This window comes from Streptomyces sp. S.PB5 (assembly GCF_030403745.1).
GTDB lineage: Bacteria > Actinomycetota > Actinomycetes > Streptomycetales > Streptomycetaceae > Streptomyces.
The window spans coordinates 339,876-550,651 of the sequence record NZ_JAQMWP010000004.1 but is presented as its reverse complement, the minus strand read 5'-3'; the positions used below and the strand labels follow the sequence as shown (position 1 = coordinate 550,651).

Here is a 210,776-nt window from a genome sequence, read left to right as displayed (position 1 = left end):
GGCACCAGCGTTCTGCTTCGTCCAGTCATAGCCCTCAGGCTTCACGAAACAGACCTTGTACGAACCATCAGGCAGCTGATCGAACAGGTACTTACCCTGGTCATCCGTCGTCGTCGACTTGATGACATCACCCGTGGCCGGGTCGACCAGATCGACCTTGACACCGGGAGCCGGCTTCTCGTCCGCATCCTGGATGCCATTGCCATTGGTGTCGTACCAGACGAAGTCACCCAGCTTGTTCATCGGCGCGAACAGGCCCGCGTCGATGTCGTGGTTGACGTAGCCCGCCGGTCCGACCGTGACGGTGGTCTTGCCGGTGGAGTCGACGTCGGAGTCGATCTGCCGGTCCGAACCGGCCTCCTGCGCCGTCCACTTGAGCGTGTCGAGCGGCGGGGAGCCGGGCAGCGTGGACGTGTCGATACCGCTGTAGTCGAAGGTGACCTCGTACTCGGTGTCGGGCTTCAGCCCTTCCGCCGTGCCGATGTAGTACTCGCCGTTGGCGTCGGTCGTGGCGGTGAGGGTGTTGCCGTCCTTGTCCTTCAGCGTGACGACGACTCCGGCGATCGGCGGCTCGGACGGGTCCTGAATGCCGTCGCCGTCGGTGTCGTACCAGACCCGGTTGCCGATCTGGACGGGAGCCTGGTCGCAGATCATCTCCAGGTCCGCGAGGCCGTTGCCCTTGCCGAAGAGGTTCGAGCCCTCGCTGAAGGTGGACTTCAGCGTCAGGTTGGCCTCGATGGCCCCGGAGTCGGCGGTCCAGCGGCGGACACCCTGCTCGTACGCCTGGTTGGTGTACGGGTCGAAGGCGGTGCTCCACAGCTTGTTCCGGTACGGCTGGAGGACCAGGCCGCCCTCGGTGATCTGGTCGTGCTGGGCGTCGGACAGGACGGTGAGGTCGTCGTAGAACTCACCGTCACCCGGGCCGAGCTTGTTGCCCGGCAGCGCACCGGTCAGCGAACCGCAGCCACCGTTGTTCTCCAGCGTGTACGTCCCACCGGCCACGCAGGCCCGCAGCACGTCACCCGCGGCGACGGCTCCGGCCTGGGTGGTCGTGGAGCCGTAGAGGTAGGTGGCGGTGCCCTGCATGTCGGCGAAGCGGTCGCGGTAGCCGAGGATCAGGTCGCCGTTGTCCGCGATCTCGATGTTGGAGAGCATCGGCTGCGGCGCGGCGACGAACGTGTGCTCCTCAGGCTCGGGCACGCGCTCGTTCCAGGCCTCCCAGGCGGCGCTCATCCGCTGGCCGACGGTGGTGGTGTCGTCGCAGCGGTAGAACGTGTCCGGGGTGCCGGTGAAGCGGTAGGCGCAGCCGCGCGGGTAGTCCAGCGCGTGGGTGAAGATCTCGCTGAACGCGCCGCCGCTGAACTCCTGGACGTGGGCGCTCAGCTGGGACGGGTCGCCCCAGGCCACGGTGTCGGTCACGGTCGACTCGGCACCGCACACACCGCCGACCAGGACGCGGCTGCCGCGCACGCCGATGCCGTACGGGTGCCATTCGCCGACACAGGACGACGGCTTGGGGATGTCGTACCCCGTCGGTGTGCCCGCGGTGACCGCGTCGCCGGTGCCCTGGATGGGCACGGTGTACAGCTTCGAGTCGTTGAGGTTGACGGCGTAGAGGGTCTTGCCGTCGCCGGAGACGTCGACGTCACCGAGTCCTTCACGGCCGACCTTGTCGTAGATGACGTCGTCGTGGAGGTAGTTCGTGGAGCTGTCGTGGGCGGTCAGCGTGCCGGGCAGGGTGACGAAGGTCGTCAGCGCCTGGCTGGTGGAGTTGTACCGGTAGATCGCGTTGACCGCGCCCGCCGGGCCGTACTCCGTGTGCCGCTTGACCGACGTGCCCGCGTAGATGTTGCCCGTGCGGTCGGTGCCGATGCCGAAGACCGCCTGCTGCTGGGTGTTGTCGGTCAGCTGGCTGACCGAGCCGTCCTGGTAGCTGACGAAGTTCGAAGGGAAGGAGAGCAGACCCTGCTGTCCGGTCGCGTCGCCCTTGGCGAGGCCGCAGGTGACCAGGTTCGGATTCTCCTGGCAGTACAGGTCCGGCTCCCAGAAGCCGGTCGTGTACGTGACGTCGGTGCCGCCGCTGACGTCGACGAAGCCGACGGAGGAGCGCATGACGTCGGGGCCGGTGCCGAGACCCGAGACCGCTTCGGACAGGTTGTCCGGGTCGGGGTTGGCGACCTGGATGCGGTACTTGCCTCCGGTGAGGGTGGAGGACGCCGGGGTGAAGACGGCGGTGCCGTCGGAACCGGTCGTCGCGGTCAGTACCGTGCCGGCGTCGTCGGTCAGGGTGACCTTCACTCCGGACAGGCCGGGCTCCAGAACGCTGTCGTAGGCGCCGTCGGCATCGACCTCGGTGACCACCCTGACGGTGACTGTGCCGTCACCGTCACCGGCGGCGAATGCCACCGAGGCTCCGGTCGAGCCGGCAAGCGTTCCCGCCGCCAGCAGCGCCAGACTGATCCCACCCAGTCCGGTCGCTTTCCAGTTTCTGTGCAACACGCTTTCCTCGTTTCGTGGAAACGTCCCCCACAGATTCATGTATGGAAAGTGTGAATATCCGCCAATCGACCTATTCGGGCGAATCGACTCTGCGTGACGGCGGGTAGGGATTACTCCGCCTGGAGGACCAGCAGCGCCAGATCGTCCTCCGGCGGCCGCCCCCCGAACTCGTGCACCAGCCGTCTGATCCGCTCCGCGATCAGCGGCGCGGTCAGCCCCGAGCAGCCGGCCAGCGCCGCCGCGAGGCCGTCGGCGTCGTCGAACTGACGGGAGCCGCAGCGGCGCTCGGTCACCCCGTCCGTGACGGCGAGCAAGGTGTCGCCGGGGCGCAGTTCGAAGCTCTCGCTGGTGTACGTCTCGTCCTCGATGACCCCGAGCAGGGTCTGCGGACGGGCGGCGGTACGGACCTCGCCGCCCGCGCCGAGGAGTAAGGGCAGCGGGTGGCCGGCCGAGGCGAGGGTGCAGCGGACACCGCCGTCGAAGGGGACCAGTTCGCCGTAGAGGAGGGAGAGGAAGCGGGTCTGGGGGCCGTCGCCGGCCAGGGACTGGCCGCCCGCGGCGATCAGGGCGCGGGCGGCGGCGTCGGCGGCCTCGGTGGCATCGTCGAGGAGCAGCTGGTTGAGGCGGTCGAGGACGTCGGAGACGCGGTAGCCCTCGCGGGCCAGCAGGCGCAGCCACGGGCGGGCCAGGCCGATCACGACCGCCGCCTCGGGGCCCTTGCCCTGCACATCGCCGACGGCGAAGCACCAGCGGCCGTCGCCGGCCGGGAAGAGGTCGTAGAAGTCGCCGCTCGGTCCGCCCTTGTCGCACGGCTCGTAGACCAGCGCGCTGCGCATCCCGGGGATCTCCGCGACCGCGCCGGGCAGCAGGCCGCGCTGCAGGACGGCACTGATGGTGGCCTGGCGGGCGTACTGGCGGGCCGCGCCGATGGCGAGCGCGACCCGGCGGCCGAGGTCCTCGACGAGCCCGGTGACCTCGTCGGGGAAGCGGAGCAGCCCGGACCGCCCGATGACGAGCGTGCCGAGCGGACGGCCGCCCGCGATCAGGCGGTACGCCAGTGCCGTGCCGTGCACCCCGTGCGTGCCCAGCGCGTCGGCGGGCCAGGGGAACGGCACGGGCCCGGAACTCGGCGGGTCCGCCAACCGCGGCGGGTCCTTCTCCAGGGCCCGGCGCAGTTCCTCGATGCGGTTCTCGTGTCCGTGCCAGACGCGGGCGAGCCGGGGTCCCGCCGCGCCGAGCCCGTCGGCGCCCCAGCCCCCGCGCCCCATGTGCTCGTCCTCCAGCCACACCGCGCACCAGTCGGCCAGTCGCGGCACGACCAGCTGTCCGGTGAGCGCGGCGACATGGTCCTCGTCGAGCTGCCCGGCGAGCAGGTCCGAGGCCTCGGCCAGGAAGGACAGGGCGCCGCGGTTGAGCCACTCGCGGTCGCGCTCGGCCCGCCGGGGGTCTCCGCGGCTCGTGTGCGCCCGGAGGGCGGCGGGAGCGTCGGGCGCGAGCACCTCGGCCACCTTCAGACCGCGCTCGGACGCGCGCTCCCCGGCGTGTGCCTCGATCTCCCCGACGGCCGCGCCGGCCTCGTCGGACAGCCGCGCCCACACCGTCTTGGCGCCTCTGCGGTAGGTGATGCCCCAGCACTCGGAGAGCGTGGCGACCAGGCGCAGTCCGCGGCCGTACTCCGGTGTGCTGTACGACGGTTCGGGCTCGCTGCCGCGCGGGGCGCGCGAGGGGTGGCGGTCGCAGACCTCGACGAGGACGGCGCCCGTCTCCTCCAGCGTGCAGTCCAGCTCGACGTCGGTGCCGGCGTGGACGACCGCGTTGGTGACCAGTTCGCTGACGACCACGAGGATGTCGTCGGCCAGCCGGTCGGTGAGCAGTTCCGCGCCGGGCAGGCCCAGTTCGGACCATTCGGCGAACGCGGCGCGCAGCAGCGTGCGGGCGGCGCCCGGCGCGAGCGAGCTTCCGGAAAGGGTCGCGTGCGCCCGGGCGCACGGGAGCACACCGTCGTGCACAGGCGCATCAGAAGCACCGGGATCGCTCTCCCGTTGCGCCGGAATGGCCCCCATGTCCAGCTCCCCGAGCAGTTCGGACGAATACGCCTCAGGCGATGCGGACAGAGTGACAGACTGACTGCGCCCATAAGCGCCGAGTTACTGAAGTGGGCCGCCATGAGTGAGAACAGTGCTACGCGTGTGCTCGAAGACGGACAGAAAGAGGGTCAGATTCGAGCATCGGATCTGCGTCCGCTGCTCGCCGCGATGACGGCCGCTCGGGACGGACACTTCGCGAAGGTGCCGGAGGCGGGACAGCAGGGGATCACGGCCGAACTGACCGCGATATTCAATCAGCTCGTCGACCGCAACACCCATTTCACCACCGAAGTCCAGCGTGTGAAGCGGGAGTTGGTGCGGCACGGCCGGCTGGACGAGCGGCTCTCGCCGAGCCCCGGCGCGGGCGCCTGGGCGTCCCGGGTCAGCGATGTGAACCAGCTGCTGGACGCCCTGGTGGCCCCGGCGGCCAATGCCACCCGGGTCCTGGACGCGGTGGCCGGCGGTGATCTGACCCAGCGGGTCGATCTGCACGACGGAAACCGTCAGCTGCGGGGTGATCTGCGGCGGCTCGGCCGGGCCGTGAACAAGATGGTCGACCAGCTGTCGTTGTTCACCGGCGAGGTGACACGGGTCGCGCGCGAGGTCGGCACCGAGGGGCGGCTGGGCGGCCGGGCCAAGGTGCAGGGGCTGTCCGGAAGCTGGCGGGATGTGACCGAGGCGGTCAACACCATGGCCTCCCGGCTGACCGCCCAGGTCCGTGACATCGCCCTGGTGACGACCTCGGTGGCGCGTGGCGACCTGACCCGCACGGTGACCGTCGAGGCCACCGGTGAGCTGCTCGAACTGAAGCTGACCGTGAACACGATGGTCGACCAGCTGTCCGCCTTCGCCGACGAGGTCACCCGCGTGGCCCGCGAGGTCGGCACCGAGGGCCAGCTGGGCGGGCGGGCCCAGGTGCGCGGCGTGAGCGGGGTCTGGAAGGACCTCACCGACAACGTCAACTTCATGGCGTCGAACCTGACGTCGCAGGTCCGCAACATCGCCCAGGTGACGACGGCCGTGGCCAACGGCGACCTGAGCCAGAAGATCACCGTCGACGCCCAGGGCGAGATCCTGGAGCTGAAGTCGACCATCAACACCATGGTCGACCAGCTGTCCGCCTTCGCCGACGAGGTCACCCGCGTGGCCCGCGAGGTCGGCACCGAGGGCAACCTCGGCGGGCGCGCTCAGGTGCGCGGCGTGAGCGGAGTCTGGAAGGACCTCACCGACAACGTCAACTTCATGGCGGACAACCTGACGTCGCAGGTCCGCAACATCGCCCTGGTGTCGACGGCCGTGGCCCAGGGCGACCTCGGCAAGAAGATCACGGTCGAGGCGAAGGGCGAGATCCTGGAGCTGAAGTCCACGATCAACACGATGGTGGACCAGCTCTCCGCCTTCGCCGACGAAGTGACCAGGGTCGCCCGCGAGGTCGGCACCGAGGGCAACCTCGGCGGCCAGGCCCAGGTACGCGGCGTCAGCGGAGTCTGGAAGGACCTCACCGACAACGTCAACTTCATGGCCCTGAACCTGACTTCACAGGTGCGGAACATCGCCCAGGTCACCACCGCCGTCGCCAACGGCGACCTCTCCAAGAAGATCACCGTCGACGCCCGCGGCGAGATCCTGGAGCTGAAGGACACCGTCAACACGATGGTGGAGCAGCTGCGCGCCTTCGCCGACGAGGTCACCCGGGTGGCCCGCGAGGTCGGCACCGACGGCCGGCTGGGCGGACGGGCCCAGGTGCTGGGTGTGTCCGGTGTGTGGCGTGACCTGACCGACAACGTCAACTACATGGCCGACAACCTGACTTCACAGGTGCGGAACATCGCCCAGGTCACCACCGCCGTCGCCAACGGCGACCTCTCCAAGAAGATCGACGTGGACGCCCGCGGCGAGATCCTGGAGCTGAAGACCGCCATCAACACGATGGTCGACACGCTCTCCTCCTTCTCCTCCGAGGTCACCCGCGTGGCCCGCGAGGTCGGCTCCGAGGGCCAGCTCGGCGGCCAGGCACGGGTGGAGGGCGTGTACGGCACCTGGAAGCGCCTGACGACGAACGTGAACGAACTCGCGTCGAACCTGACCACCCAGGTCCGCGCGATCGCCGAGGTCGCCTCCGCGGTGGCGCAGGGCGACATGTCCCGCTCGATCACGGTGGAGACCCAGGGCGAGGTCGCCGAGCTGAAGGACAACATCAACCTGATGGTGGCCAACCTCCGCGAGACGACCCGCGCGAAGGACTGGCTGGAGTCCAACCTGGCACGCCTCGCCGCCCTGATGCAGGGCCACCGCGACCTGATGGAGGTCGCCGACCTGCTGCTGCGCGAACTGACCCCGCTGGTGAACGCCCAGTACGGCGCGTTCTTCCTGGCCGACCCCGACGAGGACGGTGCCGCTCTCCGCACAACCGTTCCCACGAAGGGACTGGCGTTCATCGCCGGCTACGGCTCCGCACAGGGCGCGACCGTCGAGACCGGGGGCCTTCCCGTCCACGGCCTGGTCCGGCAGGCGGCCCGGGAGAAGAAGCGGATCCTCGTCGAGGAGGCCCCGCCGGACTACATCAAGATCAACAGCGGACTCGGCGAGGCGGCGCCCACGAGCGTGGTCATCATCCCGATCCTCTTCGAGGACAAGCTCCTCGGGGTGATCGAGCTGGCGTCCTTCTCCCGCTTCTCCGACGTCCACCTCGCCTTCTTCGACCAGTTCGTGAACACCATCGCCGTCGCGATCAACACGATCATCGCCAACTCCCGTACGGAGTCCCTGCTCGGCGAGTCCCAGCGGCTGGCCCGCCAGCTCCAGGAACGCTCGGACGAACTCCAGAAGCAGCAGGCCGAGTTGCAGCGCTCGAACGCCGAACTGGAGGAGAAGGCCGCCCTGCTTGCGACCAGCTCCCAGTACAAGTCGGAGTTCCTGGCGAACATGTCCCACGAACTGCGGACACCGTTGAACTCCCTGCTGATCCTGGCGAGGCTCCTCTCCGACAACCCGGACGGCCATCTCTCCGACCAGGAGGTCCAGTTCGCGACCACGATCCACCGCTCGGGCTCCGACCTCCTGCAACTGATCAACGACATCCTCGACCTGTCGAAGATCGAGGCGGGCCGGATGGACGTACGCCCGAAGAAGCTGCCGCTGATCAAGCTGCTCGACTACGTCCACGCCACCTTCCGGCCGCTCACCCTGGACCGGGGGCTCGCCTTCGAGGTGACGGTCGGCGAGGACGTACCGCGGGAGATGTACTCGGACGAGCAGCGGCTCCAGCAGATCCTGCGCAACCTGCTCTCCAACGCCATCAAGTTCACCGCCACCGGCCGGGTCGAACTGCGCGTCAACCGGGTCACGGACGCCGAGCACGAATACGTCCGCGACAGCGGCCAGGTGATCGCGTTCTCCGTCTCCGACACCGGTATCGGCATCGCCGCCGAGAAACTCCCGGTGATCTTCGAGGCGTTCCAGCAGGCCGACGGCACCACCAACCGCAAGTACGGCGGCACCGGCCTCGGCCTGTCGATCAGCCGGGAGATCGCCGGCCTGCTCGGCGGCCGGATCGTCGCCCAGAGCGAACCCGGCAAGGGCTCCACCTTCACCCTGTACGTCCCCGTCGTCAGCCCCGGCCACACGGCGACCGGCCCGGCCCCCGAGGAACGTACCCTGCCCGCGCCGGAACAGCTGTCGACCGAGTCCTTCACCTCCGCCGACGTGGACGACTCCTGGCCCACGCCCACCAAGCTGGAGGCGTGGAAGACGGGCCGCGCGGGCCAGGTGCTGCCGGGGCGGCGGGTGCTGATCGTCGACGACGACATCCGCAACGTCTTCGCGCTGACCCATGTCCTCGGCCGGGTCGGCATGCCCGTCCTCTACGCCGAGAACGGCCGCGAGGGCATCGAGACGCTGGAGCGCAACCCGGACGTGGAACTCGTCCTGATGGACATCATGATGCCGGAGATGGACGGCTACGAGACGATCGCCGCCATCCGCCGCACCCCGCGCTGGAGCGGACTGCCCATCGTCGCGCTGACCGCGAAGGCGATGCCGGGAGACCGGGAGAAGTCCATCGCACGGGGCGCCAACGACTACGTACCCAAACCGGTCGACGTCGACCAGCTGCTGACCGTCGTGTGCGCGCTTCTCGACCCCGAGGGCGCGGACGAACCGGAGACCGAAGCGGAAACCGCCGTAGCGGAACCGGACACGACAGGAGAAGTGCCGGTCCCGCCCACGACTGAATGAGGCACAGTCACCATGAGCGCTGAGGCAACGACCGAAGAGCGCGCCAGCATCCTCCTCGTCGACGACATGGAGGACAACCTGGTAGCCCTGGAGGCCGTCCTGGGGTCCCTCAACGAGCCACTGGTACGCGCACGTTCGGGCGAGGAGGCGATGAAGGCACTGCTGCGCCAGCAGTTCGCCCTCGTCCTGCTCGACGTCCGCATGCCGGGCATGGACGGCTTCGAGACCGCCGCGAACATCAAACGGCTCGACCAGACCAAGGACGTCCCGATCATCTTCCTGACCGGCGCGGAGGACGACTCCGGCTACGCCTTCCGCGGCTACGCGACGGGGGCAGCGGACTATCTGACGAAGCCCTTCGACCCGTGGGTGCTACGGGCGAAGGTGACGGTGTTCCTGGACCTGCACCGAAAGAACCAGCAGTTGGAGCGCTTCCTGGCGCAACAGCAGGCGGACTACGAGGAGGTGGGCCGACAATTGGCGGAGCTGGAGAACGATCTGGCCGAGCCGCAGCGCACCCGAGTAGTAGAACTGCGGCACCTTCTGAGCAGGCGGCGCATCAACTGACCTGAAGGGGCGCGGGGAACTGCGCGACAAGCCACGAAGCACCCGCAGCCGCCGAGCAGTCCCCCGCCACCCCTTACTTCTCGCGAGTCCCGGCGTACATCTCCTCGATGAGGTGCTTGTACTCCCGCTCCACAACGGGCCGCTTCAGCTTCAGGCTGGGCGTGATCTCACCGTGCTCGACGTCGAGATCCCGAGGCAGCAGCCGGAACTTCTTGATGGTCTGCCAGCGCTGGAGACCCTCGTTGAGCTGCTTGACGTACCCGTCGATCATCTCGACCGTCACCGGCGCGGCCACGACCTCCGCGTACGACTTCCCGTCCAGCCCGTTCTCCTTCGCCCAGCCGAGGATCGACACCTCGTCGAGCGCGATGAGCGCGGTGCAGAAGTTCCGGTCGGCGCCGTGCACGAGGATGTTGGAGACGTACGGGCAGACCGACTTGAACTGACCCTCCACCTCGGTCGGCGCGATGTACTTGCCGCCGGAGGTCTTGAAGAGGTCCTTCTTGCGGTCGGTGATCCGCAGGTACCCGTCGGGCGAGAGCTCACCGATGTCCCCGGTGTGGAACCAGCCGTCGGCCTCCAGGACCTCGGCGGTCTTCTCGGGCAGCCCGTGGTAGCCCTCCATGATGCCGGGCCCGCGCAGCAGGATCTCGCCGTCCTCGGCGATCCGCACCTCCGTGCCGGGCAGCGGCTTGCCGACCGTACCGGTGCGGTAGGCCTCGCCCGGGTTCACGAAGGACGCGGCGGAGGACTCCGTGAGGCCGTAGCCCTCGAGGATGTGGATGCCGGCGCCGGCGAAGAAGAACCCGATCTCCGGGGCGAGGGCCACGGAGCCGGAGACACAGGCGCGCAGCTTGCCGCCGAACGCCTCGCGGATCTTGGCGTACACCAGCGCGTCGGCGACCTTGTGCTTGGCCTCCAGGGCGAACGGGGCGCTCGCGGTGCCGGTGCGGCGGAAGTTGTCCTGGGTGACCTTGGCGTACTCGCGGGCGACCCCGGCCGCCCACTGGAAGATCTTGTACTTGGCGCCGCCGCCCGCACGGGCCTTGTTGGCGATGCCGTTGTAGACCTTCTCGAAGATACGCGGGACGGCCGCCATGTACGTCGGCTGCACGACCGGCAGATTCTCGATGATCTTGTCGACGCGGCCGTCGACGGCGGTGACGTGGCCGACCTCGATCTGCCCGGAGGTGAGCACCTTGCCGAAGACGTGCGCGAGCGGCAGCCACAGGTACTGCACGTCCTCGGAGCTGATCAGCCCGGTTGCGGCGATGGCCTTGGCCATGTAGGCCCAGTTGTCGTGCGGCAGGCGCACACCCTTGGGGCGGCCGGTGGTGCCGGAGGTGTAGATCAGCGTGGCCAGCTGGTCCTTGGTGAGCGCGCCGACCTTCTCCTTGATCAGGTCGGGGTCCTTCTCCAGCCGGGCCGCGCCCCGGGCCTCCAGCTCGGCGAGGGTCAGCACCCAGTCGCCGGTCTCCACGCCCTCGGCGTCGAAGACCACGACGTGGTGGAGGTCGGGCAGCTCGGCGCGCTTCTCCTGCGCCTTGGCGAGCTGCTCGGCGTTCTCCGCGAAGAGGACCCGGCTGTCGGAGTCGGAGACGATGAACGCGGACTCGTCGGCGTTGGTCTGCGGATACACCGTGGTCGTGGCGGCACCGGCGCACAGGATGCCGAGGTCCGCGAGGATCCACTCGATCCGGGTCGAGGAGGACAGCGCGACCCGCTGCTCGGGCTCCACCCCGAGCTCGATCAGACCGGCGGCGATGGCGTAGACCCGCTCGGCGGTCTGCCCCCAGCTCAGCGACTTCCACTCGTCGGGCCCCTCGCCGGAGGCTGCAGGCACGGGGTAGCGATATGCCTCGGCGTCCGGCGTGGCCGAGACGCGCTCCAGGAAGAGGGTCGCCACGCTGGGCGGACGGTTCTCGATCAGGGTCTGTGTGTCGCTCACGACATCCTCCGGGGCCCGCGACAGTGCGGCGGCTGCTCAGTGCGGCTGGTGTGCTCTCGAGTGTTGTTTAACTCACGAGTAACCATCGAGTGGAGATCAGACTAGAGCGCGACCGGTCCCTATGTAAGGGGCGGCGGCCTGTTACTTCGTACAGACAGCGACGTTACGCATGCGTAGGGGCCCGTCGCGCTCATACGCGTCGAGCCCCTATTTTCACGGGAAAACGGCCGTTACTTCTTGCCCTTGCCGGAACCCGCGCTGTCGTCGCTGCTCAGTACGGCGATGAAGGCCTCCTGCGGAACCTCCACAGAGCCCACCATCTTCATCCGCTTCTTGCCCTCCTTCTGCTTCTCCAGGAGCTTCCGCTTACGGGAGATGTCACCGCCGTAGCACTTGGCGAGGACGTCCTTGCGGATGGCGCGGATGGTCTCGCGGGCGATGACCCGGGAGCCGATGGCCGCCTGGATGGGCACCTCGAAGGCCTGCCGCGGGATGAGCTCGCGCAGCTTGGCGACGAGCCGCACACCGTACGCGTACGCCGCGTCCTTGTGCGTGATCGCCGAGAAGGCGTCGACCTTGTCGCCGTGCAGCAGGATGTCGACCTTGACGAGGCTGGAGGTCTGCTCGCCGGTGGGCTCGTAGTCGAGGGAGGCGTAGCCGCGGGTCTTGGACTTCAGCTGGTCGAAGAAGTCGAAGACGATCTCCGCGAGGGGGAGCGTGTACCGGATCTCGACGCGGTCCTCGGAGAGGTAGTCCATGCCGAGCAGGGTGCCGCGCCGGGTCTGGCACAGCTCCATGATCGCGCCGATGAACTCGGAGGGCGCGAGGATCGTGGCGCGCACGACGGGCTCGTACACCTCGTTGATCTTGCCCTCGGGGAACTCGCTCGGGTTGGTGACGACGTGCTCGGTGCCGTCCTCCATGACCACCCGGTAGACCACGTTGGGCGCGGTGGCGATGAGGTCGAGCCCGAACTCGCGCTCGAGCCGCTCACGGATCACGTCGAGGTGCAGCAGCCCGAGGAAGCCGACTCGGAATCCGAAGCCGAGAGCCGCGGAGGTCTCCGGCTCGTAGACGAGCGCGGCGTCGTTGAGCTGGAGCTTGTCGAGGGCCTCGCGCAGCTCGGGGTAGTCGGAGCCGTCCAGCGGATAGAGCCCGGAGAAGACCATGGGCTTGGGGTCCTTGTACCCGCCGAGCGCCTCGGTCGCGCCCTTGGCCTGGCTGGTGACGGTGTCACCGACCTTGGACTGCCGGACGTCCTTCACACCGGTGATGAGGTAACCCACCTCACCGACCCCGAGCCCGTCGGCGCCGAGCATCTCGGGCGAGTTCGTCCCGATCTCAAGAAGCTCGTGCGTGGCCCCGGTGGACATCATCCGGATCCGCTCGCGCTTGTTGAGCTGCCCGTCGATGACACGGACGTATGTCACGACACCCCGGTAGGAGTCGTAGACGGAGTCGAAGATCATCGCGCGGGCGGGGGCGTCCGCGACGCCGACCGGCGCCGGGACCTCCTTGACGACCTTGTCGAGCAGCGCGTCGACACCGAGCCCGGTCTTGGCGGAGACGCGCAGCACGTCATCCGGGTCGCACCCGACGAGATTGGCCAGCTCCTCGGCGAACTTCTCGGGCTGAGCGGCCGGCAGGTCGATCTTGTTGAGTACGGGGATGATCGTGAGGTCGTTCTCCATCGCCAGGTAGAGGTTGGCGAGGGTCTGGGCCTCGATGCCCTGGGCGGCGTCGACGAGGAGGACGGTGCCCTCGCAGGCGGCCAGCGACCGCGAGACCTCGTAGGTGAAGTCGACGTGCCCGGGGGTGTCGATCATGTTGAGGATGTGCGTGTTGCCGGGGTCCGTGGTGGGGGCCCACGGCAGACGCACGGCCTGGGACTTGATCGTGATGCCACGCTCGCGCTCGATGTCCATACGGTCGAGGTACTGAGCACGCATCTGCCGCTGCTCGACCACACCGGTCAGCTGGAGCATCCGGTCGGCGAGGGTGGACTTGCCGTGGTCGATGTGCGCGATGATGCAGAAATTGCGGATCAGAGCCGGGTCGGTACGGCTCGGCTCGGGCACATTGTTAGGGGTCGCGGGCACGCAGGGTCCTGATTCTTGAGGTATCCGCAGGGTCAGCAGCGGCTCGGGTCGGATCGATACGTAGGCTCCATGGTCCCACGGCGGGCGACCGGAGACCGTTTTGGGCCATCAGCTGGGCCCCTGGTAGCCTGGGTGGCTGTGTCTCATGCCCTCTCAGCACGAGGCACACCCCAAGAAATCACCTGGCCCGGGTCCCTTGCGGTCCCGTGCCTGAACCTGAAAAGGCTCAATCAGTGGCGAACATCAAGTCCCAGATCAAGCGGATCAAGACCAACGAGAAGGCTCGGCTGCGCAACAAGGCCGTCAAGTCCTCCCTGAAGACCGCGGTCCGCAAGGCCCGTGAGGCTGCTGCCGCGGGTGACATCGAGAAGGCCACCGAGTACCAGCGCGCTGCCGCGCGTCAGCTCGACAAGGCCGTCTCGAAGGGCGTCATCCACAAGAACCAGGCCGCCAACAAGAAGTCGGCGCTTGCTTCGAAGGTCGCGTCCCTCAAGGGCTGACACCTTCTTTTGATCTGACCGCCGGAAGGACCCAGAGCGGGCCCTCTCTCATCCGCTCCCGTCCGGCACCCAGAGCTCGTACGCGGCCTGCGTTCGCCACGCGGGTACGAGCTCGACAAGCGTGAACAGCGTGACCCGAAGGCCCCGGAGCCTGCCCTTCCCCAGGGCGGGAGCCGGGGCCTTCGGCGTGCGAGGAGGGGGGTGTCACGGGAGTCACGAGGCCAGGCGGGATGAGGCGGGACGAGGCGGGCTACGCCCAGAACTCATCACTCGCGTCGATGTTCTCGACACACTCGTCGAGATCGGTGACCTTCTCACCGACGATCCGGAAGACGATCCCTCCCGTCTCGTCCATACGCCTCCCCTGCCGCTCGGCGGTGAACCGGTGCAGGGTCATGACATGCCCTCGCCCATCGACGAGCAGATACCGCAACTGGACCTGCAGGGTCCCACCGGTCTCCTCACCGAGCCGCCGATACAGCTCGATGATCGAGTCCAGCCCCTTGTAGTCACCGGAGAGCGGGTGCGTACCGGGCACATGATGTGTGGCATCCCCGGCGATGAGCGTGCGCAGGGTCTCCATGTCCCCCTGCGAGAACGCCTCGTATCCCCTGCGGACGAGCGCGGCGTGCGGGTGTTCAGCCATGGTTACCGCCACCTTTCCGATGCTTCGGCGATGTACGGCTGATGGGCCGATTGTCCTCCTTGAGGGGGCGTCACGCGTTGTGGGGAGGTGCCGGGGGAAGGGGGTGTCACCGCGTTGCCGGCAATCTAAGCCCCTCTGGGGGGTGCCCTCTCTGGGGGAGTTTGAGGACGAAGCCCGTTCAGGGCCGAAGCGGGGGTCTGGGGGGCGGCAGCCCCCAGGGACCCGGGGTCGAAGGGGCAGCGCCCCTGGAGGACGGGAACGGGTAGGGGCGGCGGGGGCGAAGAAAACCCGAGGCCGACCACACCGCACCGAACACTCACCACAAACCCCGGCCGCCCCCGAACCGCACCCTCACCCCCGCCCCCGCGACCGCGCAGCCCGAGCAATCACGACAACCGCCTTCTCCAGCGCATACTCGGGATCGTCCCCCCCGCCCTTCACCCCCGCATCCGCCTCAGCCACCGCCCGCAAAGCGACGGCAACCCCATCCGGAGTCCACCCCCGCATCTGCTGCCGCACCCGGTCGATCTTCCACGGCGGCATCCCCAGCTCCCGCGCAAGATCCGCCGGCCGTCCACCCCGAGCCGACGACAGCTTCCCGATCGCCCGCACCCCCTGGGCCAGCGCACTGGTGATCATCACCGGAGCCACCCCGGTGGCCAACGACCACCGCAACGCCTCCAACGCCTCCGCGGCCCGCCCCTCGACCGCCCGATCCGCGACGGTGAAGCTCGACGCCTCGGCCCGCCCGGTGTAATAGCGCCCGACGACGGCCTCGTCGATCGTCCCCTCGATGTCCGCGACCAGCTGCGACACGGCCGACGCGAGCTCCCGCAGATCACTCCCGATCGCGTCGACCAACGCCTGACACGCCTCGGGCGTGGCCGACCGCCCCGCCGCCCGGAACTCCCCCCGGACAAAGCCCAGCCGATCCGCGGGCTTGGTCATCTTCGGACAGGCCACCTCCCGCGCCCCCACCTTGCGCGCGGCATCGAGCAGCCCCTTGCCCTTGGCCCCACCGGCGTGCAGCAGCACAAGGGTGATCTCCTCGGCCGGCGCCCCGAGATAGGCCTTCACGTCCTTGACCGTGTCGGCCGACAGATCCTGCGCGTTCCGCACGACCACGACCTTGCGCTCCGCGAAGAGCGACGGACTGGTCAGCTCGGCAAGCGTCCCGGGCTGCAACTGCTCCGGGGTCAGATCCCGTACATCGGTGTCGGCATCGGCCGCCCGGGCAGCCGCCACCACCTCCTGCACCGCACGGTCGAGCAGGAGGTCCTCCTGCCCCACGGCAAGCGTCACCGGGGCAAGGGGGTCGTCATTCGCACTCTTCTTGGCCATCACACAAAGCATGGCACGCGCCACTGACACCAAGGACAGACCGCCCGCCAGGCACGCACGCCCGCGGCGAGCTCACCCCTGCACCGCGGTGACAAGCGTGCACAGAGCGATCAGCATCATATTGACCGCCATGGCACCCGTCCGGTCCGACGGCCGCAGACGGCTCGCGGCCTGGACAAGGATCAGCACCGTCGCAAGCAGGAACTGCGCGGTCCACACGACCGTGTTCATGGCCTCGGCTCCTCGGTGTAGCGGTCGGCTGCACCAACTAGACGCGACAGAGCACCGGAATGTGACATCCCCTGGTCCACGACCCGCTCGCGCTCCTGCGCCCATGCCCGGGCCCATGCCGACGCCGAAACCGACACCCATGCCCGGACCCACGCCCGCCACCGGCTACGGCTCCTCCCGCCACCCGTCCCACTCCCCCACGAACTCATCCAGCTCCGCAGGATCCAGCCGCCCGGCCTCGTCCCGCAGCACCACCAGCCACTGCGCGTCCTCCGCGTCGTCCTCCCCGGCCAGCGCGTCCCGCACCAGCTGCGGCTCCTCGGACACCCCGAACCGCTCCCCGAGCGCCTCCGCCACCTCCTCCGCGGCATCCCGGTCGGGCAGCACCAGCACATGTCTCACATCACTCACGAAGCCATTGTCGGCCACCCCGCCGACGGCGAACGCCGGCTCATCCCCCGGACAGCTGCCGCCCGTCGAGCTGCCCGGCACTGCGCACCGCCGGCACCCGCTCCAGCACGATCCCGAACCGCTCCCGATACACCCCCAGCACCTCCTCGTCCGTCGCCAGCTCCCGCACCGCACGCGTCCCGTCCGCAGCCGTCACCGTGAGACTCCGGCCGGCCAGAGTGATCCGTCCGCCCTCCTCGGTGACCCGCGAACACACCAACGACCGCGTGAAGTGCGAGGCCGGTGAGGTGCTGTGCCACCACGCGCCCGCCACGAAGTCACCGAGCGCCCGGGGCCGTGCCTCCAGCCGATACTGCGGCTTGCCGTCCATGAGGACATCCAGGTCCGCGACATCCAGGTCCCCGAAATTCAGATCCCCGAGATTTAGATCCTCACCCCCGACCCTCGTGCGCCCGGCCCCCTCACCCCCGGCTCCCGTACGCCCGGTCCGCGCACCACCAGCCCCCGTACCTCCGGCCCCGTCCAGCGCGCCCCGCACCCCGGCCGCGTCCGGCCCCGCCTCGACCACCCGGAACGTCCCCCCGGGATCCACCTGCTCACCCCGCGCCCCGGCCGCCAGCGGATGATGGCTGTGCGCCCCGAAGCCGACGTCGACCAGCCACTCGCCCCCGTCCACCGTCCGCACCCGCAGCGCGAGATGGTCGAACGGGATACCGAGCCGCCCCTCCTCCCCGTACACCCGCGCCGCGAGCAAGGTCACGTCGAAGCCCAGCGCGGTGAGCAACGCCCCGAAGACGCCGTTGAGTTCGTAGCAGAACCCGCCCCGCCGCGCCCCCACCACCTTGTCCAGCAGCCGTTTCTCCTCCAGCACGATCTCCTCTCCGAGGTGGATCGACAGGTTCTCGAAGGGCACGGTCTGCAGATGGCGCAGCTGCAGCTCGCGCAGGACGTCCACGGTGGGCCACGCCGGGTGTTCGACCCCCAGGCGTCGGAGATAGGCGTCGGTCTCTGCGGGATTCATGCCCTCAGTCTCCCGCCACCCGCAGCGCCTCGCCCGTCCCCGCGACCGCCAGCGCGCCGTCCTCGTCCGTCCGCAGCACCACCGCGCCCGACGCCCGCAGCGCCGCGACCGTACCGGGCGCCGGATGCCCGTACGAGTTGTCCCGTCCCACCGAGATGAGCGCCACCCTCGGTGCCACCCGGCGTATGAGTTCCGGATCCTGATAGGCCGAGCCATGATGGGCGACCTTGAGCACATCCACCCCACCTAGCGCCGCCCCCGCCGGTGACCTCAACAGCGCTTGCTGGCCCGGGGGTTCGAGGTCCCCGAGCAACAGGAACCGCAGCCCGCCCGACCGCACGAGCAGGGCGACACTGGCATCGTTCGGCCCTTCCGGTTCCGGCGCCGGAGGCACGGTGGGCAACGGCGCTCCCGGCGAAGGATCCCCGGCACCCGGACCGCTCGGCGGCGGCCACACGACCTCCCAGGACAGCTCCCCGGTCCGGCGCCGCTCCCCGGCCGCGGCCCGGGTGAGCGGCACGTTCCACCGCGCCGCCTGTCTCCGTACGAACTCCACCTGGTCCACGGGCTCTTCGAACCCGGTCGTCTCGATCGCCCCCACGGACCGGCCACGCAGCACACCGGGCAGGCCCGCCACATGATCGGCGTGGAAGTGGGTGAGCACGACCAGTGGGACACGAGTGATGCCCAGGGTGCGCAGGCACCGGTCGACGAGCGTGGGATCGGGTCCCGCGTCCACGACCACCCCGGTGCCGTCGCCCGCCGCGAGTACCGTCGCATCGCCCTGCCCGACGTCGCACATCACGAAGCGCCAGCCCGGCGGCGGCCACCCCGTGACCACCCGGGTCAGCGGCGGCGGCTGCACCACCGCCAGCACGAGCAGCATTCCGCACACGGCGCACCACCAGGGGTGCCGCAGCAGTCGCCGCCCTACCGTCACCACGGCCACCGTGGCCAGGCCGAGCAGCGCCGCCCCGGTCCAGCTGCCGGGCCAGTCCACCCCGGCACCGGGCAGCGCCGCCCCGGTCCGGGCGACGTCCGCGATCCACCCCGCGGGCCAACTCGCGCACCAGGCAACCGCCTTGGCGGCCGGCATCGCCACGGGCGCGATCGCGAGTGCGGCAAAGCCCAGCACCGTGGCCGGCGCCACCGCGAACTCCACGAGCAGATTGCACGGCACCGCCACCAGACTCACCCGCGCCGACAGCACCGCCACGACCGGCGCGCACAGGGCCTGTGCGGCCCCCGCGGCGGCCAGTGCCTCGGCCAGTCGCGGTGGCACCCGATGCCGTCGCAGGGCCGCACTCCAGCGGGGCGCGAGCGTGAGCAGGGCCCCGGTGGCCAGTACGGACAGCAGGAATCCATAGCTCCGGGCCAGCCACGGGTCGTACAGCACCAGCAGCAGCACGGCCGTCGCCAGCGCCGGGATCAGCGATCTCCGGCGTCCGGTCGCCAGGGCGACCAGCACGACGGTTCCGCACGCCGCGGCCCGCAGCACACTGGGGTCGGGTCTGCACACGACGACGAAGGCGAGCGTGAGCGCCCCGCCGAGCAGCGCGGTCGTCCGCAGCGGAATGCCTAGCCGGGGCGCGAGCCCCTTCCGCTCGGCCCGCTGGGCCAGGCCGGGCGGTCCGATGAGCAGGGCGAGGATGATCGTGAGGTTGCTCCCGGAGACGGCGAGCGTATGCGCGAGGTCGGTCTCCTTGAACGCCTCGTCCAACTCCGGAGTGATCCGCGAGGTGTCCCCCACGACCAGCCCCGGCAACAGCGCCCGCGCATCCTCCTCCAAGTGCTCGGTGGCCTCCCGCAACCCGCCCCGCAACCGCCCCGCCAACCGCTGCGCCCCCGAGGCCCCGGCCACGACCTCCGGCACCCCCTGCCCCCGCACCCGCGCCACGGCCGCGATCCGATCACCCCCGGCCAGGGGCGGCGCCAGCCGCGCGGTCACCCGAACCCGTGTGGAAGGCAGCAACCCGAGCCAGGGAGAGGCCTCGGCCCCGTCGACCCGAGGGCCACCGGCTGCCGATCCGTCGCCGGAGGAACCCTCGCCGATCGCCCCGCTCGGGGAGGCGGCATCTCCCGGAGTCCCCTCACCCCCCGAGCCCGCCCTCGGCGCCCCGGTACTCCCGCCCCCAGCCCTCCCGGCCGTCCCAGCCCCGGTCGTCCCGGCCCTTCCGCTCCCCACATCGACCATCACCAGCACCGGCGCCCGCGTCGCCACCGCCGTCCCGTCGGCCCTCGCCACCCGCCGCACCTCACCGTTGATCAGCACGGAGGTCGGCGCCACGTGGTCCCCCTTCACCCGCGGCCGGGTGAGCCGCGGGTCGGAGGTGATCTCGACCTCCGCGGTCACGGTCGCGTACTCCCGCGCCAACCCCGGAACCGGCCCACGGCGCAGGTCGGCTCCGTGCAGCCCGGCCGAGGCCGCCGCCGAGGCGACGCACAACAGCACCGCGGCGACCGCGACCCGCACCCCCGCACGGCGCCGCATCAGCAGAAGCACGCCCCCTGCGACCAGGCACACGGCGGCGACCCCGATGCTCCACTCCGGCGCGGCGCCCAGCAGCAGCGCCGCCGTCGCCCAGGCGGCCAGCGCGGGCGGCACGAGCCGTAGGTCGGTCGGTCCTTCCTGCCGGGGATGGGCCGCCCCGAGCCGTTTGCCGGAGACGGCGTGCACGGCACGGCGGGACCCGGGCGGCGAGGGGACCGGCATCTCGGGGACGCCCCTCATGGCCGTACGAGATTCCGCAGATCGGCAAACCGGCGTGCGCCGATGCCATTGACCTCCCGCAGCTCGTCCACCGAGCGGAAACCACCGTGCTGTGTGCGGTAGTCGAGGATGTGCTGAGCCAGGACCGGACCGACGCCCGGCAGGGTGTCCAGTTGTTCCACGGTGGCGGTGTTGAGGGAGACCGGCGCCCCGGACCCCGCGCCCGGCACCGAACCGCCCGCACCGGACAGGCCACCCGCCGCACCGACCACGCCACCGGCCGCGCCACCCGCCGCAGTCCCTGCCGCCCCGGCCCCCGGCACGGCAGGTCCCCCGACGACGACCTGCTCCCCGTCCACAAGGAACCGGGCCCGGTTGAGACCCACGGTGTCCGTCCCGGGCCGCACGCCACCGGCCGCACGCAGCGCGTCGGCGACACGCGCCCCGGCGGGGAGGCGGTGGATCCCGGGTTCCCGCACCTTGCCGCTGACGTCCACGACGATCTCCGCCACCGACGTACCCGCAGTACCCGCCGTACCCGCCGCGTTGGGCGCCCCCGCCGAGGCGGAGGCAGAACCGCCGGCCTCGGCCTCCGCTCGCTCCCCTCCATAGGGAGCCGCCACAACCTCCGGCGCCCGTACGTCCTGTGTCCGCCCGGCCCAGAAGTGCTGCACGGCGAACCCGGCGGCAACGACAAGCAGCACGGCGAGCGCGACCACACTCCGCCGCTCCACCCCGCACCTGGCCTGCAGCCACACCGGCATCCGCTCCCGCAGGGCAAGCCCGGCCCGCCCCCGCCAGTCCCCCGGCGCCGAAGCGACATCAGCCCAGTCGACCTGCGCATGCCTGCGGTCGGCCGTCCCGCCCGCGCTCCCGTTCCCGCCCGCGCTCGCGCCGCCCGCCCCGACGACAGCCCCAGCCGGTACATCGGCCTCGCCGCCATCCGTACTCAGCCCGGCAGCAGCCCCACGCCCCCCGTCGGCACTCCCGGCTCCGACGGCCCGCGCACCGACCTCATGCGCGTACCCGCCCCACCCGGCTTCGTCCGCGCCCTCGTCCGGCCCGCTCCACCGCTCCCCATCCGGCGGCCCCGTCCCCGACTCCCGCCGCTCCCCGGCGCGTTCGGCGAAGATGACCTCCGCGCGCCGCCGGAGCTCCTCGGCCGACGCGTACCGCTGCCGGGCCCGGGCCCGTCCCCGGGCGGGTGTCTGCCGGCGATGGCGGGTGCGGGTGTCGGAGGCGGGCCCACGGCCCGGCCCGCTGGTCGGAGTCGCTGTGCGTGAACGTGATCGAAGTGCCATGCGACGAGGATCGGGCACTCCGCGCTTTCGCGATGATCTTGCTCAATTCCCGGGGACGACATCCCGGTTGTGGATAACTCCGCCACCCACACGAGTGACAGTCAGCCACTCACCCGCGCCGGGCACCCTCGTCCCGCCGGCAGCCAGAACCCCGTACCCCACATCACGGAACCCGCATCCAGGACCCCGCGTCCCGCCGCCCCACCACCCACGCTCCCCGCCTCACACATCACCGCGGCGAAACCACAGCTCCCAACAACCCCGGCCCCGTATGCGCCCCGATGACCGCCCCGACCTCGCTCACATGGAGATCCGCCAGCCCCGGCACCCGAGCCCGCAACCGGTCCGCCAACGCCGACGCCCGGTCGGAGGCGGCGAGATGGTGAACGGCGATGTCGACCTGCGCACTGCCCGCCCGGTCGGCCACGATCTCCTCCAGCCGGGCGATCGCCTTCGACGCCGTGCGCACCTTCTCCAGCGGCTCGATCCGGCCGCCCTCCAGCTGCAGCAGCGGCTTGACCGCGAGCGCGGACCCGAGGAGCGCCTGCGCGGCCCCGATACGTCCGCCCCGGCGGAGATAGTCGAGGGTGTCGACGTAGAAGTAGGCGGAGGTGCCCGCGGCCCGCTTCTCCGCGGCCGTGACCGCCTCGTCCACCGTGCCGCCCGCCTCCGCGGCCTCCGCCGCCGCGAGTGCGCAGAAGCCGAGGGCCATCGCGATCATCCCGGTGTCCACGACCCGCACCGGCACCGGCGCCTCGCGCGCCGCGAGCACCGCCGCGTCGTAGGTGCCGGAGAGCTCGGCGGACAGATGCAGGGAGACGATGCCGGTCGCGCCGGACTCGGCGACCCTGCGGTAGGTCTCCGCGAAGAGCTGGGGGCTGGGCCGCGAGGTGGTGACGGAGCGCCGCTTCTGCAGTGCCTGGGCCAGTGACCGGGTCGAGATCTCGGTGCCCTCTTCGAGCGCCTGGTCGCCGAGAACCACGGTCAGGGGCACCGCGGTGATGCCGTGGCGCTCCATCGTCCGCGGCGGCAGGTAGGCCGTTGAATCGGTGACGATCGCGACATGGCGGGACATGAGCTGGAGGTTACCTGGCGTAGCGCCCGGGCGGCAGCCCGACCCCTCTCACCTGGGAGAGCCTTGACCGGATCAAGTCGTGCTCTCGGGGCGGGGCTTCTTCTGCCACGGGTAGGCGGGGCGCTGTCCCGGCGGGGTGATGGCGGGCCGCGTCGGCTCCTCGGCGGTGCGCGACCGCGGTGTCTCCGGCCAGGTCTGCTGGGCCGTCGTACCGTCGGCGACCGGCGCCTCGGGCCACGGGGGCGGAGCCTGCGCGGGCTCCGACGGGTCGGACTGCTCCGGCGTGGTCCAGTGCCGCAGCGCGCCCGCCTCCATGTCGATCTGGGTGCTCAGCGAGTCCAGGTCGTCGTCCGCGAAACGGCGGGCGCGGTCGCGGGCCGCCCAGCGCAGGGAGTCCGCGGAGTGGGTGATCTGCTCGGTGCGCTCGCGCAGCGCGGGCAGCCGCTCGGCGAGTGTCGCCCGGTCCGGCTCGGACTCCAGACGCCGCAGCTCGCCGTCCAGTTCGTGTCCGTGCGCGCTGAGCCGGCGGAAGAGGGCGAGGGACTCCTTGAGGGACTCGTCCTCGGCCACGCCCGCGTGCAGCGCGTCCTGGGTGGCGCGCATGGAGGTGCGCAGCTTCAGCCGGAGCTGGGCCAGTTCGCCGGCCGCGCCGGGCTGGGCGAAGGACTTGGCCCGCAGGGTGTGGTCCTCGACCGTGCGGCGGGCCTGGGTGAGGGTGCGGTCCACGCCTCGCTTGGCGGCGCCGACCACCTTCACCGTGGCGTAGGCGCCGAGCGCCAGGAAGAGCACGAAAAGCAGAGCGACGATCGCCAACAGTGCCTCCACGATGCTCCTCCTCCGGCCGGGCGCGATGTTCCGCGCCGCTCTTCCACGGTAAACGCGGCAGGCAGGCCCGGAGTTCCAGAAGAACCCCGAACCTGCCCGTAGCCAACCCTTAGGGGACCGTTACGCCGGAACGATGTTCACCAGCTTCGGCGCCCGCACGATCACCTTCCGGATCCCCGCCCCGTCCAGCGCCGCCACGACCTTGTCGTCGGCCAGCGCGACCTTCTCCAGTTCCTCGTCGGAGATGGCCGGCGAGACCTCCAGGCGGGCCTTGACCTTGCCCTTGATCTGCACGACGCAGGTCACGGTCTCGTCCACGACGTAGGCCGGGTCGGCGACCGGGAAGTCCTGGTGGACGACCGAGTCGGTGTGCCCCAGCTTGCGCCACAGCTCCTCGGCGATATGCGGGGCCAGCGGCGCGACCAGCAACACCAGCGACTCGGCGACCGAGCGCGGTACCGCGCCGCCCGCCTTGGTCAGGTGGTTGTTCAGCTCGGTGACCTTGGCGATGGCGGTGTTGAACCGCATGCCGTCCAGGTCCTGCCGTACGCCGTCGATGGCCTTGTGCAGGGCGCGCAGGGTGTCCTCGTCGGCCTCGGTGTCGACCACCGTCACCTCGCCGGTAGCCTCGTCGACGACGTTGCGCCACAGCCGCTGCAGCAGCCGGAACTGGCCGACCACCGCGCGCGTGTCCCACGGCCGGGAGACGTCCAGCGGGCCCATCGCCATCTCGTACAGGCGCAGGGTGTCGGCGCCGTACTCCTCGCAGATGGACTCCGGAGTGACCGCGTTCTTCAGGGACTTGCCCATCTTGCCCAGCAGCTTGGTGACCTTCTCGCCCTGGAAACAGAAGGCGCCGTCGCGCTCCTCCACCTCTTCGGCCGGCACCGGGAAGCCACGGCTGTCGCGGTAGACGAAGGCCTGGATCATGCCTTGGTTGAACAGCTTGTGGAACGGCTCCGCGGAGGAGACGTGCCCCAGGTCGAACAGCACCTTGGACCAGAAGCGCGCGTACAGCAGGTGCAGCACGGCGTGCTCGGCGCCGCCGACGTACAGGTCGACACCGCCGTGCGGCTGACCCTCGCGCGGGCCCATCCAGTACTGCTCGATCTCGGGGTCGACCAGGGCCTCGCTGTTGTGCGGGTCCAGGTAGCGCAGCTCGTACCAGCAGGAACCGGCCCAGTTGGGCATGGTGTTGGTCTCGCGCCGGTACTTGCGCGGACCGCGTCCGTCGCCCAGGTCCAGGGTGACGTTGACCCACTCCTCGTTCCGGGACAGCGGGGTCTCCGGGGAGGTGTCCGCGTCGTCCGGGTCGAAGGTGCGGGGCGAGTAATCCTCGACCTCGGGCAGCTCCAGCGGCAGCATCGACTCGGGCAGCGAGTGGGCGACGCCGTCCTCGTCGTAGACGATCGGGAAGGGCTCGCCCCAGTAGCGCTGGCGGCTGAACAGCCAGTCGCGCAGCCGGAAGTTGACGGTGCCCTCGCCGATGCCCCGCTGCTCCAGCCACTCGGTGATGCGCGCCTTGGCCTCGACGACGCCCAGGCCGTCCAGGGAGACGCCCTCACCGGTGGAGTTGATGATCTTCGCGTCGTACGAGGCGAAGGCGTCCTCCCATGTGGAGGTGTCCGTGCCGCGGCCGTCGGTCGGCTCGACGATGCAGACGATCGGCAGCTCGAAGGCGCGCGCGAACTCGAAGTCGCGCTGGTCGCCCGCGGGGACGGCCATGATCGCGCCGGTACCGTAGCCCATCAGCACGTAGTCGGCGATGAAGACGGGGATCTGCTCGCCGTTGACCGGGTTGGTGGCGTACGAGCCGATGAAGACGCCGGTCTTGTCCTTGGCCTCGGCCTGCCGCTCCACGTCGGACTTGGAGGCGGCCTGCGCGCGGTAGGCGGCGACGGCCTCGGCCGGGGTGGCGTGACCGCCGGTCCACACGTCGTGGGTGCCCTCGGGCCAGGCGGCCAGGGTGAACTTCTCGACCAGCGGGTGCTCGGGGGCCAGCACCATGTAGGTCGCGCCGAACAGGGTGTCGGGGCGGGTGGTGAAGACCGTGATGTTCTCGCCGTCGATCGGGAAGTCGACGCGGGCGCCCTCGGAGCGGCCGATCCAGTTGCGCTGCTGCAGCTTGATGGCCTCGGGCCAGTCCAGCGCGTCCAGGTCGTCCAGCAGCCGGTCGGCGTAGGCGGTGATGCGCATGTTCCACTGGCGCAGCTTGGCCTTGAAGACGGGGAAGTTGCCGCGCTCGGAGCGGCCGTCGGCGGTGACCTCCTCGTTGGCCAGCACGGTGCCCAGGCCGGGACACCAGTTGACGGGCGCGTCGGAGGCGTAGGCCAGGCGGTACTCGCCCAGGACGTCGGCGCGCTCGGCGGCGTTCAGCGCGTCCCAGGAACGGCCGCCGGGGACCGCGCGCTCACCGCTCTCGAACTGGGCGACCAGCTCGGCGATCGGGCGGGCCTTCTTCGCCTCGTCGTCGTACCAGGAGTCGAAGATCTGCAGGAAGATCCACTGGGTCCACTTGTAGTACTCGGGGTCGATCGTGGCGAACGACCGGCGCTTGTCGTGGCCCAGGCCCAGCCGGCGCAGCTGGACCTTCATGTTCTCGATGTTGGCCTCGGTGGAGACCCGCGGGTGCGTGCCGGTCTGCACGGCGTACTGCTCGGCGGGCAGGCCGAAGGCGTCGAAGCCCAGGGTGTGCAGGACGTTGTGGCCGTTCATGCGCTGGAAGCGCGCGAAGACGTCGGTGGCGATGTATCCCAGGGGGTGGCCGACGTGCAGGCCCGCACCGGAGGGGTACGGGAACATGTCCATGATGAACTTCTTGGGCTTGGCGACCAGCGCCGGGTCGCCCGCCAGGTCACCCTTGGGGTTCGGCGCGGCGTAGGTGCCCTCGGCGTCCCAGAAGTCCTGCCAGCGTGCCTCGATCTCGGCCGCGACGGCGGCCGTGTAGCGGTTCGGCGCGGCATCCACCGGCGCACCAGTGGCGGCAGCGGGGTTCGTCTCGCTCATGATCCTTAAGCTCCATCGATCGTCTCTGCCAGCAGCGGTGTCGTTTCAAGAAACGAAAAATCCCCTCGCACAGGAGGGGACGCCGCGCCGATTCCGACCCACCCGGTCCGCCCGGTGGTCGGGACTGATCAGCGCGGCCCGCTAAGCAGAAGGCGTACGGCACGCATGGCGTCAGAGTACCGCAGCCGTTGAGCAAGCTGCGACGCGCTTACGTATGCCTCCTATGGCCCCGCACACCAGGCACCGGACTGAACAAGAGTCAAAAGTTACTTCGCGTAACGACCGCTAAAGGACATCACAACAACCGCATAGTCCTTTGATAACAACGCAATAACTCAAACCTCGTACTGATCGGTATGGCTCCACTTAGAGTGCGGCAGCGGGACCGCCTTCCCGAACTGCTCGGAGTTGCCCCCATGAACCCTCGTAGTAGCAACAGCACGCTCCCCAAGCCCGGCCGGTCGGCCTATGGGGTGGCCTCGGCCGTCTTTCTGCTGACCATCCCCCTTGTCGTGGTGTACGGCGGCCTCTGGCTGCAGGACTTCCTCAACTTCGGGGCGGGCGTGGTGGCGCTCGTCCTCCTCACCTGCTCGGTCATCTGGGGACTCGTCGCTCAGGACCGGATGATCCTCAACACCCGCCAGCGGATCATCGCTCAGGGCGTCCACCGGATCACCGCAGTGGGCTCGATCGCCTTCCTCCTGCTGCACATCGGGATCAAGCTGACGCTCGACCACACGACATGGATCGCCGCGTTCATCCCCTTCGGGCTCGGCATCACCGGCAGCGGCGGGCTCATCGGCCTCGGCACCCTGGCCGGCCAGCTCATGATCTTCGTCGGCATCACCGGCGCGCTGCGCAACCAGTTCGCGTCCCCCGCACCGGTCGCGGCCCGCTGGCGGAAGATGCACATGATGGCCTACCCGGCCTGGTGCTTCGCGCTCGTCCACGGCCTGTACGCGGGACGCGAGGTGAAGAGCCCGATCTTCACCTACATGTACGAACTGTGCCTGCTCGGCGTCATAGCCGCCCTCGCCCTGCGCGCCTCGCCGCGCCCCTTCAAGCGCAAGGTCGCCGACCGTGTCCAGGCGCTCCTGGGCGCCGAGGAGTGGACCGGCCGCGAGGAGCTGGACGCCAGCCGCGCCAGGAACGCGGAGGCGACGTCCGCCCCGTCCTCGCTGCCGGGCTACGAGAACACGCGCGCGATGCAGCCGCCCCGTACGGCCCCCACCTCCTTCGAGGCCCCCGCACCGCCCGCCCCGGAACCCGCGAACGGCTTCGCAGCCGCCTACCGCGCCGTCACCCCGAACGCCCCGCGCATCCCGTCCCAGCCGACGTACGGCGCCGACCAGACCGCCCGCATGGACCTGCCGATGGACCTGTCGGCGGACATGCAGCCCACCCAGGCCGTCCCGCGCTACGACGGCGGAGGCAGCACCTCGGGCAGCTGGCCGATCCCGTCACCGCCGCCGGTCGGCGAGGCGCCACCGTCGGCCTACGACCCGCTCCAGGACACGGGATACAACATCCCGACCTATGGCAGTTCGGGCACGGCCGGCTACCTCCAGGGTGATGTGCGCGACACCGGTGAGTCGAACACCGTGTCCGGCGCGTACTACCCGAACGACACGTACAACAGCGGTCCCGCCACTGATCCATCGCCCGGTGACTCGTACGACTTCGACACACCGGGATCGGGCGAACCTTGGAACATGCCTTCCGGAGGCTATAGGTGAACGAGGCCCTGCCCGACGTCCCCGAAGTCCGCGTGGTCGGTCTTCCTCAGCTCACGTCGGGCTTCGACCTTGTCGAGAGACTCGATCTGCCCATGCACCTGAAAGTGCACGGGCCGCTCGAACCCCTGGGCGGCGAGCAACTCGCGAAGCTCGCCGAGAACATCAACCTGAAGGGCCGCGGCGGCGCGGGCTTCCCCTTCCACAAGAAGCTGCGCTCGGTCGCGGAGGCGGCCATCAAGCGCGGTGTGCGACCGGTCGTCGTCGTCAACGGAAGCGAGGACGAACCGGCCTGCCGCAAGGACACGGTGCTCATCAACCGTGCCCCGCACCTCATCCTGGACGGCGCCCTGCTGGTCGCCGAAGCCCTGGGCGCCCGCACCCTCGTGGTGGGGGTCACCCGGGAGTCCACCCAGCGGTCCATGGAGGCCGCCCTCGCCGAACGCGGCCTCAGCAACGGCCGCCGCTCGGCTCTACGCGCGCGCGTGCAGCGCAATCCCGTCCGTATGGTCACGGGAGCCGCAGCATCGCTGATCCGCTCCATCGACGGCGGCCCGGCCATCCCGCCCGGCCGCAAGGTCAGCGCCTCCCAGAACGGCGTCGGCGGCGCCCCGACCCTCCTGTCGAACGCCGAGACCTTCGCCCAACTGGCCATCGCCGCCCGCATCGGCCCCGAGCGCTACGGCAACACCGGCCTGTACGACGAGCCGGGCACCGTCATGCTCACGGTCTCCGGCGCGGTCGCCCGCCCCATGGTGATCGAGGCCCCCACGGGCGTGCCGCTGCGCTACATCCTGCAGCTCGCCGGCGCCCCGCCGGTCCCCCAGGGGGTGCTGACCGGCGGCTACCACGGCAAGTGGATCGACGCCGCGACGGTCAACGAGGCGGTCGTCTCCCGCAACTCGCTGGACGCGGTCGGCGGCGCGCTCGGCGCGGGCGCCATCCTGCCGATCAGTCAGGAGACCTGCCCGCTGGGCGAGTCGCTGATGGTGGCGAAGTGGCTGGCCGAGGAGAGCGCGGGGCAGTGCGGCCCTTGCTACCTGGGTCTGCCGGCCGCCGCGCGCGGCATGGAGGACATCATCAACGGCGGCGGCCCCGCCGCCCTGGAGGCCCTCAAGCAGGTCGCCAAGAACGTGAAGCGGCGCGGCGCGTGCTCGCACCCCGACGGCTCCGCGATGTTCCTGGAGTCGACCATCAAGGCGTTCACCGACGACCTCGCCGCGCACGTCCTCGGCAACGGCTGCGGACGGCCGGTACAGGGCGTTCTGCCGCTCTTCGAGGGCGGCATCACCCCCGCGGGCCTCCCGAGCGGCGCCGAGTCCGAGGAGAACGGCCCCAGCCGCCAGAAGATCTACGTCGACTGGACGCTCTGCCGGGGCCACGGCCTGTGCGCCGACATCCTCCCGGAGGTCTTCGAACTCGGCGCCGACGGCTTCCCGACCGTCGCCCAGGCCCAGGTGCCGCGTTACGCCGAGGCGAAGGCCCTCCGCGCGGTCCGCCGCTGCCCCGCCCTCGCCCTGCGCATCGAGGAGTCGGCGCCGCGCGACAACGGCCCGTCCCGCAACCTGCCGGTGCTCTCCCAGGGCCGCGGCCGCCGCGCCCTGGGCCGCTGAGCGGACACTACGACGAGGGGGCCGCCCGATCCGGGCGGCCCCCTCGTCGTACGCGGACCATGCGGGCCAACTGCCCCTGGAAAAGCAAGAATCCCGCCGGATCTTGACGACCCGGCGGGATCTTTCTGTGGAGCTAAGGAGAATTGAACTCCTGACCTCCTGCATGCCATGCAGGCGCTCTACCAACTGAGCTATAGCCCCGTGTTCGGTGTCCTCCGGGTTTCCCCGGCGGCGACGCCAACATTACACGGTCACCCGGGTGGAACACCAAATCGTTTCCCTGCGGCCCGCTCCCCGGCGGGCCTCACGCAGTGACGAACGAGTAGAACCGCTTGAGCGTGCAGTGTTCCTCCAGGAGCCGGCCGTAGATCGGCTCGCCCTCGAGTTCGCGGTATGTCTCGATCGGGTCGCCTTTTATGATCAGCGCCCGCGCGCATTCCTCGCACCAGTACTGGTAGTCGGGATTGACCGGCTCCATGTCCCGCACGATCGGCGTCCCGCTGCCGCACCAATCACACTTACGCCTGTGTGCACCCATCGATCAGCTCCAGCTGTGGCCGCAGGCCGTGCACACGTAGGAAATCCCGCCGTTGTCGCCGAGAACCTGGGCGACGCGGAGGGAACCGCAGGAAGGGCAGGTGAGCCGGGTGACCGTGTCCCGTGTCGACGCTGCTTCAAGGAGGTGGCCGACCTCCTTGAGGATGCTCGCAGGCATCACTGCTCCCTCCCGTCGGGCCGCGCCCCCTTCCGGCCGTTTGATTCTGCCACGGCCGGACCAATACGGTCAGCGACGCCTCAGTACCAGTCCGGACACGGCCCCCAGGGCAGCCGTCCCGGCCAGCGCGAACATGCACGCCGACAGCGCCTCCGCAGAGGTATACGCCTCCAGGGCCCCGAGTGACTCAAGCCGGTTCAAGAACAGTGTGCCGAACGCGGCGACACCGGTCAGCTGGCCGAGCTGGGTGACCGTGGCGAGCAGCCCGCTGGCGTCCGCCGCGTCCTCGGGCCGCACCGTGGCCAGTGCCCGGGTCAGGGTGGGGCTGAAGGCGAGCGCGAGCCCGACGCCGACCCCGGCGTACGCCACGTACACCCACCCCCCGCCGTCGCCGCCGCCGTCGAGCGCCAGGCCGACCCCGGCCACGGCCACGGCGGTGAGCAGGAACCCGGTCGGTTCCAGGGCGCGCTGCCATGCGGCGGGCCAGCGCCGCCAGGTCAGCCCGACCACGCCGAAGACGACCGCGGTCGGCGCGAAGGTGAGTCCGGCACGCAGGGCGCTGTAGCCGAGGCCGCCCTGGACGTGCAGCGTGAGCACGAACAGGAAGCCCCCGTTGACGGCCATGACGGCCAGGATCCGCAGCACGGCGAGCCCCATGCCGGGGTGGCGCAGCACCCGGGGCGCGATCAGCGGGTCACCGCCGCGCCGGGCGAGCCCGGACTCGTACCGCCAGAACACCGCGAACAGCACGGCGGCCGCGCCCAGGGACAGCCACGACCACAGCGGCCAGTCCTCCTCCTGCCCGAGCACCAGCGGCACGGTGAACAGCGATACGGCCGCGCCGAGCAGAACCAGTCCCGGCAGATCCATGCCGCGCCCGCGCTCCCGCTCGCCCCCGCGCTCCCGCGGCAGGACGCGTCGGCCGATGACCAGGAGGGCGGCACCGACGGGCACGTTCACCAGGAACACCGGCCGCCAGCCCGTGCCCAGCAGATCGGCGCTGACCAGGACCCCGCCGAGTATCTGCCCGGCGGCGGCGCCGACGGCGAGGACCGCCGAGTACGCGCCGAGCGCCTTCACCCTCGCCTCGCCGACGAAGTTCCGCTGGATGAGGCTGAGCACCTGCGGGATCATCACCGCCGAGCCGGCGCCCTGGATCAGCCGGAAGACGATGAGTTCCGTGGCGCCCTGCGCGAGACCGCAGGCGAGCGAGGCGGCGGTGAACAGCGCCATCCCGGCGAGGTGGACCCGGCCGTGCCCGAACCGGTCGCCGAGCCGGGCCCCGGTGATCAGCAGCACGGAGTACGTGATGGTGTAGCCCGCGACCACCAGCTGCAACTCGGCGCCGGAGGCGTGGAGTTCGGTACCGATGGTGGGGGCCGCGACGTTCACGATGAAGACGTCGAGCAGCGCCATGAACAGAGCGGCGAGCACGACGGCGAGCAGCAGCCGGGGTCCGTTGTCAGTGCCGGGTGCTTCACTGATCGCAGTGCTGGGAACGGGCGCTGTACCCGGTCCGGAACGGGGTGTTGTCGTCATGCCGTCGAGCGTGCCGCCGCTCCGGTACGGGTGCCGAGAGCCCGCCGATGCTGGTACTGACAGCACCTGGCAGCGCACGGGCCGGGCGTCGACGATGGGGGATGTGACGATGGGGACGACACAGCGCCGCCGACCTGAGCTGGCCGCCTTCCTGCGCAGCAGGCGGGCGCGGGTGACACCGGCGGACGTGGGGATGCCGCCGGGCTTACGGCGCCGTACGCCGGGGTTGCGGCGTGAGGAGGTCGCCCAGCTCTCGGGGGTGGGCGTGACCTGGTACACGTGGCTGGAGCAGGGCCGCCCGATCAACGCCTCCGCGCAGGTCCTGGACGCCGTGGCCCGCACCCTGCGTCTCGATCCGCCGGAGCGGGAGCATCTGTACCACCTGGCGGACGTGCCGCATGCCGCCGTCCCGGAGGCCGCCGCGCAGACCGTGGGTCCGGAGATCCAGGGCATCATCGACGCCCTCGAACCGCGCCCGGCGGTGGTCTACAACTCGCGGTTCGACATCCTGGCCGCCAACGACGTCTACCGCACCCTGTTCGACGTGCCGCTGATGCAGCGCTCCGGTCGCCTTCCCAACGCCCTGTGGGGGCTGTTCACCGCGGAGGATGACGACTGCCCGCTGATGTTCCGGGAGACGGAGCTGCCGGTGATGGTCGCGACCCTGCGCGCGGCCTACGGTCTGCATGCCGGTGAGCCCGCCTGGGAGGGCTTCATACGCAAGCTGTCCGCGGCGAGTCAGCTGTTCGCCCGGCTGTGGGAGACCGGCGACGTGGCGGAGCCCGGACGGCGAGTGAAGGGTTTCAGGCATGCGGCGGTGGGTGAGCTGCGGATGACGTCGGTGTCGCTGTCGATCCACGGGATGCCGGAGTGCCGGATCGTCGTCTACACACCGGACGACGAGGAGACGGCGCGGCGCACGGCCCGCCTGATGGAAATGAAAAATCCCGCCCTCTAGGGACGGGATCTTCATCAACCGATCTTTGACAACTCAAGAGTGTCGATCTGTGGAGCTAAGGAGAATTGAACTCCTGACCTCCTGCATGCCATGCAGGCGCTCTACCAACTGAGCTATAGCCCCAAGCTTTGCCACGCGGCGGAGCCGCATGATGTTTCGCCCCGCTCGGCGGGGCGAACAAGAAGAACTTTAGCCTGCGACCTGCCAGAAAGTGAAATCCGCTCAGTCGTCGTCCCCGAGCACCGGTTCCGGCAGCGTGCCGGCGTTGTGCTCCAGGAGACGCCAGCCGCGGGCGCCCTCGCCGAGGACGGACCAGCAGCAGTTGGAGAGGCCGCCGAGGCTCTCCCAGTGCTGGGCCTCCAGGCCGAGGAGACGGCCGATGGTGGTGCGGATCGTGCCGCCGTGGCTGACGACGACGAGCGTGCCCTCGTCGGGCAGCTTGTCGGCGTGCCGGAGCACCACGGGGGCGGCTCGCTCGGCGACCTCGGTCTCCAGTTCGCCGCCGCCGCGGCGGACCGGCTCGCCGCGCTTCCACGCCGCGTACTCCTCGCCGTGCGCGGCGATGATCTCCTCGTGCGTCAGCCCCTGCCAGACGCCCGCGTAGGTCTCCCGCAGGCCCTCGTCGTGGACGACGTCGAGGCCGGTGAGGACGGCGAGCTCGGCGGCGGTGTTCGCGGCCCGCTTCAGGTCCGAGGCGACGATCGCGGCGGGCTTGAGAGAGGCGAGCAGCCGGGCGGCGCGGCGGGCCTGGGCGACGCCGACCTCGGTGAGCTCGACGTCCGTGGTGCCCTGGAAGCGGCGCTCCACGTTCCAGGAGGTCTGGCCGTGCCGCCACAGGATGACGCGGCGGCCCCGGCCGGGCTTGCCGGCCGAGACCTCACCGGTGGCGCTCATCGCCAGTCACCGCCGAGGTCCGCGGCGTCCTCGGCGGCCTGCAGCTTGGCGTGCTCCTCGCCCTTGCCGCGGGTGGCCTTGGCGTCCTCGGGGAGGTCGAGCTCGGGGCAGTCCTTCCACAGCCGCTCCAGGGCGTAGAAGACGCGCTCCTCGCTGTGCTGGACGTGGACGACGATGTCGACGTAGTCGAGCAGGACCCAGCGGGCCTCGCGGTCGCCCTCGCGGCGCACCGGCTTGGCGCCGAGTTCCTTCTGCAGGCGCTCCTCGATCTCGTCGACGATCGACTTGACCTGGCGGTCGTTGGGCGCGGAGGCCAGCAGGAAGGCGTCCGTGATCGACAGTACGTCGCTGACGTCGTAGGCGATGATGTCGTGCGCGAGCTTGTCGGCGGCCGCCTGTGCGGCGGTGTGGATGAGCTCGATGGAGCGGTCAGTGGCGGTCACTACACGGCTTTCGGTCGGCGGTCACTTGACATCAAGGGTCTCACGGACCGCCGGGCGCACCCCATTCGTTAAACGGATCACGCCGTGGGGCCGGGCCGCGGACACCCGCGGCCCGGCCCCACGGCCCGGCTGATCCCGCCGCGCGGGGCGCTACGGCGTCGAGGGCTCGTAGTTCTGGCCGAGGACCACCGAGACGTTCGCGTTCGAGGACGTCTTGCCCTTGGTGACGGCGCCGGTGGGCAGGCCCAGGGTCTTGGCGACCTCGGTGGCGTCGTCCTTGTCGGCGGCGTCCGCGTAGAGGACCTTGGAGGCGGCCTGGGTGGTGGCCGCGGTGCCGCCCTCCAGGAAGGTGAAGCCGCCGTTGAGGAGCACCACGCGCGCGTCCTCGGCGTTGCCCTTGACGCCGCTGGCGTTCTGGACCGAGACACGGACCGCGGCGTCCTTGTCGGGGCTCTTCGCGGTGCCGCCGAGGACGTCCTTGACGACGCTGCCGCTGGCCTGCGCGCTCAGGGTGCCGTCGGTCTGCACGGGCAGCAGGGCGGTCTTGTAGTCGCCGCCCTTGGCGAGGTCGGCGAGCTTGGCGAGGAAGGTGCCGAGGTCCTTGTCGGTGAGCGAGGGGTCGAGGATCTGCGCCAGCGTCTGGACGGTGACCGTGGCGCCGTCCGCGTCGGAGGACATCTTGCGCAGCACGCCCTGCATGACCTGTCCGAACCGCTCCAGCTGGGCGTTCTGGGCCTCGCCGGAGGCGCGGTAGGTGGCGTAGGCAACGGCCATCTTGCCGCTGAGGGTCTGGGCCTCGCCCTTGTTGACGAGGGGCGCGGTGCCCTTCTTCTTGGCGTCCGGGTCGGGCACGTCGGCGTCGGTGTCGACCTCGATGTTGCCGATGATGTCGACGAGGTTCTGCAGATAGGGGGTGTCCAGGCGCCAGGTGCCCTGGATCTGGGTGCCGAGGACCGTGTCGATCGCGTCGCGGGTGCCGGAGGAGCCGTCGTCCTCGACCGACTTTGCGAGCGTGGTCGTGGAGCCGTCGTCGTCGGTCAGGGCGAGGGAGTTGGGCAGCAGGACGGTGGTGCCCTGCTTGGTGGTGGTGTTGTCGACGAGCAGCGCCGTGGAGGTGCCGCCCTTCTTGGTGTTGTGCAGATGGACGACGATCACGTCGCGGTTCTGGGCAGCCACGGAGGTGCCCGTGCCGGTCTTGTCGTCGGACGAGGACAGTCCGGGCAGCTTCCCGGCGTACCAGAGCCAGCCGACGCCGCCGACCACGGTCAGCGCGAGGACCACGACCAGGGCGATGAGCCGGCTGCGGGCCCGCCGCTTGGCCTCCTCGCGGCGCTCGGTGCGGTTCTCGGTGAAGTTCAGCCAGTCGATGACGTCCTCGGAGTCACCGTCGGGCTCCTCGACGAAGGCGAACTGCCCGGTCTCGTAGTCCCGTTCGGAGCGGCCGCCGCCGGCGGCCCCGTCCGGCTCCTCGGCGGGCCTGGCCTGCTGCGGGATGTAGGCGGTCTGCTCGGCGACCCGCGGCTGCTGTCCGCTCGCGGCGGCACGCCCGTAGGGGTCGTACGACGTCCCGGGCGCCCCGGGGTTCCCGGGGGCCCCTCCCTGCCCGTACGGGTCGTAGGGGGGCACCGGCGCCTGCCGGCCGGTGTCGTAGGGGTCGTAGGACGGCGGTACGGGGTGCTGGTTGCCGGTGTCGTACTGCTGCCCGGGGTACTGGCCCGGCTGCCGGCCGTCCGCCGCGTAGGGGTCGTAGCCGTAGCCCTGCTGCTGTGCGTACGGGTCGTACGACTGCTGCTGGGGCGGCTGCTGGGCGACCTGCCGGTAGACGGGCCGGCCGTACTCGTCGTAGCCGACGAGCTCGTAACGGTCGTCTTGGTCGCCGCCGTAGCCCGCGTCGTATCGGTCGTTCACCGGTGCCCCTCTCGGCTCACTCGCCGCGGTACAGCTCGCGCTTGTCGATGTAGCGCACGACTCCGTCCGGCACCATGTACCAGATGGGGTCTCCCTTGGCGACTCTGCCACGGCAGTCCGTCGAGGAGATGGCCAGCGCGGGAACCTCCACGAGAGAGACACCGCCTTCGGGGAGTCCGGCGTCCGTGAGGTGGTGGCCGGGGCGGGTGACCCCGATGAAGTGCGCGAGGGAGAACAGCTCTGCGGTGTCGCGCCAGGTGAGGAGCTGGGCGAGGGCGTCCGCACCGGTGATGAAGAACAGGTCCGTGTCCGGGTTGAGCGCGCGCAGGTCGCGCAGGGTGTCCACGGTGTAGGTGGGGCCGCCGCGGTCGATGTCGATGCGGCTCACCGAGAACTGGGGGTTCTCGGCGGTCGCGATGACCGTCATCAGATAGCGGTCCTCGGCCGGCGAGACCTTGCGGTGGGTCTTCTGCCACGGCTGCCCGGTCGGCACGAAGACGACCTCGTCCAGGTGGAACTGCGCGGCGACCTCACTGGCCGCCACGAGGTGCCCGTGGTGGATCGGGTCGAACGTTCCGCCCATGACGCCGAGGCGGCGCTTGCCGGGGTTCGACGGGCTGTTGCCCGGGCCGGTAGGCATGTCCTGCTCTCCCATGCGTGCAGACCCTACCGGCCCGTCCTGAGGGCGTCGGCCGGAGGAGGCCCGGAGTGCCCTGTTATGGGCACCGGGTGCCTCAGCGGTCGCGGTTGAAGCGGGTGGTGATCCACAGCAGCAGCATCAGGGCGAGGAAGGCGCCACCACCGGTGACAAGGGGGTTGAGGCTCTCGTGGTTGCCACCGTGTTCCTCGCCCTCGGCGGCAAGGGTGACCAACTGGGCAGCGGCGCTGTGGAAGCTCATCTTCGGCGAGACCTATCCGGTGGGCGGGATAAAGATGTCGGCCCATGGTAAGCGGGCGGCTCGGCGGCGATCACGCCGACTCCGCCAAGAGGGAACTCGGGAGTGGTCTCAGTCGTCCTTCTGCTTGTAGCCACGCAGCAGGAACCACGCGGTCAGCACACAGCCCAGCACCATCACGATCAGCACCACCCGGAGCAGGTTCCCGGCACCTTGTCGTTCGGCTGCGCTCGCGGCTTCGGTGAGCCAGGCGGACGCGGGGTTGTGCTCCATGGCGGGACTCCGTTCGCTGTACTGCCCGTCCACGGTATCTCCGCCTAGGCTGGGCTCTGCTTCGGGGGCGCAAAGGACCGCACAAGGGTCCGCAAAGGGCCACTCTCACGCACATGGGGGAAGACATGTCCGACGACGGCCACGAGCAGAACGGGCACGAGAACGTTCCGAGCAGGCAGCGCAGGCGCTTCCCCGGAATCTCCTCGCGCGCCTACGAACACCCCGCCGACCGCTCCGCCCTGGTGGCGCTGCGCAAGCTCAGCGGGTTCGACACGGTCTTCAAGGCGCTCAGCGGGCTGCTGCCCGAGCGGAGCCTCAGGCTGATGTTCCTGTCCGACTCGGTCCGGGTGTCGGACCAGCAGTTCGCATACCTCAACGACATGCTGCGGGACGCCTGTTACATCCTGGACCTGGAGAAGGTCCCGCCGATGTACGTCAGCCAGGACCCGAAGCCGAACGCGATGTGCATCGGCCTGGACGAGCCGATCATCGTCGTCACCACCGGCCTGGTCGACCTGCTCGACGAGGAGGAGATGCGGGCGGTCGTCGGCCACGAGGTGGGACACGCCCTCTCGGGCCACGCCGTCTACCGGACGATCCTGCTGTTCCTGACCAACCTCGCCATCCGGGTGGCGTGGATCCCGCTGGGCAACCTCGCGATCATGGCGATCGTGACCGCGCTGCGCGAGTGGTTCCGCAAGTCCGAGCTCTCCGCCGACCGCGCGGGTCTCCTGGTCGGCCAGGACCTGCGGGCCTCGATGCGCGGCCTGATGAAGCTCGCCGGCGGCCACCACCTGCACGAGATGAACGTGGACGCCTTCCTGAAGCAGGCCGAGGAGTACGAGGCCGGCGGTGACCTGCGCGACTCCGTGCTGAAGATCCTCAACATCCTGCCCCGCACCCACCCCTTCACCACGATCCGGGCGGCCGAGCTGAAGAAGTGGTCCGAGTCCCGCGACTTCCAGCGGATCATGGACGGCCACTACCCGCGCCGCTCCGAGGACAAGGACACCTCGGTCACCGACTCCTTCCGCGAGTCGGCGGCGAGCTACGCCACCAACGTCAAGGGCTCCAAGGACCCGCTGATGAAGCTGGTCTCGGACATCGCCGGCGGAGCGGGCGACCTGGGCGGCCGGGTCCGCCGGGGCTTCGGCGGCTTCAGCAGCTCGGCACCGAGGGACGACGAGCCCCCGAGGGACTCGGACACGCGCCAGCGAGACGAGGACTGACGCGGGGTTCTTACTGGACTGCCGGGGGCTGGAGACCCACCCAGGGGCGCGGGGAACTGCGCGACCAGCCACGAACAACCCGCACCCGCCATACAAGCAAACCCCTACGGCGATGAGGCGGACCGCCCCTCACACCCTCGGCTGCGCCCCCGTCGCCAAGGTCCCGCAAACCGCCGTGACCCGGTCCTCCCCGAAGGGGTCCGTACCGGCCGGACCGCCCGCCTCGGCGGTCCGGCCGGCCAGCACCGGGGTGAACGCGCTGGCCGAGTCGCCCCCGCAGGACAAGGGCCCGGCCTGGACGTAGGCCACGGACAACTCGGCCTGGTGCAGCCGCACATCGTCATGGTCGAACTGGAACCGCAGCTCGCGCCGGACGGTGAACAGCGAGGCCTCCGCCTTGGAGCCGGCCCCCGCCGGCCGCAGCGCGTACACGAACGTGTGCTCGGCGGTGACCTCGAGAATCGTCGACTCGGCCTCGCTGGCCCGCAGCGTCCCCTGGACCCGGATCCTCGGGTCGGCCAGCTCCACGGCCTTGGGGTCGAAGCGGACCATCCATCCGGTGACCGCGTGCATGCCGTCCGCCGCCGGATGCTTCAGGCTCTCGTCGAACTGGAGGTACTGATCGGCCGGCAGCAGTACCCGCACGGGACGGGTCTGCCCACCGGTGAGCACCTCCGGGTGGAGCGAGGAGCGGACGAGGTACTCCTTGACGGTGTCGAGGGCGCTGAGCACCTGTGTCTCGGAGAAGTGCGAGGTGTCCCGGGCGGCGGGCAGCGTGATCCCCGCGGCGCCGACGCGGAAGTCGGCGGCGGGGCTGTGCTCGTAGAGGTACTCCGGGTCGGCCGCGCCCGGCACCTTGCCCTGCGGGGCGAGCGGGACCACGGTCATGCGCATCGGGTCGGCCGAGTCCCTGATCTGGGCGGGGCTCTGGTAGGGGTGCCGCACACCCATGTAGATCGCCGTGCCGAAGGCCAGCGCGATCAGCAGGACCAGGACGAGGGCCTGGCGGGAGAGTCCCCGGCGCATCGGCGGGCGGCGCCGGACGGCGGGGGCGTGGTCGGCGATGCGTTCCTGCGCGGAGAACTCCTGGAGCCGGGCAGCACGGACGAACGACTCGTCGAAGACGACGGATCGGTACTCGTCCTCGCCACCTCCGGGGCCGCCCTCGGGTGCCCCCTCAGATGGGTCTCCAGGCCCTCCCATACCTTCAGAGTAGGTCTCCGGGAGCTCAGGTAAACGCCCTGCTGCGCGACAACTTCTGACAGGTTCTCACCAGGTTCGTCAGCCGGTGGCCAGAACCGTTCAGGGTGTGCGCGGGAATGCCGAGATGGCCGGCTGGGAGTGGTCGGCGGAGGCCGAGGGGGTCGCTCCGGTGCCTTGCTCCAGGCCGGTCGAGGCGGGGGCGGAGGGACCCTGCTCGCGGCTGTTCGAGGAGGCGCCCCGGTAGACCGCGGTGAAGGCCAGCGCGACCATGCCGATGCCCATCACGAGGGCGAGCATCCAGGCGACGGGACGGTGCCAGCGGACCTGTTTGCCGTAGGTCCCGGGGGCGCCGTAGCGGCTTTCGAGGATGTCGGTGTCGTCGAGGTCGTCGAGCTCGGGATCATGGCCGAAACCGGCACGGCCGTCGGGGCCGTACCCCTCCTCGTAGCGCTCGCCGCGGCCATGGGCCCGGCGGGCCTCGGCCTCGGAGGCCTCCGCTCTCGCCTGGGCGGCGGCAAGGAGGCGTTCGACGGCGGTCGGCTCGTGCACCACGGCCGCCCGTACGAAGGCCTCGTCGAAGACCACGGAGGCGAACTCTTCGTCCGACACCCCGCGGTCGTGGTCGTCGTCGGGCTCCCAGCCGTCAGGGAACGGCGTGCCCCCCACGTCCTCCGGCACGGATCCAGAGTAGACCTGGGGGGTCATTTTGGGCAGACGGTATGGAAATTCATCCGCTGGGTGAGACACCTCTCGTGCGGCACGGGCGCGCAGCGGGAGCGCGTGCCCCACGCATATGCCCCGCCCCGCACGCGGTCGCGCGCCTCAGCGCCGTACGTGTCCGTCGCCGGTGACGATGTACTTCGTGCTCGTCAGCTCCGGCAGTCCCATCGGACCCCGCGCGTGCAGCTTCTGCGTGGAGATGCCGATCTCGGCGCCGAAGCCGAACTGGCCGCCGTCGGTGAAGCGGGTGGAGGCGTTCACGGCGACGGTGGTGGAGTCGACCAGCTGGGTGAAGCGGCGGGCCGCCTGCTGCGAGGTCGTGACGATCGCCTCGGTGTGGCCGGAGGTCCACAGCCGGATGTGCTCGACGGCCTTGTCGAGGGAGTCCACGACGGCCGCGGCGATGTCGTAGGAGAGGTACTCGGTCTCCCAGTCCTCCGGCGTGGCCTCGACGAGGGTCGCCTTGGAGTCCTTGGCGTACGCCAGCACCCGCTCGTCGGCGTGGACCGTGACGCCGGCCTCGGCGAGGGCGTCCAGGGCCCGTGGCAGGAACTCAGGGGCGATGTCCTGGTGGACGAGGAGGGTCTCGGCGGCGTTGCAGACGCTGACGCGCTGCGCCTTGGAGTTGATCAGGATGTCGATCGCCATGTCGAGGTCGGCCTGCGCGTCGACGTAGACGTGGCAGTTGCCGGTGCCGGTCTCGATGACGGGGACGATCGACTCGCTGACCACGGTCTGGATCAGCGAGGCGCCGCCGCGCGGGATGAGCACGTCGACCAGACCGCGGGCCCGCATCAGCTCGCGCACGCTCTCGCGGCTCTCGCCGGGCACCAGCTGGATGGCGTCGGCGGGCAGCCCGGCCCCGCCCACGGCGTCGCGCAGGACCCGCACCAGGGCGGTGTTGGACTCGTACGCGGAGGCCGAGCCGCGCAGCAGCACCGCGTTGCCGGACTTCAGGCACAGGGCGGCGGCGTCCACGGTCACGTTCGGCCGGGCCTCGTAGATGATGCCGACGACGCCGAGCGGCACGCGGACCTGGCGCAGGTCGATGCCGTTGGGCAGGGTCGAGCCGCGGACGACCTCGCCGACCGGGTCGGGCAGCGCGACGACGTCCCGGACGTCGGAGGCGATGGCGCGCACCCGCTCCGGGGTCAGCGTCAGCCGGTCGATGACCGACTCGCTGGTCCCGGCCTCCCGGGCCTTGGCGATGTCCTTGGCGTTGGCCTCGACGATCTCGCTCGTACGGACCTCCAGTGCGTCCGCGATGGCGAGCAGCGCGTCGTCCTTGGCGGCCCTCGGCAGCGGCGCGAGGTCGGCGGCGGCCGCCTTGGCGCGGTACGCGGCCTGGGTGACCGGGGACAGGTTGTCGTACGGCGAGAGCGAGGTCATACGGGAAGGGTAGTGCGCCGGGCGGGAGCGTCCACCGCTTGTTCCGAACCGCGAGACACCCCTTTGCGCCTAATCCGGCGCCGCTCTCGCGGACGTGGTTGCTCGCCGCGGGGGTTCCTCAATTGATGGTCGCGGCCCGTGGTCGTATCAAAACGGGTGCACTCCCACGGGGCTCGCCGGCGGCGGGCCGTAGCCCTCGGCGATGCGCTGGTGGTAGGTCTCGCGGTCGATGACCTCCAGGCCGACGATCTCCCAGGGCGGCAGCTGGGCGCTCTGGCGGTGCTCGCCCCACAGGCGCAGGGCGACGGCGGCCGCGTCGTGGAGGTCGCGGGCCTCCTCCCAGTAGCGGATCTCCGCGTGGTCGTTCGCGTAGCGGCTGGTCAGCAGAAAGGGATGGTCGTGGGCGAGCTGTTCGAGGCCGCGCCGCACCTCCTTCAGCGGGGCCTCCTTCCCGGAGAGGCTGAGGGTGACATGCCACAGACGGGGCAGGTCCTGCGGCTCCTCGTACCGGTCGCCGGCCGCGACGCTCGTCAAGGCGCGCTCCTCACCGGCCGCTCGGGACGAGACCTCGGCGGCACCGCTGCGGGACTGTGCCCCAGGGCGCACTCGTCTCACGACGGCCTCCTTTACCAGTGACCGACCCGGTGGTCGTGCGGAATGTGTCCCTGAGACAAAGTTGAGCAGGCCGCAAGGGTTCGCGTGGCACTTTTGCGGAACGTCCACCTGCGGGCGATGGTCCTGCCGGGGCGTTCACCCCGTTTTCGGGTGCCCGGAGCCGGTCCTCAGGGCTGCAGGACCACCAGGTCGTCCCGGTGCACGACCTCCCGCTCGTACGCCGCCCCCAGCTCCCGTGCCAGCTCCCGGGTCGAACGCCCGATCAGCTGGGGAATCTCCTTGGCGTCGAAGTTGACGAGCCCGCGGGCCACCGCGCGCCCCTCGGTGTCCCGCAGCTCGACGGGGTCGCCGGCGTTGAACTCGCCCTCGACGGCGGCGATCCCGGCCGGGAGCAGGGACTTGCGGCGCTGGACGACCGCGCGGACGGCGCCGTCGTCCAGGGTGAGCGAGCCCTGGGGGGTGGAGGCGTGCTGGAGCCAGAGCAGGCGGTCGGCGGAGCGTTTGCCGGTGGGGTGGAAGAGGGTGCCGGTGTCGCCGCCGAAGAGCGCGTCGGCGGCGTGGATCGCGCTGGTCAGGACCACGGGGATACCGGCCGCGGCGGCGATCCGGGCGGCCTCGACCTTGGTGACCATGCCACCGGTGCCGACGCCGGCCTTGCCGGTGCTGCCGATCTCGACGCCGGCCAGGTCCGCGGGCCCCCGCACCTCCGCTATCCGCGAGGTGCCGGGCTTGCTGGGGTCGCCGTCGTACACGCCGTCGACGTCGGACAGCAGCACCAGCAGGTCGGCGCGGACCAGGTGGGCGACGAGCGCGGCGAGGCGGTCGTTGTCGCCGAAGCGGATCTCGTCCGTGGCGACGGTGTCGTTCTCGTTGACGATCGGGAACGCGCCCATCGCGAGGAGCTTGTCGAGGGTGGTGGAGGCGTTGCGGTGGTGGGCGCGGCGGCTCATGTCGTCGCTGGTGAGCAGGACCTGGCCGACGCGGACGCCGTAGCGGGCGAAGGAGGCGGTGTAGCGGGCCACGAGCAGGCCCTGGCCGACGCTGGCGGCGGCCTGCTGGCGGGCGAGGTCCTTGGGGCGGCGGCGCAGGCCCAGCGGGGCGAGGCCGGCCGCGATGGCGCCGGAGGAGACGAGGACGATCTCCTTCTCCCCGCCGCTGCGGCTCTTGGCTAGGACGTCGACGAGCGCGTCGACCCGGTCGGCGTCCAGGCCGCCCGACGCGGTGGTCAGCGACGAGGAACCCACCTTGACGACGATCCTGCGGGCCTCGCTCACGGCCTCTCTGGCGCTTGCCACCTGCACTGTCCCCACTTCCTTGCGCGTGGCAGCAATCTACGCGAAGCGCCCCCTCGCCCGCCCCGGCGTTTCAGCCCCCGGACACACCAGGACGTAACCGTTTGCTCACGCGTCGCATACGGCAAAAAGGTTGTAGGCGTTCCGTATAGAAATCAAAGAACACGTCAACTTAAGTTGAACGCCGTGAAGCGCGTTCTCCTCAGGTCCGGTAAGAGCCCCTTCGACGTCGTCCCTGTCGAGGAAGCCCTCCAGCGCGACGTCATCGCCACCAACTCCGGCAATCTCATCTTCAGCGATGCCACCCACAAGATCCTGGAGACGCCCGGCACCGAGGTGGTGTCGAACGGCATGAGGACGGACGTGGCGTCGGCGGACCTGATCAACGCGGAGTACGACGCCTTCGTCGTACCGCTGGCCAACGCCTTCCGTCCCTCGTTCGAGGGCGGGCTCAAGCGCCTGACGCGGCTCATCAGACGGCTGAAGATCCCGGTCGTGGTGACCGGCGTCGGCGCGCAGACCGGGCTGAACTACGACCCGAAGCGGCTCAAGCCCATCGAGCCCGCGGTGCGCGACTTCGTCTCGGCGGTGCTGGACCGCAGCGCCTCGATCGGGGTGCGCGGCGAGTTCACCGAGCAGTACCTCAGGGACATGGGCTTCAAGGACGTCGAGGTCATCGGCTGCCCCTCGCTGTTCATGTACGGCAAGGAGCTCGCCGTGCACAAGCGGACGCCGGAGCTGACCGCCGAGTCCCGGATCGCGATCAACGGCTCGCACAGTGCCGTGCAGAAGCAGGGCCTGGCCAAGGTCATCGAGCGCACCCACGCCCGCTACCCGCATCTGCGTTTCATCGGCCAGAACCTGTCCGACGCCCGACAGTTGCACTGGCGGGACCTGTCGGACCCGAACGCCAAGGTCAAGGCGATACCGACGCACCCCGACCACCCGATGTACGGCGAGGACAAGGTCCGCGTCTACATCGACCCGGTCACCTGGATCGACGACCTGCGCGACTTCGACTTCTCGTTCGGCTCCCGCATCCACGGCAACATCGCCGCGCTGCTCGCCGGGACGCCCGCGACCGTGCTCTCGGGCGACTCCCGGACGCTGGAGCTGTGCCGCTACTTCGACATCCCGCACGTGCGCATCGACAAGCTGCCCGCGGACCTGGACCCGGCGCGGCTGTACGAGGACGCGGACTTCGGCAAGCTGATGAGCGGTCACCATGAGCGCTACGAGCGGTTCATGGGGTTCCTCGACCGCAACGGCCTGCAGAACACCTTCACACACGGCGACGGCGGCGCCGCCTTCGAGGAGCGGCTGCGCAAGCTGCCCTTCCCGGCGGGCGTCCGTCCCTGGCTGGAGGCCGACCTCGGCTCGCTCGCCACGCGGATGGCGTTCATGCAGCGCCACATCACCCAGCTGACCCTGGACAACGAACGGTTGAAGCGGGATCTGGACCGGGCGAAGTCCGGTTCCAAGGCCGCGGGCGTTCCGGCGCCCTCGGTCTACCGCCGCGCCCGCCGGGTCGTGGGAGGCCCGATCCGCCGGGCTCTGCAGTCGGGCCGTTAGACCGGCCCGGCGCCACTATCACTCCACGGTCGCCGGAAGGCGCCCGGACACCCGCGTGTCGTCAAGTGGTCGGCGCGCGTTAACCCGGGCGCACGTCCTGCGACGACCTTGGAGTGACGCAGTGCCCTCTACCCTCCCCCGCCGGCGCTTCGTGAAGAGGCCGAGCAGACAGCGGCCCGGCAGAACCCGTTCCGGACGCCTCCTGAAACGTCTCTTCACCCGCCGCCCCCGCAGAAACCGTCCGCGCAGAAGACACCCCACCGTACTCTCCCTGCGCCGCAGGGCCGTCCAGGTGCTCGTCACGGCCCTGCTCGCCGCCGCCTTCTGCGCCCAGGCCGTCGCCGCGCTGCTGCCCGACATCCCGCTGCTGCTCGCCGCGACCGCCGCCTCGGTGGCCGGGGAGGGGGTGCTGTACCGGTGGCAGCGGGGCATGGTGTCGGTGTTCGCCAAGTCCCACGCGGACATCACCGTGCGGCACATCATGCGGGACCTGCTGCTGGTGGTGGGGCTGCTGCGGCTGGGCGAGCAGCAGCGGGAGTGGGTGTACGCCCCTCTCGTGGCGGGCCTGCTGATCTTCTACGGACTGCACTTCGCGATCCAGGCGGTCTCCGTCCTGGTCCGCCGCACCCGCACCCTGCCGGTGGTCACCCGGAACATCGACGCCTCCGCGCTGCGGCTGTCGACGGCCCCGCCCGCGCTGCTGCTGCGCCGCCCGGGTCACCGGCTGCTGCTGTTCGGGCTGCCGGCCACCGCCGGTCTGGGCGCCACGGCCGCGATCGACGTGCCCGCGGCCGCGGCGGCGGGGATCGCGCTGTCCCTGCTCCTCGCGCTCCTCGGCCTCGGCGAGCTGGGGCTACGGCTGCTGCCGAGCCGTCGTCCGGCGGGCGAGCAGAAGGTGCTCGACTGGTTCGACGCCTGGCTGGCCGACTACCGGCCCACGGTCGGCCTGTACTTCTCCGGCGGCGCGTCCTCGGCGTACCAGGCGAACATGTGGCTGGAGCCGCTCGCGAAGCTCGACGCGCGGCCGGTCGTGATCCTGCGCGAGCGCTTCATGGTGCAGAAGATCGCGGCGACCGACCTCCCCGTGATCTGCCTGCCCAAGGTCACCACCCTCATGCGCCTGGAGCACTCCACCCTGCAGGTCCTGATCCACCCCTCCAACTCCGGCAAGACCTCCCAGGTCCTGCGCATCCCCACCCTCAAGCACACCTTCGTCAACCACGGCGAGAGCGACAAGCTCTCCTCGTGCAACCCGTACGCGAAGGCGTACGACGAGGTGTGGGTGGCCGGCCCCGCGGCGCGCGAGCGGTACGCCATGGCCGAGGTCGGCGTGGACGACCGGGACGTCGTGGAGACCGGACGTCCGCAGCTGGACGCCGTACGGCTGTACGCGGGGCCGCCGACGGGGACGTACACGACCGTTCTGTACGCGCCCACCTGGGAGGGCTGGGACGGCAACCCCGGGAACACGTCGGTGATCGAGGCCGGTGAGAACCTCGTACGGGCGCTGCTTGAGGACGACGGTGTGCGGCTGCTCTACAAGCCGCATCCGCTGACCGGTTCGGTCGATCCGCGGGCCGGGGCGGCCGATCAGCGGATCCGGCAGCTGGTGCGGGCCGCGAACCGGCGGCGGACCGGGGTGCGGCCGGCCGGGGACGGCGAACTCGCCCGGCGGACGGCGGAGTTGGACCGGCTGACCACGGCCGACTTCCGCAGCGGTGCGGATCAGGTGGAGCGGATGCTGCTGCAGTCGGTGCCGCCGAAGGGGCGGGCGCGGGCGGTGGAGCGGGCCACGGCGGCCTGGGAGGCGGCGTACTGGGCCTCGCTGCCGGAGTGGGAGCACCAGATCGTCACGGACGCCCGGCCCGCGCTGTACGCCTGCTTCAACCGGGCCGATCTGCTCATCAGCGATGTGTCGAGCGTGGTCAGCGACTTCCTGGCGAGCGGCAAGCCGTACGCGGTGGCCAACACCAGCGGGCTGTCCGAGGAGGCGTTCCGGGAGGCCTTCCCGACGGCTCGGGCCGCGACCGTACTGACGCCGGACGCGGTCGGGATCCCGCGGCTGCTGGAGACGGTGCGCAACCCCGAGAAGGACGAACTTGCCGAGGCCCGGGCCGAGTTGAAGCGCCATCTGCTGGGCCCGGCGGAACCCCCCTCGCAGGTCCGCTTCGAACTGGCCGTACAGGCGCTGTGCGCGGAGGCACGGGAGCACCGGGTACGGATGGAGGAACGGCTGGCCGCGGAGATCCCGGGTCAGCGCCGGACCGAGGACGGAGACGGGGACGCGGACGCGGAGGACAGGGAGGCCGAGGACAGGGAGACGGAGGAGCGCGAGACCAGCGCGCCCTGACCCCGGGGAGGCGGGCTCGCGCAGGCCCCGAGGAGGCGGCGGGGAGGCGGCGGGGACCGGGGCGAGGCCGGTCCGGCGCCCCGGGTGTCACACCGCCGCGGCCGATCTCACGTCTCGGGCCGGGAGGGCGCGCCGGGCCCTGCGTGCCGCCCGGCGCATGAAGGAGTCGAGGCCGCCCTCGCGGTACCCCGGAACCCGGCGGGCCTCGCGGGGCTCGGCGAGGTAGAGGCGGTCGGGGAGGCCGGTCGTGGGGTCCCGGAAGTAGGGGTAGGCGAGGTAGACGCGGCGGCCGCGCTTCTCCAGGAGCGGGGCCGCCTGCTTCTTGGCCCGCACGAACTCCACGACCTCCGCGAGGAGTTCGGGGCGCTGCTCGGCCACCAGGTGGAGGCGCAGACGCTCGTGGACACGGAGACGGTGGGCGACCTCGTCCGTCCAGTACGCGTCCATCAGCGGCTTCGCCAGTTCGAACTTGTGCCGGCGGATCTCCTCGCTGTCCTTCAGGTACTTCGGGCCGAACTGCGGGAGGAGGGTGACCAGGAAGGGCCGGACCATGAGCATGTCGCGCCGCGGGCCCGCCGGGACCAGCTCCGCGATCAGGTTCATCAGGGCGCGCGCGGAGTCGAAGCGCAGGGTGTAGCTCCCGCTCCTCGTCACGTGCTTGCCGTCCTCACGGCCCACCAGGTAGTAGCAGACGTAGTCGTCGAGGAGGGAGACACCGTCGGCCCGCAGATAGGCCTCCATGGTGAACAGCGCGTCCTCACCGGTCCACAGCGACTCGTCGAAGCGCATGCCGTGACGTTCCAGCAGCGCGCGCCGGAACAGCTTCTGCGCGCTCAGCGTGAACTTGATGTTGGACGACCAGACGTCGGTGCGCTCCAGCGTCCTGCCCCACATCGACCCGGGCGGCTTGCGGTTGACGCCCTCGACCCGGCCGAGCACGACGTCCGTGCCGTTGCGGTCGGCCATCGCGACCATCCGCTCCAGGGCCTCGGGGCCGAGCCGGTCGTCGGCGTCGAGGAAGAAGACATACCGTCCGGAGGCCTTGCCCAGGCCGACGTTGCGCGGGCCGCTGGGCCCGCCGGAGTTGTCCTGGCGGATCACGGTGACCGGGATGTCCACGCGGGCCGCGAACTCCTCCAGGCACTCCCCCGTGCCGTCCGCCGAGCCGTCGTCGACCGCGATGACCTCGATGCGCGCGTGGTCGAGCGTCTGGGCCTCGACGGACGCCAGACAGTCGACCAGATACGGCATGGCTTCGTACGCACCGATGACGATGGTCACGTCAGGTTGCGCAACGGTCACTTCTCCCCCTAGTCACACCACGTTTCCCCGGAATCTCTCCACGGGCAGCCTGATAGACGGTCGACCGGGACATTAGGTTGCGTCCCGTACCGGGAGATACGTACGAAGGGCCCGGTTTTCGAGGATCACTCCTCGGAAACCGGGCCCTTGGGCCGAACGGATCAGCCGAACGGATCAGCCGAACGAATCAGCCGGTCAGTCCGGTCACGCCTTGGTCGTCGCCTCCGCGGCTCCCGCCGCCGCCCGTGACTCCTGGCCGACGTTGCGCGCCTCCGCCTTGAGGGAGAGGTTCGCGACCGCGGTGTTGAACTGCGCGATGGACGTGGGCTCGTCCGGGCCGAGCAGATACTGCTTGAGCTCCTTGCGGTCCTCGGCGAGCGGGTCGCCCGCCGGGTCGCGGACCGCGTCCAGCAGGCCGCCGAGCTCGGCCGCCTTGTTGGACAGGATCGTCGCCGCGCGCACCGCGGTGTTCTGCCGCTTGAACTCCTCCACGCCCAGCCCCGCGGAGTCCGTCACCGCGTACGGCTTGCCGCTCGCGATGAAGTCGGAGACCACGGAGGAGATGTCGGAGACCATCGCGTCGGAGACGTTGAAGCAGTCGTAAAGGCGCGGTTCGGCGCCCGTGATGACACGGTGCTCATGGCTGCCGAAGGAGGCCCAGTAGGCGTCGTTCCACTCTGCGCGCAGCCGGGCGATCTCCTCGTGCTTGGCCACGTCGACCACGCCGTCGCGGGTGGCCACGGCCTCGTCGCCCTTCTCACCGCCGGTGCCGGACAGTTCGGCGATCCGGGCCTCGATGCGGACGAGGTCGTCCTTGGCCTTGCGCTGGGCGACGGCGTCGACCGTGAACCGGGCGTCGGCGGCGCGCTCGGCGGCGGCCTTCTCGACCAGGGCCACGATCCGCCGGTGCGCGGCGCCGGCCTGCGGGCTGACGGTGCCGGTGAAGGGGTGCGGCTTGTACAGGACACGGACCGGCGGGTCGGCCTTCACGAGCTTCTTCACGATGTTCTCGCCGGCCAGCACGATCGAGGTGTTGCCCGGGTCGCCGTCCCAGCCCTCCCAGGTGGGCGCGTACAGCACCGTGGGGCAGCGCTCATCAGCGGCTCCGCCGCGGGGTCCGTCGGGCACCGCCTGCCGGGTCTGGATCGGCGCCAGCTGCGGGCGGCCGACCTCCACGATGTCGTCGTCGCGGACACCGACGTCGGCGATGGCGTAACGGTCGCGGCCCGCGCGCCCGGCGGTCCACACCTCGTCGTACACCTTGCTGAACGGGTTGACGCTGGCGAGCTTGTCGCTGTCGCCGTGGCCGATGAAGACGTGCTTCATGGTCGGGACGCGCAGCAGGTGGATGTTCTTGCCGACGTTCGCCGCGTACAGCGCGACGCGCACGGTCGACAGGTCCATGTTCATCAGGTGCACCCCTCCGGGCACGCAGATGACGGGGACCGTGGTGGGCGCAAGGTTCTGCAGGATGACGCGCTCGCGCAGGATGATCAGCGGCTTGGAGTCCAGCTGCTCCATGGTCTCCAGCCACATGTTGACCTGGTACGCCGAGTCCTTGGAGCCGGAGAAGTACAGCACCGTCTCCGGCCGGTAGGCGGCCAGCCAGTCGTCTACGGCGGCCAGGACCTTCTCGTCGTTCGGCGGGATCTTCGCGCCGTGCACGTACGGCATGAGCACCAGGACGTACAGGGTGCCCAGCGCTATCGTCACCCCGATACCGATGACGGCCGTCAGATAGTCGTCCATCCACGCGGCGACCAGCACACCGACGACGGCGAACAGGTCCAGGTGCAGTATCTTCTCGGCCGACCGGTTGAGCAGACCCTGCGGCGGGGCGTCCGGGATGCGGATGCGGGACTTCAGGTCGACGTTGCGGGTGGCGACCGGCATCCGGCGGCGGTTGCGGATCAGGGTGACCAGCGCGCCGTGCGGGGCCTGGAGGCCGTAGAACGTGATGAAGCAGGCGATCGCGCCGTAGAAGATCAGACCTTCCGACAGGTCCAGGCGGGCCAGCAGCAGGAGCAGCAGCAGCTGCCTGATCAGGAAGCGGATCGACAGACCCGCGCGCACCTTGCTCAGGCGGTTGATCAGATAGCTGCCCTTGCGGTGCAGATAGTGGTCCGCGAGATACGTCACCGCGGCGGCGATCGCGAAGGCCGGGACGCTCGGGATCAGCGCGGTCAGCATGAGCGCCGGGAAGCCCAGGATCATGAGGACCGCGGCGGCCAGCTCGGCCGCGCTGCCCACCCGGGCGACGCGAATGGCTCTGGTTATCACAGAGGAACCTGCTCTTGGAGGGGGAGTGCCGGTCTGGTTCTTATATGCAGCGAAAATGTGAGGAATTCGCGTGGGGTACTGATTCAGGCCCCTGCGAATGCTCCGATAACGGGCGAACACAGAGGCCTGAATAGCAGATGTCTAATTACCGCTGATTATGCCACGCCGTCCTGACGGTCCAGGACACTGGCAAGTGCCTGCTCGAACCCGGAGGCCTGGCCCGCGGCGGCCGTCGGGTCCTGCTGGCGGACGTCGATCACATGTCCGGTGAGCTCGGAGAGCAGCACGTCGAGCGAGGTGCGGGCGACTGCCTCCGAGGAGAGCAGGGTGCCCGAGGGCTCCTGGCCGAAGGCCTTGGTGCGCATCGGCGTCGCCGTGCGCTCCGGGTTGATGCAGTTGACGCGGACACCGTCACCGGCCCACTCGTCGGACAGGGCCTGGGTGAGGTTCACCATGGCGGCCTTGGTGGAGGAGTAGAGGCTGTACTCGGCGCGGCCGCGGGTGTAGCTGCTGGAGGTGTAGAGCAGCAGCTGGCCCTTGCTCTCCGCCAGGTACTTGTAGCTGGAACGTGCGATCTGCACCGGGGCCAGGTAGTTGACCTTGAGCGCTTCCTCGATGGTCGCGTTGTCGGTCTCGGCGAGCTTGCCGATGCGCAGCACACCGGCGGTGTTGACGACGTAGTCGATGCGCCCGGTCTCGGCGTACGCCTTGGACAGCGCGTCGTCGACCTCCTCGGGGTTCTCGACGTGCGTGCCGGTGGTGGAGCGGCCGAGCGCGTACACCTTCGCGCCGTAGGACTCGGCGAGTTCGGCGATGTCCTTGCCGATGCCGTACGAACCGCCGAAGACCACCACGGTCTTGCCGGTCAGCAGTGCGCGGTAGGCGTCCTCGGAGACCTGCTCGGGGGCGGCGGTGGAGGCCAGCTGGAAGAGCTTGTCGGCGATGAAGACGTCGACGGGCTGGGTGACCTTCATGTTGTACTCGTCGCCCGCGACGACGTGGATCGGCACGTCCGGCAGGTACTTGAGCACGACCGAGCAGTCGTCCGTGGCCTGGAAGTTGGGGTCACCGGCGGCGACCTCGTAGGCCCGCTTGATGGTGGACAGCTTGAAGGCCTGCGGGGTCTGGCCGCGGCGCAGCCGGGAGCGGTCCGGGATCTCGGTGATGAACTCGCCGTCCTCGCCGTGGGTGCGGGTCACGATGATGGTGTCCGCGGACGGGATGGCGACGTCGACGGCCTGGTAACGCTCCAGCGCGACCACGCAGTCGTCGATGACGCGCCGCGACAGCAGCGGGCGAACGGCGTCGTGGAACAGGACGTTGAGGTCCTCGCCCTCGGCCAGGCCCTCGCCGAGCGCGGTGATGGCGCGCTCGGTGGTCTCGTTCCGCGTGGAGCCGCCCTCGATGATCTTCTTGACCTTCGTGAACCCGGCCTTGGCCACGATCTTCTCTATGTCCGGCACATAGCCCGGCGCCATCAGGACGATGATGTCGTCGATCGAGTCGGCGTTCTCGAAGGTGGTCAGGGTGTGCTCGATGACTGCCTTGCCGGCGATCTTCAGCAGCTGCTTGGGGATCGAGAGACCCACGCGCTGACCGGTACCGCCGGCCAGGATCACTGCGGTGGTACGGGGCTTGGCGATGTGCTGGGACACAGATGACCTACCTCGGGGCGACAGGGAACTCCGAAATGGTCCCACTTGGGGTTACCGCAGTGCAAGGTGAGCGCCGCCCGCCGCATATGTGCGCGCTACCTGTCATTCACCTTGTACTCCTGGTGATTGAGGAGACCGTTGTGGTGAGCACCCTGGAATTGCTGTGAGTAACTCCACAGGAGTTGCGTATTGCTGTCTGTGACGACGGTACCGCTCAGCGGCGCCGAATTAAGATTCCGCAGCATTTCGGTCTCGGTGAGAGCGAGAGGAGCCTGGGACTCGGATGAGTCCCAGGCTCCCGCCACTCAGACTTTCATACGAGGCTTACGAGGCTGGGTGCTTACGCGAGCTCGACCCCCGGCCGGCCCGCCTCCACCCGCAGCGCGGCCAGCGTGCTCGCCGTCGCCGTGGGCTGCCGGACCGTGTCCACCACCCTGACCTGCGCGTCGATGCCGCGCCGGTCGACGTCGAAGAGGTGGTAGCCACGGTGGGCGTCGATGAACTTCCAGTGCGGGTTGTCCGCCATCAGCGGGTCCCACTGGGCGTGGAAGGCGGCCTGGTCCTGGTCGCCGTTGCTGGAGATGGACGTGCCGACGAACTCGGCGCCGACGACGTCGGAGGCCGGGTCGGCGAAGTCCTTCCTGAGGTCGCTGATCATCGTCAGATGGCGGTCGCCGCTGAGCACCACCGGGTTGCGAACGCTCTCGAACTCGGCGAGGAACTGGTTGCGCTCGACCTGGTAGCCGTCCCAGGCGTCGTAGAACCACTGCTTGCCCGCGCCGAGCAGGATGTCGGTCTCCGCCATCATGATCTGCGAGCCGATCAGGTTCCAGCGGGCCGGCGAGTCGTGCAGCCCGTCGAGGAGCCACTGCTTCTGCTCGGCGCCGAGCATGGTGAGCGCCGGGTTCTGCGCGGCCTCCTGGCTGGTGACCTGGTCGCTGCGGTACTGCCGGGTGTCCAGGACGTTCAGCCGGGCCAGCCGGCCGAACTCGAAGCGGCGGTACATCTGGATGTGCGGGCCGTTCGGGATCGAGCTCGCGCGGACCGGCATGTGCTCGTAGAACGCCTGGTAGGCCGCGGTGAGCCGGGCCACGAAGGCATCGTGCGGCTGCTTGTCGGGGTCCTGGGGGATCTCGCCGGCCCAGTCGTTGTCGACCTCGTGGTCGTCGAAGGTGACGACGAAGGGCGCCGCCGCGTGCATCGCCGCGAGGTCCGGGTCGGTGCGGTACTGCGCGTACCGGTTGCGGTACTGCACCAGGGTGTACGGCTCTCCCGTGCCCTCGTGCCGGCGCAGCGCCGTCGCCGAGGGCGAGGACTCGTAGATGTAGTCGCCGACGAAGAGCACGAAATCGGGGTCCTGCGCGAGCATGTCGGCGTATGGCGTGAAATAGCCGTGCTGCCAGTTCTGGCAGGACGCCAGGGCGAAGCGCAGGTTGCCGTTGCTGCTGTGGCGGTGGGGTGCGGTGCGGGTGCGGCCGGTCGGCGAGATCTGCCCGCCGACGCGGAAGCGGTACCAGTACTCCCGGCCCGGGCGCAGATGCCGTACATCCACATGAACGCTGTGCCCGTACTCGGGCAGCGCCTGCGCGACGCCCCGCCGTACGTGCTTTCCGAACCGGTCGTCCTCCGCGATCTCCCACTCCACCGACACCGCGCTGTCGGGCATACCCCCGCCGTTGAGCGGGTCGGGGGCGAGTCTGGTCCACAGCACGATGCCGTCGGGGAGGGGGTCACCGGAGGCGACACCCAGGCTGAACACCCCGTCGGGCAGCGGGGGTTCGGCCGCTCGCGCGGTGGCGGGAAGCCACAGCTGGGTGGAGGCCACAGCTGACAGTACCGCTGCGCTGGTCGTCAGAAAACGGCGGCGATCGGGCGATGCTGCTCCGGCCATCAGTGGACTCCCCTGCCTCACTGGACACTTGGACACGTTGAAGCTCACGCTTCCGGGCAGACCGCCTGTTGAACAGAGCAATTCGCGTACATGACAGCTGGGGAGACAACAGGAGACCCGCTGCGGCACAGGCGCCTGCCGGCACCGCAACGGGTCTGACGGATGATCAGTAGGCGAATGATCAGTAGGCGAATCCGGAGCCGAGTTTCGCGTTCTTCGCGTACGTGCCGAGCAACGTGTTGCCGAAGGCGGTCGTACCGAGCGGCGGCAGGGTCCGGAAGGCCCACACGAACCCGGAGTTCGCGTTCTCCCCCGGCGCGCCGACGGCCAGGTCGGCCCGCCCGTCGCCGTCGGCGTCACCGAGGTGGACGGCCCTGCCGAACGCGTCCCCGGCCTCGGCCGAACCGGGCACATTGCCGGTGTCCTGGGTGACGACCCGGGCGCCCGCCCCGGTCAGCCCCGCGGAGCCGCCGCGCAGGACGGCCACGGAACCCGCGCCGCTCACGCTCCCCAGGTCCTCGCCCGGCAGACCGGTCGCCACGTCCGGCCAGCCGTCGCCGTCGACGTCACCGATCTGTACGTCGGTCCCGAAGCCGTCGCCCTTCTCCGCGGTGCCCGGCACACCCGGGCTGTCCTGGTTGAGGAAGACCGCCGCGACCCCGTCCGGCCCGTTCGCCGTGCCCGGGATCCAGCCGACCCGGCCGCCCTTGGCGAGGTAGGCGTCGTGGTCGCTGTCGTACCCGTCGACGGCACGGCCCACGACGATGTCGTCGTAGCCGTCCCGGTTCACATCCCCGACGTCGAGGTTCTCGCCGCCCTGGAGGCCGGCGCCGTCGATGTCGTAGACGAGGGTGAAGTACGGCGAGACACCGTCCCGCGTGCCGTACCAGTACGCGATCCGGCGCGAGTCCCACTCCTGCTGGTCGTTCGCTGCGGCGACGACGTCCGTGATGCCGTCGCCGTTGACGTCCCCGGCCGCCAGGTCGAGGATCCGGCTGTTGTAGCGGTCCGTCACCAGCTGCTCGGCCGCATGCGAACCGTTCCTCCCGAAGGGCCCGTTGAGGACGTGCAGGTTCTTCTGGTTCCGGACGGTCACGACATCGGCCGCCCCGTCGCCGTCGACATCGGCGGCCGTGAGCCGCCCCTGGTCGCCGAGCCGGTCGTTCGCGCTCTTGCCGGTGCTCAGGGAGGAGGCGCCGGACAGCCCCTTGGCACCGCCCCAGAGGACCTGTACGTAACCGGAGTCGGTGCCTCCCGAGGCAGTGTCCTCGCCGCCCACGCCCACGACGAGGTCGGCGTACCCGTCCCGGTCGAGGTCGGCCGTGGTGAGCGCGCTGCCGAAGCGGTCGCCTTTCTCGGCGCTGCCCGGCACGCCCGCGCTGTTCTGCGTGAACACCTTCCGGCCGGTGGTGCTCAGCCCGTCGGCCGTGCCGTACAGCACGGCGACGTACCCGGCCTGCGTCCTGCCGCCCACGCTCGCCGAAGGTGCGGCGACCGCGAGATCGGCGTACCCGTCCCCGTTGAAGTCCTCCCGCGACTCCCCCACGGCCGCCCGTCCGTCCGCCGCTGCCGCCGGGACCACCCCGGTGACGGCCAGCACGACGGCGATCGCGACCCCCCAGGTCGCTCTGTGTCCACCGCTCATTTCACCCTCCCCTGTCTGCTTCTTCTGGTGCGACTTCCACGTCGCGGGCTCAGCGGGCGAAGTGGCTGCCCAGGTTGGCGCTGTTCGCGGTCGTGCCGAGGGTGCCCGCGCCGATGGCGGTCGAGCCGGTGGCGACAGGGCCCGTGCCGGGGTTGCGGAAGGCCCAGACGCCGCCTGCGAAGCCGTTCTCGCCGGTAGCGCCGGCGAACAGCTCGGCCCTGCCGTCCCGGTTGACGTCGGTCAGCGAGGTGGTGACCCCGAAGAAGTCGAGCCGCTCGGCGGTGCCGGGCACCCGGGCCGTGTTCTGGGTGAAGGCCACGGAACCGGTGCCCGTGAGACCGCCCCGGCCGCCCCGCAGGACCGTCACCTGCCCCGCGTCGTCGATGTCTCCGAGGTCCTCGGTGAAGGCGCCGGTGGCCACGTCCGCGTAGCCGTCGCCGTCGACGTCCCCGACGGAGATGCCCCCGCCGAAGGAGTCGCCGGGCTCGGTCGCACCCGGAACGCCGGGGGTGTTCTGGGTGACGACGGTCTCGCCGGCCGGGTCGGGGCCGCCCGCGCCGCCGTACACCACCCCGATCTGACCGCCGATCAGCAGGTCGTCGTCGACGATGTCGTGGGTGAAGGAGCGGCCGATGACGAGATCGCCGTAGCCGTCCCGGTTCACGTCGCCGATGCCGAGCCGCTCGCCGCCGCGGAACAGCGAGCCGTCCTCGTTCTTCAGGGTGACGGGGGCGCTCAGCCCCTGGGCCGTACCGCGGAGGTAGACGACCCGGCGGTGGTAGCTGTCCGCGTTGCTGTGGTCGTCCGAGGTGTTGTCGACGTTCAGCGCCACCAGGTCGGCGATGCCGTCGTGGTCGATGTCGCCCGCGGCGAGCGCGTTGGTCCGGTAGTCGACGGGGTCGAGGCTCAGTGCACTGACGGCGGCCGCGCCCGTCGTACGGCTGAAGGGGCCGGTCAACAGGGAGCCGGGCGTGGCGACGTCGGGGTCGCCGTCCCCGTCGAAGTCACCGACGGCGGTGTCGGTCCGGGTGCCGGAGGCGAGCGCGGTGGCGCCCGACAGCCCCTGCTTCCCGCCCCATACGACGGCCAGGGTGCCCCTCTTGCCACCGGCCTCCTCGCCGGAGGCGCCCACGACGAGGTCCGCGTAGCCGTCGCCGTCCAGATCGGCGGCGGAGAGCCCGGAGCCGAAGCGGTCGTCGGCCTCGGCGACACCGGGGATGCCCGCGGTGTTCTGGCTGATGACCTGCCGGTGCGAGAGGTTCAGCCCCTTGGCGGAGCCGTACACGACGGCCACGTACCCGGCGCGGGCCTTGCCGCCGACCGTGGCGGAGGCGGCGGCGAAGGCCACGTCCTGGTAGCCGTCGCCGTCGAAGTCGGCGTGGATGCGGCCGGCGGCGGACTGCGGCGCGGCGGCCTGCGCGGTCACGGGGGCGACGACGGCTGCCGTCACGGCGATGGCGGCCGCGAGCCCGGTACCGATCATGCGCTTGCTCATGGTGCTCCTGTCGTGGGAGGTGCCTGTGGGGGGTTGCGTGTGGGGGGGTGCGCACTGTGCGTGCGGTGGTCAGCGGTTTGCGTGCGCTGCCCGGCGTTCCGTGCCGGTCAGCGCGGGAACTCCGCACCCAGCCAGGCCCTGCTCGCGGTCGTGCCGAGAGTGCCGGCCCCGAAGGAGAAGGAGCCGGTGGCCGTGGCCGCGCCGCGGAACACCCAGACGGCCCCCGCCGAGGAGTCCTCGGCGATCGCCGCGACGACCGGCTCTGCCTTCCCGTCGCCGTTGCCGTCGACGAAGGCGGTGTTCTCGCCGAATCGGTCGTCCTTCTCGGCGGCGCCGGGCACGTTCGCACTGTTCTGGCTGAAGAGAGTGCTCCCGGCGCCGGTGGGCCCGTTCTTCCCGCCGGGTACGACGGTGAAGGCGCCGGCCCGCTGCACGGTGCCGAGGTCCTCGTAGGGGTTGCCGGCGAGGACGTCGCCGTACCCGTCGCCGTTGACGTCGGCGACGGAGAGGTCGTAGCCGAACCAGTCCTCGGGCTCCTCGGCGCCGGGCACACCGGGGGTGTCCTGGTCGATGGACTGGGGCGCGAAGGACGTGGCCGGGCCGTTCGCGGTGCCGGGGACGAACCGGAGCGAGCCGCGGGCGGTGACGATGTCCGCGCGGTGGTCGCCGTTGACGTCGCCGAGCGCCACGTCGTGGCCGGGCCGGAGCGGCTCGCCCTGTGCGTCCTTGAGGACGACGAGCGGCTGGAGGCCGTCGCGGCCGCCGCGCAGGTAGTTCAGATGCTCGCCGTGGTCGCCCTCGTCGTCCCCGTCGTAGGACCGGGCCATGGTGACGAGGTCGGTGACGCCGTCGCCGTCGATGTCACCGGCGACCAGGCCGAGCAGGTCGAGGTCGCCGTCGACGATCTCGGGGTTGCTCCGCACGGAGGCGGGGACGCCGTCCCGCCCGAACGGCCCGAGGTACACGTTCCCGACGTGGAGCAGGTCCTGGTGCCCGTCGCCGTTGAAGTCACCGGTGACGGAGTCGCCGCCGCTCTGGTAGGTGCCGCTGTCCCGGGCGGGGATGACCTTGCCCGAGGTGAGTCCTCCGGAACCGCCCCACAGGATGGTCCTGTTGCCCTTGCGGGCGATGCCGCCCTGCGTCCACTGCTCGCCCTCGGCCTGGACCGAGAGGTCGGTGTACCCGTCCCCGTCCAGGTCGGCGGCGAGGAGGAGCGAGCCGAAGCGGTCGCCGGTCTCGGGGGTGCCGGGGATTTCGGCGGAGGCCTGGGTGTAGACCTTCTTCGCGGTGGTCCTGAGCCCGCTCGCGGACCCGTACAGCACCGCCACATAGCCGGCCTCGGCCTTGCCGCCCACCGTGGCGTGGGGTGCGGCGACGGCGAGGTCCCCGTACCCGTCGCCGTTGAAGTCCTGCGGTGCGCCGGCCGATGCCGATGCCGGTGCCGCTGCCGTCGGCTGCGCCTGCGCAACGGGAAGCGCGCCGCACGTGGCGGCGATCAGGGCGATCGCGACCACGACGGCGCGCCGGGTTCTGCGCGAGGCAGCGGGCAACGACATGTGAACTCCGGCTGTCTTAAGGGCAGTTGACCGCGGAGTGAGCCAAGATCCTCATCCGCTCTGCCCTGTACGACTCGCCTGGAGGACGGTTGGTTGCCCTGTCGTACGCCAGAGGTTCGCTCTGGGTTAACCAACGGCCGGATCAACCAACCGCTCAGCCCTCGAACGGCTCGAAGTCGTCGAACTCCTGCGCAGCCTCGTCCCGTTCGGCCTGCCGGTCCCGGCGCCGCTGCGCCGCCGGACGCGGTGCCTCGAAGCGGTGGTCCTCACCGCGGCGGCCGAGCATCTCGGCGCCGGCCATGACGGTCGGCTCCCAGTCGAAGACGACCGCGTTGTCCTCGGGGCCGATCGCGACGCCGTCGCCCGCGCGGGCGCCCGCCTTCATCAACTGCTCCTCGACACCGAGGCGGTTGAGGCGGTCGGCGAGATAGCCGACGGCCTCGTCGTTGTTGAAGTCGGTCTGCCGCACCCAGCGCTCCGGCTTCTCGCCGCGCACCCGGAACAGCCCGTCCTCCTCGCGCACCACGGTGAAGCCCGCGTCGTCCACGGCCTTGGGCCGGATGACGATCCGCGTCGCCTCCTCCTTCGGCTTCGCGGCCCGCGACTTCGCGACCAGCTCGGCCAGCGCGAACGACAGTTCCTTCAGCCCGGTGTGCGCCACCGCGGACACCTCGAAGACGCGGTAGCCGCGCTCCTCCAGGTCCGGGCGGACCATCTCGGCGAGGTCCTTGCCGTCGGGGACGTCGATCTTGTTGAGGACGACGACCCGGGGCCGGTCCGCCAGGGACGTCTTGTACTGCCGCAGCTCCTCCTCGATGATGTCGAGGTCGGAGATCGGGTCGCGCTCGGACTCCAGCGTCGCCGTGTCGAGCACATGCACCAGTACGCTGCACCGCTCCACGTGCCGCAGGAACTCCAGACCCAGTCCCTTGCCCTGGCTGGCGCCCGGGATCAGACCCGGCACGTCGGCGATGGTGTAGACGGTCGAGCCCGCGGTCACCACGCCGAGGTTCGGCACGAGCGTCGTGAAGGGGTAGTCGGCGATCTTCGGCTTGGCCGCGCTCAGCACCGAGATCAGCGAGGACTTGCCCGCGCTCGGGTAGCCGACCAGCGCCACATCGGCGACGGTCTTCAGCTCCAGGACGATGTCCTGCATGTCCCCGGGCACCCCGAGCAGCGCGAAGCCGGGCGCCTTGCGCCGCGCGGACGCCAGCGCCGCGTTGCCGAGGCCGCCGCGGCCGCCCTGGGCGGCGACGTAGGAGGTGCCGTGGCCGACCAGGTCGGCGAGGACGTTGCCCGCCTTGTCGAGGACGACGGTGCCGTCCGGCACGGGCAGGACCAGGTCCTGGCCGTCCTTGCCGGACCGGTTGCCGCCCTCGCCGGGCTTGCCGTTGGTGGCCTTGCGGTGCGGGGAGTGGTGGTACTCCAGGAGCGTGGTCACCGACTGGTCGACGGTCAGGATGACATCGCCGCCCCGCCCGCCGTTGCCGCCGTCGGGGCCGCCGAGCGGCTTGAACTTCTCCCGGTGGACGGAGGCACAGCCGTGACCTCCGTTACCCGCGGCGACATGCAGTTCGACGCGGTCCACGAAGGTGGTCATGGTGAGGTGCCTCCAGCACTTGAAATGTTCGTACGGTTCTCTACTGCTGTAACACGCGAAAGGCGGACCCGCCTTCCCACAGGGGAAGTGAGGTCCGCCTCGCGAAACGTTCGGTCTGAAGCCCTAAGCCTGAGCTCAGGCGACCGGAACGATGTTCACGACCTTACGGCCACGGTGGGTGCCGAACTGCACCGCACCGGCGTTCAGCGCGAACAGCGTGTCGTCGCCGCCACGGCCGACGCCCGCGCCGGGGTGGAAGTGGGTGCCGCGCTGACGGACCAGGATCTCGCCCGCGTTCACGACCTGACCGCCGAAGCGCTTCACGCCGAGGCGCTGAGCGTTGGAGTCACGACCGTTACGGGTGGACGATGCGCCCTTCTTGTGTGCCATCTCTCCTCAGTCCCTTACTTCGCAGCCGCGGGGATCTCAGTGACCTTGATCGCCGTGTACTGCTGGCGGTGGCCCTGACGACGGCGGTAGCCGGTCTTGTTCTTGTAGCGCAGAATGTCGATCTTCTGGCCCTTGTGGTGGTCCACGACCTCGGCCTGGACCTTGATGCCGGCCAGCACCCACGGGTCGCTGGTCACGGACTCGCCGTCGACAACGAGCAGGGTCGAGAGCTCGACCGTGTCGCCAACCTTGGCAGTGGAAATCTTGTCAACCTCAACGATGTCGCCGACAGCAACCTTGTGCTGGCGACCACCGCTGCGCACGATGGCGTACACGCGGATCTCACTCTCTCGCTCGGGGAACGGCACCCCCGCAGTCCAGCCGCCCGGCACGCGAACAGCCTCTCCGGAACACCCGGTGCTCCGGAGGAAAAGGGTTTACGGGGATGTGGCATGCCAGTCGACACGCCGACGGTCAAGGTTACGGGCCTCCTCAGGCCCGGTCAAACTGGGCTCAGCGCCCCAGGCTCGCCCGGTACGCCACGGCCTCCTCGTACGAGGGCAGCAGGCCCTGCTCCCGGGCCTCGGCCAGGCTCGGGGCCTGCTCGTCCTTGGCGGAGAGCAGCGGGGTGAGGTCGGCGGGCCACTCGATGCCGAGCTCCGGGTCCAGCGGGTGGATGCCGTGCTCGCGCTCGGGGGCGTACCCCTCGGAGCACAGGTAGACCACGGTCGCGTCGTCGGTGAGCGCCATGAAGCCGTGGCCGAGGCCCTCGGAGAGGTAGACGGCGTGGTGGTCCTGGTCGTCGAGGCGGACGATCTCCCACTGGCCGAAGGTCGGCGAGCCCACCCGGATGTCCACGATCACGTCGAGGACCGCGCCGCGCACGCACTTGACGTACTTGGCCTGGCTGGGCGGCACGTCCGCGAAGTGGATGCCGCGCAGGGTGCCCCGGCTGGAGACCGACATGTTGGCCTGGGCGAGGTTCAGCGGGTGGCCGACCGCCTCGGTGAAGAGGGGGGCCTTGAACCACTCGTGGAAGCTGCCCCGGCCGTCGGGGAAGACCTTCGGCTCGTGCACCCAGGCGCCGTCGAGGGAAAGAGGTCGCATCACAAGGTCCTCAGCTGTTCTTCTGCTGGTTCGTCAGGGCGCGCTTGAGCCGCCCGGCCGCCCGGCGCCACAGCGGACGCGGCGCCTGCTTCTTCTTCGGAGCGGACTTCGGCTTCGGCGCGGGCTTGGCCGGCGGGGTGTGCCGGTCGATGACCTTGGCCCGGCCCTCGGCGTCCACCACCACGTCGACGGGGAGCCGGGTCCATTTTGCCTCGCCCCGGTCGGCCGACGGCACACCGATCCGCACCGCCCAGCGCATCCCGGTGAGCTTCTCCAGCGGCAGCTCGGCGGTCACCGTGGAGCCGTCCGCGACGGCGTCGGCGGGGAACTTGCCGACGTTCTTGCGCTCGAAGCGCAGCTGGACGGGCTCCCCCGCACCCGCCTGCTCCACCGCGAGGGCCAGCGGGAGCCGGACGGCAGAGCCCTCGACCACGGCGGCCGCCGGGTCCATCAGCGTCACGGCCTCGCGCTCCAGCTTGTTGGTGTGCTGGTCGACGTCGAGGGAGAGATTGCCGGGGCCGTCCGTGAAGTACGGCAGGACCATGCGCCGCGGCTCGCCGGTGAGCGCGGCCAGGCGCCCGGCCTCCACGTCCTCGCCGCGCACCGCGCCGAGCCGGGTCTCCTTGCTCCAGCCGCAGGACTTGATCCGCAGGTGCAGATCCCACAGGCCGCGGGTCAGGGGCTCGCCGCCGGCCGCGGTCTCCGGGTCGAGCACGGAGTCCGCGGTGATCCGCAGCCGGAAGGAGCCGTCGCCGGCGTCCACGCGGTGCAGTTCGGAGGTGACGGGCAGGTAGTACTGCCGGGCGTCCTCGCGGTGCCGGACGACCAGGTCCACGTCACTGGCGCCGACCGGGGCGTCCAGGGCGATGTCCTGCTCGGTCAGCGCCAGGAGCGCCTTGTCGGAGAGCGGCAGCCCGAGCAGGTCGCGCTCGCCGTCCTTCCGGAAGGTCATCGGGGCGTCGTCGACCTGGTACTCGGAGGTGAAGCCGATGTTCAGGTGGCCGTTCTCCCAGGTCAGGGAGTCCAGCGTGCCGGTCGGCTTGATCGCGGCCTCCCACTCGGCGAGGGCCCGGATGTCCTCGTAGAGGTCGGCGTGGATCAGGCCCGCCACCACCTGCTGGACGGGGGCGATGTTGGCGGTGACACCGGGGCCGAAGCGCTCGGTGACGACACCGCGGATCTCGCGGTAGAGCTCCTCGGCGTAGTCCTCGGGGAGCTTGAGCAGGCGCTTGCCGCGCAGCCGCTCGACCATCTCGTTGCGCAGCCAGCGGCTGAAGATCCTGTCGCGCAGCGGGCCGGGCTCGGTGAGCTCCTCGACGATGTCGAGGGCCTCGCGGAGGTTGTTGAAGTAGCCGACCGGGTCGAAGCGCTGGAAGCCCGCGTTGGAGCCGTCGTCGCGGGTGATGTGGTAGTAGCACAGGTAGTCGCTGAGGACGGCGACGCTCTTCGCGCGCAGGTAGGCCTCGACGACGAAGACATGGTCCTCGAGGCGGCGCCGGCCCTCCTTGAAGCGCATGTTGTGCTCGGCGAGGAACTCCCGGCGGAACATCTTGTGCGGGGTGAGGCTGTCCATCAGCGGGGCGTTCGCCACCGAGACGCGCGGCCGGTTGACCCGGAACAGCTCCTGAGGCACGGGGCGGCCGATGCCGGCCATCTTGCCGATGACGACGTCGGCCTCGTTGGCCTTGCCGTACTCGTACATCCGCTCAAGGGCCTCGTCGCCCAGCCAGTCGTCGTGGTCGGCGAACATGACGTACTCGCCCCGCGCGGCGTCGATGCCGGTGTTGCGGGGGCGGCCCGACCAGCCGGAGGCGTCCTGGTGGATGACGTGGATGTGCGGGTGCTCGGCCGCGAGCCGGTCCAGACGGGCCGGGGTCTCGTCGGTGGAGCCGTCGTTGACGAAGAAGACCTCGAACTCGTCGGGCGTCAGGCTCTGGCGGAGCAGACCCTGGATGCAGTCCTCGACGTACTTGCCCGGGTTGTAGACCGCGATGACGACGCTGACCTTGACTGTCACGCCGAGTTCTCCTTCTCGTGGACCCGGAGGATCTCCGGGAACGCCTCGGTGAGCGCCACGCGCCAGTCGCGCAGCGGCTCGATACCGGCCGCGGCGAAGCGCTCGTGACCGAGCACGCTGTACGCCGGGCGGGGCGCGGGGCGTACGAACGCCTCGCTGGTGGTGGGGCGGACCCGGTCCGGGTCGGTGCCCAGCAGCCGGAAGATCTCCCGGGTGAAGCCGTACCAGGTGGTCTCGCCGGAGCTGGTGCCGTGGTAGATCCCGGCGGGGGCGGTGCCGACGAGGGCGCCGCGGCCCAGCTCGACCAGCAGCCCGGCCAGGTCGGCGCTCCAGGTGGGCTGGCCGCGCTGGTCGTCGACGACGTCCAGGGTGTCCTTGATGCCCGCGAGCTTGATCATCGTACGGACGAAGTTGGGGCCGCCGGTGCCGTACAGCCAGGCGGTCCGCACGACGTAACCGCGCTCGATGCCGAGCACGGCCTGTTCGCCGGCCAGCTTGGTGCGGCCGTAGGCGCTGCGCGGGGCGGTGGAGGCGTCCTCGGCGTACGGGGTGGTGGCGTCGCCCGCGAAGACGTAGTCGGTGGAGACGTGGAGCAGGACGGCGCCGGTGCGGGCGCAGGCGGCGGCGAGGTGGGCCGGTGCGTCGCCGTTGATCGCGAGCGCCTCGGCCTCGCGGGTCTCGGCGTCGTCCACGGCGGTCCAGGCAGCGCAGTTGACGACCACGGCGGGCCGGTGCAGCTCCAGCGCCCGCTGTACGGCGTCGGCGTCGGTGAGGTCCAGAGCTGTGCGGTCCAGCGCGGTGAACTTCTCACCCGCGGCGGCAAGGCGCGCCTGGACGTCCTGGCCGAGCATGCCGCCGGCCCCGGTGACCAGCCAGCCGGAGGGGACGCTTGCCTGTTCCTGTGTCGGATTCATGTCTCTTCTTCTGGGTCGGGGGCGGCTGGGAACGCCTGAACGGGCCCGGGGCGCCCCCGGGCCCGTTCGAAGGGCCGGCGCGTCAGAGCGCCGCGCGCTCCTTCAGCGGCTCCCACCAGGCACGGTTGTCGCGGTACCACTGGACCGTCTCCGCGAGGCCCTGCTCGAAGCTCTTGCGGGGCTCGTACCCGAGTTCCTCGCGAATCTTCGTGCAGTCCACGGAGTAACGGCGGTCGTGGCCCTTGCGGTCCTCGACGTACTCGACGCTGGTCTCCCAGTCGGCGCCGCAGGCCGCGAGCAGCAGCCCGGTGAGCTCCTTGTTGGAGAGCTCGGTGCCGCCGCCGATGTTGTAGACCTCGCCCGCCCGGCCCTTGGTGCGCACCAGCTCGATGCCCTGGACGTGGTCGTCGATGTGCAGCCAGTCCCGGACGTTGCCGCCGTCGCCGTACAGCGGGACCTTCTTGCCGTCGAGGAGGTTGGTCACGAAGAGCGGGATGACCTTCTCGGGGAAGTGGTGGTGCCCGTAGTTGTTGGAACAGCGGGTCACGCGCACGTCGAGGCCGTGAGTGCGGTGGTACGACAGCGCGATCAGGTCGCTGGAGGCCTTCGCCGAGGAATACGGCGAGTTCGGCTGCAGCGGGTGGGTCTCGGGCCAGGAGCCCTCGTCGATCGAGCCGTAGACCTCGTCGGTGGAGATGTGCACGAAGGTCTTGATGCCCGCGCGGTGGGCGGCGTCGATGAGGGTGTGAGTGCCCACGACGTTCGTACGGACGAACTCGGCGCCGCCGTCGATGGAGCGGTCCACGTGCGACTCGGCGGCGAAGTGCACCACCTGGTCGTGCTCGGCCATCAGCTTGCCGACCAGCTCGGGGTCGCAGATGTCGCCCTGCACGAAGGCGAACCCGGGGTGCTCGCGCACCTCGTCGAGGTTGGCCGGGTTGCCCGCGTACGTCAGCTTGTCGAGGACGGTGATCTCGACGTCACCGGGGCCCTCGGGGCCGAGCACGGTACGGACGTAGTGCGAGCCGATGAAGCCGGCACCGCCGGTCACCAGAATCCGGGTGGTCATGAGGAGATCTGCACCTTGCTGTGATCACCGAGCACGAGCCGGTGGGCCTTGGGGTTACGGGGAGCGGGCGTGACCTCGACGTCACGGCCGATGAGCGAGGACTCCACGCGGCGCACACCGGTCACGGAGGACCCGCGCAGCACGATGGAGTACTCGATTTCGCTGTCCTCGATCCGGCAGTCCTCCGAGACGGAGGTGAAGGGACCGATGTAGGCGTCGTTCACCACGGTACCGGCGCCGATGATCGCGGGGCCGACGATCCGGCTGCCGCTGACCTGTGCGCCCGCCTCGATGCGGACGCGGCCGATGATCTCGCTGGCCTCGTCGACCGTGCCGGCGGTGTGCGGCTCCAGGCTCTCCAGGACGGACCGGTTGACCTCCAGCATGTCGACGACGTTGCCGGTGTCCTTCCAGTAGCCGGAGATGGTGGTGGAGCGGACGTCGCGCTTCTCGTCGATCAGCCACTGGATGGCGTGCGTGATCTCCAGCTCCCCGCGCCAGGACGGCTCGATGGAGCGGACCGCCTCGTGTATGGCCGGGGTGAACAGGTAGACGCCGACGAGCGCGAGGTCGCTCTTGGGCTCCTTCGGCTTCTCCTCCAGGCCCACCACCCGGCCGCCGGCGTCGAGTTCGGCGACACCGAAGGAGGTGGGGTTGGGGACCTGGGTCAGCAGGATCTGCGCCTCGGGCCGCTCGGCCCTGAACTCGTCCACCAGACCGGTGATGCCGCCGACGATGAAGTTGTCGCCGAGGTACATGACGAAGTCGTCGTCACCGAGGAAGTCCCGGGCGATCAGCACGGCGTGGGCGAGCCCGAGCGGCGCTTCCTGCGGGATGTAGGTGACCTCGATCCCGAACTGCGAGCCGTCGCCCACCGCCTCACGGATCTCCTCCGCGGTGTCGCCGACGACGATGCCGACCTCGGTGATCCCGGCCTCGGCGATCGCCTCCAACCCGTAGAAGAGCACGGGCTTGTTGGCGACCGGAACCAGCTGCTTGGCGGAGGTGTGGGTGATCGGGCGGAGGCGAGTGCCCGCTCCCCCGGAGAGCACGAGTGCCTTCACGTAATGAGCCCCAATGACGGTGCGAGATGGGGACGGGACCCCAACTGTGCCTATTTGTCGTAATTCTCAGCTCACATCGTAACCGACCCCCGGCGGGGGCGATTCACGGGTCGTTCGCACATTCGACACCTGTATGACGACCCGAAACCGCAAGGGGTTGTGCAAGCAAAGCAAAAAAATGATCCGCCCCTGGTCAAAACCGGGGACGGATCACTTACTTCCTACAGAGAGACCTCGGTCTCGTCGGCCTCAGCTCGACGGCCTCAGCTCTCGTCGGCGGTGGCCGAGACCGAGGACAGCGTCTGCTCCGCCGCCGCGGTCTTCTTCGCCGCCGCCTTCTTGGTCGTGGCCTTCTTCGCCGTGACCTTCTTGGCGGCCGTCTTCTTGGCCGCCGTCTTCTTGGTGGCGGCCTTCTTCGCCGTCGCCTTCTTGGCCGTCTTGCGGGCCGTCTTCTTGGCCGGGGCGGCCTCGTCGGCGGACTCCTCGGCAGGCGCCGGGGCCTGCGCGGCGGTGTCCGCCGCCGACTCCGTGGCCGGGACGACCACGACGGCCGTCTCCTCCGGCGCGGTCGGCGCGGTGGCCTTGCGCACGGCACGGCGCCGCGGACGGGCCGGGGCGGCGCTCTCGGCGGACGCCTCGGGCTGCTCGGCCGGGGCCTCCGCGGGGGCGGGGGCGGAGGCGGGTGCCTCCTCGGCGGCCGGCGCGGACTCGGCGACCGTCACGACGGCCGCTTCGGCACCCGCGGGCGAACCCGCCGGCGCGGACACCTTCCGGGTCGCACGACGACGCGTACGTCCCTTGGGCGCGGCGTCCTCGACGACCGGGTCCTCGACGGCGACCGGCTCGGCCTGCGCCTGCACGGCGGGCTCGACCTGCACCGGACGCTCGGCCTCCTCCTCGGCGGTCACGTCCTGCGCGGTCGGGACCTCGGCCTTCTCCGCGCGCTCGGCCTTCTCGCCACGATCGCCGCGCTCGCCACGTTCAGCCCGCTCACGCCTGGGCGCACCGGCCGGAGCCGAGGCCCGACGGCTCGCCCGGCGCCGGGAACGGCCACGGCCGACCGCGGCCTCCGCCTCGGCGACGCTGCTGTACAGCTCCTCGTCCGGCTCGAAGGCGGGCGCGGGCAGCGCGACCGGCTCGGCGACCTCGGCGACGACCTCGGCCTCGGTCTCCTCCTCGACGGAGTCGACGACCTCGGCGCTCTCGGCCTCCGCCGTCTCCGCGGCCACAGCGGCCTCGTGCACATGCTCGATGCCACCACGCCCGCGCTTCTTGCGCTTGCCGCCGCCACCGGCGGAGGTCGGCTGCTCCATGTGCACGATGACGCCACGCCCGTTGCAGTGGACGCAGGTCTCGGAGAAGGACTCGAGGAGGCCCTGTCCGACCCGCTTACGGGTCATCTGCACGAGCCCCAGCGAGGTCACCTCGGCGACCTGGTGCTTGGTCCGGTCCCGGCCCAGGCACTCCAGGAGGCGCCGCAGCACCAGGTCCCGGTTGGACTCCAGGACCATGTCGATGAAGTCGATCACGATGATGCCGCCGAGGTCGCGCAGCCGCAGCTGACGCACGATCTCCTCGGCCGCCTCCAGGTTGTTCCTGGTGACCGTCTCCTCCAGGTTGCCGCCCTGGCCGGTGAACTTGCCGGTGTTGACGTCGACGACGACCATCGCCTCGGTCCGGTCGATCACCAGCGAACCGCCGCTCGGCAGCCAGACCTTGCGGTCCAGGGCCTTGGCGAGCTGCTCGTCGATCCGGTACGTGGCGAAGACGTCGACCTCGGAGGTCCACTTCGACAGCCGGTCGGCCAGGTCGGGCGCGACGTGCGAGACGTATCCGTGGATGGTCTCCCACGCCTCGTCACCGCTGACGACGACCTTGGTGAAGTCCTCGTTGAAGATGTCCCGGACGACCCGGACGGTCATGTCCGGCTCGCCGTACAGCAGCGTCGGGGCGTTGCCGTTCTTGGCCTTCTTCTGGATGTCCTCCCACTGCGCCTGCAGTCGCTCGACATCACGGCGCAGCTCGTCCTCGGAGGCGCCCTCCGCGGCGGTGCGGACGATGACGCCCGCGTCCTCGGGGACGATCTTCTTGAGGATGGTCTTCAGCCGCGCCCGCTCGGTGTCGGGCAGCTTGCGGCTGATGCCGGTCATCGAGCCCTCGGGCACGTACACGAGGTAACGGCCGGGAAGGGAGACCTGGCTGGTGAGCCGCGCGCCCTTGTGCCCGATCGGGTCCTTCGTCACCTGGACGAGCACGGACTGCCCGGACTTGAGGGCGGACTCGATGCGCCGCGGCCCGTTGGCCATGCCCAGCGCCTCGAAGTTGACCTCACCGGCGTACAGGACGGCGTTGCGCCCCTTGCCGATGTCGATGAAGGCGGCCTCCATCGAGGGAAGGACGTTCTGGACCTTGCCCAGATACACGTTCCCGACGTACGAGGTCGACTGCTCCTTGTTGACGTAGTGCTCGACGAGCACGTTGTCCTCAAGAACGCCGATCTGGGTGCGCTCACCGCTCTGCCGGACGACCATCACACGCTCGACGGCCTCACGGCGGGCCAGGAACTCGGCCTCGGTGATGATCGGAACGCGACGGCGGCCCTGCTCACGGCCTTCGCGCCGACGCTGCTTCTTGGCTTCGAGACGCGTGGAGCCCTTGATGGACTGCACCTCGTCGGAGGGCTCGGCCTTCGGGCGGGGCTCACGGACCTTGACGACCGTGCGCTCCGGGTCGCCGTCACCGGGCTCGGTGTCCACGGAGGAGTCACCGGCACGACGACGACGGCGCCGGCGGCGACGGCTGCTGGAGGACGAGGAACCACCCTCGTCGGAGTCCTCCTCGGCATCCTCCTCACCCTGCTCGGCGGTGTCCGCGGCGTCCTGATCGGCCCGCTCGTCCTGCTCGGCGGCGAACTCGTCGCTCTCCTCGCCCTCCGCCTCGGCGGACTCACCGCGACGACGGCGACGGCCACCGCGACGACGGCGCCGACGCGAACCGGTCTCCTCGGCGTCCTCCGCCTCGACGACGTCCTCGGCGCTCTCCTCGGCGTCCTCGGTCTCCTCCTCGGCGGCGGCCTCGACGACCTGGGCCTCGGCGGCCTCCTCACCACGGCGGCGGCGACGGCGGCGCGGCGCGGGCTCCTCCTCCTGGAACTCCGCCTCGGGCTCCTCGGCCTCCGCCTCTGCGGCAGCGGCCTCGGCGGCGGCCCGCTGCGGCGTCTGGAACTGCGGCTCGGTGAACACGGGCGCCTGGAAGACGGCCACGGCGGGCCGCGCGGGTCGGCGCGCCCCCTCGTCCTCGCCGTCCTCGTCGGCCTCCACGGCAGCGGGCTGCGCGGCGGGCGCGGAGAACCCGGTGGCGGCCCGACGCACGGAACGCCGCCGCGCACGACGCGGGGAGGCGTCGTCGGCGGGGGCCTCGCTCGCGGCGACCGTTTCGGCAGCCTCGGCGGCCTCCGGCTCCACGACGGTCTCGACGGGCTCGACGGGTTCGTTCTTCTCGGCAGCGCTCACCGGCGCCTCCACGCTCTCGGGCGCCCCGGCGGGCGCGGACACCCGACGCGTGGCACGCCGGCGGGCCCGGCGGGGGGCCTCTTCTTCGGCAGCAGCCTCAGCGGCGACGGTCGACTCCGGCTCGGCCTGCGCCGGAGCAGCGGTGTCCTCGGCGGTCTCGGTGTCCTGGACGGCCTCGGCGCCCTGCGGCGCACCGGCGGGCGCGGAGGCCCGCCGCGTGGCACGACGACGCGTACGCCCGGCAGGCGCGGCCTCGGCAGGCGCCTCGGCGACGGCCTCCTCGGCCTTCTCCTCGGCAGCGGGTACGACGGTCTCGGCAACCTCAGCGGCAACCGGAGCCCCAGCAGGCGCAGACGCCCGACGCGTGGCACGACGACGCGTACGACCAGCGGGCGCAGCCTCAGGAGCCTCGACAGCCTCATCGGCGACCACCTCGGCGACGGCCTCCTCGGCCTTCTCCTCGGCAGCCGCTACGACGGTCTCGGCAACCTCAGCGGCAACCGGAGCCCCAGCAGGCGCAGACGCCCGACGCGTCGCACGACGACGCGTACGACCAGCGGGCGCAGCCTCAGGGACCTCGGCAGCCGTGGCAACCGTCGGCTCTTCGGTCTTTTCGGTCTCTTCGATTTCCTCGGATCCGGCGGCCGGTATGGCCGGCGTCACCTCGTCCGGTGTCCCGGCTGCGCCGGTGACCGGCGAACCCGCCGGTCGGGATGCGGCACGGCGCCGACGACGCGGCGGCAGGGTGTCGCTCGGGGTGTTGAGTTCGGAACCCTCGGTGGGTTCGGTCGGCTCGAGCATGCGGGCGTTTCTCCCGTCAGGCTCCCGGGCGCCGCGCCTGGTCCGGCGATGCCGGTGACGTCCGCGGCTCGCGCGATGCGCGGTGCCGCCGTCCGGGGCGCGGGCGCCGCACGGGAGCTCTCTGTGTCCTGTCTCGCCGGTTCCGTACGCCCTGTTGGGTACGGCCTGGCGAAAGTCTTCTGGTCGGTGCGCTGCCCGACCCAGGTGGCTCCCGAGTACGAGGGCGGCGCTACGACGTCCGTCCTTTCGCGGGACCTTCCCTACGCCGGCGCCTTCGCGGCGGCAGCGGCCGTGGGGGCCTCAGCTGCCTCGCGGTCGGGCGCGAGCGGGTCGGTCACCGTGCCGGTCTCTTCATCGAGCAGCCCCTGCGCCAGCCTGGTCACCGCTGCGGGGACCGGCGGCGCCAGGTCGGCCACGGCGCGGAGACCGGACAGGACGTCGTCGGGTCGTACGGCAGGCGTCACGTGCCGAACAACCAGCCGCAGTATCGCACAGGGCTGGTCGGTCGGCCTATCAGCCTGTGGACTGTGCGTCTCAAGTTGTACGACTGCGGAGCGGGCGTCAAAGGAACGGATGCCGTTCTTGGTCTTGCGCTGGACCTCGACGGCGTCGGCGGCGTTGAAGGCGACAACGGCCTTCTCGGCCTCCGCCGGCTCCAGTCCGTCGAGCCGCAGCTCCCACACCGAGGCCGTGAGCCGGTCGGCGAGCCCGGACGTCCGGGCCTCGACCGCGTCGACGATGTCGAGGCCGGCAGGCATCGACTCGTCGAGCAGAACCCTGAGCTTCTCGGGGTCCCGCGCCTGGGTGAGGGCGATCTCCAGATACTCCGCCTCACTGCCCGTGCCGGTGGGTGCGGCATTGGCGTACGACACCTTCGGATGCGGCGTGAACCCCGCCGAGTACGCCATCGGCACCTCGGCACGGCGCAGCGCACGCTCGAAGGCGCGCTGGAAGTCACGGTGGCTGGTGAACCGGAGGCGGCCGCGCTTGGTGTAACGCAGTCGGATGCGCTGCACCGCGGGTGCGGGCGGCGGGCCTTCGGGCTGTCGCTTGCCCAGTGTCGTTCAGTCCTTCGTGAGTGCGGTCGTACTGCTACCAAGAGTACGTGTCTTACGGCCCGACGGTTCCCGCCGGTCCACGGCGACCGCCTCCCGCGGCTCCCCGAGGAGCATCCGCCGGAAGTCGGCCCGCGCCTGCCGCACGGACTCCCGTGCCGAGGCGAGCGCCTGCCGGGAGGCCCGCCCCACACCGCGCGCGGCCTCGGCGACGGGCCGCAGCACGAGATCCCGTACGAGGTGCCCGACGGGTGTCAGCAGCGTCCGGTACACCCATCGCACCGGCTCCACGAAGACCCACCGGAAGAGCGTCCCGAGGAACCGCCCCACCGCCAGCGAGATGTACCCGGCGATCCGCCAGGCATGCCCGAGCGCGTCCCCCACCTCCCGCCCCACGACCGCGAGGAACCGCCCCACGGGCACCAGCACCCACCGCCACAGCGCGAGCAGGGGCAGCACCAGGAGCACACGCGCGACCCAGTACAGCGCGAGCCCGATCCCCCGGAGAACCCAGAGCAGCCCATGCCCGACGGGCGTGAGGATCCACTCGTACACCCACCCGGCAGGTACGACCACGAGATACCGCACCAGCCAGGCCATCGCGGCGTACACCCCGGCCCCGATCGCGGCGAGCCCGCCTCCGATCCCGCGCAGCACCCACATGACCCCGTGCCCGACGGGCGTCAGCACACGCGCGTACAGCCACCCGAAGCCGTGCCCGACGGGGGTGAGCACATACCGGTACAGCCACACCACCGGCACGACGACGAGGTACTTCCCGAGCCACCCCAGCACCTTGCCGAGCGGCACGACGGCATACCGCCACAACCCCACCAACGGCCATACGAACACGGCCCGCCCGACCCACAGCAACGCCCGCCCGACCGGCCGCAACACAACATCGTTCAGCAGCCGCCCACCCACGACGAGCGCATCCCACACCACCCGCACCGGCACCACCAGCACGAGCACGACGATCCGCAACGGCACCCGAATCGCGACGGCGAGACACCCGTCGGGCTGCTGCGGCCGCGACGCCGCAGGTGACGGCTTCTCCAGGTCCATACCGACGTAGACGCCCACCACCCTGCGAACGTTCCGAAGTCGCGGGCCGCTCAGGTGAATCACCGCACGACAAGGACTCCGACGACGTCACCGACGAAAGCGCCGGCTCAGGCTTGCCGCAGGACTTGCCGAGAAAGGGATATCCGGCGCCGCTCCCGGTCGACGTCCAGGACGACGACCGTCAACTGGTCACCGACCTGTACGACATCCTCCGGCGCCGCCACGGGCGCCGGACCCAGCTCGGACAGCTGCACCAAACCCTCAACACCGTCGGCAACCCGCACGAAGGCCCCGAACGGGACCAGCCTGGTCACCCGCCCACTCAGCCTGTCGCCCACCGCGAGACCGTCGGCGAACTCCAGGAAGGGGTCCGCCCGGGTGGCGCGCAGGGACAGCCGGGCTTCCCCGTTCCAGGTGTCGAACTGCAAGAACTCGCACGACACCCGCTGCCCGATCCCGACGACGTCGGACGCCGCCTCGATACGGGTCCACGACAACTCGGGGTACGTGATGAAGCCGACGCCGGGATGGACCGGATGATCGGGCCCGTCATCGAGCGCCACGAACACCCCGAACGGCTCGATCGCCACCACTGTGCCGGTCAGAAGCTCACCGGGCCCAAGTCGCTTGAGGAATCCCCAGAGTTCCGGGTTCTCAGTGGCCGCCATCGACAACCGCACCCGGCCCGCATCCAGATCCACCGCGAGCACCTCACCGGCGATCCTCCGCCCCACCACGGCAACGTCGTCGAAGCGCCTCCGCCAGGAGCAGTCCAACGTCCCCACCGACCCGAGCGGGTGAGCCGGGAAGCCGTCCAGCGTCACCGACATCTCGGACCGGGAAACCGCGACGACCGTCCCGTGGCAGACATCACCGACACAGATCGCCGCCAAAAACTTCCGGCCGTCCTGTCCAGCCGACACATCCCCCATGAACCGAAGGCTCTCACGGAGAGATCACCAAAAGCGCGGGAGGCGTTCTCAGTACCTCCCGCGCGATCACACACCGTCAGACCTCAGCGCGAGTGCCCACTCCCGGCCGGCATCGCCCCACCGTTCTTGACCGTCAGGGGCAGCAGCTTCTTGCCGGTCGGGCCGATCTGGATGTGGGTGTCCATCTGAGGACAAACCCCACAATCAAAACAAGGCGTCCACCGGCAGTCCTCGACCTCCGTCTCGTCGAGGGCGTCCTGCCAGTCCTCCCAGAGCCAGTCCTTGTCGAGGCCGGAGTCGAGGTGGTCCCAGGGGAGGACCTCCTCGTAGGAGCGCTCGCGCGTGGTGTACCAGTCGACGTCGATGCCGAAGTCGGCGAGGGCCTTGTCGGCGCAGCTCATCCAGCGGTCGTAGGAGAAGTGCTCGCGCCAGCCGTCGAAGCGGCCGCCGTCCTCGTAGACCGCGCGGATGACCGCGCCGACGCGACGGTCGCCGCGGGAGAGCAGGCCCTCGACGATGCCCGGCTTGCCGTCGTGGTAGCGGAAGCCGATGGAGCGGCCGTACTTCTTGTCGCCGCGGATCTTGTCGCGGAGCTTCTCCAGGCGGGCGTCGGTCTCCTCCGCGGAGAGCTGCGGCGCCCACTGGAACGGCGTGTGGGGCTTGGGGACGAAGCCGCCGATGGAGACGGTGCAGCGGATGTCGTTCTGGCCGGAGACCTTGCGGCCCTCGGCGATGACGTTCATCGCCATGTCGGCGATCTGGAGGACGTCCTCGTCGGTCTCGGTGGGCAGGCCGCACATGAAGTAGAGCTTCACCTGGCGCCAGCCGTTGCCGTAGGCCGTCGAGACGGTGCGGATGAGGTCCTCCTCCGACACCATCTTGTTGATGACCTTGCGCATGCGCTCCGAGCCGCCCTCGGGGGCGAAGGTCAGACCCGAGCGGCGGCCGTTGCGCGTGAGCTCGTTCGCGAGGTCGACGTTGAAGGCGTCCACGCGGGTGGAGGGGAGGGACAGACCGATCTTGTCCTCCTCGTACCGGTCCGCCAGGCCCTTGGCGATGTCGCCGATCTCCGAGTGGTCCGCCGAGGACAGGGAGAGCAGGCCCACCTCCTCGAAGCCGGTCGCCTTCAGGCCCTTCTCCACCATCTCGCCGATGCCCGTGATCGAGCGCTCGCGCACCGGGCGGGTGATCATGCCGGCCTGGCAGAAGCGGCAGCCGCGCGTGCAGCCGCGGAAGATCTCCACGGACATGCGCTCGTGGACCGTCTCGGCGAGCGGAACCAGGGGCTGCTTGGGGTAGGGCCACTCGTCCAGGTCCATGACCGTGTGCTTGGACACACGCCACGGGACGCCCGACTTGTTGGGGACGACACGGGCGATACGGCCGTCCGGCAGGTACTCCACGTCGTAGAAGGCCGGGATGTACACCGAGCCCGTCTTCGCGAGCCGGAAGAGGACCTCCTCGCGGCCGCCCGGCCGGCCCTCCGCCTTCCAGTCACGGATGATCTTCGTCATGTCGAGCACGGCCTGCTCGCCGTCGCCGATGATCGCCGCGTCGATGAAGTCCGCGATCGGCTCGGGGTTGAAGGCCGCGTGGCCGCCGGCCAGGACGATCGGGTCGTCGATCGTGCGCTCGCGCGACTCCAGCGGGATGCCCGCCAGGTCCAGGGCGGTGAGCATGTTCGTGTAGCCCAGCTCCGTGGAGAAGGACAGACCGAACACGTCGAAGGCCTTCACCGGGCGGTGGCTGTCCACCGTGAACTGCGGGACGCCGTGCTCCCGCATCAGCGCCTCCAGGTCCGGCCACACGCTGTACGTGCGCTCGGCGAGGACGCCCTCCTGCTCGTTGAGGACCTCGTAGAGGATCATGACGCCCTGGTTGGGCAGCCCGACCTCGTAGGCATCGGGGTACATCAGCGCCCAGCGGACGTCAGAGGACTCCCACGGCTTGACCGTGGAGTTGAGCTCTCCGCCGACGTACTGGATCGGCTTCTGCACATGCGGGAGCAGAGCTTCGAGCTGCGGGAACACGGACTCGGCGGCCGCAGCGACTTCGGCAGGCATCTCGCGAACCTTCGGGTGGGCTGGACAGACAGGGGTGACCATCTAGCGTAACGCGATCGCGGACCACCCCTGTCCCGCCGATCACACCTCCATCGACCTCTTGATCGACGGCCAGGTCACCGGCAGGTCCAGCTCCACCAGCTCGGCCCGCCGCTCCTCCCGCCCGTACAGCACCCCGTACGTGAACGAGCTCTCCCCCGCAGCATGCGCCTGACCTGCGAGTTCCCGCAGCGCCTCGCGGGTCATCACGCTGTCCTGGTGATCACCGAGCAGACCTTGCAGGGCCTTCATGGACCGGACGAGATCGATCGCGGGCTCCCCCAGCGCCTTGGATGCCGCCTCCGCCGAGTACCGCGTCCGCTTGCACTTCTTGCGCGCCTCGTGGATCGCGAGGTCCCGCTCGGTCCCCGGCGACAGCTCCACCGCCTGCTCGACCAGCTCCGTCAGCTTCCCGAAGTCCTTCCGTACGGCCTTGGGGATCACCTTCGACGGCCTCCCGCGGGCCGCCTTCAGCAACGGCGGGCTGTCCACCAGGGCGTCCAGAGCGGCCAGCAGCGCCAGGTACCGCTTTCCGTCGAGTACGGCGATCAGGCGGCGGCGCGATCCGCCGCTCCGGGCGTGCGCCCAGGTACGCAGCCGGGTGCGGACCGGGCCCGCCAGCAAGGCGCGCGGCAGTTCGTCGAGGGCGGCGGTCAGGCGTTCCGTCAGGACCTCCTGGTCCCGGTCCACGCCCAGCTCGCCGGCGAGCCACTTCAGCTCCTCGCCGATCGGGTCGGTGACGGCCCGGTCGAGGACCGTTCCGTACGACTTGAAGGCGCTGCGCATCCGCCGGGTGGCGACCCGCATACGGTGCACGGAGTCGTACAGGTCCCGCCGGACGGCCGGGTCGAGTTCGACGATCGCGTCCCGCTGGGCGCGGAGATAGGCGAGGACGTGTTCCCCGGCGGTCTCCGGCGCCCTCGCGCGCGGCTTCCGCCGGTCTTTCAGTCCGCCCGTCTCCGCCAGCGCCCACTCCAGTTTCGACGCCGCGAGGGCCGGCCGTACGCCCGCCTTGCGCAACCGTTTCTCCACCTTGTCCAGGAAGACGGGGTCGCCGCCGTCGGCGAGTTCGACCTCGATCTCGGTCCACTGGACGATGGCGCCGGTGGTGCCCCCGGCGAGCCGTTCGGCCTCCACGGCGTCGACGCTGGCCTCGGCGAGCAGCGCGCCCTCGGCGTCGACGAGGTGGCGTACGTCCCGGTCGGAGCGCAGCCGGACCACGGGAACCAGCTCGGCGTCACGGACGTGTGAGCGGACGAGTCCGGCCAGGACGCGCGGGACGGTGTCGGACAGGGGCGCCTGGATCTCGTCCCGTACGCCGGGCGAGACGGGGAACTTCAGATGCCAGCCCGCGTCGGAGCCGCCGGTGCGGCGGCGCAGGGTGATGAAAGCCGTGGCCAGGCGCTCGTCAGGGGTGTCGTAGTAGGTGGCGTCCAGGTGTGCGACACCCTTGTCGATGACAGCCGCGACCCCGGCGACGCCGGTGAGGTCGGGCAGTCCGCTCTCGTCGGACCTGTACTTCCGCTCGATCTCGCGCTTTGTGTCCGCCATGAACTGAATCTAGACGCAGTCGGGGCGGGACGGCAGAGGGCGCCGACGGTGAATCCCGGGGAAACCGCCGGTGGTCAGGAGGTGAGCAGCGCCCGCAGCTCCTGACCGTCCGGGAACGGCGTGTCCTTCGCCGTCCGGGAGACGAGGTGGATGTGGGCGTCCTCGAACTGGTGGTACGACATCGGCTCGGGCCCCTGTCCGACGATCACCACGTTGTGCTCAAGGCGCCAGCTCACGTACCGGGTGTCGTACTTGGGCTGCCGGATGTCGTGGTCCGGCAGGCCCAGCCGGTCGGTGAAGCGCTGGACGACGCCGGCGTGGTGCGCGTCGAACTCCGGCCGCCAGGCGCCTTCCTGGCTGGTCCAGCCGGGTATCGCGCCCCAGATGTCCTCGTCGAGGAGGCCGCCGTCGACCGAGTAGAGGTAGGCGAAGGGCAGATACAGCGTGCCGTCGCCGTCGGCCGTGACGAAATGGCCCTGCGGTGTGACATGCGTGGCCTCGGGGACATCGGGCGTCTCCTCGTACGCCGGCCCCTGCACCGTCTCCGCCCAGTCGGGCCAGCCGGTCTCGCGCAGCCGCGCCTCGACGGTCTCGCCGTCGGTCAGGTCCAGCTCGGCCAGGGCGAGAATCCGGCTCACCAGCTCCTCGCCGACCGGGCACACGGCCACGTACTCGTCCGACATCCCGCTCCCCCGTAAAAGGCACCCGTGCGAAAGGCTCCCGCGTGAAAGGCTCCCGTGTGAAAAGCTTCCGCCGCGGCGCTACGCCGACATCGGCCGCTGGACTCTGATCGACTGCAACAACCCGACCGCCACCCACACCGCGAACATCGACGATCCGCCGTACGACACGAACGGCAGCGGCAGACCGGTGACCGGCATGATCCCCAGGGTCATCCCGATGTTCTCGAAGGACTGGAAGGCGAACCAGGCCACGATCCCGGCGGCCACGATCGTGCCGTACAGCTCGGTCGTCTCCCGGGCGATCCGGCAGGCCCGCCACAGGACGACCCCGAGCAGCACGATGATCAGGCCCGCACCGACGAAGCCCAGTTCCTCCCCCGCCACCGTGAAGACGAAGTCGGTCTGCTGCTCCGGCACGAACTGACCGGTGGTCTGCGACCCCTGGAACAGGCCCGCGCCCGTCAGCCCGCCGGAACCGATCGCGATCCGCGCCTGGTTGGTGTTGTAGCCGACGCCGGCCGGGTCGAGGCTGGGGTTGGCGAAGGCGGCGAAGCGGGCGATCTGGTAGTCGTCCAGGACGCCGAGCTGCCAGACCGCGATCGCGCCTGTCGCACCCGCGCCGAGCAGTCCGAACACCCAGCGGTTGGAGGCACCGGAGGCGAGCAGCACACCCAGCACGATGATGACCATGACCATGACCGACCCGAGGTCGGGCATCAGCATGACGATCAGCATCGGTACGGCGGCCAGGCCCAGCGCCTGCAGCACGGTCCGGTGGTCCGGGTACGGCTTGTCGCCCGCGTCCACGCGCGCCGCCAGCAGCATCGCCATGCCCAGGATGATCGTGATCTTCACGAACTCCGAGGGCTGCAGTGAGAAGCCGCCGCCGAGCACGATCCAGGAGTGCGCCCCGTTGACGGTGGAGCCGAGCGGGGTGAGCACCATCAGGATCAGGAACACCGAGGCGCCGTAGAGGATCGGCACGGCGGTGCGCAGTGCGCGGTGGCCGATCCAGACGGTGCCGATCATCAGGGCGAAGCCGATGCCGGTGTTCATGAGGTGCCGGAGCAGGAAGTAGTACTGGTCGCCCTGGTTGATCTCGGTGCGGTTGCGGGTGGCCGAGAAGACCAGCAGGGAGCCGATCATCGACAGGGCGAGGGCCGCGAACAGTATCGGCCAGTCCAGCCGGCGGGCCAGCGAGTCGCGGGCGAACAGCCGCGTCCAGCCGGCCCGTTCGGGCCCGTAGCCGGAGACGGAGAAGCTGTTGCCGGTCATGTGCACATCCTCCGGCTTCCGCGCTTCCGGCGCCGCCTGCGGGTGTCGCGGTTGCCTGCCGCCGGCTTCTCGACGGTCGCCGCCAGCTGGGTCTCGTCCGGCTCGGGAGCGCCCTCCTGGCTGACCCGCTGCTCCTTGGCCGGGTCCTTGGAGACCTTCGGCGACTTGATGGTGCCGTCCGTCTGGACCTTCGGCAGGCTCTTCTGCGGGGTGGGCAGCAAGGCGTTCTTCTCGTTGATCGTGCCGTCGTCGGAGACGCCGTACAGCGCGTCGTAGATGTTGCGCACGGCCGGGCCCGAGGCGCCGGAGCCCGTACCACCCTGGGAGATCGTCATGACGATCGAGTAGTCCTTGGTGTACGTGGCGAACCAGGAGGTCGTCTGCTTTCCGTAGACCTCCGCGGTACCGGTCTTGGCGTGCATCGGGATCTTGTCCTGCGGCCAGCCGACGTCGGCGAACCGCCAGGCGGCGGTGCCGCGGGTGGCGACTCCCGCGAGGGCCTCGTCCATCTCGGCCAGCGTCTTCTTGCTTATGGGCAGCTTGCCGTGCGCCTCGGGCTTGATCTCCTCGACGGTCCTGCCGTCGGCGCTGACGATCGCCTTGCCGACGGACGGGGTGTAGAGGGTGCCGCCGTTGGAGATCGCCGCGTAGATGGTGGCCATCTGGATCGGGGTGACGAGGGTGTCGCCCTGTCCGATGGAGTAGTTGACGGAGTCACCGGCGCGCATCAGGTTGCCTTCGAGGCAGTTCTCGTAGGCGATCTGCTCGGCGTAGGTGCCGCCCTTCTTGCCGGTCTTGCACCAGGCGTCCTTGTTGGCCTTCCAGTAGTCGAGCTTCCACTGGCGGTCGGGGATGCGGCCGGTGACCTCGTTGGGCAGGTCGATGCCGGTCTCGGCGCCGAGGCCGAACTGGTGGGCGGTCTTGTAGAACCAGTTGTTCGCGTTCTTCTTCGGCTTGGTGCCGCCGTCCTTCTTCCACTCCTCGTGAGAGAGGCGGTAGAAGACGGTGTCGCAGGAGACCTCCAGGGCGCGGCCGAGGCTGATCGGGCCGTATCCCTTGGACTCGAAGTTCTTGAAGACCTGGCCGCCGATCGAGTACGAACTGGAGCATTCGTACGGGCCGTTGAAGGAGTAGCCGGCGTTCACCGCGGCGGCGGTCGGGACCACCTTGAAGATGGAGCCGGGTGCCGACTGGCCCTGGATGGCGCGGTTGAGCAGCGGGTAGTTGGAGTCCTTGCCCGTCAGCTTCTTGTAGTCCTTGGCGGAGATCCCGCCGACCCAGGTGTTGGGGTCGTAGGTCGGGTTGGACGCCATGGCGACGATGCGGCCGGTCTTGGCCTCCATGACGATGACGGCACCGGAGTCCGCCTTGTAGTTCTCACCGGTATTGTCGTCGAACTGCTTGCGGGCTTCCTTCATCGCGTCGTTCAGCTCGTACTCGGCGACCCGCTGGACGCGGGCGTCGATGCTGGTGACGAGGTTGGAGCCGGGCTGGGCCTCGTCGGCCTCGGCCTGGCCGATGACCCGGCCGAGGTTGTCGACCTCGTAGCGGGTGACGCCGGCCTTGCCGCGCAGCTCCTTGTCGTACTCGCGCTCCAGGCCGGAGCGGCCGACCTGGTCGGAGCGGAGGTAGGGCGAGTCGGTGTCCTGGGCCTTGGTGATCTCCTCGTCGGTGACCGGGGAGAGGTAGCCGAGGACCTGGGCGGTGTTGGCCTTGCCGGGGCCCGGGTAGCGGCGGACGGCCTCGGGCTCGGCGGTGATGCCGGGGAAGTCCTCGGCGCGCTCGCGGATCTGCAGGGCCTGCTTGGCGGTGGCCTCGTCGGTGATGGGGATCGGCTGGTACGGCGAGCCGTTCCAGCAGGGCTGGGGGGTCTCGGCGTCGCAGAGGCGGACCTTCTGCATGACCTCCTCGGGCTTCATGCCGAGGACCTTGGCCAGCTTGGTCAGGACGGCCTTGCCGTCGTCCTTCATCTTCAGCAGGTCGGTGCGGGAGGCGGAGACCACGAGGCGGGTCTCGTTGTCCGCGATCGGCACTCCGCGCGCGTCCAGGATCGAGCCGCGCACCGCGGGCTCCACGACCTGCTGGACGTGGTTGCCCGACGCCTCCTTGGCGTACTCGTCGCCCTCGCGGATCTGGAGGTACCACAGGCGCCCGCCGAGGGTGCCGAGGAGGGACAGGACGAGTACCTGGATGACGATGAGCCTGATCTGGACCCGTGGGGTCCGACCGGTCTCGGGGATGTTGGTCACTGCGGCTGCCGCCCCCTCTCAGTGCGCCGAGTTGTGTGCGCGTACGAATGATGAACGGCTGACCTGTGAGACGGCGTTCCGCCCCCGCAGACACGTTCGAGTGAACTCAGCAGCCCCGACAGCCCCGACAGCCACTTGCCCCGCCCTCACAGCCGCTTGACCCCCTTGATGCGACCGACGCGCGCGGTCCGGGTCCGTGCCTTGGTCTTCAGCGCGCCGAGTCCGCCCCGCTGGCCGCCGATCTTCAGGCCGGTCCCGGAGGACAGCCACCCGGAGGAGATGTCGGTGGCCTTCTTGGCGGAGGTGTTGGTGTCGGCGAGGGGGTCGTTCTCGGCGCGGCGGGCGAGCGCCATGATCCCGGGGACGACGAAGGGGGCGAGCAGCAGGTCGTACAGCGCGGCGGTGAACAGCAGGCTGCCGAGGCCGACATGACGGGCCGCGGTGTCGCCGACGAGGGCGCCGACACCGGCGTAGAGCAGGGTCGTGCCGACGGCCGCGGCGACCACGACGAGCATCGGGCCGGTGGCGGATTTGAGTCTGCCGTTCTCGGGCTTGGCGAGTCCGGCGAGGTAGCCGATGACGCACAGGACGAGGGCATAGCGGCCGGCCGCGTGGTCGGCGGGCGGGGCGAGGTCGGCCAGCAGTCCGGCGCCGAAGCCGACGAGGGCGCCGCCGACATGGCCGTACACCATGGCGAGGCCCAGGACGGTCAGCAGCAGGATGTCGGGGACGGCGCCCGGCAGGTGGAGCCGGGACAGGACGCTGACCTGGAGGACCAGGGCGACGACGACGAGGGAGGTGGAGAGCAGGATCCGGTTGACACGCAAGGGGAATCAGCTCCTACTGCTCTTGCTCGAACTGGCCGTCGACGGGGGCGTTCGCGGACGGGGTCACCGTGACGGTGACCGTCGGCCTGGGGGTCGGTTTCGGCTTGTCGGGCAGCACCGTGTCGCGCGGGTCCTTCTTGGGGGCCTCGACGACGACGCCGACGATGTCGAGCTTGGTGAAGCTGACGTAGGGCGTGACGTAGAGGGTGCGGGTGAGGTCGCCGCCTGAGGGGTCGACCCTGGAGACCACGCCGACCGGGACGCCGGGCACGAAGGGCTTGTCGGCCTGGGAGCCGAAGGTGACGAGACGGTCGCCCTTCTTCACCTCGGCCTTGCCGTTGAGGAGTTCGACGCGCAGGGGGCGGTCGCCCTGTCCGGAGGCGAAGCCGAGTTCGTCGCTGGCCTCCATGCGGGTGCCGACGGTGAAGTCGGGGTCGTTGGCGAGGAGGACGGTCGCGGTGTTCGGCCCGACGGTCGTGACACGGCCGACCAGTCCGTCGCCGTTGAGGACGGTCATGTCGCGCTTGATGCCGTCGTTGGAGCCCACGTCGATGGTGATGGTCCAGGAGAAGCCCTGGGCCGCTCCTATGGCGATGACCTCGGCGCCCTTGATGCCGTACTGGCCCTCGCCCGCCACCTTCAGCATGGAGTTCAGCTGCTTGAGGCGGCTGGAGTTGCGGTCGTCGCTGCCGAGTTTCGCCTTGAGGGCCGCGTTCTCCTTCTCCAGGGCGGCGAGCCGGTCGTGCCGCTCACCTGAGTCGCGGATCGCGGAGACCGCGTTGCCGACCGGGTTCACCGCGGCGGAGACGCCGTCCTCGATGGGGCCGAAGACCGTGGCCGCGGCCTGGCGGGCACCGTCGACCGGTGAGTCCTCCCCGCCGCGGATGTCCACCGTGATCAGTGCGAACGCGATGGCGATCAGCAGCACCAGGAGCAGCCGGCTCTCTCGTGTGTCCCTCACGTGCGGCGGCCGTGCCTTCCTCATAGGAATGTGCAGGTGTTCAGGTGTACGTGACTGCGAATGCCCGAAGACTCTTGGGCGAGCTTATGCCTCTATATCAACGATCCGCCGCACGAGAGGAGATCATCTCGTACGGCGGAATCGAAGAGTTACGTCATCTGCGCGGCTGGGCGTCCAGCACCTGCTGGAGCGCCTCGAACTCCTCCACGCACTTGCCGGAGCCGAGCGCCACACTGTCGAGGGGGTCCTCGGCGATGTGGATCGGCATGCCGGTCTCCCGGCGCAGCCGCTCGTCGAGGCCGCGCAGCAGGGCGCCGCCGCCGGTCAGAACGATTCCGCGGTCCATGATGTCGCCGGACAGCTCGGGCGGGCACTTGTCGAGGGTCGTCTTGACCGCGTCGACGATCGCGTTGACGGGTTCCTCGATCGCCTTGCGGACTTCGGCGGCCGAGATGACGACGGTCTTGGGCAGTCCGGAGACGAGGTCCCGGCCGCGGATTTCGGTGTGCTCGTCAGCGTCGAGGTCGTACGCCGAACCGATCGTGATCTTGATCTGCTCGGCCGTCCGCTCACCGAGGAGGAGGGAGTACTCCTTCTTGATGTGCTGGATGATCGCGTTGTCCAGCTCGTCGCCAGCGACGCGGATGGACTGGGCGGTGACGATGCCGCCGAGCGAGATGACCGCGACCTCCGTCGTGCCGCCGCCGATGTCCACCACCATGTTGCCCGTGGCCTCGTGGACCGGCAGGCCGGAGCCGATGGCCGCGGCCATGGGCTCCTCGATGATGTGCACCTGGCGGGCGCCGGCCTGGGACGACGCCTCGATGACGGCGCGGCGCTCGACGCCGGTGATGCCCGAGGGCACACAGACGACGACGCGCGGACGAGCCAGATACCGCCGCTTGTGGATCTTCAGGATGAAGTAGCGGAGCATCCGCTCGGTGATCTCGAAGTCGGCGATCACGCCGTCCTTCAGCGGCCGTACGGCAACGATGTTGCCGGGGGTCCGCCCGATCATCTTCTTCGCTTCGGCGCCGACCGCGAGAATGCCACCGGTGTTGGTGTTGATCGCGACGACGGACGGCTCGTTGAGTACGATCCCGCGACCCCTGACGTACACCAGCGTGTTGGCGGTCCCGAGGTCGACAGCCATGTCACGGCCGATGAACGACATTGAGTTCCCCATCAGGATTCGTCTGGCCTTCCCTGGGAGCTTCTGAGGGCTTTTCAGGTCGGCGAAGTGGGTGCGGTGACGTGAAGGGTTCCATCGTAGTGGCGCCCGCACGGACACTGCGTAAGGGTCTCCGCCATTGTCAGCAGATGCTGACTGCGTTCGCTCCTGGAGAGGGGCGTTCGGGGGTGCTGGTTCCCTCGATCGCCACGCATATGCCAAGAAAGTCCGGGACCGGGGCCCCGGACTTTCACCACCGGCACACGAGTTACGCGCGCCCCGGGAAGAAGATCTTCACCTCGCGCTCGGCGGACTCCTCGGAGTCGGAGGCGTGGATCAGGTTCTCGCGGACGATCACGCCGTAGTCACCGCGGATGGAGCCGGGCGCGGCGGCGATCGGGTCGGTCGGGCCGGCCAGCGCGCGCAGGCCCTCGATGACCCGCTCGCCCTCGACGATCAGCGCGACGACCGGGCCGGAGGCCATGAACTCCACCAGCGGCTCGTAGAAGGGCTTGCCCTTGTGCTCGCCGTAGTGCTGCTCCAGCGTGTCCTGGTCGAGCGTGCGCAGCTCCAGCGCGGTGATCTGCCAGCCGGCCTTGCGCTCGATACGGCTGATGATCTCGCCGGTCAGGCCGCGACGGACGGCGTCGGGCTTGAGGAGGACGAGGGTGCGCTGGGTCACGAGGAGGCTCCTTAGGCAAGCGTGTCAAGCATGGTGCGGGTAGACCGAGGTTACAGGGCGTGTCCGCGCGTTGGTCACACAGCGTCAGGTGTGGTGGAACCCGACGGGGAAGCCGCCTGCGCCGCGAATCTCGCCTTCGCCTCGTCGATCTTCCGCCCGTAGTGCACCGAGGCCCACCACAGCGCCGCGAAGACCGCCCCCAGGAAGAACATCGTCGGTACGACGAACCCGGACGCGATGAGCAGGATCTGCAGGGCCCAGCCCATCGCGATGCCGCCGGGCCGGGTGACCAGGCCGCACAGCACCACGCACAGGAACATGGCGATCCCGCTGACCGTCCACACCGCCGACATGGACAGATCGGAGTCCTTCATGGCGACCAGCCCGGCGAAGCCGATGATGAAGAACTCGCCGATCAGGGTCGAAGCACAGAGCGTACGCACAGGTCAGCCCCTCCTCAGGAGCAGTCGGGCCTCGCCGACGGTGATGACGGAGCCGGTCACGAGCACTCCGCCGCCGGCGAACTCGCCCTCCTCCTCGGCCAGCGTGATCGCGGCCTCGATGGCGTCCGGCAGCCGCGGCTCGACCTGCACCCGCTCCTCGCCGAACACCTCGACGGCGATCGCGGCCAGCTCGTCTGCGTCCATCGCCCGGTGGCTGGAGTTCTGTGTGATCACGACCTCGGCGAAGATCGGCTCGAAGGCTTCCAGCAGCCCCCGTACGTTCTTGTCGCCGCTCGCGCCCACGACCCCGATGAGCCGGCTGAACTCGAAGGCCTCGCCGACCGCCTCGGCGGTGGCACGGGCGCCGGCCGGGTTGTGCGCGGCGTCCAGCACGACGGTGGGAGACCGCCGTACGACCTCGAGCCGCCCCGGCGACGAGACGGCCGCGAAGGCCTTGCGGACGGTGTCGATGTCGAGCCGCTCCGGCCGCTGCGAGCCGACGCCGAAGAATGCCTCGACGGCGGCGAGGGCGACGGCGGCGTTGTGCGCCTGGTAGGCGCCGTGCAGGGGAAGGTAGACCTCCTCGTACTCCCCGCCGAGTCCGCGCAGGGTGAGCAGCTGTCCGCCGACGGCGACCTGACGGGCGACGACCCCGAACTCCAGGCCCTCCCGGGCCACGGTCGCGTCGACCTCTACGGCCTTCTTCAGCAGCACCTGCGCTGCGTCGACCGGCTGCTGCGCCAGGATGACGGTCGCGTCCTGCTTGATGATGCCGGACTTCTCCACGGCGATCTCGGCGGGCGTCCCGCCGAGCCGGTCGGTGTGGTCCAGGTCGATGGGTGTGACGACGGCCACGTCACCGTCGATGACGTTGGTGGCGTCCCAGGTGCCGCCCATCCCGACCTCGACGACGGCCACGTCGACGGGCGCGTCCGCGAACGCCGCGTACGCCATGCCGGTCAGCACCTCGAAGAAGGACAGGCGGTACTCCTGCGAGCCGTCGACCATCTCGACGTAGGGCTTGATGTCGGTGTACGTCTCGATGAAGCGCTCGGCGGAGATCGGCGCGCCGTCCAGGCTGATGCGCTCGGTGACCGACTGCACGTGGGGGCTGGTGTATCTGCCGGTGCGCAGTTCGAAGGCGCCGAGGAGGGCCTCGATCATGCGGGCGGTGGAGGTCTTGCCGTTGGTCCCCGTGATGTGGATCGAGGGGTACGACCGCTGCGGCTCGCCCAGGACGTCCATCAGGGCGGCGATCCTGGTGACCGACGGCTCCAGCTTGGTCTCGCCCCAGCGAGTGGCGAGCTCCGTCTCGACCTCGCGCAGTGCCTTGTCGACCTCGGGGTCCTCGGGGCGCGTCGGCACGTGCGCCTCCGGCGGGGTGCCTTGGGTGCGCAGGGTACGGCTGCCGGCCTCGATGACCGCGAGGTCCGGGTCCCGGTCGGTCTCGGCCGCGATGATCTCGTCGAAGGGGTCGTCGCTCTCACTCACGGGGTCAGTCTACGGAGGGGGACTGACAGGGTGCCTACGGAGTGGGGCGGCTGGTGCCGGTCGGCGGGCGCGGGGAACGTTGTGGCTGGTCGCGCCCACGCGGCGGGGCCGCAAATTCAATGCGGCCCCGCCCCTTCAGGGCGCCTACTGCTGAGGCAGCCTGTCCAGCTGGGACTGGATGCGGGCGATGTCCTCGTCCGCCTTGGCCAGGCGGCCGCGGATCTTGTCCACCACGTTGTCCGGGGCCTTCGCCAGGAACGCCTCGTTGCCGAGCTTGGCCGTGGCCTGGGCCTTCTCCTTCTCGGCGGCGGCCAGGTCCTTCGCGAGGCGCTTGCGCTCCGCCGCGACGTCGATGGTGCCGGAGAGGTCGAGGGCGACCGTGGCACCCGCGACCGGGAGAGTTGCCGTCGCGGAGAAGCTCTCGCCCTCCGGCTGGAGGCGCAGGAGCTGGCGGATGGCGGCCTCGTGCGGGGCCAGGGCCGTGCCGTCGAGCGTGAGGCGGGCCGGGACGCGCTGGCCGGGCTGGAGGCCCTGGTCGGCGCGGAAGCGGCGGACCTCGGTGATGACGGACTGGAGGGTCTCGATCTCCCCCTCCGCCGCGTCGTCACGGAAGCCACTGTCCTTCGGCCAGTCCGCGATGACGATCGACTCGCCGCCCGTCAGCGTGGTCCAGAGGGTCTCCGTGACGAACGGGACCACCGGGTGCAGCAGCTTCAGCGTGACGTCGAGGACCTCGCCGAGGACCCGCTTGCTGACCTCGGCCGGTTCGCCGCCCGCCTGGAACGTCGTCTTGGACAGCTCGACGTACCAGTCGAAGACCTCGTCCCACGCGAAGTGGAAGAGGGCGTCGGAGAGCTTCGCGAACTGGAAGTCCTCGTACAGCGCATCGACTTCGGCGACGACCGAGTTGAGGCGGGAGAGGATCCAGCGGTCCGTCGCCGACATCCTGGAGGCGTCCGGAAGGGGACCCTCCACCGTCGCGCCGTTCATCAGCGCGAAGCGGGTGGCGTTCCAGATCTTGTTGGCGAAGTTGCGGGAGCCCTGGACCCAGTCCTCGCCGATCGGGACGTCGACGCCGGGGTTGGCGCCGCGCGCGAGGGTGAAGCGGAGCGCGTCGGAGCCGTACTTGTCCATCCAGTCCAGCGGGTTGACCGCGTTGCCGAAGGACTTCGACATCTTCTTGCCGAACTGGTCGCGGACCATGCCGTGCAGGGCGATGGTGTGGAACGGCGGGGTGCCGTCCATCGCGTACAGGCCGAACATCATCATCCGGGCGACCCAGAAGAAGAGGATGTCGTAGCCGGTGACCAGGACGGAGTTCGGATAGAACTTCGTGAGCGACTCGGTCTGTTCGGGCCAGCCGAGGGTCGAGAAGGGCCACAGGCCCGAGGAGAACCAGGTGTCGAGGACGTCGGTGTCCTGACGCCAGCCCTCGCCGGTCGGGGGCTCGTCGTCCGGGCCGACGCAGACGACTTCGCCCTCCGGGCCGTACCAGACGGGAATGCGGTGACCCCACCACAACTGCCGCGAGATGCACCAGTCGTGGAGGTTGTCGACCCAGTCGAAGTACCGCTTCTCCATCTCCTGCGGGTGGATCTTGACGCGGCCGTCGCGGACCGCGTCACCGGCGGCCTTCGCGAGCGGGCCGACCTTGACCCACCACTGCATCGACAGGCGCGGCTCGATGGTGGTCTTGCAGCGCGAGCAGTGGCCCACGGAGTGGACGTACGGGCGCTTCTCGGCGACGATCCGGCCCTCGGCGCGCAGCGCGGCGACGATGGCGGAGCGGGCCTCCAGACGGTCCAGGCCCTGGAAGGGACCGTGGGCCGTGATCACGGCGTGCTCGTCCATGATCGTGATGGCCGGCAGGTCGTGGCGCTGGCCGATCTCGAAGTCGTTCGGGTCGTGGGCCGGGGTGACCTTGACGGCGCCGGTGCCGAACTCCGGGTCGACGTGGGTGTCGGCGACGACCGGGATGGAACGCTCGGTCAGCGGCAGCTTGATGAGCTTGCCGACGAGGTGCTTGTACCGCTCATCGTCGGGGTGAACGGCGACGGCGGTGTCACCGAGCATGGTCTCGGCACGGGTGGTGGCGACGACGATGGTGTCGTCCCCCTCCCCGTACTTCATGGAGACGAGCTCGCCGTCGTCGTCCTGGTACTCGACCTCGATGTCCGAGATCGCCGTCAGACAGCGCGGGCACCAGTTGATGATGCGCTCGGCGCGGTAGATCAGCTCGTCGTCGTAGAGCCGCTTGAAGATGGTCTGGACGGCCTGCGACAGGCCCTCGTCCATGGTGAAGCGCTCGCGCGACCATGCGACGCCGTCGCCGAGGCGACGCATCTGCCCGGAGATCTGCCCGCCGGACTCGCCCTTCCACTGCCAGACCCGCTCGACGAAGGCCTCACGGCCGAGGTCGTGCCGGGACTTGCCCTCCTTGCCGAGCTCGCGCTCGACGACGTTCTGGGTGGCGATGCCGGCGTGGTCCATGCCCGGCTGCCAGAGCGTCTCGAAGCCCTGCATGCGCTTACGACGGGTCAGCGCGTCGATGAGGGTGTGCTCGAAGGCGTGCCCGAGGTGCAGGCTGCCCGTGACGTTCGGCGGCGGGATGACGATGGTGTACGGCGGCTTGTCGCTCTTCTCGTCCGCCTCGAAGTAACCACGCTCCACCCAGCGCTCGTACAGCGGCCCCTCTACATCGGCCGGCGCGTACTGGGTCGGCAGTTCGGTGTCGGGCGCTGGTGGCTGCTGCTGAGCGTTCTCGGTCACGGGGTCAGTTTAGGGGTGTCGCGGGCGTGTCCCGAAACGGCTTTGTTCTGTAACGGTGGGACCCCCCGATGCAATGCCCGCGCCAAGTCTGGGCCAGGATGTCTGGAACACATAAGCATCTGGAGGGGAACCCAGTAATGAGCTACAACCAGCCGGGCCCGTACGGCGGGCAGCCCCAGCAGCCCGGTCCGTACGGTCAGCCGGGCCCGTACGGCCAGCAGCCGCCGCAGGCCCCCCAGCCCGGCTACGGCTACCCCCAGCAGCCGGCCCAGCCCCAGCCGGGGTACGGCTACCCGCAGCAGGCCCCGCAGGGCGTGCCGCCGCAGACCCCGCCGTACGGGCAGCAGCCCTACGGCCAGCAGCCGTACACCACCCCGATGCCGCCCGTGCCCGGCGGTGGCGGCAAGAAGAAGACCGCCATCATCATCGGCGCCGTGGCCGTCGTGGCCGCCCTCGCCGTGGGCGCCGCGCTCCTGCTCGGCGGCAGCAGCGGTGGCGGGTCGGACATCGCGGACGACGGGACGTACAAGCTGACGACCCCGGCGGCGGTGCTCGGCAGCGAGTACAAGAAGGGCGACGACTCCGAGGCGGACACGCTGACCGAGAGCGACGTCAAGGACGCGGAGTCGTGGGGCGTCAAGGACGCCAAGGACGTCAGCGCGTCCTACACCGCGGGGACGGGCATGACCGCGAAGGAGCTGGGTTTCGCGGGCGTCTACGGCAGCATCGAGGACCCGGAGAAGGTCGTCGACGCGATGTTCGCCCAGCTGAAGACTGAGTCCAAGAAGGACAAGGACTCCGGCGTCACCCTCGTGGGCTCCCCCACCGAGCAGAAGCCCGCCGGCTTCGAGAACGGCATCATGAAGTGCCAGGAGATGGAGTCCAGCGAGTCCGGCCAGAAGATCACCATGCCGGTCTGCGTCTGGGGTGACCACAGCACGCTCGCCTACGTGGTGTCGTACGACATGGCCGCCCTGGTCGCCGGCAAGAGCGCCACGATGGGCGAGGCCGCCGAGCTGGCCGCCAAGCTCCGCAACGACGTTCGCGTGAAGGCCTGACGCCACAGTCGGTCTTCAACACCGAAGGGGCCCCGGTCGGTTGACCGGGGCCCCTTCGTCTGGCTGGTGCGCGGCGGGAGTTACGCCGTCTTCTGCTCGCCCGGGCCGCGGCCACCCCGCGCATCCCGCGGGATCAGCGTCGGGTTGACGTTGGAGTGGACGACGTCCGCCGTGATGACGACGCGCGCCACGTCCTTGCGGGACGGGATCTCGTACATGACGCCCTGGAGGACTTCCTCCATGATGGCGCGCAGACCGCGGGCGCCGGTCTGGCGGAGGATGGCCTGGTCGGCGATGGCTTCGAGGGCCTCGCGCTCGAAGTCCAGCTCCACGCCGTCGAGTTCGAAGAGGCGCTGGTACTGCTTGACCAGCGCGTTGCGGGGCTCGATCAGGATCTGGAGGAGGGCCTCGCGGTCGAGGTTGTGGACCGAGGTGATGACCGGGAGACGGCCGATGAACTCCGGGATCATGCCGAACTTCACCAGGTCCTCGGGCATGACGTCCTCGAACTGGTCCTTGGCCTCCAGCTCGCGCTTGGAGCGGATCGTCGCGCCGAAGCCGATGCCCTTCGCACCCGCGCGGGACTCGATGAGCTTCTCCAGGCCCGCGAAGGCACCGCCCACGATGAACAGCACGTTCGTCGTGTCGATCTGGATGAACTCCTGGTGAGGGTGCTTGCGGCCGCCCTGCGGGGGCACGGAGGCCGTCGTGCCCTCCAGGATCTTCAGCAGGGCCTGCTGGACGCCCTCGCCGGACACGTCGCGGGTGATGGAGGGGTTTTCACTCTTCCTCGCGACCTTGTCGATCTCATCGATGTAGATGATGCCCGTCTCGGCCTTCTTGACGTCGTAGTCCGCCGCCTGGATGAGCTTGAGCAGGATGTTCTCTACGTCCTCGCCCACGTACCCCGCCTCCGTGAGCGCGGTCGCGTCGGCGATCGCGAACGGCACGTTCAGCATGCGGGCCAGGGTCTGGGCGAGGAGGGTCTTGCCAGAACCCGTGGGGCCGAGCAGCAGGATGTTGGACTTCGCCAACTCGATCGCGTCGTCACGGCCGTTGGCGCCGCCGTTCTCGCCGGCCTGGACGCGCTTGTAGTGGTTGTAGACCGCGACCGAGAGGGCCTTCTTGGCGGCCTCCTGGCCGACCACGTAGCCCTCGAGGAACTCGTAGATCTCGCGGGGTTTGGGGAGTTCCTCCCAGCGCACCTCGCTCGTCTCGGCGAGCTCCTCCTCGATGATCTCGTTGCAGAGATCGATGCACTCGTCGCAGATGTACACACCAGGCCCTGCGATGAGCTTCTTGACCTGCTTCTGGCTCTTGCCGCAGAACGAGCACTTGAGCAGATCGCCGCCGTCACCGATGCGTGCCACGGTGTGCTTCCCCTTCGCCTGGGAGACGCCTAGGTCCAGCGGCTCCTGGTGCTGCCTTAATCCGACGGTACCTTGCCGGGCCCCCCGTTCGGGCCCCCCTTGGCGCGGTTCACTTTGACGTGCAGCGTGTCAAAGCACACTTACCGGGCCAAGGGGCGGCAGACAATACAGCCTCCGACTAGCGGACGGCCGCGTTGTTCATCTTCCGGGTGGAGATGATCTGGTCGATCAGACCGTACGAGAGCGCCTCCTCGGCCGTGAGGATCTTGTCGCGCTCGATGTCCTCGCGGATCTTCTCGATCGGCGTGGTGGAGTGCTTGGCCAGCATCTCCTCCAGCTGCGCGCGCATCCGCAGGATCTCGTTGGCGGCGATCTCCAGGTCGGAGACCTGACCGCGGCCCGTCTCGCTGTAGGGCTGGTGGATCAGCACACGCGCGTTCGGCAGCGCCATGCGCTTGCCGGGCGTACCGGCGGCCAGCAGGATCGCGGCGGCGGAGGCCGCCTGGCCCATGCAGACCGTCTGGATGTCCGGCTTCACGAACTGCATCGTGTCGTAGATGGCCGTCAGCGCGGTGAAGGAGCCACCGGGGCTGTTGATGTAGACCGAGATGTCCCGGTCGGGGTCCATCGACTCCAGGCACAGCAGCTGCGCCATGACGTCGTTGGCGGAGGCGTCGTCGATCTGCACGCCGAGGAAGATCACACGCTCTTCGAAGAGCTTCGCGTACGGGTCGTACTCGCGGATGCCCTGCGAGGTGCGCTCGACGAAGCGCGGGATGACGTAACGGGACTCCGCCGAGGGGCCCGTGTACTCGGCGCGCGTGCGGTCGTACAGGCCGCTGCCGGGGAAGTCGTTCACTGTCTCTCTCCTAGGGGCTGAGGCGGTCGGCTGGGGGCTTGCGCGGGGGTCTTCGGGGCCCCTGCGAGGGGTTCTCAGGCCCCGGTGCCGCCGCCGCCCGGCATGTTGGCGGCCGTGGTGATGACGTCGTCGATGAGGCCGTACTCCTTGGCCTCGTCGGCGTCGAACCAGCGGTCGCGGTCGGAGTCGCGAGTGATCTGCTCGAACGACTGACCGGTGTGCTGGGAGGTCAGTTCCGCCATGCGCTTCTTGGTGTGCAGCAGCCGCTCGGCGTGGATCTTGATGTCCGAGGCCGAGCCGGCGAGGCCGGCGGACGGCTGGTGGATCAGGATCTCGGCGTTCGGCAGCGCGAAGCGCTTGCCGGGGGTGCCGGCGCTGAGCAGGAACTGGCCCATGGAGGCGGCGAGGCCCATGGCGATCGTCACCACGTCGTTCTTGATGTACTGCATGGTGTCGTAGATCGCCATGCCGGCCGTGATCGAGCCGCCGGGGCTGTTGATGTAGAGGTAGATGTCCTTGTCCGGGTCCGCGGCAAGGAGCAGCAGCTGTGCGGTGATCTTGTTCGCGATGTCGTCGTCGACCGGCTGGCCGAGGAAGATGATCCGCTCGTTGAGCAGCCGGTTGTAGACCTGGTCGCCGAGGCCACCACCGATGGAAGGCTCGCCGGCGGCGGAGGGCATCAGATTCGTCACGTATCCACCTGCTCGTCTTACGACGGCGTCCGGCCGTCTCACGTTTCCCTGCGTATCCCTGCGGGGCTGGAGCTGTTCGGGGACTCCACTGCCCTCGTATTCATGGACCCTAACGCGCTGGTCCCTTCGGGGAATCCCGGATACAGGGCTGTTCGCCGGGGGCGTAGCGCCGGGCACCTCCGGCGGGAGGGCCACCGGGTAGGCGAACGGGCCCTGGGTCATGAGTGACCCAGGGCCCGTCCTAGGACCTGCTCGGCGCCGTGGGCTCAGCCCTCGGTCTTCTCCGCCTCGGCGTCGGTGGCGTCGGCCTCGGTGGCCTCCGCGGCGACCTCGGCGGCCGTCTCGACCTCGTCCTCGTCGTCCAGGTCGATGACCTCGCCGTTGGTGTCCTTCACCGTGGCGGCCTCGACCACGACGGCCAGGGCCTTGCCGCGGGCGACCTCGCCGACCAGGAGCGGAACCTGGCCGCCCTCGACGACCGCCTGGGCGAACTGGTCGGGGGACATGCCGGAGGAAGCGGCGCGGCGCATGAGGTGCTCGGTGAGCTCCTCCTGGTTGACGTTCAGCTTCTCGCGCTTGACCAGCTCGTCGAGGACGAACTGGGTCTTGATGCCCTTGACCGCGGCTTCCTCGGTCTCGGCGTCGAACTCTTCCTCGGTCTTGCCCTGGATCTCCAGGTACTTCGCGAGGTCGAGGCCCATCTGGCCGAGCTGGTGGTGCTCCAGGTTGTGCTTGCGGGTGTTGATCTCGTCCGCGAGCAGCTTCTCGGGGACGGGCACCTCGACGAGCTCGAGCAGCTTCTCCAGGACGCGCTCCTGGGCCTGCGTGGCCTGGTCGTACTGCTTCATGTTCTCGAGGCGCTTGCGGCTGTCGGCCTTCAGCTCCTCCAGGGTGTCGAACTCGGAGGCGAGCTGCGCGAACTCGTCGTCCAGCTCGGGCAGTTCGCGGGCGGCGACCTGGGTGACCTTGACGGTGACCTCGGACTCCTTGCCGGCCGCGGAGCCGCCCTTGAGCTCGGAGGTGAAGGTGGCCTCGCCACCGGCCTCCAGGCCCTTCACGGCGTCGTCGATGCCGTCGAGGAGCTCGCCGGAGCCGATGGTGTACGAGACACCGCTGGCGATGCCGTCCTCGAGCACCTCTCCGTCGACCTTGGCCTCCAGGTCGATCGTGACGACGTCGCCGTCCTCGGCGGCGCGCTCGACCGGGGAGGTCGAGGCGAAGCGCTCACGGAGCTGCTCGACGGACTTCTCGACGTCCTCGTCGGTGACCTCGACGGCGTCGACCTCGACCTCGATGGAGGAGAAGTCCTCGGGGAGCTCCAGGGCCGGGCGGATGTCGACCTCGGCGGTGAAGTTCAGCGTGTCGCCGTCCTTCAGCTCGGTGATGTCGACCTCGGGCTGGCCCAGGACGTCGAGCTCGGCCTCGGTGACGGCCTCGGTGTAGAACTTCGGAAGCGCGTCGTTGACGGCCTCCTCCAGCACGGCGCCACGGCCGAACCGCTGGTCGATGACGCGGGCCGGGATCTTGCCCTTGCGGAAGCCCTTCACCGTGACCTGCTGGTTGATCTTCTTGTACGCCGCGTCGAGGCTGTCCTTGAGCTCCTCGAAGGGCACCTCGACAGTGAGCCGAACCCGGGTCGGGTTCAGGGTCTCCACGGCGCTCTTCACGGTTCGGTCTCCTTGTGGCTGACTTCTTGGATTCTGCCGGCGCCAGAACGGCTCCGGCGGATTGGCCGCCCTGAGGACTGCATCAGACGAGAGACACACGGGCGCGCAGCTTGCATAGTAACCGCAGCGGCTACACGCCCCAAAAGGCGATCAAGGCATAGAGATCACTGCTCATGGTCGGGGTGGCGGGATTTGAACCCACGGCCTTCCGCTCCCAAAGCGGACGCGCTACCAAGCTGCGCCACACCCCGTCTGGTGCGACACGTAGGGTACATGCCCGCAGGCCGCGGGACCGCCGCATTTACGGGGTGTGCGGCAAGGGGTGCGGACCCGCTACGATGCTCTCTGTGCCGCGGTCACCTGACCTGCGGCGCGTCCTGCGCGGGCGTAGCTCAATGGTAGAGCCCTAGTCTTCCAAACTAGCTACGCGGGTTCGATTCCCGTCGCCCGCTCTGTACGGCAAAGGGCCCGGTTCCTCGGAACCGGGCCCTTTCGTTTCGCCGTTTCGTCGTTTCGTCCGGTCCCGTCTCGTCTTGGCGGGTCAGAGGGTCCGTACGTCCACCGTGTAGACGGAGCGCAGGCCGTACGGGACGTAGAGGGCGTCGCCCACGAGGGTGAGGGGGGCGCCCGTCGGGGGGCCTTCCACGGCGCCGTCGTCGGGGCCCGCGAGGGTGCCGTCGACCTTGCCGGTGCTGCGGTTCAGGGCGGCGAGACGGCCGCTGGGGGACGCGACGTACAGGTGGGTCCTGGAGACGGTCGGGGGGCCCGACTGTTCGATGCCGGAGTCTCCCTGCCAGGCCTGGCGGCCGGTGGCCGGGTCGACCGCGCGGATGATGCCGTTGCTGAGGGTGAAGTAGAGGGTGCCGCCCGCGAGGGTGGGGGTCGCCGTCTCGGGCTGGGGCGTGGAGAGCTTCACGGTCGTCACGACGTGCGTGGAGGTGTTGATCAGAGTCAGTGCGCGGTGGACGCCGGTCGTGTTCATCAGCACCAGGCGGCCGTCGTGCCCGCCGGCGATGTTCATGTCGCCCTTGACGGTCACACTCCAGCGGGGCTTGCCGGTGGCCGGGTCGAGCTGGGCGACGGTCGTGCTCTGGATCTCGCCGGTGGTGTACTTCCCGGTGAGCAGGTACGCCTTTCCGCCGACGCTGCGCAGGAGCGTGAAGTACTGGTTCGGGTTCGGCAGGGGACGCTTCCAGCGGACCTCGCCGTCGTCGGCGTCGAGGAGGGCGAGCTGGCTGCCCGTCCTGCCGTACACGGACACGACGCCCTCGGGAACGGCCGCGGAGGCGCCCTGGTCGCTGCTCGGCTCCGTGGCCTCCGGGCCGTCCGCGGTGACCGTCCTCCAGATCACCTTGCCGGTCTCGGCGTCCACGGCCTGGACCGTGTAGCGGGTCGGGGTCGATGCCTGGTCGGCCTCGGGCCGGTCGTCGGCGCCGTAGACGTACACGCGGCCCTTGCGGGCGCCGATGATCGTGCCGCCGCCGGAACTGCTGCTGCTGCCGAACTCCTCGCCCTCGGCGGTCGGGTCGATGGGCAGGCCCCAGGTGTTCGCCCCGTCGGCCAGGGCGAAGCGGGTCGCCATGATCTCGTCGCCCGCGCAGACCAGGGAGGTGCCGGAGGCGGTGCAGCGGTTGAAGACGGTGGAGGGGCCTATCGGGTCCTTCTCGACGCTCGGGTCCTTGGCCTGCTTGTGCCATGCCTTCCAGCCGGCCGGCAGGTTGCCCGGGGCCGGGTCGTCGTCCCCGGTCAGGGCGACCGTCGTGGTGACGGCGGCCGCCGTGAGGGCCAGGATGCCCGCCGCGGCGGCCGGCCACAGGCGCCTGCGGCGGCGGGGCCGGCCCGTGTCGACGAGGGTCGGCTGCCCGTCCGCGGGGCGCGGGTCGGGCCAGTCGCCGTCCCGCAGCAGGCGCAGCAACTCGTCCGCCGTGGGGCGGGACTTGGGCTCCTTCTCCAGGCAGAGGCGGATGAAGGGGAGCAACTCGGCCGGGACGTCGTCGAGTTCGGGGGTGCCCTCGACCACCCGGATCGCCGTCTCGTACGGGCTCGGGCTGTCGAAGGGGCCCCGGCCCGAGGCGGCGTACGCCACCACCGCGCCCAGGGAGAAGATGTCCGCCGCCGGGCCCACGTCCTGGGGGGAGGAGAACTGTTCCGGGGACATGAAGGGCGGGGTGCCCATCACGCGGCCGGTCTGGGTCAGGACGTCGGAAGCGGCGAACTCGGTGGCGCGGGAGATGCCGAAGTCGATGACGCGGGGGCCGTCGTCGGCGAGCATGACGTTGGCCGGTTTCAGATCGCGGTGGACGACTCCCGCGCGGTGGATGTCGCGGATGGCCTCGGCCAGGCCGGCGGCGAGGTCGCGCAGGCGGGGCAAGGGGAGCGGGCCGTTCTCGTGGACGTGCGTGCCGAGGTTGGCGCCCGGTATGTAGAGCGTGGCCATCCAGGGGCGCGACGCGTCGGCGTCCGCGTCCACGACGGGGGCCGTGAAGGCGCCGCTGACCTGGCGGGCGGCGGCCACCTCACGGCGGAAGCGGGCGCGGAACTCGTCGTCGTCCGCGTACTGGCCGTGCACCACCTTGACGGCGAGACGGCGTCCGGAGTCGGAGCGGGCGAGGTAGACCACGCCCATTCCGCCGCTGCCCAGGCGGTCCTCGATGCGGTAACCGCCCACCTCCGCCGGGTCCGAGTCGCGCAGCGCCATCCCCGTACGTCCCCCTGTTGTCCGTCACCGGCCCCCGTGACCGGGCTGGTCAGCCTAGCCCGCGGGGTCAACAGGGTCAGAACTGGATCGAGTTGATGGTCTCCGCTATCGAGTCGAGGAAGCGCTGGATGTCGTCGGCCATACCGGTCGAGGCGAGGAAGAAGCCGAACAGCACGGCGACGACGGCGGGTCCGGCCTTGAGTGATCCGCCACGGATCAACACCACCAAGATGATCGCCAACAGCAGCACCACTGACAGCGAAATGGCCACAACTGATCACACCCTACGGTCGGTCCGCTCTCCCGGCCCGGGGGTGCCAGCCCCGCGCACCCCCGCCAGAACCATCGTGCCACCAACCAAGCCGCTGTATGCGGCAGGTGATGCATCGTTGACCACACCTGTGCCGAATCTGTGCGGCGGCCGTCCGCCCCGTCACCAACACCCCTTGTTCCGCACAGCAATTCGAGAGGGCACCCACACAGGTAATTCGACGAGATCGTTTCCGTCTCCACACATCCCGTTCGCGGGTAATTCCAATAATTCCAACAGTCTCCATCCTCGGACCTTATGACCTATTTAGTCGGGATGAATCACACCAAGTTGGCGCTTGCTGTGACCTCGATAACGTGGCAACTCGTCTATTTTCCGGGGCTCTCCGAGCCAATAGCCAGGAATGACGTGGTGAGTTTTACGAGAGCCCACAGGCAACGCTAGGGTGCCTCAGATGTTCCGCACCGCCTCGTCCCCCTCCGCCCCCGGTGTGCCCAAGCAGCGTGACGCGTTCTTCGACAACGCCAAGTACCTGGCGATCGTGCTCGTGGCCATGGGCCACGCCTGGGAGCCGCTCAAGGGCGACAGCCGGATCCTGGAAGCCGCGTACACGGTCGTGTACTCGTTCCACATGCCGGCGTTCATCATCATCTCCGGCTACTTCTCCCGCAGTTTCGACATGCGCCCCGACCGGCTCAGGCGGCTCGTCACCGGTGTCGTGGTGCCGTACGTCGTCTTCGAGACCGCCTACTCGCTCTACCACAAGTACTTCGAGAACGACCCCGGGCACCCGATCAGCCTGCTCGACCCCTGGTACCTCACCTGGTTCCTGTGCGCGCTGTTCGTCTGGCGGATGGCCACCCCCGTCCTGAAGCTCATCCGGTGGCCGCTCCCCTTCGCGCTGGGCCTCGCGATGCTGGCGTCCGTCACCCCGTCGATCGGTGACGACCTGGACCTCCAGCGGGTGCTGCAGTTCCTGCCGTACTTCGTCCTCGGGCTGTGCATGAAGGCCGAGCACTTCCACATGGTGCGCACCCGCACGGTGCGGATCCTGGCGGTGCCGCTGTTCGCGGCCGCGCTGGCCGTCGGCTGGTGGGCCGTGCCGCGCATGAACACCGCGTGGTTCTACCACCGGGACGCCGCGCAGCAGCTGGGCGCGCCCTGGTGGGCCGGTCCGGTCATGGTGCTCGCGATGTTCGGCTGCTCGCTGCTGCTGACCGCCTGCTTCTTCGCCTGGACGCCGCGTCGCACGATGTGGTTCACGGCACTCGGCGCGGGCACGCTGTACGGCTATCTGCTGCACGGCTTCCTGGTGAAGGCCGCCGCCCACGAGGGCTGGCTGGACGCCGCCTGGCTGCACCGCCCCCTCGGCGAGATCCTCGTCACCGCCGTCGCGGCCGTCGTCGTCACGCTGCTGTGCACCAAGCCCGTGCAGCGGGTCTTCCGGTTCGCCATGGAACCGAGGATGGAGTGGGCGTTCAAGCAGGACGCGGCCGAGCTGGCGCGGGAGCGGCAGCAGCAGCCGGAGCGCCCCGGGCAGCGCGAGAAGGTCCTGGCGTAAGAACCCTCACTCACCTCAGACCGAGAAGTGCGCGCATCCCCGCGTACTTCTCGGTCAGTCGTTTCCGGGTCTCCTCGTCCAGGGCCGCGAGGCGCACCGGGTCCGCGTTGTGCGCCAGGTCCGCCTCCTTCACCAGCAGCGCGCCGGGGGTGGCGAGGATCCGCCCGGCGTACCCCTCGGGCGGCTCCCCCACCCGCTTGGTGACCGCGAGCACGATGTCCTTCGTACGACGGCTCAGCGCGGCCTCCTCCAGCCAGCGGGCGGAGAGGGCGTCGTCCTCGACGGAGTCGTGCAGCCAGGCGGCCGCGATCTGCTCGGCGTCGCCGCCACGCGCGCGTACGCCCTCCGCGACGGCCTGGAGGTGCTCGGCGTAGGGCCGGCCGGCCTTGTCGGTCTGCCCCTCGTGCGCGGCGCGCGCGGTGGCCTCGACCTCGGTCAGGGTCAGGTGTCTGGGTGCATCGGTCACTCCTCCAGTGTCCCCCCGCGCAGCGCCGCACGGGCCGGAAGACCGGCCGCGGTGAGACCGAGGGCCACGACGGTCCCGGCGAGCGCGCCGTACACCAGCGGGGGGATGTAAGGGCCCTGTCCCGTCAGGCCGTTCATCATCGGGACGAGCGTGGCGACCGCGATCGCCGTGCCGAGGGCGATGCCCGCGCAGGCGACCAGCAGGGCCTCCCAGCGGATCATGCGCAGCACCTGGCGGCGGGTGGAGCCGATGAGGCGGAGGGTGCCGAGTTCGCGGCGGCGGTCGAGGACCGTCATCACGAGGGTGTTGACGGCGGCGACGGCCGCGAAGCCGCCGAGGACGGCCGCCATGACGTTGTTCGCCCAGGCGTTGAGCTCGCGGTCCACGGACTGGGCGGTGGTGTAGTCGTCGCGGGCCAGGACCGTGCCGAGACCCTTCAGACCTGCGGCCGTGCCGCCCTTGGTCCACAGCTCGGTGTCGTAGGCGTTGGTGACGTGGCCGGCCAACGCGGCACGGCTCAGGGTGACTTGGGACAGGCCCATACCGCGCTCGTACGTCGCCACGATCCGCGGTTCGGCCCTCGTGCCGTCGGGGAGGCGGATGGGGAGGCGGTCGCCGACGGTGCGGTCCGCGTTGCGGGCGAGGGATGCGTCCACGGCCGTCTCGCCGGGTTCCAGGGAGAGCCGGCCGTCCTTGAGCTTGAGGTCCTGTACGGCTGCCAGGTCGCGTGCGGTGCCCGTGACGCCCTGCGCGGTGGCCGCCTGCAGGGTGCCGCCGGAGGCCGGGACCAGCACGGCGGTCTTCAACAGACCGACGGCCGCGGTGACTTCGGGGGCGCGTTCGGCCCGTCGTACGGCGTCGGGGGCGAGGCCCGGGGTGTCGGCGGTGACGATGTGGTCGGCGGTGATGCCGTCGCGCTGCTGTTGTGCGGTGACGTGGTCCTCGCTGGTGCGCAGGAAGAGCAGGACCGAGGAGAACGCCATCGCGAGCACGATCGGGGTGATCGCGGAGGCCAGACGGCGGGCGTTCGTACGGGAGTTGGCGGCGGCCAGCACGGCGGAGGCGCTCGCGCCGCGCAGCGGGAGGCCGAACAGGGCGGCGCAGGCGCGGGCGATGTACGGGCCGAGCAGGGCCACGGCGAGCATGAACAGCATGACGATGCCGAGGGCGGCGTTGGCCGCGTCCTCGCCGGTCGTCGAGGCGGCCAGGCCCGCGCAGACGATGCCGCCCGCCGCCGCGGCGAGGCCGAGGGGGGTGCGGATCCAGCCGATGCGGAGGCGTTCCACGGAGGCCTCGGTCAGGGCCTGGCCCGGCTTGATGCGGGAGCTGCGGTGGGCGGCCATGTAGCCGGCCAGCAGGGCGGTGAGGAGCACGGCGCCGGCCGCGGTGACGAGGGGGATCCAGGAGACGGCCAGGTCCACGGCTTCCGGGATGGCGCCCCGGTCCTGCAACTGCCCGAACCACCAGGCCGCCAGGGCGACTCCGGGGAGACAGCCGGCCGCGCCGGCCACGGGGGCCACCAGGAGGGCCTCCGTGGCTATCGTGCGGCGGATCTGGCGGGGGCTGGTGCCGATCGCGCGCAACAGGGCGAATTCCCGGGCGCGTTGGCCGACCGCCAGGGCGACGGTGCCGGCCGCGGTGAAGACGGCGACCATCGTGGCGGTACCGCCGAAGGAGGCGCCGAGGGCGACGAGGATCTCCTTGGCCTCGTCGAGGGCGGGGTCCGCCACGGTGCCGCGGTCGGCGCCTGTGTGGATCCTGGCCTTGCCGCCCAGGGCCTTGGTCACTTCGGCGGCGAGGGTTTTGGTGGTGACGCCGGGCTTCGGGAGTACGGCTATGGCGTCCACGCGGCCCGGGTGGCCTGAGAGTTCTACGGCTTCCCCGTCGGCGAACCAGGCGGTGGGGCGAGGGGTGGGCCGGGGGGAGTCGGTGGTGCCGGAGACGCGGTAGGTGTGGGTGCCGGTGGGGGTGGTGAGGGTGATGCGGTCGCCCGCGCGGGCCTGTTTGCCGGCCACCTGGGCCTGGTGGTCGAGGACGACTTCGCCGGGGGCCGGGGCGGTGCCTGTGGTGAGGTGTTCGCCGGTGAAGGTGGTGGAGGACCAGTTGTGAGCGGTGAGGGGGGTGGGGGTGGTGGAGGCTGTGGTGCCGGTTCCGGTGGCGGTGCTGTTCGTGGTCGCTGCGGTCACCTGGAATGTGACGTCCGCCACTGCGGTGCGGGCGCCTGGGGCCTGGGCCGCCTTCGACACCAGCGCCGCGTCGAGGCGGGCACGGTCCGGGACCGGTTCGCTGTCCGCGCTGTCGCCCTTGCCGTAGTGGGCCTTCTGGTCGGCCGCGGCCACGACGGGGGCGTTCGTGTAGCGGCCGGGCGGGACCTTCGCGCGCAGACCGGTCTCCAGCAGGATGCCGCAGGCCGCCACGATCATCGCGGCCATGGCGAGGGCCACGAAGGTGCCGGCGAACGCGGAGGGGCGGAAGCGGACCGCTGCGCGGGCGAGGCCGTTGGGGGTGAGCATCAGACTGCTGCTTCCGTTGCCGCTGCCGTGTAGGGCGTGGGGGTGGCCAGGGCTGTCATGCGGGCCGCGATCCGGTCGGCGGAGGCTCCGTCCAGGTGGTCCACCAGTTCGCCGTCCGCCAGGAACAGGACCCGGTCGGCCCAGGCGGCTGCCGTGGGGTCGTGGGTGACCATGACGACCGTCGCGCCGTGGTCGTCCACCGCTCGGCGGAGGAGCGCGAGGATCTCGGCTGCCGTGGTCGTGTCCAGGGCGCCCGTCGGTTCGTCCGCGAAGACCACGTCGGGGCGGGTGACGAGGGCCCGCGCGATCGCCACGCGTTGCTGCTGGCCGCCGGAGAGCTGGGCCGGGCGGCGGCGGGCCTTGTCGGTCAGGCCCACCTGGGCGAGTACCTCCGTCGTGCGGCGGCGGTCGGGGCGGTGGCCGGCGAGGCGGGTCGGGAGGGAGACGTTCTGCTCGACCGTGAGGGACGGGAGGAGGTTGAAGGCCTGGAAGACGAAGCCGAGGCGGGTGCGGCGGAGTGCGGTGAGCTTGTTCTCCTTCATGCCGGTGATCTCCGTACCGGCCAGGCGGACGGTGCCGGAGGTGGGGCGGTCGAGGCCGGCCGCGCACTGGAGGAACGTGGATTTGCCGGAGCCGGACGGGCCCATCACCGCGGTGAAGGTGCGCGGGGGGAGGGTGAGGTCGATGCCGCGGAGGGCGTGGACGGCGGTGCGGCCTCGGCCGTAGCGCCGGTGCACTCCGTGCAGTTCTACGGCCCGGTCGGCTGGCATGGGGTGTCCTTCCGTTCGTTCGTGGGGTGTGTCTCGAACGTACGGATTCGGGGGGTGCGGGGGCCATGTGGGGGGCTGGCGGGTGGGGGCGGGGGTAAACCCCACCGTGGGGTGGGTGTGCAGGGTCCGCGGCGGAGCCGCTAATGGATGCAGCTTCGCCCCCGCCGCCCCTTTAAAGGGCCTCGTCCTCAAACTCCCCCAGAGGGGGCACCCCCAGACGGGCTGAAGGCGTCAGAGGTTCGCTGCCTGGGCTGTGGGGCCCTCTCGGCAGATCAGGAGGAGGGCTCTGTCGTCGTTGACGTCCTTGGCCACTGCCTCGATCAGGTGCCAGGCCGCGCCGTGGAAGCCGCCGGCCACGTAGCGGTCGGCTTCGCCGGTGAGGCGGTCGATGCCCTCGACGATGTCCCGGTCCGAGGTTTCCACCAGGCCGTCCGTGAAGAGCATCAGGACGTCGCCCGGGCGGAGGGAGCCCTTGACCGGGTCGAACTGGGCGCCGTCGTACACGCCCAGGAGGGGGCCCTCGGCGGCCTTCTCCTCCCAGCGGCCGCTGCCCGCGCTGAGCTGCAGGCCCGGGGGGTGGCCGGCGGAGTAGAGCTCGTAGTCGCCCGAGTCCAGGTCCAGGACGAGGTGGATCGATGTGGCGAAACCCTCGTCCCAGTCCTGGCGAAGCAGGTAGCCGTTCGCCGCGGGGAGGAAGGCGTGCGGGGGGAGGCTGCCCAGGAGGCCGCCGAAGGCTCCCGAGAGGAGGAGGGCCCTGCTGCCCGCGTCCATGCCCTTGCCCGAGACGTCCGTCAGGACCACCTCCAGCGTGCGGCCGCCGTTGGTGCGGGCCGCCACCACGAAGTCGCCGGAGAAGGACTGGCCGCCCGCGGGGCGCAGGGCCATCTCGCGGTGCCAGGACGGGGGGAGTTTGGGGAGCTTGCTCTGGACCCGGATGCGTTCGCGCAGGTCGAAGAGCATGGTGCCGCCGCGCCGCCACGGTACGCCGACCCGGCTGCGGAACTGGGCGATGAGCAGGCCGAAGAAGCCGCAGGCCGCCACGACCAGCACGATGCCCGGGGTCACTCGGGACGGGCCCTCCGTGTACGGGCCCAGCTGCACCGACTCCACGATCAGTGCCGTCGCCGCCGCCGCGTACAGGCCCAGCAGGCTCGCCGGGCGGAGCAGCAGGCCGCCCGCGACGATCGGGAGGACCAGCGCGGCCGGGGAGCACCAGACGGAGTTGGCGAGGGTGGTCGCGGCGATCACCGGCACGGTGAGGAGCAGACCGGCCAGTGCGACCCAGTCCGAGCCGTCCCCGCGGAAGTAGTCCACGGCGCTTCTGCGCAGCCCTGTGCGGGCCCGGTGCCACTGCATCTTCAACCGGGCCGTGAACGTCTCGGCTTCCGCGCGCCGCTCTCGTCCTGCTGCCATTAGTTCGGGACCCTATCCATCGGACCAGCTGCTTGGCACGGGAGGTCCCACTTGTCCCCCGTCCGAGGTTCAACTTCACAGTGAACTTCACAAGAAGCCGCCGTGCCGCCGCCAAGGAGAAATTCCCTGGCTCGTCCCGCAATGCCCTGGTAGGCATGGTCCATGGCTTCTGAGTGGGCGACCGACCTGCGGGTGCTGCGGCAGGACGACTGGGACGAGTGGTACGACAATCTGATCCGAGCCTTCGGCGGGGTCGCGGAGTCCTCGGAGGAGCGGGAGCTGTGGGACTCGCTCACCGAGACCGACCGTGCGATCGGCGCGTGGGACGGGGATGTGTGCGTCGGCAGTGCGGGGGCCTTCAGCTTCCGGCTGACCGTACCCGGCGGCGCCTCGGTACGGGCCGCCGGCGTGACGATGGTCAGTGTGGCCGCCACTCACCGTCGCCGCGGTGTCCTCACGGCGATGATGCGGCGGCAGTTGGACGACGTACGGGAGTGGGGGTGGCCGCTGGCCGTCCTCACCGCCTCCGAACCGGTCATCTACGGACGGTTCGGGTACGGCATAGGTACGTACCATGTGACCGGCGAGATCGATACGCAGCAGACGCGGCTGTCCGTGCCGCCGGGGACGGATGACGTCCGGCTGCGGTACGCCAAGCCCGCCGAGGTGCTGGGCGCGTGTGAGGACGTGTACGCGCGGTTGGTGCCGTCGCGGCCGGGGATGCTGGCGCGGACGCCCGGCTGGGAGCGGCTGATGCTGCTCGATCCGGAGGGCGAGCGCGACGGGGCGTCGGCGCTGCAGTGCGTCGTCGCCGAGCGGGACGGGGAGATCGTGGGGTACACGCGGTTCGCCGTGAAGCCGCACTGGGAGCACACCGGGGCGCAGGGCAAGGTGCTGCTGCGCGACCTGGAGGCGCTCGATCCGGCGGCGTACGCGGCGCTCTGGCGGTTCCTGTTCGACATCGATCTGACGTCGACGCTGGTGACGCGGATGCGGCCGGTGGACGACGCGATCCAGCACCTCGTGTCCGACATCCGGCGGTGTTCGCTGCGGGTGCGGGACTCGTTGCATGTTCGGCTGGTGGATGTGGGGGCCGCGCTGGAGGCGCGGACCTATCAGGCGCCGGTGGATGTGGTGCTGGAGGTGACGGACGAGTTCTGTCCGTGGAACGCCGGGCGGTGGCGGCTCACGGGGGATGCGAAGGGGGCGTCCTGCGAGCGGACCAACGATGCGGCGGATCTCGCCCTGTCCGTACGGGAGTTGGGGGCCGCCTATCTCGGTGGGGTGAGCCTTGCCGCGCTGGGGGCGGCCGGGCGGGTGCGGGAGGTTCGGCGGGGGGCGTTGGCGGAGGCGGCGTTGGGGTTCTCGTCGACTGTCGCGCCGTGGTTGCCGCACGGGTTCTGACGGGGTCGGTTCCCGCGGTTCCCGTTCCCGTGGTTCCGGTTCCCATGCTTCCGGTTCCGGTTCCGCTGGTTCGTCCTCAGGATTTCTGACAGGTCGGGCACCAGAAGAGGTTGCGGGCGGCGAGGTCGGCGGTGCGGATCTCGCCGCCACAGATGTGGCAGGGGAGGTTGGCCCTGCGGTAGACGTACACCTCGCCGCCGTGGTCGTCGACGCGGGGCGGGCGGCCCATCGCCTCCGGGGTGTGCTCGGGGCGGACGGTGTCGATGCGGTTGTTCTTCACGCCCTCGTGCATGAGGTCGACGAGGTCCTGCCAGATCGCGGCCCATTCGGCGGGCGTGATCGTGTTTCCCGTGCGGTACGGGTCGATCTGGTGGCGGAAGAGGACTTCTGCCCGGTAGACGTTGCCCACTCCCGCGATGACCTTCTGGTCCATGAGCAGCGCGGCGATCGTCGTACGGCTGCGGGAGATCCTCTTGTACGCGGTCTCCGGGGTGGCGTCCTCGCGGAGGGGGTCGGGGCCGAGGCGGTCGTGTATCGCCTGCTTCTCGGCGGGGGTGATCAGGGCGCAGGTCGTGGGGCCGCGGAGGTCCACGTACGCGGTGGGGTTCGCCAGGCGGAGGCGGACCGTGTCGGTGGGCGGGGGTGCGGGGGCGGGGCCGAAGTCGACCTTGCCGAAGAGGCCGAGGTGGATGTGGATCCAGTCGGTGTCGCGGAAGCCGAGGAAGAGGTGTTTGCCGTGGGCCTCGGTGTGGGTGAGTTCCGCGCCGGTGAGAAGGTCCGTGGCGTCGGTGAACTTGCCCTGGGGGCTGGTGAGGTGGGGTTTTGTGCCGAGGAAGGCTGCGGCGTAGTCCTTGGCCAGGCGGTGGATCGTGTGCCCCTCAGGCACGGTGGCTCCTCTTTTGTCTGTGGCGTGCGGGTTCGTCCGTGCGGGTTTGCCCGTGGCGTGCGGCGCGGATTTCCTCGCCCCCGCCGCCCCTACCCGTCCCGTCCCCAGGGGCTGCCGCCCCTTCGACCCCGCCCAGGGGCTCTGCCCCTGGACCCCGCTGGGACTCCGCCCCAGACCCCGATCGGCCCGAAGGGCCTCGTCCTCAAACTCCCCCAGAGGGGGCACCCCGAGACAGGCTGAGATACCTGGACCGGCGTTCAGGAGTTCAGCCCGGAGCCGCGCCCCCGTCCTCCGCCGCCTACTGCTGCGGGTGATGGGCCGGGATCGGGGGCAGGTCGCCCGTGGTCTCGTAGTCCGCCAGCATGTCGATGCGGCGGATGTGGCGGTCGTCGCCGGAGAACGGGGTGGAGAGGAAGGTCTCCACGAACTTCGTGGCCTCGTCCTGCGTGTGCATGCGGGCGCCGACCGCGACGACGTTCGCGTTGTTGTGCTGGCGACCCAGCGACGCCGTCTCCTCGCTCCAGGCCAGCGCCGCGCGGACGCCCTTGACCTTGTTCGCGGCGATCTGCTCGCCGTTGCCGGAGCCGCCGATGACGATGCCGAGGGCGTCGGGGTCCGCAGCCGTCCGCTCCGCGGCGCGGAGGCAGAACGGCGGGTAGTCGTCCTGGGCGTCGTAGATGTGGGGACCGCAGTCGACCGGGTCGTGGCCGGCCGCCTTCAGCCAGTCGACGAGGTGGTTCTTGAGTTCGAAGCCCGCATGGTCGGAGCCGAGATACACGCGCATGGGATGAGTGTGACATGACTGTTTCGGGGCAGCAGCCTCGGGTGTCGACCAGGAAAAATGTCGGACCGACCATGCAAGCTCAAGAAAACCTCAAGTAACAATCTGGATTCGAAGGTTCAATTCTTTATTTGCCTCTGATTCATTGAGTCGGTCCCCCACACCCGGCACAAAGGAACTCCCCGTATGACTGGTCTCCAGGCCGGACTCAAGAACCGCCACCTCTCCATGATCGCCATCGGCGGTGTCATCGGCGCCGGACTGTTCGTCGGCTCCAGCTCGGGTATCGCCACCGCAGGACCCGGCATCCTCCTGTCGTACGCGCTCGTCGGCACGCTCGTGGTGCTCGTCATGCGGATGCTCGGTGAGATGTCCGCGGCCAACCCCACCTCCGGTTCGTTCTCCGCGCACGCCGACCGGGCGCTCGGCCGCTGGGCCGGGTTCTCCATCGGCTGGCTCTACTGGTTCTTCTGGGTCGTCGTGCTGGCAGTCGAGGCGACCGCCGGGGCGGTGATCCTGGAGGGCTGGGTGCCGGCCGTGCCGCAATGGGCCTGGGCGCTCATCGTGATGGTCGTGCTGACCGCCACCAACCTCGTCTCCGTCGGGTCGTACGGGGAGTTCGAGTTCTGGTTCGCCGGTATCAAGGTCGTCGCGATCGCCGCGTTCATCGTCATCGGCGGGCTCGCCGTCTTCGGCGTCCTGCCCGGCGTCGACTCCGAGAAGGCCGGACTCGGCAACCTCACCGACCACGGCGGCTTCCTGCCCAACGGCCCCGGCGCGATCCTCACCGGCGTCCTGCTCGTCGTCTTCTCCTTCATGGGCAGCGAGATCGCCACCCTGGCCGCCGGTGAGTCCGAGGACCCGCAGCGGGCCGTCACCAAGGCGACCAACAGCATCATCTGGCGCGTCGGCGTCTTCTACCTCGGCTCGATCTTCGTCGTGGTCGCGCTGCTGCCGTGGAACGACCCGTCCATCAAGAAGGACGGCTCCTACGTCGCCGCGCTCGACTCCCTCGGCATCGCGCACGCCGGTCAGATCATGAACTTCATCGTGCTGACCTCGGTGCTGTCCTGCCTCAACTCCGGGCTCTACACCGCCTCCCGGATGGCGTTCTCGCTCGGGGAGCGGGGTGACGCGCCGAAGGCGTTCGCGAAGACCAACAGCCGTGGTGTGCCGATGACCGCGATCCTCGCCTCGGTCGTCTTCGGGTTCGTGGCGGTCTTCTTCAACTACCTCTCCCCCGACACGATCTTCCTCTTCCTCGTCAACTCCTCCGGTGCGGTCGCCCTGTTCGTCTGGCTGGTGATCTGCTTCTCGCAGCTGCGGATGCGGAAGATCATCCAGGCCGAGTCGCCGGAGAAGCTGGTCGTGAGGATGTGGCTGTACCCGTACCTCACCTGGGCCACGGCCGCGCTGATCGTGTTCGTGCTGGTCTACATGCTGACCGACACCAAGGGTGCGAGCAGTGGTCGTACGACCGTGCTGTTGTCGGTTCTCGTCGCGGCGGTCGTGCTCGCGATCGCCTTCCTGAAGGAGAAGTACGGTCGCGGACGGGCCGCCGTCTCCGTCGAGGTCCGCGACGAGAACATCAAGGTCGGCTGAGAGTCGCGGAACGCCGAGTCCGCAGATCAGAGGGGCCCTGGGAATTCGCTTCGCTTTCCCAGGGCCCCTTTCTCATGCCCTCTGACCTCTGACCTCACAGGATCGTGAAGCTGTCCGTCACCTTCTCGTACGTCTTCACCGCCTGCTTCTCGATGTCCGGCTGGTACCAGGTGTTGATCTGGTACGACTTGCCGTCCGCGTTGAAGCCCAGCAGACGGGCGTGCCACTTGGTGCCCTTCATGGTGAACGTGTACTCCCAGACGACCGCGGGATAGTCGCGGAACTTCGTCTCCTCCAGGCGGATCTTCACGTAGTCCTGGCCCTGGTGGGCGTTCTGCTCCGAGGTCTGCCAGGTCTGCATGAGGTCGCCGCGGGCCAGGGAGGACTTCGCCACGAGTTCCTGTTTGCCGTCGGGGGACGTGTAGTGGACCTCCGCGCCCGTCTTCACGTCCCTGCGCCAGTCCTTCGGCGTCGCCCATGCGAACCCGCCCGCCTCCCGGTGCGCGCCCGGCGGCAGGGTCTGCGGGCGGGCCGTGCCCTCGACGGTGGGCAGCGGGACCTGGGAGATCTTGACCGACGGGGAGGACGAGCCTCCCGCCTCCTTCCCTCCGGGCGAACCGGAGTTCACCAGCAGCACGACCGCAACGATCGCCCCGGCGGCGACCGTGGCCGCGGCGGCGATCAGTCCGGTACGGCGACGGCGGCGCCGCGGGTCGCCTGGCCGGGCGGGGCCCGGGAACTCGCCGGGCGGCGTCCCGGAGTGCGACTCCGGCATGGGCCGCCGCTGGGTCGGCGCCTCGGACCGGACCAGCGATACGCCGCCCGGCCGGGGTCCGGCTCCCACGGGGCTGCCGACGGGAGTTTCGGAACGGACCTCTGAACTGGTGGAGGAGGCCGCTTCGGTGGAGGCGTTGGAGGGGCTGAGGGTGGGTGTGGAAGTGGGGGTAGGGGGTGGTGCCGGCGTATGGGTGGGGGTGGGTGCGGGTGTGGGGCGGTCGAGGTTGACGGGGCCGCCGGGCGGGGGCGTACGGAAGGAAACCGAGGCGGGGAAGTCCGCGCCGGTTGCGGGACGTTGCGTCTCCGCGGGTTCCGTGCGCTGTTGCGGGATCGCGTCCTGTACGGCTTCGGGGTCCGGTGGGGAGTACGGTTCCGACCGCCTGGGGTCACGGGTGGTGGGGACCTGGGAGGCGTCCAGGTAGGCGGGGGTGGGTGATTCCCGGGGGGACCAAGGGAGTTGGGGGGTCGCGCGGTCGGGCACCGGGGGCTGTGGGGCGGGCGTGGAGGGCGTCGCGGGCCGCGGGTCAGGCGTGGAGGGCGTCGGAGGCTGCGGGCCGGACGCGGAAGGCGCCGCGGGATGCCTGTCGGACGCGGAGGGCGTCGAAGGCCGCGAGCTGGACACGGAGGGCGTCGGGGGCTCGGGGTCGGTTTCGGTTCCTGCCTCGGCCGTGGTGCCAGCGGCCGCTTCACTCCCGGTCGCGAGCCCTTGCGCCGGTTCGGGCTCCGGCACGGCAATCCGTCCCGCCGACTCCGGTCCGGCAGACCCGCGGGCCGAATCCGCCGGATCGGCCCCATGCGTCGATTCCGTCGGACCAGGCCCGCCTGTCGACTCCGGCGCGTAATGAAGACCCACGGGTTCCGGCCCGGGTCCGGCCATGTGCCCCGGCTCGGACTCGGGCCCATGCGCCGGCTGCCCCGGCCCGGACCCATGTTCTGGTCCGGCCCCGGCCGCGTACTCCGCTCCGGCACCGGCCACGTACCCAGGCCCCGCTCCATGCTCCGGCCCGGCTCCAGCCGGTTGCCGAGGTTGGGCATAGGCCACGCGGCCCATCTCAGACCCGGCCCCACCCTCCGGCTGCCCCGGCTCGGGCCCATGCTCTGATGCGACCCCGGCCGAGTACTCCGGTCCAGCACCGGCCACGTGCCCAGGCCCCGCTCCAACCTGATCCTCGCGGTCAAGCCCAGGTACCGACCCGTGCCCCGGCCCGGCTCCGCCTTCCGGCCCGGCCTCGGCCAAGTACTCCGGTGCGTCGGGATCCGGGCGGGTCTCCGGCTCCGCCGCCCGCTCTCGGCTTAGGTCCGCCGCCCACGCCGACGGGTCGGCGCCGGCTACCGCCGCCTCAGACCTCGGAGCCACTTCTGCTCCAGGCATGGGAGCTACCGCTTCCTCGGGCCTCGGAGCCACCTCTGCCGCAGGCCTGGGAGCCACCTCTGCCGCAGGCCTGGGAGCCACCGCTCCCCCGGGCCTCGGAGCTACCACCCCGTCAGGCCTCGGGGCCACCACCGCCCCAAACCCCGGCGGGGCCGCCGCTCCCTCGGGCCCCTGCCCCGCTCCCCCGGCGCCCGGCGTCGATTCCCCCGCCCCCGGCGTCCGTTCGAGGTCACGGCGTCCTTCCCGCGGCCCCGGCGTCGAACCCGGGTTCGGGTGCTCTCCTCCCTCTCCCGGCGCCCGGCGCTCTCCCGCCTCTCCCGGCTCCCGGCGTTCTTCCGCCTCTCCCGGCTCTCGACGGTCTCCCCCCGCCCCCGGCGGCTCCCGGTGTTCTCCCCCACTTACCGACACCGTCGGTGTGGGCGTGGGGAAGGCCAGCGGGTGAAGGGCGGTTTCCAGGTCGTCGAGGTGTGGGCGGACGTCCGGGTTCTTCTCCAGGAGGGCTGCCAGGATGTCGGTCAGGGGGCCTGCTGTGGATGGGAGTTCGGGCTCCTCGTACAGAACGGCGTGGAGGGTGGCCAGCGTGGTGTCGCGGGAGAACGGGGAGCGGCCGCCCAGGGCCGCGCAGAGCGTCGCGCCGAGGGACCAGATGTCGGACGGGGGGCCTTGCGGGCGGCCGGAGATCCGCTCCGGGGCCATGTAGTCGGGGGACCCGACCAGCATGCCGACCATGGTGAGCGCCTTCGCGTCCTGGATCGCAGCGATGCCGAAGTCCGTCAGGACCACGCGGTGGCCGTTGCGCTCGACCAGGACGTTGCCCGGTTTGATGTCGCGGTGCAGGACGCCGCGTGCGTGCACCTGCCGCAGTGCCGTGACCAGTCCGATGCCGATACGGGCCGTCGCGACGGGACCGAGCGGGCCGTCCTCGACCATCATGCGTTCCAGGGAGCGGCCGGCGACCAACTCCATGACGATCCACAGGCGTTCGCCCTCGTCGACGACGTCGTAGATCCGTACGACATTGGGGTGGTCGATCCTGGCCGTCGCCCGGGCCTCGCGCAGCGTGCGTTCCCGGCGGGTGCGCGCGTCCTCCGCGTCGAGACCGTCGATGCGCATCTCCTTGACGGCGACCTCGCGATCGAGCATCTCGTCGGCCGCCCGCCACACCCGGCCCATTCCGCCCTGGCCAATGCTTTCGACCAGGCGATAACGTCCCGTCACCAATATCCCGGGAGCCCCGCCACTCCTCGTGTTTCCCGCGTTTCCCATGTTCCCCGGCAATCCGTTGCACCCCCTCAACCACGCACCGGTCAACGCCTACTTCAACACAATGGTCACACTTCGCGCCGTACCAGCATAGTGCGGAGAAATCTTGTGGTAGCTCTTCAAGTACTGCGAATTCAGGCGCAGCCAAGGGGGACGAACATGAGTTCTCGTCGTATGACGACCATCGCTGGATCGCTGGTCACGGCTTCTTTTTCGGCCGTGATGATCCTTTCCGCAACCGCGAGCGCGGAAGAGGGACCCGGAAGCAGCAAGGGGGGAAAGGCCGTTGACGAGGCGCCGGCGGGAGTGAAGCTGACCACGCTGCTGCCCGAACAGATCTCGGTCGACAACAGTTCCGAAAAGACCGACCTCACCGCCACGGTGAAGAACGAGGGGACCAAGGACAGCGGAGAGATCAGGCTTTTGGTCGTCGGCTTCGACGGCCTCACGGTCAACAACGTTCAAGGCTGCTCCTCGATTGCCGAAAGTGATCTGCCGGAGGGATCGAACAGCGGCTTCTCCTGCCCGATCGACAATCTTGCGGCCGGTAAGTCGAAGTCGTACGCCGTGGACGCGTCATTCGATCTCGGAAAGACCGGAAAGATCTGTCTGCCGGTGCAGACCGGCGACGGAAAGAAGACGTTCTGGCAACAGGGCCCGGTTCCGTTCGGTACGACGAACCCGTCGCCGAACGCCCCGGCCACCCCGCTGCTCCTCGGCACCGACAACCAGCCGGTGGCACCGGGCGGCGACGAGCTGCCCAAGACCGGTCCCGTCCGTGACCTGCTCCCGGCGGGAGCGGCGGGCGCGGCACTGCTGGCGGCCGGTGCGGCGGGGCTGTGGTGGTCCGCCCGGCGACCGCGGCAGGAGGTCCGCACGCAGTGACATGCAACGTGCGCTGACACACGACGCGCGGTGACATACGCGCAGTGACATACGCGCGGTGACACCACGGAGGCATAACCTGACGGAAGCTGTCAGGTTATGCCTCCAGCATGCCGTGCATGAACAGCCACACGGGCCACCCCACCGACAGGCACACGGGCCACCCCACCGGCAGCCTTCCCGCCGAGGAACTCGTCGGGTTCCAGACCGGGTTCGCCGTGCATCCCGCCCACCTCGTCGTCGCCCGTCCCGCCGACGACACCGTCGCCGCCGTACGGCATGCTGCGGCCGAGCGGCTGCCGGTCGCCGTCCAGGCCACCGGTCATGGCCGGCCTGGGCCCGTCGACGGCGGCGTACTCGTCTCGGCCAAGGGCATGGACCGGGTGACCGTCGGCGCCGCCAAGTGACGCGGGAGTCCGAACCCGGCCTGTACCGGGGTCCCCTCGGCGGCGGACACGGTCTCGGCATCGTCACCGAGTTGGAGATCGGCCTCGTACCGGTGCGGACGCTGTACGACGGCCCGCTCGCCTTCGACGGGCGTCAGGTCGATCCGGCGGCGGTACTGCGGGCGTACGAGGCGTGGACGCGGACCGTACCGGACGGACTGACCTCGTCCTTCGCCGCCGTACCGTATCCGGGCCTGCCGGCTCTGCCGCCGCAGCTACGAGGGCGGTACGTCATCTCCGTACGCGTCGCCCGCGGGCGAGGGCGGGGAGCGACTCGTCGGCCCGCTGCGGGAGATCGGGCCGGTGCTGGCCGACTCGCTGCGGGAGATGCCGTACACCGAGAGCCACGCCATTCACAGCGACCCGGCCTCTCCGCACGCCTACCACGGGGACAGTGCGGTGCTGAGCGACCTCGATGCGGACATGGGCACCGAGGTCCTGCGGCGGACCGGGCATCGGCACCGGCACCGGCACCGGCACCGGCACCGGCACCATGGTCGTCGTACAGGTCAATCATCTCGGTGGGGCGCTCGCCGTGGCCGCCGTGAACTCCGTGCCATGGCGTGAAGGGCGTTTCCTGGTGCGGCTGTTGGCCACGGGGGAACGGGAGAAGGCGCGGGGGGTCCTTGATCCGGCCTTCGCGGTGCTCGCGCCCGTCACGCTGGGACGGGCGGTCAACTTCGCTTTCGGGGCCGGGGATCGGAGCGCGGGGCTGTACGACGACGAGACGCGCAGGAGGCTCGCCGGGTTGAAGTCGGTGTACGCCCCGGCGAGCCTCTTCCCCGACCACGTCAGCGGGTTCAGCGGCGGGTTCAGCGGTTGACGAGCTTCCAGGTGGTGGGCAGCAGGCCCATCGCCAGGGCCGCCTTGAGGGCGTCGCCGATCAGGAACGGGGTGAGGCCGGCCGCGATGGCGGCGGAGGCGGACATGTCGGCGGCGAAGGCGAGGTACGGGACGCCGACGGCGTAGATGATCGCCTCGCCGAGGAGCATCGTGCCCGCCATGCGCGGCATCGAGCGGTCGGCGCCGCGGCGGGCCAGGGCGCCCACGGCGAGGGTGGCAAGCATCATGCCGAGGATGTAGCCGAAGGAGACGGAGACACCGGAGGCGCCCTGCGCGAACCACGGGACACCGGCGAGTCCGGCGAGCGCGTACACGGCGAGGGAGGCGAAGCCGCGGCCTGCGCCCAGGGTCGTGCCGACGAGCAGCGCCGCGAAGGTCTGGCCGGTCACCGGCACCGGGGAGCCCGGCACGGGCACCGCGATCTGGGCGGCGAGGCCGGTGAGCGCGGCACCGCCGAGCACGAGCGCGGCGTCCCGGACGCGGGAGGCCGGGAGCAGGTCGGCGAGGACCTGGCCGGGGCGGGTTACGGGGGCGACGGCGGTGCTCATGGGGACTCCGCGGGGGTGAGGGCGGGGAAGGACATCGCGACGCTATCCCGGGCGCCGCGCGCCGATCACCGTCAGCGGTCCACAAAGGCTGGAGCTGCGGCTTGGTGGTCTCCATACAAAGGGTGTGGGTTACACCCGGTACGGGGTGAGACCGGTCACTGAGGCCGGGACGTTTCACTCACGTGTCGAGTGTGAACGGCGTCTGTAGGGTCCCACCAAATGGGGCGATGCACTCTGGCCGGATTCGTTCGCTGCCCCTACCCTTCGAGCCATGGTTGCCCAGGCCCTGGATCTCACGTCGCGTCGCCATGTCGACCTGCGACGCGTGGGCGCGGCCGCCTGTCGCCGTCCCGGGTGAGGCCTGCTCCGGCGTGCCTCTCCCTTCCGAGACGGCGCAGTGTCGGACCGCTCCCGAGGATGATCGCCATGCCCACAGCCATACCCACCGCCTTGCCCACCGCCATACCCACCGCCCTTGCCTCCCCCATCACCCGTGCCTCCGTTGCCGACCGGCGGCGGACGAGCGCCAGTGTCGTGCTGCGGTCCGTGCTGGAGCACGGCCCTGTGGCGCGTTCCACGATCGCCCGGCTGACCGGGCTCTCCCCCGCCTCGGTGACCGACTACTGCGCCCGGTTCGCACGGCTGGGGCTGATCCGGGAGGCCGCCGTGCCGCGGCGGTCCAACGGTGTGGGCCGGCCACACTTGCCGGTCGACCTGGATTCCTCGCGTTTCGTCGTGGGCGGCGTCCACGTGGCGGTGCCCCACACCACGGTCGCGCTGCTCGATCTGCGGGGGCGGGTGGTGGCCTCGCGGGAGCTCAAGCACGAAGGGGCCGTCGATCCGGGCCGGGTGCTGGCGCGGGCCGCCGAAGGGCTGGGCGCGCTGCTCGACGCGACGCCGGAGTGCCGACCGCTCGGCGTCGGCTTCGCGGCCGGAGGCTGGGTGGACCAGAAGGCCGGCACAGTCGTCGAACACCCACTCCTGGGCTGGCAAAACGTCCCGGTGCGGGAATTGATCAGGGAGAGATTGGCAGATCTGTTCCAGACCCGCCCCCGGCGACCTGGGCTTTTGCGGACCAAGGGCGGAACAGATCTGCCAATCAGCGCTGGGACGTGCGGCGGGCTGCCGGTTTATGTGGATGGGCATGCGCGGGCGTTGGTCAACGCGGAGCGGTTGTTTGGGGGGGCGCGGGGGAGTCGGAGCGTGCTGCATCTGTTCGTGGGGAACGTGGTCGACGCGGCGTTCGCCACCAACGACGAGGTGCATCACGGGCCGCGTTCGCAGGCCGGGGCGATCGCGCATCTGCCGCTCGGGGGCGGCACGGAGAGCTGCGGGTGCGGGCGAGTGGGCTGCCTCCAGGCCGAGTTGAGCGAGCGCACGCTGTGCCGGCGGGCGCGGGCGGCCGGGGTCATCGCGGGCGTCAACCCGATGCATCTCGTGCGGACGGCGGCCGACGGTGATCCGGAGGCCGTGCGGCTGCTGGTGGAGCGGTCGCGGATGACCGGGCGGGCGGCCGGGCTGCTGCTCGACATCCTCAACCCGGAGGTCGTCGTCGTCACCGAGGTCGGCGCCCTGCACCGGGAGGACTGCCTCTCCGCGCTGCGGGAGGAGGTCGGCGCCGGGCGGGCGGACTCCGTGATCCCGACGAGTTTCCCGGATTCCGTGCTCGCGGTGGCGGGCGGTGCGGTGGCGCTGGACGTGCTTTACCGGGATCCGCTGACCGTGTCACCTGAGCGGACTTAATTCAGAAACTCCGAATGTTGACAGGGGTTCCACCCCACCGGGAGCATCGTTTTCATGAGCCCTCACCTGCACTGTCGCGCCTTCTGTTGCTGACACGTCGCCCCGTGTGACCTGCTCATTTCTGCCGCGTGAAATTACTTCTCCACGTCTTCTCATGCACCAATTCAGTTGGAGTCCTCCCATGCCCTTTTCGCGTACGTCCGGCATAGACCGGCGTCTTTTCCTGACCTCTCTCGTGGGCGCCGCGGCCGGCGTCGCCGGTCTCAGCGGCTGCGCCGAGTCCAGCGCCGCCACCGGCGGCAAGGGCGCCTCGACCGCCCCGCTCGCCGACAAGGTCCCGGCCGGTACGAGTCTGAAGGTCGCCTCCTTCTCCGGCACCCAGCAACTCCAGTTCAAGCTCGCGAAGTTGGGCAGGCTGCCGTTCGAGGTCTCCAGCTGGGTGAACATCGGCGCCGGGCCCGATGTCATCAACGCCTTCCGCGCCAAGTCCCTCGACCTCGCCAACAACGCGGGTATTCCGCCGATCCAGGCGCACTACCAGGGATTCGACGCGAAGATCGTCGCGATCAACATCACCCGCAAGCCCAACTACGTCTTCGCCACCAAGCCCGGCAGCGACATCCGCACGGTCGAGGACTTCCGGGGCAGGAAGCTGGCGTTCTCGCAGGGCCAGGCCCAAGGGGTCGTGCTGCTGCGGGCGTTGAAGAAGGCGGGCCTCGCGTACGACGAGGTGAAGCTGGTCCCGCTGACCAGCAACCAGTTCCTCACCGCCCTCCAGTCGGGCCAGGTGGACATCGCCCCGCTCGGCAACACCCAGTCGCCCGCCTATCTCTCGCAGTACGAGGCCAAGGGCGCCCGGGTCATCACCACGGACGTCGTCGACCTGCTCAATCTGCTGTGGGCGCCGGTCAGCGTGCTGGGCGACGAGGCGAAGGCGGCCGCGGTCGCCGCGTACATCCCCTTCTGGGCCAAGGGCCAGGTGTGGACGTACGAGAACCCCGATGTCTGGAACGAGGAGTTCTACGTCAAGACGCAGAACCTGACCCTCGCGCAGGCGCAGGGGATCACGAGGCTCGCCAACAAGCCGCTGTTCCCGCCGAGTTGGGGCGAGGCGGTCCAGTGGGAGCAGGAGACCGCGGATCTGCTCGCGGAGGGCGGGTTCGTGAAGAAGTTCGACGTGTCCTCGCTCTTCGACCACCGCTTCGAGTCCATCGCCGCGAAGTCCGTAGCAGAGGAGTACCGGAAGTGAGCGCGGCGACGACGACCACAGCGGCGACGGCACCGGCCGTCTCGGAGACCTCGCGGGCTGTACGGCGCAGGCGGCGGGGTCTCTCCCCCGGCCGTCGGCTCCCCGCCACCCGGCTCATCGGGCCCCTGCTGCTCCTCGCCCTGTGGGCGGCCGCCTCCGCCACGGGGCGGCTGGACCCGGCGGCGATCCCGGCGCCCTGGACGGTCGTGGAGACCGGTGCGCATCTGTGGACGGACGGGACGCTCGTCGGGGACATCCTGACCTCGCTGCAACGGGCCGCCTCCGGGTTCGCGATCGGGCTCGTCGCCGGGGTCGCGCTGGCGCTGGCGGCCGGGCTCAGCCGGGTCGGGGAGGCGCTCATCGACGGGTCGGTGAATCTCAACCGGGCGATTCCGACGCTGGGTCTGATCCCGTTGTTCATTCTCTGGCTGGGGATCGGGGAGACGTTCAAGGTCGCCATCATCGCGATCGTCGTCTACATCCCGATCTACCTCAACACCCATGCCGCGCTGTCCGGGATCGACAGCCGGTTCGTCGAACTCGCCGAGGTGCAGGGGCTGAACCGGTTCCAGTTCATCCGGCAGATCGTGATCCCCGGTGCGTTGCCCGGATTCTTCGTGGGACTCCGGCTCGGTGTCACCGGCTCCTGGCTCGGGCTGGTCGTGCTCGAACAGATCAATGCCACCAGCGGGCTCGGCTACATGATGTTCCAGGCCCAGAACTACGGCCAGTCCGACGTCATTCTCGTCGGGCTCGTCGTGTACGGGGTGTTCGGCCTCGCTTCCGACAGCACGGTCCGTCTCATCGAACGGAGGGTGCTGTCATGGCGCCGCACACTGAGCAGCTGACCCGGCCGGCCGTACAACTGCGGGGGCTCACCCGGTCGTTCGACGGGCGGGTCGTCCTCGACGGGGTCGATCTGGACATTCCCGCCGGGCAGTTCGTGGCGCTGCTCGGGCACAGCGGGTCCGGGAAGAGCACGTTGCTGCGGGCCATCGCGGGGCTGGATCACGAGGTGGCCGGGAGCGGGCAGCTCAGCGCTCCTGAGCGGGTGTCGGTGGTGTTCCAGGACTCCCGGCTGCTGCCGTGGCGGCGGGTGCTGGACAACGTACTGCTGGGGACCGACGGGGTGGCTGCGGGGCGGGCCGCTCTGGAGGAGGTGGGGCTCAAGGGGCGGGAGCGGGCCTGGCCGAACGAGCTGTCCGGGGGTGAGGCGCAGCGGGCTGCGCTGGCCCGGTCGCTGGTGCGGGAGCCGGAGTTGCTGCTGGCCGATGAGCCGTTCGGGGCGCTGGATGCGCTGACCCGGATCAGGATGCATGCGCTGCTGCGGGAGTTGTGGGAGCGGCATCGGCCGTCGGTGCTGCTGGTCACGCATGACGTGGACGAGGCGATCGTGCTGGCGGACCGGGTGCTGGTGCTGGAGGACGGGCGGGTCGGGCTCGATCTGGCGATCGAGCGGGATCATCCGCGGTCGTATCGGGATCCGTTGCTCGGGGAGTACCGGGAGCGGTTGCTGGGGGCGTTGGGGGTGACCGGGGACGGGGGGTGATCGGGGACGGGGGGTGACCGGGGACGGGGGGGTGACCGTGAGGTTGCCTCGCCCCCGCCGCCCCTACCCGTCCCGTCCCGTCCCGTCCCTGGGGGCTGCCGCCCCCAGACGGGCTGAAAAGCAAAGACCCACACAAAGGAACCCCGCATGCCCCGCCAACTCCACCTCAACGCCTTCCTCATGAACACCGGGCACCACGAAGCCTCCTGGCGGCTGCCCGAGAGTGACCCCCATGCTCATGTCGAGCTCGGGCACTACGTGCGGCTCGCCAGAACCGCCGAGCGCGGCACCTTCGACTCGCTGTTTCTCGCCGACGGGCCCCAGCTGTGGGGCAACGTCGCTCAACGGCCCGCAGGGGCGCTGGAACCGCTCACTCTTCTCACCGCACTGGCCACGGCGACCGAGCACATCGGGCTCATCGCCACCGCGTCGACGTCGTACAACTCGCCCTACAACCTGGCCCGGAAGTTCGCCTCCCTCGACATCATCAGCCGGGGCCGGGCCGGCTGGAACATCGTCACCACCGCCGGGGCGGAGGCGGCGCGGAACTTCGGGCTCGATGCCGAACCCGCGCATGCCGAGCGGTACGCCCGTGCCGCCGAGTTCGTGGACGTCGCTCTCAAGCTCTGGGACAGCTGGGAGGACGACGCGATCGTCGGGGACAAGGACGCCGGTGTCTGGGGGGATGACGCCAAGATTCATCCGCCCCGGCATCAAGGGACGTACTTCAGTGTCGAGGGCGCCCTCAACGTGCCCCGCTCTCCCCAGGGTTATCCCCTGCTCGTGCAGGCCGGGTCGAGTGAGGACGGCAAGCGGTTCGCGGCGCGGTACGCGGAGGCCGTGTTCACCGCGCAGCAGACTCTCAAGGACGCCCAGGAGTTCTACTCCGACCTCAAGGCCCGTGCGCGGCACGCCGGCCGGGATCCCGAGCACATCAAGGTGCTGCCCGGGATCGTGCCCGTGATCGGGTCGACGGAGGCGGAGGCGCGGGCGGCGGAACAGCTTCTGGAGGATCACATCGTGCACACGCACGGGGTGGCCAATCTGGAGCGGCTCCTCCAACTGCCCTCAGGCAGCCTTGAGTTGGATGCCGAGTTGCCCGCCGATCTGCCCTCCGAGGACGCCATCGAGGGCGCGAAGAGCCGCTACACCCTCGTCGTCGAACTCGCCCGCCGCGAACGGCTCACCGTACGGCAGCTCATCGGGCGGCTCGGCGGCGGGCGCGGGCACCTCACGTTCGCGGGGACGCCCGAGCAGGTCGCCGACGAGATCGAGCGGTGGTTCACGCTCGGTGCCGCCGACGGGTTCAACATCATGCCGGCCGTGCTGCCGTCCGGCCTCGAACTCTTCGTCGACCACGTCGTTCCGCTGCTCCGCGCCCGCGGACTGCTCCGCGAGGAGTACGGCCCGCGCCGGACCACCCTGCGGGAGCGCTACGGCCTCCCCCGCCCCGCCAACCAGTACACAGCCGCCGTCGACCAACTCGTCTGACCTGCCTGACCTGTCTGAGAGGACATCCCATGAGCATCGAGATCACCAAGGTCACCGCCCACATCGGCGCCCGCGTCTCCGGTGTCGACATCTCCAAGCCCCTCGACGAGGAGACGGTCGCCGCCGTCCGCGAGGCGCTCAACGTCCACAAGGCGCTCGTCTTCGACGACGTGCACGTGGACGACGAGGGCCAGCAGGCCTTCGCCCGCCACTTCGGCGAGCTCACCACCGCCCATCCGACCGTGCCCGCCGTCGAGGGCGCCGCGAATGTGCTGCCCGTCGACAGCGAGCAGGGCAGCGCCAGCCACTGGCACACGGACGTCACCTTCGTCCTCAACCCGCCGCAGGCCAGCACCCTGCGCAGCATCACCATCCCGTCGTACGGCGGCGAGACCCTGATCGCCAACTCGGCGGCCGCGTACCGGAGTCTGCCGGATCCGCTGCGGCAGCTGGCCGACACGCTGTGGGCCGAGCACACCAACGACTACGACTACGCGGTCCCGGCGGAGGACATCGACGAGGAACGGGCCGCCCAGCGCGCCCAGTTCACCTCGATCAAGTACCGGACCGCGCACCCCGTCGTCCGCGTCCACCCGCTGACCGGCGAACGCGGGCTGTTCATCGGCGGGTTCGCGCAGCGGATCGTGGGGCTGTCGGTCGCCGAGTCCCGCACCCTGCTCGACCTGCTCCAGTCGTACGTGGTCAGGCCCGAGCACATCCTGCGCCACCGCTGGTCCGAGAATCAGCTCGTGCTCTTCGACAACCGCATCACCCAGCACTACGCCGTCGACAACTACGACCGTCAGCCGCGCCGGCTGCACCGGGTGACCGTCGCCGGTGACGTCCCGGTCGGCGTCGAGGGCAAGCAGAGCTGGTCGGTGGAGGGCGACGCCTCGCACTACACGAGCGTGGCCGAGTAGTACACGAGCGTGGCCACGTAGTTCACGGGCGTGGTGGTCCGGTCACCGTCCGTGCCGGACGTGTCCGGATAGTGGGCAGTCTCTCCCTGTGAGCGGAGAGGCTGCCCAGACTGTGGGCGTTTTTGCCCATCTCACGCATTGGACGAGCCGCGCCCATGCCCAGCACCACCGTCACACCCCCACAAACGTCGGACGCCTCCGGGACCCTGTCCCACGGTCTCAAGCAGCGCCACCTGTCGATGATCGCCCTGGGCGGTGTCATCGGCGCGGGTCTGTTCGTCGGATCCGGCGCGGGCATCGCCGCCGCCGGTCCGTCCATCGTCGTCGCGTACGCCCTCTCCGGTCTCCTTGTGATGCTGGTGATGCGGATGCTGGGTGAGATGTCGGCGGCGTATCCGTCGTCGGGTTCGTTCTCCGCGCACGCGGAGCGGGCCATCGGCCCCTGGGCGGGCTTCACCGCCGGGTGGTCCTTCTGGATCCTGCTCTGCACGGCCGTGGGCCTGGAGGGCATCGGCGCGGCGAAGATCGTGACGGGCTGGCTGCCGGGGACGCCGGAGTGGGCGTGGGTCGCCCTCTTCATGGTCGTCTTCTGCGCGACGAACCTGGCCGCGGTGAAGAACTTCGGCGAGTTCGAGTTCTGGTTCGCGGCGCTGAAGGTGGGTGCGATCGGCCTGTTCCTGGTGCTGGGCGTGCTGGCGATCGCCGGGGTCCTGCCGGGTACGGAGTCCCCCGGCACGTCGCACCTCACCGACTTCCTCCCCAACGGCAGCGAGGGGCTCGTCATCGGCGTCCTCGCCTCCGTCTTCGCGTACGGCGGTCTGGAGACGGTCACCATCGCGGCGGCGGAGTCGGAGAACCCGGTGAAGGGGGTCGCGGTCGCGGTCCGTACCGCGATGTGGCGCATCGCGCTCTTCTACATCGGCTCGATGGCGGTCATCGTGACCCTGGTCCCGTGGGACTCGGCGGCGGTCATGGAGAAGGGCCCGTACGTCGCCGCCCTGGACTCCCTCGGCATCCCCGGCGCGGGTCAGCTGATGAACGTGGTCGTGCTGGTGGCGCTGCTGAGCGCGATGAACGCCAACATCTACGGCTCCTCGCGCATCGCCTACTCCCTCGTCGCCCGGGGCCAGGGCCCCAAGGCGCTGGGCCGTGTGTCGGGCGGGGTGCCGCGGATCGCCGTCCTGGCCTCGTCGGTCTTCGGGTTCGTGTGCGTGGTGCTGAGCTACTGGCGCCCGGACGACGTCTTCTCGTGGCTGCTCAACATGATCGGCGGGGTGATCCTGGTGGTCTGGGGCTTCATCGCCGTCTCGCAGCTGCGGCTGCGGGGGCGGCTGGAGCGCGAGGCGCCGGAGAAGCCGGCCGTGCGGATGTGGGCGTTCCCGGTGCTGACGTGGGTGGCGATCGCGGGGATGGTGGGGATCTTCGGGCTGATGGCCTGGGAGCCTGACACCCGGGTGCAGCTGTACTTCACGGGCGGGATGACGGTGGTGCTGGCGGGCGTGGGGTACGCGTGGCAGCGAGCGCGGGCGGCCAGGGGCTGATCAGGCTTCGGCCTGCCAGACGGCAAGCAGTTCACGTACTTCCACGGTGAACGGGTGCTCGGTGCCGAGCACCCGTTCGCGGCGTTCGACGACTTCCTCGAGCAGGGGCAGGGCTTCGTCACCCCTTCCCAGGTCGTGGACGATGTCGGCGGTGAGATAGAGGGCCGTCAACGTGAGGGGGTGGTCGCGGCCTTGGAGACGGGTCCGGTCGGCCAGCACCTGCCGGGCCACGGGCTCCGCTTCCTCGTGCCGGCCCAGGTGGTGCAGGCCCATGGCATAGGCGTGAAACGCCGCCAAGGCCGTGAGATGGTCCGACGGCAGCGCGCCCTCGCACGCCGCGATGATCGCTCGGCTCTCGGCGTCGAACTCCCGCTCATCGCCCAGCTGGCACAGCACCTCGATCAGACAGGCCCCGGTGAGCAGGGTTTCGTGAGACTCCGCCCCCAGCACCCGGCGCTGCCCTTCAAGAGCCCGGCGGAGCAGGCGTTCGGCCTCCTCGTCCCGGTCGAGCAGATCGAGCGGCTGGTGCAGCCCGACACAACTGCGCAGCGTGTCCGGGTGATCGGGCCCCAGGATGAGTTCGCGGCGGCCCAGGACACGCCGGTGCAGTGCCTCGGACTCCGCGTAACGCCCCATCCGGAACAGTGCCCCGGCCTCGATGTCCCGTGCCTCCAGAGCCACCGGGTGCCGCACGCCCAGGAGTGCTTCGACCCGGCCGGCGACCGCCGGTGCGAGTTCCATGGCGCCCGAGTAGTCACCTGACTCGAACACCTGCTGGGCGACGCGCGTCGCGAGCCGTGCCGCCTGTTCACCGGGGGCTGCCAGGAGCAGCGCCGAAGCGTGAGGTGCCAGAAGTGCGAGGCGGCCGCGCGCCTCGGGCGACTCGGCGCCCCGCTCCGGCAGTGCGGCGGCCAGCAGATGGGCCGCGGCCTCCGTGAGCACCGGTCGCTGTCCGGCGGGCACCCCGGCCGCCACACTGTCCAGCAGCACGCCGTGGGCCCGTACGCACCGCGTCCCGTCCGTCTCGACCAGCTCGGCCAGCGAGTGATCGAGCAGGCCCCGCAGGGCGGGCTCCAACTTCCCTGCCGCCAGCGGAGGTTGGAGTCCGTCGACCGTGACCTCGCCGCGAGCCAGCGGGGCCAGAACAGCGAGCGGCACCGGGTCCGCCGCCAGCAGCGACAGCAGGCGCAGCAGTGTCGTCGCCTCCGGCAGTCCCTGTCCGGCCAGCGCGTCCAGCGACAACTGCCAGGTCCGGCTCACGAGATGACGCGACTGGCTGCCCCCGTAGCCACTGGCGCCCCGGTCGACGATCGCCGTCGACTCCTCGCCGAGCTTGCGGTCGTATTCGTCCATCGTCCACGACTCCAGGAGCTGGTGGGCGAGGTGAGATCCCGCGAGGGTGAGTGCGAGTGGCAGTCTGCCGAGGCGGGCGGCCACCTTGCGCGCCGAGTCCAGGTCCCCGGCGTCCGGCGCCAGGTCGCACAAGACCTGGGCGGCCTCCTCCAGCGGCAGCACGCCGAGCGCGTGCCGCGCCACTCCCGGCGTCTGCCACAGCGGGGACGTGGCGTGCCGCGTGGTGACCAGGACCGTGCCCCGCGGGCTGGTGCGCAACCAGGCGCCGTCCGCCAGGACCGAGGGGTCGTCGGCGTTGTCGAGCACCAGAAGCCAGGGCTCGGCGGAGTGGTCGAGGTGGTGCCAGACCAGGTCGGCGGCGGCGCGCCGGCCCGCCGCCGCGGCGGCCAGCTCTCCGGGTTCCGCGCCACGGTCCCCTGCCACCGCCAGCATCCCCGCCCGCAACGACATCCGCTCGGACGCGTTCACCCAGAAGCCGACCCGCCCGTGTGCCCGTACCGCCTCGGTGAACAGCCAGTGCGCCAGCGCGGTCTTGCCGCAGCCGCCCATCCCGTGCACGACATGGGCCGTACCGCCGGGCCCGGCCAGGACCGCGCTCAGCACCCCGCGCAGTTGCTCGCGGTTGCGCAGGATGCCCGGCGGGCGGCCGACCAGCGGTACGCGTACGGTGTCCGGGCCGGTCGGGGCCGCCGGCCGCACTTCCGGGCCGGTCTCGAAGAGCGGGGCCGCGCCCGCGTCGTAATGGTGATGGTGTTCCTGGATGTACTGATCACCGGACGTCTGGAAGATCCGCCCCTGCCCCGACGCCCGGGCCCCGAGTTCGTTCATCGCTCGGTGATGTGCTGATCGCGGCCGGCCTGGTAGACCCGGCCGCTCCCGGAGACCTCGGCGCGCAGCCGGACCTCCGCCGAAGGGCGCTCCTCCGGGAGCCGTGGCTCCAACTCGGCCAGGATGCGCCGCAGTTCGTCGGCGACCTCGGGACGCGCGACCAGCAGCCGCCGCACCCTCGCCTGCCACTCCGCGGTCAGTTCGGCCTCGGTGTCGGTGTCGCCCGACCGCTGGGCGAGCAGTAGGTCCTCGCGGGCGGCCTCCAGTTCGCCGCCGACGGCTTCCGCGCGTTCGGGCTGGAAGCGCTGCCAGAGGGAGACCAGGCCCTCCCGGGCCGACTCCCAGGCCTGGCCGGCCATCAGCGTCACCATCGTCGTACCGGCCGTTCTGGCGAGTTCGGCGATCTCGGGCCCCATGGCCATCCACCCCCCTTGCTACGGCAACCGATAGTAGATCGCCTTCCGGGCGCCGCGCATGGCCGTTCCGCGCGCCCGCGCATCCCCTCCACCTCTCTTGCTGCTAGCGTGTAGTTGCAAGTAAGTTGCAATAAGGTTCGGAGGGGACCCCGCCATGCCCGTGTACACGCTTCCTGAACTGCCCTACGACTACTCCGCACTCGCCCCCGTGATCAGCCCCGAGATCATCGAGCTGCACCACGACAAGCACCACGCGGCCTATGTGAAGGGTGCGAACGACGCGCTGGAGCAGTTGGCGGAGGCTCGGGACAAGGAGACGTGGGGGGCGGTCAACGGGCTGGAGAAGAACCTGGCGTTCCATCTGTCCGGGCACATCCTGCACTCCATCTACTGGCACAACATGACCGGTGACGGGGGTGGTGAGCCGCTGGGCGTCGACGGTGTCGGTGAGCTCGCGGACGCCATCACCGAGTCCTTCGGGTCCTTCGCCGGCTTCAAGGCCCAGCTGACCAAGGCGGCGGCCACGACACAGGGCTCGGGGTGGGGGGTGCTCGCGTACGAGCCGCTCAGTGGGCTGCTGATCGTCGAGCAGGTCTACGACCACCAGGGGAACGTGGGGCAGGGGTCCACGCCGATCCTCGTCTTCGACGCCTGGGAGCACGCCTTCTATCTGCAGTACAGGAACCAGAAGGTCGACTTCATCGAGGCGATGTGGGCCGTCGTCAACTGGCAGGACGTGGCCCGGCGTTACGAGGCCGCCAAGTCCCGGGCGGACGTGCTGCTGCTGGCGCCGTGAGGCGCGGGTGAGTCGTCCTGCCTCGTGATCGTCTTCTCACCCTTCACGCGGGCAGGCGGAAGAACGGAAGCCCCCGCGAGGACGTGACTCGCGGGGGCTTCCTGGTGCACGGCACAGCACGGCAAGGCACGGCACGTCAGGGCTTGCGCCCCACACCGCCGTGCTGGCCGATCGGCTCCGGCTGGGATCCGGCGGCGTCCGGGCGCCACAGGGGGACGGAGACGACCCCGGGCTCCACCAGCTCCAGCCCCTCGAAGTACGCCTCGATCTGGTCGACCGGGCGCAGGAAGTACGGGACGGCGCCGGTCTCGTTGTAGGCGTCCTGGGCCTGCTCGTAGTCCGGATCGGTGCCCCGGGACCCTTCGTTGAGGGAGAGATAGCTGCCGGAGGGGAGCCCGGCGAGGAGACGGGTCACCAGGTCGCGGGCCTGGTCGTAGTCGGCGACGTGGCCGAGGATGCCGCTGAGGATCAGACCGGTGGGCCGCGTGAGGTCGAGGGTCTTGCCCGCCGCCTCCAGGATGCGATCGGGGTCGTAGAGGTTCAGGTCCTCGTACGCCGTCGCGCCCTCCGGTGTCGAGGTGAGCAGGGCGCGGGCGTGGGCGAGGACGAGCGGGTCGTTGTCGACGTAGACGATCTTCGCCTCGGGGGCGCTGCGCTGGGCGACCTCGTGGGTGTTGTCGACGGTGGGCAGGCCGGTGCCGACGTCCAGGAACTGGCGCAGACCCGCATCCTCCACCAGGTACCGGATGGTACGCCCGAGGAAGGCCCGGCTGCTGCGGGCGATGGTCACGATGCCGGGGAAGACGGCGGTGTAGGCATCACCGGCCGCCTCGTCCACCGGGTAGTTGTCCTTGCCGCCCAGCCAGTAGTTCCAGATGCGGGCCGAGTGGGGTACCGAGGTGTCGATCTCCGTCATGGGCCCATGGTGCTACGACTCGTCCGGTTCGCAGGGCACATTGAGGGAGAGAAGTGCGGCGGAATCGTCGCTGGTCACACGGAGTTCGGTGACTGCCGCGTTGCGTAGCCGCGGGAAGGTGCGGCGGTAGTCCCGCAGCGGGATGTGCAGCAGTCTGCACAGCACCAGCCGGAACAGGGTGTTGTGGGCCACGACCAGGACGCGCCGGCCGGGGTGGGCGGCCGCGATCCGGTGCAGGGCCGCGGCTCCCCGGGCGGCGGCCTCGGCCGGGTCCTCGGCGCCGGGGAAGGGGCAGGCCACCGGGTCCGCGCGGAACGCCTCCGCCGCCTCGGGGTCCTCCTTCGCGAACTCCGCGAGGGTACGGCCCTCCACCACACCGAAGTCGCATTCACGCAGGTCGGGTTCGCGGTACGGGGTGAGGCCGAGGGCCTCGCAGGCGGGCTGGGCCGTGAGGACGGCACGGGAGACCGGGGACGTCCAGATCGCGTCGACGGGGTGGGCGGCCGCCCAGCGGCCCAGCGCCCGCGCCTGGGCGCGGCCGGTGTCGGTGAGGGCGACATCGCTGACACCGGCGTAACGGTTCTCGGCGTGCCAGACGGTCTGGCCGTGGCGGGCGAGCAGGAGGGTCGTGGTCATGAGTCGGCAGTGTCCAAGGTCAGACGGCTGTGTGCGTGCGCCGCGACGGGCGGCGGCAGCCAGCCGCGGGTCGTGAGCTCGTCCACCAGGCGGGCGTACGGCTCGGCGAACGCCCGCGTGCGGCCGGGGCGGGGTTCGACGACGGTACGGACCCGGACCATGCGCCCGGCGATGTCCGGCAGCGCCTCGCCGGTCACCCCATGGGCGGCCAACGCGGCCATTCCGAGGGCCGGTTCGGTCTGTTCCGGCACCCGGGCCGGGCGGCCGAGGACGTCGGCGCGGAGCTGGTTCCAGTACGGGCTGCGCGCGCCGCCGCCGGTGAAGGTGAGGGGGCCGTCGAGGGGGGCGCCGAGGTGGTGGAGGTAGTCCAGGCAGAGGCGTTCGGCGAAGGCGACGCCCTGGAGGAGCGCGGCCCAGAGGTCGGCCTCGCCCTCGGGTTCGCCGAGGAGCAGGGCGGTGGCGCCGGGAGCGAGGAACGGGAACCGTTCGCCGGGCGAGACGAGGGGGTACGCGATCGCGCCGGACGGTTCGTGCGCCGCCGCCCGTTCGTCCATCGCCGCCGGATCGGCTCCCGCGAAGGCCGCCGTGAGCACCCCCGCGCCCACGCTGGAGGCGCCGCCGGGCAGCCAGCTCCCGTCCGGCGCCCGGTGGTTGTAGACCACTCCCGTGGGGTCGTGCACCGGGACGGGGGACGCGCCCTTGAGGACGAGCGTGGTGCCGAGCACCGAGTTCCAGGAGCCCGCGCGCAGGGCGCCGGACGCGATCTGGGCCGCGCAGCCGTCGGTCATCCCGGCGATCACGGGGGTGCCGGCGGGGACACCGGTGGCCTCGGCGGCGGCCGCACAGACCTCACCGAGGCGGGTGCCGGGGCGTACGACATCGGGCAGCACCGCCGGAGGGACACCGGGACCGTCCGGCCATGCCTCAGCCTCCGCGTCGTACGCCGTCTTGAGGGCGTGACTGGAGTCGGTGGGGACGGGGTGGCCGACGAGCCGGGCGGTGATGACGTCGGGCTGGTGAGCGAGGCGGAGGTCGCGGCCGGGGGAACGGCCACCGGCGTCCGGGGCACGTGGCGGTTCCGCAGGCCCGGGCGAGCCGCCGTCGGACGCGGCCGAAGGCCTTCCTGGTGTACGCCCTGCCGACGCCGCCTCTTCGTCGCCGGGCGCCCGGTCGGCATCCGCCGCGCTCCGGCGGCGCTTGGTGTCCCGCCCCCCGCCGTGCTCCCGCAGCAGCCACGCCGCCTTCGGCAGCCCCCAGGTGTTCTGCACCGCGAGTCCCGCCGCCCGCAGGCGCTCCGCCTCGGCCCAGGCCCGTCCGTCGTCGTACATCAGGGCGGGGCTCACGGGCCGGCCGTCGGGGTCCGTCAGCAGTACGGTGCCGGAGGTGCCGCACACCGCGAGGCCGCCGATGTGCGGGGACCCGTCACCGACGGCCGCCCTGGAGGCCGTGCACACCGCCGTCCACCACTGCCCGGGGTCCTGTTCGTGCCGTGGTCCCTCGCGGCGCCCGGACAGTGGGGCCGTACCGCTGCCCAGGACGCGGCCGTCAGCGGAGACCACCAGCGCCCGGACGCTCTGTGTACCGAGGTCGATCCCGAGCCACGCCTCCTGCGCCATCCCGGCCTCCCGCACATCAAGAACCGTGAACTTCTCACTCTGCACTGAGATTTACCCGTGTGCGAGGGATTGACGACCATCTTCCGCCGTTACACCCTCGGTTATCGGGCCGACGCGACGCGTCAACCGGGTGTCCCGCGCATCGCCGACGCGCAGCACCCCCTGCACCACCGGACCCAGCCCCACCCGGGGGTGCTCTTCGACGCCGACACGGCGGATCGGGGGACGATGAGCGCCAGCAGCAGCACACGGCAGGGTCCCCACGCACAGCAGGGCCCCGCAGCCCGCCAGGCCGCCATGGCCGAGCGGGTCCTGGCCGACGGCTCGGCGACCGCGGCGGAGCTCGCCGAGCGGTTCGGGGTGAGCCTGATGACGATCCACCGGGACCTGGACGAGCTGGAGCGGCAGGGAGTCGTCCGCAAGTTCAGGGGCGGGGTGACCGCCCAGCCGTCCGGGGTCTTCGAGTCGAATGTGCAGTACCGGCTGAAGACCATGCGGGCTCAGAAGGCGGCCGTCGCCGAGCGCGCGCTCCGGATGATCGAGCCCGGCATGGCCATCATGCTGGACGACTCCACCTCCACCCTGGAGATGGCCCGCAAACTCCGCCTCGGCGAGATCACCCCGCTCACGGTCGTCACCAACTTCCTGGAGGCGATCAACCTCCTCTCCGACCAGCGCGGCATCCATCTGATGGCCCTGGGCGGCGACTACGACCCCCTGCACTCCTCCTTCCTCGGCGTCTCCTGCGTCGAGGCGGTCCAGTCCCTGCGGGTGGACGTCTGCTTCGCGTCCACGTCGGCCGTGCACGGGGGTTACGCGTACCACCAGGAGCAGCACATCGTGTCCGTGAAGCGGGCGATGCTCGACGCGGCCGCCCGCAACGTGCTGCTGATCGACCACACCAAGCTCGCCCGGACCGCCCTGCACCGGGTCGTCCCGCTCTCCCGCTTCGACCTGGTCCTGGTCGACGACGGGGCAGGTGCGGACGCGCTGCGGGACCTGGACGAGCACAAGGTCCGTTACGAGGTCTGCACCACGAGGGGCGGCGAGGAACCGGCCGGAACCACGTGATCTGCGGGCCCGCGTGAACTCAGGCGCAGCCACGCCGAGACGGGAGAGGAAGACACCCTGCGATGAGCGAGATCCTGCGGATCACGGCGGCGGGCGACCACTTCGTCCTGCCGGACCTGATCACCCGGGCGGTGGCCGCCGAGGTCGGCGAACAGCCCCTGGAAGTGAACGAGTTGACGCTCGGCTGGCCGCTGGAGCCGTTCGGCCCGGTGGCGGAGGTGACGGAGGCGAGCGATGCCGAGGAAGCGCTGATCGAGGCGCTGTCCGGTGCGGAGGTGCTGGTCACCCAGATGGGCCCGGTCACCGAACGAGTCCTGGACGCCGCTTCGGACCTGCGCCTGGTCGTCGTCTGCCGGGGCGGCCCGGTGAACGTCAACCTCGATGCCGCCAAGTCCCATGACGTCCGGGTCTGTTTCACCCCCGGCCGCAACGCCGCCGCCACCGCCGAGTTCACCGTCGGACTGATGCTGGCGGCCCTGCGCCGCATCCCCCAGTCCCATGACCTCCTCGCCGGGCAAGGGAGTTGGGCGGGATCGGCGTACTACACCTACGAGAACAGCGGCCTGGAACTGGAGGACCTCCCCGTCGGGCTGGTCGGCTACGGCGCGGTCGGCAGCCGGGTCGCCCGTGTGCTGTGCGCCTTCGGAGCGCAGGTCATGGTGTACGACCCCTACGTCCGCGGCGAGATCCACGGGCTGCGGGTGTCGTCCCTGGACGAACTCCTGCGCAGGTCCGACGTGATCACTCTGCACGCCCGCCTCACGCCCGAGACCCGCGGTCTGATCGGCGCCCGGGAACTGGCCCTGCTGCCGCCCGGCGCGGTCGTCGTCAACGCGGCCCGCGGTCCCCTGCTGGACGAGGAGGCCCTGTGCGATGCCCTGGAGACGGGGCGGCTGTCGGCGGCGGCGCTGGACACCTACGCCACGGAGCCGGTACCGGCGGGCTCCCGCCTCCTCGGGATGGCGGACCGGGTGGTGCTGACCCCGCATCTGGGCGGGGCCTCACGCGCGGTCGCGGAGAAGGCGGCGCGGATCGCGGCGGAGGAAGTGGGCCGCTGGGTGCGCGGGGAAGCCCTGGCGCACTGTCTGACCTGAGCCGCTCTCTGACCTGAGCCACTCCGACCTGAGCCATTCCGATCTGAGGCACGAGGAGGCGCGTCATGTACGTCGGGATCGATGTGGGCACGTCCACCGTGAAGGCCGCCGCCTTCGACGGCACGGGACGTCAACTGGCCGTCGCCGCCCGTCCGGTGGGCCTGGCGCTGCACGGCGGGTTCGTCGAGCAGGACATGGACGAGGTGTACGGGGCGGTCGTCGCCGTCCTCGACGAGGTCACCTCGGGCCTGACCGGGCCCGTCGAGCTGGCCGGGCTCACCGGGCAGGGGGACGGGGTGTGGCTGGTCGACGCGGAGGGGCGGCCGGTGCGGCCGGCGGCGTCCTGGATGGACGGGCGGGCGCACGAGCTGGTCGACCGGTGGCTGGCGGACGGCACGTTCGAGACGGTGTTCCGGCGGACGGGCAGCGCGATGTTCCCCGGGTGTCCGGGGCCGCTGCTCGCCTGGCTGGACAGTCACGACCCGAAGTCCCTGGACGCGGCGTCGGCGGCCGTCTACTGCAAGGACATGGTGTTCCAGCGGCTGACGGGCGCGGCACGGGCGACGACGGACGTGTCGGACGCGTCGATGCCGTTCCTGGACCCGCGGACCCGGACGTACGACAACCGGGTAGTGGAGCTGCTCGGCCTCACGCACCGGCGCGGACTGCTGGCCCCGGTCAGCGACCCGGTCGCGACGGGCGAGGCACGCGGTGAGGGGCTGCCGGCCGGTACGCGGATCGCCGGCGGCCCGTACGACCTCCCCGCCTGCGCACTCGGCGCGGGGGTCACCGTGCCCGGCGACGGGCTGCTGATCGTGGGGACGTGTCTCGCGAGCCTCGTCGCGACCACGGACGTGGACCTGACGGGCGAACCGGCCGGCCTGTACATCTCCACCGACCGCCCGGGGCACTGGCTGCGGGCGATGCCGGCGATGGTCGGCACGGCGGCCCTGGACTGGGTGCTGTCGACGACCGGCGTACGCCATGACGAGGTGGACGCCCTCCTCGCCGACACCCCGCCGGGCGCGAACGGCGTCCGGGTCCTGCCGTACTTCGCGCCCTCGGGCGAGCGGGCCCCCTTCGTCGAGCCCAGGCTGCGCGCCGAACTGACCGGCGTCTCCCTGGAGTCGACGCCCGCCGACCTCGTCCGCGCCACCTGCGAGGGCATCGGCTACGCGGCCCGGCACTGTCTCCAGGCGGCGGGCCTGACCGGAACCCTGGCCGTCTGCGGCGGCGGCACCCGCAGCCCCGCCTGGATGCGGCTGCTCGCCGACGTCCTCGGCCGCCCGCTCAGGGTCGTCGAGGGCGAGGTGGGCGCACGGGGCGCGGTCCTCGCGGCGGCCGAGCGGTTCGGGGTGGCGCTGGACACGGAGGCGTGGACCCGGCCGACGGCGATCGTCGAACCGGACGGGGAGCGGGCGGCGTACTACACCAAGGGCTACGAGGAGCACGTGGACCGACTCTCCCAGGCCCGGGAACGGGCCCGCTGCTGACCCACGACTCACGGCGGCCCCCGGGCCCCTTCACCCGCACGCCGCCGCGGTGCCCGGGCCCGCCCCTCACGACACGGCACCACGACGCCCATGCCCCACGCCCATTCACCGGCCGACGGCCCCGCGCACACACCCACCCTTCACCGCACGGCACCACGACGCCCGCACCCCACGCGCCCAATCACCGGTCGGCGGCGGTCCCGGTGCGCCGCATATCGTGCCACCGCGCCGCCGCCACGCCGGTGGTCTCGGCCGTGTCCGCGCGTGCTGCGGGTTCCCGGAGTCCGGCGTGGGGGGGCGGCCGTTGGTCGTCCGTCGCCGTGGGGCCGCCGGGCGGATCGGGCCGGACAAGGTCTCGGTCGCCGGCTCGTCGCTGCTGGCGGGCGCGCACGTGGTGGGGCTGAAGATGGGACCGTACACCTTCCGCGCGGAGCGCCGGGTCCTGACCGCGGAGTTCCGGCGCGGCAGCGGAGCGAACGATTTCGGTGACCCGTTCGCCGAATACGCGCTGTACTACGGGCTGGGAGTCGACGCTGTGGTCACGGACTGTCCGGACCTGACGGTGATCGCGAGGAGGGGTTGATGGGAACGCGCAAGCTGGCCTGCCCGACCTGTGGGTCCATGGAGGACTTCCGGATTCTCGACGACGCGGAGAAGGCGGCGGTTCGCGAGGACAAGGGCGCGCGCCACCAGGTGGACAACCTGTGGCGCTGCACCGCCGAGGGCTGCCTGTCGTACTACCGCCACCTCAACAAGCACGACGGCGGCCGCCTCCCCGAGAGGTTCCGCGAGGAGAAGACCGCCGAGAAGTGACGCGATTACCGCCCCGGCGGGACGGATTCCGGGCTCACGCCCTGCAAGGCGGCACGCCTACGCTCCCCTCGCCGAGGCGAGGGGGAGGTCCGTATGTCCGACACGATTCACTGCCCGCGATGTCCCAGGGGGAAGCTGCACTCGTTCCGCAGGGTCAACGCCAAGGAGGAGAAGCACATCGCGTCGGTGTACCCGAAGAAGGGGGCTCACGGTTTCTGGCGGTGTGAGGGCCGGACCGGGTCGGGGCAGTGCCTGTGGGTCCAGCCCTACTACAACCAGGCTGACGGCTTCGATCTCCCGCCGTCCTTCAGTTGACCGGCTCGGTCAGAGGTTGCTGAAGTCCGGACCCTTCGTACGCGTGCGCTTGATCTCGTAGAAGCCCGGCACGGAGGCGACCGCGAGGGTGCCGTCCCAGAGGCGGGCCGCCTCCTCGCCCTTGGGGGCCGGGGTGACGACCGGGCCGAAGAAGGCGAGCTGCTCGCCGTCGGCGCCGGGGACCGCGATGACCGGGGTGCCGACGTCCTGGCCGACCTTGTCGATGCCCTCCTTGTGGGAGGCGCGCAGCTCGGCGTCGAACTCGAAGTCCTTCTGGTCGAAGTACTCGATCAGGTCGGCGGGCAGGCCGACGTCCGCCAGGGCGCCCTCGACGGCCTCGCGGGTCGGACCCTGGCCCTCGTTGTGGATACGGGTGCCGAGCGCGGTGTACAGCGGGCCGAGGATGTCGGAGCCGTGCTTCTGCCAGGCCGCGGTGACCACCCGGACCGGCTGCCAGGCCTTGGTCGCCAGCAGCTCGCGGTACTCCTCGGGCAGCTCGTCGACCTTCGGCTCGTTCAATACGGCCAGGCTCATGATGTGCCAGTGCACCTCGATGTTCCGGACCTTCTCCACCTCGAGGACCCAGCGGGAGGTCATCCAGGCCCAGGGGCACAGCGGGTCGAACCAGAAGTCGACGGGCGTCTTCGCGGAGCTGGTCTCGGACATGCGTCTCCTAAGGAAAGTGTTCGATTGAAAGAGAGAACACTTTCCCCGCCCCGCCCCATTCCCCGTTGCCCCGCCTCATTGCCCGTTGCCCCTGTCCCGTCGTCCCCGTCCCCCGGTCCCGTTGCCTGGTCCCGCCCGTCAGGCCCCCATGGCAGGATCGGTGCTGTCCACATACCGAACACCGCCCGAGGGAGTACCGCCCGTGCCCGGTGAGAATCTGTCCCGCGACGAGGCCCGGGAGCGGGCCGCTCTGCTGTCCGTCGACGGGTACGACGTGTCCCTCGACGTACGGTCCGCCGTCGGGGACACCGCGGAGGATCCCCGGACCTTCCGGTCGGTCACCACGATCCGTTTCCGTTGCAACGAGCCCGGCGCCACCAGCTTCGCCGACCTCATCGCGCCGAGTGTGACCTCCGTCTCCCTCAACGGCCGCGACCTCGACCCCAGCGAGGTCTTCGACGGCTCCCGGATCGCCCTGGAGGACCTGGCCGCCGAGAACGAGCTGATCGTCGACGCCCAGTGCGCCTACTCCCGCACCGGCGAGGGCCTGCACCGCTTCGTCGACCCCGAGGACGGCGAGGTCTACCTCTACACGCAGTACGAGCCGGCCGACTCCCGCCGTGTGTTCGCGGGCTTCGAGCAGCCGGACCTCAAGGCCCCGTTCCGCTTCGAGGTCCGCGCCCCGCAGGAGTGGACGGTCTGGAGCAACGGCGTCGGTGAGCGCGCGGACGGCGTCTGGCGCTTCGCGGAGACGAAGCCGATCTCGACGTACATCACCTGCGTGGTCGCGGGCCCGTACCACTACGTGACCGACTCCTACTCCCGCACCCTCGCCGACGGCACGACGCTGGAGATCCCCCTCGGTGCGATGTGCCGCAAGGGTCTCGCCCCGCACTTCGACTCCGACGACGTCTTCCTCGTCACCAAGCAGGGCCTGGACTTCTTCCACGAGCACTTCGACTACCCGTACCCCTTCGGGAAGTACGACCAGGCGTTCGTGCCCGAGTACAACCTCGGCGCGATGGAGAACCCGGGGCTCGTCACCTTCCGCGAGGAGTACATCTTCCGCGGCAAGGTGACCCAGGCGTCCTACGAGGCGCGGGCCAACGTCATCCTGCACGAGATGGCCCACATGTGGTTCGGCGACCTCGTCACCATGGTGTGGTGGGACGACCTGTGGCTGAAGGAGTCCTTCGCCGACTTCATGGGCACCTTCGCAGGCGTCGGCGCGACCCGCTTCGAGGACGCCTGGATCACCTTCGCCAACCGCCGCAAGGCCTGGGCGTACCGCGCCGACCAGCTGCCCTCCACGCACCCGATCACCGCCGACATCCGCGACCTGCAGGACGCCAAGCTCAACTTCGACGGCATCACCTACGCCAAGGGCGCCTCCGTGCTGAAGCAGCTGGTGGCGTACGCCGGTCAGGACGCGTTCCTGGAGGGCGCGCGGCGCTACTTCAAGCGGCACGCGTACGGCAACACGCGCCTCGGCGACCTGCTGTCGGTCCTTGAGGAGACCAGCGGCCGGGACATGGCGGCGTGGTCGCGCTCGTGGCTGCAGACGGCGGGCGTCAACTCCCTCACCCCGCAGGTGCTGCTGAGCTCCGAGGGCCGGATCGCCGAGCTCGCCGTACTGCAGGAGGCGGTGGAGTCCCATCCGGAACTGCGCCCGCACCGGGTGGCGGTGGGCCTGTACCGGAAGGGCGCCGACGGTGCGGTCGAGCGGTACGCGCGCGTGGAGGTGGACGTCGACGGTCCGCGGACGGTCGTGGCGGAGCCGGTGGGCGCCGAGGCGCCGGAGCTGGTGCTGGTCAACGACGACGACCTGACGTACTGCAAGACGCGGTTCGACACGGGGTCCCTGGAGACCCTCAAGGGGCATCTCGGGGACATCACCGACCCCCTCGCCCGTGCCCTGTGCTGGTCGGCGCTGTGGAACATGACGCGGGACGCGCTGCTGCCCGCCCGGGACTTCGTCGGCCTCGTGCTGCGGTTCGCGGGCCGGGAGTCGGACATCGGTGTGCTGCAGATGCTGCACGCGTGGGCCAACTCCTCGCTGGTCCACTACGTGGCCCCCGCCTGGCGTGCGACGGGCGGGCGGCTGCTGACCGAGGGTGCGCTGAAGGAGCTGCGGCAGGCGGCGCCGGGCAGTGAGCACCAGCTGGCGTGGGCGCGGTTCTTCGCGACGGTGGCGTCGGACGAGGCCGATCTCCAGCTGCTCCAGGGCCTGCTGGAGGGCACCGCGAAGATCGACGGTCTGGAGGTGGACCAGGAGCTGCGCTGGGCGTTCCTGGAGCCGCTGGCCGCGCACGGCGTCGCGGACGAGGGTGCCCTGGCCGCCGAACTGGCCCGTGACGACACGGCGTCCGGCAAGCGCCACCAGGTCCGCTGCCTCGCGGCCCGCCCGTCGGAGGCGGTGAAGGCGCAGGCGTGGGCGCAGGTCGTGGAGTCCGACGCGCTGTCGAACGCCCTCGTGGGGGCGACGATCTCGGGCTGGAGCCAGTCCTCGCAGCGGGAGTTGCTGGCGCCGTACGCGGAGAAGTACTTCGCGGCGATCGAGCGGGTGTGGACGGGCCGTTCGATCCAGATCGGCATGGACGTGGTCGGCGGGCTGTTCCCGTCGCTGCAGCAGTCGGAGGCCACGGTGGCGGCGGCGGACGCGTGGCTGGCGGCGCACGAGGACGCGGCACCGGCGCTGCGCCGGCTGGTCCTTGAGGCGCGGGACGATCTGGCGAGGGCGCTGCGGGGCCAGGCGTGCGACGCGAAGGCGGGCTGAGACCGGACTGAACCCTTGATCTCCTGAACCCTTGATCTCTGCCCAGAGCTTGGGCTCTTGGTAGCCGTTACGAAGTTCAGGCAATCAGGGCCGTAACCCCTGGTCCGACCCGTTCGGACCAGGGGTTTTCGCTGCCTACTCGGCATCCGAACATCCGTCCTTTAGTACCACCTTGTCCGCATTCGTCGACAGGCGTGTAACAGCGGTTAGGAATCAGATCAACGGCGGGAATCCCCGCTGCATGAACCACAACACCCCGGTCCCCCCGCTCTCCCCCCGCCCGGTCCGCCACCTCTCCGAGGTGCACCGCCGAGTGATGACGGCCGCGCAGTTGAGGTCGCACGGTGTCTCCTCGGCCGAGACCAACGAGCAGTGCCGCTCCGGCGGCCCCTGGCAGCAGCTCCTCCCGGGCGTGATCCTGCTCCACCCGGGCCCGCCGACCAGCGAGGAGCGGCTGCACGCGGTCCTGATGTACGCGGCGAAGGAGCGCACCGTCAGGGTCCCGGCCCAGCCCGGAGCCGAGCAGCCGCACGCCCCGGTGTACGCGGAGGCGATGATCACGGGCCTGGCCGCCCTGACCCTGCACGGCTTCACCTCGGCCCCGCCCCTGATGTCCCAGAACAAGCTGGACGTCCTGGTCCCGCGTCTGCGCCGGCTGCGCTCGGCGGGCTGCGCCCGCGTCGTCCGTACGACGTCCATGCCGGCGGCGGAGCAGGTGACGGGGCTGCCGGTGGCGCCGGTGCCGCGGGCGCTGGCGGACGCGGTGGCGGAGCTGTCGGACGCGGGGGTGGTGCGCCGTCTGCTGACGGAGGCGGTCCGTGGCGGGCACACCGAACCGGCGTCGGTGGTACGCGAGTTGAACAACGCCAAGCTGCTGAGCCGACCGCACGTGGTGGACGCGGTGGACTCCCTGCTGGCGGAGGGCCGGGCGATCGCGGAGGACCGTCTGTACCGCATGGTCCGCGAGCACGGTCTGCCGGACCCGGTGTGGAACGTCGACCTGCGCCTGCCCGGCGGCCCCCACCTCGGCGGCCTGGACGCGTACTGGCCGGAGCAGGCGGTCGCCGTCGAGCTGGACACCCGCGCCCCGCGCCAGGACGAGGACGCGCTGTGGTCGGAGTACGCCCGTAAGCGCGAGCACCTGGAGCGTCTCGGCATCACGGTCGTCCACATCACCCCGAAGAAGCTCCGTGAGTCGACGGAACAGCAGGCGGCGGTGGTCCGTACGGCGCTCATGGCGTCCGGCGACCGCGATCCGGCCGCGTATGTGGTGGTGCTGCCCCGGTAGTGACGGACCGGGGCGGGATCAGGGGGGAGAGGAGGGGCCGCCGATCGGAGGGGGATCGGCGGCCCCTCCTCGCGTGCATGCTCAGGCGCGGGTCGCGAGGAGCCGGCGCAGCGCGGCATGGCCGGGCGGTCCCCAGGTGGGCTTGCCGCCGGGACGGCCGTGGACACCCGCGTCCCCGATGAAGATGCAGCCGAGGGCACGCCACACCGCGCAGCCGCGGGCGCGCCGCACGGTCGCTGCGTCCGGAGCCGGCCGACAGGCCTGATGGAACCGGTCGACGGCCCCGTCGGGCAGCAGAATCCAGGCGGCGGCGAGATCCCAGGCCGGATCGCCCGCGCAGAGGTCACCGAAGTCGATGACACCGCAGAGGGTGCCGTCCGCGGTGAGGACGTTGGCCGGGTGCAGATCGCCGTGCAGCCACATCGCCGGCCCCTCCCACGGGGCCGCGGCGACGGCGTCCTCCCAGACCTCGAGGACGGCGTCCGGATCAGGGATCAGCCCCTGCTCGGCGGCGGAGGCGATCCCCTCGGCGACCCCTTCGGCCTGATCGGCCAGGGGCCCGCCCCGCCCCCGCCCGACGGGCGCCCCGGCGGGAGCGGGCCTGTGCAGAGCCGTCAGGAACCCGGCGAGGGCATCAGCCGCCTCCGCCCCGCGCGTGACGGGAGCCCGGTCGGCAGGCTCCCCCGGCACCCACGTGGTGACGATCCACGGCCGCGGAAACCGCTCGGACGGCTCCCCGAGCCGCTGCGGCACCGGAACCGGCAACGGCAGCCCCGCCGCAAGGCCGGGCAGCCAGGTGTACTCCCGGCGCACCAGCTCATCGGCGGACTCCGTCACCCACGGCAACCGCACCGCGAGGTCGTCCCCGACCCGCCACAGCTGGTTGTCCCACCCACGCGCACCGAACTCCACGGGACGATCGGCGAGGTCGGGGTGCTGCTCCCGCAGCAGTTCCCGCACCAGCTCTGCGGTGATCTCGATCTCGGTGGTGGTCATGCGGAGCCACCGTAGCCGGTGCGCGCACCGGGAACCGCCCGGTCGGCACTTCAGGAACGGACGTGCCCCTCGTCCAGGCCGACGCCGGTGACGACGCCCTCGATGAGCGCCGCGTACGACGCCACCATCCGCGTACGGCTGAAGCGTTCGCGGCTCGCTGCCAGGACCGGCGCCAACGCCCCGCGCCGGGCCGCCGCCTCCGACCACGCGGCCGCGATCCCCACCGGGTCCGGGGCCGTCAGGATGCCGTGGCCCGTGACGATCGCCGCGCTGTCGCCGACGTCCGTGGAGACGGGCACCGCGCCGCACATCATGCCCTCGATCAGACAGAGGGGGGCCGCCTCGCCCCAGGAGGAGGTGAGGGCGACGACGTCGGCGCCGGCGTACACCGTCTCCATGTCCCGCCGTACGCCCAGCAGCCGGAGGCGGTCACGGAACGGCCCCAGGCCGGCGGCGACGATGTCCGCCTCCAGGGCGGGGTTGGCCGGTGTCATGCCCGCCCCGCACATCAGCACCTGCCCCGCCGGCTCGTCCCGCAGCCACTCCCGCGCCGAGGCCAGGAACAGCGGCACGTTCTTCATGCCGTCGTAGCGGGCGGCGAAGACGACCACCGGGGAGGCGGCGGAGATGCCCAGCTCCGTACGGAACCCGAGCCGGCGGGCCGCGTCCGGGCGGAAGCGGAACAGGTCCACCCCGTTCGGGATGACGTGGAGGAGCTCGGACGGGATGCCCGCCGCCTCGTACGCGGCCCGTGTCGACTCCGCGCAGCAGACGCAGGCCGCGACCGTGCCGTCGGCGATGGCGGCCTTGAGGTCGTCGAGGGCGCGGCCCTGGTTCTCGGGGTCGGAGCGGTGCAGGCAGACCACGACCGGGCGGCGCGGCAGGCCCGCCTGGTTCAGCAGGGCGAGCGGCTGTTCCTTGAGCGACAGGATGACATCCGCCGCCGCCATCGCCCGAGCCGTTTCGGCCAGCTCCGGCCCGGTGAAGTCGGCCGAAATGCCGTGGCCGGTGCCGTGGACCCGGTCGAGGGCGGAGACCACCACGCCCGCCGAGGTGAGCGCGCGATGGCACGCGTCGTCCTCCATGCGCTGGCGGGTGGCCTCCCGGTGCACCTCCGCGTGGAGGCTCAGCGCCCCGTGCCGTTGACCGCCTTCGACCAGACCCAGCACCACATCGGTGTGCACGATCCGTGCACCACCGGAGAAAAAGCCCTCGTAGACCGACAGCACCCGCAGCCCGTGTCCCGTACGCACACGACCACCCGCCTTGCACTCAGTTCCAGCCATCCCCCGTGAAGCGCGGGTTAGCCGATATGAGGCGGTACGGACATTACGTACGCATGAACTGAGTGCTTCGTGTCTGGGTCGGCGCAATTAAACGAAACGCGGAGCTATTTTTTGCCGCAGAATTCCGCTTCGACCACCGCGAGGGCATCCCCCGACCAGTCGCCGTTGAAGTTGAAGGAGAGGGAATGGCGGCCGTCCGCGGTCGTCACCGCCACCGAGGACGAGCCGTGGATCCCGCCGTCGTGACCCCAGACGCCGACCCCGCACGACAGCTTGAGCTCCATGAGGCCGAGGCCGTAGCCGGCGTTCGGATGGGCCGCGTCCGTCACCGTGGTCCGCATCTCCGCGAGCTGCTCCGGCGGCAGCAGCCTGCCCTTCAGCAGCGCCGAGTAGAAGCGGTTCAGATCGGCGTTGTCGGAGATCATCCCGCCCGCCGACGAGGCCGCCGAGGGGTTCATCTCCGTGACGTCGTACGTCGGTCCCGTGATCGTCTCCGCGAGCTTGGAGTAGGCGCGGCTGCTGGGCCGCGGGACGGTGGCCCGGGTGCCGGGGACCGAGGTGGCGTCGAGGTGCAGGGGCCGGATGACCCGCTCGCGGATCTCGTCGCCGTACGGCCTGCCCGTGGCCTTCTCGATCACCATTCCGGCAAGGACGTAATTGGTATTGGAGTATTTCCAGGAGGTGCCCGGCGCGAAGTCCGGTTTGTGGGACATCGCGATGTCCACCAGGTCCTGCGCCGACTTCGTGTCGTAACGGTGCTCGAAGAAGCCGTCCTTCTCGAAGTACGTCCTGCGGAACTCCGCGTCGGCCGTGTAATTGAAGATTCCGCTGGTGTGGTTGAGGAGCGCGCGCAGGGTGATCGCGCCGCCGTCGTGGCCGTTGCCGCGGACGACGCCGGGCAGCCATTTCTCCACCGTGTCGTCCAGCGACAGCCGCCCCTCCGCCTCCAGTTGGAGCACCACCGTCGACACGAAGGTCTTGGTGATGCTGCCGACCCGGTAGCGGTCGTGGGCCGAACGCGGCTTGCCCGTTCCCAGGTTGCCCACCCCGGCGGTGGCGGACCAGACGCGGTGCCCGGTCCTCGCCTCCGCCGTCACCCCGGGCACGCCGTCCTTCACGGCGGCCTCGATCGCCTTCCGGGTCGCGTCGTGGCCGCCTCTGGCGGGTGCCGCGGCGAACGCGGGTCCCGCCAGGGCCACCGACAGCGCGACGGCGGTCGCCGCCACGAGAGTTGTCCGTACGGTCATGTCTCTCCCCGTTGTGCTCGTCCTTGTGCTCGTCGTCGAGCTCGGTCGCGGGGTGAGACACGGCCGGTATCAGCGGGGTTGAGCCGGGTACGCCGGTTGAGCGGGTTTCGGCCCTTCGGGGCTCAGCCCTTGCGCAGCACCAGTTCCGTGTTCCGGTCCCGTGCCTCGCCCGCCAGCTTCGTGCTGCCGCCGGGGGCGTTGAAGGACAGCTCGCGGTAGAGCGCCGACAGGCCGGTCTGGGAGAGGTCGGTGAAGTCCGTGCGGTGCGGGGCGGAGGACTCGATGCAGGTGGTGAAGAGGGAGATGGTGCCGTCCTTGTTGTCCACCAGCTCGACCACGCGGGCGAGCTGGGGGTAGTCGACGTGCGAGGCGGTGGAGATCTCCCAGAAGGAGCGGCCGCCGGCCGAGGCGTGCGGGGTGATCGCGTTGCGGTGGATGTGCCCGTTCACCCAGGCCAGGACGTTGCGGTGGCTGCCCAGCAGGGCGACGACCTCGGCACCGCTGTGCCGGCGCTCACCGGGGCGGGCCGGGTCGGGGCGGGAGTTGTCCATGGACTTGCTGGTGTGGTGGCTGAAGACGATCGCGTACGAGTCCTTGTTGTCCTTGAGCGTCCTGTCCAGCCACTTCAGCTGGGCCGTCCCGACGGACCCCTCGTAGTGGCCGCCGGCGTCGGTGGTGTCGAGGCTGATGCCGATGACGTCGTCGGCGATGCGGAAGGAGTAGTACTGGGTGTTCGCGTCGATGTTGGCGGTGGAGTAGCCGTGGCCGACGGGACCTACCCCGCGGTGGGCCGGGTCCAGGTGGGCCTGGAGATACTCCCGCGGCGTGAACGGCGCCCGCTTCTCGTCCGGGGTGACCGAGCGCATGTCACGGGCGTGCGCCTTGAGCAGCTCGCGGTAGACGCCGGACCCGGTGGGGTCCTTGTCCTTCTTGAGGGAGTCCTGGAGCTTCTTCGCCTCGGCCGCGGACAGGGTCATCAGCTTCCTGCCGCCGACGGCCAGCTCGGTGAGGTAGGAGTCGGCGTGCGAGGCGTAGGTGCCGAGCGGCAGCGAGTCGTGGTTGCCGACCGTGGAGTACCAGGGCAGGTTCAGTCCTGGGCTGTTGACCTCGCGGACGGCGGCGGCGAGGAAGCCGTCGAGGTGCGGGAAGCCGCGCTGCTTGTCGGCGTCCCGGACACTCGCGTCGGGCTGCCAGTACTGCTTGATGCCACTGTTCTGGACGCCCTCGTAGTGCCGCGGGTCACCGCTGTTGGGGCTGATCCGCCCGCCGCTCATGACCTTCAGGAACCACTCCAGCTCGGTTTTCGAGTTGTTGTCCGTGTTGTCGCCGGTGGTCATGGCGAAGTGCAGCGGCGCTCCGGTCACCGGGCCGCCGCGCAGCGCGTTGATCCGCTCCACGAGCGCGATCGCCCCGTGCACGGTCAGCGCCTCCTGCGGCCGCCAGGCGTGCACATCGGTCGAGCGCAGGTATTCGAGCCGCAGCGGGTGCTGGGTGTCGATCAGATGGAGATCGGTGAGCTGGACGAACGCGGCGAGCGCGGTACGACGGCCCGCGCGCCCCGTCTTCGGCGTGGCCAGGTCGGCGCGGACGACGCGCCGCCAGCCGGGTCCGCCGCCGAGGCGGCGGAATCCGGTGGCGGTGCGGGCGGCGGCGACCGAGGCGACGGTGGTGCCCCGGGTGTACGGGGCGAGGGGGGCGGCCGGGGCCTGCCGGGACCGGGCGACGGGCGCCTCGGCGGCCGCGGTGTCGGCGGCGTTGGTGGCGGCCTGGCTGTCGGTGGGCCGCAGGGCGTAGCCGACACCCGCGGAGAGGGACACCGCCGCGGTGGCGGCGAGGACGGTACGGCGGTTGACCTCCAGTGCGGAGGTGGCAGAGCGTATGCGCGACATGGCGCGGTCTCCCCGAGTGCGAACGCGTCGGCAGTGGTCGCGGGTGCTCGCGGTTGCGAACAACCCGCTCGCTCTGGATCGTTGGCACCGGGGATGACCTGCACGTGAACGAGACGGCAACGTGCAACGCCGATCACCGTACGTGGATCTCTGTCCACCTTCCGCGTCCACGGCCGCTCCTCGAACGGCCCGGAGGCGGTCACTCCGTGTTCATTTTCCTGGGTAAGACGGCGGTACCGCCGGGGCCCGGGGAGCAACCGGGGCCCGAGGAGCCGCCGGGGCCGACGCCCCCTACACCGCCCGCCCCGCCGCGGGCCGCTCGCGCCACAGCCGGAGCCCGATGTCGACCAGCGAGACCCGGTGCAGAGCGGACACGGCGTCCAGGTCGTGCCAGGCGGCCATGTCGGTGGAGCCGCCGATCTCGTGGCGCAGCTCACCGCCGGTGACCCGGCCCTCGTAGACGAGCCGTACGCCGTGGTGGTCGACCCTGCGGCCGAAGCGCCGGGCGTAGGTGTGGCGGCGGGAGTCCACGCCCAGCAGGCCGGTGACCTCGATGTCGTAGCCGGTCTCCTCCTCCACCTCCCGCAGGACGGTGTCGTAGGGGTCCTCCCCGTGCTCCATGCCGCCGCCCGGCAGGGTCCACTCCGGATTTCCGGCGCCGTCGATCCACCGGGCGAGGAGGACCTGGTCGTCACGGACGCATATGGCGTAGGCCGCCACCCTCAACTTCTGGCGCATACAGGGAAGTTAGCCCGCCGGGTCGGGATTCGCCGGTGAGTATTCGGGCGCCGACCAGCGCAGCGGCAGCGCCGCCGGCGTCTCGACGGCCTCCGTCACGGTGAACCGCACCCTGCGTTCCGCGCCGAACTCCGTGCGCGCCTCGCCCGTCAGCTGCAGTGCCGTCCCGGTCGTCCAGTCCAGGAACAGCAGTCCGGCCCTGGGGTCCGCCGCGAGGTTGCCCAGGGTGAGGAACATGGCGTTGCCGGGGTAGTCCCGCCAGCTCAGCTCGCGCGGCGAATCGACGTGCACGAAACCGGGGTTGCCGCCGCGATGGCTGGCGTCGGCCCCGCCCGGGTGCACGGTCGCCACGAAGAAGGTGTCGGCCCGGGAGACGAACTCGGCCTGTCCGCCGGTCAGTTCGGCACCCCGCACCGGTGTCCCGCTCCTTCGGCCCGCGACCGTCTCGTAGGACTCCCTGCGCTGGAGGTATTTCGGGCAGTTGGCGAACACCTGCTCCGCGTCGACGGAGAATCCTCCCGCGGACGGCCGGAGCCGGCCGTTCAGGCGCATACGGCGGCGGGTGCGCGGGTCGAGGGCGATCGTGCCGACGGACACACCGGCCGTCGCGAGGGCGGGGGCGAGCGGGTCGGTCGGGAGCACCCCGCCCGTCACGGTGATCCGGCGTGGGCCCGTTGCCCGGACGAAGCCCGGGGCCCCGGACAGCGGCGACGCCCAGACCCGGCCCGTCGACGGGTCCGCGGCGCCCACCACCAGCAGCGGCTGGAGTCCGAGGAAGGCCGCGGCGACCGGCTTGATGCCCTCGCCGACCGACCGGCCCACATGGTCCGCCGACTCGCGCACCCCGACCCGGTCCTGCACCTCTCGCGAGCCCGCGTGATAGACGCCCATGACTAGAAGAACCCGCAGGTCGGCGCCGACTCGACGGGGGCCGGGGCGCCCTCGGCGCCGCTCGGCACCGAGATCTCCAGGCGGGTGCCGTCCGGGTCGTGGAAGAAGATGCCGCCCGACGCCGCGCCCTCGCTGTGGGCGACGACTCCCTCGTAGGCGAAGTCCGCGCCGTACGAGCGCAGCGCCCGCTCGTACTCCTCGACCCGTTCCACCGAGTCCGCCTCGAAGGCGAGGTGGTGCAGGCCGGCGCGGTCCGGTGCGTACGCCCCTTCGGCCTGCTGCCACAGGGTGAGGACGAGCTTCTCCCCGTCCCCCAGGAACGCGTACCGCCGCCCTTCCTCCTTGCCCTCGCCGATCAGGGCGAAGCCCAGGATCTCGCGGTAGAAGGCGAGCGAGCGGTCGAGGTCGGTGACGTTCAGGCCGATGTGGCCGGTGCGCAAGGTCATGACTGTCCCCTTCGGCTGTGCAGCACACTGTTCTAACCTGTGTGAGCAAAGTTAAGGGTTAGAAGCGGTCGGTGCAACCCCTCACGTACCCTTGACCGGTTAGCACGGAAGGGAGCCCCACATGTCCGCCGATCCCCGCCCGCTCATCGGCGAGCCCCTCGCGCTCGACCTGCTCAACACGCGATGGATGCAGGACGGGGTCGCCCAGGACCTGCTCACCGGCACCGACGGGCTCGCCGTGTGGCTGCGGGCCAACGCGCTCGACGGGCGGTTCGACGCCGACGAACCCACCCTGCGACATGTGCTGCACGCCCGGGACGCCCTGCGCAGGGCCGTCGACGAGAAGATCACCGAAGGGGTCGACGCGGTGCTCGGCCACGGCCGCATCCGGGCCACCCTCACCCCCGAAGGCCCCGGCGAGGTGCCGGAGTTCGAGGATCCCGCGTGGGGACCCGCCTGGCTCGCCGCCCGCAACTACCTGGAGCTGCTCACCACCGCGCCCGACCGGATCCGCGGCTGCGCCCACGAGGCGTGCGTCCTGCACTTCTTCGACACCTCACGCAACGGCACCCGGCGCTGGTGCTCGATGGCGGCGTGCGGGAACCGGGCCAAGGCGTCGCGGCACTATGCGCGCACCAGAGAAGCCTGAGAGCCCTTGGCCGATCCATCCCTTTTGTCGCTCAACTCCCTAAAAGGGATCGCGGGTTTTCCCCACACGCCCATATCGATTCGGTCAACTCTCCCTAAACATCCTTCCCATGCGTAAAGCTGTGCGATCGTCCGGGCTCGCATTTCCGGACTCTCGCGGTCAGGACCGATCAGTCCCGGCCGCCACCGCACGTTCCTTTACCTACAAGGGATGCCGATGACCCTCACCCCCCAGCGCGATCCGATATCGGGCGGCGCGAGACGCGTGGTGCGCATAGCCGTCGCAGCCGGTGTCGTGGCCGCGCTCTCCGCGGCCGGACCGATACCCATGGCCGTCGCCGCGGCCGACGCGCCCCCCGCGGCCGACCCGGTCGTCAAGTCCGCGCACGACAAGCTCGGTTCGGACGACGCGGACCTGCTCGCCGAGGCGAAGGCCGACGGCGACAAGAGCATCTCGATGATGATCGCGACCGCTCCGGGACAGACCGAGCAGGTCGCCAAGCAGCTGGACGCCGTGGACGGCGGCCTCGTGGGCCGCACCTTCGACAAGGTCGGTTACGTCCGCGCCACCGTCCCCACCGCCAAGGCGGACGCGGCCATCGCGGCCGCCGTGAAGCTCTCCTCCGTGCACGGCATCGACCTGCGCCAGGAGATCCCGCTGGACGACCCGACGCCGAGCGCGGACACCGCCAAGGGTGCCTCCGCCGCCGCGACGGCCGCCGCCTACCCCGCGCCCGGCAAGAAGACCCCCGCCGAGAACCCGTACAACCCGTCCTTCGAGACGGGCGCCGTCGACTTCGTGAAGGACCACCCGAAGGCGGACGGCCGCGGCATCACCATCGGTGTCATCGACTCGGGTGTCGACCTCGGCCACCCGGCGCTGCAGAAGACCACCACCGGCGAACGCAAGATCGTCGACTGGGTCACGGCCACCGACCCGGTGAGCGACCAGGACGGCACCTGGCGGCGGATGAACAACCCCGTCAGCGGCCCGAGCTTCACCATCGCGGGCGCCACCTGGAAGGCCCCCGCGGGCGCCTACCAGTTCAACCTGTTCCGCGAGTCGGCCACGGCCGGCGGTGACGCCAAGGGCGACTCCAACCGCGACGGCGACACCACCGACGTCTGGGGCGTGCTCTACGACGCGGCCGCCGGCACCGTCCGGGTCGACCTGAACAACAACAACGACTTCACCGACGACGCGGCCATGAAGCCGTACAAGGACGGCTTCCAGATCGGTTACTTCGGTACCGACAACCCGTCGACCGAGGTCGTCGAGCGCCAGCCGTTCGTCGTCGAGATCCGCAAGGACGTCGTCTTCAACGCGGCCGGTGACAAGTCCGACTACGTCAACATCGGCGTCATCGAGTCCGAGCACGGCACCCACGTCGCCGGCATCACCGCCGCCAACAGCCTGTTCGGCGGCAAGATGAACGGCGCGGCCCCGGGCGCGAAGGTCGTCTCCTCGCGCGCCTGCACCTGGACCGGCGGCTGCACCAACATCGCGCTCACCGAGGGCATGATCGACCTCGTCACCAAGCGCGGTGTCGACATCGTCAACATGTCCATCGGCGGTCTGCCCGCGCTGAACGACGGCAACAACGCGCGCGCCGAGCTCTACACGCGCCTCATCGACACCTACGGCGTCCAGCTGGTCATCTCGGCCGGCAACTCCGGCCCGGGTGCCAACACCATCGGCGACCCCGGTCTGGCCGACAAGGTGATCTCCGTCGGTGCCTCGATCTCCAAGGCGACGTGGGCCTCCAACTACGGCTCCGCAGTGTCGAAGCCGTACGCGCTGATCCCGTTCTCCTCGCGCGGCCCGCGTGAGGACGGCGGCTTCACCCCGACCCTGGTCGCCCCGGGTGCCTCGATCAACACGATCCAGACCTGGCTGCCGGGCGCCCCGGTCGCCGAGGCGGGCTACTCGCTGCCGGCCGGCTACGCCATGCTCCAGGGCACCTCGATGGCCTCCCCGCAGGCCGCCGGCGCCTCGGCGCTGCTGCTGTCCGCCGCCAAGGCGAAGGGCATCGAGCTCACCCCGAAGACCCTGCGCACCGCGCTGACCTCGACCGCCGACCACATCAAGGGTGTGCAGGCGTACGAGGAGGGCGCGGGCCTCATCAACATCGAGGACGCCTGGGACTCCATCAAGGACGGCGCGACCGCCCACGACTACACGGTGAAGGCGCCGGTCGACACCGCGATCGACCAGTTCCTGAAGACGCCGGGCTTCGGCACCGGCATCTACGACCGTGAGGGCGGCCTGAAGGCCGGCGTGAAGAAGTCGTACGAGGTCACCATCACCCGTACGTCCGGCGCCGACAAGCCGATCCGCCATGAGCTGCACCTGGAGAACAACGCCTCCGGCACGTTCTGGATCGTCGGCTCCGACGAGGTGAAGCTGGAGCTCAACAAGCCGGTCACCGTCAAGATCGCCGCGAAGGCGCCGACCGCCGGTCTCAAGAGCGCGATCCTGGAGGTCGACGACCCGCGCACCGAGGGCATCGACAAGCAGATCCTCAACACGGTCGTGGTCTCGACGCCGCTGAAGTACACGACGTCCGCGTCCAACACCGTGCAGCGCAACAGCTCGCAGCACTACTTCGTGACCGTCCCCGAGGGCGCCAAGTCCCTCGAGGTCGCGATCGGCGGGCTGAAGGGCAAGAGCCAGACCCGGTTCATCGCGATCCACCCGTACGGCGTTCCGGCCGACTCGACCAGCACGCCGAACTGCTACAACAACTACCTCGACGGCAACGGCTGCCGGCCCGACGTGCGTTCGTACGCGGACCCGGTCCCCGGCGTCTGGGAGATCGAGGTCGAGTCGCGCCGTACGTCGCCGCTGCTCGACAACCCGTACAAGCTGGACGTCACCGTCCTCGGCGCCGCCTTCGCCCCGGAGGTCGTGACCGTGCCCGAGGCCAAGGTCGGCACCCCGGCCGCCGCCTCCTGGAAGGTGACGAACAACTTCGCCGCGATCGACGGCAAGCTCGTCGGCGGCCCGCTCGGCTCGGCCAAGTCGGCCCGTCCGGCCATCGCCGACGGCGCCACCACGACCACCACGGTCGACGTGCCCGAGGGCGCCAAGTCGCTCGACGTGACCATCGGCAACGTCTCCGACGCGGCCGCCGACCTCGACCTGGTCGTCCTCGCCCCCGACGGCAGCGAGGCCGGCTCCTCGGCCGACGGTGACTCGGAGGAGTCCGTCTCCGTGGCCGACCCGGCCGCCGGCACGTACACCGTCCAGGTCATCGGCTACTCGATCCCGGCCGGCTCGACCGAGTACGACTACCAGGACGTCTTCTTCTCCCCCGCCCTGGGCAGCGTCAGCGTCGACTCCACCCCGGTGAAGCTGGGCACCGGTGGCACCGCGGACGTCTCCGCGAACGTCACCGCCCTGGCGGCCGCTCCGGAGGGCCGTGAGTTCTTCGGTCAGGTCCAGCTGGTGAACGCGCGCGGCACGGTCGCGGGCCTCGGCAGCGTGAAGATCGAGAAGGTCACGCCGTAACCGGCAGGTAGTTCGGCAACAGGGGCGGGCGTCCGTACGGGCGCCCGCCCCTCGCCGTGTGCCCGGCTCAACCGGCCGAGCAATCCACGTCCCGCGCTCCCGGCAACGCCTCCTCGACCATCAGCCGCCCGGCCTCCAGGTCGTCCCCGGCGGCCCCTTTCCCGCCCTCGGCGTAAGGCTCGTCGCCCGCGCGATAGGTGACCGGCCCCTCTCCGGACAGACTGGAGACCAGGACGAGCATGCGCGCACCGGTCCGGTAGTACGCGGGGACGTACTCCCCCTGGTCGCTGAAGGACAGCCGCCGGTCCCCGCTCGACGGCTTGTAGTAGCGCTCCACCTCCAGCACGATCCGGTACCGGTCGCCGCCGGCCGACTCGACCCGCTCCACCGTGCCCTCGACGACCGCCCGCGCACAGGCGACGAGCCCCTCCTCGGTGAGCAGGGCATCGGCGCCGCCCTCCCCGACACCCCCGTGGGCCACCACGTACATCGTCCCCGTGCCCAGCAGCGCGAGAACCACCGACGCCGCGAGCGCGAACAGCCCCCACCCCCGCACCCGCCGCCGACGCACAGGCCCGGCAGGCCCCGCCGCCTCCCGTCCGGCCGCCTCCCGGGCCAGCCCGTCCCCGATCCACCGCAGCTGCTCCCGTACGGCGTCCATGTCCCGTTCCGCGGCCGCGTGCCGGGCCGCCGAGGCGCCGTCCCGGGTGTCCGGGGGCTCGCCCAGGAGAACCGCCATCAGCTCGTCGTCGCGCTCCACCGTCACACCGTCTCTTCCACGTTCAGCCGCTCACGCAGAAGCCTCGCCGCCGCGTACAGCCTGCTCTTGACCGTCCCCAGGGGGATGTCCAGCTGCTCCGCGATCTGCGGGACCGAGAGGTCCGCGTAGTAGCGCAGGACCAGCACCTGGCGCTGGGCGTCGGGCAGCACGTCGAGGGTCTCGGCGACGGCGAGGGCCCGCACGCCGGCGTCCGTGGCGTCCTCCACCCGGCTCTCCGGCGGGTCGAGCAGGGCCAGCCGCTCCCTGACCCGTTCCTGGCGGTGCCGGGTGCGGTGCCAGTCGACGGCCAGGTTGGAGGCCACCACCGCGGCCCAGGCGCCCACGTCCCGCGGCGGCTCCTCGCCCCGCGCCCGGCGTTCGAGGAGCCGCAGCCGCACCTGCTGGAGCCCGTCCTGCAGATCGTCCTGCGGGACCCCGCCGAGGGCCAGGACGGCACGGACCCGGTCGGCCTGCGCCGCGCTCAGCGGGTCCGACGCCGCCTGCGCGTCCCGCGGTCTCCTGATCGGCACCCGTGCTCCCCCTCAGCCCCGTCTGTCCGGATCGCGTTTCCCCTGAACGCGTTTCTCCTGAGACGTGGGAGCGGCACAGATCGTTCGGTCACTCGCAGGTGAGCTTGCGCGACTCCGGCAACGAGGCCTGGATCCAGGCCCGTTCCCGGGCCACCTCCGCCTCGCCGACCACCCAGTGGTCGGGCACCGCGTCGCCCTTCGGCACCCCGAACAGCACCTGGTCGCCCCGGACCAGGCCACGGGTGAACGTGTCGTCGACGACGTAGGTGAGCCGCTCCGGGCGCTGCCCGTCCTGCTTGTAGTAGCGGACCACGTCCACGGTGATCCGCAACTGCACCCCGTCCTCCAGGCGTTCGACCGAGGCGATCTTCGCCTCGACGACCAGCTGTGTGCAGGCGAGGTAGTGCGGGCTGCCGAAGCGGGTGCCGGACTCCGCGGCCGTGGAGTCCTTGGCGATGGATCCGCCGTCGGCGTCGTCCGAGGAGGTCATCGCTCCGCCCGCGCCCGTCGCCACCAGCCAGCCGAGCCCCGCGACCACGGAGGCCGCCGCGGCCACGGCGAGGCCCCGGAAGGCGAACCTGACGGCCCGGCGAGGGTTCGGGACGGGGCGCGGAGGGGCGGACCTCGCGGCCGGGGACGGCTGCGCGGGCGGTTCGGCGAGGGCGTCGCCGATGATCCCCAGCTGCTCGCGCAGCAGCGCCACATCGGCGGTGGCCTTGCGGTGCTCGGTCATGAACGTGGCGTCCGCGCGCTTGTCGTCGGGCACGGGTTCGTCGGTGATCGCGGCCATCAGCGCGTCGATGCCCCGGTCTTCGGCGGTCATCTCACACCACCTCGTCCTCGTGCAGACGGTCGCGCAGCGAGCGGACCGCCGTGTGGAGCCTGCTCTTGACAGTGCCCTCCGGGACGCCGAGCTCATGGGCGATGTCGCGCACCGGAAGATCGGCGAAGAAACGCAGGACGAGGACCTGACGCTGGGCGTCGGGCAGCTCGTCGAGCCCCTGGGCGACGGCGAGGGAGAGCACGCTGGTGTCCTCGCCCGAGGGATGCTCCAGCTGACGCAGGGAGGCGAGCCGTTCGCCGATCCGCTCCTGCCTGCGCTTGGCCCGGTGCCAGTCCATGGCGAGGTTGGAGGCGACGACGGCCGCCCACGCGGAGACGTCGCGCGGCGCCTCGTACCCCTTCGCCGCCCGCTCCAGCAACCGCAGTCGGACCTGCTGCACCCCGTCCAGCAGGTCCGACTGCGGTACGCCCCCGAGCGCGAGCACCGCTCGCACCCGGCGTTCCTGGGCCGCGTCGAGCGGGTCGTCGGGCCCGTCATGGACGCTCTCCCCCTGGCCACGGCGGGCCTTTCTGCGCAGCACAGCCACCCCTCCCCTCGCCGCGTTTCCCCTATGACGCCGAGGACGCCCAGAACGTTCGGTGCCGTTTCCGGAATCCGGTGCCGTTTTCCGGGAATCCGGCAGAGGCGTACGTCACATCCTGGCGTGCGGCACGGGCCCAGGGGCAGGCGAGCTTGCGGCGCCGGGCCTCCAACGGATGAATTCCTGCAGCTCAGCCTGGGTGCCGCCGGAGGACCGCAACCGTCGGTGGGACCGCACCGTCCCATTCCTCGGGCGCCGGGCACAAAGAATTGGACAGGTGGACCGGGGCTGACCGCATGATGGAAACGCCTCGGCCATGCAGCAGACACACAGCAGCCACGTCATCAGCCACGTAGAGGGAGTCACCGTGAGGGTCGGAATCGTCGGAGCCACCGGTCAGGTCGGCACGGTCATGCGCAGGATCCTCACGGAGCGCGCCTTCCCGGTCACCGAGCTGCGCCTGTTCGCCTCGGCCCGTTCGGCGGGCTCGGTCCTGGACGGCGTGACGGTGGAGGACGCGGCGACGGCGGACTACACGGGCCTGGACATCGTGCTGTTCTCGGCGGGCGGCGCCACGTCGAAGGCGCTGGCCGAGAAGGTCGCCTCGCAGGGCGCCGTGGTGATCGACAACTCCTCCGCCTGGCGCAAGGACCCCGAGGTCCCCCTGGTGGTCTCCGAGGTCAACCCGCACGCGATCGCGAACCGCCCCAAGGGCATCATCGCCAACCCGAACTGCACCACGATGGCCGCGATGCCGGTCCTGAAGGTCCTGGACGCCGAGGCGGGTCTGCGGGCCCTGGTCGCCACCACCTACCAGGCGGTCTCCGGCTCCGGCCTCGCGGGCGTCGCGGAGCTGCACGGCCAGGTCCAGAAGGTCGTCGCCGACGCCGACAAGCTGACCCACGACGGCGCGGCGATCGACTTCCCCGAGCCGCAGGTCTACAAGCGCCCCATCGCCTTCAACGTGCTGCCGTTCGCCGGCAACCTGGTCGAGGACGGCCTGAACGAGACCGACGAGGAGCAGAAGCTCCGCAACGAGTCCCGCAAGATCCTGGAGCTCCCCGACCTCAAGGTCTCCGGCACCTGTGTCCGGGTCCCGGTCTTCTCCGGCCACTCCCTCCAGATCAACGCCCGCTTCGAGCGCCCCATCTCCCCGGAGCGCGCGACGGAGCTCCTGTCGACCGCCCCCGGCGTCGAGCTCTCCGAGATCCCCACCCCGCTGCAGGCGGCCGGCAAGGACGTCTCGTACGTGGGCCGCATCCGCCGCGACGAGACCGTCGACAACGGCCTCGCCCTCTTCGTCTCCGGCGACAACCTCCGCAAGGGCGCGGCCCTGAACGCGGTCCAGATCGCGGAGCTGGTGGCGGCCGAGCTCAAGGGCTAGCCCCTTGTGACCTCATAGAGGAAACAGCCGTACTCGACGGCCCGGACGTGGACGAGCACCACGGACGGGTCGTCGAACGCGTTTCGGAAGGCCCTGTCGTCCAGCGTGTCCACGAGCTCGCCGCCGAGGATGCGCCCGTCGGCGGAGTACCGGCGGACAGTCCGGTGCGCGCCCGCGAAGGGGTGGCCGTCGGGGTCGGGCCCCGCACACTCCTCGGCATGGATGAAGACGGGCCCCTGCTCGTCGTAAGCCCCGGGGTCGACGCCCGTCGCGGCGGCCCAGCGGCGCAGCGGCGCGTAGGAGACCAGGGCGATCCTCTCGCCCGGCGTGCTGCGGCGCAGGCAGCACCTGAGGGGCGCCCCGCCCTCGTCGTCGGTCAGGGGAACCATCTCCCGCCCCGAGTCGTCGGTGGAGCGGAGCTCTTTCAGGACCTCGGGGGTGATGGAGCGTGCGGTGTAGGTGGTCATGTGCTCCACACTCCCGGGTGTCCTCCCCGGTCACCGGCGGGTTCCGGACATCGCCTTCCGTGCAGGTCCCATGGAAGGATGGCGGAACCGCCGAACCTACCCATAACGAGGAGATGACCGCGTGCCTGGCACAAACCTGACTCGCGAAGAGGCGCAAGCGCGGGCAAAGCTGCTCAGCGTCGACTCGTACGAGATCGATCTCGACCTCTCCGGCGCGCAAGAGGGCGGTACCTACCGGTCCGTGACCACGGTGCGCTTCGACGTCGCCGAGAACGGGGCCGAGTCCTTCATCGATCTCGTGGCCCCGACGGTCCACGAGGTGACGCTCAACGGAGACGCGCTCGACCCGGCGGAGGTCTTCGCGGACTCCCGCATCGCGCTGCCCGGCCTGCTGGAGGGCCGCAATGTGCTCCGCGTGGTCGCCGACGCCGCGTACACCAACACCGGCGAGGGTCTGCACCGGTTCGTCGACCCGGTCGACCAGCAGGCCTACCTGTACACCCAGTTCGAGGTGCCGGACGCCCGCCGGGTCTTCGCGTCCTTCGAGCAGCCGGACCTGAAGGCGACCTTCCAGTTCACGGTCAAGGCCCCGACCGGCTGGACCGTCATCTCCAACTCCCCGACGCCGGAGCCCAAGGACGACGTCTGGGTCTTCGAGCCGACCCCGCGGATCTCGACGTACATCACGGCGCTGATCGTCGGCCCGTACCACTCGGTCCACAGCGTGTACGAGAAGGACGGCCAGTCCGTCCCGCTCGGCATCTACTGCCGTCCCTCGCTGGCCGAGTTCCTCGACTCGGACGCGATCTTCGAGGTCACGCGGCAGGGCTTCGAGTGGTTCCAGGAGAAGTTCGACTACGCGTATCCGTTCAAGAAGTACGACCAGCTGTTCGTGCCGGAGTTCAACGCGGGCGCGATGGAGAACGCGGGCGCGGTGACCATCCGCGACCAGTACGTGTTCCGCTCGAAGGTCACGGACGCCGCGTACGAGGTCCGCGCGGAGACGATCCTCCACGAGCTGGCCCACATGTGGTTCGGCGACCTGGTCACCATGGAGTGGTGGAACGACCTGTGGCTGAACGAGTCGTTCGCCACGTACACCTCGATCGCGTGTCAGGCGTACGCGCCGGAGAGCCGCTGGCCGCACTCGTGGACGACGTTCGCCAACTCGATGAAGACGTGGGCGTACCGCCAGGACCAGCTCCCGTCGACGCACCCGATCATGGCGGAGATCCGTGACCTGGACGACGTCCTGGTCAACTTCGACGGCATCACGTACGCCAAGGGCGCGAGCGTGCTGAAGCAGCTCGTCGCCTACGTCGGCATGGACGAGTTCTTCGCGGGCGTGCAGGCGTACTTCAAGCGCCACGCGTTCGGCAACACGCGCCTGTCGGACCTGCTGGGCGCGCTGGAGGAGACCTCCGGCCGCGACCTGGGCACCTGGTCGCAGAAGTGGCTCCAGACGGCCGGCATCAACATCCTGCGTCCCGAGATCGAGACGGACGAGCACGGCGTCATCACTTCCTTCGCGATCCGCCAGGAGGCCCCGGCGCTCCCCGCGGGCGCGAAGGGCGAGCCGACGCTGCGCCCGCACCGCATCGCGGTCGGCCTGTACGAACTGGACAGTTCAGAGGCCGCCAGCGGCAAGCTGGTCCGCGACGAGCGGATCGAACTGGACGTGGACGGCGAACTGACCGCCGTGCCGCAGCTGGTGGGCAAGCGCCGCCCGGCGGTCGTGCTGCTGAACGACGACGACCTGTCGTACGCGAAGGTCCGCCTCGACGAGCAGAGCCTGTCCTTCGTGACGGAGCACCTCGGCGACTTCGAGTCGTCCCTCCCCCGCGCCCTGTGCTGGGCGTCGGCGTGGGACATGACGCGGGACGCGGAGCTGGCGACGCGGGACTACCTCTCCCTCGTCCTGTCGGGCATCGGCAAGGAGTCCGACATCGGTGTCGTGCAGTCCCTGCACCGCCAGGTGAAGCTGGCGATCGAGCTGTACGCCGACCCGGCGGCCCGCGAGACGCTGCTGACCCGCTGGACGGACGCGACGCTGGCGCACCTGCGCGCGGCCGCCGCCGGCAGCGACCACCAGCTGGCCTGGGCCCGCGCGTTCGCGGCGACGGCCCGTACGCCGGAGCAGCTGGACCTCCTGGAGGCCCTGCTGGACGGCTCCCAGACGATCGAGGGGCTGGCCGTCGACACCGAGCTGCGCTGGGCGCTCGTGGAGCGCCTCGCCGCGGTCGGCCGTTTCGACGAGGCGGAGATCGCGGGCGAGTACGAGCGCGACAAGACGGCGGCGGGCGAACGCCACGCGGCGACGGCGAGGGCGGCCCGCCCGACGCCGGAGGCGAAGTCGGAAGCATGGTCCCAGGTCATCGACTCCGACAAGCTCCCGAACGCCCTCCAGGAGGCGGTGATCGGCGGCTTCGTCCAGACCGACCAGCGCGAGCTGCTGGCGCCCTACACGGAGAAGTACTTCGACGTGGTCAAGGGCATCTGGGACGCCCGCTCCCACGAGATCGCCCAGCAGATCGCGGTCGGCCTGTACCCGACGATCCAGGTCTCCCGGGAGACCCTGGACAGGACGGACACCTGGCTGGCCACGGCCGAGCCCAACGCGGCCCTGCGCCGCCTGGTCTCGGAGTCCCGCGCGGGCGTGGAACGCGCACTGAAGGCCCAGGCCGCGGACGCGGCGGCGGAGTAGCCGAACAGCCGAACAGCCGAATAGCCGATACGAGGCCGAGGGGCGCCCGGTGCGACACCGGGCGCCCCTCGGCTGTGCCCGGTACCGGGCGGGCGCGGGCTCCGCCCCCGGCCGGCGCACTCGGCGCGGCTACCGCCGCGGCGCCGCGGCGGTCACGTCCGCCGATTCCCGCCGACCGCTCCCGTCGGGGAGGCGGAAGGTCCGCCCGGTGGTCGGCGTCTGCGGCCGGCTCAGCTGTCCGGCCACCGTCGCGGCGAACGCCAGCCCCATCCCCGCGAGTTGAACCGCCGTGAGCGCCTGCCCGAGCGCCACCCACCCGACGACGGCCGCGGTCAACGGCGACAGCGGCCCGAGGAAGGTGACCTGTGTGGCGGTGAGCCGCCCGATGCCGCGGAACCACAGCCAGTACGAGACCGCCGTGTTGGCCAGCGCCAGATACAGATAGCCCCCGACCGCCCGTCCGTCGAGCGCGGGCGGGGCCCCCTCGACCAGCAGCGCCAGCGGCGCGATCAGCAGCCCGCCCGCGGTCAGCTGCCATCCGGTGAGCGCCAGCGGCCCCACCCCCTCGGGCCGCCCCCACCGCTTGGTCAGCACGGTCCCGGTGGCCATCGACACGGTCGCGGCGAGCCCCGCCAGGACCCCGACGCCGTCGATCGCCCCGGCCGCCTTCAGTACGACGAGACTGACCCCGAACGCCGCCACGACCCCCGTGACCACGCTCCGCGCGGTCGGCCGCTGCCCCAGCAGGCCCGCCGAGAGGGCCACGACGACCAGCGGCCCCACCGACCCGACGACCGCGGCGAGCCCGCCCGGCAGCCGGTACGCCGACAGGAACAGCAGCGGGAAGAACGCCCCGATGTTCAGCGCCCCGAGCACCCCCGCCTTCCACCACCAGGCCCCCTTCGGCAGCACCCGGGCCAGCGCGAGCAGCAGCAGCCCGGCGGGCAGGGCCCGCGTCAGGCCGGTGAACAGGGGCCGGTCGGCGGGGAGGAACTCGGTGGTGACGGCGTAGGTCGTGCCCCAGGAGACGGGCGCGAGGGCGGTGAGGAGGATGGTCGCGGACCTGTTCATGACCGGCTTCCTTGGAGTGAGTTCGTCAGGGTGGTGCCGCGGGCGACGGTGACCGGCCGGGGCCGTACCGCCTCCTGAGGCAGGCGTCGCTCCACCCGGATCAGCAGGGCGGCGGCGAGGGCCGAGGTGAGGATCAGGACGGCCCACGGCAGCCGGCCGTCGGCCGCGACGAGAAGCGTGAACAGCGAGGGCGCCAGGGCCTTCGCCAGCGACCAGGAGAACTGGTACGACGCCATGTACCGCCCGCGCACCGCCTCCGGAGCCGCCGGCACCGCGAGCACCTCGGCGGCGGGGCTGTGGATCAGCTCGCCCAGCGTGTAGACGACGACCACGGCGACCAGGGCCGCGCCCAGCACCGGCCCGGAGGACGGCCGCACGGTGCCGAGCACGATGTTGGCGAGGAACGCCCCCGCGAACAGCGCCCCGCCGAGCGCCGCGGCCCGGGTCCGCCGGGCACCGGCCCCCCGCACCCGCGCACCGACGAACATCCCCGCCGCCGCGCACAGCACGGTGTTGACCGTGAACGCGATCCCGGTGATCGCCGCGGGCCCGTGCAGCCACTCCACGATGAACAGCGGGAACAGCACGGACAGCGCCGAATAGCTCAGCGCGTTCAGGAAGTTGGCGCCGGTGACGACCAGGAAGGGCCGGTCGGCGAGGACGAGCCGGTACCCGGCCCCGGCCTTCGGCACCCGCACCCCGCTGTCACGCATCGGCCTCAGGGGCCGCAGCAGCAGTCCGGCGAGCGCGAAGGAGAGGGCGTTCCCCCAGGCCGTGTACGTGTATCCGGTGCTGCCCGCGAACGCGATGACCAGCGAGGCGAGCAGCGCACCCGCCCCGTTGCCGCCGTTCTGCAGCGCCCGGGTCGCCGCCTGCAGCCGGTCCCGGTCCGCCCCGCGCGCCACCTCACCGATCAGCGACTGCTGCACGGCGGGGAAGGCCCGGTCGGCGGCCGAGGTGATCAGGGCGACGGCCGCGAAGGCGGCGAGGGACTGGGCGAAGGGGTAGAGCAGGAAGCCGACGACCCGGACGCCGTACAGCACGTACTGCACCCGCCGCGCCCCGTACCGGTCGACGGCCGTCCCGGCGAGCGGCAGCGCGGCCATGCCGGCCAGGCCGGTGGCGGTGAGGACGGCGCCCACGACGGTGAAGGCCAGCCCGGTCACATGGTGGAAGAACACCAGCGTGAACGGGACGTACATGCCGGTGCCGATCCCGTTGACGGCGGCGGCGACGGGCAGGGCCCACCGGCCGGGTGTGCGGCCCTCTTCCTGCTTCTCCACGACCCCTCCAAGTAGCTTGTCGTTAATTAGCTTAGCGCTAAGCAACTTTCAGTCAAGCTACTTTCTTGCGGGTGACCCTCCGACTGCGGATACTCGGGACATGAGTGCACAGCGCAAGGACGCCGTCGACGCGATCATCGAGCAGTGGGCGGCCGTACGGCCGGACCTCGACACCCGGGCGATGGAGGTCTTCGGGCGGATCTACCGCCTCTCGCGCACGATGGGCGACCGCATGGAGAAGGCGTACGCGCCGCACGGCATCTCACGGGGCGAGTTCGACGTCCTCGCCACCCTGCGCCGGGCGGGCGAGCCGTACACCCTCTCTCCGCGGCAGCTGTCGGCCACCCTCATGCTCACCACCGGCGGCATGACCGGCCGCCTGGACAAACTCGAACGCGCGGGCCTGCTGCGCCGGTCCCCTGATCCGCACGACCGGCGCGGCCTCCAGGTCACCCTGACGGAGAAGGGGCTGGAGGTCATCGACCGGGCGGTCGGCGCGGGGCTGGCCGTCCAGACGGAGGCGCTGGCCGCGATGGACGACGAACAGGCCGGCCAACTGGCCGACCTGCTGCGGGAGTTGCTGGCGGGAGCACAGGGCTCGGGGCACTAACCCACGTACCGGGCCACCGCCTCCTCGATCCCCTTCGTGTCCGTGCCGTCCGCCGCCCACGCCACGTACCCGTCAGGGCGCACCAGCACCGTCGTACGGCGATCGCTCGCCCAACGCTCCACCGTCAGGCGGTCCTTGCGGGCGCCCTGCCCCTCGTACGCCTCGGGGGTGATCAGGACGAACCGGCCGCCGCGCAGGGCCTCGTACAGCCGGCCGCTCTCCAGGGCGGCGTCGGGGACGCGCGTGCCGGTGAGGCGGTGGGTGCCTCGGGGGGCGGGGTACCTGTAGCCGATGCCGGAGATCTGGCCCAGGGCCTTGCGCTGGGCGGGCCTGGCCAGGTTGACGAAGGCGGTCAGGAGGCCGCGGACGGCGCGCAGTGCCGGGCTCTGGGCCCGGGCCAGCCGGACCAGGCCGCCGCTGCTGCGGAGCACCGCCTTGCCGACCGGGTGGCGCTCGGCCTGGTAGCTGTCGAGGAGACCCTCGGCAGCGCGGCCCTCGACGGCCGCGACGAGCTTCCAGCTCAGGTTGGCCGCGTCCTGCAGGCCGGTGTTCATGCCCTGGCCGCCGGCCGGGGAGTGGACGTGGGCGGCGTCGCCGGCGAGGAAGACACGGCCGACCCGGTACCGCGGGGCCTGGCGTTCGTCGCTGTGGAAGCGGGAGAGCCAGCGGGCGTCGTGCATGCCGTAGTCGGTGCCCAGGGCCCGGCGGGTGACCTCCTTGATCTCGTCGAGGTCGATCGGGGCGCTGTCGGGGACCTCGTGGCGGCGGTTCCAGCCCATGACCCGGTACCAGCCGTCACCGAAGGAGGCGATCATCGCGAAGGAGTCGCCCGAGCCGTCGACGGTGAGCACACCCTCGGGCGGCTCGGCGAGCCGGACGTCCGCCAGGAACAGCGACTTGATGACCGCGACGCCCGGGAAGTCCACGCCGATCGCCCGGCGTACGGCGCTGCGGTGGCCGTCGGCGCCCACGACATAGGCGGCCCGGCGGGTGACGACCACGCCGTCCGCACCGCGCACGTCGAGATCCACGCCGTCCTCGTCCTGCCGCAGCCCCACGACCTCGCTCTCATGGGCGAACTCGACCCCGGCCTCCCGGGCCCGCCGCTCCAGCAGCCGCTCGACCTCGTACTGCGGGGTGATGAGCAGGAACGGGAAACGGGACTGCAGGGTGCCCAGATCGAGCGAGAGCCGGCGGAAGAGACGCAGGCCGGTGATGGTGTCGCCGGTGGCGAGCAGTTCGTCGGCGAGACCGCGGGCGTCGAGCTGCTCCAGGGTGCGGGCGTGCACCCCGAAGGCGCGGGAGAGGTTGCTGATCTCGTGGGGGCGCTTCTCGACGAGGGTGACGGGGATGCCGGCAATGGCCAGGTCTCCGGCGAGGAGGAGGCCGGTGGGGCCGGACCCGACGACGATCACGGTGCGGTTGGTGGTGGTACCGGTGCCGTTCATGGTGGCCTCCTGTTGCCAACAGCTGTTTGCCAACGATTGTTTGCCAACGCTCGTTGATGAGGTTAGCGGGGCCGTCGGACGGGAGTCAACACTTGTTGGCAAACAGCGGTTGGCCTACGCTCGTGGGCATGAACGGCAGCAGCGGCAGAAGCAACAGCAGCAGCGCGGAATCCGGCGGCGGCGTGCGGCGGCGCTCCGACGCCACCCGGGACGCCATCCTCTCCGCGGCGCGCGAACGCTTCGCGGCCGACGGCTACGAGCGGGCCACCATCCGCGCGATCGCCAGGGACGCGAAGATCGACCCCTCGATGGTGATGCGCTACTACGGCAACAAAGAGGGCCTGTTCGCGGCCGCCGTCGCCATCGATCTGCGGCTGCCGGACGTGAGCGCTCCGTCCCGGCGGCAGGACGTCGGGCGGACCCTGGTCACCCACTTCCTCGACACCTGGGAGGACAACGAGGTCCTCACCGCGCTGCTGCGGGTCGGCGCGACCAACCAGGGCGGGGCCGAGCGGATGCAGGGCATCTTCCGGGAGCAGCTGCTGCCGATCGCCCGCCAGGTGTGTCCGGACCCCGAGCAGGTCCCGGCCCGGGCCGCACTCGCCTCGTCCCAGCTGCTCGGGCTGGCGCTCACACGCTATGTGCTGCGGATCCCGCCGGTGGTGGCGCTGCCCCGCGAGGAGATCGTGGCGTGGCTGGCGCCGACCGTGCAGCGGTACCTGACCGCGCCGAACCCCTGAACGCCGGCGCCCGGAAACACGCCGAGGGCGCCGACCTCACCCGTGCGGTGGGGTCGGCGCCCTGGGAAAACGTATGCCGTCAGGCCATGACGCGGGTCCGCGACTCGGTCAGACGCCGGCCTTGGCCGGAGCCTCGCCCTTGGTCTTGCCCTTGACCTTGGTCTTGGCCTTCGGCTCACGGTCCGTGGAACGGTCCAGGACCATCACCAGCCCGGCGATGACCGCGAAGAGCACGGCCGGGGCCACGACGAACAGCCCCAGCGTCTCCATGACACTCAGGCCCGTGCCGGGGTCATCGCCGTCGTCGCGGGTGAGCGCGAGCGCGGGAGACGTCATGAGCAGCATCATCAGCGTCGTACCGGCAGCCAGAGCACCGGCGCGCAGGGCGTTCTTCTTGTCCACGATCCCAAAAGTATCGAACGCCCCCGGGCCCCGCGCGCCCGGGGTGCCATACGAGGCGCACCGCGCAGGGCGCCACCATGCCGAGCCCCTGCGCTCCAGCCGGCACCGTTACGGCAGCCGCGATCGACCTCCGGCTCCGCCGTGATCCGCCGGACAGGACCCAGCGGCAGCCGCTCCGGCCTTGAGCAGGACACGACCAGTTCTCACCACACTCGGCGGTGTACCGGCTTCCACCTGCGGGGACCGGCCTGTACCTACCTGAAGGGACTCGTATGAGACGCCGATCGCTCAGCATCCTGTTCGCAGCAGCTCTGGCAGCACTGTTCGTGACGAACACGTCGACGTCGGCCGAGGCGGCCTACCAGGACTGCTCGCCGTTCCCCGGGTTCTGCGTGTGGGAGAACCAGGACTTCACCGGGCGCATGGGAGTAGCGCAGCTCGGGTGCCACAACGCGTCGGAACTCGGACTCGCCGCCATCGGCTCGGCGCGCAGCGGTTATGGCTGGATGTCCGTCTACACGGGCGAGAACTGCACAGGCACGGAGATCTACGCCGCCTCGGAGGGCACCGTGTTCGACCCACCGGGGAAGAGCTTCAGGCTCTGGATGATGGCGTGAGCCGGACATGACCCGGGCGGCGGCGCCGAACGTCGGCAACCGACGGCAACGCCGCAGTTCGGCGTAGCAGGCCCCGCGACAGCGGCATGACCCGAAGGCCAACCCCAACGCCAACCCTTAGCCCCCTACCCCCCACCCCCACCCGACCGCCCTCCCCGCAGCACCTCCACCAACGCATGCAACCGCCCCGCCCCCACCAGCTCCTCCAACGCCACCGCCCGCCCCTCCGCGTCAGCGATCGGCAACCGCCAGTTCGGATACTGATCCCACGTCCCCGGCAGATTCTGCGGCCGCCGGTCCCCCACCGCGTCCGGCAGCCACACCCCCACCAACCGGGCCGGCGTCCGCAACAGGAACCGATGCACGGCCTGCACCTCGGCCTCCTCCGCGGACGCCCCGTGCCCACCTCCCGTACCGTGCAGCAGCCCGAGCCGCGCCAGCACCTCCAGCCACTCCCCGGTGTCCGCCGCGGCCTCCGCCCGTTCCTCCTCCAGTTCCCGGGTCAACAACCCCAGCCGGTACCGGAGTTCGACGTGGTCGCCGCTCAACCGAGCCGCGGTCGACGGGAGATCGTGGGTCGTGGCGGTGGCCAGACAGTCCGACCGCCACCGCTCAGGGGCCAACGGCCGCCCGTCCCCCTCCCAGTCCCGTTCGAACCACAGCACCGACGTCCCCAGCACCCCCCGCGAGCGCAGCGTCTCCCGCACCCCGGGCTCCACCGTCCCCAGATCCTCGCCGATCACCACGGCCCCGGCCCGCGAGGCCTCCAGCACCAGGATCGCGAGCATGGCCTCGGCGTCGTAACGGACGTACGCCCCCTCCGTCGGCGGATGTCCCTCCGGCACCCACCACAGCCGGAACAACCCCATGACATGGTCGATCCGCAGCGCACCGGCGTACCGGAACAGCGCCTTCAGCAGCCGCCGGTACGGCGCGTACCCCGACTCCGCGAGCCGGTCGGGGCGCCAGGGCGGCAGCCCCCAGTCCTGCCCGCGCGCATTGAAGGCGTCCGGCGGCGCGCCCACCGACATCCCCGCCGCGAAGTACTCCTGCTGGGCCCAGGCGTCGGCGCCCCCTGGATGCACCCCGACCGCCAGGTCGTGCACCACCCCCACCGGCATCCCGGCCTCCCGGGCCGCCCGCTGCGTCGCGGTGAGCTGGGCGTCGGTGAGCCAGGCGAGACGGCAGTGGAAGTCGACCCGGTCCATCAACTCGGCCCGCGCACGCGCCGTTTCGGCCGACCGCGGATCCCTCAGCCCCTCCGGCCACGCGCTCCACTCGGACCCGTGCACCTCCGCGAGCGCACTCCACGTCGCGTGGTCCTCCAGCGCCTGTCCCTCCTCGGCGAGGAAGTCGGCGTACGCCGCCTGCCGTCCGGGCCCGAGCGGCACCTCGCGCACCAGCTCCAGCGCCTCCCGCTTGAGCTCCCACACGGCGTCCCGGTCGATCAACGCGCCCTTCTCCAGCACCGATTCGCGCAGTCGCCCGGCCCGTTCCGCCAGCGACCTGACCGACTCGCGGTCGGTGACGTACGCGTACTCGGGCACGTCCTCGACCCGCAGATGCACGGGGTCGGGGAAGCGGCGCGAGGAGGGCCGGTACGGGGACGGGTCGGTGGGCGCGCCCGGCACCGCCGCGTGCAGCGGATTGACCTGGACGAATCCGGCGCCCAGCGCCCGTCCGGCCCACGCGGTCAGTTCACCGAGGTCGCCGAGGTCGCCCATGCCCCAGGAGCGGTGGGAGAGAAGGGAGTAGAGCTGGACGAGGAACCCGTACGAGCGTCCGGTGGGGGCGGGGAGCCGGGCGGGGGCGACGACCAAGTGGGCCTCGGCGGTACGGCCGTCGGGCGCCACGGCGGTCAACGTGTGCACACCGGCCGGGAGTTGATCGACCGATGACCGTGTCTCCCCTTGCTCGGTCGCGATCCGCAGCCGGGTGCCGTCGGGCAGCGAGGACAGCGCCGACGGGATGGGCGCACCGCTCCAGCACACCACGGTCGGCGGCAACAGCCGTGCACGCAGCTCGCGTTCACGGGCGGCCAGCGCGGCGGCGGGGCGGCTCGCGTCGACGCCGAGGGCGGACAGGGCGAGGGTGAGGGCGGTGGCGGAGGCCGAGACCGTACGGTCCGGGGACGGCTGGTACGAAGGGGCGACGCCGTGGAGCTCGGCGAGGCGGGCGAGGTCCTCGGACGGCTCGGTCATCTACAGCTCCGCACCGGCATCCGACTCGCTGGTCAGGTGGGCGGCGTCGGCGAGCGGCGGCTCGCTGGTGAGGGGCTCGGCGTCGGGCAGGGGCGGTTCGCTGGTGAGCGGGGTCTCGGCGCAGACGCCCTCCGCGCTGAAGACGCACAGATGTGCGTCGGCGGGTTTGGAGGGGGCGGGGAGCAGAAGCGGTGCCGATGCGGCCACGGGGGCCTCCTTGTCGGATACGACGTGCGGATACCGCAGCCCTACCCAGCGGGCGCCGCGGCAGACGCCCCGGAAGGAATAACGCGGCTCTCGTCACATTCTGTCCCGGCAGATGCGCCCCTGCGCTCGGTGCGGCCGCAGAATTTCCTCGCTGATCACTATTCACTCAGTACATGTAGCGAGTACATAATGATCGTCATGAGCACCCGCCACATCCTGCTGGGGCTGCTCGCCTCGGGGCCGAGCCATGGCTACGACCTGAAGCGACGCCACGACGAACGCTTCCCGCAGGCCCGTCCACTGGCGTACGGGCAGGTCTACACGACCCTGCAACGTCTGGTCCGCGACGGCCTCGCCGAGGTCGAGGGCACCGACTCGGACGGCGGCCCGGAGCGGACCATGTACCGCTCGACCGCCGACGGCGCGCGCGAACTGGCCGTGTGGGCCGGGGAGATCACCCCGCCCGCGCCCTTCGTGACCAACGAGATCTTCGCCAAGGTCGTCGTCGCGATCCTCTCCGGCGGCGACCCGGCGGCCTATCTGAGCGCCCAGCGCACCGCCCACATGGCCCGGATGCGGGAGCTCACGCAGGTGAAGACGGCCAAGGACGCGGACCTCGCGACCGTGCTCTCGGCGGACTACGCCCTCAACCACCTCGACGCCGACCTCCGCTGGATGACCACCACGGCGGGCCGGCTGACCACACTGACCGCGGAGGTCGACACAGCATGAGCAACCCAGTGCCGCTCCTGGCGGCCCGCGACCTCGTCAAGAGGCACGGCAGGACCGAGGCCCTGCGCGGCGCCTCGGTCGAGCTCGACGCCGGCGAGATCCTCGCCGTGACCGGCGCGAGCGGCAGCGGGAAGTCGACCCTGCTGCACTGCCTGGCGGGCATCGTCCGCCCGGACGCGGGCTCGGTGAGCTATGCCGGGGAACGTCTCGACAGTCTCCCCGAGCGGCGGCTGAGCGAACTGCGCCGCACCGAGTTCGGCGTGGTCTTCCAGTTCGGCCAGCTCATCCCCGAGCTGACCGCCCTCGACAACGTCGCCCTCCCGCTGATGCTGTCCGGCGCCACCCGCAAGGACGCCCATGTCCGGGCCGGTGAGTGGCTGGAGCGCTTCGGCGTGCGCGGCCAGGAGGACCTCCGCCCCGGCGAGATGAGCGGCGGCCAGGCCCAGCGCACCTCCCTGGCCCGCGCCCTGGTGACCGACCCGAAGGTCGTCTTCGCCGACGAACCGACGGGCGCCCTGGACTCCCTGGCCGGCGAACAGGTCATGACAGCCCTGATCCACACGGCCCGCGACCAGGGCACGGCGGTCCTGCTGATCACCCACGACGCCCAGGTGGCGGCCTACGCGGACCGCGAGGTCCGCCTCACCGACGGCCTCGTGGCACAGACGGGGGTGGCGGCATGAGCACGGAACACGACCCGGGCCACGAGGACACGACGACCGGGCGCGACGACACGACCCACCGGAACGGCACCGCCCCGGACATCCGCCGCCACGGCAACTCTGCCGCCGACGACGCCCCCCACTCCACCGGCCCCACCGACCCCGCTGTCCCGCACCCCGTCCCGGACTCCGAGGACACCGGCCCGGACGCCGCGCCCGGCAGCGCGGGCCTCCGCAGCACCCCGCACGACGACCCCGTCGCCGGGCAGCACGGCACGAGCCCCCGGCCCGCCGGGCCGGACGCCGACCCGGCCGTCGCCCCCGGCACCCGCACCCGCACCCGCACCCGCACCCGCACCAAAGGCACCGTCCGCGCCGATCTCCGTCTCGCCTGGCTCCTCACCCGCGGTTCCGACCGCCGGGAGTGGTGGCGGGTCGGGCTGACCGCGGCGGGCGCGGCGCTGGCGACCGGGTTCGCGCTGACCGCCGTGAGCCTCGCCGCCCTCCAGGGCCGGTACCAGGTGTCGGTGGGCGCCGGTCTGCTCAACGAGCCCGGCGAGCGCTCCGGGGTGATCGTCACCCTGCTGCTCCTGCTGATCGCCGTGTTCGGCTTCCTCGGCCAGTGCGCCCGTATCGGCGCGGTGCACCGCGACCGGCGCCTCGCCGGGCTGCGGCTGGCCGGCGCCTCGGCCCGGCAGGTGCGGCGGATCGCCGCCCTGGAGACCGGGCTGGCCTGTCTGCTCGGCTCGCTGCTCGCCACCGCCGTCTCGGTCGTGGTCCTGCTGAGCCTGTGGCGGGAGCCGACCGCGCTCGCCTGGACGGGGACGGCCCTGGTCGGCCTCGGTGTGCCGGTGCTCGGCGCGGCCGCGGGCGCGCTGGCGCTGCGCCGGGTGGTGGCCTCGCCGCTGGGCTGGGTACGCCGGGTGCGGCCGCGGTCGGGCCCGGGCTACTGGCTGCTGCTCGCCGGCGGGGTGCTGCTGGTGGCACTGGTGGCGCTGGCCGCGGTGGCCAGCACCTCCACCGGGGTGCCGGACGGCGGCGGTCTGCGGTACGCGGAGGGCCCGCTGACGGTGGCCGGTCTGCTGCTCCTGGTCGGGGTCGGCGCGGTCGGCCTGGTCGGGGTGACGGCCCGGCTGACCGGGCGGCTGCTCGCCCGCAAGGCGCGGACGGCGGCGACCCTGATCGCGGCGGAACGGCTCGACGACGACCCCTGGGCCGCGGCCCGCACCCACGCCGCGGTGCTCCTCATCACGGTCGCCGGGACCGGCTACCTGGGCATCCGCCAGGTCATGCTCACCGAGCTGACCTGGCGCAACGAGCGCAGCGGCGGCTACGACATGGGCTTCTACACCGCCGGTCTGAACCTCACCGCCGTCGCGCTCGTCATCGCGCTCCTGCTCACCCTGGCCGGTCTCGCCGTCGGCACCGCGGAGTCGCTCGCCACTCGCCGCCGGGGCCTGGCCGCGCAGACGGCCGCCGGGGTGCCGCACCAGGTACTCGGCCGGGCGCTGCTCCTGGAGACCGCGCTCCCCCTCGCGCCCGCGCTGCTGCTGGGCGGCACCGGGGGCATGGCGATCGGCGTCGCCTACGCCCGGATCCTCGGCGACGGCCCTGCCGTCACACCGTACGCCGCGCTGCTGGTGCCGCTCGTCGTCCACGCGGCCTGTCTGCTGGCCGCCGCCACCTCGCTCCCGCTGCTGCGCCGCACGCTGAACCCGGCGGAGCTGCGCTACGCGTGAGCGCACAGCGCACCGGCCCCGGAGACACGGGGGTGCCCCGGGGCCGGTGCGCGAACGTGCACGGATGCACAAAGGCCCGGATCGTCGTCAGGCAGAGATGCCGTCGATCCGGGCCATCGCGTCCTCCGCGCCGTACGGCTGCAGGTACGGCAGCCAGCGCGGGTCCCTGTGTCCGGTCCCGATGATGCGCCAGGCCAGACCGGTGGGTGGTGCGGGTTTGTGGCGCAGCCGCCAGCCGATTTCGAACAGGTGTCGGTCGGCCTTCACGTGGTTGCAGCGGCGGCACGAGGCCACCACGTTGTCCCAGACGTGCTTGCCCCCGCGGCTGCGCGGGATGACGTGGTCGACGCTGGTTGCGACGCCACCGCAGTACATGCACCGGCCCCCGTCGCGGGCGAAGAGCGCGCGGCGGGTAAGAGGAACGGGCCCCCGATAGGGAACCCGGACGAATCGCTTGAGCCGGACCACGCTTGGTGCGGGGACTGTGACGGTTGCGCTGTGCATGAAGGCGCCGGATTCCTCGAGGGAGACGGCCTTGTTCTCCAGGACGAGGACGAGCGCGCGGCGGAGCGGTACGACGCCCAGTGGCTCGTACGACGCGTTGAGTACCAGGACATGCGGCACGGATGCCTCCTTGGGCGTCGGCGGCGCGTGGCTCGCGCCGGGACGATCTGTAGTCAGTCTCCCCTCATGCCTGGTGGAAACGCCACCATCTCCCGGTAACGGGCTGAGAGTGTTTTCGACCACACCTTTCTTCATCCCCAGGTGAGCACGGTCTCTCCCTCGAACATTGCAACGATCCCCACACGATGCACCGATAGTGTGGTGGGTCTGCCGCCCGGTGACCTTTCCGTGACCTTGACCATCCGCCGGGCCGCGGACGCTGCACCTGGAGGTTCCCGCCGTGTCCTTGCCCGCTGTCCTGCTCGCCGCCTCGGCGTCGCCGTCGCCGACCCCCTCGGAGTCGCAGACGCCCACCGTGCCCTCGCTCCAGGACGCCCAGGAGAGCGCGACCAACGCCGCCAGCTGGGTCGAGCAGAACTGGTCGACCTGGCTGGCGATCGGTCTGCGTGTGCTGCTGATCCTGGTGATCGCGGCGGTGCTGAGAGTGGCGGTCCGGCGGGCGATCACCAAGCTGATAGACCGCATGAACCGCACGGTCCAGGCGGTCGACGGCACGGCTCTGGGCGGCCTTCTGGTGAACGTGGAGCGCCGCCGCCAGCGCTCCCAGGCGATCGGCTCGGTCCTGCGCTCGGTCGCGAGCTTCCTGATCATGGGCACGGCCGCCCTGATGATCCTCGCCACCTTCGAGATCAACCTCGCCCCGCTCCTCGCCTCCGCGGGTGTGGCGGGCGTCGCGATCGGCTTCGGCGCCCGCAACCTCGTCACCGACTTCCTCTCCGGAGTCTTCATGATCCTCGAGGACCAGTACGGCGTCGGCGACACCGTCGACGCGGGCGTCGCCTCGGGCGAGGTCATCGAGGTGGGCCTGCGGGTCACCAAGCTCCGCGGCGACAACGGCGAGATCTGGTACGTCCGCAACGGCGAGGTCAAGCGCATCGGCAACCTCTCCCAGGGCTGGGCGACGGCCGGCGTCGACGTCACGGTCCGCGCGGACGAGGACCTGGACAAGGTGAAGGAGACCCTCGACCAGGTCGCCGAGCGGATGAGCAAGGAAGAGCCCTGGAACGAACTCCTCTGGGGCCCGATCGAGGTCCTGGGCCTGGACAATGTCCTGCTGGAGTCCATGGTCGTCCGTGTCTCGGCGAAGACGATGCCGGGCAAGGCCCTGACGGTGGAGCGCGAGCTGCGCTGGCGCATCAAGCGAGCCTTCGACGCCGCCGAGATCCCGATCGTCGGCGGCCCGGCCACCGCCGCCGACCCCACCCCGAACGCCGACCCCACGGAGGCCGTGGCGGCCCCGTCGGTGTACTCCAACACGTCCTCTCCGCGGGCGGAGGCGGCCACACCGCTCACTCCGCCCGGCGCTCCCAAGTGACGCAAAATAATCTTGCTCACAGCTTCTTCGCATTCCCAACACACTCCTTCCCCACGTAGGTTTCAAGCCATCAGCGGGTCCTTGTTCTGGAGCGCAACGCCCAGGGCCCGCCATGAAGTGGGGAAACACATGAGAAAGATCGCCATTGGCGCCGCGATGGCCGGTGCCCTGGCAATGTCCGCGCTGGCCGTGCCCGCCGCCCAGGCCGCCACGCCGGACCTCGTCTTCGCCGATGTGACCGTGAACAACGGCAAGACGATCGTCGCCGGTACCACCAGCAAGGTGACGGTCCCGGTGACGTACACCCTGACCCGCCCGTCCGACCTGACGATCGACTACAAGAACAACGCGGCGGGCATCCTGCTCTACCGCGGCCCGCTCGCGAACTTCGACAACGAGATCGAGAGCGACGCCACACCGGCCTGCACCACGACGGCGACGACGGACACCACGATCACGGAGTCCTGCTCCGACACCCTCACCCTCGAGCCGGGGAACGACCTGTTCGAGGCCGCGGACGCCACCACCTGGAAGGTGGGCGGCTTCTACGGTCACACCGCGGCCGACATGGACGACTCGGACGACGAGGTCAGCTTCGAGCACGGCATGGCGGCCTGGGGCAACAAGGGCGCCGCCAAGATCCAGCGAGCCGCCAAGCTCACCGTCAACGCCTCCCCGGAGCCGGTGAAGAAGGGCAGGACCATCACGGTCAGCGGCAAGCTGACCCGCGCCAACTGGGAGACCGGCAACTACACCGGCTATGTCTCGCAGAAGGCCACCCTGCAGTTCCGCGCCAAGGGCTCGGACAGCTACACCACCGTCAAGACGGTGACCTCCTCGACGGGAGGCGCCCTCAAGACGACGGTGACGGCGTCGAAGGACGGTTACTACCGCTACGTCTTCGCGGGCACCACCACGACCGCCGCCGCGAAGGCCGGCGGCGACTACATCGACGTGCAGTAGCCGCACCGCAACACCCCTGAGCCGCCCCGGCAGGTAACGACTCCGTTTCCTGCCGGGGCGGTTCGCCGTTCCCCCCTTGACTCCCCCACGGTGCAGACCTATGTTCCCTGCATCCGATAGGAAACCTTCCTAACAGTCACTGTCCGTAGAGTCTGCAGAATCTGCAGAGCTGCTGCGGAACCGTCCCGGGAGAGGGGTACACATGGCCGGCACGCCGAGCACGCTGCGCGCCATGAACGACCGCGCCGCCCTGGACCTCCTGCTGGAGCACGGCCCGCTCTCCCGCACCCGGATCGGCAAGCTCACCGGCCTCTCCAAGCCGACCGCCTCCCAGCTCCTGGCCCGACTGGAAGCCGCGGGACTGGTCCTCGCCACCGGCACCACCGAGGGCCGCCCCGGCCCCAACGCCCAGCTGTACGAGGTCAATCCGGCCGCCGGACACGCGGCCGGCCTCGACGTCACCCCCGAACGCATCCTCGCCGCCGTCGCCGACATCACCGGCCGCACGGTGGGTTCGTACGAACTGCCCACCCCCGGCAGAAGAACCGCCACCCCCGTCGTCCAACAGGTCACCGACGCCCTCGACGGCGCCGTGAAGGCGGCCGGCCTCGCCCGCGCCGACCTCCACCGCCTCGTCATCGGCACCCCGGGCGCCTTCGACCCGGGCACCGGCCGCCTCCGCTACGCCTCCCATCTCCCCGGCTGGCACACCCCGACCCTCCTCGACGAACTCGCCGCCGCGCTGCCGATGCCGGTGGAGTACGAGAACGACGTCAACCTCGTCGCGGTCGCCGAACAGCGGCTCGGCGCGGCCCGTGGGCACGAGGACTTCGTGCTGCTGTGGAACGAGGGCGGCCTCGGCGCGGCCCTGGTCCTCGGCGGCCGGCTGCACCGCGGCTGGACCGGCGGCGCCGGCGAGGTCGGCTTCCTGCCCGTACCCGGCACCCCTCTGGTCCGGCAGGTCACCAAGGCCAACAGCGGCGGCTACCAGGAACTCGCCGGCTCCCAGGCCATCCCGGAACTCGCCCGCGAACTCGGCATCGAGGACATCCCCGAGGGCCCGTACGCCGAGGTGGCGGCAGCCCTCGTCGGACAGGCCGCGCAGTCCCAGGAGGGCCCGCACCAGCGCCTGTTGGAGACCTACGCGACCCGCCTCGCCACCGGTCTCGCCTCCCTCGTCTCCGTCCTCGACCCCGAACTCGTCGTCCTGAGCGGCGCCTCGCTCACCTCCGGCGGTGAGGTCCTGCGCGCCCTCGTCCAGTCCGAGCTGGAGGAACTGGCCGCGGCCAGGCCCAAGCTCGTCGTCGGGGCGGTACCCGAACACCCCGTGCTGCGCGGCGCGTTGGAGAGCGCGCTGGCGGCCACCCGTGACGAGGTCTTCGACACCTCGCGCTGATCCCGCTTCTCCGCGACCCCCTTCGCCCTCACCCTCACCCTCACCGCAAGCCCTCCACCCTCGCCCCAGGGAGACCTCGCCATGCCCAAGCGCGCCCGAATAACGGCCTTTGCCCTGATCGCCTCCGCGACCCTCCTCACCACCGCCGCCTGTACCGGCCAGTCGGAGTCCGGCGCGAACGACGACGCGTCCGCCGAGACCACCCTCAACTTCTGGCACGCCTGGAGCGCGCCGAGCGAGGTGAAGGCGGTCAAGTCCCTGATCGCCGGGTTCGAGAAGGCGCACCCCAACATCCACGTCAACGTCGTCGGCAACATGACGGACGACAAGATCAACCAGGCGCTGCGCGCCGGCGGTTCGAAGGCTCCCGACGTGATCTCGTCCTTCACCACCAACGCCGTCGGCAAGTTCTGCTCCTCCGGCGCCCTGGTCGACCTCAACCCCTTCTTCGAGAAGTCGGACATCGACCCGGACAAGACCTTCCCGACCGCGATGAGTGAGTACACGCAGTTCGAGGGGAACCGCTGCACGGCCCCGCTGCTCGGTGACGCGTACGGCCTCTACTACAACAAGACGGCCTTCGAGAAGGCAGGCATCAGCAGCCCGCCCAGGACCTGGTCCGAATTCGAGGCCGACGCCAAGAAGTTGACGATCACTCAGGGCGACAGCTACAAGCAGCTCGGCTTCATGCCGAACTACCACGGCTGGGAGACCACGACCGAGCACTACATGGGCCAGTTCTCCCCCACGTACTTCGACAAGAGCGGCAAGTCGACGGTCGCGACGGACCCGGCGGTCGCCGCCGCCTTCACCACACAGAAGAAGCTGGTCGACGAACTCGGCGGCTACGCCAAGCTGGAGAAGTACCGCGCCAAGCTCGGCGACGAGTGGGGTCCCAAGCACCCCTTCCACACCGGCCAGGTGGCCATGCAGCTCGACGGTGAGTGGCGGCTCGGCATGGCCCTCGACGCCAAGCCCGACTTCGAGATCGGGGTGGCCCCGCTGCCCGTCCCCGACGACCAGGCCGACCAGTACGGCAAGGGCTACATCACCGGCACGATCACCGGTATCGCCGCCACCAGCAAGAAGCAGAACGCGGCCTGGGAGCTGGTCAAGTACATCACCACGGACACCGACGCGGTGGTGGGCTTCTCCAACGCCATCCACAACGTGCCCTCGACGCTTCAGGCCCTGAAGTCCCCGAAGCTGAAGTACGACCCGCGCTTCAAGACGTTCCTGGACATCGCCGCCGACCCGAACTCGACCACGTCTCCCGCTTCCCTCAACGGCGGCGTGTACCTCACGACGATCCAGAACTTCGGCTACGAGTACGAGAGCGGCAAGGCCACCGACCTGACGGCGGGCCTGAAGAAGACGGCCGCGCAGATCGACACGGACATCGCGCAGGCGAAGTAGCGATGAGCACCGTCACGTTGAGGTCGAAGCGCCGGAGGTCGGCGCTCCGCACCCTGGCCTTCATGTCGCCCTGGCTGATCGGCTTCGCGGTCTTCTTCGCGTACCCGATGGTCTCGACGCTCTACTTCTCCTTCATGCACTACGACGGCTTCAAACCGCCGACGTGGAGCGGCACGAAGAACTGGACCTACGTCTTCGAGCACTACCCCTACTTCTGGCCCGCCCTGCGCAACACCCTGTGGCTGGTCCTGGTGATGGTGACCCTGCGCGTCCTCTTCGGACTCGGCATCGGCCTGCTCATCACCCGGATCAGGACCGGCGCCGGGGTCTTCCGCACCCTCTTCTACCTCCCCTACCTGGCCCCGCCGGTGGCGGCCACCATGGCCTTCGCCTTCCTCCTCAACCCCGGCACGGGCCCGGTCAACTCGATCCTCGAAAAGGTCGGCATCCCGGCCCCCGGCTGGTTCAACGACCCCACCTGGTCCAAGCCCGCCCTCACCCTGCTCGCCCTCTGGGGCATCGGCGACCTCATGGTCATCTTCATGGCGTCCCTGCTCGACGTACCGAAGGAGCAGTACGAGGCGGCCGAGCTGGACGGCGCCTCCGCGTGGCAGCGCTTCCGCTATGTCACGCTCCCGAACATCTCCCCGATCATCATGTTCGCGGTCGTGACCGGGGTGATCCAGACGATGCAGTACTACACACAGCCCCTGGTCGCCGGAAAGGTCGCCTCGGGCGTGATCCAGGGCGCGGGCACCCTGTTCGAGCCCGGCTACCCGGAGAAGTCGACGCTCACCCTCCCCCAGCTCGTCTACAACCTGGGCTTCCAGCGCTTCGACTACGGCTCGGCCTGTGTGGTGGCCCTCGTCCTCTTCGCCCTCTCCATGGCCTTCACCGCGCTCCTGATGCGGCGCCGAGGCGGCCTGATCCAGGCAGGTGACTGACCGATGACCCAAGTACTGGACAGGCCGACGCAGTTGACGACACCGACCTCCCCGGCCGAACGCACCGCCCGCCGCAAGGCGTTCCTGGAATGGATCGCGGTCCACTCCCTGGGGGTGGCGGCGGCCCTCTTCTTCACCCTCCCCTTCGTCTTCGTCTTCCTGACCTCGCTCATGAGCGACGACCAGGCCCTGAGCCGCGACCTGATCCCGAACACCTGGGAATGGGCCAACTACCAGAAGGTCTTCGACACCCCGGGCTTTCTGACCTGGTGGAAGAACACCCTGATCTACGCCGGACTGGGCACCGTCCTCGTGGTGGTCTCCTCGGTCCCGGTGGCCTACGCGCTCGCCAAGTTCCGCTTCAGGGGCCGCAATCTCTCCCTGATGCTGGTGATCTCGATGATGATGCTGCCGCCCCAGGTCGTGGTCATCCCGATGTATCTGTTCTGGGCGAAGCAACTGGACCTCTCGGGCACCCTGTGGCCGATGATCATCCCCCTCGCCTTCGGGGACGCGTTCTCGATCTTCCTCCTCCGCCAGTTCCTGATGACGATCCCGAACGAGTACCTGGACGCGGCGAAGGTGGACGGCTGCGGCGAACTGCGCACCCTGCTGAAGGTCGTCCTCCCGATGGCGAAGCCCGGCATCGCCGCGGTGGCCCTCTTCCAGTTCTTCAACGCCTGGAACGACTACTTCGGCCCGCAGATCTACGCCTCGGAGAACCCGGGCGCCTGGACGCTGAGTTACGGCCTGGAGTCCTTCAAGGGCGCCCACCACACCGACTGGAACCTGACCATGGCCGCGACCGTACTGGTCATGGCCCCCGTGATCCTCGTGTTCTTCTTCGCGCAGAAGGCGTTCGTCGAGGGTGTCACGCTCACCGGAGTAAAGGGCTGAACGCTTGTGAAACTCACCGTGGTCGGCGGAGGTTCGACCTACACCCCCGAACTCATCGACGGCTTCGCGCGGTTGCGGGACACCCTCCCCATAGAGGAACTCGTGCTGGTGGACCCTGCGCTCGAACGCCTCGACCTGGTGGGCGGGTTGGCCCGCCGGATCTTCGCCAGGCAGGGGCACCCGGGCCGGATCACCGTCACCGACGACCTCGACGCGGGCGTGGCCGACGCCGACGCCGTGCTGCTGCAACTCCGCGTGGGCGGACAGGCGGCGCGCGAGCAGGACGAGACGTGGCCGCTCGAGTGCGGCTGCGTGGGCCAGGAGACGACCGGTGCGGGCGGGCTCGCCAAGGCGCTGCGGACGGTCCCGGTGGTCCTGGACATCGCGGAACGGGTCCGCCGTACGAACCCGAACGCGTGGATCATCGACTTCACCAACCCCGTCGGCATCGTCACCCGCGCCCTCCTCCAGGCCGGCCACAAAGCGGTCGGCCTGTGCAATGTGGCGATCGGCTTCCAGCGGAAGTTCGCGGCCCTGCTCGACGTCCCCGCCACCGACATCCACCTCGACCACGTCGGCCTCAACCACCTCACCTGGGAGACGGGCGTCCGCCTGGGCGGCCCCGAGGGCAAGGACGTCCTGCCCGAGCTGCTGGCGCACCACGGCGAGGCGATCGCGGCGGATCTCCGTCTCCCGCCCGCCCTCCTCGACCGGCTCGGCGTGGTCCCGTCGTACTACCTGCGGTACTTCTACGCGCACGACGAGGTCGTACGAGAACTGGCGACCAAGCCCTCCCGGGCCGCCGAAGTGGCGGAGATGGAACGGGAGTTGCTGAAGATGTACGGCGACCCCGAGCTGGACGAGAAGCCGGAGCTGCTCGCGAAGCGGGGCGGTGCCTACTACTCGGAGGCGGCGGTGGACCTGGCCGCGGCGCTCCTGACCGGTACGGGCAGCCCGTACCAGGTGGTGAACACGTACAACCACGGCACGCTGCCCTTCCTCCCCGACGACGCCGTGATCGAGGTGCAGGCGGCGGTGGGGCACAGCGGGCCGACGCCGTTGCCGGTGGCGCCGGTCGATCCGCTGTACGCGGGGCTGACGGCGGCCGTGACGACGTACGAGGACCTGGCTCTGGAGGCGGCCCTGCGGGGCGGCCGGGACCGGGTGTTCCGCGCGCTCCTCTCCCACCCCCTGATCGGCCAGTACGAGTACGCCGACGCCCTCACCGACCGACTGATCGCACACAACCGGGAGCATCTCGCGTGGGCATGACCGCAGGTGTCCTGGCCGTGGACGCGGGCAACAGCAAGACCGACGTGGCGGTCGTGGCGGCCGACGGAACCGTTCTCTCCACCGCCCGCGGCGGCGGCTTCAGACCGCCCGCGGTGGGCGTGGAGGCAGCGGTGGACGCGCTCGCCGAGGCGGTGGCCGAGGCCTTCGCGGCGGCCGGGGCGACCTCGGTGGAGCATGTGTCGGCATGCCTGGCCAACGCCGACTTCCCCGTCGAGGAGGAGCAGTTGGCGGCGGCGCTGCACGCACGCGGGTGGGGCGCGACGGTCGAGGTCCGCAACGACACCTTCGCCATCCTCCGCGCCGGCGTCACCGAACCCCGGGGCGTGGCCGTGGTCTGCGGCGCCGGCATCAACTGCGTGGGCATGCGTCCCGACGGCCGCACCGCCCGCTTCCCGGCGCTGGGCCGTATCTCCGGCGACTGGGGAGGGGGCTGGGGCCTGGCCGAGGAGGCTCTGTGGCACGCGGCGCGGGCGGAGGACGGCCGAGGAGAGCCGACGGCCCTCGCCCGGACCCTCCCGGCCCACTTCGGCCACGCCACCATGCTCGCCCTCATAGAGGCCCTCCATCTGAACCGCATACCTCCCGTCCGCCGCCACGAACTGACGCCGGTCCTCTTCGCCACGTCGGCGGACGGCGACCTCGTGGCCCGTTCCCTGGTGGACCGGCTGGCGGACGAGGTGGTGACCATGGCCGCGGTGGCGCTGACACGGCTGGACCTGCTGGCGGAGGAGACGCCGGTCCTCCTGGGCGGAGGTGTCCTAGCCGCCCGCCACCCCCAACTGGACGACGGCATACGGGGCCTGCTGGCGGCCCGCGCCCCCAAGGCCGTACCACAGGTGGTCACGGCGAGCCCGGTCCTGGGGGCGGCGCTGCTCGGCCTGGACCACCTGGGCGCCACGGCGGAGGCACAGGCGACGGCGCGGGCGCACTACGAACCCTGAGACGACCGAGGACATCGACCGAGGACATCGACAGAGGGCATCGGCCGAGGGCATCCCCCGTCCCTCATCCGTCATCCCTCATCCCCGAAACCCGAACCTGGAACCGAACAGATTCCTCCCGCGTGTGAATGGGCAGGGGGTGGTGCGGGGCGCCGAGCCGTGCCGGAAAACCGCGCACCGCGCTGCAATCCGATCAAGATCCAGTGAAGGCCGGTGCGGATGTCAGTCCCGGCGGCGATACTTGCGGCGACGGATGACCATGGGGGAGGTCAACAGTGACACACCCGCCGAAAAGCAGCGCGGCACCACCACCGGTACCGGGCATGCCCACCATGCCCGCGATACCACCGCAGGCACACCCCGACACACCTGTGTCCACCGGCTCCGCCACCCCCACAGCGCCACCGGAGGAGCCCCGCCGCACGGCCTTCGCCGAGGGCGTCGACCGCCTCCGCACCGCGGCCACCACGGAACCCGGCCGCCTGCGCATCATCGGCGCCCTGCTCGCCGCCCTGGTCGTCGCGTTCGGCGCGGTGACCGCCTGGCAGATGGCGGACCGCGAGGCCGCCGCCGACGACGTCCTGCACAAGAGCCAGCCCCTCAGCAGCGCCGCCGCCGACATCTACCGCAGCCTCGCCGACGCCAACACCGCCGCCTCCAGCGGCTTCCTGGCGGGCGGCCAGGAGACGGCGGACTCCCGCAGGCGCTACGAGGAGGACATCGACAAGGCGGCCGCGGGCCTGGTCAAGGCCGCGGCGAACTCGGACCCCGACTCCCCGGCGGCGGCCACGGTCACCAAGCTCAACCGCCTGCTGCCCGAGTACAAGGGCCTGATCGAGCGCGCCCGCACGTACAACCGCCAGGGCTTCCCCGTCGGCGGCGCCTACCTGCGCTACGCGAACGAGAAGATGCAGCAGGACATGCTCCCCGCGGCGGAGGACCTGTACAAGAAGGAGAACCAGCGGCTGCGCGCCGACTACGACGACGCGACGCCCTACCCCTGGGCGGCGATAGGCCTGGGCGTGGTCGCCCTGGCCGGCCTCGCCTGGGCCCAGCACCGCAACTACCGGCGTACGAACCGGGTCCTGAACCACGGCCTGGTGGCGGCGACGGCCACCACCACCGTCGTCCTCCTCTGGCTCGTCGTCGGCCACAGCGTCGCCCGAGCGGGCCTGAACGACTCCTACGACCACGGAGTCCGCTCCCTGAACGTCCTGCACGACGCCCGCATCGCCTCCCTCAAGGCCCGGGGCAACGAGAACCTCACCCTGGTCGCCCGCGGCGCCGAGACCGTGACGGTGAAGAACGCCAAGGGCGAGGAGGAGAGCAAGGACAAGTACGACAACAGCTTCCAGACCGACATGAAGACCCTCGGCAAGGGCCTGGCCGAAGCCGCGAAGCTCGCCGACGACACCTCCGGCAAGAAGCCGGTCACCGCGGCCGAGGGCAACATGACGGAGTGGCAGAAGCGCCACCTGGACGCCCGCGCCCAGGACGAGAACGGCGACTACGAGCAGGCGCTGGACAAGGTCATCGGCCCCGAGGGCGCCACCGGCGAGTGCTTCGACAGCGTCGACGCCAACCTCGCCAGGGCGCTCACGCACGAGGAGGCCGAGTTCAAGCGGGCCGCGGGTGACGGACTGGGCGCGATGACGGGTCTGTCGGTGGGCGCCGCGGTGCTCGCCGTCCTGGGCGCGGCGGGCGCGGTCCTCGGCATCGGCCGCAGGCTGTCGGAGTACAGGTGAGAGGGGGCATGACGATGAACGCACGACGTGTGCGGGTGCTGCGAGCCGGTCTGAAGGGCTGGGGCGGGGTGGCCGCGATGGCGGTCGTCTGCGCCCTGGCACTGGCGTTCGCGCTGCTGCTGCCGCTGACCCAGTCGTCCGACGGCGGCACGGCCACCGGCGGCCAGGGCGTGGCCCACGGCAGCCAGGCCCGCGCCGAGGACGACCCCTGCAAGCGGGACCCGCAGATCGGCAAGGCCCCGGAGAAGTACACGCTGTCGCCGTCCCCCGCGGACGGAGCGACGATCGCGGCGATCAAGGCCCGCCCGAAGGACAAGCGCAAGCTGGTCGTCGGCATCGACCAGAACAGCTACCGCTGGGGCTACCGCAACCCCAACGCCGAGCGCAAGGGCCAACTCGAAGGCTTCGACATCGACTTGGTGCGCCGGATCGCCCAGGAGATCCTCGGTGACCCGGAAGCGGTCCAGTACAAGGCGATCCCCACCAACCAGCGCATCCCGGCGATCCAGGAGGGCCGGGTGGACATGGTGGTGCGCACGATGACCATCAACTGCTCCCGTCTGCCGGACGTGGCCTTCTCCGCCCCGTACTTCAAGACCGGCCAGCAGCTCCTCGCCCCGGTCTCCTCGGCGATCGCGGGGTACGCGACGAAGGACAGGCCCGAGCTCGCCGGGAAGAGGATCTGCACGGCGGAGGGCTCGACGGCGTTCAGCAAGCTGGAGGAGGACAAGGAGAGCAAGGCGCTCCCGGCCACCACCGACATCTCCCGCACCGTCCCCAACCAACTCGACTGCCTGGTGAGGCTCCAGCTCGGCGAGGCGGACGCCGTGGTCACCGACGGCGCCCTCGCCGCGAGCCAGGCCGCACAGGACCCGACGGTCGAGCTCAAGGGCGAGCCGTTCACCACCGAGTACTACGGCGTGGCGATGAACCTGGAGGCGGACGATCTGGTACGCCGGGTCAATCAGATCCTGGCGGACTACCGCAAGGACACCGCGAACGGCTGGCAGGCGTCGTACGACAAGTGGCTTTCGGCGACACTGGGACCGGACTCGGCGAAGTCGGAACCGTCGGCCCCGGAGTACTTGCGCAAGAGCTGACGCACCACGCGACCCGAAGCGAACCCACAACCCACAACCCCCAACCCCAACCCCGACAACCCAGCAGCGAGAGGTGATCGATGGGCGTCACGGGACCCCCCGGGCCGGTGATGGACCGGGACGAGGTGGACCGTGCGCTGGCGCGGCTCGGCGCGGAGTACGAGGCGATCGAGACCTCGCTCCTCGCCCTGCAGGACCACTCGGGCCGCAGACTGCTCGAGGGCGCCGCGCTCACGGGCGTCACCAAGGAGCGCTGGACGACCACGGAGGCGTCGATCACGCTGCTGTGGGCGTACTTCGACGCGTACACGGACGCGTTGCGCACCGCCCGCGAGATCAGGTCCCGCCGCCGCTGGTCCAGCCAGGGCGACCTCGCGGAGCTGACGGAGCTGCTGCGCGGCGAGTCGGTCACGGTGGCCGGCAGCACCACGGCGACGGCCAACGCCCCGACCCTGCACGGCAATTCGGGCAAGCTCAGCGAGCAGTTCAGCCTCTCCACCCTCGTGGACCGCATGAACGAGCTGTACGCGACGAGTCTCGACATGGTCGTGGCCGCGGACGCGGTCTGGTCGGCCCTGCCCGCGAGGATCGATTTACTGGCCGCCGAGCTCCAGCGCACCCGCAAGCTCGCCCACTCGGTGGGCGTCCGCCCGGGCGAGCACCCGGCCGGCGACGACCTGGAACGCATCACCCGCACCCTGACGCAGCTGCGCGAACGGGTCATCTCGGACCCCCTGGCGTACTGGCTGCCCGCACAGGGCAGTTCGGCCCCCGGCGGCGGCCGCCCGGACACCACGGTGTACGACCGTGAGGCGCGCGCCCTGGAGGACGTGCGCCGGGAGATCGACGCCGTACTGACGGTCCGTCAGGACGCCGAGCAGCGCCTGATCAGACTCCGTGACGTGCTCTCCCGCGCGGACCGTACGCTCGCCGAGGCCCGCACCGCGCGCGGCGAGGTGCTGGCGAAGATCGCCGCCACGGAGGTGCCGGTGGTCAGCGGCCCGCCGACCGTGCTGCAGGAGCAGCTGGCGACGGCCGCCGAGTACCGCAGACATGCCCAGTGGCACCGCCTCTCGCCGCTCCTGGAGTCCCTGGAGCAGAAGGCGGAGGACGAACTGCTGCGCGCCCGCGAGTCGTTGACCGCGGTCACCCAGCCACTGGCGGTCCGCGCGGAGCTGCGCGGCCGCCTGGACGCGTACAAGGCGAAGGTCGCCCGGCACGGCCTCGCCGAGGACCCGTTCCTGATCGAGCGGTACGACGCGGCGCGCCGCATGCTGTGGAGCGCGCCCTGCGATCTGCGCGTCGCCTCAGAGGCCGTCCTGCGCTACCAGCGGGCGGCCGCCGACCTGCTCGGCACCCCGCGCGTGCCGGAACAGAGCGGGCCCGAAGACCGTAGGGGGGAGGCCCAGTCATGAGTGAGGCACAGCAGACCTGCCAGCGGCCCGGCTGCGGCGGTACGTACGAGGACGTGGGCGGCGGCGAGCTGTACTGCGACACCTGCGGGCTCGCACCGGTGGTGTCGGCTGGGGGTACCCCCTCTGGGGGAGGCATGGTGGGTTCCCCGCCTACCGGCATCACCGGCAGCAACAAGGGCTCCGGCAGCGGCAGTTCCCGCTCCAGCAGCCGCAGCGGCCGCAGCAGCTCCCGTACGTCGTCGCAGTCGTCGAAGTCCCGGCGTTCGGTGTCGGGACGTCTCTCGCGCTCCCTGTCGGGCCGTTCGACCAGCCGCTCGGTGTCGGTGCGCAGCTCGGGCTCCAGCACCAACACCAGCGCCCGCGGCCGGCTCGGCGTGGGCCTGGTCCAGGTCCCGGACGTACCGCGGCCCGATCCGCGCGAGATGGTCCTGGAGAACCCCGAGGTCCCCGAGCGCAAGCGGTTCTGCTCCCGCTCGGACTGCGGGGCGCCGGTGGGCCGCGCCCGCGGTGACCGCCCGGGCCGCACGGAGGGCTTCTGCACGAAGTGCGGGAACCCCTACTCGTTCATCCCGAAGCTGGGCTCCGGTGACATCGTGCACGGCCAGTACGAGGTCGTGGGCTGTCTCGCGCACGGCGGCCTCGGCTGGGTCTACCTCGCGGTGGACCGCGCGGTCTCCGACCGCTGGGTGGTCCTCAAGGGCCTGCTGGACACCGGCGACCAGGACGCGATGGCGGCCGCCATCTCCGAGCGGCGCTTCCTCGCCGAGATCGAGCACGCCAACATCGTGCGGATCTACAACTTCGTCGAGCACCTCGACCAGCGCACCGGCTCCCTCGACGGCTACATCGTCATGGAGTACGTCGGCGGCAAGTCGCTGAAGGAGATCGCCAACGGCCGCCGCACCCCGGACGGCAAGCGCGACCCGCTGCCGGTGGAACAGGCCTGCGCGTACGGCATCGAGGCCTTGGAGGCCCTCGGCCACCTGCACAGCCGCAATCTCCTCTACTGCGACTTCAAGGTCGACAACGCCATCCAGACCGAGGACCAGCTCAAGCTCATCGACATGGGCGCGGTCCGCAGGATGGACGACGACGAGTCGGCCATCTACGGCACGGTCGGCTACCAGGCCCCCGAGGTCGCGGAGGTGGGCCCCTCGGTGGCGTCCGACCTCTACACCGTGGCCCGCACGCTCGCCGTCCTGAGCTTCGACTTCCAGGGCTACACGAACGTCTTCGTGGACTCCCTCCCCGACCCCGACCACATCGAGGTCTTCCGCCAGTACGAGTCCTTCTACCGGCTGCTGGTCCGCGCGACGGACCCGGACCCGGCCCGGCGGTTCGCCTCCGCGCAGGAGATGGCCGAGCAGCTGACGGGCGTGCTGCGGGAGGTCGTGTCCCTCCAGACGGGACGTGCCCGGCCGTCGCTGTCGACGCTGTTCGGGCCCGAACTGCGGGTGACGGACTCGGAGTTGTTCCCGAAGATGGACGGGGAGGTCTCCCGGCTGGGGGCCCGGGTGGGCGCCACGCGCCGCCGCTCCCCCGCCTCCGTCCCGCTCCCGAGGCTGTCCGCCGGCAACGGCAACGGCGCGGCCGCCCCTCCCGGCGGCGGAGCCGTCCCGGCCCCCGGCAGCGCCGAGTCGCTCGTCAGAACCGTGGGGACACCGGCTGCGGCACTGGCCCTTCCCGTGCCCCGCGTCGACCCCTCCGATCCCAACGCCGGGTTCCTGGCCGGGCTCATGGCCACCGCGGCCGCCGAGCTGCTCGGCGCCCTCGCCGCGGCGCCCGCGCAGTCCGTGGAGACACGGCTCAGGCAGATCCGGGCGTGGCTGGAGAACGGCGACTCGTTCACCGCCCTGGAGGCGTTGCGGCGGCTGGAGGAGGAGCGGCCGGACGACTGGCGGGTGGTGTGGTACCAGGGCGTCGCCGCGCTGGTGACCGCCGACCACGAGGCCGCCGCGCTCGCCTTCGACGCCATCTACGACGCCTTCCCGGGCGAGCCCGCGCCGAAGCTGGCGCTGGGCCTGTGCGCGGAGGTGCTCGGGCAGCTCGACAACGCCGCCGAGTACTACCGCCTCGTGTGGTCGACCGACCCGAGCTATGTCAGCGCGGCGTTCGGGCTCGCCCGCGTGCAGCTCGCGAGCGGGGACCGCCGCGGCGCCGTAGGGACGCTGGAGTCGGTGCCGGAGTCGTCCATCCACTACACGGCGGCGCGCGTGGCCGCCGTACGGGCGCGGCTGCGCGGGCGCACGGCGGCCGCCGGCGACGTACCGTTCCTTGACGACCTGACCGCGGCCGCGGGACAGGTCGAGGCGCTGGACGCGTACGGGCTGGATCCGGCGCGCCGCGAGCAGTTGTCCACGGAAGTCCTCGGCTGTGCGCTCGACTGGGTACTCTCCGGTGGCCAAGGCGCCGCCCCGGCCGCCCGCCGGGTGCTGCTCGGCAGCGAACTGGACGAGCGGGGACTCCGCTTCGGCCTGGAGCGCTCGTACCGCACGCTGGCCCGGCTGGCCCGCGGCGGCGAGGAGAGGATCGACCTGGTGGAACGTGCCAACCGTTACCGCCCCCGGACGTGGGTGTAGTTGATGTCGCAGATGCCCCAGCCGATCGCCCTTTCGAGGTGCCCGATCTGCGAGGAACCCCTCGAGTCGGGTGACCGTTTCTGTGGAGCGTGCGGATACGACTTGTCCGCCGTCCCCGCGCTGCCGGACGACGACCCGACGATCGCCGTGGGCGTCAACGCCAACGGCTCGGGCCCGGCCGAGGGTGTCGCCTGGCCGCTCGCCTCCGAGCCGGCCGGCTCCGACACCCCGCCGGGCACCCATCTGCCGACGGATCTGGCGGGCACCGACTCCGGCGGCCACGACCTGTCGGCCGCCGCCCATGAGCTCCCGCCCAGCGGCTCCCCGGTCTCCCCGGTCACCGGCGTGCGCTTCGACCGTCCGCCGGAGCCCGACGAGTACCCGCTGCAGGCGCCCGACCCACGGGTCGCGCCCGAGACGCCGACCCCGGCGGAGGGCGTGAAGGTGTGCGTGGCCTGCCGTGCGGGCCGGGTCGACCACGACGGCTACTGCGAGAACTGCGGGCACGCCCAGCCACGTGAACGCGACCACATGGAGCTGGAGGCCGGCCCCATCGCCGCCGTCAGCGACCGGGGTCTGCGCCACCATCGCAACGAGGACGCGTTCGCCATCGGCAACGCCGCCCTGCCCGACGGTTCCCCCGCCGCCGTGGCGATCGTCTGCGACGGCGTCTCCTCCGCGACCCGCCCCGACGACGCCTCGCTGGCCGCCTCCCGTGCGGCGAGCGAGTCGATCCTCGCCGCCCTGCCGCTCGGCACCCACCCGCAGCAGGCGATGCACGACGCGATCGTCGCCGCCTCCCGCGCGGTCAACTCCCTGGCCGCCGAACCCGCCACGGCCCGCGAGCACGCCCCGCACCAGAACGCCCCGGCCTGCACGATCGTCGGCACCGTGGTGGCCGCCGGACTGCTGGTCGTCGGCTGGGTCGGCGACAGCCGCGCCTACTGGGTCCCGGTCGACCGCAGTTCACCCCCGGCCCGGCTCACCGAGGACGACTCGTGGGCCGCGCAGATGGTCGCCGCGGGACTGATGAACGAGGCGGAGGCGTACGCCGACGAGCGCGCCCACGCGATCACCGGCTGGCTCGGCGCGGACGCCTACGAACTGGAGCCGCACACCGCTTCCTTCAAGCCGGACCGTGCGGGTGTAGTGGTGGTGTGCACCGACGGACTGTGGAACTACGCCGAGGCGGCCGAGGAGATGGCCGAGGCCGTACCGCTCGACGCCGCGGTGCGTCCCCTGCACAGCGCGCAGGTGCTCGTCGGGCATGCCCTGGACGGCGGGGGCCACGACAACGTAACAGTGGCCGTCGTGCCGTTCCCCACCCCGCCGCAGGGGGCAGGATCGGCCTGAGGCCGATTACGGGGACGCCTCAACGGACCGGAGGGGACCGGTCCGCTCACAGTCGTTGCCCCGCAACCGTGGGGTTTCAAGGGGGAATCGATCAGGCATGGCCAATTTCTCGAAGTCGAACGTGCCGCAGTTCTCAGTGGACGTCTATCAGAACGAGTACCTGCCGGAGGGCGGCCGCGAGGTCAACGCCATCGTCACGGTCACCGCGACCGGCGGCGGCACGATCGGCAGCGCGGTCGGGGCACCCCATCTCTACACCGCGGGGCAGGGCCCGGACGCGGCCGTGGCGATCATGGTCGACTGCTCGGGCTCGATGGACTACCCGCCGACCAAGATGCGCAACGCCCGCGACGCCACCGCCGCCGCCATCGACACCCTGCGCGACGGGGTGCACTTCGCGGTGATCGGCGGCACGCACGTGGCCAAGGAGGTCTACCCGGGCGGCGGGCGCCTCGCCGTGGCCGACGCCACCACCCGCGACCAGGCCAAGCAGGCGCTGCGCAAGCTGGGCGCGGGCGGCGGGACGGCGATCGGCACCTGGCTGCGACTGGCCGACCGGCTGCTGTCCTCGGCGGACGTCACCATCCGGCACGGCATCCTGCTCACCGACGGCCGCAACGAGCACGAGTCGCCCCAGGACCTCAAGGCCGCCCTCGACTCCTGCGCCGGACGCTTCACCTGTGACGCCCGGGGCGTGGGCACCGACTGGGAAGTGAGTGAAGTCACAGGGATCGCCTCCGCGCTGCTCGGCACGGCGGACATCGTTGCCGACCCGTCCGGGCTCGCCGCCGACTTCACACAGATGATGGAGGCGGCCATGGGCAAGGAGGTCGCGGACGTCGCCCTGCGGGTGTGGACCCCGGTCGACACGGCCATCAAGTTCGTCAAGCAAGTCGCGCCGACGGTCGAGGAGTTGACCGACCGCCGGACCGAGGCGGGCCCGCGGGCCGGGGACTACCCCACCGGCTCCTGGGGAGACGAGTCCCGTGACTACCACGTCTGCGTCGAGGTCCCCTCCGCCGAACTGGGCCGCGAGATGCTGGCCGCCCGGGTCTCCCTGGTCGTCCCGCAACCCGACGGCAGCGCGCAGAACCTGGGCGCACAGGGTCTCGTACGGGCCGTCTGGACCGACGACATGGTCGCCTCGACCTCCATCAACCCCCAGGTCGCCCACTACACCGGCCAGGCAGAACTGGCACAAGCCATCCAACAGGGTCTGGACCTCCGCAAAGCGGGCGATATGGATGGAGCAACGGCCAAACTGGGCCGGGCCGTTCAGCTCGCGAGCGCCTCCGGCAACGCCGATACTGCGAAACTGCTTGCGAAGGTGGTGGACGTGGTCGATGCCGCGACAGGTACTGTGCGGTTGAAGGCGAAGGTCGCGGAAGCGGACGAGATGACTCTCGAGACGCGGTCCACAAAGACTGTTCGTGTAAAGAAGTGACCGGAAAGTGACCTAGCGGGCCCCTCACAGGACCCTGGTAGGACAGAGAAGGAGAGGGGGACGCGCCGACATGCCGACCTGCCCGAACGGACACCAGTCGGGTTCCGACGACTGGTGCGAGGTCTGCGGTCACCGCATGGCTGGTGCCGTACCTCCGCCCCCGCCCCCACCGCCCCCCGGCGGCGGCTACGGCTTCCCGCCGCCCCCTCCGGGCGCGGGCCAGCCCGGCGGCCGCTCGCACCTCTCCGCGGTCCCGGACCCCGAGCCGGAACTCTGCCCGCAGTGCCGCACGCCCCGCGAGGGCGGTGCGCCCTTCTGCGAGGAGTGCCGCTGGAACTTCCTCACCAACACGGCCACGTCGTACACCCCCGCCGCCCCCCGCCCGCCGGCCCCCGGCCCGGGCGTCCGCTTCCAGGGCCCGCCGCCCGGCGCGTCCTACGGCGCCGGCGACTCGTACGAGTACCAGGGCTCCCGCCCGTCCCAGATGAACCGCCCCGCGGAACCGATCCCGCCCTTCGGCAACGACCCGTCCGGCCCACCGCCTCCGCCCGGCCCGGGCGGCCCTGGCGGCTTCGGCGGCCCTGGTGGTCCCGGCGGACCTGGTGCACCTGGCGGTCCGGGTGCCCCCGGTGGTTTCGACGGTCCGGGCGGCCCCGGCGGGCCTGGCGGTTTCGACGGTCCCGGCGGACCTGGCGCACCCAGCGGCCCCGGCGCCTTCGGCGGTCCGGGTGGTCCCGGCGGTCCCGGTGGCTTCGGCGGGCCCGGTGGACCCGGTGGACCTGGTGGTTTCGACGGTCCGGGCGGACCTGGCAGCACCAATGCCCCCGGTGGGCCTGGTGGCCCAGGTCGCCCCGGCGGTTTCGACGGCCCCGGCGGACAGGGCGGCCCCAACTCTCCCGGCGGGCCTGGTGGGTTCGGCGGTCCTGGCGGTCCCGGTCGCCCCGGCGGCTTCGACGGCCCTGGAGGACCGGGCGGCCCCGGTGGACCTGGTGGACCTGGCGGTTTCGACGGCTCCGGTAGCACTGGCGCACCCGGCGGCCCCGGCGCCTTCGGTGGACCTGGCGGCCCCGGACGTCCGGGCGGTTTCGACGGCCCGGGCGGCCCCGGCGGCACGAACGCCCCCGGCGGTCCGGGTGCCCCCGGTGGCTTCGACGGACCCGGCGGCCCCGGCCGTCCGGGTGGTCCCGGTGCCCCCGGCGCCCCCTCCGCCTTCGGCGGCGACCCCTCGCGCCCGGTACCCCCGCCTCCCGGCCCGACCCCGCCCGCCGGCCCCGGCGCTCCCGGCGGCTTCGGCGGCGGTGACGACGACTGGGTGATCTCCCCGCCGTCCTCCACCGCACCCGGTGGCCCCGGTGCCGGACCCGGCGGTGGCTACGGCTACCCGCAGCCCGGCTCCACCCAGGCCCCGCCCGGACCCGGCGGCCCCGGCTACCCGCAGCGGCCCGCGACCTGGACGGCGACCATCGGTCCCGACCGTGAGTACTTCATGGCGATGATGCAGCGCTCCGGCCCGGAGGCCGCGGGGCTCAACCTCCCCGCGTACTCCCCGGAGCAGCAGCGCACGCTCACCGGCAACCAGGTCACCATCGGCCGCCGCCGGCACTCCACCGGCGACACCCCCGACATCGACCTGTCGGTCCCGCCGGAGGACCCGGGCGTCTCGCACCAGCACGCGGTACTGGTCCAGCAGCCCGACGGCACGTGGGCGGTCGTCGACCAGAACTCGACCAACGGCACGACGGTCAACGGCGCGGAGGACCCGATCCAGCCCTTCGTCCCGGTCCCCCTCCAGGACGGCGACCGCGTACACGTGGGTGCGTGGACGACGATCACGGTCCGCCGGGGCTGAGCGCTCCGCTGGAAGTACGTCCGCTGCGGCGCCGTCGTGGCTGGTCGCGCACCGCAGCGGAGCTGCTGACGTATACAGCCCCAGCGCCCGTTCAGGGCGTGGCCGGACCGCAGTCGACTTCAGTGGATCCGCTTAGACCGGACCAGCAGCAGAAAGAAGGGGCCGGACGCACACCGTCCGGCCCCTTCCACGTCCCCGCCTGCCCGGTGAGCACCCACTCGGCTTGCGCACCTCCGCCTCACCAACAGGCACCCACCCCGCCCAACCTGCGCACCTCCGCCTGACCAACAGGCACCCACCCCACCGAGCCTGCGGGCATGCGTGCCGCCTGGGGCGGCACGGGTGGGCGCTGGGGGTCCCCCCTCTGGGGGAGGCACCCCGCCAGCGCGGGCAAGCGCCCCCACCCCGACCTCAGCCCATCCCCGGACCTCAGCCCCACCCCCGACCTCACCCCCCACCCCACACACCCCCACCCCCCGCTCACCCCCCAAGCGGCCACACATAAGGCCCCGCCGGATCATCCAGCCAGGCCCACTCACACCCCCCACTGACCGTGACCCCATACCGCTCCCGCAACGGCCACCCCTCCCGCTCCCACAGCTGATAGGCCTCCTGCGGATCAAGACTCCCCCTGCTCAGCACCAGCAGGAACCGGAACAGCTCATGCTCCCGAGCCCGCTGCGGCACCCCACCCAACCGCGCAGGCTCCGACTCCTCCCGCCGCCCCTCCCCCCGCAACCGCACGAAGTACGCGGGCGTATGCAGAAACCGCCCCTCCGCATACCCCCGGTCCCGCACAGTCAGCGCGATCAACCCGGTGGCGAGCGGCGTGAGGATCCGGGCGCCCGGATTGCACTGGGCCAGCCACGCCTGCGGAATCGACGTCAGGGTGCAGGTGGCGATGATCCGGTCGAAGGGGGCCCGCTCGGGCACTCCCCGCGCCCCGTCCCCCGTGACGACGACCGGCCGGTACCCGGCGGCGGCCAGATGCTGCCGGGCCGCCTCGGTGATCTCGGGCTCCAGGTCGATCGTCGTGACGAGATCGTCGTCCCCCAGCCGGTGCGCCAGCAACGCCGCGTTGTACCCCGTACCGGCACCGATCTCCAGCACCCGGTCCCCGTCGCCGACCTCCAGCGCGGCCAGCATCATCGCCATCAGCGAGGGCTGACTGCTGGAGGAGACGAGCTCCCCGTCCCGCAACCGGGTCGCCAGCGGAGCGTCCGCGTACGCGCCCCGAACCCACCGTTCCCGGGCCTGCGGATCGGGACTCTCCCCCCACCGCCGCTCGTACCCGCCCATGACGCCGACGTAGTAGTACGGCACGAACAGATGCCGTGGCACCGCCTCGAACGCCTCCCGCCACACCGGGTCGTCCGCCCAGGCCCCGCTCACCTCGATCTGGTGCACGAGCGCGGCCCGCGCCTCGGCGGCGAGGACGTCCAGGTCCTTGTCGCCCTTGTCGCCCTTGCCGTCCCTGCCGTCCTTGTCGCCCTTGCCGTCGTGGAGAGCGTGCGCACCCATGTCTCCACTGTCCTGCGCGACCGCCCCCGAAGCGAGCACCGCAGCCGACCGATCCGGAATTCCCGCTTCCTGAGCAAGCGCCCTGGGGAAGGTCCTAAGCCCCAAGTCCTCGTCCACCGCGTCTGAGACGATGGACGGGTGAAAGAGATTCGGCGCGGCACGCTTCAGACGGAGACCTTCTACGAGCAGGTCGGTGGGGAGGAGACCTTCCGCCGCCTCGTCCGACGTTTCTACGAGGGTGTGGCCGAGGACCCGCTCCTGAAGCCCATGTACCCCGAGGAGGACCTGGGCCCCGCCGAGGAGCGCCTCGCGCTGTTCCTCATGCAGTACTGGGGCGGTCCGACGACGTACAGCGAGAACCGCGGTCACCCGCGGCTGCGGATGCGGCACGCCCCGTTCCAGGTGGACCGGGCGGCGCACGACGCGTGGCTGAAGCACATGCGGGTCGCCGTGGAGGAGCTCGGCCTGTCCGAGGAGCACGAGCACACGCTGTGGAACTACCTGACGTACGCGGCGGCCTCGATGGTGAACACGGCCGGCTGACCACCCCGCTGACCACTTCCCCTCCCACCGACCCGTACCCCTGACGGCCCCACCGAGCCCCGCCCACCCCCCTGAGTCCCGGATTCCGGTCATTCGACGCCGAATTCCGATCACGATCCGGTCAAGCCCGCCCCACAAACGCTTACCCCTCGCCGCCTCCCTCTGACAACATCACCGGGAGGTCTGGACAACACGGCGGGGGGCCGGGTCGGAGTGACGGGGTTCGGGGCGTTCGGGGGATTCACGAGGTTCGTCCTCCTGCGGGCGCGGGCACACCGCCCACTGCTCGCCGCCGCCCTGCTGGCGGTCCTGCTGACCACCGCGGTCCTGGCCACCCTCACCGCCTATTCGGGCGCGATCGGCGACGCCGCCCTGCGCCACTCGCTGAACGACTCCCGCAACGCCGCCGACACCGCTCTGGTCGTCGAGGCCGACGTGGCGGCCGACGGTGGCGCGGCCGCCGACACCGCCGTACGCGAAGGGGCCCGGAAGACCTTCGACGGTCTGCCGGTGACCGTGCGCAAGCTGACGCGGTCGGGTCCGTACGCGCTGCCCCGCTCGCTCCAGCCCGCCGCCGAGCGTTCCGGGGACCCGGATCTGACGCACTTCGCGGCGCTGGACACCACGCAGGTGCGGATCACCGAGGGCCGCACGCCCTCGGCGCCCCCCTCGGCGAACTCCTCGACGCCCCCCTCGTCGGCCTCCTCCACGGTCGAGGTCGCGCTCCCCCAGTCCGCCGCCCGGCTCCTGAAGCTGCGGCCCGGCGCCGAACTCACCCTCGTCGACCGGCTCGGCGGCCCGAAGGTGACCGCCGAGATCGTCGGCCTGTACCGGCCCGTCCACGCGGACGACTCGTACTGGCAGCTCCTCGACGACCTGCGCGGCCGCGGCGTCAACAAGGTCGACTTCACGACGTACGGCCCCCTGCTCACTGCTCCGGAGACCCTGACCGGCGGCCGGGTGACCACCGGCCCGTCGGGCTGGCTGGCGACGGCCGACTTCTCGTCGATGACGACCGCCCGGATCGACGCCCTGCGCGAGGCGGCCCGCGGCGGGACCGCGGCGCTGCGCGGCGAGCCCGCGCTGAGCGGCACGACGGCCGTGACCACCCAACTGCCCGCCGTCCTCGACGGGATCGACCGCTCGCTGCTGGTCTCCCGCTCGACCCTGCTGATCGTCGCGCTGCAGCTCGCGCTGCTCGCGGGCTGGGCGCTGCTCCTGGTGGCCCGGCTGCTGAGCTCCCAACGCACCGGCGAGACCCGGCTGTTGCTGGCCCGCGGCGCCTCCCGGCCCCGGGTCGCGGGCCTGGCCGCCCTGGAGGCGCTGCTGCTCGCCGTCCCCGCGGTGACGCTGGCGCCGCTGCTGGCGGGACCGCTGACCCGACTGCTCGCCGGACAGGGCGCGTTGGCCCGGATCGGCCTCCGCATCGACGTACCGGCGGGCGGACGCCTCGGCGTCTGGCTGGTGGCGGCGGGGGTCGCGCTGGGCTGCGCCCTCGCGGTGACGCTGCCCGCGCTGACGGCCTCCTTCGAGCGGGGCGGCCGGGCCCGCGCGCTGCCCGGTGCGGTCCGCTCGGGCGCCGACATCGGACTGCTGGTGATCGCCGGGGTCGCGTACTGGCAGCTCAGCAGCCAGACCACCGGCGCGGTGACCGGCGACATCCCCCACTCTCAACTTCGTTCGAGCGGGGGGACCCCCATCGGCGCCCTCGGCGTCGACCCGCTGTTGGTCGCCGCCCCCGCCCTCGCCCTCCTCGCCGGTACGGTCCTCACCCTGCGCCTGCTGCCCCCGCTGGCCCGCCTCGCCGAACGCCGGGCGGCCGCGGGGCGGGGGCTGGCCGCGGCCCTCGCGGGCTGGCAGATCGGCCGCCGCCCCGGACGCGGCGCGGGCCCGGTGCTGCTGCTGGTCCTCGCCGTCGCCCTCGGCATGCTGGCGATCGCCCAGGGCGCCTCCTGGAACCGCTCGCAGGACGACCAGGCCGACTTCCGCGCCGGAGTGCCGGTGCGCGTCACGGCCAACGGCCAGGACGACCTGGGCCGCACCGACGAGTACGCGGCCCTGGACGGCGTACGACGGGCCGCTCCCGCCGTACGCTCCGAGCTGCCCCTGTCCGGCAACCGCACGGCGACGGTCCTCGCTCTGGACACCGCGCACTCGGCGGACACCGTGCTGATGCGCTCCGACCTCGCCTCCGAGCCGGTGCGCCCGCTGCTCGCCCGCCTCGGCCCGAAAGGCACGACGGCGGGCGCGAAGATTCCCGCGGGCACGTCCCGGCTGCGTCTGACGGCCACGCTGGACAGCGCCTCGGCGGACACCGTGACCGATGTGACGGTGACCCTGGAGGACCGCTACGGCACCCCCTACCGGGTCCCGGCGGGCACCCTCGTCGGCGACGGCCGCCCGCACGCCCTCGAACTCGCCGTCCCCTCCGGCCCGTTGACGCTGACGGACGTACAGCTGGTCCAGCCCGTCCCGGTCGGCGAGGCGCAGCAACAGCGCCTGACGCTCGGCGGGTTGACGGCCGTACGACCCGACCGGTCCGTGCGGCAGGTGCCGTTGCCCGCCGACTGGACGGTCCGCTCACTCGCCGACGGGATCGTCGAGGAGCTGGACGGCGTCAACCTCCCGAGCAAGCCCCGGGTGCGCGGGGCGGGGGCGCCGGGGGTCGAGTTCGGCACCGGGTACCTCCCGGCCGACAACCCTTATGTCATCGCCTCGTTGACCGTCCGCATGCAGGTCGCCCAGCCCGCCCCGCCGCAGCTCACGGCCGTGGCGACCGACCGCTACCTCGCCTCCGTGGGCGCCCGCACCGGGCAGCGCGTGGATGTGGCGTTCGGCGGCCGGACGCTGCCGGTACGGATCGTGGCGGCCGTGTCGGCGCTGCCGACGACGGGGGCGGACGGCGGGGCCCTGCTGGTCGATCTGCGGTCCGTGAACCGGGTGTTGGAGGCGCGGTACGGGGAGAGCGTGACGCCGACGGAGTGGTGGCTGGAGACGGACCGGGGCAAGGCCGCCGCGGTCGCGGCCGAGTTGCGGGACCGCCCGGACATGGACCCCACGCAGGTCGTCGTACGCGACGAGATCGCCGCGGAGTTGCGCGACGACGCGTTCGGGGCGGGCCCCGAGGCGGCGTTCACCGCGGCGGCCGGGGTCGCGGCGGCGCTGGCGGCGCTCGGGTTCGCGGTGAGCGCGGCGGGGTCGCTGCGGGAGCGGGACTCGGAGTTCGCGGTCCTGCGGGCCCTGGGCGCCCCGCGGCGCAGGCTGGCCCGCACGATCGCGGTCGAGCAGGGCGTGCTGGTGACGCTGGCCCTGCTGGTGGGCACGGCCCTCGGCACCGTGCTGGCACGGGCGGTGATCCCGCTGGTCGTCCTGACCACGGAGGCGACCCGGCCGGTGCCCGGGGTGCTGGTCGAGCTTCCGGTGCCGCGGGTCGTCGTACTGCTGGTGGCGGTGGCGGTGACGCCGTTGGTGGTGACGGGGGTGCTGGCGTTGCGGCGGGCGAATCCGGTGGTGGCACTGAGGGAGCAGGGCAGTGAGTGAGATGAAGTCCGTCCGCACGCCCCGGAGCCGTATCCCCCGGAGCCGTACCAAGCAGTCCGGCACGCCCGGGGTCCGCGCCCCTCGTGTGCGTGCCCCCTGGATCCGCACCCGGCTGCGCGCCGCGCCCGGTGCGGCGCTCGCCCTCGCCCTGATGGTGGCGCTCACCGCCTGTCTCGCCGCGGCCTTCCCGCGCACGGTCGACCGCTACGAGGACGAGGGCCTGCACCACGCCGTCGAGCAGGCCGGCCCCGGCCGGACGACCGTGGAGTTGTTCGCGCAGCCCGAGTACGGCTTCCTCTCGGAGGACGATCTCGACCCCTCGGACCTGGCCGCCCAGTACGCGAAGATCCTCGCCGTGATCGAGCGTCCCCTCGTCATCGACCGCACCCAGTCGACGTACGGCGCGCAAACCACCTCCAGCATGGAGGTGCCGGACCCCTGGCTCCCGCGGCCCTCCGGCGCGCCCGCCCAGGTCACCCTGGTCGCCCAGCACGGCCTCGCCGACCATGTCCGCAAGGTCGAGGGCCGGCTGCCGATCGTGCAGGACGCGGTGAGCGCGCGGACGCCCGAGGTGGAGGCCGCGGTCAGCGCGGCGACCGCCAAGAGCCTGCACATCAAGGTCGGTTCACGCATCCACGTACCCGGCGAGGGCCGCGACCCGCTGACCGTCCGCATCACCGGCATCGTCACCCCGCGCGACCCGTCCGGCGCCTACTGGTCGACCCATCCGGTCCTGCACCGGCCCGCCCAGGTCCCCATCCCCGGTCTGCCGTCGGAGAAGTACTGGCTCGGCGCCCTTCTGCTCGCCCCCGAGGCGGCCCCCGCGCTGCTGGGCACCCCCGGAATCCCGCTGCCCTACTGGCAGTTGGCCCCGGTGACGGACGCCCTGCACGCCTACGACGCCGCCGAGCTGAAGGCCGCGGTCGCCTCCCTGGAGTCCGGCCCGGTCCTCCGCGAGATCCGCGAGTCGACCGGCCCCATGACCGACGCGGACACCGACCTCGACGACATCCTGACCGCCTACGACCGCCTGCGCGACGGCGTCTCCCCGCTCGTCGCGGTGGCCGCCTTCGGCGCCGGCACGGTGGCCGCGGTGGTCCTGCTGATGGCGGGCGGCCTGGCCGCCGAGCGCCGTCGCAGCGAACTCGCCCTCCTGCGCGCCCGCGGCGCCTCCCTGCGGGGCCTCGCGGCCCGCCTGTTCGCCGAGACGGCGACGACGGCCGTCCCGGCCGGCGCGCTGGGCCTGACGGCGGCCCTGCTGCTGGTCCCGGAGGGCAGGACGACGTACGCGATCGCGGCGGCCGCCGCGGTCACGGCCGCGGCCTGCGCCGCCCTCCCCCTCCGCGCGGTGGTCGCGCACCGGGTCGTACGGATCCACACCGGCCGCGAGGACGTGGCGACGGTACGGCCTTCCCGCCGCCGCACGGTCGCCGAACTGACCCTCCTCGTGCTGGCCCTCGCGGCGGTGGAGACCCTGCGCCGGAGAGGCTCGCAGGGCGACGAACTCTCCGCCGTGGCACCGGTGTTGACGGGGGTGATCGCGGCTCTGGTCCTGGTCCGCGTCTACCCGCTCCCCCTGCGCCGCCTCTCCCGCCCGGCCGGCCGCCTGCGGGGCGTGGTCGCTCATCTCTCCCTCGCCCGCGCGGGCCGCACCTCCGCCTCGGCGGTCCTGCCGCTCCTGGCCCTCCTCACCGCCCTCACGACAGCGGCCTTCGGCGGCTCGGTCCTGACGGGTGTGAGCGAGGCCCGCGACCACGCGGCCCTCGTGACGGTGGGCGCGGACGCCCGGGTGGACGCGGACGAGCCCCTGCCGTCCGCCCTGCCCGACCGGGTCCGACAGGTGCCGGGCGTGACGGCCGTGACGCCGGTGAGCATCGCGTACCTGGCCCAGCTCGACAACGGCCGCCAGTCGGCACCGGTGGTGGGCGTGGACCCGGCGGCCTACACGGAGTTGGCGGCACGGACGGGCCTCGGCCCCTTCGCCGAGTCCGATCTGACGGTCGGCACCGGGGAGGTCGTGCCGGCGGTGGCCTCCCCGACGGTCGCCGCGACGTACGGCACCCGGCCCTTCCCCGTGAACCTCCCGGACGGCGGCGGCAAGATCACCGTCCGCATCACCGAGATCCGCGACCGCACCCCTGCGGTGGCGGGCACGGAGTTCCTGCTGGTGAACCGGGCGAGCCTGCCGAAGGCGGCGGCACGCCCGACGACGCTGCTGCTGACGGGTTCCGGGGTGGACGCCACCGCCCTGCGCAAGGCCGCGCCCGATACGGCCCATGTGCAGCTGCGCGCGGAGGAGAGGTCCGCGTACGTCAACTCCCCGCTGCAGTCCGGCGCCGAGCACATCTACACGGCGGCGGTGGCGGCGGGCGCGGGCTACGCGGTGCTGGCCCTGCTGCTGTCCCTCCTGCGCGCGGCGCCCGAACGCACCGCCCTCCTGGCCCGCCTCCGCACCATGGGCCTCACCCGCTCCCAGGGCCGCCGTCTGCTGATCCTGGAGTCCCTCCCGCAGGCGGTACTGGCGGCGGTGGGCGGCGCGCTGACCGGCTGGGCGACCGTGATCCTGCTCTCCCCCGGCATCGACCTGACCACCATCGCCCTGGCCTCCTCCGCCCCGGCCGCCCCCTCAGGCCGAGCCGAACTGAGCACGTCCCCCCTGTCCTTGGCGATCCCGGCAACGGCGGTGGTCCTGATGACGGTGGGTGTGGCCGGCGTCCAGGCCTGGTGGTCGGGCAGACGGGGCTCGGTGAGGGAGCTACGGGCGGGGGACACGAGATGAGCCCCCGGCAAGCCGTACTCGGTCTCCACCGTAGCTGCGGGCAGTCGTGCCGCTGGGGCCGCTCCCGCCCCGAAGAGAGCGGCACCCCGCCGGCGCGGGCGAGTGCCTCCACCCCGGCAGCAACCCTCACCCCTGCCGCACCCGCCCCCGCCGCACTCACCCGCGCCGCACCCCCCGCCCCGGCCAGCGCCCCGAGGAGCCCCAAGTGACCACGAACCCCACCCTCGCCGACCTGACCACCCGCGCGGCGACCGCCCGCAACACCCCCACCTACGGCCACGACGCCCTGATCACCTGCGACCGACTCGTCCGCATCTTCACCACGGACGGCATAGAGGTCCAAGCCCTCCAGGGCCTCGACCTCCTCGTCCGGGAGGGCGAACTGATGGCCCTGGTGGGCGCATCCGGCAGCGGCAAGTCCACCCTCATGAACATCCTCGCCGGCCTGGACACCCCCACCGCCGGCGCGGCCCGGGTCGCCGACCACGACCTCCTCACCATGACCCCGAAGGACCGCCTGGCCTACCGCCGCAAGACCGTCGGCTTCGTCTGGCAGCAGACGGCCCGCAACCTGCTCCCCTACCTGACGGCCGCCCAGAACATCACGCTCCCGATGCAGCTGGCCACGAAGGCGACCCGCAAGACCCGCAAGGCACAGACGGAACGCGCCCTGGAACTCCTGGACCTCCTGGGCGTGGCCGACTGCCGGGACCGCCACCCCCAGCAGATGTCCGGCGGCCAGCAGCAACGCGTGGCGATAGCGGTGGCCCTCGCCAACTCCCCCGCGGTCCTCCTCGCCGACGAACCCACCGGCGAACTCGACTCCCACACCGCGGAACAGATCTTCGCGGCGTTCCGCACGGCCAACGAGCACCTGGGCACGACGATCGTCATCGTCACCCACGACCAGGCCGTGGCCGGCGAGGTCCGCCGCACGGTGGCCATCCGGGACGGCCGCACCTCCACGGAGGTACTGCGCCGCAGCGAGGTGGACGAGACGACGGGCCACGAGACCGTCGTGGCCCGCGAATACGCCATGCTCGACCGGGCCAGCCGCCTCCAGCTCCCCGCCGAGTACACGGCAGCCCTCGGCATGCGCGACCGAGTGGCCCTGGAACTGGAACCGGACCACATCGGCGTATGGCCGGACGACAGCGACCGCGACCGCAACAACGGCCGCGCCTAGAGACCTGAAGGAGCCCGGACGACTCAGCGCACGCTGACATCCAGCGCCCCGAGTCCCGCCCGCCGCACGGCGATCGACCCGAAGGGCGTACGCAGCCGCAGCCACGCCCCGGAGGCCAGCAACGCCAGCTCCCCGCCGCCCCCGGCCCGCAGGAACCCGAGCGACTGCGCGGCATGCACCGCTCGCACGGGCAGCCGGGTGTCCCCGACGCTCCGGGACCAGATCTCCCGCCCGATCCGGTCGAGTTCGGCACGGGTACGCAGCTCAGGCGCCAACTCCCCGGTACGGGCCCGGAATTCGGCGACCCCGGAACCGACCATCGCCCGCAACGCGTCCGCCGCGGGCAGCCCCGGCACCGGCTGCCACCCGCCCCGCGGCGGAAGCACCCCCGCCCAGGGCGGCCCCGTGACGGCCCCCGGCACCACGGCCGTCGCCGCCACCTCGTCGACGGACTCGAGCAACTCCCCCGCGGACACGGTCACATCGAGGCTGGCGTCCAGCCCGTTCTCATACGGCTTCGCCAGCCGCGCCGCGCGGATCGCCAGCACCTCGAAGGACGGCGGCCGCCCGAAGACGGCGAGCGCGGTACCGGCCGCCTGAAGACGCACCGCGGCCCCACGGTCGTAGTGGAGCAACCGGGAGAGGAAGGCCGCGAGGTCCGCCGCCTCCCCCTCGTCGGCGAGGTGGAGGACCGTCATGCGGCGACGGCCTCCTCCTCGTCGTCATCCCGGTATCCCTCCAGGAACTCCCGCTCCTCGGAGGTGATCCGCCGCGGCCGCTGCGCCTCGAAGTCGAACGGCACTATGACGGTCGAGGCGCGCACATACACCAGGTCGTCGTCCTTCACCTCGTAGGAGATGGTGAAGGACGCCGCCCTTATCTCGGTGACCCACAGCTCGATGTCCACCGGAGTGTGCCGGTGCACGAGCTGCCGCTTGTAGTCGATCTCATGGCGCGCCACCACGGACCCCTGCTTGAAGTCCTTCTCCGGGCGGAACAGGAAGTCGATACGGGCTTCCTCCAGATAGCGGAGGAACACCACGTTGTTGACGTGGCCGTATGCGTCCATGTCCGCCCAGCGCAGCGGGCAGTGGTAGATATGCCGCAAGATCGATCAGCCCCGGGTCAGCTTCTTGTAGGTGGCGCGGTGCGGGCGCGCGGCGTCGGCACCGAGCCGCTCGATCTTGTTCTTCTCGTACGACTCGAAGTTGCCCTCGAACCAGAACCACTTGGACTCGCCCTCGTAGGCGAGGATGTGGGTCGCGACCCGGTCCAGGAACCAGCGGTCGTGGGAGACGACCACGGCACAGCCGGGGAACTCCAGCAGCGCGTTCTCCAGCGAGGAGAGCGTCTCGACGTCGAGGTCGTTGGTCGGCTCGTCGAGGAGCAGCAGGTTGCCGCCCTGCTTGAGGGTGAGCGCGAGGTTGAGCCGGTTGCGCTCACCGCCGGAGAGCACACCGGCCGGCTTCTGCTGGTCGGGGCCCTTGAAGCCGAAGGCGGACACATACGCCCGGCTCGGCATCTCGACCTGGCCCACGTTGATGTAGTCCAGCTCGTCGCTCACGACGGCCCAGAGGGTCTTCTTCGGGTCGATGTTCTCGCGGCTCTGGTCGACGTACGAGATCTTGACGGTCTCGCCGACCTTGATGGACCCGGAGTCGGGCGTCTCCAGCCCCTGGATCATCTTGAAGAGCGTGGTCTTGCCGGCGCCGTTGGGGCCGATGACCCCGACGATCCCGTTGCGCGGCAGCGTGAAGGAGAGATCGTCGATGAGGACCTTCTCACCGAAGGCCTTGTTGAGGTTGTTGACCTCGACGACGATGCTGCCGAGCCGCGGGCCCGGCGGGATCTGGATCTCCTCGAAGTCCAGCTTCCGCATCTTGTCGGCCTCGGCGGCCATCTCCTCGTACCGGGCGAGACGGGCCTTGGACTTGGCCTGACGCCCCTTGGCGTTGGACCGCACCCACTCGAGCTCTTCCTTCAGACGCTTGGCCCGCTTGGCGTCCTTCTGCCCCTCGACCTTGAGACGGGTCTGCTTGGTCTCCAGGTACGTGGAGTAGTTGCCCTCGTACGGGTAGGCGCGCCCGCGGTCGAGCTCGAGGATCCACTCGGCGACGTTGTCGAGGAAGTACCGGTCGTGGGTGATCGCGACCACGGTCCCCGCGTACTTGGCCAGGTGCTGCTCCAGCCAGTTCACCGACTCGGCGTCGAGGTGGTTGGTGGGCTCGTCGAGAAGCAGCAGGTCAGGGGCTTCCAGCAGCAGCTTGCAGAGCGCGACACGGCGCTTCTCACCACCGGAGAGGTTGACGACCGGCCAGTCCCCGGGCGGGCACCCGAGCGCGTCCATCGCCTGCTCCAGCTGGGCGTCGAGGTCCCAGGCATTGGAGTGGTCGAGCTCCTCCTGGAGCTTGCCCATCTCGTCGAGCAGCGCGTCGGAGTAGTCGGTCGCCATGAGCTCGGCGATCTCGTTGAACCGGTCGAGCTTGCCCTTGACCTCGGCGACACCCTCCTGGACGTTCTCCAGGACGGTCTTGTCGTCGTTGAGCTTGGGCTCCTGCATCAGGATGCCCACGCTGTAGCCGGGCGACAGGAACGCGTCACCGTTCGACGGCTGCTCCAGCCCCGCCATGATCTTCAGAACGGTCGACTTACCGGCACCGTTCGGGCCGACGACGCCGATCTTCGCTCCGGGGAGGAAGTTCAGGGTGACGTCGTCGAGGATCACCTTGTCGCCGTGCGCTTTGCGCGCCTTGCGCATGGTGTAAATGAACTCAGCCAAGAGAAACCGTCCGGCAGCTTGAAATCTGGCAGTGGGCAGATACACCCCATCTTGCCGTACGTCCATCCCCGGACGGAAACCCGTACGTCAGGCCCCCGCCCGGCCACCCCACCCGGTGACCGCCCCGTCACGGAACGTCGCCCGGTGGCGTCCCTCACCCCCGCGTCGGCGCCTTCCTCTCGCGCACGAACACCAGCGCCGCGCCGCCGATCACCACGAACCCGATCGCCACCCCGGCGATCATCGGAGTCGCACTGGACGCGCCCGTCTCGGCGAGGTTCGTGCCGTCCGAGACGCCCCCGACCGTCGCCGGGCTGGGCTCGCTCAGGGTCTGGACGACGTCGCCCGTCTCCGCGCCCTGGGTCTGGCAGTCGAGGACACCCGTGAAGCGCTTCTGCAGGCCCCCCGGACCGGTGATCGTGAAGTCGTACGCCTGGTCCTCCCGGAGCGGGATCGTCACCGTCCGCGCCTCGCCCGCCGGAATGCTGTAGCCGATGCCGAGCAGCTCGAAGGCGAAGACCGCGTCGCCCTCGTTGGCCGCGGTGATGTCCACGCCGCCCTTGGCGCAGTTCTTCGCCGCGGACAGTGCGGGTATCGCGCCCCGGTCGGCCCAGGTCGCGCTCGCGGTCGCCGAGACCGTCGACTCGCTGGAGCCGGCGAGGATCTGGGTCTGGCTGCGGCTCTCGGAGGAGAAGGCACGGCCGACCGGCACGGTGGTGGAGGCCTGCACGGTCAGCTCGGCGGAGCCGGCCGCCGCGTCCTCGGGGACGTCGAAGAACAGCTCGCCGCCGTCGCGCGCGGAGGTGAGGGGCTTGCCGTCCTTGCCGACGATCCGCACCCCGCTGGTGGCCGCATCCGTCGGCGGTGTCACCGTCACGGTGTCCGCGTTGGTGCGCACGGTCACCGGGCCGAGCAGACCACCGGGACGGCCGGAGACCGCGGCGGAGTCGAGGGTCAGCGACGCCTTGGGCTCCGCCAGGTCACGCGCGCTCTTGTGGAGATAGTCGGCGAGCCTCTCGGCCTGCGGGTCGACGGCGTCGACGTTCGCATCGTCGGAGTAGCGCCAGATGGCCACCTGGGTGCCCGCCGCCGCGTCCTGCTCGGTGAGGCCGCCCTGGACGCCCGCCTTGGCGGCGAGCGCAGCGAGGTCGTTCACCTGCGGATAGGAGTTCTGCAGGATCCAGCGGATCTTGCCGGCGTCCTTGTTGGCGCCCAGCGAGGTGCCGCTCCAGGGCGTCTCGTGGTACTTGGCGTCCCGCTGTGTGGGGTTGTGGAGGTCCACGCAGTACGTCTGAAGCGTGCCGCCTCCGTCGACGGACATCTCGAACAGTCCCGCCGACACCTGCAGGTCCCCGGAGTCGTCGTGTATGACGGCGGCGCCGTACGTCTTCAGGCCGCCTATGGTGGCCGTAGCCCCGCCCTGGCTCTGCGCCGCCGCCCCGTTCGCGGCGACGGACACACCGCCGCCGGCCATCAGCGCGCCGGCCGCGACGAGCCCGGACGCCAGTGTCGCGGCGGCACCGCGGACCGCTCCTCGCCTGCACGCGGACAACAACGCAGAAAACACAGAATTCCCCTTCGAGCAGGACCCGTTGATGTGGGGGGAACGGTCCCACCAGCAGAATCAGCAGCCCCGAGAGCTATGCCCGGCATCCTAGGTATGCGCCCGCACCGCGATTCCCGGTGATGCGGTCGGGCGACCGATCCGACTCGGAATCGTTATCGCCAAGATCACCTGCGAGCAGGGCTTATCGACAAATCCACCGGGGTCGTTCGGTGCGCACTCGCCGATAAGCCACAGTTCGGCACTTCGGTACTTCGGCAGCTCTACAGTTCGGCAGCTCGGCAGCTCGGCAGCTCGGCCGGCTGACGTCACGTCACCGCGACTGGCTCCCGCTCCTGTTGGTCGGCCGCCTCCCCGACGGGCGTCTCCCAGCTCGGCTCGGGCTGCGAGGGGGCGCCGACGGGCTCCGGTTTCTGCACGCGCCGGAAGAACGACGCACCCCGCGACATGTCGTGCCCGATGGCCACCGCGTCGATGTCCGCCGAGGTCCAGCTCTGCCCGTCGCGCACCTCGGTGCGGACCTTCAACCGCCCCTGGACGATGACGGGTTCACCCACCGACAGCGAAGCCCCCACATTGGTGGCGAGCTGCCGGTTCGCCCACACGGTGAAGAAGTTCGTGTGCCCGTCCGTCCACTCCCCCTTCTCCCGGTCCCAGTAACGCTGGGTCGCCGCCAGCCGGAACCGCGCCGACGCCCCGTTCTGTGTCTCGCGGTACACCGGCGTCGTCGCCACGTTCCCCACCACGCCGATGATCGTCTCGTTCATCTCGAACCCCTCCCGCATACGCCGACGGGCCCGTCCCGTACGGCTGCGTCTGCTTCGCCGACCGCGTCCTGCGCGATCGCCGTGAAGCCAGACTGCCTCCGCCGGCCCGAGCCCGCCGAGCGCTGTGGACCACCGGTCCGCTTGTGGATAACTCCGCCACCCGAACGAGCGACGCCCACCTACGAGAAGCCCCGGCAACTCACCAAAAGGCCAGTTCAGCGCACCCCGGCCTCCACCCCCAGCACCCTCCCGTACTGCTCCCGGACCTCCCGGTACCTGAGCAGCTCCGCCGCCACCGGATCCAGTACCCGGGCCCGCCCGCACCCGGCCGCCGCCTCCCGCAGCCGCCGTTCCGCCTCCATGCCGTACCGCCGCGCAGGCCCCCGCGCCGCGATCCGGCAGCTCCACTCCACGAGCGGCCCTCCGATGATCCCGGCCACCATCAGCAGCACCGGCACCCCGAGATTCGGCGCCATGAACCCGACGATCTGCCCCACCAGCCAGAGCCCGCCCACGACTTGGAGCAGCGTCATGGACGCCTGCGCGAACACGGCCGCCGGCCACCACCCCGGCCGCGGCGGCCGCCCGGGCGGCAGTCCCGCGCGCGCGGCGAGGTCGTCCAGCGCCTCGGGCAGCCCCTGGGAGCCCCGTACGGCCGCCTCCCGCACCGCCAGCGCCCAGGGCGCCGGAAGCCCCGCGGAGGCCCGTTCCGCGACCGTCCGCACCGCCTGCTCGACGCGCTGCCGTGCCGTGGCCTCCTCGTCGGCCTGCGACCGCAACGGCAGCCGCCCGGTGGGCGGTTCGAGCCGGTCCTGGTACCACCGCCACAGCCGCAGCCACGGCGTCCCGCACGCGCGGTTGGCGTTGCGCAGCCACGCCCGCTCAGCCGCCTCGCCCGCCGCCGTCGCCCCGACCGCGTCGGCGAGCCGTACGGCGAACTCGTCCCGCGCCTCCTCGCTCAGCCCGGTGCGCCGCCCGGTGGCGTACACCGGCCGCAGCCGCCACGCGGCGGCGTCCACGTCGGCCGAGATCCGCCGCGCGGGCGCCCCGCGTTCGCCCACGAACTGCCCGAGCGCCTCCCGCAGTTCACCGACCCCGTCGCCGGTGAGCGCGGACAGCGCGAGCACGGTCGCGCCCGGTTCGCCGTACTCGCCGAGCGCGATCCCGTCCTCGTCGAGCAGCCGCCGCAGATCGTCGAGAACCTGCTCGGTGGCCTCGCCGGGCAGCCGGTCTACCTGGTTGAGGACGACGAACATGACCTCCGCGTGTCCCGCCATGGGCCGCAGATACCGCTCGTGCAGCACGGCGTCGGCGTACTTCTCCGGGTCGACCACCCAGATCACCGCGTCCACGAGACCCAGAACACGATCCACCTGCTCCCGGTGCTGCACGGCCGCCGAGTCGTGGTCCGGCAGATCCACCAGCACGAGCCCGCGCAGCAACGCCTCCGACTCGGCGCTCTGCAGGGGCCGCCGCCGCAGCCGGGGCGGGATCCCGAGCCGCTCGATGAGACTGGCCGCCCCGTCGCTCCAACTGCACGCGATGGGCGCGGCGGTGGTGGGGCGCCGTACGCCCGTCTCCGAGATGGGCACCCCGGCCAGTGCGTTGAACAGCTGCGACTTCCCACTGCCGGTCGCCCCCGCGATGGCGACGACGGTGTGCTGCCCCGACAGCCTGCGCCGCGCGGCGGCCTCGTCGAGGACCCGCCCAGCCTCGGCGAGGGTCCGGCTGTCGAGCCGGGTCCGGGACAGCCCCACGAGCTCACGCAGCGCGTCCAGCCGCGACCGCAGCGGCCCGTCGTACGCCAGGGGAGCCGCGATCTGTGCCCCGGCGCCCCGCGTCTCCACGACGGCGACGGGCTCCGCCGCGGCGGTCTCGTTGGCCCTTCGCGCGATCAGCCCGTCGTCCCAGGACTCCGAGGAGTCCGTACGACCCTCCGTGCGCCTCTCCGAGCGCTCCGGGACGTCGCGGCCCTCCACGCGCGCGTGCCCGCCATCCGGCTCCTCGCTCCCGTCCTCCGGGGGATCCGCGGAATCCACCGCGCCCATGGCGTCCAAGGCTTCCACGCCCTCACGC

163 protein-coding genes, 4 tRNA genes and 3 pseudogenes (1 of these 170 only partly in view) are annotated in these 210,776 nt (G+C 70.9%); 61 read left to right on the top strand and 109 right to left on the bottom strand.

The annotated features are described in order from the left end of the window. Nucleotides 1-2,499 (bottom strand): SdrD B-like domain-containing protein (locus PH203_RS13940; protein WP_289920201.1); only part of this gene is annotated, 2,499 nt, incomplete at its 3' end. Between the two features lie 110 nt (nucleotides 2,500-2,609). Next, entirely contained in the window at nucleotides 2,610-4,562 is a 1,953-nt protein-coding gene (locus PH203_RS13935) for a SpoIIE family protein phosphatase (RefSeq protein WP_289920200.1), read from the bottom strand. A gap of 102 nt (nucleotides 4,563-4,664) precedes the next feature. On the opposite strand from PH203_RS13935, the gene PH203_RS13930 reads away from it, so the two are divergent. Together PH203_RS13930 and PH203_RS13925 are read left to right on the top strand one after the other, a co-directional pair. Further along, nucleotides 4,665-8,822, top strand: coding sequence for a HAMP domain-containing protein (locus tag PH203_RS13930; protein ID WP_289920199.1), 4,158 nt, complete (start codon nucleotides 4,665-4,667; stop codon nucleotides 8,820-8,822). Nucleotides 8,823-8,834: 12 nt separating this feature from the next. Beyond that, entirely contained in the window at nucleotides 8,835-9,389 is a 555-nt protein-coding gene (locus PH203_RS13925) for a response regulator (protein ID WP_289920198.1), read from the top strand. A gap of 73 nt (nucleotides 9,390-9,462) precedes the next feature. Here the strand turns inward: PH203_RS13925 and PH203_RS13920 are convergent, their stop codons facing one another. Together PH203_RS13920 and lepA are read right to left on the bottom strand one after the other, a co-directional pair. Beyond that, nucleotides 9,463-11,337, bottom strand: a complete 1,875-nt coding sequence (locus tag PH203_RS13920) for an AMP-dependent synthetase/ligase (protein ID WP_289920197.1) — start codon at nucleotides 11,335-11,337, stop codon at nucleotides 9,463-9,465. A gap of 230 nt (nucleotides 11,338-11,567) precedes the next feature. After that, nucleotides 11,568-13,436, bottom strand: coding sequence for a translation elongation factor 4 (gene lepA, locus PH203_RS13915; RefSeq protein WP_289920196.1), 1,869 nt, complete (start codon nucleotides 13,434-13,436; stop codon nucleotides 11,568-11,570). A gap of 233 nt (nucleotides 13,437-13,669) precedes the next feature. Between lepA and rpsT the strand changes: the two genes are divergently transcribed. Continuing rightward, a complete protein-coding gene (gene rpsT, locus PH203_RS13910; RefSeq protein WP_289920195.1) occupies nucleotides 13,670-13,936 on the top strand; it encodes a 30S ribosomal protein S20 in 267 nt (88 codons plus the stop codon). Between the two features lie 250 nt (nucleotides 13,937-14,186). On the opposite strand, the gene PH203_RS13905 is transcribed toward rpsT, so the two are convergent. The 10 genes from PH203_RS13905 to leuS all read right to left on the bottom strand — a co-directional run bounded on the left by PH203_RS13905 (nucleotide 14,187) and on the right by leuS (nucleotide 26,503). Next, nucleotides 14,187-14,582: a nuclear transport factor 2 family protein gene (locus tag PH203_RS13905; protein ID WP_289920194.1), complete on the bottom strand. Its 396-nt coding sequence runs from the start codon at nucleotides 14,580-14,582 to the stop codon at nucleotides 14,187-14,189. A 351-nt stretch (nucleotides 14,583-14,933) separates the two neighbouring features. Further along, the gene (holA, locus tag PH203_RS13900; protein WP_289920193.1) at nucleotides 14,934-15,923 is read right to left on the bottom strand and encodes a DNA polymerase III subunit delta; all 990 of its coding nucleotides are present in this window, start codon (nucleotides 15,921-15,923) and stop codon (nucleotides 14,934-14,936) included. A 72-nt stretch (nucleotides 15,924-15,995) separates the two neighbouring features. Next, entirely contained in the window at nucleotides 15,996-16,154 is a 159-nt protein-coding gene (locus tag PH203_RS13895) for a hypothetical protein (RefSeq protein ID WP_289920191.1), read from the bottom strand. A gap of 165 nt (nucleotides 16,155-16,319) precedes the next feature. Continuing rightward, nucleotides 16,320-16,565: a hypothetical protein gene (locus tag PH203_RS13890; protein WP_289920190.1), complete on the bottom strand. Its 246-nt coding sequence runs from the start codon at nucleotides 16,563-16,565 to the stop codon at nucleotides 16,320-16,322. Nucleotides 16,566-16,605: 40 nt separating this feature from the next. Then, entirely contained in the window at nucleotides 16,606-17,586 is a 981-nt protein-coding gene (locus PH203_RS13885; RefSeq protein WP_289920189.1) for an arylamine N-acetyltransferase, read from the bottom strand. Between the two features lie 4 nt (nucleotides 17,587-17,590). After that, entirely contained in the window at nucleotides 17,591-20,317 is a 2,727-nt protein-coding gene (locus tag PH203_RS13880) for a ComEC/Rec2 family competence protein (RefSeq protein WP_289920188.1), read from the bottom strand. Then, nucleotides 20,314-21,597: a ComEA family DNA-binding protein gene (locus tag PH203_RS13875; protein ID WP_289920187.1), complete on the bottom strand. Its 1,284-nt coding sequence runs from the start codon at nucleotides 21,595-21,597 to the stop codon at nucleotides 20,314-20,316. The genes PH203_RS13880 and PH203_RS13875 overlap by 4 nt, the downstream gene beginning before the upstream one ends. A 229-nt stretch (nucleotides 21,598-21,826) precedes the next feature. Next, nucleotides 21,827-22,672, bottom strand: coding sequence for a DegV family protein (locus PH203_RS13870; protein WP_289920186.1), 846 nt, complete (start codon nucleotides 22,670-22,672; stop codon nucleotides 21,827-21,829). Nucleotides 22,673-22,744: 72 nt separating this feature from the next. Next, complete coding sequence (locus tag PH203_RS13865) at nucleotides 22,745-23,497, bottom strand: hypothetical protein (RefSeq protein WP_289920185.1); 753 nt, start codon at nucleotides 23,495-23,497, stop codon at nucleotides 22,745-22,747. 120 nt (nucleotides 23,498-23,617) lie between these two features. Then, complete coding sequence (gene leuS / locus PH203_RS13860) at nucleotides 23,618-26,503, bottom strand: leucine--tRNA ligase (RefSeq protein ID WP_289920184.1); 2,886 nt, start codon at nucleotides 26,501-26,503, stop codon at nucleotides 23,618-23,620. A 416-nt stretch (nucleotides 26,504-26,919) separates the two neighbouring features. On the opposite strand from leuS, the gene PH203_RS13855 reads away from it, so the two are divergent. Together PH203_RS13855 and PH203_RS13850 are read left to right on the top strand one after the other, a co-directional pair. Continuing rightward, nucleotides 26,920-28,239: a cytochrome b/b6 domain-containing protein gene (locus PH203_RS13855; protein ID WP_289920183.1), complete on the top strand. Its 1,320-nt coding sequence runs from the start codon at nucleotides 26,920-26,922 to the stop codon at nucleotides 28,237-28,239. Beyond that, entirely contained in the window at nucleotides 28,236-29,849 is a 1,614-nt protein-coding gene (locus PH203_RS13850; RefSeq protein ID WP_289920182.1) for an NADH-quinone oxidoreductase subunit NuoF family protein, read from the top strand. Before PH203_RS13855 ends, PH203_RS13850 begins: the two co-directional genes overlap by 4 nt. 128 nt (nucleotides 29,850-29,977) lie before the next feature. On the opposite strand, the gene PH203_RS13845 is transcribed toward PH203_RS13850, so the two are convergent. From PH203_RS13845 to PH203_RS13830, 4 genes are all read right to left on the bottom strand, one after another. Next, nucleotides 29,978-30,050 (bottom strand) — tRNA-Ala (locus tag PH203_RS13845). A 103-nt stretch (nucleotides 30,051-30,153) separates the two neighbouring features. Further along, nucleotides 30,154-30,387: a hypothetical protein gene (locus PH203_RS13840; RefSeq protein WP_003976229.1), complete on the bottom strand. Its 234-nt coding sequence runs from the start codon at nucleotides 30,385-30,387 to the stop codon at nucleotides 30,154-30,156. 3 nt (nucleotides 30,388-30,390) lie between these two features. Then, a complete protein-coding gene (locus PH203_RS13835) occupies nucleotides 30,391-30,564 on the bottom strand; it encodes a hypothetical protein (protein ID WP_289920181.1) in 174 nt (57 codons plus the stop codon). Between the two features lie 69 nt (nucleotides 30,565-30,633). After that, complete coding sequence (locus PH203_RS13830) at nucleotides 30,634-31,998, bottom strand: MFS transporter (protein ID WP_289920232.1); 1,365 nt, start codon at nucleotides 31,996-31,998, stop codon at nucleotides 30,634-30,636. 214 nt (nucleotides 31,999-32,212) lie between these two features. On the opposite strand from PH203_RS13830, the gene PH203_RS13825 reads away from it, so the two are divergent. Further along, a complete protein-coding gene (locus PH203_RS13825) occupies nucleotides 32,213-33,061 on the top strand; it encodes a helix-turn-helix transcriptional regulator (protein ID WP_289920180.1) in 849 nt (282 codons plus the stop codon). A gap of 50 nt (nucleotides 33,062-33,111) precedes the next feature. Here PH203_RS13825 and PH203_RS13820 read toward each other — a convergent pair. The 7 genes from PH203_RS13820 to PH203_RS13790 all read right to left on the bottom strand — a co-directional run bounded on the left by PH203_RS13820 (nucleotide 33,112) and on the right by PH203_RS13790 (nucleotide 37,475). Beyond that, nucleotides 33,112-33,184: transfer RNA gene (locus PH203_RS13820), tRNA-Ala, on the bottom strand. A gap of 99 nt (nucleotides 33,185-33,283) precedes the next feature. Continuing rightward, the gene (locus tag PH203_RS13815) at nucleotides 33,284-33,955 is read right to left on the bottom strand and encodes a histidine phosphatase family protein (protein ID WP_289920179.1); all 672 of its coding nucleotides are present in this window, start codon (nucleotides 33,953-33,955) and stop codon (nucleotides 33,284-33,286) included. After that, nucleotides 33,952-34,398, bottom strand: coding sequence for a ribosome silencing factor (rsfS, locus tag PH203_RS13810; protein ID WP_289920178.1), 447 nt, complete (start codon nucleotides 34,396-34,398; stop codon nucleotides 33,952-33,954). Before rsfS ends, PH203_RS13815 begins: the two co-directional genes overlap by 4 nt. A 150-nt stretch (nucleotides 34,399-34,548) precedes the next feature. Continuing rightward, the gene (locus PH203_RS13805; protein WP_289920177.1) at nucleotides 34,549-36,306 is read right to left on the bottom strand and encodes a LytR C-terminal domain-containing protein; all 1,758 of its coding nucleotides are present in this window, start codon (nucleotides 36,304-36,306) and stop codon (nucleotides 34,549-34,551) included. A gap of 16 nt (nucleotides 36,307-36,322) precedes the next feature. Beyond that, nucleotides 36,323-36,961 carry a nicotinate-nucleotide adenylyltransferase gene (nadD, locus tag PH203_RS13800; RefSeq protein ID WP_289920176.1) on the bottom strand — a complete coding sequence of 213 codons (639 nt, stop codon included), beginning with the start codon at nucleotides 36,959-36,961 and terminating at the stop codon, nucleotides 36,323-36,325. A gap of 79 nt (nucleotides 36,962-37,040) precedes the next feature. Beyond that, complete coding sequence (locus PH203_RS13795) at nucleotides 37,041-37,205, bottom strand: hypothetical protein (protein ID WP_289920175.1); 165 nt, start codon at nucleotides 37,203-37,205, stop codon at nucleotides 37,041-37,043. A 108-nt stretch (nucleotides 37,206-37,313) separates the two neighbouring features. Then, on the bottom strand, nucleotides 37,314-37,475 hold the full coding sequence (locus PH203_RS13790) for a hypothetical protein (protein ID WP_289920174.1): 162 nt from the start codon (nucleotides 37,473-37,475) through the stop codon (nucleotides 37,314-37,316). Between the two features lie 125 nt (nucleotides 37,476-37,600). Between PH203_RS13790 and PH203_RS13785 the strand changes: the two genes are divergently transcribed. Further along, complete coding sequence (locus tag PH203_RS13785; RefSeq protein WP_289920230.1) at nucleotides 37,601-38,704, top strand: M48 family metallopeptidase; 1,104 nt, start codon at nucleotides 37,601-37,603, stop codon at nucleotides 38,702-38,704. A gap of 129 nt (nucleotides 38,705-38,833) precedes the next feature. On the opposite strand, the gene PH203_RS13780 is transcribed toward PH203_RS13785, so the two are convergent. The 5 genes from PH203_RS13780 to proB form a co-directional block, all read right to left on the bottom strand. Next, nucleotides 38,834-39,907, bottom strand: a complete 1,074-nt coding sequence (locus PH203_RS13780) for a hypothetical protein (RefSeq protein WP_289920173.1) — start codon at nucleotides 39,905-39,907, stop codon at nucleotides 38,834-38,836. A 99-nt stretch (nucleotides 39,908-40,006) separates the two neighbouring features. After that, nucleotides 40,007-40,612 (bottom strand): hypothetical protein, encoded by a 606-nt coding sequence (locus PH203_RS13775; protein ID WP_289920172.1) that lies wholly within the window; start codon nucleotides 40,610-40,612, stop codon nucleotides 40,007-40,009. A 117-nt stretch (nucleotides 40,613-40,729) separates the two neighbouring features. Further along, the gene (locus tag PH203_RS13770; protein ID WP_289920171.1) at nucleotides 40,730-42,016 is read right to left on the bottom strand and encodes a glutamate-5-semialdehyde dehydrogenase; all 1,287 of its coding nucleotides are present in this window, start codon (nucleotides 42,014-42,016) and stop codon (nucleotides 40,730-40,732) included. Nucleotides 42,017-42,163: 147 nt separating this feature from the next. Beyond that, nucleotides 42,164-42,622 (bottom strand): hypothetical protein, encoded by a 459-nt coding sequence (locus tag PH203_RS13765; RefSeq protein WP_289920228.1) that lies wholly within the window; start codon nucleotides 42,620-42,622, stop codon nucleotides 42,164-42,166. A gap of 176 nt (nucleotides 42,623-42,798) precedes the next feature. Further along, a complete protein-coding gene (gene proB, locus PH203_RS13760; protein ID WP_289920170.1) occupies nucleotides 42,799-43,926 on the bottom strand; it encodes a glutamate 5-kinase in 1,128 nt (375 codons plus the stop codon). A gap of 183 nt (nucleotides 43,927-44,109) precedes the next feature. Here proB and PH203_RS13755 point away from each other — a divergent pair, with 183 nt between their 5' ends. Both PH203_RS13755 and PH203_RS13750 read left to right on the top strand, forming a co-directional pair. Next, nucleotides 44,110-45,495, top strand: coding sequence for a polysaccharide pyruvyl transferase family protein (locus tag PH203_RS13755; protein ID WP_289920169.1), 1,386 nt, complete (start codon nucleotides 44,110-44,112; stop codon nucleotides 45,493-45,495). 292 nt (nucleotides 45,496-45,787) lie between these two features. Next, the gene (locus tag PH203_RS13750) at nucleotides 45,788-47,845 is read left to right on the top strand and encodes a hypothetical protein (protein WP_354671241.1); all 2,058 of its coding nucleotides are present in this window, start codon (nucleotides 45,788-45,790) and stop codon (nucleotides 47,843-47,845) included. Nucleotides 47,846-47,932: 87 nt separating this feature from the next. Here the strand turns inward: PH203_RS13750 and PH203_RS13745 are convergent, their stop codons facing one another. The 31 genes from PH203_RS13745 to PH203_RS13595 form a co-directional block, all read right to left on the bottom strand. Further along, nucleotides 47,933-49,147: a glycosyltransferase family 2 protein gene (locus tag PH203_RS13745; protein ID WP_289920168.1), complete on the bottom strand. Its 1,215-nt coding sequence runs from the start codon at nucleotides 49,145-49,147 to the stop codon at nucleotides 47,933-47,935. A gap of 204 nt (nucleotides 49,148-49,351) precedes the next feature. After that, the gene (locus PH203_RS13740) at nucleotides 49,352-51,427 is read right to left on the bottom strand and encodes a hypothetical protein (protein ID WP_289920167.1); all 2,076 of its coding nucleotides are present in this window, start codon (nucleotides 51,425-51,427) and stop codon (nucleotides 49,352-49,354) included. Between the two features lie 155 nt (nucleotides 51,428-51,582). Continuing rightward, the gene (locus PH203_RS13735; RefSeq protein WP_289920166.1) at nucleotides 51,583-53,082 is read right to left on the bottom strand and encodes a bifunctional cytidylyltransferase/SDR family oxidoreductase; all 1,500 of its coding nucleotides are present in this window, start codon (nucleotides 53,080-53,082) and stop codon (nucleotides 51,583-51,585) included. Nucleotides 53,083-53,422: 340 nt separating this feature from the next. Next, complete coding sequence (locus PH203_RS13730) at nucleotides 53,423-54,973, bottom strand: alkaline phosphatase D family protein (protein ID WP_289920165.1); 1,551 nt, start codon at nucleotides 54,971-54,973, stop codon at nucleotides 53,423-53,425. A 181-nt stretch (nucleotides 54,974-55,154) separates the two neighbouring features. Continuing rightward, nucleotides 55,155-56,618 (bottom strand): FG-GAP-like repeat-containing protein, encoded by a 1,464-nt coding sequence (locus PH203_RS13725; protein ID WP_289920164.1) that lies wholly within the window; start codon nucleotides 56,616-56,618, stop codon nucleotides 55,155-55,157. A gap of 49 nt (nucleotides 56,619-56,667) precedes the next feature. After that, the gene (locus PH203_RS13720; RefSeq protein ID WP_289920163.1) at nucleotides 56,668-58,113 is read right to left on the bottom strand and encodes an FG-GAP repeat protein; all 1,446 of its coding nucleotides are present in this window, start codon (nucleotides 58,111-58,113) and stop codon (nucleotides 56,668-56,670) included. 107 nt (nucleotides 58,114-58,220) lie between these two features. Then, nucleotides 58,221-59,669, bottom strand: coding sequence for an FG-GAP-like repeat-containing protein (locus tag PH203_RS13715; RefSeq protein ID WP_289920162.1), 1,449 nt, complete (start codon nucleotides 59,667-59,669; stop codon nucleotides 58,221-58,223). A 154-nt stretch (nucleotides 59,670-59,823) separates the two neighbouring features. Continuing rightward, nucleotides 59,824-61,269, bottom strand: coding sequence for a GTPase ObgE (gene obgE, locus PH203_RS13710; protein ID WP_289920161.1), 1,446 nt, complete (start codon nucleotides 61,267-61,269; stop codon nucleotides 59,824-59,826). 135 nt (nucleotides 61,270-61,404) lie between these two features. Further along, entirely contained in the window at nucleotides 61,405-61,659 is a 255-nt protein-coding gene (gene rpmA / locus PH203_RS13705; RefSeq protein ID WP_030961848.1) for a 50S ribosomal protein L27, read from the bottom strand. A gap of 14 nt (nucleotides 61,660-61,673) precedes the next feature. Beyond that, the gene (gene rplU / locus PH203_RS13700) at nucleotides 61,674-61,994 is read right to left on the bottom strand and encodes a 50S ribosomal protein L21 (RefSeq protein WP_289920160.1); all 321 of its coding nucleotides are present in this window, start codon (nucleotides 61,992-61,994) and stop codon (nucleotides 61,674-61,676) included. 178 nt (nucleotides 61,995-62,172) lie between these two features. Beyond that, a complete protein-coding gene (gene rfbC / locus PH203_RS13695) occupies nucleotides 62,173-62,766 on the bottom strand; it encodes a dTDP-4-dehydrorhamnose 3,5-epimerase (protein ID WP_289920159.1) in 594 nt (197 codons plus the stop codon). 10 nt (nucleotides 62,767-62,776) lie between these two features. Further along, complete coding sequence (locus PH203_RS13690) at nucleotides 62,777-64,783, bottom strand: glycosyltransferase (protein WP_289920158.1); 2,007 nt, start codon at nucleotides 64,781-64,783, stop codon at nucleotides 62,777-62,779. Continuing rightward, nucleotides 64,780-65,697, bottom strand: coding sequence for a dTDP-4-dehydrorhamnose reductase (rfbD, locus tag PH203_RS13685; RefSeq protein ID WP_289920157.1), 918 nt, complete (start codon nucleotides 65,695-65,697; stop codon nucleotides 64,780-64,782). Before rfbD ends, PH203_RS13690 begins: the two co-directional genes overlap by 4 nt. An 82-nt stretch (nucleotides 65,698-65,779) precedes the next feature. After that, nucleotides 65,780-66,766 carry a dTDP-glucose 4,6-dehydratase gene (gene rfbB, locus PH203_RS13680; RefSeq protein ID WP_289920156.1) on the bottom strand — a complete coding sequence of 329 codons (987 nt, stop codon included), beginning with the start codon at nucleotides 66,764-66,766 and terminating at the stop codon, nucleotides 65,780-65,782. Further along, nucleotides 66,763-67,830, bottom strand: coding sequence for a glucose-1-phosphate thymidylyltransferase (locus PH203_RS13675; RefSeq protein WP_289920155.1), 1,068 nt, complete (start codon nucleotides 67,828-67,830; stop codon nucleotides 66,763-66,765). Before PH203_RS13675 ends, rfbB begins: the two co-directional genes overlap by 4 nt. Nucleotides 67,831-68,093: 263 nt before the next feature. Further along, nucleotides 68,094-72,143 (bottom strand): Rne/Rng family ribonuclease, encoded by a 4,050-nt coding sequence (locus PH203_RS13670; protein ID WP_289920154.1) that lies wholly within the window; start codon nucleotides 72,141-72,143, stop codon nucleotides 68,094-68,096. A 260-nt stretch (nucleotides 72,144-72,403) separates the two neighbouring features. Next, nucleotides 72,404-73,159, bottom strand: a complete 756-nt coding sequence (locus PH203_RS13665) for a TIGR03936 family radical SAM-associated protein (RefSeq protein ID WP_289920153.1) — start codon at nucleotides 73,157-73,159, stop codon at nucleotides 72,404-72,406. Nucleotides 73,160-73,207: 48 nt separating this feature from the next. Then, a complete protein-coding gene (locus tag PH203_RS13660; RefSeq protein ID WP_289920226.1) occupies nucleotides 73,208-74,263 on the bottom strand; it encodes a hypothetical protein in 1,056 nt (351 codons plus the stop codon). Between the two features lie 107 nt (nucleotides 74,264-74,370). Continuing rightward, nucleotides 74,371-75,195 carry a S1 RNA-binding domain-containing protein gene (locus PH203_RS13655; protein WP_289920152.1) on the bottom strand — a complete coding sequence of 275 codons (825 nt, stop codon included), beginning with the start codon at nucleotides 75,193-75,195 and terminating at the stop codon, nucleotides 74,371-74,373. 83 nt (nucleotides 75,196-75,278) lie between these two features. Further along, nucleotides 75,279-77,258 carry a TIGR03960 family B12-binding radical SAM protein gene (locus tag PH203_RS13650; protein ID WP_289920151.1) on the bottom strand — a complete coding sequence of 660 codons (1,980 nt, stop codon included), beginning with the start codon at nucleotides 77,256-77,258 and terminating at the stop codon, nucleotides 75,279-75,281. 81 nt (nucleotides 77,259-77,339) lie between these two features. Further along, nucleotides 77,340-78,848, bottom strand: a complete 1,509-nt coding sequence (locus PH203_RS13645) for a CYTH and CHAD domain-containing protein (RefSeq protein WP_289920150.1) — start codon at nucleotides 78,846-78,848, stop codon at nucleotides 77,340-77,342. A 74-nt stretch (nucleotides 78,849-78,922) separates the two neighbouring features. Continuing rightward, nucleotides 78,923-79,531: a hypothetical protein gene (locus tag PH203_RS13640; protein WP_289920149.1), complete on the bottom strand. Its 609-nt coding sequence runs from the start codon at nucleotides 79,529-79,531 to the stop codon at nucleotides 78,923-78,925. Nucleotides 79,532-79,609: 78 nt separating this feature from the next. Beyond that, the gene (rodA, locus tag PH203_RS13635) at nucleotides 79,610-80,806 is read right to left on the bottom strand and encodes a rod shape-determining protein RodA (protein ID WP_289920148.1); all 1,197 of its coding nucleotides are present in this window, start codon (nucleotides 80,804-80,806) and stop codon (nucleotides 79,610-79,612) included. Continuing rightward, nucleotides 80,803-83,055, bottom strand: a complete 2,253-nt coding sequence (mrdA, locus tag PH203_RS13630; protein WP_289920147.1) for a penicillin-binding protein 2 — start codon at nucleotides 83,053-83,055, stop codon at nucleotides 80,803-80,805. Before mrdA ends, rodA begins: the two co-directional genes overlap by 4 nt. A 146-nt stretch (nucleotides 83,056-83,201) precedes the next feature. Next, complete coding sequence (mreD, locus tag PH203_RS13625) at nucleotides 83,202-83,882, bottom strand: rod shape-determining protein MreD (protein ID WP_289920146.1); 681 nt, start codon at nucleotides 83,880-83,882, stop codon at nucleotides 83,202-83,204. Nucleotides 83,883-83,895: 13 nt separating this feature from the next. Further along, a complete protein-coding gene (mreC, locus tag PH203_RS13620) occupies nucleotides 83,896-84,843 on the bottom strand; it encodes a rod shape-determining protein MreC (RefSeq protein ID WP_289920145.1) in 948 nt (315 codons plus the stop codon). A 154-nt stretch (nucleotides 84,844-84,997) separates the two neighbouring features. Next, a complete protein-coding gene (locus PH203_RS13615; RefSeq protein WP_004931372.1) occupies nucleotides 84,998-86,017 on the bottom strand; it encodes a rod shape-determining protein in 1,020 nt (339 codons plus the stop codon). 265 nt (nucleotides 86,018-86,282) lie between these two features. Then, nucleotides 86,283-86,696 carry a nucleoside-diphosphate kinase gene (gene ndk, locus PH203_RS13610; protein ID WP_235453816.1) on the bottom strand — a complete coding sequence of 138 codons (414 nt, stop codon included), beginning with the start codon at nucleotides 86,694-86,696 and terminating at the stop codon, nucleotides 86,283-86,285. Between the two features lie 74 nt (nucleotides 86,697-86,770). Beyond that, nucleotides 86,771-87,139, bottom strand: coding sequence for a DUF4233 domain-containing protein (locus PH203_RS13605; RefSeq protein WP_289920144.1), 369 nt, complete (start codon nucleotides 87,137-87,139; stop codon nucleotides 86,771-86,773). Between the two features lie 3 nt (nucleotides 87,140-87,142). Further along, the gene (locus tag PH203_RS13600) at nucleotides 87,143-88,630 is read right to left on the bottom strand and encodes a folylpolyglutamate synthase/dihydrofolate synthase family protein (protein WP_289920143.1); all 1,488 of its coding nucleotides are present in this window, start codon (nucleotides 88,628-88,630) and stop codon (nucleotides 87,143-87,145) included. Nucleotides 88,631-88,774: 144 nt separating this feature from the next. Continuing rightward, entirely contained in the window at nucleotides 88,775-91,399 is a 2,625-nt protein-coding gene (locus PH203_RS13595) for a valine--tRNA ligase (protein WP_289920142.1), read from the bottom strand. A 137-nt stretch (nucleotides 91,400-91,536) separates the two neighbouring features. Here PH203_RS13595 and PH203_RS13590 point away from each other — a divergent pair, with 137 nt between their 5' ends. Then, a complete protein-coding gene (locus PH203_RS13590; protein ID WP_289920141.1) occupies nucleotides 91,537-92,457 on the top strand; it encodes a hypothetical protein in 921 nt (306 codons plus the stop codon). 80 nt (nucleotides 92,458-92,537) lie between these two features. On the opposite strand, the gene clpX is transcribed toward PH203_RS13590, so the two are convergent. The 5 genes from clpX to PH203_RS13565 all read right to left on the bottom strand — a co-directional run bounded on the left by clpX (nucleotide 92,538) and on the right by PH203_RS13565 (nucleotide 97,296). Next, complete coding sequence (gene clpX, locus PH203_RS13585; protein WP_289920140.1) at nucleotides 92,538-93,827, bottom strand: ATP-dependent Clp protease ATP-binding subunit ClpX; 1,290 nt, start codon at nucleotides 93,825-93,827, stop codon at nucleotides 92,538-92,540. 178 nt (nucleotides 93,828-94,005) lie between these two features. Continuing rightward, nucleotides 94,006-94,686 carry an ATP-dependent Clp protease proteolytic subunit gene (locus PH203_RS13580; RefSeq protein WP_289920139.1) on the bottom strand — a complete coding sequence of 227 codons (681 nt, stop codon included), beginning with the start codon at nucleotides 94,684-94,686 and terminating at the stop codon, nucleotides 94,006-94,008. 74 nt (nucleotides 94,687-94,760) lie between these two features. After that, on the bottom strand, nucleotides 94,761-95,366 hold the full coding sequence (locus PH203_RS13575; RefSeq protein ID WP_051113679.1) for an ATP-dependent Clp protease proteolytic subunit: 606 nt from the start codon (nucleotides 95,364-95,366) through the stop codon (nucleotides 94,761-94,763). A 278-nt stretch (nucleotides 95,367-95,644) separates the two neighbouring features. Beyond that, complete coding sequence (tig, locus tag PH203_RS13570) at nucleotides 95,645-97,045, bottom strand: trigger factor (RefSeq protein WP_289920138.1); 1,401 nt, start codon at nucleotides 97,043-97,045, stop codon at nucleotides 95,645-95,647. 174 nt (nucleotides 97,046-97,219) lie between these two features. Next, nucleotides 97,220-97,296: transfer RNA gene (locus tag PH203_RS13565), tRNA-Pro, on the bottom strand. A gap of 130 nt (nucleotides 97,297-97,426) precedes the next feature. Between PH203_RS13565 and PH203_RS13560 the strand changes: the two genes are divergently transcribed. Beyond that, nucleotides 97,427-97,497, top strand: a tRNA-Gly gene (locus tag PH203_RS13560). A gap of 89 nt (nucleotides 97,498-97,586) precedes the next feature. Here PH203_RS13560 and PH203_RS13555 read toward each other — a convergent pair. Then, nucleotides 97,587-99,743, bottom strand: coding sequence for a serine/threonine-protein kinase (locus PH203_RS13555; protein WP_289920137.1), 2,157 nt, complete (start codon nucleotides 99,741-99,743; stop codon nucleotides 97,587-97,589). 76 nt (nucleotides 99,744-99,819) lie between these two features. Beyond that, complete coding sequence (locus PH203_RS13550) at nucleotides 99,820-100,014, bottom strand: hypothetical protein (RefSeq protein WP_150949237.1); 195 nt, start codon at nucleotides 100,012-100,014, stop codon at nucleotides 99,820-99,822. 454 nt (nucleotides 100,015-100,468) lie between these two features. Here PH203_RS13550 and PH203_RS13545 point away from each other — a divergent pair, with 454 nt between their 5' ends. After that, nucleotides 100,469-101,575, top strand: coding sequence for an acyltransferase family protein (locus PH203_RS13545; protein ID WP_289920135.1), 1,107 nt, complete (start codon nucleotides 100,469-100,471; stop codon nucleotides 101,573-101,575). Between the two features lie 10 nt (nucleotides 101,576-101,585). On the opposite strand, the gene PH203_RS13540 is transcribed toward PH203_RS13545, so the two are convergent. The 4 genes from PH203_RS13540 to PH203_RS13525 all read right to left on the bottom strand — a co-directional run bounded on the left by PH203_RS13540 (nucleotide 101,586) and on the right by PH203_RS13525 (nucleotide 106,737). Next, nucleotides 101,586-102,041: an HD domain-containing protein gene (locus tag PH203_RS13540; protein WP_289920134.1), complete on the bottom strand. Its 456-nt coding sequence runs from the start codon at nucleotides 102,039-102,041 to the stop codon at nucleotides 101,586-101,588. Beyond that, complete coding sequence (locus PH203_RS13535) at nucleotides 102,038-104,554, bottom strand: ABC transporter permease (RefSeq protein ID WP_289920133.1); 2,517 nt, start codon at nucleotides 104,552-104,554, stop codon at nucleotides 102,038-102,040. The genes PH203_RS13540 and PH203_RS13535 overlap by 4 nt, the downstream gene beginning before the upstream one ends. Beyond that, nucleotides 104,554-105,324 carry an ABC transporter ATP-binding protein gene (locus tag PH203_RS13530; protein ID WP_289920132.1) on the bottom strand — a complete coding sequence of 257 codons (771 nt, stop codon included), beginning with the start codon at nucleotides 105,322-105,324 and terminating at the stop codon, nucleotides 104,554-104,556. Before PH203_RS13530 ends, PH203_RS13535 begins: the two co-directional genes overlap by 1 nt. 231 nt (nucleotides 105,325-105,555) lie before the next feature. Then, on the bottom strand, nucleotides 105,556-106,737 hold the full coding sequence (locus PH203_RS13525; protein WP_289920131.1) for a PP2C family protein-serine/threonine phosphatase: 1,182 nt from the start codon (nucleotides 106,735-106,737) through the stop codon (nucleotides 105,556-105,558). Between the two features lie 162 nt (nucleotides 106,738-106,899). On the opposite strand from PH203_RS13525, the gene PH203_RS13520 reads away from it, so the two are divergent. After that, on the top strand, nucleotides 106,900-108,141 hold the full coding sequence (locus PH203_RS13520) for a GNAT family N-acetyltransferase (protein ID WP_289920130.1): 1,242 nt from the start codon (nucleotides 106,900-106,902) through the stop codon (nucleotides 108,139-108,141). Between the two features lie 76 nt (nucleotides 108,142-108,217). Here PH203_RS13520 and PH203_RS13515 read toward each other — a convergent pair whose 3' ends face one another. Beyond that, nucleotides 108,218-109,027, bottom strand: coding sequence for a DNA-formamidopyrimidine glycosylase family protein (locus PH203_RS13515; protein WP_289920129.1), 810 nt, complete (start codon nucleotides 109,025-109,027; stop codon nucleotides 108,218-108,220). A 298-nt stretch (nucleotides 109,028-109,325) separates the two neighbouring features. Continuing rightward, nucleotides 109,326-109,811, bottom strand: coding sequence for a ribose-5-phosphate isomerase (locus PH203_RS13510; RefSeq protein ID WP_289920128.1), 486 nt, complete (start codon nucleotides 109,809-109,811; stop codon nucleotides 109,326-109,328). A gap of 183 nt (nucleotides 109,812-109,994) precedes the next feature. Between PH203_RS13510 and PH203_RS13505 the strand changes: the two genes are divergently transcribed. Then, a complete protein-coding gene (locus tag PH203_RS13505) occupies nucleotides 109,995-111,410 on the top strand; it encodes an amino acid permease (RefSeq protein WP_289920127.1) in 1,416 nt (471 codons plus the stop codon). Nucleotides 111,411-111,504: 94 nt separating this feature from the next. Here the strand turns inward: PH203_RS13505 and PH203_RS13500 are convergent, their stop codons facing one another. Beyond that, nucleotides 111,505-112,254 carry a hypothetical protein gene (locus PH203_RS13500; protein ID WP_289920234.1) on the bottom strand — a complete coding sequence of 250 codons (750 nt, stop codon included), beginning with the start codon at nucleotides 112,252-112,254 and terminating at the stop codon, nucleotides 111,505-111,507. A gap of 1,728 nt (nucleotides 112,255-113,982) precedes the next feature. Then, nucleotides 113,983-114,732, bottom strand: a pseudogene (locus tag PH203_RS13495) (serine/threonine-protein kinase); the annotation flags it as partial. Nucleotides 114,733-114,981: 249 nt separating this feature from the next. Between PH203_RS13495 and PH203_RS13490 the strand changes: the two are divergent. Continuing rightward, on the top strand, nucleotides 114,982-115,707 hold the full coding sequence (locus PH203_RS13490) for a hypothetical protein (protein WP_289920225.1): 726 nt from the start codon (nucleotides 114,982-114,984) through the stop codon (nucleotides 115,705-115,707). 119 nt (nucleotides 115,708-115,826) lie between these two features. Continuing rightward, nucleotides 115,827-116,976 (top strand): annotated as a pseudogene (locus PH203_RS13485) (FAD-binding protein). Here the strand turns inward: PH203_RS13485 and PH203_RS13480 are convergent. Continuing rightward, nucleotides 116,966-117,544: a biotin transporter BioY gene (locus PH203_RS13480; protein WP_289920126.1), complete on the bottom strand. Its 579-nt coding sequence runs from the start codon at nucleotides 117,542-117,544 to the stop codon at nucleotides 116,966-116,968. The pseudogene PH203_RS13485 and the gene PH203_RS13480 sit on opposite strands and share 11 nt — an antisense overlap. 426 nt (nucleotides 117,545-117,970) lie before the next feature. On the opposite strand from PH203_RS13480, the gene PH203_RS13475 reads away from it, so the two are divergent. The 7 genes from PH203_RS13475 (at nucleotide 117,971) to PH203_RS13445 (ending at nucleotide 126,037) form a co-directional block, all read left to right on the top strand. After that, a complete protein-coding gene (locus tag PH203_RS13475) occupies nucleotides 117,971-119,287 on the top strand; it encodes an ROK family protein (protein ID WP_289920125.1) in 1,317 nt (438 codons plus the stop codon). A 181-nt stretch (nucleotides 119,288-119,468) separates the two neighbouring features. Continuing rightward, complete coding sequence (locus tag PH203_RS13470) at nucleotides 119,469-120,536, top strand: ABC transporter substrate-binding protein (RefSeq protein ID WP_289920124.1); 1,068 nt, start codon at nucleotides 119,469-119,471, stop codon at nucleotides 120,534-120,536. Next, entirely contained in the window at nucleotides 120,533-121,384 is an 852-nt protein-coding gene (locus tag PH203_RS13465) for an ABC transporter permease (RefSeq protein WP_289920123.1), read from the top strand. Before PH203_RS13470 ends, PH203_RS13465 begins: the two co-directional genes overlap by 4 nt. Continuing rightward, a complete protein-coding gene (locus PH203_RS13460) occupies nucleotides 121,360-122,085 on the top strand; it encodes an ABC transporter ATP-binding protein (protein WP_289920122.1) in 726 nt (241 codons plus the stop codon). The genes PH203_RS13465 and PH203_RS13460 overlap by 25 nt, the downstream gene beginning before the upstream one ends. A 147-nt stretch (nucleotides 122,086-122,232) precedes the next feature. Further along, on the top strand, nucleotides 122,233-123,576 hold the full coding sequence (locus PH203_RS13455) for an LLM class flavin-dependent oxidoreductase (RefSeq protein WP_289920121.1): 1,344 nt from the start codon (nucleotides 122,233-122,235) through the stop codon (nucleotides 123,574-123,576). 29 nt (nucleotides 123,577-123,605) lie between these two features. After that, nucleotides 123,606-124,496 carry a TauD/TfdA family dioxygenase gene (locus tag PH203_RS13450; protein WP_289920120.1) on the top strand — a complete coding sequence of 297 codons (891 nt, stop codon included), beginning with the start codon at nucleotides 123,606-123,608 and terminating at the stop codon, nucleotides 124,494-124,496. Between the two features lie 155 nt (nucleotides 124,497-124,651). Further along, nucleotides 124,652-126,037, top strand: coding sequence for an amino acid permease (locus PH203_RS13445; RefSeq protein WP_289920119.1), 1,386 nt, complete (start codon nucleotides 124,652-124,654; stop codon nucleotides 126,035-126,037). Here the strand turns inward: PH203_RS13445 and PH203_RS13440 are convergent, their stop codons facing one another. Both PH203_RS13440 and PH203_RS13435 read right to left on the bottom strand, forming a co-directional pair. After that, nucleotides 126,038-128,218, bottom strand: coding sequence for a tetratricopeptide repeat protein (locus tag PH203_RS13440; protein WP_289920118.1), 2,181 nt, complete (start codon nucleotides 128,216-128,218; stop codon nucleotides 126,038-126,040). After that, entirely contained in the window at nucleotides 128,215-128,634 is a 420-nt protein-coding gene (locus tag PH203_RS13435) for a hypothetical protein (RefSeq protein WP_289920224.1), read from the bottom strand. The genes PH203_RS13440 and PH203_RS13435 overlap by 4 nt, the downstream gene beginning before the upstream one ends. Before the next feature lie 154 nt (nucleotides 128,635-128,788). Here PH203_RS13435 and PH203_RS13430 point away from each other — a divergent pair, with 154 nt between their 5' ends. Further along, nucleotides 128,789-129,430, top strand: a complete 642-nt coding sequence (locus tag PH203_RS13430) for a superoxide dismutase (protein ID WP_289920117.1) — start codon at nucleotides 128,789-128,791, stop codon at nucleotides 129,428-129,430. Nucleotides 129,431-129,566: 136 nt separating this feature from the next. Here PH203_RS13430 and PH203_RS13425 read toward each other — a convergent pair whose 3' ends face one another. The 3 genes from PH203_RS13425 to PH203_RS13415 are packed head-to-tail and all read right to left on the bottom strand — an operon-like array spanning nucleotide 129,567 to nucleotide 132,598. After that, nucleotides 129,567-130,346: an SAM-dependent methyltransferase gene (locus PH203_RS13425; RefSeq protein WP_289920116.1), complete on the bottom strand. Its 780-nt coding sequence runs from the start codon at nucleotides 130,344-130,346 to the stop codon at nucleotides 129,567-129,569. A 12-nt stretch (nucleotides 130,347-130,358) separates the two neighbouring features. Beyond that, the gene (locus tag PH203_RS13420; RefSeq protein WP_289920115.1) at nucleotides 130,359-130,982 is read right to left on the bottom strand and encodes a histidine phosphatase family protein; all 624 of its coding nucleotides are present in this window, start codon (nucleotides 130,980-130,982) and stop codon (nucleotides 130,359-130,361) included. Then, a complete protein-coding gene (locus tag PH203_RS13415) occupies nucleotides 130,979-132,598 on the bottom strand; it encodes an FGGY-family carbohydrate kinase (protein ID WP_289920223.1) in 1,620 nt (539 codons plus the stop codon). Before PH203_RS13415 ends, PH203_RS13420 begins: the two co-directional genes overlap by 4 nt. A 228-nt stretch (nucleotides 132,599-132,826) precedes the next feature. On the opposite strand from PH203_RS13415, the gene PH203_RS13410 reads away from it, so the two are divergent. The 6 genes and pseudogenes from PH203_RS13410 to PH203_RS13385 all read left to right on the top strand — a co-directional run bounded on the left by PH203_RS13410 (nucleotide 132,827) and on the right by PH203_RS13385 (nucleotide 137,384). Then, entirely contained in the window at nucleotides 132,827-133,669 is an 843-nt protein-coding gene (locus tag PH203_RS13410) for a DeoR/GlpR family DNA-binding transcription regulator (RefSeq protein WP_289920222.1), read from the top strand. Between the two features lie 62 nt (nucleotides 133,670-133,731). Continuing rightward, nucleotides 133,732-134,763 (top strand): 2-hydroxyacid dehydrogenase, encoded by a 1,032-nt coding sequence (locus PH203_RS13405; protein ID WP_289920114.1) that lies wholly within the window; start codon nucleotides 133,732-133,734, stop codon nucleotides 134,761-134,763. A gap of 65 nt (nucleotides 134,764-134,828) precedes the next feature. Beyond that, a complete protein-coding gene (locus PH203_RS13400) occupies nucleotides 134,829-136,256 on the top strand; it encodes an FGGY-family carbohydrate kinase (protein ID WP_289920113.1) in 1,428 nt (475 codons plus the stop codon). Between the two features lie 337 nt (nucleotides 136,257-136,593). After that, nucleotides 136,594-136,839, top strand: a pseudogene (locus PH203_RS13395) (glycerophosphodiester phosphodiesterase); the annotation flags it as partial. Then, entirely contained in the window at nucleotides 136,839-137,069 is a 231-nt protein-coding gene (locus PH203_RS13390; protein ID WP_289920112.1) for a hypothetical protein, read from the top strand. The pseudogene PH203_RS13395 and the gene PH203_RS13390, both read left to right, overlap by 1 nt. Nucleotides 137,070-137,162: 93 nt before the next feature. Continuing rightward, nucleotides 137,163-137,384, top strand: coding sequence for a hypothetical protein (locus PH203_RS13385; protein ID WP_289920111.1), 222 nt, complete (start codon nucleotides 137,163-137,165; stop codon nucleotides 137,382-137,384). Nucleotides 137,385-137,393: 9 nt separating this feature from the next. Here the strand turns inward: PH203_RS13385 and PH203_RS13380 are convergent, their stop codons facing one another. Next, nucleotides 137,394-138,050: a DsbA family protein gene (locus PH203_RS13380; RefSeq protein ID WP_289920110.1), complete on the bottom strand. Its 657-nt coding sequence runs from the start codon at nucleotides 138,048-138,050 to the stop codon at nucleotides 137,394-137,396. Nucleotides 138,051-138,252: 202 nt separating this feature from the next. Between PH203_RS13380 and pepN (PH203_RS13375) the strand changes: the two genes are divergently transcribed. Then, nucleotides 138,253-140,826, top strand: coding sequence for an aminopeptidase N (pepN, locus tag PH203_RS13375; RefSeq protein ID WP_289920109.1), 2,574 nt, complete (start codon nucleotides 138,253-138,255; stop codon nucleotides 140,824-140,826). A gap of 241 nt (nucleotides 140,827-141,067) precedes the next feature. Beyond that, the gene (locus PH203_RS13370; RefSeq protein WP_289920108.1) at nucleotides 141,068-142,114 is read left to right on the top strand and encodes a hypothetical protein; all 1,047 of its coding nucleotides are present in this window, start codon (nucleotides 141,068-141,070) and stop codon (nucleotides 142,112-142,114) included. A gap of 81 nt (nucleotides 142,115-142,195) precedes the next feature. Here the strand turns inward: PH203_RS13370 and PH203_RS13365 are convergent, their stop codons facing one another. The 7 genes from PH203_RS13365 to PH203_RS13335 all read right to left on the bottom strand — a co-directional run bounded on the left by PH203_RS13365 (nucleotide 142,196) and on the right by PH203_RS13335 (nucleotide 149,607). Next, nucleotides 142,196-143,110 carry an aminoglycoside phosphotransferase family protein gene (locus PH203_RS13365; protein WP_289920107.1) on the bottom strand — a complete coding sequence of 305 codons (915 nt, stop codon included), beginning with the start codon at nucleotides 143,108-143,110 and terminating at the stop codon, nucleotides 142,196-142,198. A gap of 50 nt (nucleotides 143,111-143,160) precedes the next feature. Next, nucleotides 143,161-144,339: a glycosyltransferase family 4 protein gene (locus tag PH203_RS13360; protein WP_289920221.1), complete on the bottom strand. Its 1,179-nt coding sequence runs from the start codon at nucleotides 144,337-144,339 to the stop codon at nucleotides 143,161-143,163. 161 nt (nucleotides 144,340-144,500) lie between these two features. Then, nucleotides 144,501-145,643: a serine hydrolase domain-containing protein gene (locus tag PH203_RS13355; protein WP_289920106.1), complete on the bottom strand. Its 1,143-nt coding sequence runs from the start codon at nucleotides 145,641-145,643 to the stop codon at nucleotides 144,501-144,503. A gap of 122 nt (nucleotides 145,644-145,765) precedes the next feature. Beyond that, on the bottom strand, nucleotides 145,766-147,532 hold the full coding sequence (locus tag PH203_RS13350; protein WP_289920105.1) for a TIGR03767 family metallophosphoesterase: 1,767 nt from the start codon (nucleotides 147,530-147,532) through the stop codon (nucleotides 145,766-145,768). A gap of 291 nt (nucleotides 147,533-147,823) precedes the next feature. Beyond that, complete coding sequence (locus tag PH203_RS13345; RefSeq protein ID WP_289920104.1) at nucleotides 147,824-148,270, bottom strand: NUDIX hydrolase; 447 nt, start codon at nucleotides 148,268-148,270, stop codon at nucleotides 147,824-147,826. A gap of 9 nt (nucleotides 148,271-148,279) precedes the next feature. Beyond that, nucleotides 148,280-149,161, bottom strand: a complete 882-nt coding sequence (locus PH203_RS13340) for a pyridoxamine 5'-phosphate oxidase family protein (RefSeq protein ID WP_289920103.1) — start codon at nucleotides 149,159-149,161, stop codon at nucleotides 148,280-148,282. Nucleotides 149,162-149,163: 2 nt separating this feature from the next. Continuing rightward, nucleotides 149,164-149,607 carry a VOC family protein gene (locus PH203_RS13335; RefSeq protein ID WP_289920102.1) on the bottom strand — a complete coding sequence of 148 codons (444 nt, stop codon included), beginning with the start codon at nucleotides 149,605-149,607 and terminating at the stop codon, nucleotides 149,164-149,166. 121 nt (nucleotides 149,608-149,728) lie between these two features. Between PH203_RS13335 and PH203_RS13330 the strand changes: the two genes are divergently transcribed. Together PH203_RS13330 and PH203_RS13325 are read left to right on the top strand one after the other, a co-directional pair. Then, on the top strand, nucleotides 149,729-150,256 hold the full coding sequence (locus tag PH203_RS13330; protein ID WP_289920101.1) for a CGNR zinc finger domain-containing protein: 528 nt from the start codon (nucleotides 149,729-149,731) through the stop codon (nucleotides 150,254-150,256). A 216-nt stretch (nucleotides 150,257-150,472) separates the two neighbouring features. Next, on the top strand, nucleotides 150,473-153,766 hold the full coding sequence (locus PH203_RS13325) for a S8 family serine peptidase (RefSeq protein WP_289920100.1): 3,294 nt from the start codon (nucleotides 150,473-150,475) through the stop codon (nucleotides 153,764-153,766). Nucleotides 153,767-153,833: 67 nt separating this feature from the next. Here the strand turns inward: PH203_RS13325 and PH203_RS13320 are convergent, their stop codons facing one another. The 4 genes from PH203_RS13320 to PH203_RS13305 all read right to left on the bottom strand — a co-directional run bounded on the left by PH203_RS13320 (nucleotide 153,834) and on the right by PH203_RS13305 (nucleotide 156,426). Further along, nucleotides 153,834-154,526, bottom strand: a complete 693-nt coding sequence (locus tag PH203_RS13320; protein WP_289920099.1) for a hypothetical protein — start codon at nucleotides 154,524-154,526, stop codon at nucleotides 153,834-153,836. A 2-nt stretch (nucleotides 154,527-154,528) separates the two neighbouring features. Further along, nucleotides 154,529-155,056 carry a sigma-70 family RNA polymerase sigma factor gene (locus PH203_RS13315; RefSeq protein WP_289920098.1) on the bottom strand — a complete coding sequence of 176 codons (528 nt, stop codon included), beginning with the start codon at nucleotides 155,054-155,056 and terminating at the stop codon, nucleotides 154,529-154,531. A gap of 88 nt (nucleotides 155,057-155,144) precedes the next feature. Then, complete coding sequence (locus tag PH203_RS13310; RefSeq protein ID WP_289920097.1) at nucleotides 155,145-155,879, bottom strand: hypothetical protein; 735 nt, start codon at nucleotides 155,877-155,879, stop codon at nucleotides 155,145-155,147. 1 nt (nucleotide 155,880) lies between these two features. After that, on the bottom strand, nucleotides 155,881-156,426 hold the full coding sequence (locus PH203_RS13305; protein ID WP_289920096.1) for a sigma-70 family RNA polymerase sigma factor: 546 nt from the start codon (nucleotides 156,424-156,426) through the stop codon (nucleotides 155,881-155,883). Nucleotides 156,427-156,787: 361 nt separating this feature from the next. Here PH203_RS13305 and PH203_RS13300 point away from each other — a divergent pair, with 361 nt between their 5' ends. Next, nucleotides 156,788-157,804 carry an aspartate-semialdehyde dehydrogenase gene (locus PH203_RS13300; protein WP_289920095.1) on the top strand — a complete coding sequence of 339 codons (1,017 nt, stop codon included), beginning with the start codon at nucleotides 156,788-156,790 and terminating at the stop codon, nucleotides 157,802-157,804. On the opposite strand, the gene PH203_RS13295 is transcribed toward PH203_RS13300, so the two are convergent. After that, a complete protein-coding gene (locus tag PH203_RS13295; protein WP_289920094.1) occupies nucleotides 157,801-158,271 on the bottom strand; it encodes a DUF1203 domain-containing protein in 471 nt (156 codons plus the stop codon). The genes PH203_RS13300 and PH203_RS13295 overlap by 4 nt on opposite strands. A gap of 121 nt (nucleotides 158,272-158,392) precedes the next feature. On the opposite strand from PH203_RS13295, the gene pepN (PH203_RS13290) reads away from it, so the two are divergent. Next, complete coding sequence (gene pepN / locus PH203_RS13290) at nucleotides 158,393-160,975, top strand: aminopeptidase N (protein ID WP_289920093.1); 2,583 nt, start codon at nucleotides 158,393-158,395, stop codon at nucleotides 160,973-160,975. A gap of 129 nt (nucleotides 160,976-161,104) precedes the next feature. Here the strand turns inward: pepN (PH203_RS13290) and PH203_RS13285 are convergent, their stop codons facing one another. Then, nucleotides 161,105-162,046 carry an EamA family transporter gene (locus tag PH203_RS13285; protein ID WP_289920092.1) on the bottom strand — a complete coding sequence of 314 codons (942 nt, stop codon included), beginning with the start codon at nucleotides 162,044-162,046 and terminating at the stop codon, nucleotides 161,105-161,107. Continuing rightward, a complete protein-coding gene (locus PH203_RS13280; protein WP_289920091.1) occupies nucleotides 162,043-163,329 on the bottom strand; it encodes an MFS transporter in 1,287 nt (428 codons plus the stop codon). Before PH203_RS13280 ends, PH203_RS13285 begins: the two co-directional genes overlap by 4 nt. A 100-nt stretch (nucleotides 163,330-163,429) precedes the next feature. Between PH203_RS13280 and PH203_RS13275 the strand changes: the two genes are divergently transcribed. Further along, nucleotides 163,430-163,939, top strand: coding sequence for a MarR family transcriptional regulator (locus PH203_RS13275; protein WP_289920090.1), 510 nt, complete (start codon nucleotides 163,430-163,432; stop codon nucleotides 163,937-163,939). Here PH203_RS13275 and PH203_RS13270 read toward each other — a convergent pair. Continuing rightward, the gene (locus PH203_RS13270; protein ID WP_289920089.1) at nucleotides 163,936-165,387 is read right to left on the bottom strand and encodes an FAD-dependent monooxygenase; all 1,452 of its coding nucleotides are present in this window, start codon (nucleotides 165,385-165,387) and stop codon (nucleotides 163,936-163,938) included. The two genes, PH203_RS13275 and PH203_RS13270, sit on opposite strands and share 4 nt — an antisense overlap. Before the next feature lie 128 nt (nucleotides 165,388-165,515). Here PH203_RS13270 and PH203_RS13265 point away from each other — a divergent pair, with 128 nt between their 5' ends. Next, nucleotides 165,516-166,127 (top strand): TetR family transcriptional regulator, encoded by a 612-nt coding sequence (locus PH203_RS13265; RefSeq protein ID WP_289920088.1) that lies wholly within the window; start codon nucleotides 165,516-165,518, stop codon nucleotides 166,125-166,127. 108 nt (nucleotides 166,128-166,235) lie between these two features. On the opposite strand, the gene PH203_RS13260 is transcribed toward PH203_RS13265, so the two are convergent. Beyond that, entirely contained in the window at nucleotides 166,236-166,529 is a 294-nt protein-coding gene (locus PH203_RS13260; protein ID WP_289920087.1) for a hypothetical protein, read from the bottom strand. Between the two features lie 272 nt (nucleotides 166,530-166,801). On the opposite strand from PH203_RS13260, the gene PH203_RS13255 reads away from it, so the two are divergent. Beyond that, nucleotides 166,802-167,146 carry a peptidase inhibitor family I36 protein gene (locus tag PH203_RS13255; protein ID WP_289920086.1) on the top strand — a complete coding sequence of 115 codons (345 nt, stop codon included), beginning with the start codon at nucleotides 166,802-166,804 and terminating at the stop codon, nucleotides 167,144-167,146. 125 nt (nucleotides 167,147-167,271) lie between these two features. Here the strand turns inward: PH203_RS13255 and malQ are convergent, their stop codons facing one another. Continuing rightward, nucleotides 167,272-169,347 (bottom strand): 4-alpha-glucanotransferase, encoded by a 2,076-nt coding sequence (gene malQ / locus PH203_RS13250; RefSeq protein ID WP_289920085.1) that lies wholly within the window; start codon nucleotides 169,345-169,347, stop codon nucleotides 167,272-167,274. Next, a complete protein-coding gene (locus PH203_RS13245) occupies nucleotides 169,348-169,554 on the bottom strand; it encodes a hypothetical protein (RefSeq protein ID WP_289920084.1) in 207 nt (68 codons plus the stop codon). 198 nt (nucleotides 169,555-169,752) lie between these two features. On the opposite strand from PH203_RS13245, the gene PH203_RS13240 reads away from it, so the two are divergent. The 3 genes from PH203_RS13240 to PH203_RS13230 are packed head-to-tail and all read left to right on the top strand — an operon-like array spanning nucleotide 169,753 to nucleotide 172,687. Then, nucleotides 169,753-170,286 (top strand): PadR family transcriptional regulator, encoded by a 534-nt coding sequence (locus PH203_RS13240; protein ID WP_289920083.1) that lies wholly within the window; start codon nucleotides 169,753-169,755, stop codon nucleotides 170,284-170,286. Next, nucleotides 170,283-170,969 carry an ABC transporter ATP-binding protein gene (locus PH203_RS13235; protein ID WP_289920082.1) on the top strand — a complete coding sequence of 229 codons (687 nt, stop codon included), beginning with the start codon at nucleotides 170,283-170,285 and terminating at the stop codon, nucleotides 170,967-170,969. Before PH203_RS13240 ends, PH203_RS13235 begins: the two co-directional genes overlap by 4 nt. Then, nucleotides 170,966-172,687 carry an FtsX-like permease family protein gene (locus tag PH203_RS13230; RefSeq protein ID WP_289920081.1) on the top strand — a complete coding sequence of 574 codons (1,722 nt, stop codon included), beginning with the start codon at nucleotides 170,966-170,968 and terminating at the stop codon, nucleotides 172,685-172,687. The genes PH203_RS13235 and PH203_RS13230 overlap by 4 nt, the downstream gene beginning before the upstream one ends. 87 nt (nucleotides 172,688-172,774) lie before the next feature. Here the strand turns inward: PH203_RS13230 and PH203_RS13225 are convergent, their stop codons facing one another. Then, nucleotides 172,775-173,311 (bottom strand): HNH endonuclease, encoded by a 537-nt coding sequence (locus tag PH203_RS13225; protein WP_020116449.1) that lies wholly within the window; start codon nucleotides 173,309-173,311, stop codon nucleotides 172,775-172,777. A gap of 280 nt (nucleotides 173,312-173,591) precedes the next feature. Here PH203_RS13225 and PH203_RS13220 point away from each other — a divergent pair, with 280 nt between their 5' ends. The 15 genes from PH203_RS13220 to PH203_RS13150 all read left to right on the top strand — a co-directional run bounded on the left by PH203_RS13220 (nucleotide 173,592) and on the right by PH203_RS13150 (nucleotide 194,021). Further along, the gene (locus PH203_RS13220; protein WP_289920079.1) at nucleotides 173,592-174,686 is read left to right on the top strand and encodes a mechanosensitive ion channel family protein; all 1,095 of its coding nucleotides are present in this window, start codon (nucleotides 173,592-173,594) and stop codon (nucleotides 174,684-174,686) included. A 129-nt stretch (nucleotides 174,687-174,815) separates the two neighbouring features. Further along, nucleotides 174,816-175,649, top strand: coding sequence for a hypothetical protein (locus PH203_RS13215; protein ID WP_289920078.1), 834 nt, complete (start codon nucleotides 174,816-174,818; stop codon nucleotides 175,647-175,649). A gap of 202 nt (nucleotides 175,650-175,851) precedes the next feature. Beyond that, a complete protein-coding gene (locus PH203_RS13210) occupies nucleotides 175,852-177,045 on the top strand; it encodes an ROK family transcriptional regulator (protein ID WP_289920077.1) in 1,194 nt (397 codons plus the stop codon). Between the two features lie 81 nt (nucleotides 177,046-177,126). After that, nucleotides 177,127-178,461 (top strand): ABC transporter substrate-binding protein, encoded by a 1,335-nt coding sequence (locus tag PH203_RS13205; RefSeq protein ID WP_289920076.1) that lies wholly within the window; start codon nucleotides 177,127-177,129, stop codon nucleotides 178,459-178,461. A 2-nt stretch (nucleotides 178,462-178,463) separates the two neighbouring features. Next, a complete protein-coding gene (locus PH203_RS13200; RefSeq protein WP_289920075.1) occupies nucleotides 178,464-179,405 on the top strand; it encodes a sugar ABC transporter permease in 942 nt (313 codons plus the stop codon). Nucleotides 179,406-179,408: 3 nt separating this feature from the next. Continuing rightward, complete coding sequence (locus PH203_RS13195) at nucleotides 179,409-180,302, top strand: carbohydrate ABC transporter permease (RefSeq protein ID WP_289920074.1); 894 nt, start codon at nucleotides 179,409-179,411, stop codon at nucleotides 180,300-180,302. A gap of 6 nt (nucleotides 180,303-180,308) precedes the next feature. Further along, entirely contained in the window at nucleotides 180,309-181,574 is a 1,266-nt protein-coding gene (locus PH203_RS13190) for a 6-phospho-beta-glucosidase (protein ID WP_289920073.1), read from the top strand. Further along, on the top strand, nucleotides 181,565-182,536 hold the full coding sequence (locus tag PH203_RS13185) for a BadF/BadG/BcrA/BcrD ATPase family protein (RefSeq protein WP_289920072.1): 972 nt from the start codon (nucleotides 181,565-181,567) through the stop codon (nucleotides 182,534-182,536). The genes PH203_RS13190 and PH203_RS13185 overlap by 10 nt, the downstream gene beginning before the upstream one ends. A gap of 332 nt (nucleotides 182,537-182,868) precedes the next feature. Further along, on the top strand, nucleotides 182,869-184,281 hold the full coding sequence (locus PH203_RS13180; protein WP_289920220.1) for a hypothetical protein: 1,413 nt from the start codon (nucleotides 182,869-182,871) through the stop codon (nucleotides 184,279-184,281). Between the two features lie 14 nt (nucleotides 184,282-184,295). After that, on the top strand, nucleotides 184,296-185,381 hold the full coding sequence (locus PH203_RS13175; protein WP_289920071.1) for a glutamate ABC transporter substrate-binding protein: 1,086 nt from the start codon (nucleotides 184,296-184,298) through the stop codon (nucleotides 185,379-185,381). An 80-nt stretch (nucleotides 185,382-185,461) separates the two neighbouring features. After that, nucleotides 185,462-186,796, top strand: a complete 1,335-nt coding sequence (locus tag PH203_RS13170) for a hypothetical protein (protein WP_289920070.1) — start codon at nucleotides 185,462-185,464, stop codon at nucleotides 186,794-186,796. Next, nucleotides 186,793-189,375 carry a serine/threonine-protein kinase gene (locus PH203_RS13165; RefSeq protein WP_289920069.1) on the top strand — a complete coding sequence of 861 codons (2,583 nt, stop codon included), beginning with the start codon at nucleotides 186,793-186,795 and terminating at the stop codon, nucleotides 189,373-189,375. The genes PH203_RS13170 and PH203_RS13165 overlap by 4 nt, the downstream gene beginning before the upstream one ends. Continuing rightward, on the top strand, nucleotides 189,376-190,728 hold the full coding sequence (locus PH203_RS13160) for a PP2C family serine/threonine-protein phosphatase (RefSeq protein WP_289920068.1): 1,353 nt from the start codon (nucleotides 189,376-189,378) through the stop codon (nucleotides 190,726-190,728). Between the two features lie 97 nt (nucleotides 190,729-190,825). After that, nucleotides 190,826-192,172, top strand: a complete 1,347-nt coding sequence (locus PH203_RS13155; protein ID WP_289920066.1) for a VWA domain-containing protein — start codon at nucleotides 190,826-190,828, stop codon at nucleotides 192,170-192,172. A 70-nt stretch (nucleotides 192,173-192,242) separates the two neighbouring features. Further along, nucleotides 192,243-194,021, top strand: coding sequence for an FHA domain-containing protein (locus tag PH203_RS13150; protein WP_289920065.1), 1,779 nt, complete (start codon nucleotides 192,243-192,245; stop codon nucleotides 194,019-194,021). A gap of 480 nt (nucleotides 194,022-194,501) precedes the next feature. On the opposite strand, the gene PH203_RS13145 is transcribed toward PH203_RS13150, so the two are convergent. Beyond that, nucleotides 194,502-195,542 carry a methyltransferase domain-containing protein gene (locus PH203_RS13145; RefSeq protein WP_289920064.1) on the bottom strand — a complete coding sequence of 347 codons (1,041 nt, stop codon included), beginning with the start codon at nucleotides 195,540-195,542 and terminating at the stop codon, nucleotides 194,502-194,504. Nucleotides 195,543-195,680: 138 nt separating this feature from the next. Here PH203_RS13145 and PH203_RS13140 point away from each other — a divergent pair, with 138 nt between their 5' ends. The 4 genes from PH203_RS13140 (at nucleotide 195,681) to PH203_RS13125 (ending at nucleotide 203,590) form a co-directional block, all read left to right on the top strand. Then, nucleotides 195,681-196,085, top strand: a complete 405-nt coding sequence (locus PH203_RS13140) for a globin (protein ID WP_289920063.1) — start codon at nucleotides 195,681-195,683, stop codon at nucleotides 196,083-196,085. A gap of 213 nt (nucleotides 196,086-196,298) precedes the next feature. Then, nucleotides 196,299-199,625 (top strand): ABC transporter permease, encoded by a 3,327-nt coding sequence (locus tag PH203_RS13135; RefSeq protein WP_289920062.1) that lies wholly within the window; start codon nucleotides 196,299-196,301, stop codon nucleotides 199,623-199,625. A gap of 1 nt (nucleotide 199,626) precedes the next feature. Further along, nucleotides 199,627-202,404 (top strand): ABC transporter permease, encoded by a 2,778-nt coding sequence (locus PH203_RS13130; protein WP_289920219.1) that lies wholly within the window; start codon nucleotides 199,627-199,629, stop codon nucleotides 202,402-202,404. A gap of 205 nt (nucleotides 202,405-202,609) precedes the next feature. After that, a complete protein-coding gene (locus tag PH203_RS13125; RefSeq protein ID WP_289920061.1) occupies nucleotides 202,610-203,590 on the top strand; it encodes an ABC transporter ATP-binding protein in 981 nt (326 codons plus the stop codon). A gap of 23 nt (nucleotides 203,591-203,613) precedes the next feature. On the opposite strand, the gene PH203_RS13120 is transcribed toward PH203_RS13125, so the two are convergent. From PH203_RS13120 to PH203_RS13095, 6 genes are all read right to left on the bottom strand, one after another. Continuing rightward, a complete protein-coding gene (locus PH203_RS13120; RefSeq protein ID WP_289920060.1) occupies nucleotides 203,614-204,288 on the bottom strand; it encodes a hypothetical protein in 675 nt (224 codons plus the stop codon). Continuing rightward, nucleotides 204,285-204,698 (bottom strand): thioesterase family protein, encoded by a 414-nt coding sequence (locus PH203_RS13115; RefSeq protein WP_289920059.1) that lies wholly within the window; start codon nucleotides 204,696-204,698, stop codon nucleotides 204,285-204,287. Before PH203_RS13115 ends, PH203_RS13120 begins: the two co-directional genes overlap by 4 nt. Before the next feature lie 6 nt (nucleotides 204,699-204,704). After that, nucleotides 204,705-206,369 carry an energy-dependent translational throttle protein EttA gene (ettA, locus tag PH203_RS13110; RefSeq protein WP_289920058.1) on the bottom strand — a complete coding sequence of 555 codons (1,665 nt, stop codon included), beginning with the start codon at nucleotides 206,367-206,369 and terminating at the stop codon, nucleotides 204,705-204,707. A 154-nt stretch (nucleotides 206,370-206,523) separates the two neighbouring features. Further along, complete coding sequence (locus tag PH203_RS13105) at nucleotides 206,524-207,936, bottom strand: Cys-Gln thioester bond-forming surface protein (RefSeq protein WP_289920057.1); 1,413 nt, start codon at nucleotides 207,934-207,936, stop codon at nucleotides 206,524-206,526. A gap of 305 nt (nucleotides 207,937-208,241) precedes the next feature. Then, a complete protein-coding gene (locus PH203_RS13100) occupies nucleotides 208,242-208,700 on the bottom strand; it encodes a single-stranded DNA-binding protein (RefSeq protein WP_289920056.1) in 459 nt (152 codons plus the stop codon). Nucleotides 208,701-208,915: 215 nt separating this feature from the next. Beyond that, on the bottom strand, nucleotides 208,916-210,776 hold the 3' portion of the coding sequence (locus PH203_RS13095; RefSeq protein WP_289920055.1) for a YfjP family GTPase. Its footprint extends 107 nt past the window's final position; the window shows 1,861 of its 1,968 coding nt (coding positions 108-1,968); its start codon lies beyond the right edge, outside the window — the gene reads right to left on this strand; it ends in the stop codon at nucleotides 208,916-208,918.

Bases quoted from the DNA above. Each gene is read 5' to 3' on its own strand.
- malQ (WP_289920085.1), bottom strand. From the start codon at position 169,347: ATGACCGAGCCGTCCGAGGACCTCGCCCGCCTCGCCGAGCTCCACGGC.
- PH203_RS13415 (WP_289920223.1), bottom strand. From the start codon at position 132,598: ATGGCGCAGGAGGCGTGGCTCGGGATCGACCTCGGTACACAGAGCGTC.
- PH203_RS13345 (WP_289920104.1), bottom strand. From the start codon at position 148,270: ATGCGCCAGAAGTTGAGGGTGGCGGCCTACGCCATATGCGTCCGTGAC.
- PH203_RS13170 (WP_289920070.1), top strand. From the start codon at position 185,462: ATGGGCGTCACGGGACCCCCCGGGCCGGTGATGGACCGGGACGAGGTG.
- PH203_RS13510 (WP_289920128.1), bottom strand. From the start codon at position 109,811: ATGCGCGTGTATCTCGGCTCCGACCATGCGGGCTTCGAACTCAAGAAC.
- PH203_RS13815 (WP_289920179.1), bottom strand. From the start codon at position 33,955: ATGAGCGCCACCGGTGAGGTCTCGGCCGGCAAGCCCGGCCGGGGCCGC.
- PH203_RS13530 (WP_289920132.1), bottom strand. From the start codon at position 105,324: ATGCCAGCCGACCGGGCCGTAGAACTGCACGGAGTGCACCGGCGCTAC.
- PH203_RS13355 (WP_289920106.1), bottom strand. From the start codon at position 145,643: ATGACCGTACGGACAACTCTCGTGGCGGCGACCGCCGTCGCGCTGTCG.
- PH203_RS13455 (WP_289920121.1), top strand. From the start codon at position 122,233: ATGCCCCGCCAACTCCACCTCAACGCCTTCCTCATGAACACCGGGCAC.
- PH203_RS13420 (WP_289920115.1), bottom strand. From the start codon at position 130,982: ATGACCACGACCCTCCTGCTCGCCCGCCACGGCCAGACCGTCTGGCAC.
- PH203_RS13310 (WP_289920097.1), bottom strand. From the start codon at position 155,879: ATGACCGCCGAAGACCGGGGCATCGACGCGCTGATGGCCGCGATCACC.
- PH203_RS13655 (WP_289920152.1), bottom strand. From the start codon at position 75,195: ATGGGGGATGTGTCGGCTGGACAGGACGGCCGGAAGTTTTTGGCGGCG.
- PH203_RS13380 (WP_289920110.1), bottom strand. From the start codon at position 138,050: ATGTCCGAGACCAGCTCCGCGAAGACGCCCGTCGACTTCTGGTTCGAC.
- PH203_RS13545 (WP_289920135.1), top strand. From the start codon at position 100,469: ATGTTCCGCACCGCCTCGTCCCCCTCCGCCCCCGGTGTGCCCAAGCAG.
- PH203_RS13730 (WP_289920165.1), bottom strand. From the start codon at position 54,973: ATGGCCGGAGCAGCATCGCCCGATCGCCGCCGTTTTCTGACGACCAGC.
- rodA (WP_289920148.1), bottom strand. From the start codon at position 80,806: ATGACCGGCAACAGCTTCTCCGTCTCCGGCTACGGGCCCGAACGGGCC.
- PH203_RS13255 (WP_289920086.1), top strand. From the start codon at position 166,802: ATGAGACGCCGATCGCTCAGCATCCTGTTCGCAGCAGCTCTGGCAGCA.
- PH203_RS13425 (WP_289920116.1), bottom strand. From the start codon at position 130,346: ATGACGGAGATCGACACCTCGGTACCCCACTCGGCCCGCATCTGGAAC.
- PH203_RS13775 (WP_289920172.1), bottom strand. From the start codon at position 40,612: ATGACCCCCCAGGTCTACTCTGGATCCGTGCCGGAGGACGTGGGGGGC.
- PH203_RS13435 (WP_289920224.1), bottom strand. From the start codon at position 128,634: ATGGGGCCCGAGATCGCCGAACTCGCCAGAACGGCCGGTACGACGATG.
- PH203_RS13325 (WP_289920100.1), top strand. From the start codon at position 150,473: ATGACCCTCACCCCCCAGCGCGATCCGATATCGGGCGGCGCGAGACGC.
- nadD (WP_289920176.1), bottom strand. From the start codon at position 36,961: ATGGGAGAGCAGGACATGCCTACCGGCCCGGGCAACAGCCCGTCGAAC.
- PH203_RS13165 (WP_289920069.1), top strand. From the start codon at position 186,793: ATGAGTGAGGCACAGCAGACCTGCCAGCGGCCCGGCTGCGGCGGTACG.
- PH203_RS13875 (WP_289920187.1), bottom strand. From the start codon at position 21,597: ATGGCACTTCGATCACGTTCACGCACAGCGACTCCGACCAGCGGGCCG.
- holA (WP_289920193.1), bottom strand. From the start codon at position 15,923: ATGGCCAAGAAGAGTGCGAATGACGACCCCCTTGCCCCGGTGACGCTT.
- PH203_RS13925 (WP_289920198.1), top strand. From the start codon at position 8,835: ATGAGCGCTGAGGCAACGACCGAAGAGCGCGCCAGCATCCTCCTCGTC.
- PH203_RS13835 (WP_289920181.1), bottom strand. From the start codon at position 30,564: ATGCCTGCGAGCATCCTCAAGGAGGTCGGCCACCTCCTTGAAGCAGCG.
- PH203_RS13780 (WP_289920173.1), bottom strand. From the start codon at position 39,907: ATGGGAGGGCCTGGAGACCCATCTGAGGGGGCACCCGAGGGCGGCCCC.
- PH203_RS13410 (WP_289920222.1), top strand. From the start codon at position 132,827: ATGAGCGCCAGCAGCAGCACACGGCAGGGTCCCCACGCACAGCAGGGC.
- PH203_RS13175 (WP_289920071.1), top strand. From the start codon at position 184,296: ATGAACGCACGACGTGTGCGGGTGCTGCGAGCCGGTCTGAAGGGCTGG.
- PH203_RS13855 (WP_289920183.1), top strand. From the start codon at position 26,920: ATGAACCCTCGTAGTAGCAACAGCACGCTCCCCAAGCCCGGCCGGTCG.
- PH203_RS13215 (WP_289920078.1), top strand. From the start codon at position 174,816: ATGAGAAAGATCGCCATTGGCGCCGCGATGGCCGGTGCCCTGGCAATG.
- PH203_RS13720 (WP_289920163.1), bottom strand. From the start codon at position 58,113: ATGAGCAAGCGCATGATCGGTACCGGGCTCGCGGCCGCCATCGCCGTG.
- PH203_RS13285 (WP_289920092.1), bottom strand. From the start codon at position 162,046: ATGAACAGGTCCGCGACCATCCTCCTCACCGCCCTCGCGCCCGTCTCC.
- PH203_RS13365 (WP_289920107.1), bottom strand. From the start codon at position 143,110: ATGACCACCACCGAGATCGAGATCACCGCAGAGCTGGTGCGGGAACTG.
- PH203_RS13840 (WP_003976229.1), bottom strand. From the start codon at position 30,387: ATGGGTGCACACAGGCGTAAGTGTGATTGGTGCGGCAGCGGGACGCCG.
- PH203_RS13330 (WP_289920101.1), top strand. From the start codon at position 149,729: ATGTCCGCCGATCCCCGCCCGCTCATCGGCGAGCCCCTCGCGCTCGAC.
- PH203_RS13270 (WP_289920089.1), bottom strand. From the start codon at position 165,387: ATGAACGGCACCGGTACCACCACCAACCGCACCGTGATCGTCGTCGGG.
- PH203_RS13785 (WP_289920230.1), top strand. From the start codon at position 37,601: ATGTCCGACGACGGCCACGAGCAGAACGGGCACGAGAACGTTCCGAGC.
- PH203_RS13930 (WP_289920199.1), top strand. From the start codon at position 4,665: ATGAGTGAGAACAGTGCTACGCGTGTGCTCGAAGACGGACAGAAAGAG.
- PH203_RS13645 (WP_289920150.1), bottom strand. From the start codon at position 78,848: ATGGCGGACACAAAGCGCGAGATCGAGCGGAAGTACAGGTCCGACGAG.
- PH203_RS13430 (WP_289920117.1), top strand. From the start codon at position 128,789: ATGCCCGTGTACACGCTTCCTGAACTGCCCTACGACTACTCCGCACTC.
- PH203_RS13715 (WP_289920162.1), bottom strand. From the start codon at position 59,669: ATGTCGTTGCCCGCTGCCTCGCGCAGAACCCGGCGCGCCGTCGTGGTC.
- PH203_RS13200 (WP_289920075.1), top strand. From the start codon at position 178,464: ATGAGCACCGTCACGTTGAGGTCGAAGCGCCGGAGGTCGGCGCTCCGC.
- PH203_RS13885 (WP_289920189.1), bottom strand. From the start codon at position 17,586: ATGAATCCCGCAGAGACCGACGCCTATCTCCGACGCCTGGGGGTCGAA.
- PH203_RS13340 (WP_289920103.1), bottom strand. From the start codon at position 149,161: ATGGGCGTCTATCACGCGGGCTCGCGAGAGGTGCAGGACCGGGTCGGG.
- PH203_RS13240 (WP_289920083.1), top strand. From the start codon at position 169,753: ATGAGCACCCGCCACATCCTGCTGGGGCTGCTCGCCTCGGGGCCGAGC.
- PH203_RS13450 (WP_289920120.1), top strand. From the start codon at position 123,606: ATGAGCATCGAGATCACCAAGGTCACCGCCCACATCGGCGCCCGCGTC.
- PH203_RS13670 (WP_289920154.1), bottom strand. From the start codon at position 72,143: ATGCTCGAGCCGACCGAACCCACCGAGGGTTCCGAACTCAACACCCCG.
- PH203_RS13520 (WP_289920130.1), top strand. From the start codon at position 106,900: ATGGCTTCTGAGTGGGCGACCGACCTGCGGGTGCTGCGGCAGGACGAC.
- rfbC (WP_289920159.1), bottom strand. From the start codon at position 62,766: ATGCGACCTCTTTCCCTCGACGGCGCCTGGGTGCACGAGCCGAAGGTC.
- PH203_RS13870 (WP_289920186.1), bottom strand. From the start codon at position 22,672: ATGTCCCGCCATGTCGCGATCGTCACCGATTCAACGGCCTACCTGCCG.
- PH203_RS13660 (WP_289920226.1), bottom strand. From the start codon at position 74,263: ATGGACCTGGAGAAGCCGTCACCTGCGGCGTCGCGGCCGCAGCAGCCC.
- PH203_RS13150 (WP_289920065.1), top strand. From the start codon at position 192,243: ATGCCGACCTGCCCGAACGGACACCAGTCGGGTTCCGACGACTGGTGC.
- PH203_RS13265 (WP_289920088.1), top strand. From the start codon at position 165,516: ATGAACGGCAGCAGCGGCAGAAGCAACAGCAGCAGCGCGGAATCCGGC.
- PH203_RS13880 (WP_289920188.1), bottom strand. From the start codon at position 20,317: ATGAGGGGCGTCCCCGAGATGCCGGTCCCCTCGCCGCCCGGGTCCCGC.
- PH203_RS13770 (WP_289920171.1), bottom strand. From the start codon at position 42,016: ATGACCTCGCTCTCGCCGTACGACAACCTGTCCCCGGTCACCCAGGCC.
- PH203_RS13790 (WP_289920174.1), bottom strand. From the start codon at position 37,475: ATGGAGCACAACCCCGCGTCCGCCTGGCTCACCGAAGCCGCGAGCGCA.
- PH203_RS13180 (WP_289920220.1), top strand. From the start codon at position 182,869: ATGCCCGCGATACCACCGCAGGCACACCCCGACACACCTGTGTCCACC.
- PH203_RS13490 (WP_289920225.1), top strand. From the start codon at position 114,982: ATGAGTTCTCGTCGTATGACGACCATCGCTGGATCGCTGGTCACGGCT.
- PH203_RS13390 (WP_289920112.1), top strand. From the start codon at position 136,839: ATGGGAACGCGCAAGCTGGCCTGCCCGACCTGTGGGTCCATGGAGGAC.
- PH203_RS13440 (WP_289920118.1), bottom strand. From the start codon at position 128,218: ATGAACGAACTCGGGGCCCGGGCGTCGGGGCAGGGGCGGATCTTCCAG.
- PH203_RS13400 (WP_289920113.1), top strand. From the start codon at position 134,829: ATGTACGTCGGGATCGATGTGGGCACGTCCACCGTGAAGGCCGCCGCC.
- PH203_RS13615 (WP_004931372.1), bottom strand. From the start codon at position 86,017: ATGTCGTTCATCGGCCGTGACATGGCTGTCGACCTCGGGACCGCCAAC.
- PH203_RS13535 (WP_289920133.1), bottom strand. From the start codon at position 104,554: ATGCTCACCCCCAACGGCCTCGCCCGCGCAGCGGTCCGCTTCCGCCCC.
- PH203_RS13640 (WP_289920149.1), bottom strand. From the start codon at position 79,531: ATGTCGGACGAGTACGTGGCCGTGTGCCCGGTCGGCGAGGAGCTGGTG.
- PH203_RS13100 (WP_289920056.1), bottom strand. From the start codon at position 208,700: ATGAACGAGACGATCATCGGCGTGGTGGGGAACGTGGCGACGACGCCG.
- PH203_RS13555 (WP_289920137.1), bottom strand. From the start codon at position 99,743: ATGGCGCTGCGCGACTCGGACCCGGCGGAGGTGGGCGGTTACCGCATC.
- PH203_RS13370 (WP_289920108.1), top strand. From the start codon at position 141,068: ATGAACCACAACACCCCGGTCCCCCCGCTCTCCCCCCGCCCGGTCCGC.
- PH203_RS13525 (WP_289920131.1), bottom strand. From the start codon at position 106,737: ATGGCAGCAGGACGAGAGCGGCGCGCGGAAGCCGAGACGTTCACGGCC.
- PH203_RS13195 (WP_289920074.1), top strand. From the start codon at position 179,409: ATGACCCAAGTACTGGACAGGCCGACGCAGTTGACGACACCGACCTCC.
- PH203_RS13295 (WP_289920094.1), bottom strand. From the start codon at position 158,271: ATGACCACCTACACCGCACGCTCCATCACCCCCGAGGTCCTGAAAGAG.
- PH203_RS13405 (WP_289920114.1), top strand. From the start codon at position 133,732: ATGAGCGAGATCCTGCGGATCACGGCGGCGGGCGACCACTTCGTCCTG.
- obgE (WP_289920161.1), bottom strand. From the start codon at position 61,269: ATGACCACCTTCGTGGACCGCGTCGAACTGCATGTCGCCGCGGGTAAC.
- PH203_RS13275 (WP_289920090.1), top strand. From the start codon at position 163,430: ATGAGTGCACAGCGCAAGGACGCCGTCGACGCGATCATCGAGCAGTGG.
- PH203_RS13825 (WP_289920180.1), top strand. From the start codon at position 32,213: ATGGGGACGACACAGCGCCGCCGACCTGAGCTGGCCGCCTTCCTGCGC.
- leuS (WP_289920184.1), bottom strand. From the start codon at position 26,503: ATGAGCGAGACGAACCCCGCTGCCGCCACTGGTGCGCCGGTGGATGCC.
- PH203_RS13235 (WP_289920082.1), top strand. From the start codon at position 170,283: ATGAGCAACCCAGTGCCGCTCCTGGCGGCCCGCGACCTCGTCAAGAGG.
- PH203_RS13145 (WP_289920064.1), bottom strand. From the start codon at position 195,542: ATGGGTGCGCACGCTCTCCACGACGGCAAGGGCGACAAGGACGGCAGG.
- PH203_RS13505 (WP_289920127.1), top strand. From the start codon at position 109,995: ATGACTGGTCTCCAGGCCGGACTCAAGAACCGCCACCTCTCCATGATC.
- PH203_RS13385 (WP_289920111.1), top strand. From the start codon at position 137,163: ATGTCCGACACGATTCACTGCCCGCGATGTCCCAGGGGGAAGCTGCAC.
- PH203_RS13335 (WP_289920102.1), bottom strand. From the start codon at position 149,607: ATGACCTTGCGCACCGGCCACATCGGCCTGAACGTCACCGACCTCGAC.
- PH203_RS13445 (WP_289920119.1), top strand. From the start codon at position 124,652: ATGCCCAGCACCACCGTCACACCCCCACAAACGTCGGACGCCTCCGGG.
- PH203_RS13905 (WP_289920194.1), bottom strand. From the start codon at position 14,582: ATGGCTGAACACCCGCACGCCGCGCTCGTCCGCAGGGGATACGAGGCG.
- PH203_RS13725 (WP_289920164.1), bottom strand. From the start codon at position 56,618: ATGAGCGGTGGACACAGAGCGACCTGGGGGGTCGCGATCGCCGTCGTG.
- PH203_RS13895 (WP_289920191.1), bottom strand. From the start codon at position 16,154: ATGAACACGGTCGTGTGGACCGCGCAGTTCCTGCTTGCGACGGTGCTG.
- PH203_RS13460 (WP_289920122.1), top strand. From the start codon at position 121,360: ATGGCGCCGCACACTGAGCAGCTGACCCGGCCGGCCGTACAACTGCGG.
- PH203_RS13795 (WP_289920175.1), bottom strand. From the start codon at position 37,205: ATGAGCTTCCACAGCGCCGCTGCCCAGTTGGTCACCCTTGCCGCCGAG.
- PH203_RS13475 (WP_289920125.1), top strand. From the start codon at position 117,971: ATGCCCACAGCCATACCCACCGCCTTGCCCACCGCCATACCCACCGCC.
- rfbD (WP_289920157.1), bottom strand. From the start codon at position 65,697: ATGAATCCGACACAGGAACAGGCAAGCGTCCCCTCCGGCTGGCTGGTC.
- PH203_RS13935 (WP_289920200.1), bottom strand. From the start codon at position 4,562: ATGGGGGCCATTCCGGCGCAACGGGAGAGCGATCCCGGTGCTTCTGAT.
- PH203_RS13480 (WP_289920126.1), bottom strand. From the start codon at position 117,544: ATGAGCACCGCCGTCGCCCCCGTAACCCGCCCCGGCCAGGTCCTCGCC.
- PH203_RS13470 (WP_289920124.1), top strand. From the start codon at position 119,469: ATGCCCTTTTCGCGTACGTCCGGCATAGACCGGCGTCTTTTCCTGACC.
- PH203_RS13120 (WP_289920060.1), bottom strand. From the start codon at position 204,288: ATGACGGTCCTCCACCTCGCCGACGAGGGGGAGGCGGCGGACCTCGCG.
- PH203_RS13350 (WP_289920105.1), bottom strand. From the start codon at position 147,532: ATGTCGCGCATACGCTCTGCCACCTCCGCACTGGAGGTCAACCGCCGT.
- PH203_RS13590 (WP_289920141.1), top strand. From the start codon at position 91,537: ATGAGCTACAACCAGCCGGGCCCGTACGGCGGGCAGCCCCAGCAGCCC.
- PH203_RS13210 (WP_289920077.1), top strand. From the start codon at position 175,852: ATGGCCGGCACGCCGAGCACGCTGCGCGCCATGAACGACCGCGCCGCC.
- PH203_RS13650 (WP_289920151.1), bottom strand. From the start codon at position 77,258: ATGCCTGCCGAAGTCGCTGCGGCCGCCGAGTCCGTGTTCCCGCAGCTC.
- rpmA (WP_030961848.1), bottom strand. From the start codon at position 61,659: ATGGCACACAAGAAGGGCGCATCGTCCACCCGTAACGGTCGTGACTCC.
- rfbB (WP_289920156.1), bottom strand. From the start codon at position 66,766: ATGACCACCCGGATTCTGGTGACCGGCGGTGCCGGCTTCATCGGCTCG.
- PH203_RS13205 (WP_289920076.1), top strand. From the start codon at position 177,127: ATGCCCAAGCGCGCCCGAATAACGGCCTTTGCCCTGATCGCCTCCGCG.
- PH203_RS13155 (WP_289920066.1), top strand. From the start codon at position 190,826: ATGGCCAATTTCTCGAAGTCGAACGTGCCGCAGTTCTCAGTGGACGTC.
- PH203_RS13230 (WP_289920081.1), top strand. From the start codon at position 170,966: ATGAGCACGGAACACGACCCGGGCCACGAGGACACGACGACCGGGCGC.
- PH203_RS13575 (WP_051113679.1), bottom strand. From the start codon at position 95,366: ATGCCCTCCGCCGCCGGCGAGCCTTCCATCGGTGGTGGCCTCGGCGAC.
- PH203_RS13130 (WP_289920219.1), top strand. From the start codon at position 199,627: ATGAAGTCCGTCCGCACGCCCCGGAGCCGTATCCCCCGGAGCCGTACC.